This window comes from Spirosoma sp. 48-14, from assembly GCF_001898575.1.
Taxonomy (GTDB): Bacteria; Bacteroidota; Bacteroidia; order Cytophagales; family Spirosomataceae; genus Spirosoma.
The window spans coordinates 253,652-484,337 of the sequence record NZ_MKUD01000010.1; the positions used below are offsets into that span (position 1 = coordinate 253,652).

General features: G+C 48.9%; 180 protein-coding genes and 1 pseudogene (1 of these 181 only partly in view). 85 read left to right on the plus strand and 96 right to left on the minus strand.

Going from position 1 to position 230,686, the window contains the following annotated elements; genetic code table 11:
• A pseudogene (locus BGO59_RS09480) lies at positions 1–386 on the minus strand (gliding motility-associated C-terminal domain-containing protein); the annotation flags it as partial.
• A 101-nt stretch (positions 387–487) separates the two neighbouring features.
• On the opposite strand from BGO59_RS09480, the gene BGO59_RS09485 reads away from it, so the two are divergent.
• The 5 genes from BGO59_RS09485 (at position 488) to BGO59_RS09505 (ending at position 7,620) form a co-directional block, all read left to right on the plus strand.
• Positions 488–1,252, plus strand: coding sequence for a 4'-phosphopantetheinyl transferase superfamily protein (locus BGO59_RS09485; RefSeq protein ID WP_293683379.1), 765 nt, complete (start codon positions 488–490; stop codon positions 1,250–1,252).
• A 249-nt stretch (positions 1,253–1,501) separates the two neighbouring features.
• Positions 1,502–4,312, plus strand: a complete 2,811-nt coding sequence (locus tag BGO59_RS09490) for a PQQ-dependent sugar dehydrogenase (protein ID WP_293683380.1) — start codon at positions 1,502–1,504, stop codon at positions 4,310–4,312.
• Between the two features lie 52 nt (positions 4,313–4,364).
• On the plus strand, positions 4,365–5,297 hold the full coding sequence (locus BGO59_RS09495) for a sugar phosphate isomerase/epimerase (protein ID WP_293683381.1): 933 nt from the start codon (positions 4,365–4,367) through the stop codon (positions 5,295–5,297).
• 28 nt (positions 5,298–5,325) lie between these two features.
• Positions 5,326–5,865, plus strand: coding sequence for a gluconate 2-dehydrogenase subunit 3 family protein (locus tag BGO59_RS09500; protein WP_293683382.1), 540 nt, complete (start codon positions 5,326–5,328; stop codon positions 5,863–5,865).
• Between the two features lie 36 nt (positions 5,866–5,901).
• Entirely contained in the window at positions 5,902–7,620 is a 1,719-nt protein-coding gene (locus BGO59_RS09505; RefSeq protein ID WP_293683383.1) for a GMC family oxidoreductase, read from the plus strand.
• A gap of 10 nt (positions 7,621–7,630) precedes the next feature.
• Here the strand turns inward: BGO59_RS09505 and BGO59_RS09510 are convergent, their stop codons facing one another.
• The 7 genes from BGO59_RS09510 to BGO59_RS09540 all read right to left on the minus strand — a co-directional run bounded on the left by BGO59_RS09510 (position 7,631) and on the right by BGO59_RS09540 (position 15,437).
• Positions 7,631–8,839: a glycosyltransferase gene (locus tag BGO59_RS09510; RefSeq protein ID WP_293683384.1), complete on the minus strand. Its 1,209-nt coding sequence runs from the start codon at positions 8,837–8,839 to the stop codon at positions 7,631–7,633.
• 155 nt (positions 8,840–8,994) lie between these two features.
• Positions 8,995–9,852: a glycosyltransferase family A protein gene (locus BGO59_RS09515; protein ID WP_293683385.1), complete on the minus strand. Its 858-nt coding sequence runs from the start codon at positions 9,850–9,852 to the stop codon at positions 8,995–8,997.
• Between the two features lie 45 nt (positions 9,853–9,897).
• Positions 9,898–11,043 (minus strand): glycosyltransferase family 1 protein, encoded by a 1,146-nt coding sequence (locus BGO59_RS09520; RefSeq protein ID WP_293683386.1) that lies wholly within the window; start codon positions 11,041–11,043, stop codon positions 9,898–9,900.
• Positions 11,000–12,532, minus strand: coding sequence for an O-antigen ligase family protein (locus BGO59_RS09525; protein ID WP_293683387.1), 1,533 nt, complete (start codon positions 12,530–12,532; stop codon positions 11,000–11,002). Before BGO59_RS09525 ends, BGO59_RS09520 begins: the two co-directional genes overlap by 44 nt.
• Positions 12,533–12,615: 83 nt before the next feature.
• A complete protein-coding gene (locus BGO59_RS09530) occupies positions 12,616–13,545 on the minus strand; it encodes a glycosyltransferase family 2 protein (protein WP_293683388.1) in 930 nt (309 codons plus the stop codon).
• Complete coding sequence (locus BGO59_RS09535; RefSeq protein WP_293683389.1) at positions 13,524–14,693, minus strand: sugar transferase; 1,170 nt, start codon at positions 14,691–14,693, stop codon at positions 13,524–13,526. Before BGO59_RS09535 ends, BGO59_RS09530 begins: the two co-directional genes overlap by 22 nt.
• A 234-nt stretch (positions 14,694–14,927) precedes the next feature.
• Complete coding sequence (locus BGO59_RS09540) at positions 14,928–15,437, minus strand: response regulator (RefSeq protein WP_293683390.1); 510 nt, start codon at positions 15,435–15,437, stop codon at positions 14,928–14,930.
• A gap of 416 nt (positions 15,438–15,853) precedes the next feature.
• Between BGO59_RS09540 and BGO59_RS09545 the strand changes: the two genes are divergently transcribed.
• From BGO59_RS09545 to BGO59_RS09560, 4 genes are all read left to right on the plus strand, one after another.
• Positions 15,854–18,445 (plus strand): hypothetical protein, encoded by a 2,592-nt coding sequence (locus BGO59_RS09545; RefSeq protein WP_293683391.1) that lies wholly within the window; start codon positions 15,854–15,856, stop codon positions 18,443–18,445.
• 447 nt (positions 18,446–18,892) lie between these two features.
• Positions 18,893–20,032, plus strand: coding sequence for an FIST N-terminal domain-containing protein (locus BGO59_RS09550; protein WP_293683392.1), 1,140 nt, complete (start codon positions 18,893–18,895; stop codon positions 20,030–20,032).
• Between the two features lie 3 nt (positions 20,033–20,035).
• Positions 20,036–21,565, plus strand: coding sequence for a response regulator (locus tag BGO59_RS09555; RefSeq protein ID WP_293683393.1), 1,530 nt, complete (start codon positions 20,036–20,038; stop codon positions 21,563–21,565).
• Positions 21,566–21,610: 45 nt separating this feature from the next.
• Complete coding sequence (locus tag BGO59_RS09560; RefSeq protein WP_293683394.1) at positions 21,611–21,985, plus strand: Hpt domain-containing protein; 375 nt, start codon at positions 21,611–21,613, stop codon at positions 21,983–21,985.
• Positions 21,986–22,081: 96 nt separating this feature from the next.
• On the opposite strand, the gene BGO59_RS09565 is transcribed toward BGO59_RS09560, so the two are convergent.
• Positions 22,082–23,281, minus strand: a complete 1,200-nt coding sequence (locus BGO59_RS09565; RefSeq protein ID WP_293683395.1) for a glycosyltransferase family 2 protein — start codon at positions 23,279–23,281, stop codon at positions 22,082–22,084.
• Between the two features lie 282 nt (positions 23,282–23,563).
• Here BGO59_RS09565 and BGO59_RS09570 point away from each other — a divergent pair, with 282 nt between their 5' ends.
• From BGO59_RS09570 to BGO59_RS09600, 7 genes are all read left to right on the plus strand, one after another.
• Positions 23,564–27,793, plus strand: a complete 4,230-nt coding sequence (locus tag BGO59_RS09570; protein ID WP_293683396.1) for a carbohydrate-binding protein — start codon at positions 23,564–23,566, stop codon at positions 27,791–27,793.
• Between the two features lie 346 nt (positions 27,794–28,139).
• A complete protein-coding gene (locus BGO59_RS09575) occupies positions 28,140–30,434 on the plus strand; it encodes a polyprenyl synthetase family protein (protein ID WP_293683397.1) in 2,295 nt (764 codons plus the stop codon).
• Between the two features lie 24 nt (positions 30,435–30,458).
• Complete coding sequence (locus BGO59_RS09580) at positions 30,459–32,753, plus strand: lipase maturation factor family protein (protein ID WP_293683398.1); 2,295 nt, start codon at positions 30,459–30,461, stop codon at positions 32,751–32,753.
• 10 nt (positions 32,754–32,763) lie between these two features.
• A complete protein-coding gene (locus tag BGO59_RS09585) occupies positions 32,764–33,648 on the plus strand; it encodes an FkbM family methyltransferase (protein ID WP_293683399.1) in 885 nt (294 codons plus the stop codon).
• Between the two features lie 23 nt (positions 33,649–33,671).
• A complete protein-coding gene (locus tag BGO59_RS09590; RefSeq protein ID WP_293683400.1) occupies positions 33,672–34,841 on the plus strand; it encodes a hypothetical protein in 1,170 nt (389 codons plus the stop codon).
• Positions 34,825–36,147: a cytochrome P450 gene (locus BGO59_RS09595; RefSeq protein ID WP_293683401.1), complete on the plus strand. Its 1,323-nt coding sequence runs from the start codon at positions 34,825–34,827 to the stop codon at positions 36,145–36,147. The genes BGO59_RS09590 and BGO59_RS09595 overlap by 17 nt, the downstream gene beginning before the upstream one ends.
• Positions 36,144–37,511, plus strand: a complete 1,368-nt coding sequence (locus BGO59_RS09600; protein ID WP_293683402.1) for a cytochrome P450 — start codon at positions 36,144–36,146, stop codon at positions 37,509–37,511. Before BGO59_RS09595 ends, BGO59_RS09600 begins: the two co-directional genes overlap by 4 nt.
• On the opposite strand, the gene BGO59_RS09605 is transcribed toward BGO59_RS09600, so the two are convergent.
• The 17 genes from BGO59_RS09605 to dprA all read right to left on the minus strand — a co-directional run bounded on the left by BGO59_RS09605 (position 37,500) and on the right by dprA (position 57,506).
• Entirely contained in the window at positions 37,500–38,276 is a 777-nt protein-coding gene (locus BGO59_RS09605; RefSeq protein ID WP_293683403.1) for a glycosyltransferase, read from the minus strand. The two genes, BGO59_RS09600 and BGO59_RS09605, sit on opposite strands and share 12 nt — an antisense overlap.
• A gap of 42 nt (positions 38,277–38,318) precedes the next feature.
• Positions 38,319–39,806 (minus strand): gliding motility-associated C-terminal domain-containing protein, encoded by a 1,488-nt coding sequence (locus BGO59_RS09610; protein WP_293683404.1) that lies wholly within the window; start codon positions 39,804–39,806, stop codon positions 38,319–38,321.
• Between the two features lie 14 nt (positions 39,807–39,820).
• A complete protein-coding gene (locus BGO59_RS09615) occupies positions 39,821–40,681 on the minus strand; it encodes a glycosyltransferase family 2 protein (protein ID WP_293683405.1) in 861 nt (286 codons plus the stop codon).
• Positions 40,682–40,731: 50 nt separating this feature from the next.
• Complete coding sequence (locus tag BGO59_RS09620) at positions 40,732–41,814, minus strand: acyltransferase (protein WP_293683406.1); 1,083 nt, start codon at positions 41,812–41,814, stop codon at positions 40,732–40,734.
• A gap of 25 nt (positions 41,815–41,839) precedes the next feature.
• The gene (locus tag BGO59_RS09625) at positions 41,840–42,934 is read right to left on the minus strand and encodes a glycosyltransferase family 1 protein (RefSeq protein ID WP_293683407.1); all 1,095 of its coding nucleotides are present in this window, start codon (positions 42,932–42,934) and stop codon (positions 41,840–41,842) included.
• 34 nt (positions 42,935–42,968) lie between these two features.
• Positions 42,969–43,841, minus strand: coding sequence for an alpha-1,2-fucosyltransferase (locus BGO59_RS09630; protein WP_293683408.1), 873 nt, complete (start codon positions 43,839–43,841; stop codon positions 42,969–42,971).
• 120 nt (positions 43,842–43,961) lie between these two features.
• Complete coding sequence (locus tag BGO59_RS09635; protein WP_293683409.1) at positions 43,962–44,918, minus strand: hypothetical protein; 957 nt, start codon at positions 44,916–44,918, stop codon at positions 43,962–43,964.
• Between the two features lie 22 nt (positions 44,919–44,940).
• A complete protein-coding gene (locus BGO59_RS09640; protein WP_293683410.1) occupies positions 44,941–46,377 on the minus strand; it encodes an MOP flippase family protein in 1,437 nt (478 codons plus the stop codon).
• Between the two features lie 5 nt (positions 46,378–46,382).
• Positions 46,383–48,599, minus strand: coding sequence for a GNVR domain-containing protein (locus BGO59_RS09645; protein ID WP_293683411.1), 2,217 nt, complete (start codon positions 48,597–48,599; stop codon positions 46,383–46,385).
• A 3-nt stretch (positions 48,600–48,602) separates the two neighbouring features.
• A complete protein-coding gene (locus BGO59_RS09650; RefSeq protein WP_293683412.1) occupies positions 48,603–49,430 on the minus strand; it encodes a TolC family protein in 828 nt (275 codons plus the stop codon).
• 46 nt (positions 49,431–49,476) lie between these two features.
• A complete protein-coding gene (locus BGO59_RS09655; RefSeq protein ID WP_293683413.1) occupies positions 49,477–50,676 on the minus strand; it encodes a glycosyltransferase in 1,200 nt (399 codons plus the stop codon).
• The gene (locus tag BGO59_RS09660) at positions 50,663–52,168 is read right to left on the minus strand and encodes an O-antigen ligase (RefSeq protein ID WP_293683414.1); all 1,506 of its coding nucleotides are present in this window, start codon (positions 52,166–52,168) and stop codon (positions 50,663–50,665) included. The genes BGO59_RS09655 and BGO59_RS09660 overlap by 14 nt, the downstream gene beginning before the upstream one ends.
• A gap of 25 nt (positions 52,169–52,193) precedes the next feature.
• Positions 52,194–53,387 (minus strand): glycosyltransferase family 2 protein, encoded by a 1,194-nt coding sequence (locus BGO59_RS09665; protein WP_293683415.1) that lies wholly within the window; start codon positions 53,385–53,387, stop codon positions 52,194–52,196.
• 13 nt (positions 53,388–53,400) lie between these two features.
• A complete protein-coding gene (locus BGO59_RS09670) occupies positions 53,401–54,351 on the minus strand; it encodes a glycosyltransferase family 2 protein (protein WP_293683416.1) in 951 nt (316 codons plus the stop codon).
• A complete protein-coding gene (locus BGO59_RS09675) occupies positions 54,330–55,496 on the minus strand; it encodes a sugar transferase (RefSeq protein WP_293683417.1) in 1,167 nt (388 codons plus the stop codon). Before BGO59_RS09675 ends, BGO59_RS09670 begins: the two co-directional genes overlap by 22 nt.
• A gap of 24 nt (positions 55,497–55,520) precedes the next feature.
• Entirely contained in the window at positions 55,521–55,931 is a 411-nt protein-coding gene (locus BGO59_RS09680; RefSeq protein WP_293683418.1) for a response regulator, read from the minus strand.
• A 450-nt stretch (positions 55,932–56,381) separates the two neighbouring features.
• Entirely contained in the window at positions 56,382–57,506 is a 1,125-nt protein-coding gene (gene dprA / locus BGO59_RS09685) for a DNA-processing protein DprA (protein WP_293683630.1), read from the minus strand.
• A gap of 366 nt (positions 57,507–57,872) precedes the next feature.
• Between dprA and BGO59_RS09690 the strand changes: the two genes are divergently transcribed.
• The gene (locus BGO59_RS09690; protein WP_293683419.1) at positions 57,873–58,052 is read left to right on the plus strand and encodes a hypothetical protein; all 180 of its coding nucleotides are present in this window, start codon (positions 57,873–57,875) and stop codon (positions 58,050–58,052) included.
• On the opposite strand, the gene BGO59_RS09695 is transcribed toward BGO59_RS09690, so the two are convergent.
• A complete protein-coding gene (locus tag BGO59_RS09695; protein WP_293683420.1) occupies positions 58,053–58,388 on the minus strand; it encodes a MerR family transcriptional regulator in 336 nt (111 codons plus the stop codon).
• A gap of 166 nt (positions 58,389–58,554) precedes the next feature.
• Between BGO59_RS09695 and alaS the strand changes: the two genes are divergently transcribed.
• The 4 genes from alaS to BGO59_RS09715 all read left to right on the plus strand — a co-directional run bounded on the left by alaS (position 58,555) and on the right by BGO59_RS09715 (position 63,947).
• Positions 58,555–61,230: an alanine--tRNA ligase gene (alaS, locus tag BGO59_RS09700; RefSeq protein ID WP_293683421.1), complete on the plus strand. Its 2,676-nt coding sequence runs from the start codon at positions 58,555–58,557 to the stop codon at positions 61,228–61,230.
• Between the two features lie 143 nt (positions 61,231–61,373).
• Positions 61,374–62,801 (plus strand): amidohydrolase family protein, encoded by a 1,428-nt coding sequence (locus tag BGO59_RS09705; RefSeq protein WP_293683422.1) that lies wholly within the window; start codon positions 61,374–61,376, stop codon positions 62,799–62,801.
• A complete protein-coding gene (murI, locus tag BGO59_RS09710; RefSeq protein ID WP_293683423.1) occupies positions 62,801–63,643 on the plus strand; it encodes a glutamate racemase in 843 nt (280 codons plus the stop codon). The genes BGO59_RS09705 and murI overlap by 1 nt, the downstream gene beginning before the upstream one ends.
• A gap of 103 nt (positions 63,644–63,746) precedes the next feature.
• Complete coding sequence (locus tag BGO59_RS09715) at positions 63,747–63,947, plus strand: hypothetical protein (RefSeq protein WP_293683424.1); 201 nt, start codon at positions 63,747–63,749, stop codon at positions 63,945–63,947.
• Here BGO59_RS09715 and BGO59_RS09720 read toward each other — a convergent pair.
• Entirely contained in the window at positions 63,936–66,293 is a 2,358-nt protein-coding gene (locus BGO59_RS09720) for a C1 family peptidase (RefSeq protein WP_293683425.1), read from the minus strand. The genes BGO59_RS09715 and BGO59_RS09720 overlap by 12 nt on opposite strands.
• A 96-nt stretch (positions 66,294–66,389) precedes the next feature.
• On the opposite strand from BGO59_RS09720, the gene BGO59_RS09725 reads away from it, so the two are divergent.
• Complete coding sequence (locus BGO59_RS09725; protein ID WP_293683426.1) at positions 66,390–68,378, plus strand: tetratricopeptide repeat protein; 1,989 nt, start codon at positions 66,390–66,392, stop codon at positions 68,376–68,378.
• A 13-nt stretch (positions 68,379–68,391) separates the two neighbouring features.
• Here BGO59_RS09725 and BGO59_RS09730 read toward each other — a convergent pair whose 3' ends face one another.
• Positions 68,392–70,779, minus strand: coding sequence for a TonB-dependent receptor (locus BGO59_RS09730; protein WP_293683427.1), 2,388 nt, complete (start codon positions 70,777–70,779; stop codon positions 68,392–68,394).
• A 276-nt stretch (positions 70,780–71,055) separates the two neighbouring features.
• On the opposite strand from BGO59_RS09730, the gene BGO59_RS09735 reads away from it, so the two are divergent.
• From BGO59_RS09735 to BGO59_RS09760, 6 genes are all read left to right on the plus strand, one after another.
• A complete protein-coding gene (locus BGO59_RS09735; protein WP_293683428.1) occupies positions 71,056–72,057 on the plus strand; it encodes a sulfite exporter TauE/SafE family protein in 1,002 nt (333 codons plus the stop codon).
• 11 nt (positions 72,058–72,068) lie between these two features.
• A complete protein-coding gene (locus tag BGO59_RS09740) occupies positions 72,069–72,581 on the plus strand; it encodes an HPP family protein (RefSeq protein WP_293683429.1) in 513 nt (170 codons plus the stop codon).
• 201 nt (positions 72,582–72,782) lie between these two features.
• Positions 72,783–73,496, plus strand: coding sequence for an RNA polymerase sigma-70 factor (locus BGO59_RS09745; protein ID WP_293683430.1), 714 nt, complete (start codon positions 72,783–72,785; stop codon positions 73,494–73,496).
• Positions 73,497–73,499: 3 nt separating this feature from the next.
• A complete protein-coding gene (locus tag BGO59_RS09750) occupies positions 73,500–74,594 on the plus strand; it encodes a FecR family protein (protein WP_293683431.1) in 1,095 nt (364 codons plus the stop codon).
• Between the two features lie 56 nt (positions 74,595–74,650).
• A complete protein-coding gene (locus BGO59_RS09755; RefSeq protein ID WP_293683432.1) occupies positions 74,651–76,492 on the plus strand; it encodes an STN and carboxypeptidase regulatory-like domain-containing protein in 1,842 nt (613 codons plus the stop codon).
• Between the two features lie 177 nt (positions 76,493–76,669).
• Positions 76,670–77,386, plus strand: coding sequence for a head GIN domain-containing protein (locus BGO59_RS09760; protein WP_293683433.1), 717 nt, complete (start codon positions 76,670–76,672; stop codon positions 77,384–77,386).
• Positions 77,387–77,474: 88 nt separating this feature from the next.
• Here the strand turns inward: BGO59_RS09760 and BGO59_RS09765 are convergent, their stop codons facing one another.
• The 4 genes from BGO59_RS09765 to BGO59_RS09780 form a co-directional block, all read right to left on the minus strand.
• Positions 77,475–78,506, minus strand: coding sequence for an MlaD family protein (locus tag BGO59_RS09765; RefSeq protein ID WP_293683434.1), 1,032 nt, complete (start codon positions 78,504–78,506; stop codon positions 77,475–77,477).
• Between the two features lie 96 nt (positions 78,507–78,602).
• On the minus strand, positions 78,603–79,361 hold the full coding sequence (locus BGO59_RS09770) for an ABC transporter ATP-binding protein (protein WP_293683435.1): 759 nt from the start codon (positions 79,359–79,361) through the stop codon (positions 78,603–78,605).
• 94 nt (positions 79,362–79,455) lie between these two features.
• Complete coding sequence (locus BGO59_RS09775) at positions 79,456–80,268, minus strand: ABC transporter permease (protein WP_293683436.1); 813 nt, start codon at positions 80,266–80,268, stop codon at positions 79,456–79,458.
• A gap of 173 nt (positions 80,269–80,441) precedes the next feature.
• Positions 80,442–81,260, minus strand: coding sequence for a lytic transglycosylase domain-containing protein (locus BGO59_RS09780; RefSeq protein ID WP_293683437.1), 819 nt, complete (start codon positions 81,258–81,260; stop codon positions 80,442–80,444).
• Between the two features lie 306 nt (positions 81,261–81,566).
• Between BGO59_RS09780 and BGO59_RS09785 the strand changes: the two genes are divergently transcribed.
• Positions 81,567–82,418: a S1-like domain-containing RNA-binding protein gene (locus BGO59_RS09785; RefSeq protein ID WP_293683438.1), complete on the plus strand. Its 852-nt coding sequence runs from the start codon at positions 81,567–81,569 to the stop codon at positions 82,416–82,418.
• An 84-nt stretch (positions 82,419–82,502) separates the two neighbouring features.
• Here the strand turns inward: BGO59_RS09785 and BGO59_RS09790 are convergent, their stop codons facing one another.
• Complete coding sequence (locus BGO59_RS09790; protein ID WP_293683439.1) at positions 82,503–83,918, minus strand: beta-lactamase family protein; 1,416 nt, start codon at positions 83,916–83,918, stop codon at positions 82,503–82,505.
• Positions 83,919–84,451: 533 nt separating this feature from the next.
• On the opposite strand from BGO59_RS09790, the gene BGO59_RS09795 reads away from it, so the two are divergent.
• Positions 84,452–85,828 carry a DUF3300 domain-containing protein gene (locus BGO59_RS09795; RefSeq protein ID WP_293683440.1) on the plus strand — a complete coding sequence of 459 codons (1,377 nt, stop codon included), beginning with the start codon at positions 84,452–84,454 and terminating at the stop codon, positions 85,826–85,828.
• Between the two features lie 123 nt (positions 85,829–85,951).
• Positions 85,952–86,629, plus strand: coding sequence for a response regulator transcription factor (locus BGO59_RS09800; RefSeq protein WP_293683441.1), 678 nt, complete (start codon positions 85,952–85,954; stop codon positions 86,627–86,629).
• A 126-nt stretch (positions 86,630–86,755) separates the two neighbouring features.
• Here BGO59_RS09800 and BGO59_RS09805 read toward each other — a convergent pair whose 3' ends face one another.
• Complete coding sequence (locus tag BGO59_RS09805; protein WP_293683442.1) at positions 86,756–88,261, minus strand: M28 family peptidase; 1,506 nt, start codon at positions 88,259–88,261, stop codon at positions 86,756–86,758.
• Positions 88,262–88,371: 110 nt separating this feature from the next.
• Here BGO59_RS09805 and BGO59_RS09810 point away from each other — a divergent pair, with 110 nt between their 5' ends.
• From BGO59_RS09810 to BGO59_RS09820, 3 genes are all read left to right on the plus strand, one after another.
• Positions 88,372–89,937 (plus strand): serine hydrolase, encoded by a 1,566-nt coding sequence (locus BGO59_RS09810; protein WP_293683443.1) that lies wholly within the window; start codon positions 88,372–88,374, stop codon positions 89,935–89,937.
• Between the two features lie 202 nt (positions 89,938–90,139).
• Positions 90,140–90,688, plus strand: a complete 549-nt coding sequence (locus BGO59_RS09815; RefSeq protein WP_293683444.1) for a YceI family protein — start codon at positions 90,140–90,142, stop codon at positions 90,686–90,688.
• A 164-nt stretch (positions 90,689–90,852) separates the two neighbouring features.
• Positions 90,853–92,553 (plus strand): amidohydrolase family protein, encoded by a 1,701-nt coding sequence (locus BGO59_RS09820; protein WP_293683445.1) that lies wholly within the window; start codon positions 90,853–90,855, stop codon positions 92,551–92,553.
• A gap of 86 nt (positions 92,554–92,639) precedes the next feature.
• Here the strand turns inward: BGO59_RS09820 and BGO59_RS09825 are convergent, their stop codons facing one another.
• The 9 genes from BGO59_RS09825 to BGO59_RS09865 all read right to left on the minus strand — a co-directional run bounded on the left by BGO59_RS09825 (position 92,640) and on the right by BGO59_RS09865 (position 101,417).
• The gene (locus tag BGO59_RS09825; protein ID WP_293683446.1) at positions 92,640–95,006 is read right to left on the minus strand and encodes a gliding motility-associated C-terminal domain-containing protein; all 2,367 of its coding nucleotides are present in this window, start codon (positions 95,004–95,006) and stop codon (positions 92,640–92,642) included.
• A gap of 293 nt (positions 95,007–95,299) precedes the next feature.
• The gene (locus BGO59_RS09830) at positions 95,300–96,505 is read right to left on the minus strand and encodes a DUF3570 domain-containing protein (protein WP_293683447.1); all 1,206 of its coding nucleotides are present in this window, start codon (positions 96,503–96,505) and stop codon (positions 95,300–95,302) included.
• A gap of 12 nt (positions 96,506–96,517) precedes the next feature.
• A complete protein-coding gene (locus BGO59_RS09835) occupies positions 96,518–96,748 on the minus strand; it encodes a DUF4266 domain-containing protein (protein WP_293683448.1) in 231 nt (76 codons plus the stop codon).
• An 18-nt stretch (positions 96,749–96,766) separates the two neighbouring features.
• Positions 96,767–97,723 (minus strand): FAD:protein FMN transferase, encoded by a 957-nt coding sequence (locus BGO59_RS09840; protein WP_293683449.1) that lies wholly within the window; start codon positions 97,721–97,723, stop codon positions 96,767–96,769.
• Positions 97,720–98,163, minus strand: coding sequence for a thioredoxin family protein (locus BGO59_RS09845; protein ID WP_293683450.1), 444 nt, complete (start codon positions 98,161–98,163; stop codon positions 97,720–97,722). The genes BGO59_RS09840 and BGO59_RS09845 overlap by 4 nt, the downstream gene beginning before the upstream one ends.
• 34 nt (positions 98,164–98,197) lie before the next feature.
• Positions 98,198–98,731, minus strand: a complete 534-nt coding sequence (locus BGO59_RS09850; RefSeq protein ID WP_293683451.1) for a Rieske 2Fe-2S domain-containing protein — start codon at positions 98,729–98,731, stop codon at positions 98,198–98,200.
• Between the two features lie 411 nt (positions 98,732–99,142).
• On the minus strand, positions 99,143–100,552 hold the full coding sequence (locus BGO59_RS09855) for a CotH kinase family protein (protein ID WP_293683452.1): 1,410 nt from the start codon (positions 100,550–100,552) through the stop codon (positions 99,143–99,145).
• A gap of 106 nt (positions 100,553–100,658) precedes the next feature.
• Positions 100,659–101,072, minus strand: a complete 414-nt coding sequence (locus BGO59_RS09860; protein WP_293683453.1) for a hypothetical protein — start codon at positions 101,070–101,072, stop codon at positions 100,659–100,661.
• A 96-nt stretch (positions 101,073–101,168) separates the two neighbouring features.
• Positions 101,169–101,417 carry a hypothetical protein gene (locus BGO59_RS09865; RefSeq protein WP_293683454.1) on the minus strand — a complete coding sequence of 83 codons (249 nt, stop codon included), beginning with the start codon at positions 101,415–101,417 and terminating at the stop codon, positions 101,169–101,171.
• Between the two features lie 126 nt (positions 101,418–101,543).
• On the opposite strand from BGO59_RS09865, the gene BGO59_RS09870 reads away from it, so the two are divergent.
• On the plus strand, positions 101,544–101,684 hold the full coding sequence (locus tag BGO59_RS09870) for a hypothetical protein (RefSeq protein ID WP_293683455.1): 141 nt from the start codon (positions 101,544–101,546) through the stop codon (positions 101,682–101,684).
• A gap of 266 nt (positions 101,685–101,950) precedes the next feature.
• Here BGO59_RS09870 and BGO59_RS09875 read toward each other — a convergent pair whose 3' ends face one another.
• From BGO59_RS09875 to BGO59_RS09890, 4 genes are all read right to left on the minus strand, one after another.
• A complete protein-coding gene (locus BGO59_RS09875; RefSeq protein ID WP_293683456.1) occupies positions 101,951–103,258 on the minus strand; it encodes a DUF4270 family protein in 1,308 nt (435 codons plus the stop codon).
• A gap of 11 nt (positions 103,259–103,269) precedes the next feature.
• Positions 103,270–103,629, minus strand: coding sequence for a DUF4907 domain-containing protein (locus BGO59_RS09880; protein WP_293683457.1), 360 nt, complete (start codon positions 103,627–103,629; stop codon positions 103,270–103,272).
• Positions 103,629–104,696, minus strand: coding sequence for a kelch repeat-containing protein (locus BGO59_RS09885; RefSeq protein ID WP_293683458.1), 1,068 nt, complete (start codon positions 104,694–104,696; stop codon positions 103,629–103,631). The genes BGO59_RS09880 and BGO59_RS09885 overlap by 1 nt, the downstream gene beginning before the upstream one ends.
• Before the next feature lie 344 nt (positions 104,697–105,040).
• Entirely contained in the window at positions 105,041–106,510 is a 1,470-nt protein-coding gene (locus tag BGO59_RS09890) for a S41 family peptidase (protein ID WP_293683459.1), read from the minus strand.
• A 303-nt stretch (positions 106,511–106,813) separates the two neighbouring features.
• Between BGO59_RS09890 and BGO59_RS09895 the strand changes: the two genes are divergently transcribed.
• The 8 genes from BGO59_RS09895 to BGO59_RS09930 all read left to right on the plus strand — a co-directional run bounded on the left by BGO59_RS09895 (position 106,814) and on the right by BGO59_RS09930 (position 116,145).
• Positions 106,814–107,311, plus strand: a complete 498-nt coding sequence (locus BGO59_RS09895) for a gluconate 2-dehydrogenase subunit 3 family protein (protein WP_293683631.1) — start codon at positions 106,814–106,816, stop codon at positions 107,309–107,311.
• Positions 107,312–107,405: 94 nt separating this feature from the next.
• Positions 107,406–109,118, plus strand: coding sequence for a GMC family oxidoreductase (locus tag BGO59_RS09900; protein WP_293683460.1), 1,713 nt, complete (start codon positions 107,406–107,408; stop codon positions 109,116–109,118).
• Between the two features lie 179 nt (positions 109,119–109,297).
• Positions 109,298–110,620, plus strand: coding sequence for a sorbosone dehydrogenase family protein (locus BGO59_RS09905; RefSeq protein WP_293683461.1), 1,323 nt, complete (start codon positions 109,298–109,300; stop codon positions 110,618–110,620).
• Positions 110,621–110,680: 60 nt separating this feature from the next.
• On the plus strand, positions 110,681–111,406 hold the full coding sequence (locus BGO59_RS09910) for a DUF72 domain-containing protein (protein WP_293683462.1): 726 nt from the start codon (positions 110,681–110,683) through the stop codon (positions 111,404–111,406).
• Between the two features lie 139 nt (positions 111,407–111,545).
• Entirely contained in the window at positions 111,546–112,439 is an 894-nt protein-coding gene (locus BGO59_RS09915; protein ID WP_293683463.1) for a sugar phosphate isomerase/epimerase, read from the plus strand.
• 756 nt (positions 112,440–113,195) lie between these two features.
• Positions 113,196–114,278 (plus strand): acyl-CoA desaturase, encoded by a 1,083-nt coding sequence (locus BGO59_RS09920; RefSeq protein ID WP_293683464.1) that lies wholly within the window; start codon positions 113,196–113,198, stop codon positions 114,276–114,278.
• 55 nt (positions 114,279–114,333) lie between these two features.
• The gene (locus tag BGO59_RS09925; protein WP_293683465.1) at positions 114,334–115,236 is read left to right on the plus strand and encodes a class I SAM-dependent methyltransferase; all 903 of its coding nucleotides are present in this window, start codon (positions 114,334–114,336) and stop codon (positions 115,234–115,236) included.
• A gap of 27 nt (positions 115,237–115,263) precedes the next feature.
• Complete coding sequence (locus BGO59_RS09930) at positions 115,264–116,145, plus strand: transglutaminase family protein (RefSeq protein WP_293683466.1); 882 nt, start codon at positions 115,264–115,266, stop codon at positions 116,143–116,145.
• A gap of 170 nt (positions 116,146–116,315) precedes the next feature.
• Here the strand turns inward: BGO59_RS09930 and BGO59_RS09935 are convergent, their stop codons facing one another.
• Positions 116,316–116,507 (minus strand): cold-shock protein, encoded by a 192-nt coding sequence (locus BGO59_RS09935; RefSeq protein ID WP_293683467.1) that lies wholly within the window; start codon positions 116,505–116,507, stop codon positions 116,316–116,318.
• Positions 116,508–117,076: 569 nt separating this feature from the next.
• Between BGO59_RS09935 and BGO59_RS09940 the strand changes: the two genes are divergently transcribed.
• Genes BGO59_RS09940 through BGO59_RS09955 form a run of 4 tightly spaced genes read left to right on the plus strand, consistent with a single transcriptional unit; the run spans position 117,077 to position 118,278 of the window.
• Positions 117,077–117,235 (plus strand): hypothetical protein, encoded by a 159-nt coding sequence (locus BGO59_RS09940; RefSeq protein WP_293683468.1) that lies wholly within the window; start codon positions 117,077–117,079, stop codon positions 117,233–117,235.
• 27 nt (positions 117,236–117,262) lie between these two features.
• Positions 117,263–117,391, plus strand: coding sequence for a hypothetical protein (locus tag BGO59_RS09945; protein WP_293683469.1), 129 nt, complete (start codon positions 117,263–117,265; stop codon positions 117,389–117,391).
• Between the two features lie 19 nt (positions 117,392–117,410).
• Positions 117,411–117,872 (plus strand): hypothetical protein, encoded by a 462-nt coding sequence (locus tag BGO59_RS09950; RefSeq protein ID WP_293683470.1) that lies wholly within the window; start codon positions 117,411–117,413, stop codon positions 117,870–117,872.
• 49 nt (positions 117,873–117,921) lie between these two features.
• Entirely contained in the window at positions 117,922–118,278 is a 357-nt protein-coding gene (locus BGO59_RS09955; RefSeq protein ID WP_293683471.1) for a hypothetical protein, read from the plus strand.
• Positions 118,279–118,299: 21 nt separating this feature from the next.
• Here BGO59_RS09955 and BGO59_RS09960 read toward each other — a convergent pair whose 3' ends face one another.
• The 5 genes from BGO59_RS09960 to BGO59_RS09980 form a co-directional block, all read right to left on the minus strand.
• Complete coding sequence (locus tag BGO59_RS09960) at positions 118,300–119,577, minus strand: acetyl-CoA hydrolase/transferase C-terminal domain-containing protein (protein ID WP_293683472.1); 1,278 nt, start codon at positions 119,575–119,577, stop codon at positions 118,300–118,302.
• A 97-nt stretch (positions 119,578–119,674) separates the two neighbouring features.
• Positions 119,675–121,051 (minus strand): GH1 family beta-glucosidase, encoded by a 1,377-nt coding sequence (locus BGO59_RS09965; protein WP_293683473.1) that lies wholly within the window; start codon positions 121,049–121,051, stop codon positions 119,675–119,677.
• Positions 121,052–121,223: 172 nt separating this feature from the next.
• The gene (locus BGO59_RS09970; RefSeq protein ID WP_293683474.1) at positions 121,224–121,625 is read right to left on the minus strand and encodes a hypothetical protein; all 402 of its coding nucleotides are present in this window, start codon (positions 121,623–121,625) and stop codon (positions 121,224–121,226) included.
• 120 nt (positions 121,626–121,745) lie between these two features.
• The gene (locus tag BGO59_RS09975; protein WP_293683475.1) at positions 121,746–122,759 is read right to left on the minus strand and encodes a bile acid:sodium symporter family protein; all 1,014 of its coding nucleotides are present in this window, start codon (positions 122,757–122,759) and stop codon (positions 121,746–121,748) included.
• Positions 122,760–122,860: 101 nt separating this feature from the next.
• Positions 122,861–124,291: an aldehyde dehydrogenase family protein gene (locus BGO59_RS09980; RefSeq protein ID WP_293683476.1), complete on the minus strand. Its 1,431-nt coding sequence runs from the start codon at positions 124,289–124,291 to the stop codon at positions 122,861–122,863.
• 235 nt (positions 124,292–124,526) lie between these two features.
• Here BGO59_RS09980 and BGO59_RS09985 point away from each other — a divergent pair, with 235 nt between their 5' ends.
• The 10 genes from BGO59_RS09985 to BGO59_RS10030 all read left to right on the plus strand — a co-directional run bounded on the left by BGO59_RS09985 (position 124,527) and on the right by BGO59_RS10030 (position 137,142).
• Positions 124,527–125,714, plus strand: a complete 1,188-nt coding sequence (locus BGO59_RS09985; protein ID WP_293683477.1) for a helix-turn-helix domain-containing protein — start codon at positions 124,527–124,529, stop codon at positions 125,712–125,714.
• A 303-nt stretch (positions 125,715–126,017) separates the two neighbouring features.
• The gene (gene truA, locus BGO59_RS09990; RefSeq protein ID WP_293683478.1) at positions 126,018–126,779 is read left to right on the plus strand and encodes a tRNA pseudouridine(38-40) synthase TruA; all 762 of its coding nucleotides are present in this window, start codon (positions 126,018–126,020) and stop codon (positions 126,777–126,779) included.
• 118 nt (positions 126,780–126,897) lie between these two features.
• Positions 126,898–127,503, plus strand: a complete 606-nt coding sequence (locus tag BGO59_RS09995) for a nucleotidyltransferase family protein (protein WP_293683479.1) — start codon at positions 126,898–126,900, stop codon at positions 127,501–127,503.
• A gap of 94 nt (positions 127,504–127,597) precedes the next feature.
• Positions 127,598–128,179 (plus strand): DinB family protein, encoded by a 582-nt coding sequence (locus tag BGO59_RS10000; protein ID WP_293683480.1) that lies wholly within the window; start codon positions 127,598–127,600, stop codon positions 128,177–128,179.
• A gap of 55 nt (positions 128,180–128,234) precedes the next feature.
• Positions 128,235–130,556, plus strand: a complete 2,322-nt coding sequence (locus BGO59_RS10005; protein WP_293683481.1) for a glycoside hydrolase family 65 protein — start codon at positions 128,235–128,237, stop codon at positions 130,554–130,556.
• A gap of 485 nt (positions 130,557–131,041) precedes the next feature.
• A complete protein-coding gene (locus tag BGO59_RS10010) occupies positions 131,042–132,373 on the plus strand; it encodes a sensor histidine kinase (protein WP_293683482.1) in 1,332 nt (443 codons plus the stop codon).
• Between the two features lie 171 nt (positions 132,374–132,544).
• Positions 132,545–132,892 carry a hypothetical protein gene (locus tag BGO59_RS10015; RefSeq protein ID WP_293683483.1) on the plus strand — a complete coding sequence of 116 codons (348 nt, stop codon included), beginning with the start codon at positions 132,545–132,547 and terminating at the stop codon, positions 132,890–132,892.
• Between the two features lie 100 nt (positions 132,893–132,992).
• A complete protein-coding gene (locus BGO59_RS10020; protein WP_293683484.1) occupies positions 132,993–134,036 on the plus strand; it encodes a hypothetical protein in 1,044 nt (347 codons plus the stop codon).
• Positions 133,999–136,440, plus strand: coding sequence for a hypothetical protein (locus tag BGO59_RS10025; protein WP_293683485.1), 2,442 nt, complete (start codon positions 133,999–134,001; stop codon positions 136,438–136,440). The genes BGO59_RS10020 and BGO59_RS10025 overlap by 38 nt, the downstream gene beginning before the upstream one ends.
• A gap of 57 nt (positions 136,441–136,497) precedes the next feature.
• Positions 136,498–137,142, plus strand: coding sequence for a class I SAM-dependent methyltransferase (locus BGO59_RS10030; protein WP_293683486.1), 645 nt, complete (start codon positions 136,498–136,500; stop codon positions 137,140–137,142).
• 24 nt (positions 137,143–137,166) lie between these two features.
• Here the strand turns inward: BGO59_RS10030 and BGO59_RS10035 are convergent, their stop codons facing one another.
• The 4 genes from BGO59_RS10035 to BGO59_RS10050 all read right to left on the minus strand — a co-directional run bounded on the left by BGO59_RS10035 (position 137,167) and on the right by BGO59_RS10050 (position 139,921).
• A complete protein-coding gene (locus BGO59_RS10035; protein WP_293683487.1) occupies positions 137,167–137,901 on the minus strand; it encodes a hypothetical protein in 735 nt (244 codons plus the stop codon).
• A 23-nt stretch (positions 137,902–137,924) separates the two neighbouring features.
• Positions 137,925–139,010 carry an AMP-binding protein gene (locus BGO59_RS10040; RefSeq protein WP_293683488.1) on the minus strand — a complete coding sequence of 362 codons (1,086 nt, stop codon included), beginning with the start codon at positions 139,008–139,010 and terminating at the stop codon, positions 137,925–137,927.
• A 15-nt stretch (positions 139,011–139,025) separates the two neighbouring features.
• Entirely contained in the window at positions 139,026–139,367 is a 342-nt protein-coding gene (locus BGO59_RS10045) for a DUF2809 domain-containing protein (protein ID WP_293683489.1), read from the minus strand.
• 86 nt (positions 139,368–139,453) lie between these two features.
• A complete protein-coding gene (locus BGO59_RS10050) occupies positions 139,454–139,921 on the minus strand; it encodes a ubiquinol-cytochrome c reductase iron-sulfur subunit (protein ID WP_293683490.1) in 468 nt (155 codons plus the stop codon).
• A 121-nt stretch (positions 139,922–140,042) separates the two neighbouring features.
• On the opposite strand from BGO59_RS10050, the gene BGO59_RS10055 reads away from it, so the two are divergent.
• From BGO59_RS10055 to BGO59_RS10065, 3 genes are all read left to right on the plus strand, one after another.
• Entirely contained in the window at positions 140,043–140,501 is a 459-nt protein-coding gene (locus BGO59_RS10055; protein ID WP_293683491.1) for a DUF2452 domain-containing protein, read from the plus strand.
• Positions 140,502–140,592: 91 nt separating this feature from the next.
• Positions 140,593–141,417, plus strand: a complete 825-nt coding sequence (menB, locus tag BGO59_RS10060; RefSeq protein WP_080056263.1) for a 1,4-dihydroxy-2-naphthoyl-CoA synthase — start codon at positions 140,593–140,595, stop codon at positions 141,415–141,417.
• 235 nt (positions 141,418–141,652) lie between these two features.
• Positions 141,653–142,096: a response regulator gene (locus tag BGO59_RS10065; RefSeq protein WP_293683492.1), complete on the plus strand. Its 444-nt coding sequence runs from the start codon at positions 141,653–141,655 to the stop codon at positions 142,094–142,096.
• On the opposite strand, the gene BGO59_RS10070 is transcribed toward BGO59_RS10065, so the two are convergent.
• From BGO59_RS10070 to lepB, 4 genes are all read right to left on the minus strand, one after another.
• On the minus strand, positions 142,065–142,469 hold the full coding sequence (locus BGO59_RS10070) for a hypothetical protein (RefSeq protein ID WP_293683493.1): 405 nt from the start codon (positions 142,467–142,469) through the stop codon (positions 142,065–142,067). The genes BGO59_RS10065 and BGO59_RS10070 overlap by 32 nt on opposite strands.
• Before the next feature lie 119 nt (positions 142,470–142,588).
• Positions 142,589–144,460 (minus strand): ATP-binding protein, encoded by a 1,872-nt coding sequence (locus BGO59_RS10075; protein ID WP_293683494.1) that lies wholly within the window; start codon positions 144,458–144,460, stop codon positions 142,589–142,591.
• A 198-nt stretch (positions 144,461–144,658) separates the two neighbouring features.
• Entirely contained in the window at positions 144,659–147,304 is a 2,646-nt protein-coding gene (locus BGO59_RS10080) for a TonB-dependent receptor (RefSeq protein ID WP_293683495.1), read from the minus strand.
• A gap of 354 nt (positions 147,305–147,658) precedes the next feature.
• A complete protein-coding gene (gene lepB, locus BGO59_RS10085) occupies positions 147,659–148,828 on the minus strand; it encodes a signal peptidase I (protein WP_293683496.1) in 1,170 nt (389 codons plus the stop codon).
• Between the two features lie 62 nt (positions 148,829–148,890).
• On the opposite strand from lepB, the gene bla reads away from it, so the two are divergent.
• On the plus strand, positions 148,891–149,931 hold the full coding sequence (gene bla, locus BGO59_RS10090) for a class A beta-lactamase (protein ID WP_293683497.1): 1,041 nt from the start codon (positions 148,891–148,893) through the stop codon (positions 149,929–149,931).
• 134 nt (positions 149,932–150,065) lie between these two features.
• Here bla and BGO59_RS10095 read toward each other — a convergent pair whose 3' ends face one another.
• The 3 genes from BGO59_RS10095 to BGO59_RS10105 form a co-directional block, all read right to left on the minus strand.
• A complete protein-coding gene (locus BGO59_RS10095; protein WP_293683498.1) occupies positions 150,066–150,875 on the minus strand; it encodes an SDR family oxidoreductase in 810 nt (269 codons plus the stop codon).
• An 8-nt stretch (positions 150,876–150,883) separates the two neighbouring features.
• Positions 150,884–151,315 carry a hypothetical protein gene (locus BGO59_RS10100; protein ID WP_293683499.1) on the minus strand — a complete coding sequence of 144 codons (432 nt, stop codon included), beginning with the start codon at positions 151,313–151,315 and terminating at the stop codon, positions 150,884–150,886.
• Positions 151,316–151,381: 66 nt separating this feature from the next.
• Complete coding sequence (locus BGO59_RS10105) at positions 151,382–152,239, minus strand: sigma-70 family RNA polymerase sigma factor (protein ID WP_293683500.1); 858 nt, start codon at positions 152,237–152,239, stop codon at positions 151,382–151,384.
• Positions 152,240–152,330: 91 nt separating this feature from the next.
• Between BGO59_RS10105 and BGO59_RS10110 the strand changes: the two genes are divergently transcribed.
• A complete protein-coding gene (locus BGO59_RS10110) occupies positions 152,331–153,647 on the plus strand; it encodes an aminotransferase class V-fold PLP-dependent enzyme (protein WP_293683501.1) in 1,317 nt (438 codons plus the stop codon).
• Between the two features lie 137 nt (positions 153,648–153,784).
• Here the strand turns inward: BGO59_RS10110 and BGO59_RS10115 are convergent, their stop codons facing one another.
• Positions 153,785–154,570, minus strand: coding sequence for a hypothetical protein (locus BGO59_RS10115; protein WP_293683502.1), 786 nt, complete (start codon positions 154,568–154,570; stop codon positions 153,785–153,787).
• Positions 154,571–154,757: 187 nt separating this feature from the next.
• Between BGO59_RS10115 and BGO59_RS10120 the strand changes: the two genes are divergently transcribed.
• Positions 154,758–156,062 carry a hypothetical protein gene (locus BGO59_RS10120; protein ID WP_293683503.1) on the plus strand — a complete coding sequence of 435 codons (1,305 nt, stop codon included), beginning with the start codon at positions 154,758–154,760 and terminating at the stop codon, positions 156,060–156,062.
• A 165-nt stretch (positions 156,063–156,227) separates the two neighbouring features.
• Positions 156,228–159,833 (plus strand): T9SS type A sorting domain-containing protein, encoded by a 3,606-nt coding sequence (locus BGO59_RS10125; RefSeq protein ID WP_293683504.1) that lies wholly within the window; start codon positions 156,228–156,230, stop codon positions 159,831–159,833.
• A gap of 117 nt (positions 159,834–159,950) precedes the next feature.
• Here the strand turns inward: BGO59_RS10125 and BGO59_RS10130 are convergent, their stop codons facing one another.
• The 8 genes from BGO59_RS10130 to BGO59_RS10165 form a co-directional block, all read right to left on the minus strand.
• Positions 159,951–160,100 carry a hypothetical protein gene (locus BGO59_RS10130; RefSeq protein WP_293683505.1) on the minus strand — a complete coding sequence of 50 codons (150 nt, stop codon included), beginning with the start codon at positions 160,098–160,100 and terminating at the stop codon, positions 159,951–159,953.
• 191 nt (positions 160,101–160,291) lie between these two features.
• Positions 160,292–161,470 (minus strand): lipase, encoded by a 1,179-nt coding sequence (locus BGO59_RS10135; protein WP_293683506.1) that lies wholly within the window; start codon positions 161,468–161,470, stop codon positions 160,292–160,294.
• A 56-nt stretch (positions 161,471–161,526) separates the two neighbouring features.
• On the minus strand, positions 161,527–163,053 hold the full coding sequence (locus tag BGO59_RS10140; RefSeq protein WP_293683507.1) for an FAD-binding oxidoreductase: 1,527 nt from the start codon (positions 163,051–163,053) through the stop codon (positions 161,527–161,529).
• 135 nt (positions 163,054–163,188) lie between these two features.
• On the minus strand, positions 163,189–163,626 hold the full coding sequence (locus tag BGO59_RS10145; RefSeq protein ID WP_293683508.1) for a hypothetical protein: 438 nt from the start codon (positions 163,624–163,626) through the stop codon (positions 163,189–163,191).
• Positions 163,627–163,708: 82 nt separating this feature from the next.
• Entirely contained in the window at positions 163,709–164,155 is a 447-nt protein-coding gene (locus BGO59_RS10150) for a hypothetical protein (RefSeq protein WP_293683509.1), read from the minus strand.
• Between the two features lie 13 nt (positions 164,156–164,168).
• Positions 164,169–164,621, minus strand: coding sequence for a hypothetical protein (locus BGO59_RS10155; protein ID WP_293683510.1), 453 nt, complete (start codon positions 164,619–164,621; stop codon positions 164,169–164,171).
• A 67-nt stretch (positions 164,622–164,688) separates the two neighbouring features.
• The gene (locus BGO59_RS10160; RefSeq protein ID WP_293683511.1) at positions 164,689–164,895 is read right to left on the minus strand and encodes a hypothetical protein; all 207 of its coding nucleotides are present in this window, start codon (positions 164,893–164,895) and stop codon (positions 164,689–164,691) included.
• A gap of 195 nt (positions 164,896–165,090) precedes the next feature.
• Positions 165,091–166,338, minus strand: coding sequence for a LuxR C-terminal-related transcriptional regulator (locus BGO59_RS10165; RefSeq protein ID WP_293683512.1), 1,248 nt, complete (start codon positions 166,336–166,338; stop codon positions 165,091–165,093).
• Between the two features lie 633 nt (positions 166,339–166,971).
• On the opposite strand from BGO59_RS10165, the gene BGO59_RS10170 reads away from it, so the two are divergent.
• The 3 genes from BGO59_RS10170 (at position 166,972) to BGO59_RS10180 (ending at position 171,108) form a co-directional block, all read left to right on the plus strand.
• Entirely contained in the window at positions 166,972–167,952 is a 981-nt protein-coding gene (locus BGO59_RS10170) for a Gfo/Idh/MocA family oxidoreductase (RefSeq protein WP_293683513.1), read from the plus strand.
• Positions 167,953–168,121: 169 nt separating this feature from the next.
• A complete protein-coding gene (locus tag BGO59_RS10175) occupies positions 168,122–168,457 on the plus strand; it encodes a PadR family transcriptional regulator (RefSeq protein WP_293683514.1) in 336 nt (111 codons plus the stop codon).
• Complete coding sequence (locus BGO59_RS10180; protein WP_293683515.1) at positions 168,454–171,108, plus strand: ABC transporter permease; 2,655 nt, start codon at positions 168,454–168,456, stop codon at positions 171,106–171,108. The genes BGO59_RS10175 and BGO59_RS10180 overlap by 4 nt, the downstream gene beginning before the upstream one ends.
• Before the next feature lie 80 nt (positions 171,109–171,188).
• Here BGO59_RS10180 and BGO59_RS10185 read toward each other — a convergent pair whose 3' ends face one another.
• The 3 genes from BGO59_RS10185 to BGO59_RS10195 form a co-directional block, all read right to left on the minus strand.
• Entirely contained in the window at positions 171,189–172,250 is a 1,062-nt protein-coding gene (locus BGO59_RS10185; RefSeq protein WP_293683516.1) for a hypothetical protein, read from the minus strand.
• A gap of 8 nt (positions 172,251–172,258) precedes the next feature.
• Positions 172,259–172,894 (minus strand): ATP-binding cassette domain-containing protein, encoded by a 636-nt coding sequence (locus BGO59_RS10190; protein ID WP_293683517.1) that lies wholly within the window; start codon positions 172,892–172,894, stop codon positions 172,259–172,261.
• 103 nt (positions 172,895–172,997) lie between these two features.
• Entirely contained in the window at positions 172,998–175,097 is a 2,100-nt protein-coding gene (locus BGO59_RS10195; RefSeq protein WP_293683518.1) for a TonB-dependent receptor, read from the minus strand.
• Between the two features lie 217 nt (positions 175,098–175,314).
• Between BGO59_RS10195 and BGO59_RS10200 the strand changes: the two genes are divergently transcribed.
• A complete protein-coding gene (locus tag BGO59_RS10200; RefSeq protein WP_293683519.1) occupies positions 175,315–175,725 on the plus strand; it encodes a hypothetical protein in 411 nt (136 codons plus the stop codon).
• Positions 175,726–175,744: 19 nt separating this feature from the next.
• On the opposite strand, the gene BGO59_RS10205 is transcribed toward BGO59_RS10200, so the two are convergent.
• Entirely contained in the window at positions 175,745–176,842 is a 1,098-nt protein-coding gene (locus tag BGO59_RS10205) for an L-dopachrome tautomerase-related protein (RefSeq protein WP_293683520.1), read from the minus strand.
• A gap of 35 nt (positions 176,843–176,877) precedes the next feature.
• A complete protein-coding gene (locus BGO59_RS10210; RefSeq protein ID WP_293683521.1) occupies positions 176,878–178,110 on the minus strand; it encodes a mandelate racemase/muconate lactonizing enzyme family protein in 1,233 nt (410 codons plus the stop codon).
• A 206-nt stretch (positions 178,111–178,316) separates the two neighbouring features.
• On the opposite strand from BGO59_RS10210, the gene BGO59_RS10215 reads away from it, so the two are divergent.
• Positions 178,317–179,756, plus strand: coding sequence for a DEAD/DEAH box helicase (locus tag BGO59_RS10215; RefSeq protein WP_293683632.1), 1,440 nt, complete (start codon positions 178,317–178,319; stop codon positions 179,754–179,756).
• A 9-nt stretch (positions 179,757–179,765) separates the two neighbouring features.
• Positions 179,766–180,878: a Gfo/Idh/MocA family oxidoreductase gene (locus BGO59_RS10220; RefSeq protein ID WP_293683522.1), complete on the plus strand. Its 1,113-nt coding sequence runs from the start codon at positions 179,766–179,768 to the stop codon at positions 180,876–180,878.
• Here BGO59_RS10220 and BGO59_RS10225 read toward each other — a convergent pair.
• Positions 180,875–182,119, minus strand: a complete 1,245-nt coding sequence (locus BGO59_RS10225; RefSeq protein ID WP_293683523.1) for a BamA/TamA family outer membrane protein — start codon at positions 182,117–182,119, stop codon at positions 180,875–180,877. The genes BGO59_RS10220 and BGO59_RS10225 overlap by 4 nt on opposite strands.
• Before the next feature lie 195 nt (positions 182,120–182,314).
• Entirely contained in the window at positions 182,315–182,989 is a 675-nt protein-coding gene (locus tag BGO59_RS10230) for a hypothetical protein (protein WP_293683524.1), read from the minus strand.
• Between the two features lie 237 nt (positions 182,990–183,226).
• Between BGO59_RS10230 and BGO59_RS10235 the strand changes: the two genes are divergently transcribed.
• Both BGO59_RS10235 and BGO59_RS10240 read left to right on the plus strand, forming a co-directional pair.
• Positions 183,227–186,331, plus strand: a complete 3,105-nt coding sequence (locus tag BGO59_RS10235; protein WP_293683525.1) for an amidohydrolase family protein — start codon at positions 183,227–183,229, stop codon at positions 186,329–186,331.
• Between the two features lie 6 nt (positions 186,332–186,337).
• A complete protein-coding gene (locus tag BGO59_RS10240; RefSeq protein ID WP_293683526.1) occupies positions 186,338–187,639 on the plus strand; it encodes an amidohydrolase family protein in 1,302 nt (433 codons plus the stop codon).
• 133 nt (positions 187,640–187,772) lie between these two features.
• On the opposite strand, the gene idi is transcribed toward BGO59_RS10240, so the two are convergent.
• Positions 187,773–188,321 (minus strand): isopentenyl-diphosphate Delta-isomerase, encoded by a 549-nt coding sequence (gene idi / locus BGO59_RS10245; protein WP_293683527.1) that lies wholly within the window; start codon positions 188,319–188,321, stop codon positions 187,773–187,775.
• Between the two features lie 987 nt (positions 188,322–189,308).
• Between idi and BGO59_RS10250 the strand changes: the two genes are divergently transcribed.
• The 11 genes from BGO59_RS10250 (at position 189,309) to BGO59_RS10300 (ending at position 204,173) form a co-directional block, all read left to right on the plus strand.
• Positions 189,309–189,695 carry a LytTR family DNA-binding domain-containing protein gene (locus BGO59_RS10250; protein ID WP_293683528.1) on the plus strand — a complete coding sequence of 129 codons (387 nt, stop codon included), beginning with the start codon at positions 189,309–189,311 and terminating at the stop codon, positions 189,693–189,695.
• 146 nt (positions 189,696–189,841) lie between these two features.
• On the plus strand, positions 189,842–192,943 hold the full coding sequence (locus BGO59_RS10255) for a two-component regulator propeller domain-containing protein (protein ID WP_293683529.1): 3,102 nt from the start codon (positions 189,842–189,844) through the stop codon (positions 192,941–192,943).
• 23 nt (positions 192,944–192,966) lie between these two features.
• Complete coding sequence (locus BGO59_RS10260; RefSeq protein ID WP_293683530.1) at positions 192,967–193,704, plus strand: LytTR family DNA-binding domain-containing protein; 738 nt, start codon at positions 192,967–192,969, stop codon at positions 193,702–193,704.
• Between the two features lie 412 nt (positions 193,705–194,116).
• Positions 194,117–194,440: a hypothetical protein gene (locus tag BGO59_RS10265; RefSeq protein ID WP_293683531.1), complete on the plus strand. Its 324-nt coding sequence runs from the start codon at positions 194,117–194,119 to the stop codon at positions 194,438–194,440.
• Positions 194,441–194,586: 146 nt separating this feature from the next.
• On the plus strand, positions 194,587–194,817 hold the full coding sequence (locus BGO59_RS10270; protein WP_293683532.1) for a hypothetical protein: 231 nt from the start codon (positions 194,587–194,589) through the stop codon (positions 194,815–194,817).
• A gap of 746 nt (positions 194,818–195,563) precedes the next feature.
• Positions 195,564–196,235 (plus strand): response regulator transcription factor, encoded by a 672-nt coding sequence (locus BGO59_RS10275; RefSeq protein WP_293683533.1) that lies wholly within the window; start codon positions 195,564–195,566, stop codon positions 196,233–196,235.
• Between the two features lie 62 nt (positions 196,236–196,297).
• Positions 196,298–197,656 carry an ATP-binding protein gene (locus tag BGO59_RS10280; RefSeq protein WP_293683534.1) on the plus strand — a complete coding sequence of 453 codons (1,359 nt, stop codon included), beginning with the start codon at positions 196,298–196,300 and terminating at the stop codon, positions 197,654–197,656.
• A gap of 335 nt (positions 197,657–197,991) precedes the next feature.
• On the plus strand, positions 197,992–198,282 hold the full coding sequence (locus BGO59_RS10285; RefSeq protein WP_293683535.1) for a hypothetical protein: 291 nt from the start codon (positions 197,992–197,994) through the stop codon (positions 198,280–198,282).
• 144 nt (positions 198,283–198,426) lie between these two features.
• Positions 198,427–199,518 (plus strand): efflux RND transporter periplasmic adaptor subunit, encoded by a 1,092-nt coding sequence (locus BGO59_RS10290; RefSeq protein WP_293683536.1) that lies wholly within the window; start codon positions 198,427–198,429, stop codon positions 199,516–199,518.
• 25 nt (positions 199,519–199,543) lie between these two features.
• Positions 199,544–202,747 (plus strand): efflux RND transporter permease subunit, encoded by a 3,204-nt coding sequence (locus BGO59_RS10295; protein WP_293683537.1) that lies wholly within the window; start codon positions 199,544–199,546, stop codon positions 202,745–202,747.
• On the plus strand, positions 202,740–204,173 hold the full coding sequence (locus tag BGO59_RS10300; protein WP_293683538.1) for an efflux transporter outer membrane subunit: 1,434 nt from the start codon (positions 202,740–202,742) through the stop codon (positions 204,171–204,173). Before BGO59_RS10295 ends, BGO59_RS10300 begins: the two co-directional genes overlap by 8 nt.
• Before the next feature lie 289 nt (positions 204,174–204,462).
• Here the strand turns inward: BGO59_RS10300 and BGO59_RS10305 are convergent, their stop codons facing one another.
• The 3 genes from BGO59_RS10305 to BGO59_RS10315 all read right to left on the minus strand — a co-directional run bounded on the left by BGO59_RS10305 (position 204,463) and on the right by BGO59_RS10315 (position 209,713).
• On the minus strand, positions 204,463–205,986 hold the full coding sequence (locus BGO59_RS10305; protein ID WP_293683539.1) for an arylsulfatase: 1,524 nt from the start codon (positions 205,984–205,986) through the stop codon (positions 204,463–204,465).
• Between the two features lie 106 nt (positions 205,987–206,092).
• Positions 206,093–207,412 carry a Gfo/Idh/MocA family oxidoreductase gene (locus BGO59_RS10310; protein ID WP_293683540.1) on the minus strand — a complete coding sequence of 440 codons (1,320 nt, stop codon included), beginning with the start codon at positions 207,410–207,412 and terminating at the stop codon, positions 206,093–206,095.
• A gap of 24 nt (positions 207,413–207,436) precedes the next feature.
• Positions 207,437–209,713, minus strand: a complete 2,277-nt coding sequence (locus tag BGO59_RS10315) for an alpha-L-rhamnosidase C-terminal domain-containing protein (protein WP_293683541.1) — start codon at positions 209,711–209,713, stop codon at positions 207,437–207,439.
• Between the two features lie 291 nt (positions 209,714–210,004).
• Here BGO59_RS10315 and BGO59_RS10320 point away from each other — a divergent pair, with 291 nt between their 5' ends.
• Positions 210,005–210,229: a hypothetical protein gene (locus tag BGO59_RS10320; protein WP_293683542.1), complete on the plus strand. Its 225-nt coding sequence runs from the start codon at positions 210,005–210,007 to the stop codon at positions 210,227–210,229.
• Between the two features lie 60 nt (positions 210,230–210,289).
• Positions 210,290–211,006 carry a transposase gene (locus BGO59_RS10325; RefSeq protein ID WP_293683543.1) on the plus strand — a complete coding sequence of 239 codons (717 nt, stop codon included), beginning with the start codon at positions 210,290–210,292 and terminating at the stop codon, positions 211,004–211,006.
• A 59-nt stretch (positions 211,007–211,065) separates the two neighbouring features.
• On the opposite strand, the gene BGO59_RS10330 is transcribed toward BGO59_RS10325, so the two are convergent.
• From BGO59_RS10330 to BGO59_RS10380, 11 genes are all read right to left on the minus strand, one after another.
• On the minus strand, positions 211,066–213,363 hold the full coding sequence (locus BGO59_RS10330; RefSeq protein ID WP_293683544.1) for a HEAT repeat domain-containing protein: 2,298 nt from the start codon (positions 213,361–213,363) through the stop codon (positions 211,066–211,068).
• Positions 213,364–213,371: 8 nt separating this feature from the next.
• Positions 213,372–214,199, minus strand: coding sequence for a ceramidase domain-containing protein (locus BGO59_RS10335; RefSeq protein ID WP_293683545.1), 828 nt, complete (start codon positions 214,197–214,199; stop codon positions 213,372–213,374).
• 12 nt (positions 214,200–214,211) lie between these two features.
• Complete coding sequence (locus tag BGO59_RS10340) at positions 214,212–215,762, minus strand: hypothetical protein (RefSeq protein ID WP_293683546.1); 1,551 nt, start codon at positions 215,760–215,762, stop codon at positions 214,212–214,214.
• A 30-nt stretch (positions 215,763–215,792) separates the two neighbouring features.
• A complete protein-coding gene (locus BGO59_RS10345) occupies positions 215,793–217,193 on the minus strand; it encodes an ATP-binding protein (RefSeq protein WP_293683547.1) in 1,401 nt (466 codons plus the stop codon).
• A 185-nt stretch (positions 217,194–217,378) separates the two neighbouring features.
• Positions 217,379–219,385 carry an NPCBM/NEW2 domain-containing protein gene (locus BGO59_RS10350; RefSeq protein ID WP_293683548.1) on the minus strand — a complete coding sequence of 669 codons (2,007 nt, stop codon included), beginning with the start codon at positions 219,383–219,385 and terminating at the stop codon, positions 217,379–217,381.
• 138 nt (positions 219,386–219,523) lie between these two features.
• Complete coding sequence (locus tag BGO59_RS10355) at positions 219,524–221,773, minus strand: c-type cytochrome (RefSeq protein ID WP_293683549.1); 2,250 nt, start codon at positions 221,771–221,773, stop codon at positions 219,524–219,526.
• 14 nt (positions 221,774–221,787) lie between these two features.
• Positions 221,788–223,794: an NPCBM/NEW2 domain-containing protein gene (locus BGO59_RS10360; protein ID WP_293683550.1), complete on the minus strand. Its 2,007-nt coding sequence runs from the start codon at positions 223,792–223,794 to the stop codon at positions 221,788–221,790.
• Positions 223,795–225,309 carry an alpha/beta hydrolase-fold protein gene (locus BGO59_RS10365; RefSeq protein WP_293683551.1) on the minus strand — a complete coding sequence of 505 codons (1,515 nt, stop codon included), beginning with the start codon at positions 225,307–225,309 and terminating at the stop codon, positions 223,795–223,797.
• A gap of 24 nt (positions 225,310–225,333) precedes the next feature.
• Complete coding sequence (locus BGO59_RS10370) at positions 225,334–226,809, minus strand: alkaline phosphatase D family protein (RefSeq protein WP_293683552.1); 1,476 nt, start codon at positions 226,807–226,809, stop codon at positions 225,334–225,336.
• Positions 226,810–226,833: 24 nt separating this feature from the next.
• Positions 226,834–228,438 carry an arylsulfatase gene (locus BGO59_RS10375; protein WP_293683553.1) on the minus strand — a complete coding sequence of 535 codons (1,605 nt, stop codon included), beginning with the start codon at positions 228,436–228,438 and terminating at the stop codon, positions 226,834–226,836.
• A 184-nt stretch (positions 228,439–228,622) separates the two neighbouring features.
• Positions 228,623–230,686: the 3' portion of a GH92 family glycosyl hydrolase gene (locus BGO59_RS10380; RefSeq protein ID WP_293683554.1), read on the minus strand. It continues 273 nt past the right edge of the window; the window shows 2,064 of its 2,337 coding nt (coding positions 274–2,337); its start codon lies beyond the right edge, outside the window; it ends in the stop codon at positions 228,623–228,625.

Here is a 230,686-nt window from a genome sequence, read left to right on the forward strand (position 1 = left end):
TGTTGGTAGAAAACGCCCGGTTTATTTCCACCATTGACCACCAACATATTCCCCCGAGTGCTCGCCGAGGTATGATCCCGATCGACGGCATACCAGGTTGAGTTAAAGCAGGTACCATCGAGCGAGGACAAAACGGCGTATTGTCCATCACCAGGACAGTCAATCGGCTCAAATTCATAGGTAGTCTGATTGGCAATCGAAACGGGATTGCCTGCTACGCCAAATGTTTGATTGACTACCAGTTCGCCGGAGGGATTAGCGCATTGTTGGGCCGTAACCAGTTGGGGGCGGGCATAGAGGAAACAGGCAATCAGACCGATTGCAGGGCGTAACGTAATGGATAGCCGATAGCTATTCCTGATAACTTTGCGAGCCGCACCTATCATACCTGCCTATTAAGACAGTATTCTAATTTTCTGGTCACCATTTATAGGATTGTATCGTTTTGTTGTATGTAAATAATTGAATTTTATAAACTAATAGATTCATGTTGAATCGAAGTAGTACTGTTTCTACAATCACGTGTACAACACTGCCGGCTATACAATGGCTCGATGGGGCGGTCTGTCCTTTTACAGATGCATTGGCTGTTTTTCGATTTGAATGGCCAGGTCAGATAGAGCTAGACAACTTATTGAGTGAACTCACGTTTGCGGAGATCGAGCGGGCGAAACGTTTTCGTCGGCAGGAGGATCAGTATCGTTTTGTGTATGGGCGACGTATACTTCGACGGCTGCTTGGAAACTATGTGGGTCAGCCGCCTGGCAGTATAGAACTGACCGAAGGTATAAATCGAAAGCCAGTATTTACTAATTCACCCGGTTGGCAGTTTACTATATCCCACTCTGGCGATTGGATTCTGGTGGCTATTAGTACCGTATGGGTTGGGGTCGATCTTGAGAAATCTGTTCAGAGCTTTGATTTTCAGGGTATTGTTTCTCAGAGTTTTAGTAAGTCTGAGCAGCAGTTTGTCGAGGAAAGCCTTAACCGGGTCAACGCATTTTATACAGTCTGGACGAGGAAAGAAGCGCTGGTTAAGGCAACGGCAAAAGGAGTCGATGAAGATTTTGCGCGGGTCCCCTCACTGGATGGTAGGCATTCCGTCGATAGTCTGGTAATTGGAGGTTCAGGTGACTGGCTGGTAAACAGTTTTTGGGTGGCAGAGTGGTATCCGGCAGCGGTGGCGTATCCAGACACGATCAAGGAACCTCAATTTTATACGCTCGATAGCCAATTTTTAGAAGTTGTATGAGTTAGTGTGGCCAGGTTATAAGAACCTGATCCGTTCGGTTTTGAGAAACCGAACTCAGGGCAGATTTGAGAATCTGCCCTCACCCTAAATGGAGAAAAGCTCCAAAATAACCAACGCAACCAATTTCTAAGGCTAGGTTAGCCAACCAAGGTCGTTTAAATACGTAGTATCTGTTCGCGAAAATGGGTAAATTTGAAGAAAGGTAAATTTTACTATTCAAAGTAATTGTTACCTTTTACCCAGACTCCTATGCGTACACTGCCTTCGCTACTGCTGTCTATCCTTGTCCTGATAGTTCTGTTGGCTTTCTCGTCAGTTGAGCATGGGTTATTGATTGACCCAGTGGAGGCTGGTTTGCCTCCCGAAGAAAATCGATTTACGAGGGTAGTCATTGCGGATAAACTGGATGAGCCAATGGCCATGACCATGTTCAACGATGGTCGTGTATTGTTCATCGAGCGGAAGGGGCAAATTCATATCTACAATCCGACAACCGGAAAAATTAACCTGATCGCTACAATACCCGTCAGCACAAAATACACCAGCCGGGAAGGCGTTGTATCTGAAGCAGAGGACGGACTCCTGGGCGTTGTTCAGGACCCACAGTACGAGACCAACCACTGGATTTATCTCTATTATTCGCCTGCGGGTGATGAACCCAAAAATATTGTGGCCCGATACGAACTTCGGGGAGATGAACTGGTCATGTCGTCCCGGAAAGTGCTGCTCGAAATTCCTACCCAGCGTGAGCAATGCTGTCATACAGGCGGAGGAATGGTTTTTGATCGTTCGGGCAATCTTTATCTGGCTACTGGCGATAATACCAGCCCGCGAGTAACGGGATATACGCCCATTGATGAGCGACCTGGCCGGGCAGCCTGGGACGCTCAGAAATCCTCGGCGAACACCAACGATCTGCGGGGCAAAATTATTCGTATTCACCCGACGGCAAATGGCTCGTATACCATTCCAGCAGGAAATCTGTTTCCGAAGGCAACCGACCCGTCGGACCGAGCGAAAACCCGCCCTGAAATTTACATCATGGGCTTGCGTAACCCCTGGCGCTTGTCGATTGATAGCCGAACCGGGTATTTGTATTGGGGGGAAGTGGGCCCCGACATGCGCGATTCGGTGGGCGTTGGGCCGAATGGGTATGACGATTTCAATCAGGCACGTAAAGCGGGAAATTTCGGCTGGCCTTACTTCGTGGGCGATAATGCCGCGTATTGGGATCGGGACTTTGCTACCGGCAAATCGGGTGAACGGTTTAATCCGGCTAAACCCGTTAATAATTCACCCAATAACACTGGGTTGAACGAACTACCGCCAGCGCAGGGGGCATTTATCTGGTATTCGTATGGAGCCTCAATGGAATTTCCCATTATGGGTAGTGGAGGGCGCAGTGCCGTAGGTGGGCCAATTTTTCACAAAGCCGATTTTAAAAACCCTGAGCGCCTTTTTCCCGACTATTACGAAGGAAAATGGTTTATCACCGATTTCATACGGGGCTGGATAATGGCCGTTACTATGGATCAGCAGAGTAAGTATGTATCGATGGAGCGGTTCCTGCCCAATGAACGTTTCGATAGCCCTATCGATATGAAATTTGGGGCCAGTGGTGACCTCTACCTGCTTGAATATGGGAGCAATTGGTTTCGTGGAAACGACAATGCCCGCTTAGTAAGGATCGAATACAATGGCGGTAATCGTAAACCCGTTGTGCATGTGTCCGCCAACAAAACGAGTGGAGCCGTCCCGTTTCAGGTGAAGCTATCTTCCCAAGGGTCAGTAGATTACGATGGCGATGCATTGCGGTATCAGTGGGAAGTCAAATCATCGAATGGGGTCACCAAAACATCATCCGAGGCCAATCCGACGTTCACGCTTGAACAACCGGGCTTGTATACGGCAACGCTAGCCATAACGGACACGAAGGGCGCTACGAATAGCCAGGCACTGGAGTTGAAAGCCGGAAATGAGTCGCCTGTCGTAGCGTTTTCCATTACACGTGGTAATAAGACCTTCTTTTTTCCGGGCCAAACAATTGAGTATGCAGTCGATCTGAGTGACAAGGAAGACGGTAGCCTGATGGATGGTCGTATTTCACCCAGCCAGGTTGCGGTTACTATTCAGTATATGCCCGAAGGATTCGATAAAGTTGAGCTAGCGGCTGGTCATCGGTATGCCGACGCTGCGGCTAGGCTGACTTCAACGGCAAAACAATTAATGGCGGGCAGCGACTGCCAGGCCTGCCATTCTGTAGAAACCCGCTCGGTTGGGCCTGCTTACAAAGAGATTGCTTCGAAATATAAAGGCGACAACAGTGCGCCGGAGCGACTGGCGAAGAAAGTTATAGCTGGAGGAAAAGGTGTTTGGGGCGAATCGAGCATGAGTCCTCACCCGGGACTTTCCATGACCGAAGCCACTCAGATTGTAACGTATATTCTAAGCCTATCGGACGGAAAAGCTACCGTGAACATGCTGCCCACCAGAGGCCGCTATACGATGGACGTTCCATCTGGCGAAAGCACCAAAGGATCGTTTGTCCTGCGGGCCGCTTATACAGACAAAGGCTCCTCGCTAATATCATCCAGTAGCTCCGAAAGCCTGATTGTTCTGCGAAACCCAACGGTGGCCCCCGAAACCGCCGACGAATCGAAACAAACGGAGTTGATCACAGCGCAGGGGAAAGCCTTTTATGTGGTTGGGTCGGGCGCTTATCTGGGGTATCATGATATAGATCTATCGGGGATTAGCCAGATAGATTTTTCCGTGCAGGCATCTCCTAAAGTCGATGCCGCTGGCGGTGCCATTGAGGTTCGACTGGATTCGCCTTCGGGTAAATTAATCGGTGAAACAGCCTTTATAGAGATTCGGGATCCATCACGCCCTGCGGGTTCTCAGGCTGGCCCAATACCGCGACCTGCACCTGCCAAAGCCCGTATTGATGGTGTCGAAGGGATTCATAAACTCTACTTTGTTTTTAAAAATGCCAATGCCAGGGATAACCAGATTCTGATGAGAGTGTCCTCCATTCAGTTTATACCTGGCGATGCCTGACAAGCATCGTCAAACCACTACTGTACATTATTCATTCTAATTACTCAAGTCAATGCCCACATCCCGTCGTGATTTTCTTAAACAGGCTGGGGTAACTTCTGCCGGAGTTAGTATGCTGAACGGATGGTCAGCCGAATGTCTGATGGCGGCTTCTGCCAGAAAGATGTTCTTCGAAATTTCGCTGGCCGAATGGTCTCTGCACCGAACCTTGCAGGCTGGTAAGCTGACCAACATGGAATTTCCGGCAAAAGCGAAGACAGATTTTGGGATTAATGCCGTTGAATATGTAGATCAGTTCTTTAAAGACAAGGCTAACGATCAGACTTACCTGAGCGAATTGAAGAAACGGGCTGAAGATCTGGGCGTTCGAAATGTATTGATTATGGTCGATACGGCCGGGCCGTTGGCTGATCTGGATGAGACCAAACGGAAGCAGGCGGTTGAATCCCACTATCAGTGGGTGGATGCGGCCAAGTTCTTGGGCTGTCATTCCATTCGGGTCAATCTGCGTGGTAAAGGTACTGCCGATGAAATTGCCAAAAGCAGTGTCGACGGTTTAGGGCGGCTGGCTGAGTATGGGCGCAAAGCCGGAATCGGTGTCATTGTTGAAAATCACGGAGGTTACTCATCCGATGGGAAGTGGCTCATGCAGGTAATCAGGCAGATCAATAATCCGTATGCCGGTACGTTACCTGATTTCGATAATTTTAAACTGACCGATACAGCCGTATACGATCGCTATCTGGGCGTGCAGGAAATGATGCCTTTTGCCAAGGGAGTAAGTGCAAAAGCGCGGGACTTCGACGAGCAGGGCAACGAAGTAACGATTGACTATGATCGGTTGCTTCAGATTGTGAAAAAAGAAAAAACACCCGCCTTCAAAGGCTATATCGGTATCGAGTATTCCGGCAATCGGCTTAGCGAAGACGACGGTATTCGCGCTACCAAAGCTTTGCTGGATCGGATTGGTCAGCGGGTTTCCTGATACCATTGAATTAATCAATTTATTACCTATGCAACGACGTTCTGTCTTAAAAAATTTAGCCGTAACGGTAGGAGGGATGGTGAGCCTTCCGGCCTGGGCATCTGGCTGGACCCCAGATTCATTGGGTTCTGTAGCCATCGTATCGGTCGATGACGAAGCGCTATTGGGAGAAATTGTTGAGACATTTATTCCCGAAACCACAACGCCGGGAGCTAAATCGCTGAAAGTCCATCAATTTGCCTTACGGATGATTCGGGACTGCTACGCCCCTGCCGCCCAAACAACGCTTCAGCAAGGACTGGCTCTGGTCGATACAACGGCCCAGCAAGCGTATACCAAGCCGTTTGTTGACTGTGATTCAACGCAACGATTAGCCGTTTTGACTCAACTGGCTGCTGCTACTGATCCGGCTGGGAAAGCCTTTGTCGATATGACCAAGCGGCTGACCATACAGGGCTATTTGAATTCGGAGTATTACCTGGTCAATGTCGAGAAATTCAATATGGCACCCGGTTTTTATCATGGCTGTGTGCCTGTCCAGAAAACGGTTGAAAACGCCAGCCGATAGTGTGTTATAGTTAATCATTTCTTTTCATTCGATATCATGTCCTATTTCAATATAGATTCGGTTAAAGAACGAACCTTCGATGCCATCGTTGTGGGTTCAGGTATTAGTGGCGGCTGGGCAGCCAAAGAATTGACAGGCAAAGGTTTACGGACATTAGTGCTGGAGCGTGGCCGGGATGTGAAACACATTACGGATTATCCCACTACCATGATGCAGCCGTGGGAATTTCAGCATCTGGGGCAATTGACCCGCGAGTTGAAAGAGGCTAACCCAATTGCCAGTCGGTGCTACGCCTTTCGGGAAGATGCTACTCATTTTTTTGTGAAAGATGCCGAACATCCCTATGTACAGGAAAAGCCCTTCGACTGGATTCGCGGCTATCAGGTTGGCGGTAAGTCGCTCATGTGGGCGCGGGGAACCCAACGTTGGTCGGATTATGATTTTGACGGACCAGCTCGCGATGGATTTGCCGTCGATTGGCCCATTCGCTATGCCGATATTGCCCCCTGGTACAGCTATGTGGAAAAATTTGCCGGGATTTCGGGGAATAAAGATGGTTTAGCGCAATTACCAGATGGTGAGTTTTTGCCCCCGCACGAACAATCGTGCGTTGAGAAGCACTTCACCGATCAGATGGCCAAACATTACAACGGTACCCGTCCCATCATCATAGGTCGTTGTGCACACCTGACCAAGCCGCAACCGATTCATTATCAGCAGGGGAGAGCTCAGTGTCAAAACCGCTCCCTTTGCCAGCGAGGATGCCCATACGGAGGTTATTTCAGCAGTAACTCCTCCACCTTGCCCTGGGCCGCCAAAACGGGAAAAATGACCCTACGACCCGACTCGGTTGTCCATTCCATTATTTTCGATGAGAAGAAAAATAAGGCTACAGGGGTGCGGGTGATCGATGCGCATACCAAACAGATGACGGAGTATTACGCCCGCATCATCTTTGTCAATGCGGCCTGCCTGAACTCAAACCTGATTCTGCTGAACTCAACCTCGAATCGTTTTCCCAATGGTCTCGGTAACGACAATGGCCTGTTAGGAAAATACGTAGCCTTTCACAACTTCCGTACGACTATATCGGCTGAGCATGAAGGGTTTCAGGATACGAAGACCGAAGGAATTCGCCCGAACAGCAGCTATATACCGCGCTTCCGTAATGTATTCAAACAGGAAACCGACTTTCTCAGGGGCTATGCTGCTGGTTTCGGATCATCCCGTATGACGAATATCGATACATCAGGTATGGGGGAGGGGCTGAAATCCAGTCTGATGCAGCCCAAATACGGCAATTGGCGCGTGGGGTCACATATGATGGGCGAAACCATTCCAAAGGAAAGCAATTTCGTCGCTCTCGACCCGAATCAAACGGATCAATGGGGTGTTCCGCTGCTTCGTATCTCGGTGGCGTATGACGACAACGATGAGAAAATGATTCGGGATTTCCACGAGCAAATGACCGAAATGCTAACTGTATCGGGCTTTACAAACATCCAGACCCACGATGTTCCCGACAAAGCGCCTGGCCTCGATATTCACGAAATGGGTGGTGTTCGGATGGGTAAAGACCCGAAAACGTCACTACTTAATAAGTGGAACCAGTTGCATACCTGCAAAAACGTGTTCGTGACCGACGGTGCCTGCATGACTTCCACATCGACGCAGAACCCCTCGCTAACATTCATGGCCATCACGGCACGAGCGGCCGACCATGCCGTGAAAGAAATGCGAAAAGGCCTTTTGTAAGAGAGCACCGTTATAAAACAGGTTCTGGCTGCCAGGCCGCAGGGACCTGTTTTATAACGGCCTCAAATTCCTCGGCCCGATGCGCCCACGAATTCGCTTTTGCCATAGCGACCCGACCCGCTACCCGTTCAGGGGCCGTATCCGCCAGGGCTTTACGTAAGGCCTGGGCAAATTCTTCCGGGCTACTGGCCAATTCGATAACATCGTCGAAGTCATTTAGCAAGGAGAAAGGAGTAGACACGACGGGTAAACCGGCTGCTAAATACTCATTGATCTTAAGGGGATAGATCGTGTATGTATGGTCATTGCATACAAATGGAATCATAGCCGCCTGCATCTGCGCTAACAACGGAGGAAGCTCTGCCGGTTGACGCGATGGCGTGAAAAGTACGTTTGGATAGGCGGCTAAGCTACTGGTTAAGCGAGGCTCATGAACCTCACCAATAAATTGAAAGGTAACGTCGGGCATGGTTTTAACGCAATACTCGACGATCTCGACGTTGATTCGATTATCGGCTGTACCCAGGTAGCCTACAATCGGCTTTTGGGGCGGATGCTGCTGCGCTAACTCGAATGCCTGATTAAATAGCTCAAAGTTGACCCCATTCTTCACGCAAAAAGCATTTGGTTGTAAGACAGACTTCGATTGGCGCAGGGTTTCGGAGGTAGTTACTACCGCGTTGACTTGCCGAAGGTAATTGGGTTCGTAGCGGCTACCGTGGCGACGCATCCAGTTGATGATCGTGATCTCGTCGAAACAATAATAAATCGTAGCGCACTCATCCAGTTTCTTGAGCATCGGGAGTCCAAAGACTGGATTCAAACCATTAATAACCAACGGACGGCTCATGCCCAGTTGTCGCATAACCCGCCGGAGCCCGGTTACTAACCGATTTACATTCTGCTGAACGAGCAGATCGTGCGCTTTAGGAAGCATCCAGTTGACCGGCAACATGAGGGGAGGAGTCCAGACATGAACCTCATGGCCGTTTGTAAAGGTCTTTTTAATGAGCGGATCTTTTAATCGAATTATCTCCCGGACTGGCATACCCGGCCTGCCGGTAAGTCCCATTGCCCAGTCCTTCACCGTGTATTGATAGTCGACGTAAAGTATTCGGTGCCGAGCCGATAATTCGGTCATAAGTTGCACAACTGCCTTCTGGAAATCGCCTTCCCAGGTTGTCTGACCGAGGCAGACTATGCTGTCAAATTGTTGCATGTATTGCAAACGAAACTTCCTATTTATGGATGGTGGTTTCTTTCTAGGTACGCGGTAGTCGAGGAAGATGTTGCAGTTGATTATTGTGTGGATTATCAGATGATAAACTTTATGAGAATATAACTGATTTGATGTAATGGTTTAAGTGTTTATACTTAGTTATGCGAAGTTTTTGTATCGTGAGGAGGATGCGGAAATAAGTACGAAAAAGCACGTTTTAGCTCTTTGCCAATTCGGGTTTTCAGACCATGCATGAGCGTCCCTTCCTGTAGGATTGTTCTGGGCCCAGTCCACACGCGAGCGGAGTTGGTTTTCATCTGAACAACCCGGCCGTACTGCATCATGTCGAAACATAACCGGCCATCATCACCACGCGTATTATGGGTAATATACCCCGCTTTCAACCCCGCTTCGCGCACATACCCCATACTAATGCCATAGGCATTCAGATAGGGGCGTTTCACATGCCGGATTTCGGCCATCACATCTTTTAAGGTCTCATGTACAAAGAATTGCCACCTTGGAATGTCAGATGGTGCTATAAACGAATAGCGGCCATATACACACACTACACCCGGTTGAATCAACTTTTCCATCATTTCGTTAAGCCAGTTTTTAGGATACAGGCAGTCGGCATCGGCCAGTAGAATATACTGGCTGGTCGAATGCTCCTGACCTAACTGACGTGCCGGGCCACATCCCTGAATTGGTTGAAAAAGCCGTTTGATATGCAGCTTGTCCATCGTTTCCTGCGTTCGATCCGACGAATTATTATTGATAACAATAATATCGAACGGAATCTCTGTTTCGGTCGCCGATAACGTGCCGATTGCCCGAATCAGGTTGATTTCTTCATTATAGGCTGCAATGACGATCGAAACCAGTGGATTTCGGCTGATGCATTTGTCTAAACGAGCATTTATGTCATCGAATACCGTCTGAGGAACCTGATCAAGGCTTTCATATGGATATTCGTAAGGCTTGATCCAGTCTGGGTTAGAGAAAATAGTCATGGGCGGTTTTTTAAAAGGAAGGTTCGCTGATCGATCAATGCACGTTTAGGCTACTAAGCTTGGCGTATTTACTGCCTGGGCGTATACATCAAGTAGTTTTCCGGCTGTTGCTTCCCACGAAAACAGGGTTGCTCGCTGTAATCCTTTTCTGCGTAAGTCTGACCGTAAAGATGGTTTCAGTATCAGTTGATTAATACCTTCGGCCATTTCTTCGACCGATGTGGGATCGACCAGAAGAGCCGCATTTCCAGCTACTTCTGGCATTGAGGAGGTCGTTGACGTAAGGACAGGAGTGCCGGAGGCCATAGCTTCCAAAATGGGCAGTCCAAAGCTTTCTCTTAGTGATGGGCAAAGGAAAATGGTGGCGGCATTATAGATGAATGGCAGGATATAGTTGGGTATGTAGCCACACAAAATGATGTCGTCAACCAGCGATTGCCCGCCAATCTCGGTAAGAATGTCTGACAAAGCCGATGCTGGAAGATTCGAAATAACAACGGGTAACGTTAATTGCCCCTGCTTTTTAAGTAATAACAATGACTTCAGAACGCCACGTACGTTCTTTTTAGGATCCGTGTTGCCCAGAAAAAATATAAACTCCTTAGGCAGTTTATATTTCTGCCGAACCATATCGATTTGCTCCTGATCATTGATTACCCGAAACTGTTCGCTTACCGCATTCCAGATCGCGACGACACGGGAGGGGTCGAGATGCAGATGATCAATAATACGCTGGCGTTCAAAATTGGATACGGTGATAATTCGTTCGCACGAACGCACAATTCGGGGTACATTCCAGCGCCGGTATTGATTGCCGAACCGCTGGTACCAGCTCCCGGCCATCAACGGTTGAGTTTCCAGAAAAATAATATCGTGGAGAGTTACCAGTAAGGGAACGGAGCAGTTGAGTGGAGCCGTATTGGCTGTACAATGCAATAAATCGATACCATACTGATTGATTGCTTTAGGCAGTGTGTATTGCTCCCAAACGGGGTATGGACCACCAGATAACTCAACGAATCGAACATTTGGTGAGTTGGGCAGACCATTACGGTCGACGTCGGGTTTGACGAAAATGATAAACTCGTGTTCCTTAAAGTTCGTCAACGCTCGAATAGTTTCCAGCGCTACGATATCCATGCCGTGTTTATGCGGGCGAAGGAGTCGTTGTGCTTCTATTCCGATTCTCATATAAATAGCGCTTATGGGAAGTATGAACCGTTGACCTGATTTCAGGAAGTGAGTCCCAGCGATCGCAGGTAGTAAATAAAATTGAACTGATGAAGACAATGGTACTAGTCGGGAATTGCCCCAGAATCGGATTCGTATAGCTTACGACGCAGATGCCGATAAATTCAGCGAGTAGGGCAATCATAACTGAGGTCAGCCATGGGTCTTTAAGTTGCCATACTTTAATGGTCCCGATAAGAGCGATCAAGGCCAGAAACGCCAGATACACGCTCAGGCCAACAATGCCGGTTTCAATCCAGACCTGAACGTACCAGCTATCAGTTGGAATTTGGGATGCGAAATAGTTAGGGGTGAACCGTTGGCCATTTCCCGACGTAGTGCCGATGCCTGCTCCAAAAGGCAGGTCTTTTAAATACTGTTGTAGTTTTTGCTGGTTCTCCAGCCGAACCAGGAAAGAAGCATCCTGTGTTGGCCGGAGAGCCGTACGAATCCGCCAGATTTGATAAACTGAATCACCAATATGGGTAAATAAGAGGAAGGCTAATATGGGTAGGGCAACCATGAGCCCACGTAAGATGTAAACTAAGTTGCGCTTTAGAACAAAATAAGCGGGGTAGCCAGCAACAATAACAAAAAGGGCTCCCCGTGTACCGGAAACGGCAAATCCCCAAAAGAATATGACAGCCAGAAAGAGTAAAAGGAAGCGCTTGAGCCAGGAACTCGTTTCAAAAAAGAAAATGATACAAACGAGCGTGACCCCAGCCATCTCAGAACCAAACTGGCCGGCATCGGAATAAAATGAAAAACTACGCAACTGGCCCCACAAAATATGTTGTTTGGCGGCTCCCGCTGCCAGCCACCGCAGCTCGGCAGCCTCCAGCCCAATGTATTGTTGCTTAAAGGCCCATAAAGCTGCCAGAAACGACCAGAAAAGCCAGGAACCTAAAAATAGACGAATGTCTTTTTTAGTAATCGGTGCTACCAGTACTACGATGCTGAGCAGAAACCAGTTGAGTGAGAGCGACCGGGCACCGTAAAACCAGGCCGCCGGGTATGGGTGTCCCGGATTGAAATATTCAAGAATAGTAAAGGAAAGCCAGGTCGTCAGTAACCAGAATACAGGGCGACGAAGCCGTTTCCAGTCCATTCGTTTGCCGTTCAGGAAAGTACTTAGCAGGGTTAATACCAACAGCGCATCCAGGGCGGTGCCAACGGCTAATTCTGTTTCTAGAAAACGGCTGAACCCTAATACAAAACTGATTTGGATATACAGGAACAGACCGATTCTGGGCTCCAGCAGAACGCTGATCCCGATGATAAGTGCAACAGGCAGCCCTACTGTGACTAATGCGCCCATAATTCCCCAGGCACCAACCAGCCAGCCTGCAACTACGGCTACGAATACACCCATTACGGTGAAAAACCAAGGCTTATCACGCCATTGATTGATCAGTTGGAATGGATGGTTCGTTGTTGCTGGCAGATTCATAAGGCTGTTGCTTCAGATTAAAATAGGTAGTTATGGGAGAGACAAATAGGCCGACGATTGTATTTATTAGTTCGTATTGTAGGTTATACGGGTGATATACTTGGCGATGTCAGATTCCAGATGGCGCCGTCAATAAACGCTTTAGCATGTCGTAGCCGACCCGAAAGCAAATAGGTACCAACATGTTTGGGGAAAACAAACGCACTGAAAAACAGAAAAAAGACTAGTCGTTGAAAAACGGAACAATGACGTCGCATAAACAGAATACGATTTCGGGTCAGGTAGTACGTTCGTAGAGGACTGTTCTGCCCGACCGATGCTGATTCCTTATGCAGGATGGAGGCTGATGGTTGATAATAAATCAGAAAGCCTGCATTGCGAATGCGCTGCGACCAGTCGAGCTCTTCGTAATACAGAAAAAAACGCTCTGCAAATCGACCTACCTGGTCTACTACTTTTCGGCTAACCATCATGGCACAGCCGTGAGCAAAGTAAGTAGGGTGAGGCTTATCGAACTGTCCATTATCTGTTTGCTTAAAACCTATGGCCGTTGCTTGCCCGGTAAACATATTAATGGGGTTATAGCCTGCATATTGAAGCAATTGTGGTGAATCGAAAAAACGAATTTTAGGGCAGGTGACCCCCACTTGATCGTTCTCCATAAAAGGCTTCATCAGTTCGTTAAGTATAGTCGGCGATAACTCCGTATCATTATTGACAATAAAGTAATAATCCCCTTTGGCGACCTGAATACCTAAATTATTACCACCAGCAAAACCACGGTTTTCTTCACTTCTGACAATCTGAAGACGAGGAAATTGCGTTCGGTCAATTGTAGTTTCAAATGGCTCGACCGAGGCATTATCGACAACGATGATTTCATAATTCGGGTAGCTCAGCGTATTGGCCGACTCCAGAAACAGCCGCGTTAGTTCAGCCTGGTTATAGTTGATCGTAATGATTGATACACAGGCCCTCTGGTCTCCGTCTTCTACACGTTCTCTTTTTGCCATAAGCTGAAAAAGGTTCTCCAGATGATCAGGAGGTCCGTTTTAAGTGAAAACGTGTGTGAATATTCGATATCAAGCAAGGTGCGTTCCCGGTCCGACATGGGCCCTTTTCCTCGGGCTCGTTTTTGAACCTGCCAAAGACCCGTCAGACCAGCTGGGCCAGCAAATCGTTTGGCATATTCATCAGAAGTGAGTTTTTCTGCCTCATAGAGCGGCAAGGGTCGGTTGCCAACCAGCGACATATCACCCAGTAGAATATTGAATAACTGAGGCAATTCGTCGATACTACTATTGCGGAGGAACGTTCCCAGTCGAGTTACGCGAGGATCGTTCCTGAACTTCATAAATTTAGCTGAGGTCCTCGCTTCCTGTAAGTACGTTTTTTCGCAGATGGGTTTGTCTTCATCAAAAAGCAGACGTTGACAGGATAGCCCCTGTGCTCGACAAGCACTGCAAAGGTGTTCCACATCATTTGTTGGAGTATTCTGACCTGTTGAGGGGGCATATATATTATGATCGGCAAGTTGATTTAATAATTGATCGGCTTCAACGCGCATCGTGCGGAATTTATACATGTCGAAAACATGAAAATTGGCACCTGCCCGCTTTGATTTATAGATTACCGGACCTTTAGAGTCCAGAAATATCAGCAGCGCTACCAGTAGCATCAGAGGGGATAATAGAACCAGGATAATCAGTGATACACTGATATCGATGACCCGTTTCCACCAGGGAGTTTTAGGATGTGTAATGGTAATGGAGTCACTCCCCTGGAAGGTTCGTATATGATTGTTTAACGAGAGGTAGTAATTGATTTTTGATTCAAGGCGACCATTTTCTTCGTTAATAATCAGAATATCTGTGGCCCCAGTAATAAGAGCAGTGTGTAAAATCTGAGTTTTGCCAAGACGGCAGGTAACCAGAAAAGGAACCAATCGATAGTCGGTCTTATTCCGAACAATAGCAGACATCGATTGTCCAGTTGTTGTATCAGCAATAATCAAATCAACTTTTTGGCTATCTGTCAACCACTGTTCTGCATCTTTTTCGTCCCGGAACCGAACAACCGCACAGGTCGTGCCTGCAATGGTAGCAATGCGGTTGGCGATCAGATCGTCCTGCATGACCAATAAGACACAAGAATTTAACATTTTAGTTTCTAAAACGGGCGTAGTGTGCGTGTTATATGGTAGCTGGCAGGCTGACATTGTTGGAATAGGAAGCCTATTGCACCAATTAATAAGGCTGAATAGTCGAGTGAACTGAAAATAAGATAATAGATTTAGTTTTGTTTTTTCTCGGAAAAATTATATTCAGTAGGCTGTGGACGAATACCAGATAAGGTTAATAACCTTACATGCCTGGAAAAAACAGAGCGATAAACCTTACGCGCTTTGCGACAGTGGGTAATTACCAAAAAGCATCGATAAAAGTCTTGACTTCTGATGCCAGAACGATTTAGTTCCAGGGGCAGTAGCCAGGGGCATAAGTTGACGATGAATTTCTTCGATTGGTAATTCGACTCGACGAAGTAAAGCATGAAGCTTTGCCTTCACTTCCAGTGGATTAAAAGGTTTTGAAAGGAATGAATCGACACCTTGTTCAAGACATTGAATTCGGGTGGCGCTATCGGAAACGTTCGAAAGAATGACCACTGGCGTTTGCGAAGCCAGGCGGCTCATTCGAATGAGTTTGGTTAATTCAAGACCGTTAAAAAAAGTTAGTTCCAGTTCAGTCAACACACAGTCAAAGCGATTTCCCTGAATGAGCAATCGAGCAGCTTCCTGCCCAGAATTGGCTACAGTAATCTTAAAATCTTTGCTAAGCGTCTCGACCAGAATGTTAACCACGTATGGGTTTTCATCCACAATCAGCAAATGATACCTGGCGTTCATTTGTAATGAAGTTAAAATTACTTATGGGTTAGATTTTAAATTTTTAGACTAGTGGAGAAATAACAGGTTACTTTTTACTGAAAAAAAAAACTACTATGTCGTAGGAGAGATGTGTCAGAATTAGCGGAAAAGTTATACTTTATATATTTTCATTTTATAATTTGTTTCGTTTATTAATTGGCTGATAATAAATAATTTACTGATTTGGCCTTTAAAAAAGTATAATCCATTAAGGCGGTATTGCCCATAGACTATTAGCTAACTTGATAAAGTACAAAATTGATTAAACGGCCATTGTTTTAATCCTTTTTTAATATCTAGTAATGTACTGGCTTGGTCTGTGTGGAACAATGTGGCTATGCCTTATCCGTTTTAGCACAAAGCCGTATCTTTGACGTACGTATCAGTTGTTTTTTATGAGCCAACCAACCCGATTTCAACGCCTGCGGCCTCATCTGATTGCCGTTTTAGGGCTATTTGTCCTTACCTTATTCTATTTCTCTCCTGTCTTATCGGGTAAAACCCTGTCGATGCATGATGTACAGGAAGCTTCGGCCGCTGCTCGTGAAATACGGGAAATTGCAAAGCAAACTGGTGAAAAACCACTTTGGACTGATGCTGTATTCAGCGGAATGCCTGGGTATATGATTGACTTCAACTATCCATATATTCTGGTATATAAAGCCGTGATGGGGGTAATCAATATATTGCCAAACACGGCGAGTATCATCTTTATTGTGATGCTCAGTATGTACATTTTATTAACGGTTTTAGGTTGTAATGCCTGGCTCGCAGCTTTGGGAGCGGCTGCGTATGGGCTAGGTACATTTAGCATTGTTAGTCTTGAAGCTGGGCACGTATCCAAGCTTTTCGCTCTTGGCTATGGGGCAGGTATGCTGGCTGGCGTCATTTTAGCGCTGCGCGGTCGTTATTGGGTGGGAGCCGCATTAACTGGCCTCTTTCTGTCAATGGAATTAGGAGCAAATCATATTCAGATTACTTACTATCTGTTTATGACGGTTGGGCTCTACATCCTTATTGAGGGGATTGCTTTGGTCAGGAATGGGCAGGGCCGCCAACTGGCCCTGGGGCTGTCTACGTTGGCTGTAGTTGGGGTAATAGCGGCTGGAAGTTTCGGTAAGCGACTCCTGGTTCTGAATCAATACACGAAAGAAACTATTCGGGGTAAGTCGGAACTGACCGCAAAAACAACAAACCCTGATGGGAAAACGCCTACTAGCGAGTCGAAAGGTGGTTTGGATAAAGATTACGCCTTTACCTATAGTTATGGCAAAGCAGAAACATTGACCCTGCTCATTCCAAGTGCATTTGGAGGGGCTTCGGGAGGAGGACTTACAACCGACTCGGAATTCTACAAAGCAATGGTTAATCGGGGAGTCGATCCTGGTTCGGCAAAGCAACTAGCCGAATTAGGGGCACCAACCTACTGGGGAGATCAGCCTATGGTAGGCGGCCCTGCTTACGCGGGTGCGGCTTTGATTTTCCTCTTTGTGCTTGGCATGTTTGTGATTCGGACTCCCATACGTTGGTGGCTGCTAAGTGCTGCCATTCTGATGATTATGTTGGCCTGGGGAAAAAACCTGATGTTTTTCAATGAGTTTCTCTTCGACTATCTGCCCTATTTAAATAAATTCAGGGCTATGACTATGGCCTTTTGCCTGGCGCAATTGTTTATAGCAGCTGGGGCCGTGTTAGGACTTCAGACCATTGTCAATGAAAAACTAACTTTTGCTCAGTTGCGCCAGCCACTATTGATTAGTCTCGGTGTTACGGGTGGGCTGGCTCTGTTAATGGCCGTAATGGGAGGAGCCTTCTTTACCTTTCAGACACCAAACGACGTCATGATCTTGTCGCGGTATTTTGGTGATGCCGCAAAGGATTTTCTAGCTCCTCTTATCACTGACCGACAAAGTATGATGCGTTCAGATGCATTTCGGTCAGTGATTCTGATTGTACTGACGGCTGGTGTTGTGTGGTTATTTATCACAAATAAAATCAAATCGACGTTATTTTACCCATTACTGCTGGCAGTGGTCATTTTCGATCTGTTTGCCGTTGATAAACGGTTTTTGAATAATGCTGATTTTGTTCCCAAATCGCAGGTGACAACCATTTTTGAACCGACTTCTGCTGATGAACAGATTCTTCAGGATAAATCGCTGGGGTATCGTGTATTTGACCAGACGGGTTCTTTTATGGAAAGCAACCGGGCTTCCTACTTCCATCGGTCAGTTGGCGGATATAACACGACCCGGCTACGCAGGTACAACGAACTGATCAATTATGCTTTCCAGGCCAATACACTGCATTTGCTCAATATGCTGAATGCAAAATATGTTATTCAGCAAGGCCAGCCTGATCCGGCAAATCCTCAGCAGCAAGGTGGCCCTATTGTGATCCCCAATCCAGAAGTGCTGGGTGCTGCCTGGTTTGTTGGTAACGTGCAGCAGGTAGCTAACGCCGATGAGGAAATGACAGCCATGAAGACCTTAAATCCACGTGATTCAGCCGTTGTCGATAAGCGATTTACCTCTCAGTTGGGTAATTTACCGGCGAAGATGGACCATACAGGCAGCACGATTCAACTGACAAGTTACCGGCCCGACAAGCTTATCTATGAGGCCAATGCGGTGCGGGATGGACTGGCTGTATTTTCGGAAGTTTATTACCGGGGCGACGAGGATTGGCAGGCGTTTATTGATGGAAAACCTGCCCCACATTTACGGGCTAATTACACGTTAAGAGCGATGCGCGTTCCAGCGGGTAAGCATACTATCGAGTTTCGGTTCGATCCCCCACTGGCTAAAACAGGTGATATGATTGACCTGATCTGCAATGTACTCTTAATTGGATTGATAGGCTTCGTGATTTTCCATGAAAACCGAAATCGTCCAGGCAACCCTTCGCCCCAGCTTGAAGTAACTAGTTCGTCGGTGACAGAAGCGCCAAAATCGGCTTCAACGAAGAACAATACTCGAAAAGCATAGCAATACCTAATATAGCACGCTATTATAAAAGCCCTTACCGATGGTGGGGCTTTTATAATAGCGTTAAATTACTTTTCATGATAAGATTGCATAGCCTGTTTTGGGACTCTTGAGGTTTTGGGGATAGGATTAGTTTTATAATTTATTCGAAAAATCAAAATGTTCTCAATGTACTTCAGTAATAAATTGATATGAAGAAATGAGTAAACTTTTATAAAAAAGCTCGATTTTACCGTTTTTCATAAGTAATAGTAGGTGGGAACTATGTATATAAATAATCATATTTTTTAATAAGGTTGGTTACGACGTATTGAATGTTTATTATACGGCTATTAGGGTAAATAAGTATTAACATTATTGTTTATTAAATAAATTTAGTAATTTTTTTTAGTAGTTTTGTAGGTAGACAAAATAGCCTATTATTGTGATTTTTACCGATTCATCTATATGAAAATAAGGCAATCCAGATTTTCGGCGAATAACTGGGAAATAGTTTCTGAAACTTCAGATTTTCTAGCCGAAAAAGCACAATTAGTATTAGCTTTTGGAGGGCGGAAATTGTTAGAGTCAATAGATTCTTACGGCTATTTACGGGAAATTTATCCGAATGCCCAAATTGTCATCAATTCAACATCCGGCGAAATTTTAGCTGATAAAGTTTATGACGATACCTTAGTAGTAACGTCGGTACTGTTCGAAAAGTCGATGGTTCGAACCGTGCAGTTTGATATTAGCAACCACAAAGATAGTGGACGAGTTGGCGAGCAGGTCGCACAAGCACTCGATGGCGAAGAACTGGCCGGAATTATCCTCATCTCAGACGGAGGAGTCGTTAATGGAAGTGAACTAACAGGCGCGACCAACCGATGCCTGAATCGGCAAGTGCCCGTAATTGGCGGTCTGGCAGGCGATGCTGATCGGTTCGAGCGAACCCTGGTTGGAGCGAATCAAAATCCAGAGTCCGGTAAAGTGGTAGGTATCGGCCTGTATGGACAGGAGTTAAAAATAGGTCATGGAACAATGGGGGGCTGGGATGTTTTTGGCCCCGAACGCGAAGTGACAAAGTCGACGTACAATGAATTATACCAGATTGATGATCGGAGTGCGCTGGATTTATACAAAGATTATCTAGGAAAATATGCCGAGGGGTTACCAGGGACAGCCCTGCTCTTTCCGCTATCGATCAAGATCACGCCCGAGTCAAGGCCGCTCGTCCGAACAATTCTTTCCATTGATGAGTCGGCAAAAAGTATGACGTTTGCCGGCGATATTCCAGAAGGGTCAACGGTTCGGTTCATGCGACCGAATCTGGATCGCCTGGTTGAAGCTTCGGCAACGGCTGCGCAGAATTCATTGACACAACTGGGTACCACGCCTGAGTTAGCGTTATTGATAAGCTGTGTAGGGCGAAAACTAGTATTGGGGCAGCGGACGGAAGAAGAAGTAGAAGTCGCTCGTGGGATTTTCGGTAATGAACCTTGTATCACCGGCTTCTATTCATATGGTGAAATTGCTCCAGCCGGACCTAACTCGCCCGGCGAACTGCATAACCAAACCATGACTATAACTATTTTTTCGGAGCAGTAAGTAATGAATGAGGCATCGCTACACAAAACATTAGTACGTCAGATAAATCGGCATTTGACAAAGGAGTGCCTTCAGAATGAAAATCTGCAACAGTTCATTCAGTCGGTAAATGAATCCTACCAGAACTTTGCCCGCGATAATGAACTTCTGGAGCATTCGGCAATATTGAATGATCGGGAGTATTCGAAAGTTAATCTGCGGTTAAAAGAAGAGGTTAGCCAGCGCCGGGAGTCAGTTGAGAAACTGATGGAAGCTATTGTGCTGATCGAAGTTCCAGAAGGGGAGTCGATTGCCGATTTTGATAATAATAATCTCGTTGGGCTGGTTAATTTTCTGCAGCGGCAGATTGAGTATCGTAAAAATACTGAGGCTGAGTTGAGGCAGGCAAAGGAAGAGGCTGAAAAAGCAACCCAGGCCAAGTCGGACTTTCTTTCCATGATGAGTCACGAAATCCGAACTCCCCTTAACGGAATTGTCGGTATGACGTATCTGATGCTTCAGGAAGAAGTGCCGCCAACGATGGTTGAGAACCTGAAAACGCTCCAGTTCTCCATCGAACATCTGCAAGCCTTGATCAACGATATCCTGGACTTTAGCAAGATCGAAGCCGGAAAAGTTGAACTCGAAGAAACCACGTTCGATTTCAAACAACTGGTCTCGAATATAAAACGGGCTCAGCAGGCAAAAGCACAGGAGAAAGGCAATCGGATTCGATTGATGATCGATGACGATATTCCGAATGCATTGATTGGCGATTCACTCCGAATTGGTCAGGTACTAACGAACCTGGTTTCCAATGCAATCAAGTTTACGCATCATGGAACCATCACCATCGAACTGGCGCTGGAGAACCGTACCGAAGAAATGGCATCGATTTTCGTATCGGTTCAGGATACGGGCATTGGTATTGCTCCCGATAAACAGGAAGCTATTTTCAACATGTTTACCCAGGCTAACTCAGCTACTACCCGTAAATTCGGAGGAACTGGTTTGGGCCTGGTCATCACTAAAAAGTTGCTGGAACTGTATGGAAGTGCCATTCGGGTTGAGAGCCAGGAAGGTAAAGGTGCAACATTCTCGTTCATTTTAAACTTGCCAATTAGTCAATCCGCAGCGGTTACATTGGCGGTTCCCGACGCTGTAGATGATAAAACCCTGAAAGGACTGCATATTCTGTTGGTCGAGGATTATCCGGTTAATGTCAAGGTTGCTCTGAAGTTTCTGCATAAATGGGGTATTGAAGTGGATACCGCCGAGAATGGCCAGGTGGGCGTGGATAAGTGCCGAGCCAATAACTATGATCTGGTATTAATGGACTTGCAGATGCCTGTAATGGATGGCTATACGGCTGCCGCCGAAATCAGAAAAATGAACTCTCGTATTCCAATTGTGGCCTTGACTGCTTCAGCGACATTTAGCAATCGTGACCGGGCAGTACATGTCGGAATGGATGATTATGTAACCAAACCGTTTAATCCTAAGGATTTATTTAATAAAATTGCAAAATATAGCCAGCGTATACCCGGTAATTGATCGGTAGGCGACAAGTTTCTTTTTATTTAGTTAAGGTTCTTAACCATGGAAAATTTTAATTCGGCTAGTTTGCATACTATCGATTATGATCGTTTGAATGAACTATATGATGGTGATAATGAGCAGATAGCCAGCCTTTTCGAACTGTTTCTGGATGAAGTATTTCCTGATTTTCAGGAAATAGAACGAGAAATAGATCAGCAAAATTGGGCAGACGTGGCTAAAACAGCGCATAAAATGCTACCCTGGGTCGGAATGGTTGGTTTGACGGCTTTGGAAGGAAAACTCCGCAGCATAGAAGCACAGGCCAAAACAGATCGCAATCCGGAAGAAATAAAGTTGGCCTGGAGCCAGTTTAAGCTTGGTTTGGATAAGGCAACACCCCTGATTCGTGAAGAGTTAGCCCGGCTGACCAGTTAAGCACGGAAGCAATTTCGTACGTTGATGAACAGACAAAAGCCTTTCGATTAGTCGAAAGGCTTTTGTCATTATAGTCTCTTTAAAAGCACTTTCCGGTTAAGCGGTTTCCTGTTGAGATTCTGACGTTTCAGTGTGGGGCGTATGTAGGAATTTTTTGCCAGCCTGCTTAAAGTTCAATAAGGTACGCATCATACTCAGGATGAGTTGTGGTAATACCATAAAGTCGTTGAAAGAGATTTTTCGCCATAAATACAAGGGAATCGATATAGCCAGACTAAATGACAAGATACCAATCAGCCCAGCCGAGAAGGCTAATAACGCAGGATTATAGATAACCAGATTAATAAAGAAAAGCAGAAACACAGCCACCAGTAATAAAGTCCGGGGAAGGAGCAGCGATTTCAGCAGGGCATTGAATGCATGAATATTCCCACGGGTTAACTGGTTCATACCAATAGCAAAGTATTCTTTAATAAAATACACCTGTGCTGCTGTCCAGCGGGTGCGCTGGCGTTCAAAAACGGCTAAATTCTGAACTTTCTCATCGAAGATAAATGCTTTGTGCAGGTAGCCGATTTTAATCCCATCAATCAGGAGTAGCATCTCGAGTTCCTTATCGTACCCACTAACCGTTTGTATCATATTCATCGCCCGTTTCATGGCTGTAGGCTCGAATCCCATTCCTGATCCGATCAACGTGGCCGATAGTCCTAAAGCGCGTTGGCCTGCCCGGAACAGGTTATTATTTACCTCTTCATTCATGGCATCGAAAATAGCCACGCTTGTGTTGGTATTTTTTGCCACCCGGTGCCCCTGAATCGCTTTCCATCCTTTTTCAAACGCCTGATTGATGCGCTGTAAAAAATCGGTTGCCATATGATTATCAGCATCTGAAATGACGATGATGTCGTAATAGCCTTCCGGCAGTGCATTCAGGGCGAAGCGAATTGATTTCTGAACCGTCGATTGTTCAAACGAAACAGGAATGATTTTAATCGGGTAGGTGGATAGCTGTTCCAGCGTTTCGGGTCGGAACGAATCGGCTATAACAATCAGGTCGTACCGATCGGATGGGTACGATTGCTTCAGGTTGGCTAACACCGAGCCAATAATCACACTATCTTCTTTGTAGGCAGGAATTAATACAGCGATCCGACGCAGGGTCTTCTGCTCGATGGGCGAATCGTCAGCATGGCCAACCCGGCCAGCCACTGCGCTTAGAAATAGGTAGAATACATTGAATACCAGATAGCCAGTAACCAATAAAAGAATAAAATAATATAAAGATGCGATCATGAGCAGGTATTGGAGGATATTATCGCTTAGGATCAAAATAACACAAAAAAAACAAAATTAAGAAATGATGTATCTTACGTGTTTATGTAATTTGGGCTATGGTAAATAAATAGTGAATATTTGATTTTGCGATAACAACAAAGACGTTATGTTTGGGTTGATATATGAAAAACATGTCGTATTTTAGCGGTTTATCGTTTAAACGGCATTATGTCCTGATCATCAACTTGTTCAATTCGTTGAATACCTCCGTAGCACAGTAAATCAAAAGCAACCTTCCACATGAAAAAAACTTTACTTCTAGTCTGTTTATCCTTTTTGACGGTTACAACGGCGGTGCTTTCAAGGCCCGGCGGAATTGCATCTTTTTTGAGCCGTACATTCGATGCGTACAGTTATCTGCTTTTTAATCGTCAGGTGAGCGAAGTTGCCTTGCCGGGGCATGTCGAAGCGGAGAATTATAGTGCTATGCAGGGCGTGCAGCCTGAAACCACTGCTGATGACGGTGGTGGACAGAATATCGGCAACATGGACGATGGCGACTGGATGGATTACCCGGTCAGTGTTCCGCAAACGGGCGTGTATTCGTTTCGGTTTCGGGTGGCCAATGGCTGGGTCGATGATGCGAAGTTTGAGCTCCGTAAGGCGGATGGTACCGTACTGAAGTCCGTTGATGTACCCCGAACGGGTGGGCTTCAGAGTTGGAAAACTATTGGCGCTACAGTGCATCTGACAGCGGGTAGCCAGACGTTACGAGTATACATTGTGCGGGGAAGCTGGAATTTCAACTGGTTCGAAGCCTCCGCCAGTCGGAATTTGCCGGGTAAAATTGAAGCTGAATCATTCGATGTGGCCAGTGATGTACGACCCGAAACGACGACTGACGAAGGCGGTGGGCAGAATCTTGGATACATTGATGATGGCGACTGGATGGATTATAATGTCAATGTAGCTTCTGCAGGGGCATATACGTTCCAGTTTCGGGTGGCCAACAGCTATGGCAATGGTATTATTTTTATCAAAACAGAAGATGGGACTACCCTGGGTAGCGTGAATGTACCACGGACCTATGGCTGGCAGAATTGGGTTACCATCAGCACGACCGTCAATCTATCGGCAGGGAGTCAGGTACTGCGAATCTACACGAATCCGGGTACCTGGAATTTCAACTGGTTCAATGTCATTCGGAACGGTAACTCAATTCCTGGGCATCTGGAAGCAGAAGACTATACTGCCATGCAGGGCGTCCAGACCGAAACAACGGCTGATGCTACAGGTGCACTAAACGTTAGCAGTATTGATGATGGCGACTGGATGGATTACGCCGTGAGCGTAGACCATGATGGGGTATATTCGTTCCGGTTCCGGGTAGCCAATGGTTGGGGCGATGGGGCCAAATTTGAACTCCGTAAGGCCGATGGTACAGTGCTGAAGTCGGTCGACGTGCCACGTACGGGTGGGTTGCAAAGCTGGCAAACCATTAGTGCTACGGCTCGCCTGACAGCAGGTAGCCAGACTCTTCGGTTGTATGTAGTGAAAGGGAACTGGAATCTGAACTGGTTCGAGGCCTCAGGAAGTCGAAACCTGCCTGCAAAGATTGAAGCTGAATCATTTGATGTAGCCAGTGATGTGCGGCCCGAAACAACCTCCGACGATGGCGGTGGGCAGAATTTGGGCTATATCGACGATGGCGACTGGATGGACTATAACGTAAATGTTCCTACAGCCGGTGTTTATACGTTCCAGTTCCGGGTGGCCAATAGCTACGGAAATGGTGTCATTTTTATCAAATCGGAAGACGGTACTACCCTGGGTAGCGTTGATGTTCCGCGTACGGGTGGCTGGCAAAACTGGATGACCATTAGCACCACGGCAACGTTATCGGCAGGAAGCCAGGTGCTGCGCATTTATACGAATCCGGGTACCTGGAATTTCAACTGGTTCAATGTAATACAAGGCGGAACGGTAACGAACCCGGCTGTCATTACCTTCTCCGCTTTACCCAACAAAGCCGTCGGTGATCCTGATTTTAATCTGACGGCAACGAGTACCAACACCGAAACGCCCATTACTTATACGTCATCCAATCCATCCGTTGTGTCGGTATCGAATGCAACGGGAGCCTGGAAAGCGTCGGTCGTTGGGGCTGGTACAGCCGTTATTACAGCCTCACAGGCCGCTTCGACGTCGTTCCAGGCAGCTGCCAATGTAACCCAGATAATCACCGTGACCGCGCCAACCGTCACGCTCGGCCAGAAAATACCCATCGATCCGAAACGCTGGTACCAGCTCAATAACGTGAGCAACGGACTTGATGGTCTGTTCGATGGGATCACGGATGTGAATGTTGAAACGGGCTGGGGTAAGGTGCTCGCCAATTACGACGCGTATTATCCGCTTCTGCAAGGTGAGTCGATGACCATTCAGGGCATAAAATTCTATGACTTCACAGGCATCTTCACCGATAATCCGATGACGGTTTCGATCATTACAGATCAGTGGCAGCGAATTCCTATCGCTACTTTCACGGGCGATCAGTACGCTGCCTGGGTAGGGCCTTATCCGGATCGGTCTACCTCGGGCGATGCCAAATTCAAGCTTGATGTGCCGATAAGTAATGCTCGCTATCTGGTCATCAATACCTACGGTGCGTTCCCCACAGAAATGGAATTGTATGGTTCTTACACGCCATCGACCCAGAATGAGACTGCTGTACCTGCCAAAGCGGTGAAGCTAAAGGATATGCTGGGGGTAAATGCCTACGAATGGAATTTTGAGGATGGTAACACGCCCTGGCAGATCAACGAAGCGAAGATGAACGTGGTGAAAAGCTTTTCGGGCATCCGTCATTATATGGACTGGAATAAGCTGGAGTCCAACGAGGGCGACTATTCATATAACCCAACCCTGAGTGGCGGCTGGAACTACGATGCGATCTACGAACGCTGTAAAGCCGAAGGAATACAGGTACTGGCCTGCCTGAAAACTTTACCCGACTGGATGGTGAATACGTATCCAGCCGACCAGCGTGATGCCGAGAACGTGCCAGTGCGTTATGGGAAAGATTTTACCGACCCCAATTCCTACATCGAACAGGCGAAGGCTGGATTTCAATACATGGCCCGGTACGGCAGCAACCCAAATGTCAATCCGGCTTTGCTCAGTGTAAATACAACCCCTCGCTGGACGGGGGATAGCCCAAACACCATCAAAATTGGCCTGGGGTTGATTAAGTATATCGAATGTGATAACGAGCGCGACAAATGGTGGAAGGGCCGCAAAGCCTATCAGACGGCCCGTGAATATGCTGCTAACCTGTCGGCGTTCTACGATGGGCATAAGAACACCATGGGACCCGGAGTAGGGGTGAAAAATGCCGATCCATCGGTAAAAGTAGTGATTGGTGGGCTGGCGTCTGCTTCGGCTGGGTCCGATTATGTGAAAGGTATGATCGATTGGTGTAAGCAGTATCGGGGCTATAATCCAGATGGCACCGTTAACCTGTGCTGGGATATTATCAACTACCATATGTATGCCGATAATACCTCCTCTTCGCAGAGTGGTACATCGACACGGGGAGCAGCCCCCGAAGTGGCTCCAATCAACAAAATTGCCCAGGATTTCCGGAAAACGGCCCACCTGCAATCCTACGATATGCCTGTCTGGATTACTGAGGCTGGCTACGATGTGAATCAGGGCAGCCCACTGCGTGCAATTCCGATTGGCAATAAGTCGGCACTCGAAACCCAGGGCGACTGGATTTTACGGACGGCCCTGCTTTACGCTCGGGAGGGTATTGAGAAATTGTTCTTCTATCAGCTTTACGACGACAATGGATCGGGCGGTATGTTCGGCACCTCAGGGCTGGCTAATGGCGATAACCTGACCCGTCGGCCCGCTGCCGATTTCCTGTATCAGACCAATAAGCTGTTTGGTGAATACGTCTACAAGGAGACACTCGCTCGCGACCCCTTTGTTGATCGGTACGAAAAAGATGGCAAATCGGCCTATGTGCTGGTTGTACCGGACGAGATAGGCCGTACGGCAACTTACACGCTCGATTTAGGATCGGCTACTCAGGCGCAGATTTATCGGCCGAAAGTGGGCAGCAATGACATGGAGTTACAAACAGTTAATACGAATCAGGGCAAGCTTCAACTAACTGTGACCGAAACCCCCATGTTTGTGATGGCTGGTACGGCATCTCCCAATGGGCGGGTGGCTGCCAGTATCAATTCGGAAGAAAAGAGCCTGGCTGAGTCCATTCGTGTTTATCCCAATCCGACAACCAGTTATGTGAGTATTGATGTAGAGCGAATCAGCAATTCTCCCCTCGATGTAACCTTGTTTGATGCCGGACAGGGCCGCGTTCAGCAGTCTACTCAGATTCAGAAAACCGGCGATCGGTTTTCTGAAAAACTAGATCTGACTCAACTAGCCGTTGGGGTATATATTCTGGAGATCAAGCAGGATGGCGAACGCGTTCAGCAGAAAGTCTTGCGAGTGCATTAAACGTAGAGTATCATAAATTGGTTAGCAGCGCTGGGTTTAACGATTCGGGAGTACCCGTTGAGTTGAACCCAGCGTTTTTATTGGTACTTGTTAAGAAGTGTTTAGGGTAAATAAGCCCAATAAGTAAACTATTGGTGATTAGTTTACTTATTAAACGGTATGTATCGTGAGGATAAGTTATATTAGGAGTTAGGATTTGCAGTTGATTATACTGATGATAGCAAAATGGTTAAGGGTTTATTTTGTTAGTTACCTCTAATTGATAATCTTTCATTTGTGTTTTCTTAAATTGCAGATTTCTCTACTGGCTTTAAAACTACTTTCAACGATCTCTGCTTAATCCTGTATGGTTTCGTCAAAAACTCCTTTTTCAGACCAACTAACCTCAACATCCACTTCTGAATTAACCTCGCATCTGTATCCTGCCGATTGGCCAGCATCGGGGCCCATTGACTTACAGATCCACGACCGTCCGCATGCCTCCTCAACCATCGAATGGTGGTATGTGAATAGCCATTTAACACTGGCTGATCATCGACAATGTTCCCTGTTCGCGTCATTTTTTCGCATGGCAATCGGGCGCGATGAGCAAACCCAACAGTACCAGTATGCTCATTCGTTAACCTGGGCAATCAGTGATGCCAGTACGCAGCGGTATTATACGGACTCACTGGTTGATCCCGTGGCGCCGAAAATTGGTCTGAATACCATCGATAAAGGCGAGGATACAACCGATCCGCTGTTGCAGCGAGCCCTTCGCGAAGTACTGGTGAAAGGTAATGTTCCCTTGCCCGACCGTCTGCTCAGTAAAGAAGCGCAGGTGAGTGAAGAGACGTTGTTTCTGGACTATGATGGAAACCAGTTTCAGAAACAGGCAGATGGGAGCTATTTACTGACACTTCTGAGTGCTGGTAAAGAAACAGGGGCAACCCTATCGTTTCATCCACAAACCGCGCCCGTTCGGCATGGCGACGATGGCGTTGTCCGTGGAACGGCTGGTGAGGATATGTTCTATTACTTTATGCCGCATTGCCGCGTAGAAGGGGCGCTCCTGATTGATGGACGAACAATTGAGGTAGCTAGTGCCAGTGGCTGGTATGATCATGAGTTTGGTAAACCGACCAACGATACGCCTGAAGCTAAAATTGAACATAAAATTGCCTGGAACTGGATTTCGGCTCAGTTGGTGAATGGATACCAGATTAGTGCCTATGATTTGTTTGATAACAATGCCGACGGAGCCAGTTGTGGACGCTGGATTGTATTGATCGATCCGCAGGGGAAGGCTCGCCAGTTTGACGACTTTGGTTTCCAGCCGCTGAAAACGTGGACTAGCTCACGGACATTTACTGATTACCCCACAACCTGGCAATTGACAATTCCTGAAGCGGACATACGTCTGTTTGTCGAAGCGGCCTTTCCGGCTCAGGAGTTCAATACCATCATTTCCAAACGGGCATTTTGGGAAGGGCGCGTTTCGATAAGTGGCACCTTTGCGGGGGAGCCGATTGTAGGACTGGGTTATGTGGAGCGTAGCGGGTTTGGACTTAAAGAAAAACTGACCGACTTTTTTAAGGCCGTTACGAAAGAAACGAGAAAATCGATCGAAGCGTTGCTGCCGCTATCGCCAACGGATGAGCAACTAAAAAAGCTGGTGGCAGGCAGTGGCAATCCGCACTTCGTTGATGGGCTCGATCCGGTGCAGTACAGCCGGGTATTGCTGAAACCTATTCGGGAAATGATTGATCGCGGTGGGAAGTCCTGGCGATCTTATGCAGCACTGGCTTGTCTGGATTTGGTAGGCGGCAATTCGCAGCAATACATGAACTGGCTGGCATGGCCAGAGTTACTTCATACAGGGTCACTCATCGTCGACGATGTGCAGGATGAGTCGGTGATCCGGCGTGGTGGGCCATCGTGTCATATGCTCTATGGGCAGGCTGCGGCCATCAATGCGGGAAATGCCTGTTATTTTCTGGGCGAATTACTAGTCGACTCAACCCTCTCCGACGCCAAGAAGCTTAAACTTTACACCCTCTATTTTGAAACCATGCGGGCTGCTCATGCTGGTCAGGCCATTGATATCGATGGGTTTGAAGCGCTCATGCCGGAAGTAGTTGGCTATGGACGGGGTGGCTTGCTGGAAGAGCGTATTTTATCCGTGCATCGGTTGAAGTCGGCTGCTCCGGTTAGTTCGCTGGCACAGTTGGGAGCCATCATGGGCGATGGTACGCCCGAACAAGCACGAGTATTGGGGCAGTTTTTTGAATCGATGGGGCTGGCGTTCCAGATCATAGACGATGTGCTTAACCTGCGCGGTTTTGAAAATAACCTGAAGAGCCGGGGGGAGGATATTACCTGTGGCAAAATTACCTTACCCGTAGCCAAAGCATTGGGTACGCTGGGTTGGCCTGCCCGTCGCGATTTGTGGGAAACCATTCGTCAGAAACCAACTGATCCGGACATTATAGGTCAGGTGATCGACACCCTGGAAGCTTGCGGAGCCATCGAAGCCTGCAAACAACAGGCCGAAAATCTGGTTGAGGAGGCCTGGCAAAAGCTGGATACTCTCTTCCCGGATTCGGATGTGAAAATCAGGTTGCGGGCGTTTAGCTGGTACGTGCTGGAGCGTCATTATTAATTCCTTCGTTTATCGTCAAACGTTGTGTCAACAATACTGGGTTTTGTTGAGCTGCCTGCCCCTGAGCTGGTCTGGGGTATGTTTGGTCGTGGATTAGGCGTCGTGTTTTTTATTGCGATCAGTCAGTTATACCATCAGGTCCTGCCACTGGCTGGCCGTATGGGTGTATCCCCTATTGACCGAAAACTAGCCCGTATCCGGCTGGATTATCCTGGTTGGCGGCATTGGCTGTATTTCCCGACTTTGCTTTGGCTAAACTGTAGCGATCGATTTATGCGAGGATTGATTCTGCTGGGGGCGGGAGCAGCCTTGCTAGTCGTTTATGGTGGCCCCTTTTCCGGACCAGCCCTGTTGATTTGCTGGCTGGTCTACCTTTCCTTCGATCTGGCGCTGGGGTTTACGTATCCCTGGGATTGTCTGTTACTGGAAGCGGGTTTTCTGGGGCTTTTTCTGCCCACTCTGCCCACTTTACCAACTGTAGCGGTTGCCTGCCTGCCTCTGCCAATAGTGGCCTGGTCGTATCGCTGGCTATTTTTTCGGGTACTCTTTGGATTTGGTAAGTATAAATTTATTGGGGGCAGTCTGCGTGACCGGGGCTATTTTCATAACTTCCTGATCAATATACCGTTGCCTGCTTACCTGGGCTGGTATGTGTATCAACTGCCTAAATGGGTATTTCAGGGAGTTATTCTGCTTGTGTTTTTTACCGAAATCATCCTGCCATTTGGGGTGTTTATACCCGGTAATACCCGCTTGGTCGTCGCAGTGTTTACGGCCTGCCTCATGGTGGGGATTCAGTTGGTAAGCAATTTTGGCTTTTTCAATCTGCTGACGGTTGTGCTCTGCATAACTCTGCTGGATACCCAATCGTGGGTTTGGGATACCACATGGGCACTGGTCACCAGTCATTGGCCCACGCATGGTCTGTTGGTAATATTGGCTGTGGGTGGATTGCTTAATTTGCCCTTCAACAGTTGGTGTACGCATACCTGGATGCATTGGCCGGTATTCATTCGGATTCGGATACCGATTGTTCAGGCGATGCTGCACGTTTATCGGGTGCTGAACCGGTTTCGGCTGGTGCATGCCTACGGGGTTTTTCCGCCCACGAGTAGTCCGGCAATTCGTTGGGTGCCAGTCATTGAGGGTACTCAGGATGGGCATACCTGGCACCCATACACCTATCGGTACATGACCACTACCGAAATGAGCCCACCCCGGTATGTAGCACCGTATCATCCTCGGCTCGATCATGGTATTTTCTATGAATCATTTGGCTCAAACGATGCAAACTTTGGCTGGTCGACACTAGGCGGTGGCAACCCCTACGATTTTTCGATCGTGAGTGGGGTACAGCTTCTGGTTCAGCGTCTGCTGGAAGATGAGCCGGTGGTTCGGTCGCTGTTTCGGGCGTGCCCTTTTCCGATAGGAACACCGCCCCAGGCGATACGAATTACGTTTTATCGGTTCCAGCCTACTACGCCAGCCGAACGTCGGCGAACGGGCCGCTGGTGGACCCGTACAGTGGCCGGAACGCATCAGCCGCCAACGAAACGTGATGATCGCCTATGGGAGCTACGGTATCCGGTGCCGGAGTTATTCCACCCGGATGCCATTCACTGGAAGCGTCGGGCTCCGCGCATTCAGGCATTACAGACTTGTGCCAAACAGGCGCAGGCCGATGCGATCTGGATACACATACAGACTGATCTGAAAATCAATCTGACGGAGTTCTGGAACGATTTTCTACCACTGGTCAACGAAGGTGGGTTAAACTGGGCCACGATGCCCCAAACGGTGGCGAAATTGCGATCCCGATACAACCGGCAGGAACTACTGGAACTTCAGCAGCTATTCAGTCGGCTTAGTCTGGCCCTGCTCACGAAGCTTGAACCGTTCTTCCTGGAAAAGGCTGAACCGCAACTCGTTGTCAGCGAGTATTTTCAGCTTTGCCTGTTTACGCACTACCTGATTGGGCAAGGGCAGGCTGTTTATTCGGACGTGTTCAACAGCCCTGCAAAGGCTGCCCACTATCTTGCACAGTTTGAGCCGGAGCGCAGCTTTTATTATCTGGGGATTTTCTGGTTCGATACCCTTGTTTTTCAGGCGCGTAAGTTTCGGTTGTTTTTAAAAATTTCGGTTCATCAATCGGGCAATGGATTGCCGGGCTTTTTGGATCTGATACCGTTTATGAGCCAGCAGTTTACCGACATCGGAGAGGAGAACCTGCCGGAACTAGAGCGAAACCCGAAAAATGGCGATTGGCTGATTCGCGAAAAACAGCCTGAGCTTTCCTCTGAATCGGCGTTTAATCGGTAAGTTATTGATAATGAAACAGGTTCAATTGCCCAACGGCTTACGGGTGGCCGCTCTGAACAAGACTGAAGCCGATGTGCTGTATCATGAGATTTTTGCCATGCAATCGTACCAACGGCACGGTATCCGCCTGGCCGATGGCGACTGTGTGTTCGATGTGGGAGCAAACATTGGTTTGTATTCTATTTTTCTGACGCAGACTTACCCGAATTTAAGGCTATTTGCGTTCGAGCCCATACCGGCTTTGTATGCTGTTCTGCAACAGAATGCGCAGTTGCTTTTTGCCGCAACAAACGCCCGGTTGTTTAATATCGGGTTATCAGATCGGGCCGGAACCGCCCGGTTTACATTTCAGCCCTCGCTTAGCATGACGGCCAGTATGTATCCGCAGGTAATCGCCGATAGTTCGCAGAAGAAGGCCACAGGCTATACCTGGATGCAGGCGCTGATAACTGATATGGCCCGGGTTGGGCAAATACGGGGCGACCTGGCTAACGTGTTTACCCGGTCACTCGATCGTCCGTATCTACGTTTACCTGTACTTGGTCTGCTTAGTATCCCGCTTCTCGCATTGAGCGTAATACAACGTCTGAAAAAACAACAGATTGACTGTACACTCAAAACCATTTCAGACGTCATTCGCGAGCAGAATGTTGACCGGATCGACGTAATGAAAATTGATGTAGAAGGGAGTGAACTGGATGTAGTGAAGGGTATCGAAGATGCTGACTGGCCAAAGATCAGGCAGTTTATCATCGAAGTGCATGATATCGATAATCGGGTCGCTACCCTGATAGCGTTGTTTCGGCAGCGAGGTTTCCGAACCATTGTCGATCAGGAAGACTGGCAACTACATCGGTTGATGAATATCTATACACTCTATGCGATGGCCGACTAGGCCTGTCAACGGGCGTTATCGGTATGAATGATTTGATTATGAAACAGGTTGCCATTGTCTATTTTGATGCCGCTTCGGGACATCGATCGGCTGCTGTAGGGCTGAAACGAGCGCTGGACAGGCGCTATCCCGACTGGTCGGTTCGACTAATTAATATCGTCGATCTGTTTGATCGGCATAAACGGTTTGGGGAAATTGCCCGCTACGGCATCGATCGATTCAATCGGCAGTTGAAGCGTGATAAAGTATTTGACCTGGGAGGGCAGATTAACCTGTCGCTACTTTTTCATGATCTGTTAGGCCGGGAAGGTATCCGGCAACTGAGCACATTCTGGAAGGAAAACCCTCCTGATGTCGTTATATCGGTAACCCCCATGTACAATCCGGCGCTATACGCAAGTGTCCGACTGATCAATCCAGCGGCTGTTTGTATAACCATACCGGTCGATTTTGAGGAAGTAAAACCTCGCTACTGGTTCACTCCCCGCGTTGAGCAGTATTACCTGAATGGTACCGATCGGCTGCACCAGCAGGCCCGGAAAGCGGGCGTACCAGATAGACAGAATTACCGGGTAGCAGGTATGGTTGTTGACCCCCTCTGTTATGAAATACCTAATAGGGACCAGCGAGCCGAACGCATCCGATTGGGCCTGGACCCGGATTTACCTACTGGGGTTATCTCATTTGGTGGGCAGGGCTGCATCCACCTTCAGACCATTGCTGAAGCCGTAGCGCAGGCTGACCTTCGCGTTAATTTGATTTTCCTGTGCGGTCGTAATGAGGTTGTTTTTAACACCATTCAAAACCTGGAAACACCGTATCCAAAACTGGTGCTGGGCTATCTGCCTGAAACGCCTATCCAGTATTTGCACCTGGCTGACTTTGCGATCGGAAAGCCGGGAGCCATGACCATCACCGAGGCATTGATTACGCAAACGCCACTGATCGCCCTAAAGAGCAAAGGGATGAGGCCCGTACAGCGTGGGAACGAAGCCTGGCTGGTGGCGAATCAGGTCGGTATTCTTGCCGGGCATGCTGGGGAGATCGTTTCGGCTATTCGGCAGATAAGTGCCAACCCCGTTTATCAGGAACGAACGGCTGCCGAAGCACATCGGGCCGTGTATGATGTGGCAGAGCTAGTGGGCTCATTCGTAAGCCGTAACGTAGAAAAAAAACATGACGAGTATTGCTAAAGGCCCCAGTGCCCGTGAGGCAAAGCGATTGATTCACGCAAATTCTCAACAGGGATGGGTCGACTTAGTCCTGAAATACGGGAATAATTTTAGGTATCAGGGTGGGTTGGCAACTGCCGATCCCGCAGTGGCTCATACCTTGCTGATGCAGCGAATTCATACCCAGCACCGTTCGGAAGGCTATAAACTGATGTCGCGGCTGATTCCGGGCGCACCGGGTGTGTTGTTTATGGAAGGGGAAGAATGGCATAAACATGTTCAGGCGGTGATGCCCGTGTTTACCAAATCGGCCGTTGATTCCTATGCCGACCGTATGCACAAAACCGTCGTTGACTGTTTGGGGCATTGGGGCCAAGGGAAACAGATTTCCGATCTATTCGAATCGATTACACAAGTAGGGTTGCAGGTCGTGCTTCGGGTCGGTTATGGACTCGACCTTGCCGATTCGTTGACGCAGCGTTTTGGCAACATGCTGATGACCTACAAACAACAGACTATGACGAGTCACGCTCGGCTGGACGAGTTTGGTTTTTCGCTCAATCAGCTACGCATTATCCCGACCTTTCTTCGCGAACGATACCAGCTAAAGAGACTGATTCAAACCCTGAATCAAGTGGTCGGTCAGATCATACAGAAACGGCAGCAAACGGGTAGCCAGGGCCAGGACTGGTTTCATTTGCTGGATAAAGCTGGGCTGTCGCTGCCACAGATCACCGACGAACTAAATCATATTTATGGGGCTTTCAATGCGATCGATTATATGATAACCTGTGGATTAGTGGAGTTAAGCCGACACCCTGAGTGGGCTGTACGAATTCGGAACGAACTCAAACAGATACTCGGGGATCGACTTTATCCTACCCACGCTGATTTGACTCACCTGCCCGACACGACCAATTTTATGAAAGAGGTATTTCGCTACTATCCCGTAGCGGCTGCGGTTCTGCGACGGACTGGCGACAAACTCAACGTGGGCGAGGGCTATTTGCCAACTAACCAAGAGGTGATGATTATGATTCAGGCCCTCCACTTGCACCCCGAATTCTGGGATTCTCCAACCGTGTTCGATCCCGATCGCTGGAATCGACCCTTGCGCGACCCTCGAGCCTATATTCCGTTTTTGATCGGTCCCCGGCAATGTATCGGTCGTCATCTGGCCGAATTACATTTTGTAATGACCCTGAATGCGCTGTTGCAACGGTTCGATATACAGGTGCTTTCAGATAACCTATCCATATTGCCTTATCTGATTCCCCGGTTTGCAGGTCCGGTACCAGCTCAAGTCACTGTGTATAATCAGCCATGAAAACGAATCGATTAGGTATTCCTCCAGGGCCTACAGTGGCAGAAGCCCGGCACCTGCTTGAGCAGCATCAGGAAAAGGCCTGGTTAATGATGGCTCAGACGTACGGAAAAAATTTTCTGTATCAGGGAAATCTGGTCACCTGCGATCCCCGGCTTGTTGAAGCCTTGCTGATGGATCGGACGCATACGCAGCGTCGATCCAGTGTGTACAAATATGCTTCCTGGATGATTCCGATGGCACCGGGGCTTCTGTTTATGGATGGCGATGCGTGGGAGAAGCGACTGCGGGCGGTGATGCCGGTGTTTACGAAAGCGAATGTTGATTCCTATGCCGAGTGTATGCACCAGCAGATTGAGCAGCATTTAGCCCATTGGCAGGAAAATCAGCTTTTTGAGGATTTATACACGTTGCTCGTTAACCTTAATAGCTCGTTGTTTCTGAAGGTAGGCTGTGGCCTGAACCCTAACGAGGCTGGTGCTCGCCAACTGGGTCGTACGCTGATCGATTTCAAGTTTCACTACATGAATACCCAAAGTCGGCTTGACGATTTTGGGATTGGGAAACAGCAGCTCACCCGGTTGCCTCGCTTTTTGCAAGCACAGTGGCATCGTGTTCGTAAAAAACGGCAGCTTTACACACAGATTGATGCGTTACTGAACCAGCAACAGAAGGGCGATGCCAGAGGGCTAAACTGGATGAGTCGACTGCGGGAGGCTGATTTTTCAGCTTCCGAAACAGCCGATGAAGTGAACCATCTGTATGGGGCTTATAACGCACTGGATTATGTATTGACGGGGGCATTGTACGAACTCAGCAAACGGCCTGTTCTGGCAGAAACCCTACGCACCGAATTCCGTACCGTGCTTGGAGAACGAGGCTATCCCACTCGTGATGATTTCCGGTTACTGACCCACACCCTCCAGTTTATGAAAGAGGTTTTGCGGATTTATCCCGCCACGATGGCTGTGGCCCGCCGATTTGGTGAGTCGATGACCGTTGATGGCATAACGATACCCAAAGGGCAGGAAACCTTGATCTTGCTCCATGCCCTGCATCACCATCCCGATTTCTGGGAACGGCCCGACCACTTCGAGCCCAGCCGGTGGCAGTCTGAACCAACTGTGTCGTACACCTATGTCCCGTTTTTGACTGGCCCCCGAAAATGCATTGGTCAGCATTTGGCGGAACTGAATTTTGTGATAGTCCTGAATGCGTTACTCCAAACGTATTCAATAGAGGTTTTTGATACAACCATTCGGTTGGCCCCGTTCATGATACCCCGTTTTGAACGAAAAGTAGCGGGCATACTGCGTCGTCGAAAAAGGGAAGCGCCAACGTTATCAGGAAATGAGTTAAACGCGTAAAAAATGAATGTCGTAGTTGATTTTAATGAGTCGGTACAGGTAGCGGACAGTGGCAATAGCCGGATTTTTACTGAACGTCCAGAATTTTCGGCTGATGGTACTGGGCTCTTCCTGACTATTTTTTTGGTAGAATAATTCTGTGAAGTTGTTGTAAAACAAGCCTTTCCCCTTTTTCTGGATGAATGCAATACTCATTCGGTACTCTGTTTGGTCGGGGTGAATACCTTCTACATATCGACCAAATTTCTCCAGAAATGAGCTTCGGCGGAGGTGTGGATGATCACTATACTCATATAATTTTTTATAGTTCAACGACCAGCTTGGCATAAACATCTCCGAGAAGCCTTCGTTGTAAGGTCTTAAAAATGGATAACGGATGTAGGCATAAAACCGGATGATGTCGAACTGGGGCTCACGGTTAAGAATCGCCAGCGATTCGACTAGCCGATCAGGAAAAAGAGTGGTGGGCTCAAAATCTTCCTGTACGTATAAGGTATAGGGCGTGCGGACCACTTCCTGCCCTTTGTTGATATTGTTACCCAGGCCTTTATTGACGGGCGTCGTGATCAACTGAAAATTAAATTTGGTCTGTAATATTTTCAGATAAGCCTGATGTTCCGGCTTACTGCCGTCATCCGATACGACAATATCCCCAAAGTGGCAATCGAGTTGGCGGAAGGTTTCTAATAGATTCTCCAGCGACTGACTGCGGTTGTAGTGAGTAACCAGAAGACTAACATTGGAGAAGTTGTAGTTTTTTTTCATGGATGTAATGTATGCGGATGTAAGATGTTTAGGACTGGATGTTTATCGAATTAACAGCACCCAGCCACTTTTAGAAACATGACGTTCTTCGTTAGTTATGGTTCGTATACTATAGTCGAAAGTCCATGCATAGGAGCCGGTTTCGCAGGGTTGGTTTAGATATGTGCCATCCCAGCTGTTTTCGGGGTCTTTGCTGGCAAAAATCACGCTGCCCCACCGATCAAATATTCGGAATTGGTAGGTCAGAAACGTTCCGGCATGACGAATCTGAAGCTGATCATTCATGGCATCGCCGTTGGGCGTAAACGCATCCGGGATGTAGGTGTCTTCCAGATGACAGTTTTGAACGACTACGGTGACCGAATCACGGTAGGGGCAATCGTTTAATCGTGTTTCGAGCCAGTAAATACCCGCATTTGTAATAGTTATGTGTCGATTAGTACTCTGGTTTGACCAGGTAAAACTGGCGTTAGGCGATAGGGTGTCGGGAACACTGAATACAACCGAAGCGCCTTCGCACAGAATGAATGGTGGGCCTAAATCGACCGTGGCTACAGGCGTACCGTCGACAATCAGCACATTCGATTCAGCTGAGCATTGCGATCGTCCGACAGCCGCTTCGTTGATTGACTGGGTGTTGTGAAGTCGGTAGTAGGTCCGACCAGCCCGGACCGGGTTGATTGTGTAACTGGCATTTCCAGCACCTGGCACGGCAGTCCAGGTTACGTTGTCACGGCTTTGCTGCCATAAATAGACCGGGTTAGGGTAGCCAGTGGCCGAGCCGACCTCTAACGTCAGGGCACTGTAGGCACAGGCTGTGGTTTGGGAGCCAGTCGTATTGGCAAATTGGATGGAGAGCGCTGGATGAACAGGTCGAAATCCTATATCATCGATAGCCAGGTCGTTGCCACAGCCGCCAAGTCCCTGATTAACTAACTTGACCACGATGTCATTTGCATTGGTCTGAATCGCAAACTGCATGGTCAGTTGAACCCAGGTTGGTGAGGCTGTGCGCGGAATGGCGGATTGAACAACTTCCCGGATGAGCGTACCGTCGGTCTGTTCGATCCGCATCACAATAATCGGATTACGGAGGCTATAGCCATCGCAGGCACCTGGTTGCATCACCTTGTTTAAATTCAGGGCCCAGAGCGAAAATTCATAGGTGACACCTGGACATAAGCCCGTAACCGCCTGGCTGTAAAATTCACTGGGCTGATAGGAAGCATTAACCACAAACATATTACCCCGCACATCTCCGGCGGTATGATCCTGAGCAACATAATGCCAGGCTTGTCCGTGGCAGCTTCCCGATACTGTATCCATCACATTGTATTCGCCATCTTCAGGACAGGCTATTGGGTTGTAGGTGAATTTTGTCTGTCCGTTGGGTAGAGCCCCACGTGTACCGGCCCCAAACGTTTCGCAAATGATAGCGCCCTGACTGCATTGCGCCTGGCAACCCAGATAGGTTGCCAAGACCAGCAGCGGAAGAACTATCCAGCGGAAAACGGACTGGAGCGCGGCCATGAGAGCGTATGAAACTAGTTGTTCGTTGAGGTTTTGGTGTCGTGCGGGGCCTGAGGAACGAACATGCTGCGAAAACGCCGTAGTTCGATCCCGACTTTAAGCCAGACTGTACGCGCGAAGCTGCCGTCTTTTTCGAGGGTACGAGTACCAGTCCAGACGCGCGCCTTTCGGGATTTTACCTGTTTAACAGTCCCATAGTTCATCAGATCGAAACACAACCGCCCGTCTTCGCCCCGAATTTTATGCATGACATACCCTACTTTAAGAGCATACTCTCGAATGTAACCGAGACTGATTCCATAGGCATTCAGATGGGGTCGCTTTAAGTGGCGTAGTTCCGCAATGGTGTCTTTCATGGTTTCAAGAATGGTGAGTTTCCAGCGGGGGAAACCAGGCGACGGAATGAACGAATACCGACCGTATACGCAAACGACACCGGGTTGCTGGAGTACAGCTATCAGTTCATTGGTCCAATCGGGAGGGTACAGACCATCGGAATCGGCCGTGAGCAGGTATTTGCCACGAGCCTGTTCCAGACCCATCTGCCGGGCTGGCCCCCAACCCTGTATCGGTTGAAAAGCCGATCGAATATGCAGGCGGTCGAGCGTTTTTTGGGTATTGTCGGTCGAGTTGTTATTCACCACCAGAATTTCCAGGGGAATGGTCGTTTTCTGTTTCGCCAGTGAGGCAATACTGCGGAGAATATTGACCTCTTCATTCCAGGCCGGAACCACGATGCTCACTAGTGGATCGGGCTTTTGGATCAGGTCGAGGTCTTTGTTGATCGAATCGAATACCGATTGCGGAATTTCTTCGAACGACTTATACGGGAAATTAAATTGATTGATCCAGTCAGGGGCGTTTAAAAGTTCCATAAATATAAGTAGCTAGGCGTGTCAACAGAGGTGTTTTACAGGTGATGAGATCATCCGGCCGATGTAGGTTGGGGAACTGATCTGGGCGTTCGGTTCGGTGATGGTGCTTGCAGAATCAGTTCGATATATCGATAGGTAAACAACGACAGCAGATGAACACAGAACAGGCAGAGGAGCACATAAAACCATTCGCCCAGCGGAGAAGCGGGCACTTTAATGACCCGGAAAATAACCAGATCCAATACGTTCAGAACAACCATATGGTTGAGGTAGTACGAATACGAAAGCCTACCAAGAAATTCGAGCCGATCGCTCGCCAGCATCGTCGAAACAACGCCCTTCTCCTGTGAAAATACCAGAATGACCAGGGCAAACAGAAAAGGCATTACCCAGCTCTCTGTATGTTGAAAACTGCTGACAGCCAATAGGGTAGCTCCCAATAAAAAGGCTTCTGCCACTGAGAAAACCCATCGGGCACCTGCCGATTGCCAGCGACGACTCAAGCGATACGTGAGCATCCCAATCAGGAAACTATAAAAGCAGCGGACGAATCCGTAATCATAATTGTAAATGATATTGCCGCCATGACGGATAATAAACCAGGCAATCAGGCCAAAACAGAGGGTACACATGGCCCATAGATTCTTGCGAAAAACGACCAGACACAACGCCCAAAGCAGGTAGGTGTAAAACTCAACACTGATACTCCAGCTTGGGCCGTTCCAGGTTGTGGTGTCAAACAGATGCAGCGATTGAGTCAGGGTGAGGTTGGCCAGGAATGAAGGAAGCGATTTGTCGGGGCCAAAAACCGGATTCGATAGTCTGACTACATACCGATCGACGCCGAAGCGGAAAAGCTCGAACAGCAGAACCAGTAGCAGCGTGAACAAATGGAGTGGGTAGAGTCGTTTGAACCGTTTGACAGCAAACGGTTTGATGCTCGACAGGTCCGTAATTTTGGCATAGTTGCTATGCGTCATCACAAAGCCTGACAGTACAAAAAAGAAATCGACGAATAGATCGCTTTTGGCAACGAAGTCATTGCCTTTCAGGATGGAGAGGTGCTGTAGATGGAAAAAAATGACCATGATGGCAGCCATTCCCCGAAATGTATCAACCGCTCGAAACCGCATGCTGCGCAACGTTTAGAATGTGTGATCAGGCTAATGATTTATAGACATCGAGTGTAGCATCGATCGATTTTTTCAGGGGAAAATCGGCCAGCCGTTTCGTTCCCCGTTCCACTAATTCCGCCCGTAACGCATGATCGGCCAGTGTGTTGGATAGTTTGCTGGTCAGGTCGTTCTGATCGGTCGCTTTAAAAAAGACAGCAGCATCGGCAGCCACTTCCCGAAAACATTCTGTATCACTCAGCAGGATGGGACAACCTGCTTTGTAGGCTTCCAGAATAGGTAGACCGAATCCTTCGTAAAGGGAAGGATATACAAACAATTGTGCGTTTTTATAGAGCGAATTGAGTTGCTCGTCGGTCGCGTTGATATGGCGTACTCGATCCGTGAGCCCCAGCCGTTTCAGAAACTCTTCGTCGGCTATTTCAATTCGGCCCCCTCCCGTCAGAATTACCTGTAAGGTTGGGTCGCTGATTAACAGCGGCTTAATGGCGTTCATGAATAGGTAAAAGTTCTTATAGCCGCTCCGGTCACCCACGAAAAGCACATAGCGTTCTGGCAGGTTGGCAACGGGAGCAAATTGAAGGGGGGTATCAATGTCGATGCCATGATAAATGACAGATACCTTGGCCGGGTCGACCTTGAAAAAGTGGAGCAGGTCGTTACGGGTCGTGTTCGAGATGGCAATAATGGCATCGGCCCGTTCAATATTCAGGCGTTTCTGGTAGGTAAGTGGATCTTTGGCCCAGAAATATTCCGGCAGTCGCTCGTACGTAAGGTCATGAATGGTAACGACCAGTGGTTTTTTGAGTTGTTTGAAGAAATAGGGGTCATAGTAAGTCGGATGAAAAACGTCGAATTCTGATTTACTCAGTAGTCGTTCACAGTAATACTGATTCAGCAGATAGTCGGCTTTCTCGCTTCGGCTTAAAATTTTATCGCTTAGGCTGCCTTTCAAGGCCAGGGGCTCATCTTTTATGTAGTGGTTTTTAGCGTGCAGAACCCCGAGCTGATACGTTATCGAATCGCTTTGTTTGATACCCTCGATAATGTTGGCGAAGTACCGGCTGATTCCGCCATATTTCTGGGTGGTGAACTTCTGGTGATCTATAAAAACTTTCATCGTAGTCTTGGGAGGTTGTTAGTGGTTGACTGGCTCAAAGGGAAACCCAGGCTGGCGGAAGCAGGTCTTTGGTGTTCCAGGTGGGTTGATTTTTGTACCAGTGTTGGGGCGTAATCACCAGCTTGTCGGGATTTGGATTGAGCCAGGCTCCCCACCAACTGAATGAACTGTTGGCTATGATGTGATGGCGGCATTTGCTCATCAGGACCAGGTCGGCCACATCGCCACTCGGTCCGGTATTGGTCACGAAGACGCTATCGGTCGGTAAGGGCAGGTTCTCTCTGGCCCAGTCTTTATCGTCGCTGAAGACGTAGAAATGTGGGTTTTTGATTTCCTTCGTCAGATGTCGAATGGCCGTTTTATAGTAGTCGAGCCCAACAAAGCCGAACGTTTTGCTGAACTCGGGATGGTTAACATAATCGCCCCGCCGGACATGAACGGATACTGGAACGGGCGTTTCCTGAATCTGTTGCCGGTAGCCGTCAAATTCAGTGCTGGGGGTTTTGCTCAATTGTAATTCACGACGAATACTGTCGGCATAATCCCGGAAGTAGCACTCCGACTGCCAGAACCCTTCCATGATAACACACCCGGCATGGGCCTGTAAAATGGCTGGGTCGAAATGAAACTGCTTCTCTTTCAAAAACAGAAAAAAGGGGCGTAACGTACGGTTGGGGAACAGCTTCGTCGACTTCGATACATATTCGACGGGCGATTCCTGGAGGATCCGATAGGGAACAGAAAAGAAACCCAGCTTGAACGACCGCGACGTATCGTCCGGGTACTCATACAAATAGTAGCTCAGGTCGACGTAAAACGACGTTTTGTTTCTCAGTGAAAGGCTACGAGCAGCCGCATACTGAAAAAGCTGATTACCAAGGCCACTAGTTACTCTACTGATAACCATTGTTTTGCGTGCATTTAGTTAAACGAAGGAACGGTGGTTAAACTCACGCATGTCATCTCACTCCTCTCAAAAAAAGTAGGAGAGGGGTGAGAAGTAATGTGTGGTATGATGCCTAAAAAATCAGTAATGCGTGCTCAAATGGGTCAATAGTTCCTCCCGGTCGCGGGCGTGCAAAATTGTTGCGCCCGATAACTTCGGAAATAGTGTTTTGTATTCCTGAAAAGCATGCTCATGACCCCAGTTCGGGTTCGACAGAATGATGTTGGTTCCGCCAAAACAACTGGCTAATGCGGCTGTACCCCCATGCATCGAAATGAAGTGGTTACAGTTGGCATAGATCATGAGTTGCAGATGATTGTAATTGTTCACGACCGACGGGTGGTGTCTGGCAAACAAATCATCCATCAGCAGTACACTCGGGTGGTTTTCCCGCAGCCAGCTATGTTCGTTGAGCGACATCGTTTCACTATTGTCGCCAACGATCTGGGTTGGAAGCGGTCGGTTGTAAATGATCTGGTATTTCGACCCGTAGGCCTTGATGATCCGGTCGAGGGTGGGAATGTCCAGGTAGTTGATGGGAGGCTGGTCCCACTCGATATTGTATTTATTGGCAATAACCAGAATCGGTTTGTCGAACACAAAAACGTCGTTTCGGTAATGCGTTTTGTACGGTACCTGCACCCACTTCCGAAAGCTGTAGGTATAGCTGTGCGTCATATTCGGAACGTCGTAATGGGCGTACGATTCCGTCCAGATTCGTTTCGTAAATCGTTCTTCGTGATCCGGGCTGAAAAAGTAAAACTCCTTCGTATTGCTGGCAGAAATGGTTTTTTTCAGGGTTCCGTTCAGGTGATGCCAGTAAGCGAAAGGCAGCACATAGCGGATTTCCTGATCGAATTCACCCTGATAGCTGATGACTTTGTATTTCTTTTTGAAGGCGTAATCCTGGATGGCATAACGGCCCTGAACCAGTTTGCAGTAGTAATTATCCCGTACAAAATACCGCAGGTCTTTTCGGAGCTTCGGGTATCGCAGCCAGGCAACTACATACAACGATTTTAAAATAAGCCGTTCCATAGGGTTAGTATCAGGTTTCGGTTTACGCAGCTTTTCCCAGCGTTTTTAAGTCGGCAAGTGGGAATCGATAGCGTAGGGTAAGGCCAATATAAATCAGAGCACCTATCCCAATCTGGACGATGGTATTAGGCACGCTTACTGAGTCAAAAAATGATTTGTAAAGCGCAATGGCGCCTACCATCAGCAGGCAGAAGCCAACAGGCTTTGCAATTCCCTGTGCAAATTCTTTTAAGAATGGACCAATCAGCGAATGCACAATCCGGAAATTAAGCAGCATGTTGGCCAGTGTGGCCAGCATAAAGGCAACTGCAATCCCCACAACGCCCCAGTATTGTGCGAGCACATACACGAGCGGAATTTTGATAAACAATGTGGCCACGTTGAGCTGGAAGAGCAGTTTGGGTTTTCCTTTTGAAAAGGCGAGGGTAAATAGCGGATTGCTCAGGAACGTGAAAATGCTGACAAAGACAAAAATGCGAATCAGTAGAATTGTAGGTTCCCAGCCCGGTCCGTAAAACAATGGAACCACACTGTCGGCGGTAATAAACAGACCGGCAAGCAAAGGCAGGTTTACGTAGCTGAGCAGATCCAGAATGGTGAGGTACGATTTTTTCAACTCATCGGTGTCGCCTTTTAACCGGGCCAGAATTGGGTATGCCACCTGAAGTACAATTGGATTGAGTCGGGCAATCGGGAAAACCGCCAGTTGAGAGGCCAGGGTATAATACCCAAGTGGCTTCACGCCCAGCAATCCACCTACCAGGATATTATCCGAATTGGCCTGAATAAATCCAACGATGCCATCGCCCACATTATAGAGTCCGAACCGTAGATGGTCTTTGATGAGGGCCAGATTAAAGGTAAGCGTGGGCTTGAAATACTTGCTTCCAAAAATCATCTGAAGCACCGATTTGGCCGTTTGTTGAGCTAGTTGACCGAAGATAAGCGCCAGTTCTGCAAACCCGTTGTAGGCCAGTAATATGGTTGTGCCGGTGCCTACGATCGTGCCCGTCATGTCGATGGTGGCAACGGCCTTAAATCGTAACTCTTTCTGAAGCAGAAACAGGTAAATCTGCCCTACGTACACGATAATAAAGTACAGCGACGATAGCTTGATGACGGCTTCCAGACGAGGCTCTTTGTAGTAAGCGGCTACCAGCGGCCAGCTAAAAAAAACGACAATGCCAATGACCAGTCCCAGAATTAGGTTCAGCAGGTAAATGGTGGACAGAACCTGCTGATCATCTTCCTGTTTGTAAATGATGGAATTGGAAAAGCCCAGATTGGCAAAAATGTTAAAAAACGCAATCAGGAGGGTGCTGACGCTGACAATACCAAATACCGATGGTTCCAATAGTCGCGCCAGCACGGCCACCTGTCCAAACTGAAACAGAGTCGACAGAGCCGTGGAGATGCTCATCCACTTACCACCACTGATAGCCTGCTGCTTATGACTCATGTTGACTATTGGTTAAGGAGCTTTGGGTTTTTAGAAGACGGTCCTGGAATTCCAGGACCGTTTTGCGTACGCGGTAACCCTTGTTTGATGTCGTTGAGACTTGGGGCATCCAGATTACTTTCCTCTACTTTATTCAGGGCTACCAGTACGGGTTGCCGGGCTGCTTTGAGGTAGAGTGCAAATAGTTGCTTATCCCGACGGCCCCAAAGCGTATGGAGCGTTAGGATCATCAGCGAAACGGCACTTTTTCCGACCAGATGCAGGGGGATCGAACTACTAACCAGTGGAGGTAGTTCCAGAATGATCTTATCGAAGCGGGTAACAATCATGGCATCATCGCCCGTCAGCAGATCTTCGGGCTCGCGGATGTTCATGAAGTTGGGGTGAAGTTCGTAGGGAAAGAAATGGATGCCTTCCTGTTCGAACTTCTGGTCTGTATTGGCCAATTGCGGATAATAGTAAGCAACCTGCTCACCCGATTCCGCATAGATACGGGCTAGCCCGTGGGCAAACCAGGTTTTCCCCTGCTTGCTGCGTGTGCTGAACAGGGTGATTATGGGTGGATACGATGGGTTGCTTCGCTGCTCAATGGTGATGTTGATGGCATTGGCCAGTTGTTCAAACATACTGGTAGCCGCCCGGCTTGCCTTTGAGTTGACCGCGAATTTTTTGACAGTTGGAAACAGGGCGATAATGGGACTGCCAAGGCGTTGTTCGGCCTGCGATAGTGAGTTGATCCGTTTATCGGCCCAGGCACGGAAAGCTGCCAACAGTAAGGCAATGACCAGGCCCGCCCCAGCAGCAATAGCCATAAAGAGGAGCTTCTTGGGAGCCTGCGGAGTCATCGGGAAAACAGGTGGATCGAGTACCGATAAAGCCCCTTTCAGCGAAATGTCCTGGTTATGGGTTTGCGCTTCGTTCAGCGATTGAACCAGAGCAAGGTATTCTTTTTCCGCTACATCCAGATCTCGGGTTAGTTGCCGTTGTTCCGATTCCAGGGGGGGGTATGCCGACGATTCGGCCTGGTATTCATCCAGTCGTTTTTTAACGATATCCATCCGCGCAGACGCTCCTTCGTATTCCAGCACCTTGTCCAGCCATTCGTTCACCAGCTTTAGTTTAGGAACGGATTCGGTTGTATTATCAGCGGCAAAATAGTTCTGGGCAATCTGTTTCAATTCATTCGAAAGCTGGTTGATTTTAGCCTGATGCGCGTCCAGTACGGATTGGGGCTGCCCATTGGTACGGGCGTTGATCAACTGCGATTCGGCGGCTGTTAGTTCGGCCTGTTTATCGGTCAGTTGGGTGTTTATCTTTAACAGATTACCTCCGCCCGACATCCGTTGGTTGATGGCGTCCATAGCAGCTTTGGCTGCTTTGGTCCCCATGACCTCTTTATTGTATTCATCGACCAGCGCTTCTCTAGTTGTGGAGCGAGTCTTTATTTCGTCTTCAAAATTGAGGACGTTATGGGCAACATTGAACGCTCTTAGCTTGGATTCGGCCTGATCAAGCTTTTGCTTAGCGGCTTTAACATTCGATTCATAGTAGCTCAATACAGGTGCTGTTTCGCCCCGTTTCAAGCTGGTGTATCGTTCGTTTAGTTCCGTTACGGCCATATCGAGGGTTTGCTGAGCAATGGCCGGATCATCGGCTTCGTACTCCATATCCAGCATGTCACTGGCGGCCCGCCGGGATGCTTTGAGCTTTTTGCCAATGGTTTCGGCCGAGTAATCATTTCCTGATTTGGCGAGCAACGCTCGAACAGGGTTATCAGTTGAACTCTGTGCGAGTCGGTCAAGCTGATTACGGGTTGAGTCCAGGTTCCCCGTTTTGGTCAGCGATTGGCGTAAACTGGCTGGGATCGTCTGCTGTAACTTCTGAAAGCTGGCTGCCGAAAGCTGGCGTTCTGTGGGTTTGGTAAGGTATAGGTGGTGAGTTAGCAGCCGAAGGCCAACCTGATACAGGGTCTGATTCGAATTAAGCGTCGTTAGTACGTTGTCGAACGCATTGCTAATGCCTGAGTAATCGACCTGAAAACCTTCCCGCGCTGAATTCAATCGGTAGCCCGACGTAAATCCTGTATATAGCGTTGCCTTGGTTTTGTACGTTTTGACCTCATTCCGCATGAAGTAGTAAACGGCACCGGCTCCCAGGCAGGGAAATACAATAAACCAAATGAGATGCTGCTTCAAAAGCCGCCCAAGTTCCTGGAAAGTCATATCTTACACACGTTTCAGTTGACGAATGGGCACTCCAACGAACAGTTCAAGTGCATAAATAGCTTTGATGAACGAGGTCTTGGCCTGTTCGACCGTCGCTCGGGTTTCGGCATATCGGTTGCTGTTGAACGCGTGCGCTTCAGGTGCAATTTTTCCTTTCTGAAGCTCCACTTCGGCAATCCGGTAAGCCGCCAGCGATGCCTGATCGTCTCGCAGGCGAATCTGTAAAATCTTTTGTGCGAGGAGCAGATCCTGGTAGAGGTTAAACAGGTCGCGTCGTAACTGAATTTCGGCGAGCCGCTTTCGTTCGATCGTAGCGTCGTAGTTGGCTTTAGCTAATCGAATCTGCTGAGGGCGGCCGAAAAGCTCATGAATACTGAAGGCCACATTGACCCCGTACCGATAGCCATTCGAAATCTGCGCCAGTTGATCGTTTGCATTGGTGCCAGTCGAAAGGATAGCCTGATTCCCTGATGAATAGTTGGCATACCCCGTCAGATTTTGTAGAATCTGTACTTTTGATAAATTGTAGGATGCCTGCGTTCCAGCTGCAACCGCGGCTTCAAATTTGATGGTGGGAGAATAGGCCAGCGCTAGCTTGAACATATCCTCAAATGGGATAAGCTGAACTGAAATGTCCTGGTTGAAATCGAAAGTCAGACTGTCGGCTGTAACCGCAGCTGATGGAGTAGGGGCGGGTTGTGTTCCTGAGGGCGTGGCTGCTGGATTCCCCTGACCATACCCGGCAGTATGTACAAGCACCCCCAAAATCACCGTACTGGCAAGGGAGAAGAGAGGCTGCTTTAATTGATATAATGTGCTTAATCTCATGCTGTTGACGAATCCTTGAAAATCTGTGGATAAAGTTGTTGGGTTATCATGCCGGTTGTTCCTGTCGCCAGGCTTTGGGCATCTGACGGATCACCCCTTCAAATTCTCGCGCCCGCTCTGGCCAGGCGTTACGCTGAGCCATGGCTACCCGTTGCTGTACGCGTAAAGGATTGGTATCGGCCAGGGCATGTCGAATGGCCTGAGCAAACTGTTCGGGCGTTTCGGCTAGTTCGATTACCCCATCGAAATCGTCCAGAATTGAGAAGGGTGTCGACACAACCGACAAACCAGCTGCCAGGTATTCGTTGATTTTCAGCGGGTAAATGGTATACGTGTGTCGATTGCAAACGAACGGGATGATGCCAACACTAAGCCGGGCCAGTAAAGGTGGCAGATCGACAGGTTGATGAGGGGGAATAAACGTTACGTTTGGGTAGTGCCCCAGTCGTTGGATTAACAGAGGCTCGTGTACTTCACCGATAAACTGAAAATCAATATCCGGCATGGTACGGGCGCAATAGTCCATGATGTCGATATTGACCCGGTTATCAGCTGAACCCAGGTAGCCTACAACTGGCTTTTCGGGTGGTTGCTGCTGAGCCAGTAGCCTGGCCTGGTTGAACAGGTCGAAATTGGCACCGTTCTTTACACAAAACGTTTGTGGCTGAAGCGTCGACTTATCCTGACGCAGGGTCTCGGATGTAGTCACTACGGCATCCACCCGCCGGATATAGGCCTCCTCATAGCGGGTGCCGTGCTTGCTCATCCACTCACCAGCCACCGAAATTTCATCAAAACAGTAATATAACGTAGCGCATTCATTGAGCTTTCCCAGCATCGGCAATCCAATAACCGGGTTATAGGCATTGATCACCAGTGGTCGATGCATGCCCAGTTTTTTCAGTACTGTTCGAAGCTGCCCCACCAGTCGATTGATATTCCATTGCAGGACCCGATCGTGGGCGCTATTATCCATCCAGTTGATTGGAAGGATGATTGGGGGCGACCAAACGTACAAATCTTCGCCACCCTGATTATCAATTTTGTTCAGTGGGTTGCCAAACAACAGCTCCTTCGTCGATACTTCCTTACGACCCGTGACCACATCTTTAATCGTATACAGGTAGTCGACAAACAGCACCCGATGCCGGGCCGACAACTCCGTCATGAGCTGGACTACGGCCTTCTGAAAATCGCCTTTCCAGGAGGTTTGCGAAATACAGACAATGCTATCAAACTGTTTCATAGGTGTCGGGCGTGGGGTTTGAATACAGTGTTGAATCGGGGTTAGGACTTGACTCGGAAGCCGGTGTATCCCATCGATAGCAGGTTGTAAACAGGATCGTCGTCATAAAAATCATGGTGTCGGTCGGGAACTGCCCCATTACAGGATTGGAGTATCCCATTACCGCAATGCCGACAAACTCCGCCAGGAAAGCATACATTACTTTCACCAGCCAGGGGTCTTTTAGTTGCCAGACTTGATAGACACCGATAAGCACTAAGCCAACAACCATCATCAGGTAGATAGTAAGTCCAACCCGGCCGGTTTCGATCCAGAGTTCGACATACCAGCTATCTGGTGGTGTTTGGGCCGCCCAGTGCCAGGGAGAAAACCGTGCCCCCATGTCGGTCGATGTGCCAATTCCAGCACCAAATGGATACTCGGCCAGGTATCGTTTGAGCTTTTCCTGATTTTGCAGACGAAGAATAAACGAAGGGTCGTTCATGGGTGTCAGCGCGGAACGCATCCGTTGCACCTGATAATTCGAACTGCCAACACTAGTATAGAGCAGAAGCAGCACCAGAGGCACCGCCAGCGTGGCTCCAATAATCAGCTTGGGAAAATCTCGTTTGAGTAGCAGATAAAATGGAAACCCGGCCAGCATGACGAACAGTGCACTGCGTGTACCCGATACAGCATAGCCCCAGAAGTAGGTGAGCGCCAACGCCAAACATATCAGTTTGGGTATCAGCTTCTTCTCTTCGAAACTGTAGATCACCGCTACCAGTGTTGCTCCGGCCATTTCGCCCCCAAACTGAGCAGCATCGGAATAGAACGAAAAGCTACGAAGCTGTCCGAACAATACGTGAGTTAAGGCATTGTTCCCCTGACTAAGCCAGTTTTGCTCGGCTGGTTCCAGACCAAGATACTGTTGTTTAAAGCCCCAAAAGGCTGCCAGAAACGACCATCCTAGCCACGAATACACCAGAATTTTGATGTCGCGGATGGTAATGGGCAAAACCAGTACGGCCAGACCTGCCATGAACCAGTGCATCGAAAAAGGCCGGACATGAAAAAACCAGGCCGGACGGTACGGGGCTTCAGGATTGAGTAATTCAATGAGGGTGTAGGTAAACCAGATGGCAATTAGCGCGAATGTAGGGCTGCGTAAGCGGTGCCAGTCCATTCGCTGGCCGTTTATGAATAAACTTAAGAGTGTCAGGGCCAGTACCCCGTCAATTAATAATCCAATAGGAATAGAAACATTAATGAACCGTGACCAGCCAATGAGAAAACTAAGTTGTAAATACAGAAATAGGCCGAATTTGGGCTCTTTGAACACCATAACAACCGTTAACAAGGCGATTGGTGCAATCAAGGCCATCACTCCGCCAACTGGGCCCATCTTACTGATCAGATACCCCACACCAACCGTATATAGCCCGCCCAGGAGGCTATAAAGCCATACTTGGCCAGATGTAGGACTGTTCAGTGAAAATACCGACTGCGCCATAATGAGTGAGTAACTACCAGATCAATTATGTAAGTGCGTCTACGGCATTGGCCCTACGCACTTTCTCCCAGGTTCCAGATTGATTACCCCGCAAATAGCGAACCAAACCTGCAAGTGCACAGATATTCATAAACGTAAAATAGAAAGGAACGAAAGCAGCTTTTAAGCGTATTTGACGTTTTTCCAACGTATAGCCTAGCCAGGCGGCACCGTAAAATAAAATCTGGCCGATAAATAGCCATCCCCATAAGGAGCTCCATCCGTCCTGAATGACCAGTCCGGCGTTCAGTAGAAAGATGAGGGGCAAGCAGAGGGGCGTAACGGCCCAACGCATCACCCGGTGGGAAACATACTCGAATGTGAGCACACCGTAGCGAAACGGATTGAGGAGATGTTTCAGCCACACAATTGATTGAAAGCCACCAGCAGCAATACGTATTTTTCGTTTCTGTTCGTCGATGATTGAGAAAGATGGCCGTTCGAGGGCATACGCATCGGGCTCATAGGCAACCCGATAACCCCGCCCGGCGATAAGGAGCGAAATCATAAAATCGTCCAGAATGGTATTCGGCGATACGGGTTCGTAGAGCTCCGTACGAACGGCAAATAGCTCGCCCGCGGCCCCTACGATGGTGTGGAGTTCGGCATCCCAGCGTTTCAACTGCGACTCATATTTCCAGTAAATACCTTCGCCCGAACCCGCAGCCGATTCGCTATCAGTAGTCTGAATCCGTTTTTCACCCGCCACGGCGCCTACTTTCGGGTCTCGAAAATGCCGAACAATATTCTGAACCGCATCCAGATTCAACTGCGTGTTGGCGTCGGTGAAGATTACAATGGGCGTTTTTACCTGCTGCATGGCCATATTCATAGCTGCTACTTTACCCCGACGTTCGGTGCCGCCCAAAATGCCTATGGTATCGCCGTACGTTGATCGCAGGTAGTCGTCCGAACCATCAGTTGAACCCTCAGTGACGAACAGAAATTGGATATGCTCCCGTGGGTACGACTGCCCCAGCGAGTTGGCTACCTTGGCAGGCAGGCAATCGAGTTCATTGTAGGCGGGTACAATCAGCGTTACATCCGGCATATACTCTTCCGAAAGGCTGGCAACGGGTGGGCGTTGTGGGCGAAGCCGAATCAGTAGCCAGACCAGTAACCCATAACCCAGGTATGTATAGACCACGAGCCCGATACAAATCAATATCAATAGTTCCATTCAAATATTATAATTAGCCCGCAACGACGGCTGGCAACCGTGCGGGTGCAGTTGGACTTGGCGTATGTGTAAAATTCCAGAGAACGGCATCCTTTATCGCTTTGAGGTACGAAGGCTGCCATCGTAACGTATATTGGGCTAGGGCTTTAGGAAGGGCAATACAGAAAAAATACATATAGAACACCAGCAACGGAAACCCGTCGACGTTCCGGCGCATGAACCAAAGCCGATTTCGGGTATGGTAATACACCTTCATTGGATTCATCTTGCCGACACTCATCGACTCGCGATGGTAAATCAGGGCTTTAGGCTGATAGTAAATGGTAAAACCAGCCCGTCGGATACGTGCCGACCAGTCCAGTTCTTCATAATACAGGAAAAAGCTGTCGTCGAGTGAGCCCGCTTGTTCCAGCACCGACCGACTGACGAGCATAGCGGCTCCATGAGCAAACCAGGTGGCGCCGGGCTTGTCGTGCTGCCCCTGATCGGGTTCCATAAGCCCTATAGCCCACGTACGTCCGGTATATTCATTCAATGGATGATAACCGGCATACTGGATGATGTTGGGCTGGTCGTAATAACGAATCTTTGGGCAGACAACCCCAACGGCTGGGTTCTCCGCAAAGGGCGCCAGTAGCTGTTCCAGTAAATCAGGTGTAACGATGGTATCGTTGTTGAGCAGGAAGTAATACTCGCCCTGAGCATATCGAATCCCCAGATTATTGCCACCCGAAAATCCAAGATTATCGGGACTGTCGATGTATGTTACATGGGGATAGTTGCCCTGCGCAATCCGTTCGGCAAGATCATCCTTCGATCCATTATTGACGACAATGATTTCATAGCGCGGATAGGTCAGCGCCCGAGTCGATTCCAACAGATCGCAGGTTACTGCCGCCTGATTGTAATTGATTGTTATCAGCGAAATCAGCGGCTTTACTTCTACACATTCTCCTTCTGCCATACCGCTTTTAAGGTTCTCAGCAAAATAATTAAGTCTGTACGAAAGGAGTGTCGTTTGGCATACAGTACATCCAACTGGATACGTTCCAGATCCGATACCTTCGACTTTCCCCGTTTGGTCACCTGCCAGAGTCCCGTCAGTCCGGCTGGTGCCGCAAAGCGACGGGCATAGCCAATATTGGTCAGTTTTTCGGCTTCGTATAGCGGAAGGGGACGATTGCCAACAAAGGACATATCGCCCTTCAGGATATTAAACAACTGCGGTAACTCATCAATACTCGTGTTTCGAAGGATTTTACCCAGTTTGGTCACACGGGGGTCTTCCTTAAACTTGCTAAACATGGCTTTCGCCTTCTGTTCGCGATGGTACTGAAGTTCGCAAATCTGCTTTTGGTCCAGATAGAGCGGGCGCTGACAGGGGCTATTGGCGAGTTTGCATTCATCGCATAGTTCATCGGCTGGTTTTTCCTCCACCTTATTGTACATGTTCTGCGACGCCATGCCCGCCAGTAACTTATCTGCTCCCGTACTCATGGTGCGAAACTTGTACATATCAAATATCCTGAAACCCATACCTACCCGTTTCGAACTGTAAAAAACGGGGCCTTTGGAGTCAAGCTTGACGAGCAACGCTACAATAAGTAACAGCGGAGAAATTAGGGTTAGGATGGTAAACGAAAGCAAAATATCAAAAATGCGTTTGCCAATTGGCATTCGCACCGATACCGGCTTATGCACAACCCTACCATTTCGCTGATAGTCCCTTTTTTGAATGAGGTAATTCAACCGAATTTTCAGAGCAGCCTCTGAATAGTTCTGCGGAAATGCATCAATCACAAACCCATGATAGGGAGCGGCAGTCAGGTCGATCTTTTCCTGATCGGTAAGTAAAATAATGGGAATTTTAGTCCGGCTTTGTTTCGCCTGATAGGCGTTCATGAAGCCGCGCGTATTTAAATCGTCGTTATAGAGAATCAGGTCAACGGGCGCTTTATCATCCAGATAAGAAATGGCTGACCAGCCATCGGCCACACCAATGACCTCAATAGGTGAAGGGAATGCTCGCTGAAACGATTTAATGCGTCGGTCATCGTTATCAACATAGAGCACCCGGAAGGGTTGCGTATTGTCACTTACAGCCTTCATGATTTGTTGTCAGACAGGTTTATATCAATCGGCATTTGGTTGTCCTACATTGCTGGCTTCTGTCCGACGTAAGACCGTCATAATCTTGGTTTTTACCTCCATTGGATTGAAGGGCTTGATGATATAATCGTCAGCTCCTAATTTGAGGCAGGCAATTCGGGTATCGCTGTCGGCGTAAGTTGAGAGAATAATGATGGGAAGCTTTCTAAAAACCGGGCTTGCCCTGAGCATGCTTATCAGGTTTTTGCCATCCATATGAGGCATTTGTATATCCGACAGGATGATATCGACGGGGTGCCCTTCCTCCAGCCATGCCATACCTTCCATCCCATTTTCGGTAGTAGTTACTTCAAAATCATCTTTTAATGTTTGTCGCAGTACTTTCCGAATAAACGAGTCATCTTCGATCACTAAAACGTGGTATATTTTTTTCATATGAGCACAAGGCTTGCCAGTGGAATTAAAAGATAAGGATAGATTGGTTTGTAAAGATAATTGTTATGGTTATGAAATCTCGATATAGTAAACAAAAAGGAGGCTTAAGCTTTCTGTTTTTTGACACAAAAAACAATAAATTAATTTTACGGTAGTTAATATTAATTATGGTCTAATGTCAATTGGTTAAATAATTCATGTGTAAGTGCGTAATCTTTCACTTTTATATACATTATATACATATAAAGTGATTCTATATAGTTAATATGTATAGATTGAAGGTAAAGTTTTTTTAATTCTTTACCTGATCTGTGCTGATACCGGCAAGTGGAATTATCTTTAGTATATGGGTAAGTTGCCTGAAAGGTCTAAAATTTGGAAAGACTGGAATAGGTTTTTGGGGCTATGCAGGCACGTTGAATCAGGCTCCGGTTTCAGGTTATGTATTAATTACACATAAACTGCCGCGTACTTTTTGCCGGGGAGCGATCGGACAAACCCCCGAAATTCAAGGTTCAGGAGCAGGGAGGCCAATCGGCCCATCGGGAGTTGACTTTTCCAGCTTAGTTCATCAATGTGAATAGCCTGTGCCTGGCGCAACAGGGCAAGAATTTGACTCTCTTCGTCGGTAATATCCAGAGGTAATGATGAAACGCCTGCTTTAGTAAAGGACTGCTCAGAAAGAGAATTTTGGGGTTGATCCCAGTTGAGGGCTTCAATAAGGTCTTTGGGGTTGGTATAAATCTGGGCTTTATTTTCCCGGATCAGTTTATTACAACCTGCTGAAAAAGTCTGGTTCAGTTGACCCGGTACCGCAAATACCTCACGGTGATAATTGTTTGCATACTCAGCCGTAATCAAAGCGCCACCTTTGGCAGCCGCTTCTACCACAACGACGGCGTCGCTCAGTCCGGCAATGATCCGGTTACGGGCCGGGAATAGATGAGCATCGGGCTTTGTACCGGGCGGACTTTCCGTAAGCAAACCACCTTGTACCAGCATTTCCTGGGCGGTTTTCTGATGCACATTCGGGTAAATGATGTCGATACCGCTGGCCACTACACCAATTGTTGGTAAGCCATGTAACAGGCTGGCGCGGTGAGCAGCAATATCGATTCCATACGCCAGGCCACTAATCACATTGATGCCGTAAGGGATCAGGGCTTCGATCATGTCGTTGGTAATCCGTCGACCGTATTCGGTAGCCTGCCGGGTTCCCACCAAACCGATGGTTCGGGGAGGGTTCAGATTACCATTCCCTTGCATATAAAGAAGAGCAGGGGCGTCGTAAAGCGTTTTGAGCCGGGCGGGATACGCTTTATCGGTATAAAATAGGGCAGAAGCACCGAGCTTCTCGAGTCGGTTCATTACTCGTTCGGCTTCAGTAAGGGCATCCGGTTTGCGGATAGATCGGGCGGTTACCTCGCCAATGCCCGGTATTTTCAGCAATCGGGCGAGAGGAGCATGAAAAACGTCGCTGGCGGAACCACAGTAGCTGATCAGTTGTCGAATAATAATACTGCCAACGCCAGGAACAAGGGTAAGGGCAATTTGATATTGGGTGTCGTTGGGCACAGATTCAAGGGCTTGTTTGGCCACAAACATCTGCTTTTTTACAGATTATTCCGATACTTGGTGACTTATTGTGCGTCTAATTGGTTGAAATCGTTGACTAATGCCCTGCTTACTGAACATTAATGGATATTCCCCAATTTCATTTCGACTACTCATTTTTGAACCTGGACGACCTCAGAAGCCAATGTATTACGACTGATGAGATTCAGCAGTTGTTTTATGATATGAAAAGTCGGTATGACGATTTTATGTCGACAGATGGCTTTGGATATATAATTGGCTATACATCGAAAAACAAGTTTATTTCATTTACTTTTGAGTTGCTAGGCGATGATAGTATACGACTCACTCAGGTTTATTTATCGTATGAACAAGAAATCCTCAACCGATACTTCTTTCGTTAATTTTAAAAAGCGTTTCCCAACGTCGAAAGACTTTGTAGATTGGTTATTAGCTAATCCTGATAAAGGGAAATCGGTCAGCTACGAAGAACGTATGCATAACTGGTCGGAACAATTGCGAAAAGCAGGTAGGAACATGAGATAATCACTCCTCACTAGCCAGTCCATCCCGCAATTTCTCCAGAAATGATTTGAGCTTTTTAAGCTTGACTACATAGCGGGCATTTTCCTGCTTGCGGCTTTCCCGCTCTTTCAGAAACTCACGGGCACCCGGTAAGGTATACTTTTGGTTGTTGATCAGATCCAGAATTTCTGTCAGGTGGTCGATGTCGGCCTGCGTATAGATGCGGTCGCCCGAGCGATTTTTCTTGGGTTGTAGGGTAGGGAACTCCTTTTCGTAATACCGCAACTTTGAGGCATTAATGCCAAATAGCTCGGCTACCTCTTTAATACCATAATAAAGCTTACCTGAACCTTCCATTCGACAAACTTGCTGACGTTCCGTCAAACCTGCAACGTTTTCCGTAATTTTGCAAAAAAGTAGTTAGTAGTTAGGAGCGAGAAGTGAGGAGCCATTCGGTCATGCCTTATCCGCCGGATGGCTTCTCACTTCTCGCTCCTAATTGCTGAGCACATTAACTAATAAGATGACTTCCCACGAAATACGTCGGCATTTTCTCGACTTCTTCCATTCCAAAGGTCACCTGATTGTGTCTTCAGCTCCGCTCGTTGCCAAAAACGACCCGACGCTGATGTTCAACAACTCGGGGATGGCGCAGTTTAAAGATTTTTTCCTCGGCAATGGTACGCCCCCGTCGAAGCGAGTGGCCGATACGCAGAAGTGCCTCCGCGTGTCGGGTAAGCACAACGACCTCGAAGATGTTGGGTTCGATACCTATCACCACACCATGTTCGAGATGCTTGGTAACTGGTCATTTGGGGATTATTTCAAAAAAGAAGCGATTGAATGGGCGTGGGAACTGCTGACCGAAATCTACAAGCTTCCGAAAGATCGGCTGTACGTATCGGTATTTCAGGGCGATCAGAAAGATAACGTTCCCTTCGACCAGGAAGCGTTCGACCTCTGGAAACCCATCGTGGGCGAAGACCGGATTATTTACGGAAACAAGAAGGACAACTTCTGGGAAATGGGCGATACGGGACCCTGTGGCCCCTGTTCAGAAATTCACGTTGACCTGCGTTCGGCGGAAGAAGTCGCCGAAAAGCCCGGTAAAGAACTGGTCAATGCCGATCACCCACAGGTTGTTGAAATCTGGAACCTGGTATTCATGCAGTTCAACCGTAAGGCCGACGGTTCGCTGGAGCCGCTACCTGCCCGCCATGTTGATACAGGGATGGGCTTCGAGCGGTTGTGTATGGCCATCCAGGGCAAAAAATCGAACTACGATACCGATGTGTTCTCAGGAACGATCCATGTGATCGAAGAACTGTCGGGCAAAAAATATGAGGCTGGTACGAGCATGGCCGACGTAGCGATGCGCGTCATAGCCGACCATATTCGGGCGGTGTCCTTTGCTATTGCCGATGGGCTGGTGCCGTCGAATGCCAAAGCGGGATACGTAATCCGTCGGATTCTGCGCCGGGCTATCCGATACGGGTATTCGTACCTGAGCCTGACCGAGCCTTTCATGACCAAATTGGTGCCAACCCTGGCCATGCAGTTTGCTGATGTATTCCCCGAACTGAACGCTCAGCGTGATTTTGTCGCAACGGTAATTCGGGAAGAGGAGATTGCATTCCTCCGGACGTTGGGATCTGGACTCGGCCGATTGGATCAGATCATTGGGCAACTGGCCACCGATGGTAAAACTGAAATTCCGGGTGAAACGGTTTTCGAACTGAACGACACCTTTGGCTTCCCAGCCGATTTAACGGCCCTGATTGCCCGTGAAAAAGGGTTGCAAATTGATCAGGCTGGTTTTGAGAAAGCACTTCAGGAGCAGAAAGCCCGGTCGCGGAAAGACGCGGCTTCGTCGGCTGGGGACTGGATCGAACTGACCGAACTGGACAGCAAAGTCGAGTTTGTCGGTTACGACCAGCCCGATACCTATGCTCAGGTTGTGAAGTACCGCAAAATTCAGAACAAACAGGGAACCCAGGTGCAGGTTGTCCTGGACAAGACTCCCTTCTATGCTGAATCGGGAGGGCAGATTGGCGATACGGGCGTGCTGGAACTGTTCAAGGATTCGGATCAGATTGGCACCCTGACAGTACTGGATACGAAGAAAGAGAACGATCTGGTTATTCACATCGTCCAGAATGTCGATGGCATTGACGACCTGCTGACCGAAGCTGATACGGTCTATGCCGTTATCAATACAGCGCGTCGTGGACTTATTGCCAGCAACCACTCGGCTACGCACCTGCTTCATTCGGCCTTACGGGAAGTGTTGGGGACGCACGTAGCCCAGAAAGGGTCGTACGTTGGCCCCGATGCGCTGCGGTTCGATTTCTCGCACTTTAGCAAAGTGACCGACGAGCAACTGGCCGAAGTGGAGCGAATTGTAAACGAGAAAATCCGGGAAGATATTAAACTGGACGAGAAGCGGAACGTACCCATCGAGCAGGCAAAAGCACTGGGTGCAACCGCCCTGTTTGGGGAGAAGTACGGTGATTTCGTTCGGGTCATTACCTTTGATCCGAGCTATTCAGTTGAACTTTGCGGTGGTACGCACGTTCCGGCTACGGGCCATATTGGTCTGTTCAAGTTTACGGGCGAGGGGTCTGTATCGACGGGCGTTCGTCGGGTAGAAGCCAAAACGTCGGCTGGAGCCGAAGCGTTGATCAACGAGCAGATGGCTGTGGTGTCGGAGTTGAAAGAACTGCTTAAAGCCCCGAAAGATGTTGTAAAAGCCGTCCAGGCATTACTCGAAGAACGTAGCGCCTTACAAAAACAGGTCGAAGCCTTACAGAATGAGAAAGTGCAGCAGTTGAAGAATCAGTTGCTGGAAAAAGTGGAGGCTGTAAACGGGAACGCCGGACCGGGTCATTCGCGTCTTGTCGAGAAGGTAGACGTCCCATCGGCTGATGCGCTGAAACAACTGGCCTACGACCTGAAAGCCAAAGTTGATAATCTGGCAGTGGTGCTTGGTGCTGACATCAATGGAAAGCCCCAATTGGCAGTAATGCTGCCCGATTCGCTGATTCAGGGCAGAAACCTGAATGCAGGTCAGGTAGTGAAAGAACTGGCAAAGAACATCAAAGGCGGTGGGGGAGGTCAACCCTTCTTCGCAACAGCTGGTGGTTCTGATCTGTCGGGCCTTGATGCCGCATTGGCGCAGGGTAAGGCGTTGCTTGGGTAAACTGATTTGTTATTACATAGAGATGCACAGAGAAAGTAGAGAGAGTCACAACGATTTTTCTCTTTTACTACTCTGTGCATCTCTGTTTTACGCCGTGGATCTCTGTGTAATGATCGTTTGTGCTACATTAATCTCTGCCCATTATGCGATGCTTTTTTAGTAACCTTTTTGTTCTGATTATTGCCGCCCATACCGTCCAAGCCCAAAAACAGAACGTCGATGTGTTGATCAAGTCGGGTTCTCTGATCGATGTGCGAACGGGGACTATCCTGACAAAGAAACTGATTGCCACCCGTGGTAAGACGATTGTTGGCGTGTTCGATGAATCGCAGCTCCGAAATTTCCAGGCGAAAACGGTGATTGATGCCAAGGGCAAATACATTATTCCAGGACTTTGGGATATGCATGTGCATTTTGGCGGGGGCGATACGCTGATTGACGAAAATAAGGCCCTGCTTCCGCTGTACATTGCTCACGGAATCACCGCCATACGCGATGCGGCTGCCGACCTGAGCCCGTCGGTACTGGCCTGGCGCGACCAAATCGCTAAAGGGACACTGGAAGGCCCGACCCTGTTCACATCGGGTCCCAAACTGGAAGGTTACAAATCGAGTTGGGTGGGCGATATTGAAGTGAGCACACCTGCCGAGGTCGATAAAATGCTGGATTCGCTGCAAGGTCTGAAGGTCGATTTTGTGAAGATCACTGACAACGCCATCAAGCCCGATATTTACCTATACATTTTGCAGGAGGCTAGAAAGCGAGGGATGAAAACATCGGGTCACGTGCCATTTGCTCTGACGATGGATGAGGTGACGTTGGCTGGGCTAGGGTCTGTCGAGCACTTGAGTTACTTGCTCAAGGCTGGTTCGTCACGTGATAAAGAAGTGGCCGAAAAAGTACGGGCCGGTATGCTTACGGCCCGAGTGGCTTCGCCCATGGTTACGCAGAGTTTCGATGAAGCAACGGCGATGGCGGTTTATGGGAGGATGGCTAAAAACGGAACTTTTGTCGTTCCTACGCTGACCATCAGCCGTACCATTGCCTTTCTGGATCAGGATAATCACCAACAGGACAAGTACCTGTCATACATTGGTCAGGGGCTGAAAAATACGTATGCCTGGCGGGTGAGTCGAGTAGCAAAGGATGGGCCTGATGCCATTGCTGAACGACACGCTCTTTATGAAAAAACGAGTTCGTTGTTGCCTTTGCTGCATAAAGCCGGAGTGACTATTATGGCCGGAACCGATGCTGGTTTTCTAAACTCGTACGTGTACCCTGGTTTGGGACTGCATCAGGAACTCGGCTATTTCGTAAAAGCAGGCCTAACCCCGTTACAGGCTCTGCAATCGGCCATACTACCGGGGCCTGCATTTCTGGGGAAAACAGCGCTGTATGGTGATATTGCCGCTGGCAAAAGCGCGGATATCGTACTGCTTGACCGTAATCCGCTAGAAACGATTGAGGCTACCCAAGCCATTAACACGGTTATTCTGCGCGGAACCGTGTATAGCCGAAAGGCGTTGGATGGGTTACTGGCCGAAGCACAAAATAAAGCTAGTACAAAGTAATGACTCCATCGTCGCAACCGATTGGCGTGTTCGACTCCGGCTACGGTGGCCTGACCATCTTACGCGAAATCGTTAAAACGCTTCCTCAGTACGATTACGTATACCTGGGCGATAATGCCCGAACCCCCTACGGTACCCGCTCGTTCGAAACCGTTTATCACTACACGCTGGAGTGTGTTCAGCATCTGTTCGACAGGGGGTGCCGACTGGTCATTCTGGCCTGTAATACGGCGTCGGCCAAAGCGTTACGAAATATCCAGCAATTGGATTTGCCAACATTGGCACCCGGACCAGATGGCCCTTCACGACGAGTGCTGGGTGTGATTCGACCAACAACCGAAGTTATCGGGAACTACTCGAAAACGGGCAATGTCGGTATTCTGGCTACGCGCGGCACGGTTACCTCGGAATCGTACGTGGTCGAAATTGAAAAGGCGTTTCCAGCTGTAAAGGTGTTTCAGGAAGCCTGTCCCATGTGGGTGCCCCTGGTCGAAAATGGCGAGTACGACCATCCCGGAGCCGACTATTTTGTGAAACAACACCTTGATCGGTTGCTGCTACAATCAACAGACATCGATACAATCCTGCTGGCCTGTACCCATTATCCGCTGTTGCTGGAAAAAATCCGGCAGTATGCCCCGGCTCATGCTACTATTTTGAGCCAGGGTGGTATTGTAGCCGAAAGCCTGGCAAACTATCTGACACGCCACCCTGAAATTGAAGCACAATGTAGCAAACACGGTCAGCGTGCCTTCCTGACCACCGACTCAACTGAAGATTTTGACCGACAGGCCACCATTTTTTATGGAGAGCCCGTACAGTCAGCTCATCTGGTGCTTTAAATCCGTATGCATTTTTGTGTAAGTGAGTTTTCTGGGTAATAATCAGTACATTAATGGCGTATTTGTTGCTTTTACCTAAACGAACCTCTTAACAAAAACCACCATGAACAAACGTTTTACGTCCGTTTTTACAATACTTTTAGTAGCTGCAAATGGGTTTGCGCAAGTGAAAAATGGTGGAGGAGTCGGGAAGGATACCGGTAAAGAACATTGGTCGGGTGTCGATTTATACTCAATCCTGATCGGCATAGCGATTGGCTTGATTATTGGCTATTTTCTGGGTAAACGGTCGTCAAAGTCGTAGGTTGTTTACGTGGTTTATACGTATCAACACAGGAACGGTGTAGGCTTGTCCTTTCATGGAAGGGTCTGAATAGCAAAAGAAGCCCGTTTTCTTCGCTTTATAGACCAACCTATTGCGTTGAATCAGTTGACTTGCCTTGTTAAAGACAGTGCCTACCCGTTCGGGAAACGTGCCTGGCTGCGTCTGGAGCTGATGGCGAATTGCGTCGAGGTTAGTTAGCCTTTCGTTGGAGAAAATAAACAACATGTACTCCGTTCCAGGATCACCGGAAAGGGTAAGCAATGAATCTTTCGTAACATCAATGAGCGTATTGGCCGACACAAGTGGAGCGAATGTGCCTGATGGGAAGAGCGTTGTGATGACACTATCGGTTGAATTCGCTGCCAGTGCGTAGAGGTACGATTGAGTGGTTGTCTTGATCGCGAGTCTTAGCGATGTGCCGGTTGGAAGCGATTTTGCGAGCGTATAGCCTTTGACCGAACGACCGTATTGGGTGGTTGTTGCCGACAAGGGCGTAGAAGGCGATAAGGCGTGGTAAAGCGATACATCGGCCGACAAAACGACTGCACTAGTGTTGGCGGGTAAGTAGGCCTGATAACCATACTTGGCAAAGCGGGCAAAATTCTCATAGGTTATCCAGAAGAATCCACCATCTCCCCAGTTCTTGCCCCAACTATTAATTAATTTGAAAGCGCCCTGACCCAGCATGTTATCATCATAGCCTACAACACACATGGCATGGCCAAAATCGAGCGTATTCGATAAATCAGGTTTCCATTGGATGGCTGGTGGGGCCGTATCCGACGAAACGAGCTGCATAACCGAGTTTTGGAGCTTGGTAAAAAAGAGCCGACTAAACGAAAGGTGTCCAATCGAAGGGGTTAATTCCATGCCAATCACCACCGGGGATCGTTCTGCCAAAGCCTGTTTCGTGGCCAGTACTTTGTCTGCTTTATCATCGGTAATGCTGAACAGCTTCACATAGTCCAGTATTTTTGAATTCGGTTCGGGTTTATTGGTAGGTACATCAGTGCATGCGTTAACATTTGGGTAACTCGAAAAGCTGGCCAGGCCATATTTTTGGCAAAAGTCGAGGGCGCTCTCGGCAAAAATCCCAAATGAGCAATTAACGTCGCCGGCATCCTTTATGAAATTGTAGAGATACGACGGTGAAAAACTGTGTTTCTGTATCGCTGCTTTATCGGTGAGGTTTAGTTTTATCGCTTCCAGTGTTGAACGCATATAATAGCCAATAGCAACCGCCACACACATCCCTTCCTGACCCTGATTGACAACGGGTGGGGTGTACTTCGATAAGTCCACGGCCCTTGGAGTTTTTAGCTTGAGAATGGGCTTTTGCTGCAACTGATTGTACCTGTCGTCGTCTACTCGAAACCCCTGCCATTGGGCTCCTCGTGAACTTGCCCCCGACGGTTGTATAGCCACTGGGTTAGACGATATTTTTTGCTGAGCGCTACACGGATTTATGTCGAGAATCGTGCTCTGGTTGCTATCTGGTACGTAGATCTCGGTAATGGCCTGTACCCACTGAAACGAAACTGTCGAAAGGTCGGTGGGCCGTGTATTGTCCAGTATGGAAAGGAACGCTTTGTTGAAAGCATTCGTAAAGAGGGTACCCGCAGCCCCGTTGCCCATATACCTGGATTTTGGAGTCAACGAACTACCGAACTGAACAACCCCGCAATTTTGTATAAAAAGCCGTTTGAGGATTTCCCGCTCCAGATTGATAGTATAGATAACCGTACCGGACACTGCTCCTTCTCGCTGAGTAGTTTCAGTCTTGTAATCGGCCAGAATCAGGCTAAGGTGTGCTTTTTGAGCATTCAGCCATGTTTCCAGTTCACTGACTGCCAGGCCGCGTTCGGTAACGTCGTCCAGTCGCCAGTTGGCCAGTTTAGCAGGGGCCGACGGACTAATGCCATAGCCTGAAAAATAGACGATGATGATATCCTTCGGGTTCGTTTGGAGAGACAAGACAGTTTCTTTGAGGGTCTGGCTGGTAAAATGGTCTTTGGGAATCCGCCAGTTCTGGATTTGATAGGATAATCCATTCGCAATTTTGTTGATCACCTGTGCTATCAGGCTGTCGTTTTCCATATTGACACGGGCAAACTCCAGCTCGTTCTGTTCTTCCACGTAAATGACATGTACGAGGGGCTGACTGACTAACGTTCGGGACGCTGTCGGCTGTTGCCTGGGCTGCAGATTGGACAGTAGGTCAGTTGAGTTGTTAAGGGCGGGTTTGCTGGGGGGCAGAAAATGGATCTGAGCAAAAACTGCGACCGTACAGCAGCAAAAGTAGAATACTAACGCAATACGTTTCATCGAGTAAGTTAAGGTAGGAGGATTGTCTGATTAGTCGTTCTGTCTGGTAATCAATGTGCAACGAATATATATATTTGTTAGCCAACTCATATTTCTATGAAGCCTCTTTTCCTGCTCATTGGCTTGTCAATTAGTTCGTGTCCAGCGCTTGCCCAGATAAACCTGGCCGATAGTCTACAAAACCTGTTGGCCAGGCCCATACCCGATACCAGTAAAGTGTTGGCTCTTGATCGGTTAAGTCGGGCCTGGATGTATGCAAAGCCGTTTGAAGCCATGCAATGTGCCAGAAAGGGCTTACAGATAGCACAACGTATAGGATATGCCCGAGGGGAGGCCCGTATTCAGAACCGGATTGGTACTATTTTTCGGCTTACCGGTAATTTCGATCAGGCACTAACTGCTCATCTGACGTCTATAAACATTGCAGAAGCCAATCAGGATAAGGATGCACTGGCTCGAACGTATAACAATCTCGGTAACCTTTACATCGAGCAGAACAACTGGACGCAGGCAATTCGCTATTTGCAAAAAGCACTTGCACTGGCTGAAGAGTTGAAAGACAGTGATTTAAAGCAAATTGTGCTGACTAACCTGGGGTATGATTACATTTCGCAGAGCCGTTTGGACTCTGCGCTGAAGTATACAACCATAGCGTATCAGGAAGCCGTAAACCTCAAAACGAGCGATCGACAGGCCGAACTGATGAATCTGGGAAATGTGTATGGCCAGTTAGGTAAATACAAAGAGGCCCTGCAATATTTCCGATTCAGTGTCGAAAACGGAAAAACGTCAAAAAATGCCCGTGTATTAAGCCAGACCTATTATGAAATGGCCGATGTCTTTAACAAAATGGGCCAGAAGGACTCGACTATTTTCTATGCTAACCAATCGTTGACAGTCGCACAGCGGAGCGCATTGCAGCTTAATATCGTCAAAGCCAGTTCATTACTGACCGATATATACGAGTCAACGGATCCGCGACAGGCAATCGCTTATTTAAAAATTGCTACCGCTGCCAAAGACAGTCTGGTTAACACGGAAAAAATTAAAAACTTTCAGAACATCGAGTTTAATGAAAAAATGAGGCACGAGGATGAGCAGCGGCTGGAAGAAAAATATCGGACCCGGATTACCATTTACCTGCTCGTAGGGGCCATTGGAACTTTCATCGCTATTGCGTTTATACTCTACCGTAACAACCGAATCAAGCAAAAAGCCAATGTGATCCTTAAAAAGCAACGGGACGAAATCAGTGTGCAACGGCAAAAAGCAGAGTTGGCGCTGACCGAGTTGAAAGCTACACAGAATCAACTCATTCAGCGCGAGAAACTGGCCAGCTTAGGCGAACTGACAGCAGGTATAGCCCATGAAATTCAGAATCCGCTGAATTTTGTTACTAATTTCTCTGAGGTGAGTACAGAGCTTATTGATGAGTTGGGCCAAGGGCCGTTTCAGCAACTCAATGAAGTCGATAAGCAATACGTAGACGAAATTATAGGTGATTTACGGGTGAACCTCGAAAAAATCAATTACCATGGAAAGCGAGCCGATGCCATTGTTCGGGGGATGCTGGAACATTCCCGAACGTCGACGGGCGAGAAAGCACCTATTCAGCTGAATAAACTAACCGAAGAACACCTGAATCTGGCTTTTCAGGGGTATAGGAGCAAAGTCAAAGAGTTTACCTGTCAGCTCGAAAGGGATTTTGGCGATACTGTAGGGGGCATTACGATCGTTGCTCAGGATGTAGGTCGTGTACTATTGAACTTGTTTAGCAATGCATTCTATGCCATGAATCAAAAGCGTACCCTTTCTACTGCCGAATACCAACCCGTATTATGGGTGAGTACTCGACGGCAAAATGGGTACGTTGAAATCCGGGTGAAGGACAATGGCGCGGGTATTCCAGAGGGGATAAAAGCGAAAATCTTTCATCCTTTTTTTACGTCCAAGCCTACAGGAGAAGGAACCGGACTGGGTTTGAGCCTAAGTTTCGATATAATTACCAAAGGGCATAGCGGTGAACTAACCGTTGATAGCCGGGAGGGAGAAGGGACGGAGTTTATCATCAGGCTTCCCGGTTAGATGGCCACATCACTTAAAACACGACCCGATAGCTAAGAATAGGGATCAGACCACTGCCATAGCTGATTTTAAGTGTACCACTGGCTGGGTCATAATAGCGTCCGTAAATGTTCTGTCGGTTTACAGCATTCTGTATGTCGAGTGAAAGGGTGCGTGTCGAATGGGGGCGGTTCTTCTTCCAGCTTAGCCGAAGGTCGGGCCGAAAATAAGCGGGTAGTTGTTCGGTAAAGGCCTGATTGTCGAAGTAAACCGTTTCGCCAAGCCGTTTCGATTCTGTCAGATCGATAGGGGTGTCGCGGTAGCCGCCGTAGTAGCTTAGTTTTAGATTCAGCCCAAAGACATGGGAGCCTGATACCCATTCCTTTCCTGCCAGCAGGCTTTGGGCAAAACGACCATTCCAGCGTGTGCTGCGCCATACACCATCCGAACCCTGGTATTCCGAGTTATACAGCGATGACGATAGCAGGAAATAATAGCTGTTGCCGGAGGCTGCTTTAAGTAGAAATTGCTCCAGTGTCAGCTCCAGGCCATAGTTTCGTCCGAGGCCGGTGTTGGTCAGTAGTTGGTCCGTAAAGCCATCGAATCGGTTGATAATAGCGAATGCATTTTTTTCGGCAGCACTGACCGGAATGTTGACTAGATGCTGGTAGTACGTTTCCAGTTTCAGTCGTAGTGGTGAGCCGGTATTCCAACTGTTCAGCCGTCGGTCATATGCCAGCACGTACTGATGTGAGCGGGTAAAGCCCAATGCCCGGTTGGAAGCTCCGTTCCCATTTTCCGATGGGTCGACTGGACGCATAAAATAAGTGGCTGGGTTCTGAATCTGGCTGTGCAGGCCGTAGCCCAGGCTAACAGATTGATCAGGCGAAAAGGCCCAGCGGATCGAACCCCGTGGTTCCAGCGCCGAAGAGCCGTTCAGGGCCAACCGGAGATAATGCATGCCAACATTGACAGTGAGTTGTTCCGAAATCCGGTAGTTCCACTGACCAAACGCCTGTAACGTCTGTGTCTGATCATTGACCTGCACCCGTGTCAGTAATTGGCGTTGTTCGGCTTCCCAGGATTTTTGGTACAGGTTATACAGCAGCTGGGTACCGATCAGCCCAGTCCGAAACGTGTGTTGAGCGTTGAGTTTATAGGTCAGCGTTGACGAGAGAATCCGCTTTTGAATGGTGTAGGCGGCATCGTTTCGTTCCGAAGCGGCATAGTCGTTGGCTGGTTCCAGAAGTGAGTTTTGGAAACTGTTTTTGTAGCCAGACACCAGGAAAACGGTTTTTAGCAAGGCCTTTCGCCCGATGGGTAGGGTATGCGTAACCCCGGCTGCCCCTGTATTGGAGCGGAAATCTTCGTTATATCGGTCGTAATCGTTCGCCCACTTTGATGAATCGGCAGGGGCGTTGATTTTGCTGCTACTCAATCCACCAAAACCGAACAGGGTAAACGTTCCAGCCGTTCGGGTTGGCAGGTAGACATTGAACGACAAATCCTGAAACACCCTGTCGCCAGTACCGATGTTAACGCCCAGTTTGGATAGCAAACCGAGAGTGGAATAGCGATAATTGACCAGAAATGAACCGTTGTACCCTTTCGCTATGGGGCCTTCGGCAGCCAGATCAATGCCCAGCAGTCCGGCTTGCAGCGTGTATTCGCGTTTGGTGCTATTTCCCCGGCGTAGGCGCAGATCAAATACGCCCGAAAGCGCATTGCCGTATTCGGCCGGAAAAGCGCCGGTCAGAAAATCCGAATTGGCCAGTAACTGGGCGCTGAGGATGGAAATGCCTCCACCAGCCGTACCCAGGTTGGAAAAATGATTCGGGTTTGGTATCTCGACACCTTCCATGCGCCATAGTAGCCCGTTTGGTGTATTGCCCCGGATAATGATGTAATTACCGCCATCGTCGGCACCGACCACACCCGCGTAGGCTGTTGCCATACGGGCCGGGTCATTGACAGCAGCTGCAAATTTCTGCGTTTCTTCCACCGAAAACGTTCGGGCCGATACGGTAGCCATTTCGTTGATCGGTTTGTCTTTTTCAGTGGTTGGTTTGACCGTTATTTCACCCAGTTGACTAACCGCTTCTTCGAGGGAAATACTCAGAACCAGTTCTTTCCCGGCGTCGACGACAATGTTTTGGAGGGTCGCCACCTTGTAGCCAACAACACTGATTTGCAGGCTCTGACGACCGACCGGAACCTGTGTAAGCTGAAACTGACCTGTGGCATCGGTACTGGTTCCTTTAATGGGCGACGAATTGAGGATAATCACCGAAGCGCCGGGTAGAGGTGTTTGTAAACTTTGATCCACGACCGTACCCCGGATGGTCTGTGTTAATGATTGAGCCTGTAGAGAAAGCGAAAGCAGAAAAACGGCTAAAAACGTGAATGGTGAGCGGAGTTGCATGATGGAACAGAAAACGATGATTCGCTTTCCTGACAGCCGACGTCAACAAGACCCCTATGACCACTCGTCAAAAAGTTTCAGATTGCAGGCTATCGCCAACCGGGTCAGTTATGTAAAAACGAACTTCAGTGGAGATAACAGCTAGTAAGCAATCGGTAGACGTTGTATTAATCCTAGCAGAATAGATTAGTTTTTCGTGTAAATTAAATGGGATGGAAAACTGACACTAAACTTGGCATGAAAATAGTGATTAGGGACTTCTAAAATGCCGCGTTTATGAAACGGTTACCCACCGCCTACTTGCTCTTTTTTGCTCTTGTGATGCCGATCTGGCTGGTTTACATGGTTACTCAAAACGGTTTTTCGTTTTATAACGACCACTGGGCCGCGCCCATAACCATGTTTTTTGGATCATTTGTCGCTGGAGCGACATCGGAAGGGGGAGGAGCAGTAGCCTTCCCGGTGTTTACGCTGCTGCTCAAACTACCCCCGCCCGTAGCCCGCAACTTTTCATTTGCCATACAGAGTATTGGGATGACATCTGCCAGTCTGTTGATTATCAGCCTGAAAATTCCGGTCGACTGGCGGGCTATTCGTACGGTAGCCATTGGCGGTATTCCAGGGCTGTTGTTTGGCGCTTTCTTCATTGTACCGCTGATTAGCGGCCAAATGACAAAGATTTTCTTTGTGTCGCTATGGCTAAGCTTTGCGTTTGCCCTGTATCTGGCGAACCGCAAAACAGATCGGGTTACGACCAGGGGATTAGGCCCGTTGAAGGCAGTCGATCTAGCCCGCATTCTGGTATTTGCGTTCATTGGCGGTATCATCACGGCCATTTTTGGTGATGGGATCAATATTTTCACCTTTTGCCTGTTTACCCTCTACTATTCAACCAGTGAGAAAATCGCTACCCCTACATCCATCATAATCATGACCATCCATACCATCATTGGCTTTTTGCTGCATGTGTTCGTATTGCAGGATTTTCAGCCGATGACTTTTCAGTATTGGATGTGTGCGATTCCGGTAGCGATTCTGATGGCACCGCTGGGTGCCTACATTATTAATTTTCTGACGCGGGAAGCCATCGCTAAATTCCTGTACATCACCACTGTGGTTCAATATATCGGTGCATTGATCGCCCTGCGTCCTCCAACGGTTGTGGTGTTGATCAGCTTCGGTACGGTTGTAGGTGGGTTTTTGTTTTTCTGGTGGCTATCAACGCTTCGGTCTGAGCAGTCGGCTAAACCCTCGTCTTATGCCTCGTTGAATTCCTAAACGCCCTCATTATGCAAACCGCTATTCGTTGGGCGTTATACATTCTGGGGATTGAAATTCTGTTTCTAGTCGCTTTAGCGGTGCACCATTTCTCATTGGTTCCCCCGCTGGCGGCTAGTTGTATGCTGTTGGCAGCCAATCCCAAGGGCGTTTTTGCACAGCCTCGTACGGTTTTGGTTGCTTATATACTGGTGGGACATCTGGGTTTATTCCACTACGTATTTCTGGGAAATAATCTATTCGGATTGATGGCCATGACAATACTGGCAGTTAGCCTGATGGCTGCCGTTTCATCGATTCATCCACCTGCCATAGCGCTGTTATTTCTACTGGCGAAAGCCGCCCATCCGTTTCAGGAGTATTTGTTCATGGTTTTGTTTGTAGTGGCGATGGTCGGGTTTCACTATGCCGCTCAGTGGTGGCTAAGTCAACTATATCCATCTGTTCAAGCCAATCCAAGGGTCATAACGGAATCGAAGCCGACTGCTTATTCAACCTACCTGGCCACCGCCGAAAATCAATGATCAGCGGCAACCGTACTGGACTACGCTTATCCTGCCCCAGGCTACATATCCTGCTGGTGTTACCCTTTTTGTCAGTGTGATGGAGGGGTTATGACGGAAACTATGTCTATCGTGCTTTTGCAGAAAAATTATTTTTACATGGCGTAGGGGTCGACCGGCTACTAACTGTCATAGGGAGGAACAACCGGATGTTTGCCGAAAATGATAGCTTTGCAGTCTCCTGTCATTTATTATACTACACCAGTGCCACCAACCGAACAGGATGTCATTACGGCTATCCGGGCGGGTAGCGAACGCGACTTTGAAGCTGTTTTCAGGCAGTATTATGCGTCGCTATGCCGGTATGCCCGTCAGTTACTCCCCGATCCTGACGAAGCAGAAGAGGAAGTACAGGCTATGTTCCTGGCTATTTGGGAAAAACGCCAAGGACTGCTTATTAGTGTATCGCTCAAGTCGTACCTGTATCGATCGGTTCATAATCGTTGCCTGAACCGACTCAAGCACGCATCCGTTCGCGATGAGCACCGGGACTATATCCAGCATATTGGGGAAGAGACGGCTGAATCGCCTGCTCAGCGGGTAATTGGTGAGGAATTGGCTCACCAGATTCAACGGGCAATTCAGAAATTACCCGAACAGTGCCGACTCGTGTTTACGCTAAGTCGGTACGAAGAGCTTCGGTACGGGGAAATTGCAGAGCAATTAGGGATATCAATTAAAACCGTTGAGAATCAGATTGGCAAAGCCCTACGTATCTTACGGGCAGAATTGAGTGAGTATTTACCCGTTGTTCTGGCGCTTGGAATGAATAATGGACAGTGGATGCTGAATCCTGGTAGCGAATTGAGCGAAGCGGATATAGTATCTATACTAACCATGTTTCATTCTTCATTGTCAATTCTTCATTTTATCTAAGCCATGGCCGATCAACATCCTATTGACGATGCCCTATTGGGCAAGTTTCTGGCCGGTGAAACGGATCCGGCTGAATCGGCGCGGGTACGGCAATGGCTTTTGAGTCGCAATGCAGGTATATCCGAACCTACGCACGACGATTTTGCCAAGTTTGAACGCATCTGGAATGCGGCTAAGCAAGGGCAGCGTGCATCGAAGAAAGGCAAAACATCGACAGACCTCGAGCAACCCGATGTGGATACCGACGCGGCCTGGAAATCGGTTCAACAGCGTATGAGGAGCATTGATGGGCGAGCCGAAAATGGGGCGGCTATCAAGCCGCTGCCCAGTCAGGTAACAGAGCCGGATAGCCTTTGGCGGCAGACTGGCTACCGGGTGGCGGCAGTGTTGGCATTGGTGGTGAGCCTGGGCTGGCTGGTTTATCAGTTTCGGTACATGGGTCACGACAATCCGGCTATTCATACGGTTACGCTGGTCACGGGCGACCGACAACTTCGAAAAACCCTGCCCGATGGTTCACGCATTGTGCTGAATCGACACTCCACACTGACTTATCCGGCCGCTTTTGCTGACGAACGACGCGATGTGACCCTGAATGGTGAAGCGTTTTTTGATGTAACCCCCGACCCAAATCGACCGTTCCGTATCCAGGCCCGGCCAACCGTTGTGCAGGTGCTGGGTACATCGTTTACTGTTCGGGCTTATGATAACAATGTCAGTGTAGCCGTTCAAACGGGTAAAGTGCGGTTTTCGAGCGGCCGCAAAGCCGTCTTGCTGACAAAAGATCAACAGGCCACGTTTGACGAGCAGACCGATACCATTCGTCGGGCAGCGCAGCTAGCGCCTAACGCCTTTGCTTACAAGACTGGCTTGCTGGTGTTTGACAATGAGCCATTGGCCAGTGTAATACAGACCATTAACCAGTTCTATAATTCGGATGTGCAACTAGCTAATGCCCGGCTGGATAATTGTCGGTTGAAAACCCGTTTCGATAAAATGTCGCTGGATGAAGTGGTGGCTGTAACGGCCGAAACCCTTGGTTTACAGGTTCGCCACGAAGGGAAATCAATAATTTTAGACGGTGCCGGATGCCGATGAATAGGGGTAAGCGACCAGATGGCTGTCTTGTCGTAAAACCACTGTTAGTAAATCCAATGCGTTATTTTCTCCTTTGCTTCTTTATTAGCCTCCGCCTGTCGGCTCAGTCGATACCTCCACTGGATCGGGTCATTTCGGTGGATATTCGCAATGCAACGCTCGACAATGCTCTTCGTCAGATCAGCCGGGCTGGCCGGTTTGAGTTCTCGTACGACCCCACCCGTATCGATGGAACTACAACGATCACGCTGCGATTAACGAACACACCCGTTCGGGAAGTGCTGAGCCGGGTATTTGTGAACCGGGTTGCGTTTAAATCCCGCGGGAACCACGTCATTCTGGTCCGTGCCGATCCGCCTGAGTCGACCCCGAAGAGTTTTCTGCTGGATGGCTATATTCTGGATGAGCAAACCGGCGAACGGATTGCCAAAGCCAGTATTTTCGAAAAAACCACGCTGGCATCTACGGTCAGCAATCCCTTTGGGTATTATAAACTACAGCTACCGACGAGTCTGGCCAATGCGCGGCTGGACGTTCGTAAACAGGATTACCTGGGCGAAACGGTGCTGATCCGATCCCGGACTTCGCACGCGGTTAACATCCGCATGACCCCTTTGCCTCCTACTACCTCATCGTCGATCCAAACCTTACCAATTCGTGTGATTGAGGATACGGTGCGCTCCGTTGAGCCACCCTTAGCTTCCGTAGCGGTCGAAGCACCTGCGCCAATGGTCGATTCAACGGCCCGCCAACCGCAGTCCGTTGTTGATAAAGGGTGGTCTGGAATTTCGAAGTTTTTTGTTTCGGCGCAACAGGCCATTCACGACATAAACCTGAGCCGTGATACGCTTTACCGGGACTGGCAGGTGTCGTTTGTTCCGTTTTTTGGCACCAACGGGCGTTTGAGCGGACGTATCAGCAACCGTTTTTCGGTCAACATGCTCATGGGCTATTCGTTTGGGGTTCGGGCGTTTGAGGTTGGAGGCTTGATGAACCTGGTTCGAACCGATGTCGATGGATTTCAGACCGCTGGTTTAGCCAATATCGTTGGTGGTCATGTCGCTGGGGTTCAGGCAGGTGGGCTTATCAACTATACGAATCACTATGTAAAAGGTGCCCAACTCGGTGGTCTGGTCAATACAGCCGGACGTTCGGTAACGGGAGCGCAGGTGGCCGGGTTGATCAACTATGCCAATCAGGAAGTTCAGGGTGCTCAGATTGCCGGATTGATTAATGTGGCTGGACGTTCGGTTAATGGTGTGCAACTGGCTGGCATACTCAACGTAGCCCGTGGCGATGTGCGTGGTGCACAGATCAGTGGTATTGTGAACGTAGCTCGCCGGGTGACAAACGGCCCTCAGATTGGGTTGATCAATCTGGCCGATACAGCAGGCAGCGTACCTGTTGGTCTCCTGAGTTTTGTCCGAAAAGGAGGCTACAAACGTGTCGAACTAGCGGCTAATGAGGTCAATCTGTTGAATGTAACCTTACGAACGGGTGTGCAGCGATTATACAATATCCTGACCGCCGGGCACAGTTTCGATCGGATAGGTAGCCCCCGACTTAGTGCCGGTTATGGTTTAGGAACGGCCTTCCGACTGTCGAAAGCCACCTTATTCAACCTCGAACTCATCGATCAGCATTTGTTCTATTTCGACGGAACGTATCCACGCGGCTGGAACAACCAGATTCGCCTGAATACCCTGATTGAAGCCCGGTTGAGTAACCATATCGCACTAGCATTCGGGCCGTCGGCCAACTGGTATTTCAGTACCGACGATCGGCCAATCCCGCTGTTGCAACCCGAAATCCTATTGGTTTCTAACCGGGCCGATGCATACAGTAATGCGCGTCACTGGGGGTGGCTTGGCCTTCAGGCTGGTTTACGGTTCTTTTAACTGCACTATAGGGGAAGAAACAATCCCGCCAGTAGCCATAATAGGAGAGGAGCTTGGTGTGAGGCAAATTTTTTTTGTCGGCGCGTAGGGGTAGAGGTATGTACGGCTGTCATGATGTCAAATGAGCTATGAATACAACCTGAATAGCTCCGAAATCTGTAAAACGACAAGTAGATTATGACAAGCACAAAATTCCTGGGCATTTCGCTCGTTGCCATCGCGCTTACTTTATCCGGCTGCTCCTTAATTCGGGAGGATGTAGGGCCTTACCAGATGGCTCAGCAAAGCTATGCACTCACCAATTTCGACCGACTGGATATGGGAAGTGCTTTTGTTATTACGGTTCAGCAGGGAACCTCTTATAGCATTTCGGTGGAAGGCGACCGACGAAATCTGGATGACCTGGAGGTGTATACGCGAAATGGTACACTCAAAGCGCAGTACCGCGTAGCCCGGAACCGCCAGTACGCTACCACGTTCCGAATTACGATGCCCAGTCTGCGCGGAGTAGATTTTTCGGGTGCGGTTCGATCAACGGTAACGGGTTTTACGAATCTGGATGGTTTCGACGTTACGTTGTCGGGCGCTTCTGAAGGCCAGTTTGATATACAGGCGGCCCGACCAACGATCAATCTATCCGGCGCTTCGGTATTGCGGATGACTGGCAAAGGGGCGTTCCTGACAGCCGATTTGTCCGGTGCTTCGAGCTTACAGGCGTTCGACTATCTCGTCGATAATGCGGGTCTGGAACTGTCGGGAGCCAGTAAAGCGAACGTTAGTGTAAACAGCAGTCTGGTAGTCGAGGCCAGTGGGGCCAGCGCCGTTCGTTATCGCGGCAAACCTGCTGTTGCTCAACGAGTAAGTGGAGCCAGTACGGTACAGAACGAATTGTAGTTTTATACGTCACTCTTATCTCTAAAAATCCCGAAGGGGACTCAGATCCTGAGTCCCCTTCGGGATTTTTAGAGATAAGAGTATGTTATTATGGCTTCGGACTAGCAGCCGCTGTACTATCCGCTTTTTGTTTCGCTTCGGCTTTGGCTTTCTTCTTGAAGAAGCCACGCAACAGGAAGTTACTCTGTGCAGCTTTCAGGTCTTCATTCAGTAGCTCCGTTCCTTTACTTAAGTTACGAAGCGTGACCTGTAGATTGGTTGCTGTTTCCTTGTCGGTCAGCAGGATACCAAGCGGGCTGTTGGTATTGTTCAGCTTATCCGATGCCCGGTTCAGGTTGATCGATGTTTGCCGTAAAGTAGCCACGCTTTGATCGGCAGCAGTTACAGTCGATTCGAATCGGGTGGCGGCCCGGCTCAGGCGTCGAAATACCGTTGTATCGGTTACTAATTCGTTCGCCAGCGTTCCTTTCGTATTCAGTTTGGCGGCAAACTGCGCCACTGAACCCGTCACCCGAACGGTATTGTCGGACGCTTTTTCCAGATTGACCATAGCCCGTTTGAAATTGTCGGCAACGATCGAGTCGGTCAGAACTGCCCCTACGGTGCCTTTCCCACGTCTTAAATTGCCAACCAGTTCTTTAAAGTCATTGGTCACTTTCAGGAGGTTATTGTTGTTTTCCTGTAAAGTTGCCATGATTTGATCCGAACTTAATGCCTCGGTGGTTTTCAGTCGGTCACCATCTTCAACTTCGGGCTGGCTTGTGGTCCCGCCGGCAATCACAACGATTTTATTCCCGATCAGGCCATCGGAACTAATGGAGGCTGAAGCATCTTTCCGAATGAATTGCTTGGAGCTTTCCTCAATATTCATGTCAACTTCTACCTGTGAGTTGCTCACGAAGCTAATGCGCTTAACCGTACCGATTTTAACACCGGAAAACCAGACGTTGTTGCCGTTCTTCAAGCCACCAACGTCTTTAAAGAGCGCAATAAGGCGAACAGTACTGGTGAAGCGCTTTTGCTGGCCACCCAGTACGAATATTCCCGCGATCAGGATAATAATGCCCAGTAGGACGAATATGCCTACGACCACGGAGCGTTTTGTCGATTCAGTACTCATTTCTAGTATAAGTGGAGTCAGTGAAAGTGGTGTAGTATATGCAGTTAGTGTAATCAGTGAAGTCTGTAAAATGTTTAAATTCTTCACTCTTTACCCCTAATCCACAAATTTGTAATCATAAAATTGCTGTATACGTTCGTCTTTGTCGGCAAATACCTCATCGAAGGTGCCCACCCGCGCAAATTTGCCATCCAGCAGCATGGCAATTCGGTCGCCGGTAGTTTTAGCGCAGGTCAGATCGTGGGTGATGATAATCGAAGTGGCGCCGAGCCGCTCCTGCACGTCGTTGATCAGATTGTTGATTTCCACACTGGTAATGGGGTCCAGCCCAGCCGTTGGCTCATCATACAGCATAATCTCCGGCTTCAGAATCAGCGTACGGGCAATACCAATCCGTTTCCGCTGCCCACCCGACAGTTCGGCAGGCATCTGGTCGATGGTTTGTGCCAGACCAACATCGTCCAGCGCTTTTTTGACGGCCTTATCGATTTCGCCACGACTCAGGTTGCGAACGTTTCGCACCAGCGGGAATTCCAGATTTTCGCGGATGCTCATGCTGTCATAAAGGGCACTGCTCTGGAACGAAAACCCTACCTTCTGGCGAAACTCATCCAATTCTTTACCACCTAGTGTTTCCACATCCTCACCCAGAATAATTACTTTCCCGGCATCCGGTTTGAGCAGACCGACCATGATTTTGATCAGAACCGATTTTCCTGTTCCCGACCGGCCCAGCACCACCACGTTTTCCCCTTTATTCACCTCTAAATCAACCCCACGCAGCACGTGCAAACTGCCAAAGGACTTTTTCAATCCTTTGATTATAATAACGGGTTCATTTTTCTTTTCGCTCATAGTTTAATGATTGAATGATTGAATGATAGAATGATTGAATAGCTGTCGCCCATTATTAATTCAATCATTCAATCATTCAATCATTCTAAATTGTTTAACTGCCCCGAATGGCGGATACGATTTGTAGCGAGAGTAATTCTTCAATAAAAACCAGGAACATGGCGGTTACTACCGACGAGTTGGCCGCTTTACCGACTCCTTCGGTTCCTTTTGAGGAGTGATATCCTTTATAGCAACCAACCATGCCGATGGTGAAGCCAAACACAATGGATTTGATGACCGACGAAAAAATATCGAGGTAGGTGATGGCCCCAAAAACCTCCTGAATATAGGACGTAAAACTCGTTTGCTCGTTGGCATTTACATTTAGGAATGCCCCGATCAACGCCACAAAAATGGTGTACATCGTTAGTAACGGAATGGTGAACGAGGTAGCCAGTACGCGGCTCACGACCAGAAACTTAAATGGATTCGTTCCCGACACTTCCATCGCGTCGATCTGTTCGGTAACGTTCATGGAACCGATTTCGGCACCGATGCTGGACCCAACTTTACCAGCGGCAATCAAAGCGGTTACCAGTGGGCCCAGGGCCCGGACAACGGCAATGGCTATGAGCGAAGGGAGCCAGGAGGTAGCGCCAAACTCCGACAGCGATGGTCGCGACTGATTGGTGAACACCATGCCGGTTATAAACCCGGTGGTTGAAATCAGCAGGAGCGATCGATAACCAACTTCGTAGCATTGGCGGATGATCTCCTTAAATTCGTAGGGGGGGACAAACACTTCCCGAAAGAAGCGCCCAATGAAAGCGGCCACATCGCCCAAATTCAAAAAAAACTGGTCTAACTTTCGTGTAGTGACAGGCCGGCCAGTAGCCTGTTGGGATTTATTGGCGTCCGATTGCATTCAACAGGTGGAAAAGTAGATTAATGCCAAAAACGGGCTTATCAGAAACATAGGATTACGTATACCCATATAACTGATTTGTTGAGCCGTGGTTTTATTTTGGCAAAAGTAGTCGAAGCGCAACAACCTGTTGCGCTTCGACTAATCAATTCCAGAAAGTTTATAGGAGCGAATTAGGCTGCCTGTTGAAAGCCAATGGGTTGCCAGGCCCGGTAGGCTGTCTGGGGAGCAGGAGACAGAAACGAGGAGTAGTCATTGGGGCGCGACATGACTTCTTTATAAAGCAATACTCGGTAGAGGTAGTAGCGAGTTTCGCGAGGCAGGTTCATTCGGTAATAATCCCGATGTGCATACCGTTTGAGCTGATTTTTGATTAGGCCCGGTCCCGCATTATACGCAGCCGCTACCAGCGACCAGGAACCTAACTGCGAGTACAAGGCTCGTAAGTACCGACAGGCGGCATCGGTTGCTTTCTGGACATTGAATCGTTCATCGACCCGTTTGCCAACTTTCAGACCCAGGTCACGGGCAGTGCCCGGCATGAGTTGCCAGTAACCAGCCGCACCAACCCGTGATACTGCCCTGGGGCGGAGCGCACTTTCGGCCAGGGGGATATAACGAAAATCGTCAGGGATATCGTACTTAGCCAGAATTGGGTCGATGATCGGGAAGAACGAGTCGGCACGTTGTTGCAGGTTACCCAGATCGCTGGCGTGGGAACGGAACAGCGTAAAAACATGCTTCCACCGATCCACCACATCCGACTGGTCGAGTGGTAAGCATTCTCCGCAAAAATTTACATCAAGTAAGGGCAGGTCAGGGGCGGTAGCTAGTGCCGGTTTTAAGAACGTTTCTGCTGTCGGTCGAAAATGGTGCGATGCCGTTGCATCGGATTTAGCCACAACAGTAGCTTTGGACAGTAGCGAAACGGGGTTCGCATTCAGAGGAATGAATTTCGCGGCAATTGCGACAGCCGGACGGAACGCGGCCATTAAAACTGAAAATCCAAGACGCTTTAACAAGACTAAATTCAGGATGGTAATGAGTGATAACGATTTTGGCCTTGATTTAGTGCTCTGATAATCAATCATATATAAGAAATGACGTATTGGTAAAATAGGATTTTTCAAGGTGTTGCCAACGAAAGCTACTGGCAATCAGTGGCTTTCCAATTAAATCGTGCTAACGTATAAAGTTGAACCGTTTGACAGAAAAAAGGGTGATGGCCCTGTTAAAAATTCCTAACTTTCGGCTGCCTTATCCCGTTGCTCAATGAATGAGGAAGTAGGTAGCGACTTATGATTGAAATCGGACGAATAAATACGTTGACGGCGCTTCGGCAAACCAGTGTCGGGTTTTTCCTTGGGGATCTGTCGGATCGAAAAACGCAGGATTTTAACAATGATATTCTCCTGCCCAATAAATATGTGCCCGAAACACTGGAAGTTGACGATGATATCGATGTATTTGTGTACACCGACTCCGAAGATCGTCCCATTGCCACAACCTTAACCCCCGCCATCCAGCGTAATGAGTTTGCCACATTGCAGGTAGTTTCGATAACCAGTGCCGGGGCCTTTCTGGACTGGGGACTGGAAAAAGACCTGCTCGTGCCCCATCGCGAACAGGCCCGACCCATGCAGGTGGGGGAGTGGTATGTGGTGTTCATGTACCTGGACCGGCGCACCAACCGGCTGGTAGCATCGAGCAAGGTAAGCCGGTTTCTGGACCCGGATGTCAGTGAATTACAGGAAGGTGACGAAGTGCAGCTACTAGCCTACGAAACCACGGATCTGGGTGTGAACGTTATCATTAACAACCGCTACAAGGGGCTGATTTACGCCAATGAAATTTTCCGAACCGTACAATCGGGAGATCCGCTTATTGGCTACATCAAAAACATTCGCGACGATGGCCTGGTCGATGTAAGCTTACAAAAGGCTGGTTTCGAGAACGTAGAGCCCAATGCCCAGCGCATCCTGACGCTCCTGAAAGTCGAGAACGGGTTTCTGCCGCTGACCGATAATAGCCCACCCGAGGAGATTTATAAAGCGCTTGAAATGAGCAAAAAAACCTTCAAAAAAGCCATCGGAACCCTCTATCGCGAACGGAAAATTGTGCTCGAAGAGAAAGGAATACGTCTGGTTTAGTAGGCTTATTGACGGTTTTTTTTGCTGGTTGGGAGTCATCGCCGTTTGCGTAACTACTTGTTGCTCAGGCGGTGGGTTATCGCTTTATTTTTCATTTAGAAGCTCATCAAGGACTTGTTTGAGTCGGTTGTTATCAGCATTCAAACTCAGCGACTTTTGATACATAAGGATAGCTTCTGCTTTCTTGCCACTTTGTTGTAAAATTTCGGCGTAACTGTTATAAGGTTGCCATGCCTGAGGTTCGGCAAACGTTAGAAGTTTAAGCGTCTCCAAAGCCTGATTTGTATAGCCATGTAGCATAAATTGACGGCCAGCATAATCTAGCTCTGCCGGTGAAAATGAATAGTTAGCTGTATCCGCTTTTACGACAAGAAAGCGTGCTGCTCCGTAGTCGGGGCCCCGTTCGAACAGAGCTTTGGCATAGTGTTTCGCCACCGATTTTTTTCCGGAAGCCAATGGCTGATTCATCAGGAGCCTGAGTGCATTTTCGCCTGATTCCTGTACGCCTTCGCATTCGGCATTGTTCAGAATCACCACGGTTTGCTGCCGGGTAAGATTTCGTAGGAAAAGTGTACTGCCACCTGGAATAAACCCTGAATGCCAGACCAGTTTGTTGGTGGTGGTATCCTGTCCCACAAACCAGCCCAATCCGTAACTTACCTTGCCAGGTTCTACGTCTGCCAGATTTCCATTCGTTAATCGAGTTGCTGTATACGCCTTGCTAAGTGTTTGAGCTTTTAAAAGTCGTCCCTCATTCAGGGCCTTGTCAAATGCCAGCAAATCATTAGCCGTACTGGCTATAAAACCTAATCCCCGTAATCCCCCAAAATTGACCAGAAGTGGCTGATAACGTTTCATGGTATCCACCCATTGGAGTTGGGACGAGAAGAATACAGGCTGATAGTTTTCGGCTCGTTTAGTATCAGGTTTGGTTTTGGGAATAGAAAAAGGGTACGTATTGGGCATTGAGGCCACCTTCCATATATGTTGAGCGACATACTCATCGAAAGGCATGGCGGTGAGTTTTTCGATGAGGATCGCTAACACACAATATCCCGGATTGGAATAACTCCAACGCTCACCCGGTTCGAATTGAAGTTTTCCAAATCGTTTAAGAGCGGGTATAACATCCACATTTGTCAGGATTCGCTTTGGGTCTTCGTGAATATAGGGGTCAAAAATTTGCAGGTCGGCTAACCCGGATGTGTGAGAGAGCAGTTGCCGAATGGTAATGGTGGCAAATGGAAAATCAGGAAGATAGTTGATCAGCGGATCATCAAGCTTGATCTTGCCTTGCTCGTAGAGTTGTAAAACAGCAACGGCTGTAAACGTTTTTCCGATAGAAGCCAGTTGAAAACGGGTATCGTTCCGATTGAGTAATTTATCGTTCACTCGGGCAAGCCCAAACGATTTCTGGTAAACAATTTTGCCTTGTTCAGCAATCAAGACATTGCCATTCAGACGCTGTTCGTTCTGTAAGCTGGTAAAGAGGCTATCCAAACGCTGACTCGTCGGTTGAGCCACTGTAGGCAATTGATAGATGAACAGTAAACTGATCAGAAGTGTAAAACATGCACTCCAGGACCTGTTTCGTTTAGTAAACGACCAGTAACTTGATTGTAATTGATGAGGTTGCATAAGTTCAGTAAGGGTAAATTATTAATTCAACTTTTGTAGAACAAATGGCTTGCCAATAGCCTGTATGTAATGTTATGGGGTTTATTGTCAGGGTTTTAGGTCTTTTTGGCTTTTAGCCAAGCTGTCCAGTTCTGGACAGTATACGTTCGCTTACGGACATACCTGCCTCATGCTTAGCCTAATTTTAATGATCAGTAAGTACCATTTTTAACCAAACATTAACCCTCGCTTTAAGCCTGCTTCAGGCTGCCTGACGTTTTTTGTATGGTCAGCAAGAGGTTCCATTGGCGGTTGGATTCCAACAGAATTTTCGCCGGAATTGGAACGGATTGCTGGTCAAGAATACAACAAATCGTACTTGAAACAGAAGACAGTTAATGCCTTCATTAGCAGTCATGAAAGCGTTCATTCAACTCCCCGCCAAAGCGCTGTTGCTTGCCATTGGATTAGCTGGGGCTGGTTTACATCCCTCCTTTGCGCAAGTAACCGAACCCGAACAGCAATCGGCTCCCGTAACCGATCAAGCGATTATATCGGCCATTGCCCCGTACCGCGACGATGTTCGTCGATCTATTCTACTGGCCAGCCAGCAACCTCAGGTATTGACGGCGCTGGCTCAGCAACGTGCCAACAGTGAGCAGGCCTTTGTGAATCTAATTCAAACCTATGGACAGAAGAAACAGGCCTGGTTTTATGACATCGCCCGGTTTCCGGATGTGATGCACGCGCTGGCAACCCTGCCTGCCGGAACCAGCGAATCGTCGGTGAAAGACCTGACGAAAAACCTGCCTGCCGATTTGCAGGAAACCGCCTGGAAACTGTATCGCCATCATCACGATGATCTGGTGCAGGTCGATAACCTGAATCAACAGGCCGACCTGGCGTTCGATAACCTGATCGACCCACTGGATATTCCAACGCAGAATGCCTTTCGACAATTGATTAACATGCCGGACGTGCTGACTCAACTGACCGATCAGATCGATAAAACGACCCGGCTGGGCGAAGCCTACCGTGCGAACCCAGATCAGGTTACCAAAGATTTGACAGCTTTGCATGATAGCCTGGCCGTACAGAACCAGCAGGAACTGGCCACCTATCAGAATGAACTGAATAACGATCCGCAGGCCAAACAGGAATTGCAACAGGCTGGGCAGGCCTATGCACAGGCCAATGGGTACAATACGGGCATCAACCCGAACCCGGCCTGGGTGAATAGTTCGTATTATTATCAGAACCCGTATCCATTCTGGTTTGGGTATCCGTACTGGTACGCATCGCCACTCTGGTATCCATCGGCCTGGTGGTATGGAACGGGCTTCTATTTTGGACTTGGTGGCAACATGGTCATGTTCGGTTTGCCGTCGCTGGGCTTCTCGAACTGGTTCTTCACCACAGGCCGCTACGCTTACCCGCATCTGTATAACCGTTTCAACAATTACTATGTCCGCACCATTGGTGAACGACATGTTTGGGCACCAGCCAATGCCGGGTTTATGTCAGCTGCTCATCGCGCCTTTGGTTCAGGTATACCCAACGCCCGTGCCAACTGGCTGACTAATCCAGGTCAATACAGCCGATCGGGTAATTGGAACAATGCAGGTTCTGCGCGGGTAGCATCGCCTGGCCGTTATCAGGGCGCTAACGCCAATACATACCACTCACAGGCCTGGGGAGGTGCATCCCGGTCATTTGGGGGGGGCGGATTTAGTGGTGGAGGCTTCCATGGTGGTTTTGGTGGTGGCGGTGGTTTCCACGGTGGCCGTCGTTAATAAAGCGGTGGATTGATGCAAACTTACTGTTTGCATCAATCCACCGCTTTCTGTAATTGAATACTACCCTTTCTGGTAAGTTGGTGGAGAAGTTTTTCTAATTTCGCGCCAATAATTACCACTATGCATATACTCATCGTTGAAGATGAAGCGTCGATAGCCGGTTTTCTTCGGAAGGGACTGGAAGCGAATGGCTTTCATGTTCAGATTGCCTCCGACGGACTTATGGGGCAAAAAATGGCCCTCGATTATCCCTACGATCTGATTATTGCTGATGTCAATCTACCCCGGCAAAATGGCCGGGACATGGTAGAAATTCTTCGTAGACAGAAGGTCGATACCCCGATTCTGATGCTCAGCGCACTGGGGACTTCCAACGATATTATTACCGGACTGGATGTAGGGGCCGACGATTATCTGGTAAAGCCTGTCCAGTTCGATATCCTGATGGCTCGCGTGCGGGCGTTGACACGGCGTCATACCGGACGCCTGAATTCGGAACCAACGCTGGTGGTTGGGGATCTGGTACTCAATCAGGACGAGCGTACCGCCAAACGGGGCAGCCGGCCCATCAATCTGACCGCCAAAGAGTTTCAATTGCTCGAGTACCTGATGCAGAACCAGGGCCGCGTCGTGTCCCGCGCTTCCATTGCCGAACAGGTTTGGGATATGCAATACACCATGAGCAGTAATTCGATTGAAGTATATGTGGGGATTCTGCGCAAAAAAATTGACCAGCCCGGCTCCCCCCAACTGATCCATACCGTTATTGGCGAAGGCTATGTACTGCGGGCACCGTAAACAGTGTCTCTAATGTTAGTAAGTAGTCATTTGATTGTCATTAAGTGGTCATTGATCATTATTCGTCGTACGGCAAATTTTTCATTTACAATAAACGCCAATCAATGACCACTTAATGACTCTTACTTATCGTTCCAGTTTGAATCCCTTATCTACCCTTACGCGCTGCGGTCGGTTGGCCACATCCCAGCCCGTGAGATAAATCCACCGGGCAATACGCGTCACCTTTGCCGTATTGATGCGGTCGGGCTCGTCTTTTGGGGTATGGTAGTCGGTATGCAGAAGCGTTGTGAAGGCAATGGCTGGCACATTCGCACGGGCGTAGGGGAGGTGGTCGGAACGGAAATACCAGCCTTCGGGATGATCGGGTTTATCCCACAGCGTGTCGAGTTTAAAATGCGCTTCCGACTGATTGACTGCCAGCGCTGCATTGACCAGATCCGTTGAATTGCGATGCGGAGGCTGCTGACCCAGGATGCAGGCACTGTCAGGCGCGTTTCGGCCAATCATTTCCGCATTCAAAACGGCCACGATGGATTCTTTGGGTACGGTCGGTTTGTCGACATAATACCGGGAGCCCAGCAAACCGCGCTCTTCGGCACCGTGAAAAACAAACAAGGCCGAACGTTTGCCGGGCTTCTGGGCGAATGCCCGCCCAATAGCCATGGTCGCTACACATCCACTGGCATTATCGTCGGCCCCGTTCCAGATCGAATCCCCGGCAACGGCCCGCCGAACACCATCATGGTCCTGGTGTGTGCTGAACAACACATACTCATTCTTAAGCGTGGGGTCCGTGCCCGGAACCTTGGCAACAATATTGACCGATGGATAACTGAAACTTTCTACGTTAACGACATTGGTAAATTGTTGCCCCGGCTGTTTGATCCAGGAAAGCGCACTACTTGGGAGCCAAACGGTGGGCGCCTGCGAAAATACGCGGGTATTGGCTCCACCGGGTAAATCGTATCGGCCCCGTTCCAGACCCGTAGTCCAGCGGTCGAAATAGAATTGGGCATCGGCATTGGAAATCCAGACAACGGCGAGTGCCCCGGCTTTGACGAGTTCGGCAGCCCGTCGGTTCATCGTGCCCGTCAGGAACCGACGGTAACTCAGTTCGGCCGGGGGCGTTCCCGAAAATTCCAGGGCTACCGCTTTCCCTTTAATATCTACGTTGGCGAGTTCTTGGGGTGTACCTTTCCCAACAAAGACCAGTGGGGCATCGACCGATGCAATGGCAGGAGCCAGAATAAACGCATCCTGCCCATGCGTAAGAGTATGATTACCAATGTTGAGTCGGCTGGTTTCGGTGATGCGGGTACGTTGAATATGAAAAAACTGGAAAAAAGTGCCGTCGTCACCGGCAGGTTGGAGGCCCATTGCCCGAAGCTGGTCAGCAATCCAGACCGAGGCTTTGAGCTCATCGAGAGACCCCGCTTCCCGGCCCCGAAAGTGATCACCCGCCAGGGCAAACAGATCCCGTTTAATGTCGCTTTCTTTAATAGCCGATACCGCGTTGCCCGTCTGCGTGGCTTTTGATTGGGCCTGGCTTGCGATCGAAGGGCCTACTGCCAGGAGGGCCAACGCGAGGGAAAGCCGCTTCAGCCCTGTTTGTTTGTTGAGAAGAATCATGGTTGTATTGTCTGACTACGTTTTGGAGGAGAGCAAATCTACATAGCACAGCGATTCCCTGGGTCAGTTCGCAGCGATAAAACCTTATATTAGGGGACAAACAACCGACTATGAAACGAACTCTCCTCTTAGTACAAGCACTCGCTGTTTTGTGCCTACTCTCCCTTAGTGAGCAAACAGCCCCGGCCCAATCCAGAAAAGCACCTATTGACCCAGTGAGCCGTTATGATGCCTACATCCAACAGGCCGTTAAAGACTGGAATGTGCCGGGCCTGACGGTTACGGTCGTAAAAAATGGAAAAACCCTGCTCAAGAAAGGCTACGGCGTCCGGGAGCTAGGCAAACCGGGCGCTGTGGATACGCAGACGCTCTTTGCCATGGCCTCGACTACCAAAGCCATGACAGCCGCCTGCCTGGGTATGCTTGTCGATGAAGGTAAACTGCACTGGGATGACCTAGTTGTAAACTACCTGCCCGATTTTCAGTTCTATGACCCGGCCGTTACCCGTGAAGTTCGGGTGCGTGACCTGCTCATTCATAACACGGGTGTAGGGAACGCCGATGTGCTTTGGGCAGCCATGGAGATCCCATCGGATGAAATTCTGCGGAGAGTTCGGCTGATTAAGCCGTCGTATTCGCTGCGGTCCAGTTTTATTTATCAGAATATCATGTATCTGGCGGCTGGGAAAGTCATCGAAAAAGTGAGTGGAGTGCCCTGGGCAACGTTCATTCGCACCCGACTTTTCGAACCGCTGGGCATGAGCCGAACAAAGGCCCATTTCAAAGAGGTATCGGATGCTAACCGGGCCAAACCGCATATGGAGATTAACGATACCATTCGGTTAGTCAATAGCCTGAAAGAAGAGGGGTTGGTGGATGCGGTTGGCCCGGCGGGTTCCGTCTGGACTTGCCCCGATGATGTGACGGCCTGGATGCAGTGTATGCTCGATAGTGGCCGATATGCAGGTAAAACGTTGCTCAAACCAGCTACCTGGGCCGAGTTGTTCAAACCACAGACGCTGGTAACCGATAGTCAGTTCTACCCCACGCAGCTATTAACCAAACCGGTCTGGAAAACGTACGGCCTGGGTTGGTTTCAGCAAGACTATCGCGGCCATCGGGTTAATTTTCATACCGGGAGCCTGACAGGTATGGTAGCCATTCACGGTCAGTTGCCCGATCAGAAACTGGCTGTTTATATTCAGGGGAATCTCGATCATGCCGAATTGCGTCATGCACTCATGTACCGGGCTTTCGACGAGTTTGGGCTGGGCGTTGACCAGGACTGGAGCCAAGCGTTTCGGCAGTTGTATGGCGGATTCAAACAGCAAGCCAAACAGGCTGACCGTAAGGCCGATAGCTCCCGTGTTCTGAATACAAAACCGTCGTTGCCCCTGACGGCTTATACAGGTTCGTATACCGATCCCTTGTATGGGACAATTGATGTTACTTTAAAAAATGGCCGATTATATGCGTCCATGAATAACATACTGACTGGCTACCTCGATCATTGGCATTTCGACACGTTTCGACTTACATACGATCAATTCTGGAACGGCAAAGACGCCATCAGCTTCATCCTCGATCAACAGGGGAAAGTTGCTAAATTAACAGGAGGAGGGATGGAGCTAACGAAAGCCCCTGAACCATCCGATAAACCTGTTTCGACACGATAAGCGGTCAATTATGGTCAGGTCTTGTCAAGAATTATTAGAATGGTGAGCATCTCGAGCGACTCTTGACAAGACCTGACTACCCCTTTTACCTCATTAAAAAATAGGCTACTAAAAGAATTTTTAAAATCCGTGAACATTTTTGAAAAATTAAATGTATATACATCAAATACCTTAACACATAATTTTCAAAATACTTACAACTATGGCAACGGAAACCGCCACTACGACAACCTGGGCAATCGATCCTTCACACTCTGAAGTACAATTTAAAGTAAAACACCTCGTAATTTCGACCGTTACGGGTTCATTTGGAACCTTTGAAGGAACGGTAGAAAGCGAAGGAGATGATTTCAACAACGCAAAAGTTTCATTTTCGGCCGATATCGATAGCATCAGCACGGGGCATGAGCAACGGGATGGGCACCTGAAATCAGCTGATTTCTTTGATGCCGAAAACCACCCAAAACTGACGTTCGTATCGACCAGCATGACGAAAGTTGACGACGATACCTACAAAGTAGCTGGTGATCTGACCATTCGGGGCACTACGAAACCTGTAACACTGAAAGCCGAATACGGCGGTCAGATGGGCGATTTCTACGGTCAGACCAAAGCCGGTTTTGAACTGTCGGGTATCATCAAACGGAAAGAATTTGGCCTGTCGTGGGATGCCGTTACTGAAGCGGGTGGTGTCGTTGTGAGCGACGATGTGAAACTCGTCCTGAACATCCAATTGACGAAACAGAGCTAATCGGCTCAGAAATACATACAACCTGATTAATATAAATTCCGGTAAAGATGGGCAACTGTCTTTCCGGAATTTTTTATTTCATTCATAACGTACAACAAAACGATTTCAATGATTTGACCGAGTTTTCGGGGGAATTCGTATTTTGGGCTACCAATCAACCTACTATGCGTGTTACACTTCTCCTGCTGATTTTCATCGCCAGTGTCTGTACGCTGGCCGCTCAACCAACCAAGTCTACCAGTCGCCATTTTGATATCCTTATTCGCAACGGCCTGATTTATGATGGATCGGGGCAGCCCCCTAAACCGGGAGACATCGGAATACGGGGTGATCGGGTGGTGGCTATCGGGAAATTAACTGGAGCAACGGCAACAACTGTCATCGATGCAAAAGGCAAAGCTGTGGCACCGGGCTTTATCAATGTGCTGTCGCATACAGGTATCGAGCTGTTGCGTGATGGCCGTTCGATGAGCGACACCAAACAGGGGATAACGACCGAAGTGTTTGGCGAAGACTCCTGGGGGCCTATTGCTACGCAGGATATGCGGGATCAGGTCAACCTATTCCTGAAGCCCTATAACCAAACCTGCGACTGGAATACCCTCGCCGACTTTCTGACAAAGCTTCAGAAAAAAGGGATTACTCCCAATATTGCTTCGTATCTGGGAGCGGGTCAGGTGCGTCAGGCAATTCTGGGGGAGGCCGATGTAAAACCTACTCCCGACCAATTGAACCAGATGCGGGCTATTGTTCGGAAAGGGATGGAAGAGGGGGCTTTGGGCATGACCACTGCGCTGATTTATCCACCGAATTCGTTTGCCAATACGGATGAGCTGATTGCGCTTTGTAAAGAAGCTGGCCGTTACGGTGGGCGTTATATTGCGCACATTCGGAGTGAGGGTGACCGGCTGGAAGAGGCTGTTGGTGAGTTGATTAAGATTGGGAAGGAGGCCAATCTGCCCGTCGAACTGTATCACTTTAAAGCGTCGGGGCAACGGAACTGGCCCCGGATGCAATCGACGATCGACCTAATTAACCGGGTTCGTCAGCAGGGGCAGAACGTAACGGCGAATATGTACACCTACACAGCCGGAGCTACCGGACTTACGTCATGTCTGCCGCCTTATCTGTTCAATGGTGGATTTATGGCAGGCTGGAAACGTTTGCAGGACCCCGCTACCCGCCAGAAGTTAAAGGCCGAGGTACAGCAGAAGGGCAAGGATTGGGAAAATATGTTCGACCTGGCGGGTTCGCCAGAAAATATCCTTCTGACGGCATTTGAAGTAGATTCGCTGAAAAAATACAATGGTATGACGCTGGGCCAAATCGCTAAAATCTGGCATAAAGACCCGATTGAAACGGTCATGGATTTGATTGTGGCTGATAAAACGCGGGTCGAAACCACTTACTTTCTAATGTCGGAAGAGAATGTAAAAAAAGGTATCCAACAACCCTGGGTATCGTTTGGGTCGGATGCTGGGTCACTGGCCGAGGACCGGAAGGAAGTGGGTGTGGTACATCCCCGCACTTTCGGAAACTTCGCTCGTTTACTAGGTAAATACGTCCGTGATGAACACGTTATTTCGCTGGAAGAAGCTATTCGACGGTTAACCAGTCTGCCAGCAACCAATCATAAATTACCCAATCGGGGGTTGCTTCGCCCCGGCTACTATGCCGATGTTGTTATTTTCGATCCCAAAACTATTGTCGACAAGGCCACTTTTGCCGAACCATTTCACTATTCGGTCGGTGTTCAGCACGTACTGGTCAACGGAAAAGTTGTCCTGAAAGATGGTGAACACACAGGCGCTTTCCCCGGTCGTGCTATCTGGGGTCCTGGTCGAAAGAGTAAGAAGCAAGTTTAAAAAGAACTAAACCCGGAGCCGTAGCGAGTACAAAGTTCAACTACTTTTTCTGTCCGCTGCGGTTCTGTGTTGATGTTGATAATAGCCTACCGCACCAGCATTAAACTACCTCGAATGATAGGCTTTTCCGGAACTGTTCGGACAGTATAGGCGTACAGACCGGCTGGAAGTGAATAGCCGTTCAGAGTGCCGTCGAACGGTTTGGTGTAGCCCTTGCCCGACGAATAGATGATTTCGCCCCAGCGGTTGAAAATGGTGACGATAGCATCGGGGAAAGCCTCAATGCCAAACAGCTCCCAGGTATCATTCTTGCCATCGCCATCAGGCGAAAACGCATCTGGTATCCAGACACGGGCATATACCGTAATGTGGATGGTATCTTTCGCTTCGCAACCCGTTTTATTTTTTACATCGATCGTATAGGTAATATCCTCTTCAATCGACATAACGGTTGGATTAGCCGTGTTGGGGTTGTCCAGATAGGTTGACGTAGCCCACTGAAACTGATTAGGGTTGCCCGTATACACCGGGTTCATCGTGAAGGTATTACCTTTGTAGGTGACTATCGAATCGGCAAGCTGAATAGTCGGAATGGGGGCTACAACCGCCAGTCGCGTTGCTACCGTTCCCTTGCATTCGGGGGCCGCTTTAACCGTGTAAGTCATCTGGTGTTCACCGATTCCGGCCGCTTTAGGGTCAAATTTATTTCCACTTACACCCGGTCCTGCATACTCACCATCGGCTGGGCTACCAACGAGTGTGTAAACGGGTGAATTGTCGCCACAAACCTCTGGAATCGTATCGAGCCGAACATCGATTGGGTCGAGTTGAATGATCGTTACGGGTTTGGAGGTGCCTGTACAGCCGTAGGTATCCGTTGCAATCAAAACAAAGGTGCCGGGCTGGCTCGTAGTGTATTGTGCTTCGCTGCTCCCCACCGTCGTCCCATCTTTCTGCCAGCTGTAACTGATTCCACCACTACCAGTTAATTGCAAGGACGCTTGCGGACAGATTCGATTCTGTCCCGATGCTGATTGGATCACGGCCTGTACGGCTGCCGACCGCTGGAGAAGGGCCACATCACTTTGCGCTTTACACCCATATATCAGATCGGTCGTAACGGCCCAGTAATTTCCCGGCTGATCAACCACAATGGAATCGGTCGTTTGCCCTGCCAGTGCCTGCCCATTGCGGTACCACTGGTACGTGACATTGCTATCGCCTACGGCCGTCAGGTGAATGGTTCCGGTTGTAGCGCATAAATGCCCCCTTTCAAAAACCTTCGCCTGTGTCCCGACAACCTTTACGACCATATCGTCGGAGTTCCCGGTTTTACTACAGGTTGTTTTCTGCGAAACGACGACCATATAGGTACCCGCTTCCCGAACGGCTAATGATGAATTGGTAGCCCCTGTAATATTAATACCGTCTTTGCGCCACTGATAATTCCAGTTGGCATTGAAAGCGGCCTGTATCACGGCCGAATCGCCAAGGCAAATGGTTCGTGAGCGCATGGTCGGAAAGTTGCGAAATTGAACCGCTGGATCCGGTGTCGTTTGGGGAGGGCAGTCGATGACCAGAAACTGAAAATCACGACGTACCTCTCCTATTTTTACCCCATTTCTGTATTCTTCCACTTTTACGGCAAAAACATATAACCCTAATTCAGTACCTGTTACCGATAACTGCCCCGATTGGGGGTTGACCTGTAATGTGGGACTTCCTGGAATTGCATTAGTGGCACTAAAACCAGGCCGCCAGCTAATGTCGGGGTAGGGGCCTGCTGAAATGGCATTCTGGGCCGTTCCTTTCTGATTCAATGGGGTTACCATCGAATACCGGAGTTCATCACCATCAGGGTCGTTTCCGCCAAAGGCAAAGGTAAATGCGTCGCCCAGGCAGACGTATTCACCGTTTATTTTATTGAATTGAGGAGATGAGTTCTGGACGTATTGACCATTTTGCTGTAGGGCAGGAAATTCCAGATAGAAGGTAAACCCAGTTTGATCAGGATTGACGATATTGTTGATGCCGGCATTCCGATTCCGGGTCTGATACGACATGTAGTAGCCTTGTGGATCACTATACGTGCCGGGGTTGAGCTGAATGGTGGCTTCGTAAACCCAGATAACAAAGTTTAGATTCCGCTGTGATGCGCAAAAGGCATTGGCATAGACAACAGGCGATTTAGCACCCGTTTGGGTGACAGTAAAGGCAGTCATTTGGGCGTTGTCGCGCAGCCGAAAGATACCAACGTTACCTATTGCCGCCTGTCGGGTTATTCCCTGTGTACCATCTTCCAGATAATTGGTCACGATGATTTTAAAGTGGCCGGGAATATCGCCAATTGCCTGCATTTCTATCTGACCACCTACCTGGTGGGTCGCCAATGACAATAGCGGCATACCCAGCATCAAGAGCCAGCACAGAAATCCATAAGTAAATGTTCGCATAAACAAGCCGTTCTAAAACTTCGGTCACTCACACACTTTACGACTTCACAGGTTGTATTCGCTATGCTCACTAACTTGCTTTTGGCGGGATAGACTACCAAGTTACATCTTAAATGCATAGCCATAAATGGCTAAACATTGCTTTTTTATGAAAAGGAAAAGATTTTCCTTGTTGTACTCTCTTTATATATTGTATGAACTAAATGTGCCGCAAAGGCACGCTGGTGCAGCTAATTATTCCGCGTATGTTTATTCACTGCAACAGTGTGCCTTTTGCGGTTTACCAGAACCATTTACTTTATCTTGGCCAGTAAGGTTACACTATTGGCTACCATACCTGTTGTTCGGGTATAGTGTCCAAATCGCAATTCCACACTCTGCCAGTGGCCGATACCAAACAAACCGCCGGGCGGGGCCGTACGGAAGCCTATCCCTACGAATTGACTGTTGAACCCTGAGATGTCGTAATCGCTCGTGTAGTATTTTTCAGTCTGTTTATGTTGCTCATAAGGGGCAAAATACCGGACAGCCGTTTGATGACTAAAGCGGTAAAAAGGACTAACTGAAATAAACGAGGTGAGTTTGACAGGTACTTCCAGATTAGCCGTATGGGCCTGCATGCCCCAGTCGTCGATATAATAGCGATAGAATGTTCGAACCACAACCCGGTCGCCCATGAAGTAATGCAGCCGGAAAGAAACGGGAAGTTTAAGGCGCGTGCCGGGTAATTTTTCAACAGTCTCACCGCCGTCCTGAAAGTAAATTCGGTGAAATGGCGTACTTAACAATCCCTGCTGAAACGATGGCTCTACCGTAAACAGAAGCTGCATCCGTTTATTGATCACCTGCGATAATGAAACACTCAGGTTGTACGAATTACGGGGCTTGTAATCAATAGGGTCTCTATCGCCATGGGCACCCGAGCCATAACCATCGGGCCGAAGTTCGGGTGGGAGAATGGCTTTCCAGGTATCGAAGAAGGCCCCCGCTTTCAGACTAACTTCACGGTTGTTATCCGCAGAAGCTTTAGCGAAATTCAGATTGAAACCGTACGACTTGTAGTCGTACTCCGTTGAGTACGAGAAGGCAAGCCCTTTGGTTGTGCGATTGTTGTCGTTATGTACGCTCCAGGAAAGCGACGGATAAATATGGGTGTCGCTGCGGGAGGCCGATGACACTGTCAGTGGGTCGATGTTATCAGATGATGCCGAGGTATAATGGTCGATGTTGAAGTCGAACGCAATGGTGTGCTGACGGTTTCGCTGGTCTGTCGTTTTCAGCACAAGGTCGAATGACTGGGCAAAATCAGTCAGTTTTTCCGTGCCAATTCCCCCCGTTACGGCCGAGTTATTACCATCCTGCTGATAATAGGAGGATACCAGGTTGATTTCCTCGACTTTGAGTTTACGTTTTTCATAGGCAGGCTGTGTGGTCGATTGACCGTACCCCGCCCGGAATAGACTAAGCAAAACGCCAACAGAAATACAGATTTTTTTCATGGTTTGCGTTTGTTAGTTACAGCCACAGCCACCACCACTTTTGCCGCCATTCGCGCCGGCGGCTCCTTCACGATAGAGGTAAAAATTTTGTTCGAACTTCTCCGACTTACGAGCCGATAATTCCATTTCGGCATCGTTGATCCGGCTTTTCTGATATTCTTTGACTGTCGTGCACCCTGTTAGACTGAGAAGGCTTATACACACCGTCAGTCCTAGAGTTTTGAGAAACGGGTTCTTATTCATTTCGTAGGTTTATGCAAGTTAAGATGTTACGGTAGGTGCCATAAGCCGGATATTGGCCGATGTATAGAGCCTATCGGAATCGTCGATAATAATACAGGCAATGTGCTTCATCTGATTGATCAGGTCCAGACCGACCCGAACGCCCATAACCATAACCGGGGTGGCTAAGGCATCGGCTAGCTCGGCATTCGGCGCAATGATGGTAACGCTTTTAATACCAGCTACTGGGTAGCCCGTTTTGGGGTCTATGGTATGGGCGTATCGTTTTCCGTTGATCAGGGCATACTTTTCATAGTTGCCCGATGTAGCCACGGCCATGTTGCTAATAGCCAGGTATGAAAATGCTTCGTGGGACGATAGATTGGGGTCGGCTATGCCAATAGTCCAGGGCTTACCCGTAGGCTGCATGCCCCAGGTAGTCAGGTCTCCAGCTGCATTGACAATGCCACTCTCTACCCCCCGTTCCCGCAAAATCCGTTTGGCCTGTTCGGCGGCATAGCCTTTGCCGATACCGCCGAATCCAATGCGCATTCCTTTTTCCTTGAGAAATACGGTTTGCTGGGTAGGGTCGAGCTGAACATTTCGATAGTCGATTAATCGAACCATGCGCCGGGCCGTTTTAGGGTCGGGCAGGGCTGTCATGGTGGTATCGAAATTCCAGAATCGCTTATCCAGTGACCCGTACGTAATGTCAAACGCCCCCTGTGTCAGCGCTGATAACCGCAGCGATCGTTCGATTAAGGCAAACACCTCGGCATCTACCTGAACGGGTCGTACTCCCGCATTGGCATTGATCTGGTTCGTCTGGCTATCGTCACGAAAGGTGGTTAGCAGCCGTTCGATTCGACTGATTTCGTCAATGGCGGCATCCAGACAATCGTTGGCCCAGGTTGCATCTGCGCTGACAACGCTCAACTCAAAGCGATTACCCATGAGTCGTTGTACGCGTTTATGAATGCCGGGGATATCACTCATTTCGTGGCTAAACGCACTGCCTGAATGGATTCAATAAACGACGAGATCGTCATGGATTGCGGGTAGCCATCCCATTCTTTCAGAACCTTGCCCTCGGAATTGAGCAATACCGTAAACGGAAACTTACCCTGCCGGTTGTATTTTTCAGCTAAAGACTCATTGTGAGCGGTTTGTTTGGCATCGAGCTGATTTTTCGATAACCGAGGGAAGTCGGCACGAACCAGAATTAAATTATCGGTTGCAAACTGGCTAAACTCCTCCGATTCGAAGATTGTCTTTTTAAGTTTTATACAGGGACCACACCAGTCGGAACCCGAAAAATTTAGCAGGATAAGTTTGTGGGCCTGCGTGGCTTCCGTTTTAGCCTGATCAAAATTTAATTGCCAGGTTAAGGTACTGGATAGCAAGCTGAAGAAAATAGCGGTTACTAGGAATTTCATCGTGGTTGGCTTGTTTATTTATTGGATAAATGCATTAGCTGTAAACGACCAGCGTTTTTCCGTCAGTGGCTGTTTTATAAACCGTTAACCCTCGACTACCGAAGCTATTTTTTCCTTGGCCGGTCAGGTCGAAACGGGCACCGTGCTGTGTACAGTAGTATTCTGTCTTGTTGAACATGATGGCCTTTTTGGGCTCATGGCTACAGGTCTGGGTAGCTGCCACGTAAACACCTGCCGTTGACTGAGCCACTACAATACCACTCTGGGTAATATAGCCACCAACCGTTTTTAAGGCTGAAGCAGCCGACGAAGTCAGGTCAATTGTAAGTAGTCGATTTTTTATGCTACTCAGGTCGGTGCCGTTTGTTGTAGTTCCACTGGTAGTCGTGCTGCTGGTAGCGGTACTACTCGATGTAGCTGTTGTAGTCGTTGATGGGGTTGTTGTGGTTGTACCAGATAAGGAAAGCGCATTGACTACCGTATCCTCTTCATGCACACAGGAAGTCAGTAACGCCATCAGGGCCGAACCTGTAAAGCCCATTGATTTTAAAAATTCCAAGCGAGTCATACAAGCGAGTGGGTTTGTGTACGTTAAACGTTGTTTTCGTAATTAGTATTAGTTGTTTTTACGGGTATTCTGAAAATGATCTACCGATGACTCAGTGATTGGTAATCAGGTAGGTAAAATCATTTCCAGCGGTTGAGCCTATAATCTGGTGTCAGTGTTAAATTTCTGATTTTTAGGATTTTGCACTTTTATTCAATAGGTCATATACCAATTTATGTTTGCCATAAATCCAACAGCATTGACTTCTTGTATAGTAATACGTGTATTGATAATAAAACGTGGCAGTGAGTCAAATACTTTATGTATTGGTTAGATTTACTTAATTTTAAATTGTAAGTATTTGGCAATTAGTGTGTTATGCTAATTGTCAAATACTCATGTATTCATTGTTTTCAAAGACCATTGGGATAATTATTTTAGAAACATATTAACAGCCTGAATACGAGTGGTCACGTGGTTTTTCAACGCCATGACCCCGGTAATGAAATCGGTTGTGCTGGTTAGGTAGGAGTAAGGTTTTTGCTCCGGTTCTGTGCCTGTCACGTAAGGGGCAATTAAATAATAGTTCTGGTCGATGATGGCGTTTATGTTGCTTGCCGTAAACACATTGTCCCTAAAGTCTTTGACATACTGTTTATATCGGGCATAGTAAACTGCGTCATGGGCTATGGCATAGATAAGCGGCCAACTGTTGCTTACTTCAGTCATTTCGAGCGAAACGGCTTTGCCGCCACCGGCTCCGTTGCCCGATGTGGTAGTCATGGCCATGTTATGATCCCAGGGAATCCAGGTGAGGTGATTTGTGGGGGCGTTGTAGAGGTAGTAGTTGTGGGCCATAGCCCCGTAGCTGTCCCAATTCACAATGGTATTATTAACGGCCAGATACTTAAGAAAGAGGTCCATATTGAACGTCTTCTCCAGATTTGTGCGCCAGGTTGCAGGGTCTGTAGTTCGGTTGGTTGCATTGAGGGCCGCTACAAACGCCTGAACATCAGAATAGTCAGCTTTATCTTCATTGTTTTTCTTTTCAAACTGGCTTTGTACAAACGTTTGTAATGTTGATTCTGGCTTATAGATGTTTCCTTTTTTCTCGCCATACTGGGTTTTGACCATCGTATCGTCGATCACTTCGACCATCGTATACACACCACAGTATTTTTTACCTGATCCAAAATCAATATACACCCGATAAAAAGCAGTTTGAGCGGCTGGTACGCCAGACAGTCGAAAAATATCAGCTACTATTTTTTCTCTTAACAACGAATTATCGCTAAAACCTGGCGACATACTTAACTCTTTGAAGCCATAATACCGTTGGTCTTTGATGTCGGGATAAGTGTCCTCGAATTCATCCATTTTGAGCCGGAAAGGCAGTTTGTAGATGCCCGATCGCCAGGCTGAAGAGAGGCTTGAATTTCCTTTGAGACGGAAGCCCACATGGTCCCAGAGTTTACCATTAATGTAAACGGGCAGGGCTACATAGGCTGGATCATCGCCAAAGGTACCTCCTCCTGGATTGCCCCCTGGCATTCCACCTCCGCCCGCATTTCCGGTGCCAAACGTTCCCCAGGATTTAGCCGACATATCGGTCTGGATCGACTTCCACTGATCGGCAGTCATTGTTATCTCCATCGTTTTCACGTCAGTTTGCGAGAACGCGACGGAATAACTGGGGGGAGCATCGCCACTATGTGATTCGGTGGTCCAGTCGGGATTGGTCGTACTGCCTGTATTGGGGGCTACCTCCGAGTATTTAGGCTGGCAGGCCAGCCCGATCCAGATTAATGATCCAATAAAAAAGAGTAATGTATTGGCTTTCATGTAGTGTACACCGTTCGGCTTTATACCGCTTGTACGCATACAAAATAGCCTCCGTTGCAATAGGGCTTTATTGGGGGGAAAAATAGGTTAAAAAGCAGACGGAAAATTAACTGTCAAGAAGCCACTGGTGGTAATCTTCGGTGTCAACAAAATAGCGACTGGATAGTGATTCATTAAGTCGGCCAGAAGCCCTTAGAATTAAGTCGGCCCCCAACTTACCAAACTGATTGGGGTCATGTAATACAACCGCAATTCGCGCCTGTTGGGTTAAACCCGCACCTGAATCCGCCTGTGGAAGCCAGTGCTCAATAAACCAGTGCAGGTCGACCGGGTTAAACAGCCGGAGTTGCCGTAGGTCTATCAGCCACCGTTTCACTCGATGTCGTTTCGCCAGCGCCAGGATGGCCAGTGATCCGTCGCGGAAATGGTGGCTGGCAGGCACGCCAAACCAGGTTTGCTGTAGCATATGAATACTGCAGTCGACTTCCACCCAGACGTGTTCGTTCCGGTAGGTTTTCATACACAATTTATTCCAGGTTGTAAGTAATCGCGTTCGAAACGGGTCTATCCAACGAGAGGATGTGCCGGTTTCGAACGCTAAACGCAAGATTTCCGACTACAATAAAGGGGACTGATGAGACAGGGGAGGGGTTGAATACGCACGTTGTAGTTCGGCTTCTGCAAATCGATACGCATACACAAACTTATCGTTTTCCTGACGAATCAGGCCCATATCCTCCAGTTGCAGTACGTGATTCCATATTCGCTGAAGGCTGCCGTAAAACCCATCTTCAGATTGGGATAAGAACGCCTGTAGGCTAGGAGTGTTGTTTTCGGCAGAAGTGTTGACGGGTGTACGTTGCATGAGTTGAGCTATTCAGATTATCCGCTGTCTCTCGGTTTAAACAGGTAACGTACAGGTTTGTCAATCGCTTATGCTATTAGGAGGATATGAGCGTCAATTCTATTGTTTTTAGGCATTTTTAACATCATGCCGAATGTCTTTATGAAGTTGGCAGGCACATCGGCCATTGCTCATGCGGTGAGTATGGTGGTGCTGTTGCTTACTACTCTCAATACGGGAAGGGAAGGGTTTTCGTGGCGACCATCTTCGGTTGATTCAAGGATTTAAGCTTTTTTAAACCATTTGTTGTGGAGTTCTCTGGCTATTCGTGATAAAAATGCCGGTTGCTATAGTTAACCGAGTTATCTTAGAGAAGCATAAAATCAGATACAGGAGCTGGCATACCCAAAAGCCGATCGATGTTGTACGGTCTCTATCTATTACTTTTAAATAAGCTAAGGTATATGAGGCTGGGTCCGTAAATTTTTCTATGCAATTAAAAACCCCTGTTAAGCCAGCTTAACAGGGGTTTTTAATTGAGAGTATTATCGGGGCTAAGACCCAGATGTCATGAATAACTGCAACTGAAGCTTATCGTTGACATTTTGCTGGTTACCCAGGGTTACGCGTTGAACCCATTCTTTGAGTGTATAAGAGCTTGTAGGTGCTCCCAGCAAAAGTGGCTGAATCCGGGCTTTTCGTTTGATAACTTCGCCAATGTAGTAAGTCAGATCAAACTTATAGGCATCTTCCAGAGTTATTGCCGTCGGGTCGTAGGTGTAGGTCGTCAGGGGCGATGTGGTGCCTCCAATACCCGTTGGAACAGCCGTCGACAGAATGTCATTCTGATTGTTTGTGAAATACAGAGCCAGTTGTGTTGGCGGGGTTGCATTATCGTTCAGGTTTTTCCGAACAGGTTTAAGAACCAATATCGCTTTATTCAGGTCGGCATATTGCTCTGGGCGAATAAAGTCGTTGAGGTACGGAAACTCAATGCGCGTGAACAGTTGAGCACCTGGTACCACAAAGCTCGTATTATTGGTCGATCGGCTACTAAGTATATCCGCTTTGCTTTTCAAGGCACTCAACGGCGTTCCCGTCCGGTCATTTATCAATTGAGAGAAATAAATAGACGAGAATGGAAACAGCAGGTTCGATGACGTACGATCCAGATCAGTGGTGTGGTAATAGAGACGTAACCCACTTGTGGCGGCTGTAAATCCGACAAATGTATTGGCGGTCGAATTGCAGTTTAACGCAAAACCCGGCAGGAATCCGGAGAGGGTCGTTGCATCGGTAATCTGGCCCGAACTTAACTTGTCGAAGAAAGACTGAGCCAGATCGTCGGGCACACGAAACTGGATTTGTTTCGTCCGGCTTTTCGGCTGAGGCTGCACACTTCTCCGCAAATACGGCTTTGAGTCATAACCAACAGTACTGGTATTATAGTAGGCCTGGATCAGCAGTTCCTTACTCAATTTATGAACGCTTAAATCAAACAACGAAGTACTGTCGCCATGAACAAAGGCATAGTTGAGTTCTACCACCATTGAGTCGAGCCGCAGATTCGTTTGCGTTGAAAAGTTGTTGGACGCATAGTTAACGGCTGCGAAGCATCGGGCAGTCATTGTGCCGGTCTGAGAATCGGACCAGCGCCCCACCAGCAGATTGACATCGCCGGAGGTAACGAAGGAGTCGGGTCGCATAACCGTAGATGTCTGAACCGTCACCGTATCGACCGACTGGATCACCAATTCCTGTGGATTGATGATCGACTGTCCGACAAGGAGATCGCCCGACTGACAAGCAAATAGCACCATACCGGTCAGCAAGAGCAAACCGGCGTACCAGAAAGTACGCATATGTAAATAATTCAGGGAATTTTTACGCCTAACTGGCGTAATTCTTCGTTAGTCAGCGTCGGCAAAGCCTTCGTCTGCTTAATTTTTTCAACCACCCGTTCACCAACCCGCTGGGCCTGTTCCTGGCTGGTAAAGCCTACCATACCAGGTTGCCCCGGAATGGTAGGCTGATGAATAACCAATGTATTATTCTTCAAAATATCGTAGCCCCAGCCTCCCGGTGTTTTGATCACCTCAACCCGAAGGCCCGATTCACGCTGTGTATACCATTGGTAGACGGTCAAACAGGCCAGACCAACCAGTATCAACAACAATCCCTGCTGGATTTGACGTGCTCGTGACCGTTTGGGTTGCGTAGGGGCAACTGGCATTACTGTACCTGAGCGACAGTTGGATCAAAATCCCACAGATCATCAAGGGGAGAGGTGCCATTACGACCTGTTGTGACATACCCCTTGTTGCCGATTGCAAAACCTACACCATACTGGCGCGAAGCCCCTTCAAACACTCCTCTGGTTGCCCAGGTATCGGTAGAAGGATTGTATTCCCAGATATCTTTCGTTGTGCCATCGCCGGTAGCAATATAGCCCAACCCATTGATCGAGAATCCTACAGCATAACTACGGGCAATAGTCGACTGATCGGTGATGAAATCGGCTTTTTGCGTCCACAGATCCTGTGCCGGATCATATTCATACCAGTCTTTCTGTACGATAGCATTGTTGTTGCCCGTACCCACATACGCCTTATTATTGATAACAAAGGCAACAGCACCAATGCGCTTGGAGCCACCATAGCTGGCTACTTTCGTCCAGGCATTGGCCGTTGGATCGTACGACCAGATGTCTTTCAGGTAGTTGCCGTCGAAGCCAGTGCCAACATACCCTTTCGTACCGATGGCAAACGCAATAGCACCCTGACGGGCGGTGCCGCCGAAATCGGTTACCTGCTTCCAGGTGTTGGTCGCTGTATTGTATTCCCAGAAATCTTTCAGACGATCGCCATTCGCGTTGATACCAGTGCCGATATAGCCTTTTGTACCAACGGCAAAGCCGACACCAATGTTACGGGCTGCCCCGCCGAAATCTGCTTTCTGAGTCCAGGCATTTCGCGAAGGATCATACGCCCAGAAGTCTTTCAGGCGGTTGTTACTGGCATCAGCACCTGTGCCCATGTAGGCAATGTTGCCGGATACGAAACTGGCGGCACCAAAGCGAGCCACACCTTCTAATTCGGATTTAACCGTCCAGTCGCCCAGCGTTGATACGGTATCCGATGTGGAACAGCTAATGAGCGTTCCTGCCCAGCCTGCACAGAGCAAGCCTAATATCCAGTTGACACGTGAGGTCTTCTTGTTGGTAGAGAAAGGAGTCTCAGATGATACAGATTCCGACTGGGAGCTTTGAGCCGAAAGAAATCGAAATGGTAAATGAATCATGAAAAACGAGCGTGATCAAACGAACGAAAACGTAAAGGTACACCTATTTGCGTTAAAAACGACGGTATCGACAGCCTCATTGTCCTGAACAAACGAATTGGCTGGCCGATTCAGGAAGCAAAGCGTATCAACTAATTCCTGCAAAATTACAGTAAACTGGGTTTACTAACCAATGAGTCTCTTTCATAAAAATTCTTAATTATACGGAGCTAGGTTAACAACAGATTAAAAAAGCCCAACGGCTCTGACATAAAGACCCGCTTCATGTCAGGGCCGTTGGGAATAGCGCCTGTTAAAAAATGTTAAGCTGCTATGCGTGATCTCATGAAATCGGTGCTATCTTTTTATAGATTCAGATTTTTGATGGGGCGAATCATTGACTTACCGCCAGCTTTCCGCTGAATGGATGAGCCCATCTGTAACAACGGATTACGCTCGCTGGCTGCCTGACGGCCATTGGCTGTACTGCCTGAAATCTGGCTCAAAGCGGCTTTAAGCATAACTTCGTTGGTGTCGCCTAAGGGCAGCAGATTGATCGGCTCTTCTACTTCTACATTCGGTGTAAAACCCGTTGAGTAGTCCGATGTACCGGCACTGTTGTACGATTTGAACACAATCGGCTGCATGCCCCACTTGATTTTGCCACTGTCGTCGGTGATTGTTATGGAGCCAACATTTTTGCCATACGTCGTCGTGCCAATCGTTGTTACGGTCATGTAAGGGCGCAAACCGTTGATGATTAGTTCGCTGGCCGAAGCTGTGTGGTCGGTAGTCAGTACGATCACCCGCGATAAGTTGGAACCGATATTCTGGGGTTTATCGAGAAAGTTCTGGATGAAAAAACTGGAGCCGTATTGTTTTTGAAGTTCGGGTGTAATCGAACTATTCCATTCTTCGCGAAAGTACAACTTGCTGGAGCTAACGCCCTTGCCAATCAGACTGGCCAGATTGGCCGATGAAGATGTGTAGCCACCTGGGTTGTAGCGTAAATCAAGAACAAGTTCGTTGACCCCCTGGGTCTTGAACTTGCTAAAGATGGCATCGACCTGACTATCATATTCGCCTGCGTCACTGCCATTAGCCCCCGGTACAAATTGGTTGTAGACCAGATAGCCCACTTTTTTGCTGCCAACCGTATAAACCGAATCCAGAAAGACAGGGTTTTCCTGGAATGTCGTAGCCGTTACGCTGACTGTTTTGTCTGTATCAACCAGTGATGAACCGCTGACCGATGCAAAACCAAACGTAAAGTTGGTTCCCGAAAACAGCAGATCAGAATAATTGGAGGTTGTGATCGACTGGCCATTTACTTTCGAGATAATATCGCCCCGTTTAATGCCGGCCAGCGCGGCTGGCGAACCGGGTAGCACATACAATACCTGAGCAATGACGCTGGTAGAACCCGACGATCGTAAGTATAGATTATACTCCATACCTGTTGTGGTGGTTTGCCCACTAAGTTCAGCCGTCAGGGTGTTGGCATCCTGCTCAATCCACGAAAAGCGGTCGCCGGTCGGGTTGGTTGTGGCATCGTATTTATTCAGAAGCGAGTCGAAAAATAGATCGGGCGAAAGTGTCTTGTCTGGATTCGCTGGAATCTTGTCGTTCCAGTAATACACTTCCTGCATATTCTGCAAAATCCAGTCGTTAATGGTCGTATTTTCACTGGTCGAAGCGGACGCTTGCGGGGTAACATCCTCTGATTTTTGCTGGCAGCCAGAGAGCGATACAATAAATCCGGCTACAAATAACCACCGAAACAAAGATGTACGGGTGTCGAGTAGATGTTTTTTTACGCTATGTACGTAATTCATAACTTGTTGTTCTACAGATTAAGTCGGATAAGTTAAACTGCTTATCTAACTATGCTTACGTTATAACAACAAATAATGTTGCAGTACATGTTCGTTTGTATGGGATTTAATCAATGTTTAATAGAGTCATTTAACATGGGTGGAAACCCGAAATTCGGGTTAATGGTGCGGGTTTCCACCCGCATTACAATGGCAACCGCATAGAGTAATTGTATTTACGTTGTATCTTTACAAGAATAGATAGTACCAACTTAACCAGTAGCGTAATCAAAATCTGTGGAAAGACGCAATGCATTAAAAACAATGGCGGGAGCCGTTGGTGGACTGATCAGTCTGCCTGCCTGGGCTAATGGCTGGACGGCCGAATCGATTCCTTCATCACAACCGTTTATCTCCACCGGACAAACGGAATTGCTGGCCGAAATGGTCGAAACGATTATTCCGGCAACCGACACGCCAGGGGCTAAAGCTTTGAATGTTCACCAGTTTGTGCAAAAAATGGTAGCTGACTGTTACGACAAAACGGCCCAGGATCGATTCAAAAACGGCCTTGAATCACTCGATGGATGGGCGCAGAAATCATTCGGAAAGCCATTCAACCAGGGTGATGTAGCACAACGGACTGGCCTGATGACCCAACTGTCGAAATCAGATGATTCGGCCCAGAAAGATTTTTATGGCCTTGTGAAAGGACTGACCATCCGGGGTTATATGACATCGGAGTATGTCATGACGAATCTGACCCATTACCAGTTTATCCCCGGCCACTACTACGGCTGTGTTCCTGTATCTAAAAAGTAATTAGGAGCGAGGAGTTAGGAGTGAGAATGGCTGATAAATTTTCGTGCGCCAGCCGTTCTCACTTCTAACTCCTCGCTCCTCACTCCTAAAAACTATGTCTTATTTCAATATTGACGCCCAGGCTCAGAATACCTACGATGCTATTGTGATTGGTTCGGGAATCAGCGGGGGCTGGGCAGCTAAAGAACTTACCGGAAAAGGATTGCGCACACTGGTACTCGAACGGGGCCGCGATGTTCGGCACGTAACCGATTACCCAACGACGAATATGCAGCCCTGGGAGTTTGAGCACCGAAATCAGCTCAAACTGGATGTTCGAGAGGCTAATCCCATTGTCAGCAAGTGTTACGCTTTTTACGAAGGGACCGAGCAGTTTTTTGTGAAAGATGCCGAACATCCGTACGTTCAGGAAAAGCCTTTCGACTGGATTCGGGGCTATCAGGTCGGTGGTAAATCGCTACTCTGGGCACGTCAGACCCAACGCTGGAGTGACTTCGATTTTCAGGGGCCTGCCCGCGATGGATACGCAGTCGATTGGCCGATTCGTTATGCCGACATTGCTCCCTGGTACAGCTATGTCGAAAAATTTGCGGGGATTACCGGGAATAAAGATGGCTTAGCCACCTTGCCCGATGGTGAGTTTTTGCCTCCGCATGAGTGGAACTGCGTCGAAAAGCATTTTCAGAAAAAGATAGCGGGCCGTTATAAGGATCGGCATGTGATTATGGGCCGGGCTGCCCACATTACACAGCCGCAGCCCATTCACTTCCAGCAGGGCCGGGCGCAATGCCAGCATCGAACCATTTGTGAGCGGGGTTGCCCGTTCGGGGGCTATTTCAGTAGCAATTCCAGTACAATTCCCTGGGCAGCTAAAACGGGTAAAATGACGTTGCGGCCGCACTCGACCGTGCATTCGATTATTTACGATGAAGCGAAGGGGCGAGCAACGGGTGTTCGGGTGGTAGATACACAAACGAAACAGATGCATGAGTTTTATGCCCGCATCATTTTCCTCAATGCGGCTGCCCTAAACTCCAATCTGGTTCTGCTGAACTCAACCTCACATCGCTTCCCGAATGGTCTTGGTAACGATAGCGGTGTATTAGGCAAATACGTCGCGTTTCATAATTACCGGGCAGGAATTTCGGCTGAGTACGATGGAGATCTGGATTCGACTACCGATGGCCGCCGTCCCAATAGCCCCTATATTCCCCGTTTTCGCAATGTTGAAAAGCAGGAAACGAACTTCCTGCGGGGGTATGCGGCTGGTTTCTCGGCTGGCCGTAGCTCGCGGACAGATCAGAGTGGAGTAGGAGCCGACCTGAAAGAGAGCCTCCTCAATCCGAAACTGGGCGGTTGGTATGTTGGGTCGCACATGATGGGCGAAACCATTCCGAAAGAAACCAATTACGTAGCACTCGACCCGTCGCTGAAAGATCCGTATGGTATTCCGCAACTGAAAATAGCAATCGCCTACGACGATAACGACGATAAAATGGTGAAGGATTATCAGGAGCAACTGACGGAAATGTTTACGGAAGCCGGTTTCAAAAACATTCGTGTCCGCGATGATCATCGTAACCCCGGTCTCGATATTCACGAGATGGGTGGTGCCCGTATGGGGAAAGACCCGAAGACTTCGATCCTCAATAAATGGAATCAGGTTCACCACTGTAAAAATGTGTTTGTGACCGATGGAGCCTGTATGACCTCGACGTCGACTCAAAATCCATCGCTGACCTATATGGCCCTGACAGCCCGCGCTGCCGACTACGCCGTTAAGGGATTGAAAAAAGGGTTGGTCTAGGTCTGGTTATTCGTTGAATGGACAGTTTTTGCAAAAGCCGTGTCAGTGTGTTGAGCACTGGTGCGGCTTTTTTGTGGGCAATTGGTAAAGAATGATTTCAGTATTTCCAGACGAGAAGTCGCTTTTTAATAAGGTCGCTTAAACAAGTCAAATTGACCTGCCTATTATTTTCGAAAACCATGAATAAACCTTTTTTGGGCATTGTATGTCTGCTGGCGGCTATGCTGGCTACAGACGGTAACAGTACACCTACCCCTAGTAAACCTCCTAAACCGGGATCGCCAACTGAAAAGAAAAGTGATGCTCCGCCTGCCTTAAAATTGCCGTCAGGTTTTACCGGAACCGTTGTGGCCGAAGACCTGGGGCCAGCACGGCACATTGCGATTACAAAAAGCGGAGACATTTATGTGAAACTTTCCAAACTAAAGGACGGGAAAGGAATTTATCGGCTTCGAGATACCAACAAGGATGGCCAGATCGATGAACGGGTTGGGTTTGGTGATTACCCAGGTACAGGTATATTTCTTAAAAACGGCTACCTCTACAGTTCGTCGAATAATAGCATTTTTCGGTATAAGCTAGACGCCAACGAAGAAGTCATCAGCCCCGATCAGCCTGAAAAGCTGGTTTCGGGGTTAGTCCTGAGAGATCGGGATCAGTCGAAATCCATCGTTGTCGACAACCAGAATTACGTGTATGTCAACGTGGCCTCGTACAACGATGCGTGCCGGGAAGCAGGTACTGGTAAAGGCATGACGCCGTGTTCTATTCTGGATTCAGCGGCTGGCATCTGGCGGTTCAAAGCCGATGCGCAGAATCAATCGTACGGCGATGGTATCCGGTACGCGACCGGACTGAAAAATGTAGTTGGACTGGACTGGAACACTAAAACCAATACGCTGTTTGTGATGCAGCATGGTCGGGGTAAGTTCGACGATTTTTATCCGCAGTATTACACACCCCAAATGAGTGCAGAACTGCCTGCCGAAACCATGTATGAACTCCATCAGGGCGATGATGCGGGCTGGCCGTATATCTATTACGATCCGGTGCAGAAGAAGAAAATTCTGGCTCCTGAATATGGTGGAGATGGCAAGAAAACGGGTGGTGAAAAAGCAATCAATCCGGTTATGGCGTTTCCGGCCCACCTCGGCCCGAACGGGCTGCTGTTTTATACGGGCACGGCTTTCCCGGAGCGTTATCGGAATGGGGCCTTTATTGCCTTCCATAGTCAGTCGCAGCCCATACATAAAGGGTACATGATTGGTTTTGTGCCATTTAAGAATGGTAAGCCAGCTGGTCCCTGGGAAATCTTTGCGGATAATTTTGCGGGTATTGATCTGGAGAAACCAACCGGCCCCGTTCAGCATCGTCCCTGTGGCCTGGCACAAGGGCCCGATGGCTCCCTTTATGTGACAGACGATCTGCATGGGACACTCTTTAAAATCAGTTATCAGGCATCCTCGTCGGCCCGTAAACCCGTCGCTTCAAAAAAGAAATAACAGTTTATTAGCCTACGCGTTCAACCCTGTAAGGTCTTAGAAGACCTTACAGGGTTTTTTATGGGCATACATATTGGCACTTCAGGATGGAGTTATGACCACTGGCAGGGTGTTTTATACCCACCAGCAACACCTGTTCATCGCAGACGTGATTATTATGTTCAGCGGTTTCAGACGGTTGAGTTGAATAGCAGTTTCTACCGCTGGCCGAAGCAGGCCACTTTTGCCGGTTGGCGACAGCGGTTGCCCGATGGCTTTCTATTGACCGTGAAAGCACCCCGTGGCCTTACTCATGCTATAAAACTGTACTCGCCCGAAGTCTGGCTGGATCGGATAAAAGCCTGCTGGCACGAACTGGGCGAAAAACGGGCCATTCTACTGGTCCAGCTTTCACCCAACCATGCCTTTGACTATGATCGGCTGGCTTATTTTCTAAGGCAAATTCCAAACTGGATGCGGGTTGCCGTGGAATTTCGCCACCCAAGCTGGCAGCAGGAGTCTATTTTTCAGCTTTTGGAACAGCACCAGGCCGCTTATTGTATCATGAGCGGAGCGAACCTGCCCTGTATCCTGCGAGCGACAGCTCCATTTGTGTATGTACGCATGCACGGGCCTGATAAACAGCACTTATACGGCGGCTCCTATTCCGATGCTGACCTTCATTGGTGGGCCGACCGACTACGCGAATGGGCACGGATGGGTAAGGAAATCTTTGTGTATTTTAACAACGATGGGGGTGGGAATGCCGTCAGGAATGCTGAAACACTCAAAAAAATCATACATTGATTTAACTAATCGACCGTTAATGAATCCAATAGCTGGATATTGATTAGGGGAGAACAGTAAACCCAGACTACCTGATTCTTTAGCCACTAGGTGAGCAGGTAAGTAGCCTGCTACAATTCATTAACCGACCTATTACATCATGAACCATTCGTCAAACATTACCCGTCGGCAATTTATTAAACTTGGTGCGTTGGCAACCTCGGCAGCTTTACTGCCCAATCTGGATGCCCTGGCGATGTCGCCCAAGAAAGTCGGTTTGCAGTTGTACACCTTGCGCGATTTGATGGCAAAGGACCCGGAGGGGACACTTAAAAAGGTGGCCGAAATTGGCTACAAAGAAGTTGAACTATTTGGCTATGCGGATGGAAAGTTCTTCGGCAAAACCCCGAAGGAGTTTTCGGCTCTTCTGAAAAATCTCGGTCTGGCCGTGCCAAGCGGACATTATACAACCGGCAAAACAATGCCCACCGTTAAGGGGACGCTGACCAACGACTGGAAACGTGCCGTTGATGATGCCGCTACGTTGGGTCAGCAATATATGGTTTGCGCATACCTGTTCCCCAACGAACGCACAAAACTGGACGACTATAAGCAATTTGCCGATCTGTTCAATAAGTCGGCGGAGGTGGTTAAAGCCGCCGGGATGCAGTTCTGCTACCACAATCACGATTTTGAGTTTAAGGAAATGGACGGAAAACTGCCGTACGACATCCTACTGAGTGGCACGGATCCTAAACTGGTCAAACTCGAACTGGATTTGTACTGGGCAACGTTTGCCAATCAGGACCCGGTGGCGCTGTTCAAAAAACACCCTGGCCGGTTCCCACTCTGGCACGTCAAAGACATGGAAAAAACAGCCGAACGGGCGTTTGCACCCGTGGGTACAGGCTCCATCAACTTCCAGCGTATTTTCGATGAGAAGAAAACGGCGGGTATGACGCATTACTTTGTTGAGCAGGACGTTTGCAAACTGCCTCCGCTCGAATCCATCGCCATCAGTTATCGGAATATCGACAAGCTGAAAACGATGTAATACTAAGGGGTAAGGCCAGAGAAAGTATTCGTAGATCGTCGATTGAATCGAATGTGAGATACACAGGCTCTTTTAAAAATGCACCCTGACTAACTTCCCCTCTGGGAGGGACGAAGAGTCTGATTTCAGGTGTAGCCAGGTACGCAACGTATGCGGGCTGTAACTTTTTTAGTACGTAGTCGGTGAAAACGCGGTTCACGATCCTCGTTTTTACCGACTGTTTTTTATTGTATAAATTAGGCTGGTTATGAACAAACCCGTCTATTAGCCAGTTATTAGTAGAACATGGATTCACTTAGAACGTGAATCTTTCTCACTCGCTACTTTTCTGGTTGTTTTCGTAAGTATCCGTACGACTCTGCTTACACTTTAGACGCCCTTCTTTTAGCCTGTTCGGCATTTACTCCCATTACGTTTTCAGTCTCATTCAACAAGTTACGTACACTTGTCTCATCATTCTTATTAAGCTAGTTGCAGCCAAACAATTGGTTGACTCGTTTGAGCCCTCGTTACCGACCGACCTGGTTCAGCGAACGCCTTCAGGTTATAACGAGGAGTGATTCCGGTTGCGCGTTGAACCTAATCTACTTTTTAATCCGTAAGGCCTTGCTGATTAGTTGCACCAAAGGTGCCCCTACGCTACTATGGTCCCTAATCTTATGCGTGGAATCCACAATTATTGAAAAAGGCCGTTCGCCCTTACAACTGCTGAGGCAGATTCAATAGATCGGTCAACTCATCCCTTAACTACTTTTTATGCCTATCAAACTTAAATTTACCAATACGAACCGGTCTACATTTTTTACTACCATTCGCGGACGGGTCGATGCGTATTTCATTGAACACGCTCTTTCGCCCCATGCCAACGGGGCCATGTGGGCTAAGACGCTGTTTTTTCTAGTGGGGTACGCCCTGCTCTACGGACTGATTCTGTCCAATCAGTTTGGTGTGGGAACCATGCTGGTACTAGCCGTTTTACTCGGCGTGTTTGCCGCCTGTATTGGCTTTAACGTTTCCCACGATGCATTGCATGGTGCTTTTTCAGCTCGTCCATGGGTAAATAAATTGCTGGGTGGAAGTTTCTATCTCCTGGGAGCTAACCCCTACGTCTGGAAAATTACCCACAACATCGTTCACCATACCTTTACCAACATTCCTGGTCATGATGAAGACATTGAAGTAGCACCGGGACTGGTCAGACTAGATCCTCAGGAGCCGCTCCGGCCCTGGCATCGCTATCAGCAGTGGTACACCTTTCCACTATACGCTCTGGCGTCGCTATCGTGGGTGTTGCGAAAGGATTATGTCAAGTTCTTTAAGAGCCGGATTGGACAACACGATACCACCTCGCATCCTCGACGCGAATACGTTAAGCTATTCGTGACCAAGGTACTGTATTATGTTTTCTTTCTGGTGCTGCCGTTTGCTGCGCTCAGTTTAGCCTGGTGGCAGATAATAATCGGGTTTCTGGTCATGCACCTGGCCGAGGGGCTGGTATTAGGCCTTGTTTTTCAATTAGCCCATACCGTAGAAGGTACTACGTTCCCTGTACCAGACGAAAAAGGTAATATGCAGGAGTCCTGGGCGATGCACCAGTTGTACACGACGGCCAACTTTGCCCCCCGCTCAGCCTTAGCAGCCTTTATCTGTGGCGGCTTAAATCGCCAAATTGAGCACCATTTATTTCCTAAGGTTTGCCACATTCATTATCCGGCTATTACGGCTATTGTCAGACGTACGGCGCATGAATTTGGGTTACCCTATCTGGAGAATCGCAGCTTCGGCTCGGCACTCTATTCCCATTTTCGCCTGTTACAAACTCTGGGACGACCCGCCTAGACCGACGTAGTGCAATTCAGACAGTATAGTATTCTCCTTTTTAACAACTCGGCGTATGGCTTCTCAACAAGACCTTGATTTCACCTACACTACGATTGATAAAATATTTCGTTTGAGCATGGGCCAAACCGGCGATTACAGCGGAGCTATGTACAATGGCGATTTCTCACTAACGCTGGAGCAGGCACAGCGCCAGAAACATGAGTTCATCGCCGATAGTTTGCGTATAGGCGACGGTTCGCGGGTATTGGATCTGGGTTGCGGCTGGGGGCCCTTTCTTCAATATGTAAAAGAACGGGGCGCTATTGGCCAAGGTGTAACGCTTTCGCAGGGGCAGGCCGCAGCCTGCCGGGCAAACGGACTGATGGTCGATATTAAAGATTGTCGCCAGATTACGCCCGCTGATTACGGTACCTTCGACGCCATTAGTAGTGTTGGAGCGATGGAGCATTTCTGTTCGGTCGAACAATATCTGACGGGGCAGCAGGACGCAGTTTACGCCGATTTCTTTGCCAAACTGAACGACTTACTACCCGTTGGGGGCAGGGCTTACATACAGACCATGGTTTTTGGCAAGAACATGATTCCCTTCGAAGAAATCAGTCTGGATGCACCCACCGATTCGCCCTCTTATGCGCTGGCATTGATGATCGCTCAGTTTCCAGGTTCCTGGCTACCCTATGGGCACGAGCAGGTTACTAGCAACGCACAACCTCATTTCAAACTCATCTCGAAAAGTAGCGGCCGACTGGATTATATTGAAACCATTGGCCAGTGGCGAAAACGCTTCCGTGCGTTTAACCTGCAAAAATATGGGCTCTATGCTTCGTTACTGCCCAAGATGTTAACCAATAAAGCCTTCCGGGATTTGATTGCTGTGTTTCGGGTTAGCCCCAATCGAGTATGTTTTGAGCAGGAAACGATGGAGCATTACCGGATGGTATTTGAAAAAATGTAACGTATTGCCCTTACTGTATCTATCCATATGGCCATCCGTGTTGAGCTTATTCACCAAACCCTGTACCAGTATAACCGACCGGCCTTTTTGTCGCCCCAACTGATACGGCTCAAACCGGCTGCTCATAGCCGGACTGTGATTGAATCGTATCAGTTGACTATTGAACCTGCCAATCATGTAGTGCATGAGATGCAGGAACCTTTTGGTAATTTTGTGACACGAGTCGATTTTACGGGTTCTGTGACCTCCATGACGATTCGTATTCAGTTGATTGCGAATCTGGAGCCCATTAATCCCTTCGATTTTTTTATTGATGGTTACGCCAGTTCCTTTCCGTTTGATTATGAGGCTCCGCTCAAAAAAGCGTTGACGCCTTATCTGGAAATTACGGAACAGGGACACTATCTGACTCAGTGGATCCATCAACTTAAACAGCATCCCAGGCAGGACTCCCTCGATTTTCTGATTGGTTTAAACCAGCAGGTTAACCAGGCCATTACCTACCAGGTTCGCCTTCAGGCGGGAGTGCAACCAGCGGACGTAACGCTCCGCCGGGCAATCGGTTCGTGCCGGGATTCGGCCTGGCTATTGGTGCAGTTGTTACGATCGTTAGGGTTGGCAGCCCGTTTTGTTTCGGGGTATCTGGCCCAGGTAGCGACGCACGACTCCTCAAAAGTTGATAGCTCCAGTGATGTGGTGAATTCGCTGGATTTACATGCCTGGGCGGAGGTGTACCTGCCGGGCGCAGGCTGGATTGGACTTGACCCAACCTCAGGTATGCTGGCTACAGAAGGTCATATTCCATTGGCCTGTGCACCCGACCCGACTGAGGCAGCCCCCGTGACGGGAACAACGGGCTCATCTGAAACGGAGCTTACCTTCACCAGCACATTAACTCGTTTGACGTAGATATAATGGAGTTAGTACAACTTGCAATGGGTTGCTAATCGGGTTTTGCCAGTTTATCCCGCCATTAGTATGAAGAGAAAGATATGTCAGACTAATTTTCTGTATGGAGTAAAACGAAAAAACATGCCATTGGCATGTTTTAACAAGTCTTGACTATATAGTAAAGCAACTTAAATTACTTCTACATCCACAGCGTTTACGCCCTTCTTACCATCGATGACATTGAATTTCACCTGGTCATTTTCCCGGATTTGATCAATCAGGCCGGAGGCATGAACGAAGATATCAGGTTGATTGTCTTGAGGACTGATAAACCCAAATCCTTTGAGTTCATTAAAAAACTTAACGGTTCCTATTTGCATTCTTCTAATTATTAAGATTGTGTAAATCTACAGCTATTAACTGAACTATCCTATTGATTTTCAAAGTATTTTGAGAATTGCCGTCTTTTTTGACCTTATTTGTAAATTTCATTAAATAGTAGGTGAAATTGTAATCTTTTTAGGTGATAACGCGTTAAAGGTATACTACGTTGTTGCGTATGTGCTAACCGGCGGTCAAATGCCCTGCTCATGATTGACTACCTGGTTGCCAACGGGATTAACCATCTCCTTACTGCCACGCATCTGATCTGGGCAAATTCTCTCAAGTTTATCCAGGGCAACCCGTTGCTTTTGAAATCGGCCAACGCTGGTTTAGGTGATCAAGTCGGATGGACTGCAACTCGAACCCATTTTGCTACAGAGATTAGCCTTCCTTTTTTCTATCCCAACTGTTATCCCTTCCACAATGCAGGTGGGTCTATTTTGTCAATGGTCCGTTTGGTACCTGTATGTCAACAGCTTCATTAGCTCTTAACGTACGCTGGCTTCGCTCGGCGCTGGCCATTATTCCCGCGAAAAATTAATAGTCTTTACTGGTAAAAGAACGTATGAAAACAACGTCAAGAGAACGGCAGCTAGCCGCTCATCAACTGATTGAAGCTAGTAAAAAGCCCTATTTAGTACGGGATATGCCCCGTAAGGTCTTGTATTTGACAGCGGATCAGGCAGCTAAACGGCAGGATCTGATTCCTCAGTTTGGTCTTTGACCACCAATTGTTAACGAAAGTCTGCTCATGTTTACGGATCTTACGATTACCCTGTTTGCGGGTTTTAACGAAGTAGGCCTGCCCAAAGGATCTCAACTAGGTGTTATTGAAACAGACGGCTACGAGGTTTACCCGTATGAGCCATCCGAAGTTTAAACGTATACGCCCTTATATTATGCAGCCCAACAGCAATCCGATCAAAGATCACTTAATAGCGATACGTACAGCGCTAGATTCGCCCGTATTCAACCTCAATACATCCGAAGACGATCCCTGGAAATCAGAATTTGCGCAACTAATCAAGTCGCTCCACAGCGTATTGGTGCTGGCCGATCAGGCGGGTAAACGCGTTGATTTCCTGGACGACGTAGGTGTAAACGGTAAAATACAGGACATTTCCTCTTTAATTAACTGGATGTATGATTGCCTGCCCGGCTTAGCTGCCGAAAAATCTGGACAGCTTACTACGAATCGCTTAAACCGATACACGAATGAGGGCTGGGGGTATTTTGCCAACGGCTGTTTTTTCTCCGTTGGATTCGATGATGAACAGGCTTTCTTTATCGATGACCAGCGAGTGTATCTGAACCGGCATATCCGACGGGCCGTTTCTGAAATGGAACGAACCTTTTCTTGATCGTCATAAGCAACACTATTAAACTATTTCTTACAATTCAATCCTGCAAATGAGCAAACAGATTTACATTGCCCAGGCGGTTGCCTGGGCTAGATCCCGAGGTTTTGTTGACATTAAGGCCAATATAGAAGGGTATCCAAAACCAGGAGGCTTTGGTCGCCAACAGGATGGTCAAACATTTATTCCCGATGTAACGGCTCAGCAGTTTGAGCAAAAATCCTACTTTACCGTTGTACTTAAAACCGACCCGGTAGATGGGTTAGTATCCAAGCTCAAACTGCTCAATCAATTGGCGTTACGTGGGGGTGGCCAGCTCTACCTGCTTACCCCTAAAGGTCACATGCCCTTTGCTAAGTCGGTAGCTGCCAATAGCGCCATCACGGCAGAATTGATTAACCTGGGGTAGGTCTGCTGTGATACCCCTCCTTTATTTGAACCGTTCGTGCGCTTTCCGCTCCAGCGTCTCCCGATGATCGGGGTGGGCGATGTCGATCAGGGCACGGGCGCGTTGACGGAGATTTTTGCCGTATAGGTCGGCAATGCCATACTCCGTCACAATGTAATGGACATGCGCACGGGTGGTGGTTACGCCCGCCCCTTCTTTCAGGAATGGAACAATTTTGCTTTCGCCCTTGCTGGTTGTTGAGGCTAACGCAATGATGGGTTTGCCCCCTTCCGACAGGGTGGCTCCCCGAACAAAGTCCATCTGCCCGCCAACACCTGAATACTGGTATGTACCAATGGTGTCGGCGCAGACTTGCCCGGTCAGGTCAATTTCAATGGCCGAATTGATGGCAGTCACCCTGGGGTTTCGCCGAATAATGGCTGTATCGTTGGTGAAGCTGGTCTGTTTCATCGCAACACCGGGATTGTCGTTAATAAAATCATACACACGCTGACTCCCCATCACGAAGGAAGAAACAACCCGATAAGGTAGTACGGTTTTGTGTTCGCCGGTAACAACTCCTCGTTCGATCAGATCGATAACGCCGTCCGAAAACATCTCGGTATGAATCCCCAGCCGTTTGTGATGGACCAGTTCAGCCACCGTAGCGTTCGGAATCCCACCAATACCCAACTGAAGCGTAGCTCCATCATCGACCAACCCGGCAATGTAGCGACCAATTTTTCGATCCAGATCGCTGATTGGAGCGGGCAATACTTCATAGATAGGCGTATCGACTTCGACGGCCGCATGTAATAAGGAAACGGGGATAAGTCCATCGCCGTGGGTACGTGGTACACGTGGGTTAATCTGAGCGATTACGTACTTAGCTGAATGAATAGCCGCCAGTGAGATATCGACCGAAGCGCCCAGCGAACAGTAGCCATGTTCATCGGGGGGCGAAACCTGAATAAGTGCTACATCAATAGGCAGGATATTGCGCTGGAAAAGCAGGTGTATTTCGCTCAGAAAAATAGGCACATAATCACCGATACCCTCGGCCAATTGCTTCCGCATATTGGCCCCAATGAAAAACGAATTGGGCCGGAACGAAGCCTGATATTGCCGGTCCAAATAAGGCAATGGCCCTTCGGTGTGCATATGGCATATCTCTACGTCGCGCAGTTCATCGGCGCGGGCCACCATGGCATTAATGAGCGTATGCGGAGTTTGGGAAACACTGTGAATAAAAACGCGATTGCCGGACTGAATAGCCGAAACGGCTCTTTCTGGACTGGTAATGGGCAAATGAAACGCCATTGTGTGGTTGTATTAGTCAAAAATGAATGAACTCGAAGGCAAAACTACTGATCGAACCTTCCTGTTTTTGTGACAACGACGGGCGGTATGCCTGACATTAATCATTGAGGAACTGCTGAAACCAGCGTCCTGACGATTTGATAATCCGTTTCTGGGTCCGAAAGTCGACATAAACAAGACCAAAACGGGGTCGATAGCCTTCGGCCCATTCAAAGTTGTCCAGAAAGGTCCAGACGAAGTAGCCTGCAACGGGAAAGCCTTCCTGCTTAGCTCTGAGGGTACTTTTCAGGTAATCCTGATGATAACTAACGCGAGCCGGATCGTGAACCATGCCTTGCTGAACCGTATCGTAGAAAGCCGCTCCACTTTCGGTGATATAGATTTGTTTAACCCCTTCGTACTGCCCAAACTGGTGGATGATTCGGTACATCGTCTCGGGATTTACCTCCCAACCCATCTCGGTGATTGTCTGCACATTGCGTCGGAGGGGCGAAACGTCCTTTGCCCAGAGATACGGCATAAAATAGGACTGCTCGACAACTGCCCGGAAGTAGTGCTGAATACCGATAAAATCGAAGTCGAACGCCAGCCGTTCCATGTCGCCAGGTTTCGCAACCTTTTTAGCAATGCCGCTTAAAAACGGTAATTCCCTGGTTGGGTACCCCATACCAAGGGCGGGCTCGATGAAAAGCCGGTTCAACAGCGCATCCACACGCGTAGCAGCCGCCTGGTCGCGGGGGGTAAATGGGTCGATCGGCGAACAGGAAAACGTGGTGCCGACAAGTGCATCGGGTACATTTTGGCGTACAATGCGACCGCCTTCGGCCTGAACCAGAGCCGTATGATGAATAGCTGGCAACAGATTCCGAAAACTCCGCCGACCCGGAGCGTGTTGCCCGGTAAAATAACCCAGTACCGAAAAGGCCAGGGGCTCGTTCAGAATAATCCAGTGCTTTACCTTATGGCCGAAAGCCAGCGTGCAGATGTTGGTAAACTCAGCAAACCAATCGACAATCTGACGGTTTGGCCAGCCTCCTTTCTGTTCGAGGGCATGGGGCAAATCCCAATGATACAAGGTAATCCAGGGAGTTATGCCCAGTGATAGACAGTGGTCGATCAATCGGTCGTAAAAGGCAATACCCGCTTCGTTAATACGCCCCCCCGATTGAGGACCAACCCCATCGGGCAAAATACGAGACCACGATAACGAAAAACGAAAGGCATTAAATCCCAGCTCTTTATGGAGCAAAAGGTCAGACTCGTAACGGTCGTAGAATTCGCAGGCAAAATCGGCTGTTTCGCCAGTTTTTATTTTTCCTTTCTGCTTGCTGAATATATCCCATACCGAAGGGGTGCGTCCGTCCCGGTCAACTGCCCCTTCAATCTGATAAGCGGCTGTGGCAGTTCCCCAGGTAAAATCAGGGCCGAAGGCATGACGGTCAAAATCGGTTTGTAGCGTTGAGTGAGGTAACACAGCGTGTAGGCGTTGTTGGCTGAACGCGCAAAACTACCGGGTTACCCTAAAAAGATAATCCCCAACCCGATAATTTAATATACAAGAGTATGGTAATGAATAATGGATAATGAATAATGGCTGCTAGTCTACCATTATTCATTGTCCATTATCCATTATCCATTACTTTTTATTAGCCACGACGGCCGAAGGGGGGAGCGTTGCGGTTGTAGCGGGTATTGGTTTGAGCGGCAAACAACCGATCGCGTTGGGCCGAGGTCAGTACGGCCAGCATATCTTGGCGTTTGCGGAGCTGAAGCTGACGAAGGCCATCAGGGGTCATGCGGGACGTCTGCATGATGCGGTCATAATTATCCTCGATTTTATGCAGTTGTTTTTCCTGACGGCGGGATAGGCCAACAATGGCATCGATCCGATCGATTTTGAGTTCATCCTGAACTTGATCCCTGTCGTAATGCTGGCCTCCATATTGAGGAGCACGGTTATCGAAAGGTTTTGAATATACGCCCTGAGCAAACGTTACAGTAGTTGCAAAAGCGAAAAATGTAAGGGCGGTGGCGATTGTCTTTTTCATGATCAGTATCTGTTTTATTGTGCGTTACTGATTCTTAGAAGGAAAGTCCGCACCTGCGTTTAATCGTGCTATAGGCGAATCTGGCCGAATGCCGGTTTCAATCTGCCAAAGTACCTGAAATCACTTCTGAATGACTTTCGAACGTGTCGTCTGGCGGGCCATTGCCTGGGCGATAATACTGGCTATGATAAGCTGGAGCGCATGATAAATCATAATCGGCAGAAGCATAACCCCGGCTGTTGTAGCCGGAAACAATACTTTGGCCATGACGCTTCCCTGCACCAGCGATTTTTTTGAGCCACAAAACAAGGCCGTTATGTTGTCTTCCCTGAAAAAATTCAATAGCCTGCCGAGCAGATACACTAGCCCAAAGACAAGAAAAAATAAGCCCAGCATCAGCGCCGACAACCAGGCCAGATCACCGAATGAGTAGTTGGCAAACAGGTTTAGTGAAAACGATTCGCAGAATGAGGTATAGACAATAAGCAGGATAGTGAGCTGATCGCCATAGCGCAGATAGTTCTTGTAGCGATTGGCAAACCATCCCAAACGTTTGTTAAGCAATAAACCAAGTACAACGGGTACGATAACCTGAACGGTCAACTTACCAATAACGCTCCCCAGATCGTACTGCCCGGTGGTGCTGGTTAACAGAAAGCTCATCCAGAGGGGCGTTATAAACACCCCAATCAGGCTCGAAATGCTGGCATTGAAGATAGCTGCCGGAAGATTGCCTCCTGCAATGGATACCATCACAACCGACGATGATACGGTGGAGGGAAGGACGGCCACATAAAAAATACCCAGCCACAATAGTGAGGTTTCGGGCGTCATCAATAGCGAACGGATAGGCAGGACGATGGCCGGAAACAGGACGAATGTAGTCAGGTGAATGACCAGATGCAGCCGATGATTGCGTAACCCCGCCCGCAATTGCTCCATGTTCAGGCGAAGCCCGTAGAAGAAGAAAATAAACGAAACGCCATACGTAGCGATGGCCGAAAGCGATACAATTCCTTCCTGAATGCCAGGCTCAGGCCAGAGTTTTGCTAAACCGATCATGCCCAGCAGAGCCAGAATAAACCAGTCGAGGCCAACCCGGGCCAGCAGATTACTTACTGAAGAATTTGACATAGCGTAACGTTGGGCAGAGCGCCATCAAAGAAACCGTCAGGTGCTCGGCTATGCTGGATTTTTGCCCAAAAGTAAGCGTAAGGTAAATGACGTTCTACCCCTTACAACAGCTTTACGATATAATTGATGAGTTTTTTTACGGAGTCGGTATACGGTGGATAGACGAATTTCATGGTTCCGAAATCGCGGTACATCACCCCCCGTTGATTCGAAAATTCCTGAAATCCGTGAATTCCGTTCGACTTACCAATACCACTGTGATTAACACCCCCGAATGGCAGGTCGATGGTTGAAAACTGAAGCATCGTGTCATTTACGACCGTATCGCCGGCCGATGTATGATCCAGAATATAGCGTGTATGGCTTCGGTTTCGGCTGTGAATATAAAGTGCCAGTGGCTTTTCGCGTCGGTTGATCGTTTGCAGAGCCTCATCAAGGTTGTTGAACGAAATAACAGGAAGGATAGGCCCAAAAATTTCTTCCTGCATCACCTGCATAGCATCCGTCACGTTTTCGAGTACCGTAGGTTCCATAAAATTTTGGGCTGAATTAGCCTTCCCGCCAAACGTAACCGTAGCCCCTTTGGATAGTGCATCATCGAGGGTCTGTTTCAACCGTTGAAAATGGCGGTTATTAATAATACGAGCGTAACTGGTGGATGATTCAATGGGCTGGCCATCTGGACTATACATCTTTTGCAAGCGCTCTTTGAGCAAATTCACGAAAGGCGCTTTGACCGACTCATGAACCAGTACATAGTCGGGTGAAATGCAGGTTTGCCCCGCATTCAGGCATTTACCCCAGGCAAGTTGTTCGGCCGCCTGAGTCAGATTGGCTGACTCATCGACAATGGCAGGTGATTTACCACCGAGTTCGAGGGTTACTGACGCTAAGTGTTTGGCCGCAGCCGCCATCACAACCCGCCCAACAGCCGGGCTTCCGGTGAAAAAAATATGGTTAAACGGTAGCTCAAGCAGTGCCTGTGATACCGTTGCATCGCCCTCGATAACAAAAACTTCTTCGGGCGGAAACAACTCACTAATCATCTGCTTTAGCAGCGCAGAGGTATGAGGTGTTAGTTCGGAAGGTTTTAGAATCACCACATTACCAGCCGCTAGGGCGAGCACCAGTGGGCGAAGACTTAACGAAACCGGATAATTCCAGGGAGAGATGATCAGGATATTTCCTTTGGCTTCATGATGAATGTAGCTGCGTGTTCCGATCAAGGGCAATGGTGTAGGCAGTGGCTGCGGTTTCATCCATTGATTCAAATGGCGGATGGCAAACCTGATTTCGGCATGGAGAGGAATCAGATCCCCAAGCATAGCTTCGGCCGAAGGCTTCCGAAAATCAGTGTACATGGCCTGCTGGATAGCCTTTTCATGAACCGTAATCCAGGATTGAATACGTAGGAGTCGCTCACGACGCTGTTCAACGGTGGTCAGCGCCTGTTGGGGAGCATGCCGACGTTGGGCGTCAAAAGCAGACCGAATCGTAGCATACACATCAATTTTCGGAGCGGGGGTGATCATAGGGGTACGGGTATTGAATTTTAGTTTGTGATATTCAGCCTACTGCGGACTGATTCAACAGTCTGTTCGTCGCTACACAGCTTTTGAAAACAGACCCTGTAAACGGATGAATTGTGAGCAGTAAACAGAAAAGCGTAAACGGACTACTTTTTACGATAAAAATACAAAATAATGGTTGATATGGATTTACAGGATGAATCGTTTATCTTAGCTGAAACTTTATCACCAATACTGGATGTCGCTCGTTAGTGATAATATCCGCTATCTGCGTAAGCTCAATGGGTTGACGCAGGAGCAGTTCTCCCGAAAGATTAATATTAAGCGTTCATTATTAGGGGCTTATGAGGAGGGTCGTGCCAACCCGAATCAGCAGAATATGCAGGCAATTGCCAGAGCTTTCAATACAACCGTTGAATTGTTGACGCGGCAGGATCTACGGAAAATCCGCGAAACCCCTAATTTAAGTATCCCACTTGGACAGGCATCCAAACCAATCGATTCACGACCATCGACTATTCGTACCGACGGAAAGCTTGATGCGGATGAAAACGACCCATTTCAACATCCTGATTTCCCGGATATTTTTGCCCAGCCAGCTTCTTCGGCACCTGAACCTCAGCCACTGTCGTCGGTGCTGAATAAGTATTACAAAACGCAGGAAGAACCACGCCGAGCAATTGATCATACTGTGCCAGGGCCGCCGGTCATTACCTCGCCCATCCGGCCGGACCAGTCGCGGCAACCAGCCGCGTTTCAGTCTGTACAACCGAGTGCCAGGCCGGTTAGTTTGCCCGCCCAACCTTCTGTCGATGAGTTGTTTGGTCAGCCTTCGGGGCCACGGCCTGCCATGCCTGCTTCCCGGCCAGAGGAGCCATTAACGTTCAACAACGTATATAAGGAATCGTTTGGATCAGCACAGCCGACGGCTGCTCCCCAGGCGCTTGCCCCCAGCATTCCAGTAGTCATGCAACGGCTGTTTGGAGAGTACAAACAGCGGTATCAGCAGCCCGATTTCATCTATCGGTTGCCCGCCATGCACCTGCCGACTTTGCCCGAAGGCCATTACCGCGCTTTTGAGGCTGGGGATGATTTCGTGTTTCCCGGAGCCCTGCTTGTGGGGCGGTTTATACGGAACTGGTTCGATATTGCCGATGGGAAACAATACGTGCTGTTGGTTGCTCAACCTTCGACTGGGGCGGGTATCTGTTGTCGTCGTGTATACAATCAGGTGAAGATAAAAGGGACGCTATTGCTGACTGCCGACCGGGCTGATATCCCTAATCAGGAAATTGCCTTGAAGGATGTGCTGGAAGTCTGGGAAATCTGTGCGTTTGTCAGTCAGACCATGCCGCCACCACCGCCCAATACGGATCGACTTCGTCAATTGATCGACGAGATACGATTCGAAGTGGAGCGGCTTTGATAGTTCAGTGGGGAAAGTAGGGATGGGGTCAGCCTGAAGAGCGGATTAGTTGCGTTTTTATCTGGTTTTATAAAACCCTATCTAACGAATAGTAGTTAGGTAGTATAACAAAGCAACAACCTGCTTTGAAATGTAAATGAGCGGTGCCCGGTACGAGATGTGATTAACAAGTTCGTTCAATCGATTGATTTCGTACCGTTTTTTCGGCCCTTCCTCTTGGAGTAGGGCTTTGGACACCGGATTTTCACGGATACCAAAGCCCCTACTACTTATATCCGATATCCAGGCCGTATTTTTGCGGCTATGCGTTATTTCCTTCAACTGGCTTATCGAGGAACGAACTACCACGGATGGCAACGTCAACCGAATGGGGTGAGCGTTCAGGAAGTGCTTGAGAAAGCGCTCTCGACCGTATTCCGAAAACCCATACCGATTGTCGGGAGTGGCCGAACCGATGCGGGTGTACATGCCCGTGAGCAATTTGCCCATTTTGAAACCGACGATGCGTTGCCACCACATCTACTGCGTTCGTTAAACAGTCTGATTCCGCCTGATATAGCTGTGTATGATTGCTTTCCGGTTCGTGCCGACGACCATGCTCGATACACGGCTACGTTTCGCTATTATCAGTACCAGATTATCCGGCGAAAAGATCCATTTCAGGAGGGGCTTGCCTACGTGTTTACGCCCTCACTGGCTGTAGACCAGATGAACGAAGCTGCGGCTATTTTATTGAATCACACTGATTTCGAGAGTTTCAGTAAAGTAAAAACCGATGTTAGAACGTTCAACTGTCAGATCGACTGGGCATATTGGGAGCAAAAGTCAAACGGCGATTTAGTATTTCATATCCGGGCCAATCGGTTTTTGCACGGCATGGTACGAGCAATTGTGGGAACATTGCTGGCCGTAGGGCAGGGGCGACTTCGTGTCGTTGATGTTGACCGAATCATCCTGTCCCGCGACCGAAGGCAGGCTGGTCGTGCTGCTCCTGCTGAGGGGCTATCGTTGGTGCAGGTTGGCTATCCAACTGAGGTGTTTGGTGAAAAAGGAGTGAGGAGTTAGGAGCGAGGAGTGAGAATAGCGAGTGCGATACAAAATTATGCGTCAGCTATTCTCACTCCTCGCTCCTAACTCCTCAATCCTTTTTCCTACATTCGTCTTGACGTAAAAAGAAAACCACTTGAGAATAGGAACCATCATATTAGCCGCCGGGGATTCATCTCGTATGGGGGGCGAACCCAAACAACTGCTTATCTATAAAGGGCAGACCCTGATTCGGCGGATTACTGAGAGTGCGCTTGCCTTGCAACGGGGCCCTGTTGTGGTCGTACTGGGAGCCAGGCGCGAACAAATTATACCGGAGCTGTCAGGCTTACCCATCACAGTCATCGATAACCCCGGCTGGGCTACAGGTCAGGCATCGTCGCTCAAAACGGGGCTGGCGGCACTCTATCTGACGCATAAAGATATAGATGGGGTGCTGGTTTTGCATATCGATCAGCCATTGGTATCACTGGGGTTGTTGCTACATATGCTTGAGGTGCGGAGTGAGTCGGGTAAAGGAATTATCGCCTGCCGATATAGTACCCAAATTGGGGTTCCTGCCATTTTTAATCGGGACTATATTACGGAATTGCTTCAGTTAGAAGGGGATAAAAGCCTGCAATGGATCATTGTTCGGCACCGTGACGATTGTGCCGAAGTGCCGTTTGAAGCCGGGGCTATTGACTTGAACACCAAGCGTGATATCGAACTGTTTCAACAGGCACATCTGGAAGCGCAATAAGTAACGATACACTTGGAATACGGCAGGAACACAAATTTTTATTGATATATTGCTTGTTAAATTTTCGGGTTGATCATCCGTCGCAGCCGTTCCTATGCAAAAACTTACGACAGTTCAAGATCTTCAGACGCGTCTTTCAACGATTCTGCAAACGGTTGATCAGGAGTTTGCTCCTCTTTCCGAGGAGCAGCTTCGCTGGAAACCAGCGCCTGATCGCTGGAGTATTGTTGAATGTCTACAACACCTGAATCTGTCTGAGCGCTTTTACATTCGGAATATTCAACATAAAGTGGATAAACTGGGGTTGGTTCAGACAATGCCAACCGATCAAACCCTACAAAGCGATTGGGTTGGGAAGGCGCTGTTGTTTGCGGTAGACCCACAGGTAAAACTGAAACTGCCTGCTCCTGGTGTGGTACGTCCCCGAACAGCGGCTGACCTGATTCCGGCTGATGTACTGGGACAATTTATTGAATTACAAACCTTACTGCATAGTCTGCTGGATAAAGCCGGTTACCTCGACTGGAATCGGGAAAAAGTCATGACCCTGTTTGGAAACTGGGTCAAGATTCGGCTGGGCGACGCGTTCCTGATGTTAGCAGCTCATACCGAACGGCATCTGAAACAAGCTATGCGGGTTAAAGCAGAAATGGGTACTTTTGCTCATAAAAGCTGAGTAGTTGGAAGAACTTTACACTAGCCAATGGGCTTGTTTATAACCTATGATTTGAATGAAACACTATTTGACCCAAGACCCCTGGAACATTGTTGAAGAGAGTTTTCACCGTGACTATAACGAAATAACCGAGAGCCTGATGTCGATCGGGAATGGTCGTTTAGGGCAGCGGGGCAACTTTGAAGAGAAATTTACCGGGAAAACCTTGCAGGGTAATTATGTAGCCGGGGTATATTATCCTGATAAAACCCGCGTAGGCTGGTGGAAAAACGGCTACCCCGAATACTTTGCTAAAGTCCTGAACGCGGCTAACTGGATTGGCATCGACGTCGATATTGAGTACGAAACCCTTGATCTGGCTCATTGCGAGGTCCGCGATTTCCGGCGGGTGCTGAATATGCAGGAAGGTTTCCTGGAACGTTCGTTTATCGCCCGGCTGAAAAGTGGTAAGGAACTACAGGTTGTGGCCAAGCGATTCTGTTCCATCGTGGACGATGAATCGGGCGCCATTCGGTATGCCATAAAACCGTTGAACTTCGACGCCAAAATCACCATAACTCCCTATATCGACGGCGATATCCGCAACCGCGACGCCAATTACGACGAAACCTTTTGGGATGAGGTCCGCAAGGAAACAGGCTATGGCGAAGCCTACATCGAACTACGAACGCGCAAAACAGGCTTTCATGTGGCTACGGGTATGTGCGTCGAGATTGAGCAGGACGGCGTACGGGTTGATTATCAGTCGCAGCCGATCAAGTATGAAAAGTACGTAGCCAACCGGATCACCCTCGACTGTCGGCAGGGGCAGGAAACGGTCATTTATAAATATGGCGTCAACCTATCGTCGCTGAACTACGATTCGGATACGATTCTTAAAGACGCCCGGCAGTATATCCAACGGGTTACGCGCAAGGGCTTCGATAAAATGCTGTTTGAGCAAAAGCAGGCCTGGGCCGATAAGTGGAAAATGGCTGATATCGTTATTGAAGGCGATATTGCTGCTCAGCAAGGCATCCGGTTCAATATTTTTCAGTTGAATCAGACCTACACCGGCGAAGATGAACGGCTCAATATTGGCCCCAAAGGTTTCACGGGGGAAAAATACGGAGGCTCCACCTATTGGGATACCGAAGCGTACTGTTTACCCTTCTACCTCGCCACCGCCGATCAGAAAGTGGCCAGAAATCTACTCGTCTATCGGTATAAGCAATTGGGGAAAGCCATCGAAAATGCCCAGAAACTAGGGTTTCGGGCGGGGGCAGCGCTGTACCCGATGGTGACCATGAATGGTGAAGAGTGCCATAATGAATGGGAGATTACGTTCGAGGAAATACACCGGAACGGAGCCATTGCCTACGCCATCTACGACTATGTTCGGTACACGGGCGATGAGCAGTATCTGGTTGAGTATGGGCTGGAAGTCCTGATTGCTATCAGCCGGTTCTGGAGCCAGCGCGTCAACTGGTCGAAGGCTAAAGAAAAATACGTGATGCTGGGCGTAACGGGACCGAACGAATACGAAAACAACGTCAACAACAACTGGTACACCAACTACATTGCCGCCTGGACGCTCCGGTACACCTCCGAATCGGTTGCCAAAGTAAAAAAGTTGGACCCTGCGAAATATGCCGAGCTAATCGACCGGATTCATTTCCGTGAAGAGAAAGAACTGGCAACCGCCCGGCAAATCATCGATAAGATGTACCTGCCTTCTGATGAAGCAATGGGTGTGTTCTTGCAACAGGAAGGATTTTTGGATAAAGATCTGATGCCCGTTACGGATATTCCGAAAGGGCAGCGGCCGATCAACCAGAACTGGTCGTGGGACCGGATTCTGCGGTCGTGTTTCATCAAACAGGCCGATGTGTTGCAGGGGATTTACTTCTTTGAAGATGAATTCGATACGGATACCCTCCGACGCAATTTCGAGTTTTACGAACCCATGACGGTGCATGAATCGTCGCTTTCGCCCTGCGTTCATAGCATTCTGGCTGCAAAGTTGGGGATGAAAGATAAAGCGTACGAAATGTACCTGCGCACCGCCCGACTCGACCTGGACGATTACAATAATGATACGGAAGATGGCTGCCACATTACGAGTATGGCCGGAACCTGGCTGGCTGTGGTGAAAGGATTCGGTGGGTTACGGGTCGAAAAGCAGCAATTGGTATTGAACCCGTATTGTCCCGATAATTGGGCCGCTTTCTCGTTTAAGATTCGATTCCGCGAAGCGTTGCTGGAGGTGACGACCACACAGGCCGATGTGACGGTACAAAATTTTTCTGCCGGGCCAATAACGCTTCACGTGCTTGGGAAAGAGATCGTGGTGAAACCAGAGAGCAAAAAAACAGTTGCTATTAAAGCAGGCGCTTAGCCGTTTGCTGAGGTTGATTGCGAAAGCCAGAACACTGCGTTTTGCCACTGCCCTCAGTGTGAGGGCAGGTCCTCAAAACCGCCTGAACCAACTCGTTCGGTTTTGAGAAACCGCCCGCGTCTGGTTTGAGAACCAGACGTCACGAAGGCAGTCCTTGGTGTGAGGGCAGGTCCTCAAAACCGCGTGAGACGAATTATCCGGTTTGGGCACTGAACGCCACGAACCAGTGCTCAGAAAAAAGGGTTTTCAGGCTGCCTGGCATCTGAAAGCCCTTTTTTAATGTCGCCCACGGGAGGAAAGACGTTAGGTTGAATGGAAATTCTGGTGATACATTTGCCTGATGATTGTTTAATAACCGAATTCAAGTTCAAACCTGCTTTATGACGTTTCATACGCAGGAACTTCCGGTTCATCCGGTAAGAGGTTGACGAATTTTGCCGAAAATGGCCATTTTAAGCCCTTTTACCTAACTGAGATCGTACTTCATGACGTTTACCACCTGGAATCTGCTGTTTACGGGTATGGTCAGCTCGATTTTATTGCTGAACATCGTGCAGTGGGGCATTTACCGCGAGCGTCTCTATGGCCTTTACACGCTGTATATGCTGGCCTGGTTGGTGTATTTTAGTTTACGGGTGGCTGAGATTTATCACTACGTATCGAATAGTACCTGGTATTTTGTTCGGGTTGCTGCGCCCATGTTTGCCTATTTTGTCTACTTCGATTTTGCGAACGCCCTGATTCAGATACGGGACCGATTGCCGGGATTGTTTCGGTGGTTTACGGCTGCAAAAGGCCTCATTCTGGCCTATGTGGTGCTAATGGCATTGCTTTGCTTTGTCGTTGAGGAATGGTATCCGACTCTGTACGACACGGCTCATACACTGATGCGGCTATTCATGATTGGTCTGGCAGGCTATGGCGTCTGGCGGATCAGTCGACTGAATGGCGTCGTACCGAAATACGTAGCACTTGGCTCCGGGTTTATTCTGGCTGGCGGGGCTGCTTCGATGCTGCTGACAGCAGTAGGGCTCAAAATGAAAACGCCGGATTCATTTCTGGATGCGCCACTTACCTACTTCGAGTTTGGTATACTGGCCGAGTTGATCTGCTTTACGTTGATTTTGGGCTATCGGCAGCGGAGGGCGGCAATAAAAAGTGCCATCGTGGAGCAGCGATTGGCCCGCGAACGCGAACAACTACAACGACAACGGCTGGAATCAGAACTGATAACCGAAAAGCTCCACCAGCAAATGTCGGCGGTGCAGATGATGGCCTTACAATCCCAGCTTAATCCACATTTCTTATTCAATAGCCTCAATACCCTGTCGTCGCTGATTGCCGATGATCCACCACAGGCAGAACGCTTTGTCGATGAAATGTCGAGTGTGTATCGGTACCTGCTGCGTAATAATGGTAGTGAACTAACTACACTGCAAACCGAACTGGGCTTTGTGGAGTCGTATTATCACTTGCTCAAAACCCGGTATGGGGCTGGAATAAACCTGAATACAGCCGTCGATGAGCATTTTTTGCAGTATAAGCTTCCGCCTTTGACCCTTCAGTTGCTGCTCGAAAATGCGGTAAAGCATAACATCGTTTCGGCAGATCGGCCTCTGTTGATTCGATTGACTACTAACGAGGAGGGCTGGCTACAGGTAAGCAATACACTTCAGCGGAAATCGGCAAGCCGGGTCAATTCAACCCAGAAAGGGTTATTAAATATTCTGTCGAAATACCAGCTTCTGGGGCAAAAGACCCCAACGGTAGAGGAAACGGCAACCGATTTTGTCGTTGCCCTGCCTTTGATCCGATAACAGATCTGATAGTCCGTTTAATTAAGTAGCGTGTTGGTCGACAGGTAGGCTTAGGTGTAAACAGTTTGGTTTTCTGCCCCAACTATTCAGGCAGAATGGCCAGATACTAAATGGATATGGATAACACCACAAAGGCCCACCTATTTTTGCCGCCAACAAACACAACTACTAATGGACGAGTTTTTTTCTCCCGATCAATGCTACAAAGTAAGTTTTGCCAGTAATGAAATCCGTATGAGCCACTGGATTGATCAGCCGTACTTGATACGCCTGAGTGACGATGTAACGTTGTTTAATCTAGATTATCTTTGGTCGGGCGATGATGTGAAATGGATTGGCCCCTCGACTGTTACGATGCACCTTCGGCTCTATCCAGGTTTACTATCCTGTGAAGTAACGCTGGATGCCGAGGCCAATCAAGGGTGGGTAAAAGGCCAGCCTGGCGCCATGATCGGTACATTGGCGGAAGTTCGGCAATGGATCAACAATCTCAAAAATCCATCTAAATTGTATCGATAAGTTGTAATAGAACACGGAGTATCATGATTGTTATGATTAACACAGATCTTTATCAAGCATAATAATCTGTGTTCTATTGATGATTGCATAGCTACGCCAAATGGGTAAACGGGAACGGTTTTTTATAAATATATTTCGCCTGACTGCGATAAGTTTGTTTCTGCTTTCCTGCCAACCGACCGATTCCCCCAAACAACTCACTCCCGCTTTTTACCACTGGAAATCGAGCTATAACCCGACAGCGTCGGAGCTAGAATTGCTACAAAAAATGCCGGTTAAGAAGGTTTATCTGCATCTATTCGATGTGGATTGGGACCCGAAAACCCACCAGGCTATTCCTAAGGCAGTGATTCGATTTCAGCAAAAGCCGGAGGGTAATATCGTGCCGGTCCTGTTCATCACCAATCGGACACTGTTAAACCTGACGTCGGAGGGGTTGTCAGAACTGGCTACGCATATTTCGGAAACCGTCCTGCGGATCGGTCAGCAGCAAGACATTACTTTTCGGGAAGTACAGTTCGATTGTGACTGGAGTACGCGCACCCGCGATCGGTATTTCCGACTTCTGAATCTGTTATCGACTCAGCTACGTTGCCCATTGTCGGTAACCATTCGCCTGCATCAGATCAAATACACCGACCAAACGGGTATACCGCCCGTAAGCCGTGGCATGCTCATGCTTTACAACGTGGCCGACTGGAAACGGGCCGATACGCGAAACTCCATCTATGATGCCGACGTGGCCAACCAGTACCTGTCGTTCGTAAAAACCTATCCGTTACCCCTCGATCTGGTATTGCCGTTGTTTCGCTGGACGGTCGTGTATCGAAACGGGCGTTTTCTGACGTTTTTAACTAACCTGGATCGAGAGAAGCTGGCAAACAGCCCGTTTCTGACAGCCCAGCCAGACAGCGTTCGTTTTGTGGCAAACCGCGATACATCCGCTTTTGGATTTTCCATCCGTCGGGGCGATCTGTTCCGAACGGAAGCTGTTTCTTCCGAAGTACTGCTGACGGAAAAAGAACGGGTTCTTCGGCAGATTAAAAACCCGACCCTTACATTTGCTTTATACCACCTCGATTCTACCGTTTTAGCGGCCTATTCTCGTGAAACCATCCAAACCCTCCTCCGTCCGATTCCGTAAAATTGCCTTGTCTGTAGCTGTGCTGCTGGGTTTTGCCTGCGGCCCCTCATTTGATCCAAATGAGTTTATGAGTTTTTTTCAGCCCGAATCGGCTACCATGCTGCCGAGCGACCGAGGGTTTGTGTTTTCTCCCCAGCTCTATGCCGATAATGAATGGGGTGTTTCGTATGAAGATACCCTGGTGATTGACGAAAATGTACGGGCCTGGGCTTCGTATGCCGGAGGAAAGTTGTCCGATACCGAAGTGAGCAAGGCACTTTACAAAGAAGAGCCCGGTGCCGTTACGAAACTGACCTCGATACTGGAAACGTCTAAAACTCCGGCCGTGTCCTATCTGAAATTCGCCTGGTCGGCCGATGATGGACAGGCAAGCCCCTGGGCAACAGACGCTGCACCGATCGATAGTGCGCAATTGCCGCAACTGCTGGAAGAAGCCAAAGCGGCTTATAAAACGACGAGCGATGCTTTTTTGAAAGAGCGGTATGCATTTCAGGCGGTTAAGCTGGCGTGCGAACGCGCCGATTATAAGCAGGCATCTCAGTTGTACGATCGGCTAGTAAAGCCTTTGCCAAAGAAAACGTTCATAAGCGACTGGGCTCTCTGCCGTAGGGCGGGGGCAACGCTGGCATTGGGCGATACATCGCGGGCGATTTATGAATTCGCTCAGGTGTTTGATCGTTGCCCATCGCGACGGAGGGCAGCCGAAACAAGCCTGCGAAAATATGGAATCACGTTTCGCGACGAAGCGCTACAGTACGCCAAAACAGATGGGGAACGAGCTGCCGTTTATGCATTGTGTGCCATTCAGCCGGGGCAGGACGCGCTGGAACTGCTCAAAGCACTCGTGCATCTGGCTCCCAAAAATCCACTGGTCGAACTGATTATGGCGCGGGAAATCAACCGGAACGAGTATTATTTTTTCATGGATGGGCCTGAGTACATGCACAGTACTTACAGTTCTGAGCCAGATTCGCTTGGGTTCGTTGGCCGTCGGGCCGAGTCCGTGTCCTATTTCGATAAACTTCGGGCGTTTGCGCTTGAATCGGCTGAGAATAAAGCGCTTGGCGACGGAGCATTCTGGTACACCGCGACTGCGTACCTGGACTATATTGGGAAGGATTACAAAGAGGCACAAACGCATTTGGATCAGGCGACTCAACTTCCGACCAGCAATCCGAATCTGAAAAAACAGATTGCCTTACAACGCATGCTGCTGCTGGCCGCTCAAACATCAGTCATGACACCCGACGTTGAGCATCAGCTAATTGGTTACCTGGAGGAGTTCGATACGACCCAGAGCTTCCGGCTGAACAACGCGTTTGTGGCGACCTGCAAACAGTTTGCTGCTATTTATCAGCAGAAAGTAGAGACTAAACAGGGCTGGTTCGCCAGTTGTACGCGTTCGAAAACCCCCGATGTCGATGGGTCGAGTCAGGCGAAAGCGTACCTGTTAACCATGTTGACAACGAAGGGGAATGGGGACTTTTCGAGCATTGCCGACCCAATCGCTATTGAAGATTCGGTGCCGTCGACTACTGTTCGACAAACGCTTGCCTATGCCAGTCAAGCCAGCCTGACCGATTTCGATAAGCGACTGTTAAAATTATCGGGCCTAACCAGCGACTACCTGAATCTGCTCCTTGGCCGACGACTTATGATGGAACATCACTATGCCGAGGCTACCGACGTATTTACCAAAGTAGACCCGAAAACGTGGAAGAACGATGCCTTCACAACGTTCTTTACGAATAACCCCTTTGCCATAAAAATGCCCCGTTTGCAAGGAAAAGGCGTCAACTTCCCCGCTGAGTCAGAAGAAAACCCCTACACCCCAGTCACTTTTGCCCGACGTATGGCTGAACTTGAGCAGCAGGCGAAATCAGCTTCGGGCGATAAAGCGGCTGAACTCTACTATCTGTTAGGGTGTGGTGCCTGGAATATGAGTTGGTACGGTAACGCCTGGCTTGTAACAAAGTCTTTCTGGAGTGGGGGAGAGCCACCCGTTTATGATACGCCAACCGATCCGACACAGAAACAAAAACGTTTCGATGAACTGATGCATACGGACTATTACACGACGACTACGGCCCGTACCTATTTCGAAAAGTCGGCCAAATCGGCTAAAACGCCCGCTCTGGCCGATCGCTCGGCCTATATGGCGGCCCGGTGTGAAGCCAATGCTTTTTCGTTACAGAAGTCCATCGAGCAGGTTCGGAATGGCTATGTGTATGAGGAGGATTCAACCTTTGTGAAAAACATGCTGGCCCTTCGCAAAACGAAGTATGCTCAGTATTACAAAGACTTTTTCAACAATCACACGAATAGCCCGTTCAACCAGGAAATGATTCGCGAATGTGCGATGTACAAAGATTTCCTGTCGTTTGGCGAGGATCTGGAAAAATAAGACGGATATGTTTCGGTAGGCGGAGTACCTAAAATCGACTGAAATAATCAGATACAGATGGAGACCAAACCCAAGGCTGGCGGAAACTTCAATGCGGTTGCACCCATTTACGATTTACTCGCCTTCCTTGTATTTGGTCGAAAGCTACAGCAGGCGCAGCTAACCTGGCTGAATCGGATTCCGACGGGGGCTACGGTACTACTCGTCGGTGGTGGAACGGGCTGGCTGTTGCAGCAGGTATTGACGCGTTGCAAGCCGAAGCGCGTGGTTTATCTGGAAGCCTCAGCCCAGATGCTCGCCCGAGCCAGTCGGCGGATGGTGCGTCTGTCGGTAATGGGTAGCGTTGAGTTTCGATTGGGGGATGAAACCAGTCTGACCGATGAAGAGCGTTTTGATGTGATCCTGACGCCATTTGTACTGGATCTTTTTTCGGAATCGTTTCTACAAGACTCATTCGTACCCCGGCTATACAGTGTGCTGAAACCGGGTGGCTTATGGTTGGTTACCGACTTTGTACCCACCACTGTCGGATGGCAACGAGCCCTTCTTTGGATAATGATCCGGTTTTTTCGGTTGACGGCGGGTATCCAGACCCGACAGTTAGCCAATTGGCAGCGGGTGCTTGCAGTAGCTAACTTGTCGGCGCGGGAGCAGGGGTACCATCTGAAAGGAATGGTGGCTACTGACGTTTGGGTTCGGTAGCCTGCTTCTAGCCCACCTACCCATCTATAAGTTGCTGAAGAGCTTAATCAAGGCGGGAACCGCATGAATATCATACCACTCTTCACCACCCAGATTCAACCATCGCCCGTCCCGTTTTGGACGTTTGAGCAGCGCATCATCTGGTGAAAACTCATGGGCGTACACCTTACTCATGATTTGCTGGAGAGTGGTCCAGGGAAACGTACGCGAACGTTCACGTCGCTGCTCCAGGCTGCGGATCGTTACCTGTCGTTCAGCAAAGGAACCTGTCAGGTACACTTCAATATCGCCCTGTCGGCTGTTGAGATCGAGGTAGATTAGTTCGAAAGGGCGTTCGCGACCTGTAATTTCATAGGTCGCCTGCATTAATTCCTGAATCAGATAGTGCCAATCGTCGATGTTGTTTGGCTGGCCTTCTTTCCGGGCACCATTGGCTTCAATAGCCATATTCCAGAAGTCGTCATCCTCCTCCAGCGAATCCTCCTCCAGCGGTTGTAGTTCGGTTTTTCGAATCAGGGCTGTCACTGTGTCCAGCCAGGTTTTGGGCAACTGACCTTTCCAGCTAAAATCGTCATCGCGGGTATAGCCCTCAGCCTGTAACTCATCGTCGTCAATGTCGTCGCGGTCGGGATAGGTAATGACAAGCTCAATCTGTAAGGCATTGCTGCCAACCGGACGGGCCGAGAGGGTGTAAAAATAGGCGTATGGGGCTGGTAACGAACGAGCGGTCTGGTAGCGAATCTGAAGGTGTTTAAACATACATGTTGATAGAAAACCAGCCCTCAGGAGGGTGATTGGTCAAGATAAGTGGCGACGGTTGCCCGACGGTCAAGTTTACCCGTAGGGGTTTCGGCAAAATTAGGGACAATAATGACATCTTTGGGAACGGCGTATTTCCCGATCTGCTGACGGATGTCGGCCTGCGCTGTTTCCCAGGCTCGCCAAAATAATTCGGGCGGTGTGGAATGAGCCTGTTCAACGAAGGCTACTACGCGCTTTCCCAATTGATCATCGGGTAATCCAGCAACGAAAACCCGATAGGAGAGCCCGTAGTCGGTTAGTACTTGATTGATTCGCTGCTCAATCAATTCGGGTTGTAGTTTAACCCCTCCTGAATTGATGATGGTATCAGCCCGGCCCAGCAGACGAAAATGCAGGTTGTCCAGTAATTCAACCACGTCGTTGGTCTGGACCCGCACAAAATTGGTGGCGGCTGATGTAATGTGTAAACAACCTCGTTCGTCGGTGCCAAGGGTCACGCTCTTAAGCGCGGTGAATACATCCGATGCGCTCGGGCCATTCAGTCGGCGGAGGGCAATGTGAGAAACCGTTTCGGTCATGCCATAGGTGGCGAAAATAGGGGCTGAAATCACTTGCAATGCCTTCTCCAAAGCCGGGCTGGTAGCTGCACCGCCTACCAGTATGGCCTTCATGCCATTCAGAATTGGAAGCTTATCGGGCGATTTTTCCAGAATTGTCTGGAGTTGCAGGGGGACAAGGGCCGTAAAAGCGAAATGGGAGGTTGCCAGGTCAAGGTGTTCTAGTGGGTTACTGGAGGGTTCAAGGATAGTCATGGGTAGACCAAGTTCCATGCCTCGGACCAACATCATAATACCGGCTACATACCGAATATTCAGGCAAACCAGTGCTGGGTCGCCTGCCTGTAGTCCAAGGGTCTGCCCGGTTAGGTGGGCACTGGCCTGCATCTGCGCCCGCGTCAGTCGAATCGGTTTAGGCGTTCCGGTCGATCCCGATGTATGGAGAACAAATTCTGTTTGCCCACTTTGCCAGGCTTTACAAAAATCCAGTGCTTCAGATTCGTAAGGCGTAGCAGGCTGGGGCCAAACGTTGGGTGACAGAATAAGCATGGTGTAAAATGACTGTTAGGGGTGCGCGGCCTGTACCGGGTTATCAGATCGGCTTGAAGTAGAAAGTAGCAGGAATTCGGTAACAGCTCCGGCTGCAATGCCGAATGCATAACAGATCAGATCACTCCAGAGAAAGCCAAAACCCAGTACCAGACCGCCTAATCGGGTTGATCGCAGGTAGTCGATCCAGGGGGCGTGGTACAATTGACTGATTTCTATGCACACACAAAACAAAAGGGCGATGAGTGTAATCATGCGTGTTGACCATCGGCGGAACAGGAGTCCGACGCCCAGAAACACCATCAATGCCCATAACGCATCACCTGCATAATTCCGAATGAATGAGATATTGCTCAAAAAAGATCGCGATGCCAGTCCAAATCCTATGACACTGATCAGTAGGAGTCCATAAATAATACGATTGCGCACAGATATAGGATCACTTAATTATGGACTCGAATGGTTTTTGCCGTCAGGTTGGTCTCAACAATGTATTGTGTAAGCGGAACGACTGCCGGGCCTGCAATGACATCGCCATTCGGAGCGAAGCGGGAGAGGTGTAACGGGCAATAAAATTGATTCTCTACGGATTTGTAAACCAGTTGGGTGTTTTGATGCGTACAGTTGGCCGATACAGCTATATACTGCCCATCTTTTGTTTGGGCGACGATCACCCCATTGCTGATTACATAGCCTCCCTTTACGGTCAGATTTTCGTTGGCCCGATCGTCCAGTCGCAGTGTGAAATCAACTTTTTGGGTAGGTGCGGGCGGAGGAGTGCCATCAGCCTGATCGCTACAGCCAATCATACAGCGCTTCAGTACGATGGCGCCAATGCTGGTTCCGACCAGCCGGAAAAAATCCTGACGGTGCATTGTTGGCTGATCTGAGGGCAGAAACGTAGTATCCATAGCGGTTTTGATGTACTTTTGTGGCATTATACCGGATTCATCGGTGTAAATATGCGTTATTTTTTGTCATTCAACGACAGCAAACAAATACGTTTGCCGGGCGGTTACCCAATTAACAAATATGGAAGAAGCGAAAGTTTTTATCAATCCGATTTCACCGGATAAAGTTGCCGAATCACCAGGATTGCTGGCTTATGCCCACTCGGTTGGCGGAGCCATCATTCGACCTGAAGACAAAGGTAAAATTACAGGGCGGGCTGTTGCAGCCATGCGTGAGCAAACCGACATGCAGCTCAGTCAACTGTATAAACAAATGCAGTTGCTGGCTGAGCAGGCTACGGCCATTCGGAATCGGGTCGAAATATCCGAGCGTATTTATGCAGCACAAATGAGTTTTGAACCCGTGGTTGGCCATACGTATTATTTTTATCAGCGTAAAAACGGTACGGACCTTCTCTCAATGGTCGCTCCCAATGAGTGGGGGCGTAAATTTCCTTTTGAACGTTGTCTCGCCACGGTTCGTATGATGGCCGATCATACGTGGGATGTGCAGTATCATGAAGTTTCATTTAATGAGTGAAAGAGTGAAAGAGCGAAAGAGTGCTAGTGCGGAATTCCGGCTTTATTTTCTCTATCGCTCTTTCACTCTTTCACTCTTTCACTCTTAATTTATGACGAGTAACTACCCTTGGGAACCCATTAAAGAATACAAGGAAATCCTGTTCAGCTACTACGACGGGATTGCTAAAATCAGTATCAACCGACCACATAAGCGCAACGCCTTTACGCCATTGACCGTTAAGGAGATGTCGGAAGCGATGGAGATTGCCCGGCAGGACGAACGGGTTGGCGTAATTATTTTGACAGGTGAAGGGGGCGAAGCCTTCTGTTCAGGTGGTGATCAGTCGGTACGCGGACATGGCGGGTACGTTGGGGAAGACAAAGTGCCACGATTAAACGTATTGGACCTGCAAATGCAAATCCGCCGTATTCCAAAGCCTGTCATTGCAATGGTGGCAGGGTATGCCATTGGCGGTGGGCACGTACTGCACGTAATCTGCGATTTGTCGATTGCCGCCGAAAATGCCCGCTTTGGCCAAACAGGCCCCAAAGTAGGGTCATTCGATGGAGGCTTTGGCGCTTCATTCCTGGCTCGGGTGGTCGGTCAGAAAAAGGCCCGGGAAATCTGGTATTTATGCGATCAGTATGATGCTCAGGAGGCTCTGGAAATGGGGCTGGTCAACAAAGTTGTGCCCCTTGAGCAATTGGAGGAGGTAACAATTAGCTGGTGCCGGAAAATCCTTGAAAAAAGCCCTATTGCCATTCGGATGCTGAAAGCGTCGTTCAATGCTGAGCTGGATGGGCAGGCCGGTATACAGCAGTTGGCTGGTGATGCCACGTTGCTCTATTACCTGTCGGAGGAGGCCAAAGAAGGGAAAGACGCGTTTTTGGAAAAGCGTAAACCCGATTTTAGTAAGTTCCCAAAATTCCCATAGTAGGGAAAAAATCCGCTACACGGTTTACAATAAACGAATAGGGGAGTATTATCCTATTGTGAACCGTGTAGCGGAAACCAATCAGTTACTTTCTGGCTATTTATCCGTCTCTGATATGGTCTATCGCTAAGAATGTCATAGCTTTGGCGTAAAATTTAAATTTATCAGGGACGTTCAGGGGCCACTTTAGTTATGTATGAATAGTTAATTATTCATACTTTGGAAATCTCAACTTATGACAACATCATCTCTACCCAAAAGTGACCCCAGTCGAGTAGTGTATTTAGTAGACGATGATGAGGAGGATGCGATTCTGTTTGAGATGGCCATCCATGAAATTATTCCTAATTGTCGATTACGCATTTTTTACAATGGCCTGATTCTTCTGGAAGTTCTGGCCGACCCCGCAGCCAAACCGCATTTGATTTTTCTGGATATGCATATGCCGTATCCCGATGGGCTGGAAATTCTGATGAACCTAAAGATTAATCGGCAATGGGCTGATATTCCAGTAATTATGCTTACTGGTGTTGAAGATGTCGACAAAATATCGCTAGCTTACCAGTTAGGGGCTCAATCGGTGATTGTAAAACCCTCTACGCACAGCCAGTTACTAGACGTTGTTATCAGTATTCGGGAGTACTGGTTCAAGACGGTTCGCCTTCCAGGTCAGGCTTAGTGGGAATTACGTGCTGCTCGATGTGTTCGAGCGATTTCAGATAATCCAGTAGCTCCTGTTCGCTGCCAAATAGCTTGGGTTCTTTCACGGGCAGTTTCAGTTTTAACGGCATTTTTACCAGGTCCGAATAGTTGCCGATTGGCTTTAGTTCGTATACAGCAGTAGCTACTTTCAATTCGTAAACATCAACCGGCTGGTCGATGACACTCATTTCTTCCAGGCGACCATCAAAGAAAATGCGCTCAATCTGAGCTTCGAAATAAGGGTAGGTGGGGCCTTTCTCATCCTGACGTCGTTGACCATGCTCCTGATTTACATAAACAGTAGCACCTACTTTGAAAGGGAGTTCAATTGGAGTAAACGTAATCGTCATAACGATAAGGAGTTTGGCGGCTCCAAGGTAGCCGTCTTGTGTACGATTGCCAAAGATATGTTATAAGACGTATATGGTTTAGTAAATAAGTTGATAATTATATACGTTTTGTAAGACTGTTAATCGGACGCAGGCAGAGTAATCGTAAACTCGGTGAATTGCCCGTATTCGGTAGAGAGAGTTAATGTGCCGCCGTATCCTTTCGTGATAATATCGTAGCTGAGCGATAAGCCCAGCCCAGTGCCAACTCCGTTGGGTTTGGTTGTGAAAAACGGCTGATATATTTTTTCCCGGACTGCCTCAGGGATGCCCGTGCCATTGTCCCAGATCGAGATCAGGATATACGTTCCCCTGCGTTCTGAATGGACGCGTAGCTCTGGTGTAAAACCGGTTGGGTTTAAGGCAAGTTTCTGTTGAAGGGCATAAAAAGCATTGGTGTACAGATTCATTAAAACCCGGCTAATTTCCTGTTGAACTACATTCGTTAGCCCCAGGGTCGTATCAAGTTCAGTAATGAGATTGGCTTCGAAAGTGGGATCGTTACGTTGTATCGTATGATAGGTCAGTCGGAGTTGTTCTTCTGCCAGGCTGTTGAGGTCCGTCGGCTCTTTCTCGCCCGTAACTTTTCGGCTGTGCTCGAGCATGCCTTTTACTATTGCTGAAGCCCGCCCACCATGTTGGGTGATTTTTTGGAGGTTCTGTTTCAGGTCAGCTAGTAACTCTGCCTGTAACTCATCGACTGGGCCGGTTTCGTGCTGAACCTCTACAAGTTCATCGACTAACTCGGCGGAGACTTCCGAAAAGTTATTAACGAAGTTTAACGGGTTCTGAATTTCATGAGCGATGCCAGCGGTCAGTTCGCCGAGTGCGGCCATTTTCTCTGACTGAATAAGCTGATTTTGAGTTGTTTTTAGCTCACTGAGGGTATGCTGAAGGGCTTCTTTCTGGTCATGTAACTGCTGATTTGTTCGCATACGTTGCCGATTTGATCGGACCAGCGTAATCGAAAAGGCGAATAGCAGGAAAGCCAGACCAACCAGGAGAAACAGTAGCTGACGTTGTTGCCGGGCATCCTGTTCACGAAGTTTGCGTTCGGCTACCAGCAGTTTGATCTGTGCTTCTTTCTTTTGACTGGTTTGGCGGAATTTAATGGCGGCCAGTTGACGGGCCGTTACTTCAGCCGCCAGACTATCTTTGTAGGCAGTATACTGTACATAATAGTTATAAGCCTTTGCATAATCACCCCGTTGGGCAAACGTTTGACTCAGTTGATGGCTCGAATCCCGAATCTTCTTTTTTTCGGTCAGTTTCGTGAGTTCGGGAGAGGGTTGACGACCTAGCCTGACTAAACTATCGAGCCAGCCCTCCGTAAAGTGAATCGAAGAAGGTGGTGTAACCTGAGTAAATTTTTCGGTATTAAATCGATGGGAGGGTAGGGTAGGGCGTGCTGTCGGGAAAGGCACTTTGGCTAGTTCCTCGGTAGACGGCTGGAAGAACCGCCCTCTTTGTGGATTTTCTTTCATCCTGACAGCGGCCTGATTCATGCTTGTGCTTAAGGCACGAACGACGGGTAATAAACGAGCATTCGTATCCTGCTTCATCAAATTTCCCACCGTTGAAAGTGCCCAGCCAACCTCTCGAACGTCGATTAATTGGGCTGCCAAAGATAGTGCTTCGGCCTGGCGTATATTAGCCGTTTGTGATTGACTATCTTCCTGACGTTGACTAGTGGCTAACTGGCAAAGGGCCACAAGTTGGCTTGCGCGATCATTGAGCCGACGGGCAGCTCGAAGCAGCGAGTCGGCAGTAAAACGATTCAGTAGTCGATTGTTTTGTTGGAGGTTTTTTCGCAACCATTTGATCTGGGCAATGGAAGCGGAGGAGGTAGCGAGGCTATCTCTCTGAATAGCTTGCGCTACTCCTTGGGGTGTTGCCTGAGAGAAGATCGCTAAGATTAGCAGGAAGTAGCCGATAAAATACCTGACTCGCATAACGACTTCCAGACGACAGTAAATTGAAATTGATCAGCGAAAGATAAAAAAAACCTTTACAAATAATAGCAACTAGCTAATTACATGCCTTGTAGTGCTGAACCACGCCACGAATAAGTGCCTGTAGGGCCATAAATAGATTTGGCCCCAATTCGATGAGGCCAAATCTATTTAGACACTAAAGTTTTCCAATGTTAGCTATGAACGAGGGCGACCGCCACCACCGCCAGCAGGGGCTGCCTGTTGCTGCCCATCATTACCACCACCGCCTTCGCCTTTTACATCATCGTTTTCAATCGACTTTTTCCGTTTGCTATCGACGAATTTCATCTTGCCAATTTTGTAGCTAAAGGTTAACCGAACCCCAGCGTTGTAGAAGCTATTGACACTCGATTGACTCAGAATTGACGAGCTTGATTCCGAACGAACGGTGAAAGGGTGGTTGAGGAAGTTTTCGGCAACCAGACCAATGCTTCCCTTTTTCTGAGCAATTTCTTTCCGGAAACCGATATTATAAAAGGCAAATGACCCTTGGTAGCCCTGTAGCTGAATCCGGCGGCCCATCATACCGCCACCACCCTGAAGGCCCCATCCGTTGCCAATGGTATACGTGCCAAAGAGTCGTCCGCCCAGTACCCAGCCAGAATTTGAGGCTGCGTAAATTGGATTGGCGTTGTTGTTGGTCAGGTTAACATGCATCAGATCGAAGCCGCCATTGAGCTGGAGTTTCGAAGAGAGGTTAATGTTTCCAAACACGTTCATGCCATAGGTATCTTCGTAGCCGACGTTCTGGTAGTTGGTCCGAATGGCTGTTTGGGCCACATTGTTTACCAGTACCGTAGCCGTGTCGCGAACGCTGGTGATTTCGTTGTTGGTCCGGCGGGCAAAGAGCGAAGTGGTCAGATAGACAGCTTTCAGCGGCATCGATAAGCTCAATTCCACGTTGTCGGTCAGCTCAGGCGATAAATACGGGTTGCCCTGGCTAATGTTGGTTGGGTTCGACGAGTTGACGTTTGGATTCAGGAACTGGATGCCGGGACGCTGAATCCGGCGGTTGTAGGCCAGTTTCAGGGTTTTGTTTCCTTTCAGACTTTTCGAAATATTAACACTAGGTACCAAATTGCCGTAGTTCGACAGAGAGATAGGCGTGCCGGTTTGTTCGGATCCAAACCGGGCATCCAGCAGGGTATATTCATACCGCGCTCCGGCTTTCAGCGTGAATTTTTTAGGAAGCGCTGCCGTAATCGAAGCATAGGCGCCCAGAATCTGCTGTTGGTAGTTCAGTGAATTATTTTGGCGGGTATTGTCGACTACGTAATCGCCCGTGGCACCCTGAGCCAGAAAATAGGTATAATCGCTGTTGACCTGACGAAGGATGCCTTTACCGCCAAATTCGAGCAGTGTTTTCTGGCTCAACGGGGTCTGGTAATCAATCTGTAAGGTCGATTCCTTATTCTGACTGGGGTTGTCGTTCCGCTGCCGCGACAGAATGGTATGCATATCGGTTGCACTAAGCAGATCAGCCGTGAAATCGTTCTGACGGTTGTTCTGGCTATAGAGTCCCAGAATGCTCAGTTCCTGCTGAGGTTTATACGTTTTGGTATAGGTAACGTTGGCGTCCAGATTACCATTGATATCTTTTGTTGAAACGTCCCGTAAATTCAGAACCGGGTTGCTGACACCCGGCAAGTAGGTGGTTGTCAGCAGACCATTTTGCGTTGAGGTTCCATTGCGGGCGCCATAGCGTACGCTGGCTGTCAGCGACGTATTTTTGTCAATGTCATAATCCCAGCCAAACTGATAGTTGCCGAATAGCCGCTGTGTAAGGGTGCTGGCATTCTGAATCGTAACCTGGTTGCCATTCGCCGTTTTGGTTGTCTGGGTATTTTCAAAATCCCCTTTTACGTTGTACTCGGCCCGTCCGAAGCCGCTGAGCGAAAAGCCCATTTTGCCCGTGCGGTAGTTGGCGTTCAGGCCGAGGTTCGAGCCCCGGTTACCTACTCCGCTATTTACATCAAGTGTCAGACCCTGCAACGTTGTTTTCTTAGTCACGATGTTAATAATACCCCCCGAGCCTTCGGCATCATACTTAGCCGAAGGGCTGGTAATAACTTCAACGCTCTTAATCATATCCGCCGGAATCTGCTTCAAAGCATCGGCGACGCTGGAAGCAACAATGGTACTGGGTTTGTTGTTGATCAGTACCTGAATGTTGCTACTGCCCCGAAGGGTCAGGTTTCCGTCGAGATCAACCGTGAGCATGGGGACTTTACGCATCACATCAGAAGCGTCTCCACCTTTGGTTGTCACATCTTTTTCGGCATTGTACACCAGACGGTCCACCCTTTCTTCGATCATCGACGCCTGACCCGTTACGGTTGCTTCGGCCAGTGTGCGAACATCTGGAGGAAGATTGATAACGCCTACATTGATCTCAGAACCTTTGGCAATCGTAATCGGAGCCGACAGACGGTTTTTGTAGCCGATGAAAGAGTATTGGAGTTTGTAGGTGCCCGGAGCCAGTTTCGATAGGGTAAACCGCCCTTTGTCATCGGCTGTGGTACCGTCGATTGGTTTGTTAGTCTGGGTATTGATCAGGGCAATGGTAGCGTACTCGACGGGTTTGCTAGTGGTTGAATCCATCAGGATACCGGATATTTTGCCGTTTCCTTTAGGCTGTGTATCGGTATCGGTGCCGGGTATGAACGTCTTTTCTTTTTTCTGGCCAAATCCATCCTGACCGCCTGGCCCGCCAAATCGGCCACCACCGGGGCCACCGCCCCCAGGGCCGAATTGAGCAAAAGCTGTACTGCTTATAAATAATAAAAGAAGTATTTTTTTCATGGTAGTACTCCGCTGTAGTGAGGTGCTTTTTCGTTGGGGCGAAATTGCTACGGAGGTTCATCGCCAGAAAATGAATGTTGCCGAATGCCCGATTTTGGGTGGTGGATCGGTTTTTTTGAACTACAGGAATAAATACCTCGATTTTAAGCCGTAAAAGAGAATAACGTATAATGTACTGATAAGTTGATTGGTAAGTTATTGTTAATCAGTCGATTGTTGTGGTTTTTGAATAAAAAATGCCAGAATCGCTTAAGAGGGTCCTGGCATTTTTAATTTATAAGTATATATAACGAGTAGGTAAAATAGGCTGATTGCTCTCCGTGAAGGAGAAATCCATTCCCATCGAAGGTCACCTTAATCGATCAATCGAAACAGGCGATTCCAGCGGATTTTGTGCCATACGTCGGCCGGGACCGGATCGACGGACATCCAGACAAAGACGGCCTTACCGATAATATGGTCGGCTGGAACAAAGCCCCAATAACGTGAATCTTCTGAGTTGTGTCGGTTGTCGCCCATCATGAAATAGTAGCCTTGTTTGAAGGTGTACGACGTAATTGGCTTGCCGTTTATTCGAATGCTGGCGTCAGTTACCTCTACATTTTCGTTGCCTTCATACCGTACGATGACAGGGCCATATACCGCAATGGTCTGTTTCGTAATGGGAATGGTCATGCCCTCTTTAGGGATTGTGAGTGGTCCAAAATTATCCTGATTCCAGGCATAGGCTGAGCTTCCGTAAATACCGGGCCCTACCTGGCCAGCAGGTTCCGTCATTGGTTCAATACCGTTTACCCAGTCGAATTCCCTGAATTTGGCAATCATGTTTTTGGTGGTGTTGACCCGGTAACCGACCAGTTTATACGTTTTCGTGGTATCGTTGTAAACGGCAAGGGGTTGCCAGTTGATGAAAGGTCCCTCCGGTGATTTAAAATCATTAACGATGTCGTATTTGCGGAAAAAGCGCTCGTCAAGTTCTTCGGTTGTTTTAACGAAATAAGTGGTTTGCGCTCGTTCGGGGGTAGGCATCACCTTCCCGTTTATATAGACCTGCTCCTGCCGAATTTCGATAACATCGCCCGGAATGCCAATGCAGCGTTTGATAAAGTCAGTTTTCAGGTCGGTAGGGTAGTCTGTCTCGCCCGTTTTAGGGGGTGGGTAATTGAAAACGACTACATCCCCATTTTTAACGGTTGTGAAGCCTGGCAAGCGATAGATGGGTAACTGAATCGCTTTACTGAACGACGGGATTTCAGTGCCCCAGATTTTCTGATGGGTAAGCGGAACCTGTAACGGCGTTTTGGGAGTCCGTACGCCATAGTGAAGCTTACTGACGAACAGATAGTCGCCTACCATCAGGTCGCTTTCCATAGACGGGGTCGGAATGGCGAAGGCTTCAAAGGTTAGGAAGCGAATGAGTGTGGCGGCAATGACCGCAAACAGAATCGAGTCGAGCCATTCCCGTAGGGGCGACTTTTTAGGTTTTGGGGCTTTACCAGCGGCCTCGGTTTTCTTGCCAAACATAAAGAGTATGTAAATTAAGCGTGTGATTTGCAGGTGTCGGTAATGGAATAATTTAACTGCTGATGAAAGATACCGGCAAAGCGTATGGGGCAGCCTCTATTTTACATGGATGGCTCTATGATAGGTTGATCGTCGTGAAGTGGAGAGATATCGTTAATTTTCCGATGGATTTCCCAAACGCAATTACGGTGCATCAGCTCATTTTCAGAATTCATCTTCTTGTTTTGGCGGTATCGGTGGCTTTGTCTACGTATGCGCAGACGGCAAAGCGGACCACAAAGTCCATCGAGCAATTCCGTACCGAAATCGAACAGATTGCGCAGGAAGCTCAGGGGAGGGTAGGGGTTGCCGCTACGTTACTGGAAACGGGGGAGTCGGTCGGAGTTCATGAAAATGAGCAGTACCCGATGCAGAGCGTTTACAAACTGCCGATCGGTATGGCTGTCCTGCATCAGGTTGATCAGGGGAAGCTAGCATTGACACAACTGGTTCATGTATCCCAGAGCGATTATATATCCGAACGGCAACATAGCCCCATACGGGATAAATTCCCTCAGGGAGCCGATATAACGCTGGCCGAACTTCTTCGATATGCTGTTTCAGAAAGTGATGGATCGGCCAGTGATGTGCTGTTGCGGGTTGTGGGTGGACCAGACGTTGTGATGAACTACTTGCAGACGCTGGGCGTGACAGGTGTGATGGTTTTAAACACGGAGAGAGAAATTGGTAGTGACAATGCCGTTCAGTATCGTAACTGGGCTAAACCGGACCAGTTAGTCGCTTTATTAAAGGCCGTTCAGGCGGGTAAAGGCTTATCCATAACAAGCCATGCATGGCTACTCCATCTATTAATCGATACACAAACGGGCCTCCAACGACTGAAAGGATTACTCCCGGCAGGTACTCCGGTGGCCCATAAAACCGGCACCTCCTGGACGATTGATGGTGTTACAGCCGCTACCAACGACGTAGGTATCCTTAAGCTGCCTAACGGGCGTCACATCGCCATTGCGGTGCTGGTTTCCGATGCCAAAGCTGACGCGAAAACACGTGAAGCCGTCATCGCCCGGATTGCCAAAGTCGCCTGGGATTATTGGCATTGATTGAGTTCCTTCTTTAGCACATCGGCTAGCTCAACACCCGCATAGGTGTTGTTGTGACTGATTTAGCCTACTGAGAAGTTGATGGATACAAATCGCTTCTCAATAGGCCAGCCGAACCGCAACATTACAGGCTATCAGGATGAAGGCATGCCGTACATGTTCTGCAAATAGTCATCCCATGTTTTTGAATCGGTAGCCATTTCCGGGCACGTGTTATACCCTTTTGCTAAACCACTCATGAGCGAGCCCAATATTGGTACCGGAAGCACCGGTTTCGATATGTGTCGGTACCTCATCCAAGATTTAGCAAGTGTTTGAAAATCGAGTACCTGCGGACCTCCCAGATTCAGGATGGTGTTCTGATTTCCGGCCAGGATCAATTGGTAGAGCTTATCGGCTACCGCGTCGACATGAATGGGTTGAGCCAGTAGCTTTCCGGGCAAAAAGCCAATGGGAAATTGCATGAGCTTACTGATAAAAAAATCGATCAGGTTGTGAAACTGCGTAGCTCTCAGAATCGTGTAAGGCACTTGGCTGTTACGGATCAACGCTTCCGAGTCGAGCTTGGCCTGGTAATAGGCGTACGGAATTTTATCGATACCGACGATCGAGCAATAAATCAGATGCTTTACGTCTGACTTGGGGATAGCCTTCAGGATGTTGCGCGTGAGAACGGATTCGAACGAATCCCTACCAATTTTTCCATTTCCACTGGCCAGATGTAAGACGGTATCGACACCCGCCATTGCTTCCGTTAACCCTTCACCTGAAACAAGGTCGACATGGCTCCAGTTATCAGTGCTGGACTGATTAACAGTACTATAGGATTTGGTTTTGATCGGGTTACGACTGCCAATTCGATAATCCGCCTGTTTGTTATGTAGCCAGTTGGACATCGCCGAACCGAGTACTCCCGTACCACCAAGAATTAAGATTTTAGTCATTTTCAGAGTCAGGCGTGTTGGGGTTGAACAAGATGAGGCTTATAGAACAGAAGCGGGATTAGCAGAAGTACACTCAGCGACAGGGTCACTACATTACCAATCTGATCGGCTACGGACAGCATGTGCAAATGCTGAACATGATACCACAAATGAGGTATATTAAATAAGAGCAGGCTAATGGCCACGGCTCTGGCAGTTACGGTATGCGGAGCGAAAAGGGCCAACGAACTAAGGCCGGTAAATGCCAGGAAGAAAGCCCCAACATCGCGAATCAGATGCTCATTGTAGGGACCATCGACAGCAACCCAGCTATGTCCGAAACCTGGAAAATGACTGTAAAAATCGACGGGCATGAAGAACGCCCAAATGCCGGGTAGGCTGTTGGCCAATGTAAAATAAAGCAGGATTGCCTGCACCCAGCGGGGATGTTTTTGTACCATATGCGTGAAACCTGAGATATGTTTCGCGCAAGACAAACCAACCGTCCATTCTGTGACAGGCTTTGATTAATTTTTCTGGAGGTGAGCTAATTTGTCAGGATTTCGGAGCGAGAAAATGTGACCAATGCCCTGTTCGTCGATGTCCAGTACCATAACCGTTGTTACTAGTTGTGTGTCCTGATCGGAGAATAAAAACGCAATTGACCCATTGATCAGGGCCGTTCTGACGGTTAGTTCAGCCCCTCGCTTTTCGACCATCGATCGCAGATACCGTTCAACAACCATACGCCCAAACAACGGATTGATAGCTGTACGTACTTTACCACCCCCATCGGAATACAGCACAACGTCCGTTTTTAGCAACTGCATGAAACTATCGATGTCGCCTGTTGTGCTGGCCTGCGAAAAAGCGTCGAGCAAGGTTTGCTGATGGTGTGGGTCAATTGTAAACCGACGGGTTGAACTGGCTATTTTTTCTTTGGCCCGATGATAAAGCTGGCGGCAGTTCGCTTCTGTTATGTCGAACTGATCGGCCAGTTCGGTATAGTCCAGCTCGAAACTTTCTTTTAACAGGAAAATGGCGCGTTCGAGGGGCGACAGTTTTTCCAGGAGCAATAAGAAACCATAGGAAATATCCAGTTTGGCATCCAGTACGGGGTGGGGCCAACTGATAGGTTCGGGTAGCCAGGTGCCTTTGTAAGCCTCCCGCTGGCGTTTTACGGCACTCAGGTGGTTGAGTGAAGCATTCATAACGCTTTTGGCCAGATACGCTTTCGGATCCTGAACGGAGTCTGGTGACCGGCTGAGCCAGTTCGTCAATGTATCCTGAACGATATCTTCACTGGTCATAACTTCACCCGTCATCCGGTACGCAATGGAAAGAAGCAAAGGGCGATAGGTGTTAACTGCGTCAGTCGTTGGCATAGGCAAAACTAATCAGTTTCTTTTTGATAGAATAACTGAAAAACCTGTAGATTTACCGATATAGCACTCATCCTCATATACATAAGCTACTATGTCGACCCGCAGAGCGTTCTTTCGCCAGTCTGCAGCCGCAGCTACCGGCGCCCTTACTCTTCCATCGTTTCTTCCGGAAACCTTCGCCAGTCCGATGTCAACGGCCGATGCCGGGCTCAAATTGGCTTCGGAGTGGGCCAAAGATGAAGATTTCTGGGCCTGGGTAAAATCGGAATACACGGTGTCGCCTAATCTGCTGAATCTGAACAATGGAGGGGTTTGCCCACAGCCAAAGGTTGTGCAGGACGCACATATCCGGTTTTATCAGTACTGCAACGAAGCGCCGTCGTATTATATGTGGCGGATTCTGGATCAGGGCCGCGAGTCGCTGCGGGAAAAACTGGCCGATCTGGGTGGGTGCTCGCCCGAAGAAATCGCCATCAATCGAAATGCAACGGAAGGCCTGAATACGGTCATTTTCGGCTTAAACCTGAAACCCGGCGACGAGGTCGTGTTGACCAAACAGGATTACCCGAATATGCTCAACGCCTGGAAGCAGCGCGAAAAACGGGATGGTATCAAACTGGTTTTTCTGGACCTGAATTTGCCGAGCGAGAACGAGGATGCGCTGGCTGAGCAGTATATCCGGGCCTTTACACCCCGCACCAAAGTGGTTCATGTGACGCACATGATCAACTGGATCGGGCAGGTGATGCCGGTACGGAAAATTGCCGACGAAGCCCATAAGCGCGGTATCGAGGTGATTGCCGATGGCGCCCACTCGTTTGCCCTGTTCGATTTTAAAATCCCTGATCTGGGTGCCGATTATTATGCAACCAGCCTGCATAAGTGGCTATGTGCGCCATTTGGCAGTGGCATGCTGTACATTAAGCAAAACAAGATTCGCAACATCTGGGCACTGCTGTCCAACAATGAACCCGATGGACCAGATATTCGCAAGTTTGAGAGTCTGGGTACACGTTCGTTTGCTTCTGAAATGGCCATCGGTACAGCCATCGACTTTCATAATAGCATTGGTACAGCCCGGAAGTTTGCCCGCGCGCACTACCTGAAAAATTACTGGATGGAACGGGTGAAGGATTTGCCGGGTGTGAAAATTCATACGTCGCTGAAGCCAGAATTTGCTGGGGCAGTAGCGCTGTTTTCGATCGATGGCATGAAACCCGGGGAGATTGACGGCCAACTCCTGAACAAATATAAAATCCATACAACGGCCATCGAGTGGGAAAACATCAAAGGCGTGCGGGTAACTCCTCACGTGTATCATACGCCTAAAGACCTCGACCGACTCGTCACCGCCATCACGGCTATATCGGAAAAACAGGCGCTGGCCGGAAAACAAAAGAAAAGTTGAGATTCCTTCCTATGGTCGGAACGGCAAAATCACTCGTTTTAATCTCATTTTCGAAAGCTTAAACAGGCACAAAGAGAAATCCCGTAACCTGACTCGTTACGGGATTTCTCTTTGTGTCTGTAATCAGCCGCTTAATTCTACTCATTTAATACCTTACTAACCAGCAATGGGCGGGCATTTTCAATCATCAACTGAGAACGCTTCTGGCTATTTGGTCGCATGAGCAGGTAATAGAAACCTACTGTAGTAGTAAGATAGCCGACGAATAAACCATTGCCGACTAACCCTAAAACAGTTGGCAGAACCAGCAGCACCGCGAAGAGTACCGAGTTGGTATATAATGAATCGGTGAAAAGCCCGATCCGGCCAAATAGAAAATAAAATACCCGTACCCAGACGTAGGTGTTCAGCACCAGAAACAGATTGAATAGCCAGTACATCGACTGGGGATTAATCAGCAGATGAAAGGCGCAGAACAAATGGAGCGTCGTGACAAACACATAGCTAGCTATCATAATCGCTTTTGAGCCCGATACAAGTGGGGTTTGATAATACGACGTGGGTATGTGTCCTGCCAGGGCAACACCCGCAGCGAGTAAGGCCCAGTCTGCATGGCCCGTCAGATAAGCCAACAGACAACTACCCAATTCCAGACAGCCCGACCCAATATGAATGTAAAGAACAGTACGTCGTTGTGTCGATAGAAAAAATTTAGGGTGGGGTGGATGGCTGACGTGGTAAGTCAGCACAAACACGTTCATAAAAGCGGAGATCCCGCAAAACGTAAGTTTTTCGGCTAGCCATTCGCTGGACTGATGATGTGTGGTGAGGCAATGGAAGCAAAAAAGCGTGGCAAGGGTTAATCCGGCCACAATCAGATAATACACAAACGACTTCATTAAGGCTTTGTTGAGCACAGACATCACGTAATCGATGGCAAAACAAAGCGTTTCAACTCGATAAACCAGCGTTAATCGTGCGATTTGGCGGGGTAATGGCCTACCCTAACGGGTAGTTTTGACCCATCTGGGCAAGAACTATCCGTTAGGGTAGCATTCGCCCCTGATGGAGCCGATAGTTTTGATTCAAACATTACTATTCTGCTTAACTATGAAGTACACCCGATTTACTCTCGTTTTAATCTTCCTGGCGCTGGTCGGCTCCTGTTCCAAACCAGCTTCCGATTTGAATCCAACTGAAGATCCTATAACCGTTAAAGCAACCGATGTGAATCTGGCGTCGCTGGACCAGGATGCGGTTGAGTTCTACAAAGACATTGCCGTTATGGCCGAATGGTATGCCGATCACCCAGCCGTTTTAAAGGCGGAACTGGCTAAAAACAGTGCTGAAAAGTATACCGATTCGCTCTATAATGATTTTGTGGCAGAACTGGCTTCGATGGAGTTGTATGACGAAAAAGACAAACCAGTCTCATTTTTCGACCTGGACGAAACCACCCGTCATACGTTTTTGAAGGATTACGTTAAGCTGGAAGCCAGTTTCCTGGATAGCAAGTTCAAAATAGCGGCCAACGAGCAGGCCGATGATCACATTGAACTGGTTAACGCAGCCGTTGATAAAACGGTAAAGACATCGGCCTTTTCTGACAACTTCGACTTTAATGCTGAAGCTGCACGAATCAAAAGCAGTAACCCCTACGAAACCGTTTCCGCAGACATTCAGAATACACTGGGTGCTGGTCCCCCGCCAAAACTGGGACTCGAAAGTCAGTCAACAACCGAACAGACTTTTCTGAAGTTTTTGGCCGACTCCCGTATTCTGGGATATAGCGTGGTGACATTCAATCCGCTATGCTTCAACAACACACCTCAGAAATTCGTCGATAAGATGCGGAGCGGGTTGCGGAAAGGACGCGTGCTGGTATCGTTGCCAGGTGGATTTATGACCGGGTCGCCGTTAGCCTTGAATGCAGGGGGGGGGAGTATTTTAGATGTTGGTCACGTAGCGATTGTTAGTAAGGATGCTTCTGAAATTCCAGCCACCGTCAATGCGGACTATGTGCTCTCGATTGGTACAAACAATGAGGAGAATATGCACAATGAAAAACTTGGAAAAGACTGGACCAGTAAGCATGGGGTTACTTATTTGATGCAACCCATCAAGGTAACGTATCGGTATAAATTCCCCGTGTCGTGGGAACGTTCGCAGACGGATCTGGATAATTCGAAAACCTATCAGAAGATCACCAGTGTCATGGACCGCAAATATTGCTATGCACCGGAAATGTTGTATGCAAAATGGAAAGCTCCTGATCGGTTTATCTGCAGTAGCTCGGCCTGGTGGGCCATCAAGGAAGCTCATGGTGTAGGGATTGGCGATTTCTATAAGTCGACCATTTTTCCGGCGGGTGTTTATGAGTCCAGTGATATGCGCATCGTCGGAATGAGCTTCTAAGGGCATTGGTTCGTGTTACTCAGGCTGGCTCAACGATACGGCCACCCGTTTTTAGCCCTACGAGCCAGGTCTGATTTACGGCCCCATTTTCCAGATACACCGTGAAGTAGCAATGGCTGCTTCACGGTGAATCAATATCCCATATCGCCAAAACGAACAAATTCGATGAAATACCTTATAACAGTCCTGTTCGTGCTAATGGGGCTGGCTCATTCGTATGGACAGTTAACGGAAGAAAATGATCCGTCACTTTTCCATTTTGGCAGCTCTACGCAAATGCTACGCGGTGAATTTCGTGGTAAAATCGATTATGAAGAGAGCTGTAATGCCACCAGTAAGGTAGTATCCATTAAGTTCAAAGACTATATCTACGTGTCCTGGACCGGAGTACTGGGAAGCCTGAATGTGGCCTGTCTGGGTAGCACGCACCAGAAGGAACTGATTGAAAACGATAAAGCCATCGATGCCAATGTCTACCATGGATTTGAGGATACGTTGGGCGGATTTGCCTACACCAATTATTCGCCCACCATGCTGGTGTACCATGATTCACTCTACATCTACTACAATGACCAGAAGGAGAACAAAATCCATTACCTGGCGATTGGGCGGGAAGGAACGGTGAAGATAGCCCGCCGTGGCATTATTGTCGGATCGCCTGTAAATCTGGTTAATATCACGGCCATCTATCACCCAGTTTACGATGCTGTGATTTTTGTGGGGCAGAATAAAGACAATAATCGCATCCGGTTCTTTGGCTTTGGGAAAACAACGTTTAACCCCATTACCATTCACTGGAGAGATGAGATGGTTGTTCTTGATAAGACGCTGAACGAAAGCTGTGTAGGAACGGTAGGAATCTGTGATGCGCTTGATCGGCAATTTCTGATTGCCTGGACCGGTACCGACAGTGGGAATCAGCTTAATTCCGGTTTTATCGATAAAGAAACATTTGATATAAACGATAGGCATACGTATACAGATCACAGTTCGCATATCGACGGGCCGTTACTTTTCCGAAAGGAGAATACAAACGATAACGATGTGCATATTCTATGGCGAGGTGCCAGAGATGATACACGAGTGTGGCAGGGAGTCATTAATTTGAAGAACAAAAACAGTTTCAAACAATTTTCCTTACCTACTAACACGGCGGTTGCTAACCTGACTCCCTCCCTGATTTCGCTGAATAGCCTCATCACCTACATGATCTGGCCGACGGCTAACGGTACGGGTATATTCGATACGTATTATAACATCATGATGGCCAAGGCGCTCGACTATCCCTATGAGAGCTGGATGGGGGCCTTGTTCAAAGATGAGCATACACTCAAAAACATGGTGTTGCCCGGCAGTAATAATGCCGGTATGAACGACGCCACTCAGGTGAGTTACGGACCCAATTATTACCAGGAGCTTAGCCTGCCCAATTTTGGCCAGTGTAATGAATGCGGATTTGTGACACAGTCGACCGATGTCGCGAAGCAGCTTGCTATGGGATACCGCTATTTCGGGCTCGATATTTCCAATTCCCGATACACAAAAATTGACATTGGCCCGTACAAGTTTTTTGATGATGGGAACCTGCTGCATAATGCCGTAAGTCCGGCCGATCCGACGGCTTCAGCCTGCCTGGGCGAAGGTTTAAGTACGATCCTGCAATCGGCTGCCGACTTTCTGGCAACTCATCCACAGGAATTCGTAGTGATCAACGTCAAGAATCTGAATCCTGCCCTGTATACGTTTACATCGATTATCGACGATCTGACAAAAACCATCAGCCCGTTCAAGGGTAAACTGTATCAGCCAGATAATGAGAAAACCTTTGCTGATCTAGTCAATAAGCCTATTCGTGCCTTTCGGGGTAAAATAATCCTGACAGCCTCCGATGAACTGGTGGCTACCCGGTTAGGACTGATTCGCGATGTCTTTGAAACCAGCAACAGTAGCCAGTATCGAAACATCGACCCTACCAACAGCCGCATCGATCACCTGATCGCCAATCAGCGGAATTTCTTCGCCAACTCGGCCTATACCGGCTCATATAAACGTATGGACTGGCAGGTTAGCCTGTTAGGCAATAAGCTTTTATGCGATTTGAGGCCGTTGCGGAATTGTCTGCTATCGCCCAAGCCCGGTCTGTGGCATCACATCTGGTACGTGACCAAATGTGGGGTTGAAATAGCTAAAATGGGATATACAGTCTTTAAAGCGTTTGCAACGCCCGAAGACCCCAGAAATTTGGTGACGATACTGGGCTGGATGATAAGTGGTCTGGGGGAGAGCAGTATCTCGAAAGTCGACCAGGCGAATCGCAGTTTGTATCCTGCCGTAAGCGATATGATGAGAGACGGGCTCCTTCATCCCAACAACCAGGTCAACATTATTTACACCGACAATTCGGACTACCTCTATACGGATCTGTGTATGCAACTGATTACCAACTTCAACGATTATGACGAGGTCAGTGTATATAATGGGCAGATGCAGGTTTCCGACCAGCACGTGGGGGTTAGTTGCAGTGCGCCTAATTCGGGAATTGCCTCCGTGCGGGTTCAGGGTGGCTATCCACCGTATTCCTATTACTGGCCTTCGACGGGCGACACGACGGCCATGACCACCGGCCTATCGGAAGGGTATCACCGGGTGCGGATCACCGATGCAATGGGGCATACCGTAACCCGTAAGGTGTATGTTTCCATGATTCCCCTTGCACATAGCGGAATAGCCAGCCGGAACATGAGTAAGACCGAAGTGCAGCCATACGGGCTGTCGAATCATTACGAGGCTGACTGCGATAATCTGATTGCTAAGGTTGAAAGTGATTTCACGACCACGGCAGTGGGCGACTCCCTGACGACTTCCGTATGGATTGATCCCGTACAGGGAACGCAGTATGTGAAACGGCATTACCAGCTAATCCCGAGCAGGAATACGACTACGGCCAGCGCCAGGGTTACCCTTTACTTTACCCAGCAGGAGTTCGATGCCTATAACCGAACCAACCCGTCGTATAAGCTTCCCAGTCAGGCGGGTGATTCCTCCGGTATCCGTAACCTCATGATCTGGCAGAAATTGGGGCGGAGTGCCGATAACAGTGGATTGCTGAACTCCTACCAGGGCAACGTCCGGGAGATCTTTCCCAAACGGTCGGAGGTCACCTGGAATGCACTCGCCGGACGCTGGGAAGTTAGCTTTTATACCGAAGGCTTTGGGGCGTATTTCCTGACATCTTATAATGGGCAGCAAATCAACGAATGGATTAAAACGGACGCTTATATGCGTACAGGAAAACCCGTTATCCAGTGGGAAGTCCTAGAGAAAGGAGTGGCCCAGTACTTTATCGATTATTCGTATGATCGGGAACATTTCGAGCAGGCCGGTGTCGTTACCAGCAAAGGCCGTGGACGCAACACCTACGAATTTTATCATCAGAATCTACCGAAACTGATCGACAGCTCAGGGCAGGGCATCGTGTATTACCGCATCATGCAACTGGGCAATACTGGCGACATGTCGTACAGCGAGATTATGCCCGTCGATTATTCGAAAGACCGAGCCCTGTTTGTATACCCAAATCCGGTGGACAGCCAATTAACCATTCAAAGCAATGTCGATACACAGGTAACGGTATACGATAGCGGTGGCCGATCGACCAGCGCCGTTCAGCTTCAGAAAGGAAAGAATGTGATTTCGACGAGTCTATGGGTATCCGGAATGTACATTCTCCGAACGAACGATGGCGAGTTTTATAAGATTATCAAGCTCTAACCCATAGCTACCGATTCGTCGGATACCCGACGTTGATGCCTGTATCTCCCGTATCTGTATAACCAGTGTTTCTGGCATCACAGATACGGGCTTTTTTGTTGATCGGTACGAGTAAAATCAGGCGATGACGTAGTGCCGGCTAATCCAGGCAATCGTAAATTGGAGCGACAGCCGACTAATGCTGTAGGTAATGTCGTCTTTTATTCGAATGGCGATCAGGTGCAGAACCAGATGAATAGCGATTCGGCTATGGTTGAGTTCGTCCATGATGAATCGTAAGTGACCGACTTCTGTAGGTGAAGAAAAATGGATTCAGTATTCATAGGTGTGCCGTAAGTCTACAACAGGGTTTCCCGTTGCGGACTTACGGCACACCTATGAATACTGAATTTAGACGATAACCAATCGTACAGGCTTTTGCTGAAAGAGAAATCAGTAACGAGCTCGTATCATCAGCGTTAGTTGGCAATCAGCAGTGTGATGGCATCGGTAACGGACTGAGGGAATTGAAACGCATCCTTGAAATAGGCCTTGGTGTGCTGATAACCAGCTTCTTTGAAAAATGAGCCCGAATTGTCGGGGTAGGTGTTTGGAGTGCCATTGAACACGTATTCCCGGTCGGGAGCGATCCGTTTGTAGGTCTTCAGGTCAATGACAGGTTTCAGCGCATTGAAAGCCAGTTTGTCGGATGCCGGAAGCTCAAATCCACTTTTGCCACCCGGATTAAACGGTGGCGCACTGGCATAGATCGTTGGTATGGTTGCAAACATGTCCTTCTGCCAGCTACAGGGAACAATATCGTAGTTATTGATCACCGAGAAGTAATTTTCACCAAACTTCTGGGCAGCATAGGTGGCAAACTGCGCGTCACCGGGTGTAGGTCCAGCTATTGGGTAGGCGCTTACTTTCAGGTTTGTGTAGCCCATCTGTTCTTTCCATTCAATGCATTTGAGAGCCATAAGGGGTGACAGGGCTCCCCCAAGACTGTGGCCGGTAAAGGCTATTTCAGTAGAGGTGATGTCGCTTTGGGTGCCCAGAAACTGTAGCAGTGTTTTTCCTGTCGAAGGGTCTTTCATACCCATCAGAATGCTCAACCCCAGTTGGCTGCCGTCGCTGATTTTGCCACTGCTGGGCATGCCCCAGTCGGCCAGTTTAAATACATTGAAATCTTCCGAGCGCCAGCCTTTGTCAGAAACGATATTCGTACCCGCAACACCGACTACGTACATCGGTTTGCCGGTTGCTATACTCGTTCCCCGCGCCACATACATGGTGTTGTCGGTGACGAAGCTATCGACTACACTGGTATTCGACTTTTTCGGGCTGTTCGAAATGACGGGACCCCAGACCACGCGCCAGTCGGTGCCTACATACGCGCGCAAGGCTGCATTGTTTTTGAGGGCATCGTCGATTTTGAGGGTATTCTTTTGCAGGGCTGCTTCGGAAGTAGTTACCAGATTGTAATTGACGTTGGCAATCATACTTAACGCGGCAATCACCTTATGGGCATTGGTTGGCGCGTTCCCCTTCGTGAGTGGTGACGGCGTTACAGGGGTATCGTCGGTGGCAGTTTTGCAGGCAGAGAACGCGGCTATACCCAGTAGGGTAATGGCTATGAATTGGATGTGTTTTTTCATGAGTTGAAACAACTTGTAAATAAATACGTGGTCGTCGGTTGGCTGATGTATCGGATTTACACCGGAATCGACTGGGGATAGTTGAATAGGTTTTCGGGATCGTATTTTCGTTTGATCGCCTGAAGCCTGGGCAGATTGGTGCCGTAATATGCCTGTAGATAACCTTCCTGACTAGGGTCGATGAAATTCTGGTAGCAATAGGATGATGTGTAGGCTTCCATCTGATTATGAAAGCCCGTCAGCCATTGTTCATTTTTAGCCAGCAGGGCAGCATCGTCGGCCGGCGTCCATTCCAGTTCGATACTGGATAGCATTGAGTAGCCGCGATGAACGAAAGCCATATCGGTTGGTGATCGGGCATCGATCTGTCCACCGAGTAGAAAGTACTTCCAGGTGGCCGCCTTGCTGGTACCAGGCCAGTTTTTTAAGTTCAAGATGATCTGCCGGACAGCCTCATCGGAAAGTTGCCCTTTCACAAAACGCGATCGTTCATGGGAGTACTCCGGTCTGCCCTCTTCTGTTATCAGCTGTTGCCCATCCCAGTAAGGGGCTATCTGGATCGTTTGTTCGGCCGGTTTCTGAACCGTCAGGATGGGTGCGATCAGCGAACGGAGGTCAGCCTCTGAACCAACAAAATGCCCTAGTATCGAGAGCGATAATACCGATGCCCCCGCCTGTTTCTGTGCTGTTATGCTGACTTTGATTCCCAACGTATCAGGCGCCGATAGCGTCATAGTTTGAATGGCCGCAAAGGTATCAGCAAGGCGATCCGTCCAGACAAGATTGAACGTGGTGATGGTACCTACCGGGAAGGTGTCAAACGTAAAGGAGGTATGAATACCGAAGTTACCGCCACCGGCCCCCCGGCAGGCCCAGAACAGATCGGCATTCTCTTTTTCATTACAGGTCAGCATGCGGCCATCGGCCAGTACGATCCGGGTTTCGCGCAGGGCATCGCAGGTAAGCCCATGCAGGCGCATGTCGAAACCAATGCCACCGCCCAGTACTAACCCGGCGACGCCCACTTCATAGCAACGACCGTGTGGAATGGCCCTGTCCAGTGGCTTGCATTGTGTAAAAATGGTTCGATTGCGAGCGCCACTGCCAACGGTTGCCAGCCCAGTGGTAGGTTCGTAGGTGAATGTGTTTAGCGCCGATACATTGATCATCAATCCGGTGGTCAACGAGTAGCCACCGTACGAATGCCCGCCACTGCGGGCTACGATGGGCATCGAATTAGCCTTTGCCCATTGGATACATGTCTGTACATCCGCTTCGGTTCGGCATTGCGCAATGGCCTGGGGGATGGTTGAGGCATACTGAAGCGCCCAGGGCGTTGAGAGTTCGGAAAAAGAGGCTGCTCCCGGGCGTACCAAAGCTCCCTGTAGTTTTGACGCCAGTTCATCCCAAGGGGCAATCCGGTGATCAGCGAGCTTGGTGCAACTGGTGAGCCAGTCCAGTGACGACAGCCCAACGCCAAGGCCAAGGGAGACTCTGGCACCAGCCCGTAAAAAATCCCGACGGGAAGGTTTGGCAACCACTGGCCTGGGCGCGCCTGAAACAGTATGGCTTGTCGGTTCCATTGAAGACGATAAGTTGAGTTTCTATGGAGGTATAGAGCTATCCTCTGGCCTTACTACCAACGTACAGGCTTATACGTCACGTTATAGTGTGCAGGATAGCGCTTGAAAAGAAACGGTGAGTACGGGTAACGAATGCTATTTCGAGTACTCAGCTATCATCGAAACAAGGGGTGTTGCACCAGGTACTACGAGGTCCGTAGTCGTTAATTTGGACCCGGTTATGTCGCCAACCGATATGGTTTTATTGATGTCGTATTCTTGTTGAATCGTGAGGCTGTTACCAGTTTGCGCAACCTTGTACGTATACGTATAATCAATGATGCTTAACAACGACGACACATTCTTTATAGTCATGAACTGCCGAATTTTGGCTGTTGACTGATCAACGGCCGTTATGGTGGCAGAGCCAGTCGCCGTTAAAATAGCTCCTCCTTCTTTTTGGGTTAGTTTGGCCAGGGTGTAGGTACCTGCAATCTGGCTGGTAAGATCAGGCTCAGGGCTTGAGTTCGACTTTGAGCAGGCTAGCACAGACATTGCCGCCACCAGAAACAGTAGGGGTGATTTCGTGTTCATAGTAGTAAACGTGAGCGAGTTAATGACCTGGCTGGTTAGGGGTAAACTGCCAGCCAGGTATTCTTACCATCAACAGGGGCTATTATTTTCTGATGTATTCGATGGTAATATCTTTACTGTCGATAGTTCGACTGATTATCAGTCGGTTCCCTAATAGTACACTTCCGAAAAAGTACATATTACTGGTGTACGGTTGCGGGTAGCTGAGCCGGTAAACATCATCCAACAAACTGACATTCCCTTTGTCTATATCCTGATCCAGATTTTTAGTCGTACCCGATGCTACAAATTTCAGGTCCGTACGATACTGAATCGAAACAGTTGTATCGTTGATGGCCTTAATCAGAACCGATCCGGTTCCGGTTACTTCACCTTCCTTGTTGTTACTCAGAATTTTGTTGATGCTATAGGTACCAGCAATGTTACTGGCCCAGTGTGGTCCGGCTGGCTTTGGATCCTCGTCGGAGTCGGAACACCCAATCAGCGAAAAGCCAATCAGAACTGTTGCCAGCATAGTGAGACGTTTCATTGAAAAGAGAAGTTTATTGTTTCGTGTATTCAGTATCAAGTGTAATTTCGGAAGGGGAGCCTATTTTTTCAGTCGTGCTGATTTTAGTGCCACTGATTGTGGCCCACTGAAGCCCAGTCGTCGTTTTAATGATATAGTTGGTGCCATCCTTGGCTATCTTGTTTGCTTCGTCCTGAACACTGACTATGGTTGATTCAAATTTGGTCGCTGTGTTCGTAAAGCTACGGGTCTGCGTAATCTTGGCAGTCGTATTATCGACGGCAATGATTGTAAGCGAGCCAACACCAGTAACCGCAGCGGAACCAGATCGATTGCTGACTTTGGTCAATTTGTATATGCCGGCAACCGGGGCTGTCAGGTTTTCTTCAACAGGCGTTGGTGTAGGAGTGGGATCTGAATTTGACTTTGAGCAGGATAAACCTGCCAATGCTACCAGCGAGGTAATATAATAGTACGTGTGCTTCATAAAAGTATATGGATTGAGAGTGAAAAGTCGAGCCGTTGAGGACATTGAAAGTTAGGTGGGTACGGAATCAGTTTAGGGGATTTAGTGATTGATTCGGGATGGCCTTAGTTTGCCCAATGTTGCCTGTGTCAGGCTCAAATGAGGAATAAACCCATTTCGTATAGACCGCTCGTTTGTAGCGACCGAGCAACTGCTGGAATTCCAGAGGGCTTAACACAGGCGACATCAGCCCATTTTCATACTCACGGGTCTCCATTGCGTTATTGATATTCATTAACCATAGACGGATTACCAAACTGATTTTCGGGATTGTCAGATTAGTCAGCCTGCAAAGCCAGGCAATTGGTGGGCTGATCGACTAGCCAAAAGTATTGGGCTATTTTTGCCCAAATGCTACTCCAACGGGTAGTTTTTGGGCAAAAAAAAACAGACTACCCGAATGGGTAGTCTGTTTTTAGGGTTAAAAAGCCTATTTCTTAACGGTGACCAGAAATTCTTTACGGTCTTTGATGTCTAATAGCAGATAAATATTCTTTATATGGTACTTTACCGTGTTTTCAGAAATACATAATTTATCAGCTATGGCTTTGTTAGGCATTCCCATAGCCATGTATTCCAATACCTCCTGCTGACGTTCGGAGAGTACGTTAAGATCCCCGCGTTCCAGCGAATTACGGTTCAGTACGGCCGTTCTGTTCCGGGCGAGGTAGGTTTCCAACTCCAGTTTCATGCGGAGAAACTCGCCTTCCAGACGACGTTGTTTTCGGCGGGAGGCAACCAGCCAGCTCAACAAAGCCAGAGCAATAAGCGCTAGTGCGGCCAAAAGAATGGCCAGGTAGCCTTTGCTGTTTTTTTCGTTTTGAAGCTTCTGATTAATGTAATCAGATACAATGGATTCCTTCTGATTATGCAACGAGGAAATATTTTGCTCCCGGGCAAAAATAACATTCAGACTGTCTAGTTTTTTCTGTGTCTGAACGAGGTGGGGCAGATCATTTTTAGCCTTGTAAATTTCCCGAAGTTCTTCATACGCGTACAGATGATATTTGATGATTTTGCAGGAGTCGGCATAAAAAGTCGATTTTTTGAGTGCACCGGCCAATAAATCAGGGCGATTCATGGCATTGTACAACTGCATTTTCTTAACATAGATCATCGGTAGGTGGCATGGGGCCGACGCCTGCATCCATACGATGGCTCTGTCGTAAGTAGCTTCGGCCTGTTCATACTGTTTTTTGACAAACAGCAGATAGCCCTGCTGCATGATCAGCTTCGATTTATTTTCCTGATTTATATGCTTGAATCCCGACTTTTCCAGGGACGCCATCAACCGGTCTGCCTTTTGATAGTCGTGGGTATCGAAGAGAATAAACGCTTCTTCCGACTGGATATTAGCTGTGTACAGGGCCTTATTTGGCGTCTGCTCAGCGAATGTCTGAGCCGTTTTCAGAAATTTTAGTGCCGACTGGTAATCGTAAACACGTTTATAGGTATACGAAAGCAGGATAGAGGCCTGGTATTTCTCATCGGCGCTGAATTTGTCGTCCTGTAAAATAGGTAGCAGTAACGCCTGCGATTCGTTGTATTTAAGCTCATTATTCAACAAATATACCTTTTGCTCCAACTGTTGATACGAGCTTTTTTGACTATATCCAACTGTCGATAGCAACAGTATACAGCCTAGAAAAATAACGTGAGTAGTAAAGGATTTAGTCATATACACGCTAGTTATCAGATCAGAAAAGAATCTCATATAAGCAAAACTAGAAAGCATTTTCAATGTCATACCCTTTCTTTATTATTTGGTGGATTAGGGGATTAGGTATCATTCTGTTTAATTATACTAATACAAAACATGTATTTACTAATATTTATGTTTATTTTGGGTCGTAATGTAATATATTTAAGTGTGTATTTTTTGTTTATAGTAACATTTTGATTCATTGCTTAAATTGTTCTTTTTGGATTTTTTATTGTACTAATTTAATGTGATAGAGAGTGGCAGAGACGGTTCTATTGAAGTCTTTCTTCTTAATTTTCAGTCGTTTACTGACTAGTTAGTAAGGTGGTCGTCGTATGGGTAGGATAGTAGGTAATCAAGTCGATAAATGAGTAAAAATAGTCTAATAGAGACTGGTTGGGACACCGAAGAGGGTATGGGTAGGATGAAGTCTGATTAATAAAAAAATGTTAAGGCGATTTCTAAGAATGCTTAAGTGCAGCCACCAACAGTGCCTTTGAAACAGAGTTGCTAAATCAATACGCAGATAAGGTAAAGAATCGGGTAACGTGTATTTATGATACGTGAGAAGCATACTATACTCGTCTTACATTTATCTCCATCTCATTTATGATTCATTTGAACTGGGGCATCATCGGTTGTGGTGACGTAACTGAAGTAAAAAGCGGCCCGGCATTTAATAAAATACCCCATTCGAGTCTGGTAGCGGTTATGCGCAGAGATGCCGACAAAGCAGCGGATTATGCGCATCGGCATAAGGTGCCAAAATGGTATACCGATGCCGATGCGCTCATCAACGACCCCGATGTTAATGCTATCTATATAGCGACACCACCCGACAGTCATGCTGACTATGCCATTCGAGCGATGCGCGCTGGTAAACCAACGTACGTCGAAAAACCAATGGCTCTGAACACGGCCGAATGCGAAGCCATGAACCAGGTAAGTCGGGAGACGGGTATTCCGTTGTTTGTCGCCTTTTATCGACGAGCCCTTCCTTACTTTCTCAAAGTGAAAGAACTGATTGATCAGAAGGCGATTGGCGACGTTCGATATGTGCATATTCAATTGAACTGGGAACCGGCAGATAGAGAATTAGGGAAGGCTTCCGTTCCCAACTGGCGGGTTACTCCGGCGGTTTCGGGGGGCGGATTGCTGCATGACCTGGCTTCCCATCAGTTCGATTTTCTGGAGTTTTTGTTAGGACCTGTACAATCGGCCAGTGGTATTACCCGAAATCAGGCTGGACTCTATGAAGCTGATGATGTTGTAGTCGCCAATTTTGCGTTCGAATCGGGTGTCTTAGGTTCCGGGAACTGGTGCTGGACGGTCAATAAAGAGCAGCGGCTTGAACAAACGCAGTTGATAGGCTCAACAGGGAAGCTCACCTTTTCATTTTTCGAAAACTTCGTCATTAAGCTCGAAACCGAGTCTGGGACCGAAGAAATCACTGTACCTTTTCCTGAACACGTTCAGCAACCCCTGATCGAATTAATTGTACAGGAACTGCGGGGAGAAGGCAAAAGCCCAAGCACAGGTGAAACCGGGATACGGTCCAGCCAAATCCTCGACTGGATAACAGCCCCGTAGAGACGCCAGGGATAGCGTTGTGCCTGCGTCAGTAAAATCATCTGGTCAGGAGACGTTATCCCTGACGTCTTTACAGGTGATAAAATATTTTACATACAAATAGAGAGTTGGTAAATCTATTTTACATACATTTACTGAATAAATAGGCATTGACCTTGACTATTGATTCATGAAGGGGACTAACCTGGGCGAGTTTGAAGAACTGGTACTACTGACCATCGCGGCATTGATCAATGATGCCTATAGTGTTGCCATCTGTGATGAGCTGGAAAAACACACGGGTCGGGCAGCTAAGCTTGGTGTCGTGCATGCGGTATTGAACCGCCTGGAAGAGAAGGGATTCGTAAAAAGCCACCTGGGCGATGCGACCAGTGCTCGCGGAGGCAAGCGTAAACGCTATTATGAGGTAACCCATGCCGGAAAAGTGGTGCTGATAAAAGCCAAAGAAGTGCGCGAGTCGCTCTGGAATAGTATCCCCGGTTTCAATCTGGAAGGCTCCTTATGAGATCATTCAACACCAAGTCGAAGAAAACAGAACCGCCCCAACCACCCCGGTGGGCACAACGGTTGCTGGCGTGGTACTGCCGCCCCAGCATACTGGAGGACTTGCAGGGGGACCTGAATGAGTATTTCGAACGAAACCTGACGATGAAAGGGCCTCGGAAAGCCCGGTGGATTTACTGCCTGGATGTTCTGAAGTTTTTTCGACCGTATACGATCCGTAAACCTGATTTTATTAACCTTTTTATCCATTGGATTATGCTTGGCAGCTACCTTAAAACGTCCCGGCGGAGTCTGGTGCGTAACAAATTATTTTCCTTCATCAACATCGTCGGGCTGGCCGTTAGTATGTCGGTGGGTTTACTGGTTATATCATTTGTTGCGGATATACTTGCCTACGACGATTTTCACGAAAAGAGAGATCGGATTTACCGGGTGATCACCACCTTTAAAACGCCCGAACAACCGCCGGTCGACCTGGCTTCGACATCGGTAAAAGTGGGACAGCGAATTCGCAAAAGTGTACCAGGTATAGATGCATTAACCATACTTCGTAATGGCTTTGGCGGGGATGCTACTGTGGGCGAGACAACAGTTCCCCTGGGGGGGCATTGGGCTGATGCTTCGTTTTTTAAGGTGTTTACCTTTCCCTTACTGGAAGGCAACCCCGCTACGGCCTTGAAAGACCCATACTCACTGGTATTGACCGAAAAAACGGCCAAAAAACTGTTTGGCGATGTCGATCCATTGGGCAAAACAGTTCGGTTGGATACGTTGAACTATACTGTGACCGGATTAATGAAAGATGTTCCGAAATTGTCTCATATACAATTCGAAGCATTAGCCTCTTTCTCAACAGCGGAAGCGCAGTTTACCAGGAAAGACCCTAATTTTTATGGATGGGATAACATCTGGCAGAATTATGTCTACATGGTTTTGCCCGTGCAAACCAAACCCGAATCGGTCTTGCAGGCGCTGAATACGTTTACTAAACAGGAAAACAGCGGATTGGTGAATCGAACGGTTTCGGTATCGCTTCAGCCATTGAAAGAAGCATCGCTGGGACCGAAGTTGCACAATGCCATTGGGCCTACGATGGTACCGATTGTGATCTGGGTATTGAGTGGTCTGGCGCTGGTTATTATCCTGTCGGCTTGTTTTAATTACACCAATCTGTCAATTGCCCGATCCCTTCGTCGTTCGCGGGAAGTAGGAGTTCGTAAAATTATCGGGGCATTGAAAAGCCATGTGTTGGGCCAGTTCATGGCCGAGTCCGTGATCATTGCGTTGATGGCACTGATCGTCTCGTTTGGGCTCTTTTTATTCCTCCGAACGCAGTTCCTGGCACTCGATCCGTTTATTAATAATCTGGTTTCGCTGGAGGTTTCGGGTTGGGTCATTCTCTATTATATTTTACTGGCCATTCTTGTAGGATTGCTAGCCGGATTTTTGCCCGCCCTGTTTTTCTCCCGAATCAAACCGATTCAGGTATTGAGAGATGTATCGGCCCTGAAGGTATTTCGACGAGTTACCCTGCGCAAAACGCTGATTATCATTCAGTACGGATTGTCTCTTATCTTCATCACAACAACCCTGATCGGCTATGCGCAGTACCGGAGCTTTCTAACCTTCGACCTGGGATTTACGACCGACAATATTCTGAATATAAACCTGAAAGGAAATAAAGGGGCGGTGCTGGCGAACGAGCTGAGCCAGATTCCTGGCGTAGTCGAGGTATCGAAATCGCAGTTAATTACCAGCCTGGGCAGCATGGGCGGAACGACCATGAAATACAAAGATAGTCAGGACTCGGCGCTGGTCTGGCATAATATGGTCGACGAACATTATTTGCCAATCCATAAGCACAAACTCCTGGCTGGAACAAATTTTACCCGACACCCTAAAAAAGGCGAGGAGGAGAGCGAAGTCATTGTAAATGAGCAGGTCATCCGACGCTTCAATATTGCCAAACGAAATCCGCAGAAAGCACTGGGCGAACAGGTAGTTGTCGATAAAAAGAAACTCACGATTGTCGGTGTGTTAAAGGATTTCCATTACGGAACGATGGAGAAACAAATTGAGCCTGTCATGTTCCGGTACTTTACGGATCAACTGGGTGGGTATCTCAATGTAAAAGTGGCTACAACCGATTTGCCTGCTACTATGGCGAATATTGAGGAGGTCTGGCGCAAGCTGGATAAGATACACCCGATGGAAGCCAAGTTTTATGATGATCAGATTGAAGAGGCCTATCAGCAGTTCGCCATTATGATTAAGGTAATTGGCTTTGTTGCGTTTCTGGCCATCTGCATCGCTTTTCTGGGATTGCTGGGCATGGTCGTATTTATGACCGAAACCCGACTCAAAGAAATCAGTATCCGAAAAGTGCTCGGAGCCAGCGAAGGAGGATTGGTCTATCTGTTGAGTAAAAGCTTCCTGAACTTGCTTCTGTTGGCCGCTTTTGTAGCGCTTCCAGCAACCTGTCTCTTTTTCGATCAGGTCGTTCTGGTCAACTTTGCCTATCACCAACCCATTCGGGTGAATGAACTGGTGATCAGCGTATTGGTTGTTATGCTCCCGGCTTTCCTGATGATTGTGTCACAGACGCTGAATGCCGCCCGAAAAAATCCAGCCAAGGTATTGAAAAGTGACTAATGGCAGATCGCAACTTTGGTGCATGGTAGAGGGCTGACGCCCAAAAAGCTGACGCCAGGGAGACGCCAGGTATGGCGTCTCTACAAAGGAAATGTTCTGTACCAAATCCCTACGGCACTCACCCAGCCTATGATCAGCCAGGCACCTACGGGTACGCCGAACATAATCAGGAGTAGGCCACCGATGAAGCCGCCAAAAATGCCTGAAAGCCAGCGTTCGGGAAGGATATCGTACCCGTAGGCAAGGCTATGCAGAAGCAGTAGCCAGCCCCAGCCAGTCAGCCAAAGCCAGATAACGTAGTCGGGCTGAATTTCGGCCGGGTAATTTCGCCCTAAAATCAGGAGTTCAGGAAGCCAGATGAGCCCATATGTAAGGCCATACCGCACGAGTCGTTGCCACCAGGTGAACGGTAAATTGGGTAGTAACAGCAGGTACTTTTTTTCAAAGGCGCTCACCTGGCCGCCCACCTGCGCATGCCCCAGTATCGCCAGTAATAACCCAATGAGCAACAGCCGCTGGTCGTAATCGTCGGTGGGGTAGAGTCGGCAAACGCCCGCCAGTAGTAAGCCCGAAAATGCCTTGGTCAATACCAGCGAAAGCGGTTCGTGCCGGAGCCAGTAGACGGGAAAGAACAGTTCATAGGGGAGCTTGAGTTGGAGATGGGGAATGCGGAGGGTATCAGGACCTGGGTGTCGAAGACGGTAGTCGTTCAGGTAAGCGCCAACGCCAATCAGGCAAAACAGGTAGGCAACAATAGCCGTTAGCGAATCCCATTTTTCATACACCGTTGCCAGTTGAATCATCCAGCTGCCGTAGGCAATCACAGGGGCCAGTAGCCCAATCTGAATGGCAAGCCAGAGCGCGTAGCGTGAAGGTGTGGGTACCAGCCAAAGGGTTTGCAGAAACAAATGTTCGGGTGCGACTAATTCCTGGCGGACAAATGAACTGACTTTTACCAAATAAAATCCCCAGAGGACGAACACCAGGGCCAGTAAAAACCAGGAACCCAGGCAAGCGGTAATTAAGGCTTTATGTTCGCGGGCGCTGAGAAAGCCAAAGGCTAGCAGAATGATGACCAGAAATGTACCGGCGTTGCGAGCGTAAAAGGGGCCAACAAAAATTCGATTCAGGAACGTCAGCATAAGCCAGATTAGGTTGTCGGTACAATCCCCCCATCGCCCACCTGCCAGATACCACGTAGGGTTAAGCCGGTCAGGCTGACATCCTGGTGCGAGGTAAGCCAGAACGAAACCCCCTGTTCTGTATGAAGTTGACGGATATAATCGAATAGTTTTGCCGCCGTTGCAACGTCGAGGGTCGTTAGGGGTTCATCCAGTAAAACGAGTGTTGGTGATCCCAGCAACGCCAGTAACAAGGATAACTTCTTAAGCATCCCACTCGAAAAGGTGCCCGTCGGTTGCGTCCAGAAGGTATTGACGCCCAAAATACGGGCGATCTGTTCGACTTGTCCTGCCGGGGCCTGTTTCGCCTGACCAACGAATCCGGCCAGATCACGAGGGGTCAGAAACGATGGATACAACGGTTCGGCTTCAGCATAGTTGACCCGTAGGCGGTATGCAACCGGATCGCGGCTGATCTCATACTGGTCTGTCAGCCAGATTTGGCCCGAGAAAGGAAGGAGTCCAGCAACGGTTCGGAAAAAGGTGGTTTTGCCGGAGCCATTGCCTCCCCGGAAATAATGAATACCCGACGAAAATGCCAGCTCGGGTAGGGTCAGTACCGTTCGACCAGTGTAGGCTTTGGTGAAGTTAGATACAGTGAGCAAAGGCGATTCGATTGATAAGTCCCAAAAATAAGAATGAATTCAGGCAGACGAATTCCCTTCTGTCATTGGGGGTGACCATTCCTCACGAGCCATAGGTAAAGCCCTACCATTTCACGCTGAGTCGGACGCCTGCCAGTCCATTCCGGCCGGGGGCCGCATTGTAGTATCGATTCCCGACGGCATTCAGATCATAGCCCAGCGAGTAGGCCCGATCCAGCAGGTTATCACCACTGGCATACACGTCCAGCATCCAGTGCTGGACCAGGTTACGCCGAAAACCCAGGGTGCCCTGAAGGAGTTGTGTCGGGTTCGATAAGGCCGTATTGGCATCGTTCAACTGAAATTCCAGCAGAAACAGATATGTCAGATGCGCATAAAAGCCTGCCCGCGTTTCGACATCAATCCCCGTTGTGTTGGCCGTTGGCGCTACGCCCGGAATCTGGTTATTCGATAAGTCGATGTTTCCCTGCCGATAATCGCGGTATCGATAATTGGTCAGTGTCAGGTTGTTCCAAAGTCGAAGTAAGGTCAGCGATTGGGTCGTATTGGGCAGCACAAAGTCATAGCTAAGTTGAGTTTCCAGACCTGGCTGGTCGGTGCGCCCCGCGTTGATAAAATAATCCGCACCAGCCGCATCCGATCGGCGAACGATAGTCTCCCGGAGTTGTAGCTTATAGAGGGCCACATCAAACCGTAGGCGGCTGCTCAGGGCAGATCCGCGAATACCGACTTCATAGCTAATGCCACGCTCGGGGTTGAGTGATGTGCTGAAGCCACCTGCCGAGGGATGCACTTCCTGGCTCGATGGAGCCGAATAACCCGTACTGATGCTCGCAAAAGCTGACAAATTAGTGCCAAAGGTGCGTAAGAGAGCGACCCGAGGTAGCCATACAGGGGTGAACGTTCGGGTGATCATGGCCGTCGGTAACCCATTGGCCCGCACCATATACCGGGTAAAATCATACCGAACATCGTTTCGGCTCAGGCCCGCTGTCAGTCGGAAGTGGGCAGGCAGTTGGGTTTCTACCTGAGCGAACAGCGTGGTTTGCCGGGCAATGAGTTCTTCATCGGTCTGAATGGTGTCGGGTAAGCCAGCTCGGTTGCCAAAGTTTCGATCTACGGTGAAGTTGCGTAAGAGTTCAGCGCCAACCGTAACAACCGTTGGCAGCGGACTATTGGGGAATCGGAATTGAGTTACCGAACGGCCCCCAATCCCCAGATCGGTCCGTTTTTCGTAATTGGTGATAAACGGATTGGCAAAGTCAGTGGTGGAACTGTAGATGACCGTCGTGTTTTGAATGCGGTCGTTCCAGCGGTATTCGTGCGACAGGCCAAAATACCCGACTTTCTGGTAGATACCCGCCTGCTGAGCGGCACTGCTGGGCAACGTAGGGGTGGCTGGCCGGGATGCCCTTGGATTGAGTAAAAACTGGGCTTCGGTCAATCCACCGGGGGTTTGATAATGGAGGTCGGAATACAGCGCCAGCAGCGAGACAGTCCGTTTAGGGCTCACGTTGAAAGAGCCGATAAAGCTTAGATTATCGCGTACGACCGCACTCTGATCGCGGTATCCGTTTGATTGTAAGTGGTTGTAATTTAGGGATATAGCTGAGTTGGTTTTGCCTGTTTGCAGGGAAATGCCATTGCCATATAAGCCATAGGAGCCGCCTAATGCAGATAGTTCGACACTGCTTTTATTGGTGGGTACGGCCAGACCGCTGAAGAGAATGGTACCGCCCGTACCCGCTCCATACAAACTGCCGGAGGGGCCTTTTATAACTTCGATCCGTCCTAGTGCCCGCACGTCGAGCGCATTGAGGGGCGTGTTGCCACCCGCATCGGTCAGGGGTAATTCATTCCAGTAGGTTTTGATGTTTCGCACACCAAAAGGGGATCGAATAGCACTCCCACGGATGGCCAGCCGATAGCTTCCGGGTGAACGTTCATCGGCCCGTACACCGGGAATCGTGTTTAACGACGAGACGATAGTGGGTATGCCAAAGCGTTGGTTCAAATCCCGTCGTGTCAGTACGCCCACCGAAGCGGGTGTTTCCAGCAACCGCCGATTAGTGGCATACCCGCGCACAACAACCTCGTTCAGTTGTAGGGTATCGTCTAAGGACGGAGCTGGTGTTTGGGCCAGTAGACGAATAGGACTGATGAGGCAAAGAGTTAGGGGTAAGAGTAGGTAGTTTTTCAACATAAAACGACGGCTAGGCCTTGTAAAAGTACATCGAATAACGGGAAACAAGGTTTCTGAATGGGATAAAATCGACCCAGTAACCCATTAATCAAAACGCCTGCATAAAAATTCAGTGGTAGGCGAATTGATTCTTGCATTTACTATAAGTATCATTTTTGATCAATAAGACTATATAGTATGATTCTTTTCTGGCATTAAATTTGACAACTAACGTAGTATGCAAGCTTTATCTTTACAAGAGAAGAGCCTAAGACTACGGCTCATACATACCCTGCAATGGGTGCTTCAACTGGCAGCAGGCGGTGCGATAATTGCATCATTGCTGGTAGGCTCTCTGCTGTGGCAGCCATATGCTGATCAAAGCGAGATGGAGCGTGAACTGGCTAATGAGACGTATCTCCGGGTAGTGGCGGAACTGCAAAGTGCTACCTGCGTATATCACCATGAGGACTGGTTACCCTTTCTGGCATGTGAATCAGCCGGACATAAGCGATTTACGTTGAGATATGAAGTGCTTGTTTACGAGGGTAATTCCTTTTATTACAGCCCTTTCTATGCCGCCCATACCGATAAAATAGTAAGGGAGTTCAAAAATAAGCCGATACCAGATGAGGTAACGGGCCTTTGAAAGCGGCTATAAATTCAGACTAGTCCGGCAGTTTCACCCGATACAGACCAAACGGATAGACCACGTTGTCTTCTCCATTATTATAGCGACGGGTACGGTGTATCTGGGCGGCTGTCACATACAAATACCCATCTGTTCCGATGCCGAAACTATCCGGCCAAAGTAATCGGCTGTCCTGAACCAGGACGCGCAACCGCCGTTCAGCCGTAGATTCGCCGGGAGTAACATACCGAATGGCTTTGTCGGGGGAGTCGGTGAGGTAAATACGCCCCGCTTTGTCGGCAATCATCCCGTGCGACACACCCGTTTCACCCATTGATTCGACGCGCCCCGACAACTCCGCAGGCGATAGGTTTGGATTGACTAAATCGTCGACGGCAATCCGGTAGAGTTTGGTTTGGGTGATCGGGCGAAAATAAAGGTACTTGAAGTCGTGCGTTAGGGCGATACCGTTTACATTACTTCGAAATGGATTCCCCTTACTATCCCGAACTTCTTTCCCGTCGATGGTTAATACAAAATTAGGGTCTGCTTTGGTCGATGGTGCCGTATCCAGCACCGTTCTGCTTTTTCCAGAATGTAAATCAAGCACAACAATCGCTCCCCGGCCTGGATCGGATAGGTAAGCCTTCTGCCGTCTGGTATCGATCTGGATATCATTCAATCCTGTTTGTTCGCGGGGTAAGTCCTCAAAGTGGTAAACCCGCTCCACCTGATTAGTCTTTAAATTGATCTTGAGCAGTTTAATGCCTTCAGGTATTGCTTTCTGGCCCGATGGGCTAGCCGGGTCGAGTACCCACAGCGCATTGGTTTGATCGACAAACAGGGCCTGAACATTAATAAATCGATGTTGCGGGTTCAGCGAATCCCACTGATTCCATTCGGCGTTAGGGTAGGGTATACGCTTCCCTTGTACGATTTCACCCAAACCATAATCATAGTTGGTTGGATTCTTGGGAAAGGTAACAAAGATGCGGTTCTCCTGCGAAACGCCTAATCCTATCGGCTGGTGCTTTCCAAACTGAGCGACGGTTTCCAACGTAGCCGACGGATGCGATTGGGCCGATGCAATGAATGAACTCAGTAAAAAGAAAAGAGTAACGGAGCGTGTTTTCATACTAACATAACCAGAGTCATTGAATTCTGTTGACTTCAGACAATTCGCTCGGCCGTTTTCCAGATTGTTTCGTCGTAAGAAATGCCCAGGCCCGGCAGGTTCGGAATTTGAATGGCACCGTTTTGAACCCGAACGGGAGGAGTATACCAGGTTACTGGTTTGCTGGTCAGATCGAACACCGTTTCCTGTAACCCGTATAGATTGGGGCAAACTGCCGCAAGCTGCCAGAAGGGAGCAATCAAGGGATCGGCCTTGGGCGTATGAGGAGCTATGGATTTGTTGTATTTTCGGGCAATTTCGGCTACCTGTAAAGCCCGAAGTATGCCACCGTTATAGTACAAATCGGGTTGCAGCAGATCGTACACATCGGTGCGGGCCAGTCGGTCGAAACGATAGAGGCTGGTATCCTGTTCGCCACCTGCCAACCGAAGTTTGGCCAGCGCTCGATTGACATTCCGCAGGCCGTCTTCATCCTCAAAATTGCACGGTTCTTCAAAAATAGCAACGCCATTATCCTCCAGCATGCGCCCGATGGCAATGCCTTCCTTAGGGGTATACGAACCATTGGCATCGGCATAAATAGTTATCGAATCGCCCAGTTTTTTTCGGACTAGTGGAACAAAGGCTCTTGTCCGGCGCTCGTCGTCGGGTGTATTCTGCATTCTGCCACCGACCTTGATTTTTACGCCTTTGGCACCACTAGCTGCTACCTTTTGGGCTAGCTGATCAACAACTGCATCGGGTGGTAGCGTACCCCGGTCGAAATCGGAGATATAAACGTCATACTGTGATCGTACCGGCTTCCCCAAAAGCTGATAAACCGGCTTGCTGGCCAGTCGCCCCAGTAAATCCCAAACCGCAATCTCAACCGAACCGATGCAGTTCCAGAGTGGCATCCCGGCATATTTATAATTTGAATTGAGTCGGTACGCATGATCGACTAACTGAGGCAGATCCCGAGCGTCTTTTCCAATGAAATACTCAATAACCAGCCCTTTGAGCAGCGACGACAGGTTGGGCATTCGGTCGTTACACTGGGTAATGCCCCGTGTACCATCCTGAGCCGTGACGACCAGCATCAGTTGCCCCTGCGTTTTTAACAACTCGACCGAGCGAATAAGAACCGGGCTGGGCAGAACTTTGTATAAATCGGGCAGGGACCAGACGGGAAAGTCGTCGGCTGTTGTCGGCATTGAGCCAAACGGCTCGGCGCTTGCCAGCAAACTACTACTGAAGATGGCTGAATGGAGAAACTGTCGGCGGTGCATGGCTTCGGGAAGGAATATTCTTTCAGGAAAGGCCACTCGCGAAGGGGAATACTGGATAAAATTCGATTTTTTCGATATATTTGTTTCCAATCAAGCAGAAAGCTGGCCGGGATGTCAAGGTCAGTTAGTTTTCACCTTCACGAAGCTGTATCTTGACGTTTCAAGAATTCAATCTACATGACGACCTGTTGGCCGGTGTAGATGCCATGAACTACCTTAAGGCCACGCCGATCCAGGAACTGGCAATTCCTAAAATCCTTGAAGGGCGTGATCTGATCGCCAGTGCTCAAACCGGGACCGGTAAAACGGCGGCTTATCTGATTCCACTCCTCGATCGAATTTCGCACGCCAACCACGATCATACCAGCACGCTCATTCTGGTACCTACACGCGAACTTGCCAAGCAAATAGATGAACAGGTTGAGGGCTTTGGCTATTTTGTGCAGGCACGCAGTATTGCTATTTATGGGGGAGGTAAGGGGGATGACTGGGATAAGCAGCGTAAAGCGCTTGAAACCGGAGCCGACATTATTGTTGCTACCCCTGGCCGACTTATTGCCCATATGCAGTTGGGCTATGTTAACTTTGACAAAATCGACTACCTGGTTCTGGATGAAGCCGATAAAATGCTCGATATGGGCTTTTCGGACGACATTCTGAATATTGTGGCTAAACTACCTGCCAAACGGCAAACGCTACTGTTTTCGGCCACCATGCCGCCTAAAATCCGGGAATTTTCGAAACGTATTCTAACGGAGCCTGACGAAATTCGGTTGGCTGTTTCCAAACCCGCAGCCGGTATTGATCAGCAGTTTTACCTAGCCTACGATGCTCAGAAACTGCCTTTGCTGGTACACCTTATTCAACAAAGCCGTACACCCGTGCAAAGCATGGTGTTGTTTACGTCTAAAAAGGCCGAAGTAAATAGTATTGTTCGGGCATTAGCCAAATTGGGGTATGAAGCGCGGGGGATCAGTTCCGATCTGGAGCAGGACGATCGTGAAGTGGTACTACGGGATTTTAAAAACAAAGCATTCCCTATTCTGGTCGCTACCGATGTACTGTCGCGCGGGATCGACATCGATAATCTGACGCACGTTGTCAATTACGATATTCCCCGTGATGCGGAAGATTACGTTCACCGGATTGGTCGGACGGCACGGGCTGCAACCACCGGAACCGCCATCACCTTCATCAGCGATCAGGACCAGAACCGGATTGTCAATATCGAACGGCTTATCGAACGGGAGGTTGATAAACAGTCCATTACCGAAGAACTGGGCATGGGCAAATCGCCCATATTTGATCCACGCCGGTTTAGTGGGTTGCGTGGAAAAAATGGGCGTGGTTCGGGCCGTGGTCGGGATAAACGTCGGACTGACGAACGGCGAAAGCAGGAACCGGGTGCAACAGGCGAAGCACGCCCGGCTAACCGTCGGGAGCGGAGCGAAAAAACAGAACCTAAACCTCGCCCTGATGCAACAGTAGAGGGCGAAGGATCGTCTGTTCCGGTAAATGCCGAAGGGCAGCCAGTTGGTAAAACGAAACGACGAAAAAAACGTCGGCGTGGGCCAAAGAGTGACGCACCCGGCAATGGGACTGCTCAAACGGCTTCACCTGCCAACCCTGAAGCTACGGGCGAATAAACTATACCCATGGATACGCTTATTTCCCGACGATCTACGCTACAAACCCTTTCAGTAGCGGTCGGTGGTCTACTGACGCAATCGATCAGCGGTTTAACGTTTGGAGAACCTGCCCAAAAAAAATTAGGGATAGCTCTGGTCGGGCTGGGAAATTACGCAACCAACCAGCTAGCGCCAGCACTTCAGGAAACCCAGCATTGTTACCTTGCAGGTATTGTAACCGGTTCGCCCGACAAAGCCAAAACCTGGGCTTCTACCTACAACATTCCGGCGAAGAACATCTACAATTACCAGACCTTCGATCAGATTCGGAACAATCCCGATATTGACATTATCTACGTCGTATTGCCGAATTTCCTGCATGCCGAATACACCATTCGGGCAGCGCAGGCTGGTAAACATGTGATTTGCGAGAAGCCAATGGCAATGAATGCCGACGAAGCCCGGCAGATGATTACGGCCTGTGAAAAAGCGGGTGTTCAGTTGTCGGTAGGCTATCGATTATATTTTGAGCCACATCATCTGGAGATGCGCCGACTGGTAGCAGAAAAGGCGTTTGGGCAGGTGAAAGTGATTGAATCGGCATTGGGATTTACCGTTCCAGGACCGAATTCCTGGCGACTGGATAAGAAGATTGGTGGAGGAGGAGCGATTATGGATTTGGGTGTTTATGCCATACAGGGTGCCCGACGAACGCTCAATCTGGACCCGATCAGCGTAACCGCCCAGGCATTTACCTACGATAAAGAGCATTTTAAAGACGTTCATGAGATGGTATTCTGGCAGTTTGAGTTTCCCGGTGGAACCATTGCCGATTGCCGAACTACCTACTCGTCGTATGTTGACCGACTGTATGTTACCTGTGAACGATGGGGCTGGTATAAGCTCGAGCCTGCGTATAATGCGACGGGAGCCCAGGGCCTAACCAGCAAAGGACCAATGAATGTAGCCTCCCCGAACTACCAGCAAATAGCGCAAATGGACGCCTTTGTGCAGTCGATTTGGAACAAGACCACGCCCGAAGCATCGGGAGAAGAAGGCTGGAAAGATATGAAGCTGATCGGTGCAATTCTACAGGCTGCCGACACCGGGCGGAAGATTTCGATTGACCTGAAAGGCTAAAATACTTCACCCAGATTGAAAAACAGCCCGTGCGATCCATCCATACCGAAGCCATAGTCGATGGATAGGTTGGTGCGGGAGATTTTGTTCATTTTGATGCGTAACCCGCCACCTACAGCAGGAACCACCTTTTCAAATTGTCGGCTTGCCTGTTCGGTTACAGTTTGGGCATTGGCAAAAATAACCCCCCCTAATAAGCGATCATCTGTGATGTGAAAGCGGTACTCTGCCTCGGCGTAGAGCAGGTTTTTACCCCGAAAACGTCCTTGAATGAACCCACGGCCCAGATTACCGTTGCTATCCCAGCCTGTACTGGGTAAATCAAGAAAAGGCGGATTTCCATCCAGCGTAAATGAGTTGTACGACCAGAGCGCCAGAATATTCCCCGATTGTAGTGAAACCGGAATGTACTTTCTTACTTCCAGCAGCAGCGATTGGTAGGTATCATCGCTTCCCAGAAACTCCATGTTGCTTCGGAGCACAGCGTTAGCATATAAACCGCCGGTAGGATTAATGGAGTTCTGACGGTTGTCGTACAGGACATGCAATGTCGGGCCAGAAGAAACCGAACGGCCCTGAACGCCGTAGGGATAGCCCGAAATGCGCGTAAACTCTCGGAAATCGTTATAGCTTTCGATGTTCCAGCGTAAGTCTAGGTGGTACCCGATACCCGCATAAAAATTGGGGGCTAATTGCCGTAGCAGGCTCTGGTACATACGCAGATAGGCATAATCCATGTCTACAACCCGCCGATCGGTTGAGGTATACATACCCAATCCATAGGTAGCCTGCGGATAATGCATCAACCGCCAGTCGTTGGTCCACAGGAAGCGATTATTGCGACTCCATATCTGCGAAATGGCAGTAAGAAACGCCTGGTTGTTCTGGGTGTAAGTCAGTTGTGTACTAACCGTCGACATGTTGGCACCGGGCCGCCGGAATGGTGTATTCAACAGGACAGCAGCCAGCAACTGCGTCTGTAATGTATAGCCGATCTGTGGGATAACGATCAGGAACCGCTTTCCTTCATGCAGACTTGCCGAATCGTGCGGTGTAATGTGCAGACGCGGAAACCAGCGATTGACTAGATCAGCTACATCGCGGGTAGGGCTAGCGGAGTGCGTAACGGGCAACGTAGATGAAAGTGCCGCCGTATCCGAAAGCGGCATTTGAGCCAGACAGGTAGTATCCGATACGATCAGTAACAGTAAACCCACAAACGAACAATAGAGGAGCTTCATGGGTGGGTTAGAAAGATCGCATAGTTTGTCAATGAGGGCGTTAGTCTGCTTGCCGTGCTAATTCATAGCACAGAATCACAGCTACTAAAACGCTAAATACTACCGGAACGTTGCAAAATAGTGGCTCGTAAAGCATACCGCTGGCTCTATTGTTCGGACAATGCCCATAGAACCAGCGAAAACCAGATGACAAAGTTATAGCTTATTGTAATAGGCAAATACGGTTGTCAACCCCGATCGTGATTTTAGATCTGGTTTCTGCGTCTTTAAAAACGCTTCAATCTGCTCTTTTTTGTCATCCATCAGCTCCAGGATGGTTTTTTTACCGGGCGAAAACTTCACGGCTTTTTTATCGCGGGCAACGTACCAGTCCAGCTTCTTCATATATTCATCGTCCTTCGTTCCGGTATTCATGGCCACATTGTAGTTGGCTTTGCGGATGTAAACGGAAGGGTATTGCAGCAGGTCCAGTTTGCCACCGTTGACCAACTGCTCGAAAAAACCAGTCAATGATTCGGCTTCTCCCTGGTATTCATGCACGTTGACGAATCGGCTAACTGACCCGAACAGGTTGTTCCGGTCAACGTAGCGTACAGCCGAGGATTTGACCGCTTTCACAGATTTAGGACCGGCTTTAATCTCTACTTCATTCGTCGACAGGTCGAGCCGGACGGGTACACCAGCCAGCGAATCGTTCGTCAGCGAAACCCCTACTTTGTTGTAGAATTTTACATTGCCTGCTTGCCAGGTGGTATCCAGATACGGATCGCCAATGAGCTTTCCGGGTTCTCCTTTTATGGTAAAGAGTGTGGCGTTGTTGGTCACGTTCAGGTTCGTAAAGTTGATACGATCCCGAGTCGTTTGGTTCATGTATTCGGTTTGTGCCTGAGAGAACGCTGGGATCGATCCGACCAAGCAAAGAGCGAAAAGAAAAAAACGCATAGGAAAATAAATAGAATGGTTATCAAGGAATAAAGAAACAAATTTTCATTGGAAATAAATCATGTAATAGAGCCTTAAATCGCAAAATCTCCTTTGGTTCTGATACCAAAAGGCGCTTTTATTTCTGTATTTTTGGCAGTTAACCCAATCAACAACTAGTCTTTCATGATAAAACATTTCCTGACAGGACTGCTTACAGTCAGTCTGGCCTATGGGTCTTTGGCTCAGACAACCTTCCCCCAAAATGGTGTTTACGATGAGCGGCCGGGGCTGTATGCCTTTACCAACGCAACCATCGTTGTAGACCCTAAAACGACCCTGCAAAACGCGACCCTACTCATCCGTAACGGGCGTATCGAAGCGGTTGGAACAAACGTTTCTGTTCCGGCCGGAACGGTCATTGCCGACCTGAAAGGCAAACGAATTTACCCGGCGTTGATCGACATTGATTCCGATTATGGAATGCCGGAAATTACGCGTGGACCTGGTGGCGGTGGCCGTGGGGCTGGTGCCCCCCAGTACGAATCGAACAAGAAAGGACCTTACTACTGGAACCAGGCCATTCAGCCCGAAAATGAGGCTGGTGTTATTTTCAAAGCCAATGCAGCCAAAGCAGACGAGTTGCGTAAGCTTGGTTTTGGAGCTGTGTTGGTACATCCACACGACGGTATTGCCCGTGGTACGGGCGCCCTTGTAACCCTGGCCGATGATCGGGAAAATACGCTGGTGCTTAAACCCAATGCAACCGCCCATTATTCGTTCAGCAAAGGAACCTCTACCCAGCAATACCCCAACTCCATGATGGGGGTGGTGGCTTTACTACGGCAGGCTATGTACGACGCCGACTGGTACAAACGGGCAGGTAGTAAAGAGCAGGCAAATATGTCGCTTGAGGCACTCAACCGGATTCGTACTTTGCCGACCATTTTTGAGGCCAACGACAAGCTGGGCATCATGCGGGCCGATAAAATTGGGGACGAGTTTGGTATTCAGTATGTTATCCGCAGTACGGGGGATGAATATCAGATGATCGATGAAGTGAAAACGACGGGTGCTTCGCTGATTGTACCCCTGAATTTCCCGCAACCTTACGATGTCGAAGATCCCTGGGATGCCGATAACGTGTCGCTGGCTGAACTCAAGCATTGGGAAATGGCTCCCTCCAATGCAGGTCGACTAGCCGCTGCCAATATTCCGTTTGCCCTGACCACGGCCGGGTTGCGCAACAAGGCTGATTTCTGGCCGAACCTGCGGAAAGCCATCGAAAATGGCCTGTCGGAGCAAAAAGCACTGGAAGCACTAACCACTATTCCGGCCAAACTGATCCATGCTGACGATATGCTTGGAACCTTGCAGAAAGGGAATGTGGCTAATTTTATCATTACGTCGGGCAATCTGTTCAGTGCCGATAACGTGATCTACGAAAGCTGGACACGGGGCAAACAGTACATCGTAACGACGAAAGCTCCTGTAGACCTGCGTGGCGCCTGGGCACTGACCATCGGTGACCGGAGTAACCTGAAGCTGAACATCACCGGAAAAACGCCAGATAAGCTGGACTATCAGATCGTAGCTGATACGGCCCGTATAACCCCCAAAGTAGCGGTCAGTGGCGAACTCATTTCGATGCAGGTTCAACTGAATCGGCGGCAGCCCGGAACAACTCGTCTGACTGGTTACCGGACGTCGCCCACCGATTTTAAAGGGGATGGCGAAATGCCCAATGGACAAATTATCCAATGGTCGGCTGTACGTACGGGCGATGCCCCGGCTTCGACCACTGCAACATCGACTTCGGCCACTAGTTCGACATCGGCTATGGCTTCGACTACCGCTACGGCACCTGCGAGCAGTACAGCTACGCTACTTTATCCGTTTGTCGGCATGGGTAATACGCAGAAACCCAAAGCTGAATCCGTGCTCATTCGAAATACCACCGTCTGGACGAACGAGAAGGATGGCGTGTTGACGGGGGCTGATGTGCTGGTGACAGATGGGAAGATTTCGAAAGTAGGGAAGGGGCTGACGGCTCCGGCTGGCGTAAAGGTAGTCGACGGAACGGGGAAGCACCTGACCAACGGCATCATTGATGAACATTCACACATAGCGCTGTTGTCCATCAACGAAGGCGGGCAGTCAAGTTCAGCCGAAGTGCGTATGTCGGACGTGATTAACCCCGAAGACATTAATATTTATCGACAACTAGCCGGTGGTGTAACCACGTCTCAACTACTTCATGGTTCGGCCAACTCCATTGGGGGGCAATCGGCGCTGGTGAAACTGAAATGGGGTGAATCGCCCGAAGGGATGCTGATCAAAGGCGCAGATGGGTTTATCAAGTTTGCGCTCGGCGAAAACGTAAAACAATCCAATTACCCCAACCCGAACGTGCTGACCCGATTCCCGCAATCGCGGATGGGCGTTGAGCAGGTGTATATGGATCACTTCACACGGGCCAAAGAATATGCGAAAGGCTGGGAAACCTACAACAAGCTATCGGCCAAAGAAAAAGCAACAGCTACCCCTCCTCGCCGGGATATTGAACTGGATGCCCTGGCCGAAATTCTGGCGGCAAAACGGTTCATTACCTGCCACTCGTACGTGCAGTCGGAAATCAATATGCTCCTCAAAGTAGCTGATTCGCTTGGCTTCAAAGTGAATACGTTTACGCACATCCTGGAAGGCTATAAACTGGCCGACAAAATGGCGAAACATGGGGTAGGCGGTTCGTCGTTTGCCGACTGGTGGGCCTATAAAATGGAAGTACACGATGCCATCCCCTACAATGCCGCGCTGATGCACCGCCAGGGGGTAGTCGTATCGATCAATTCCGACGATGCTGAAATGGCCCGTCGACTGAATCAGGAGGCTGCTAAAACGGTTGAATACGGTGGTGTAAGCGAAGAAGATGCCTGGAAAATGGTAACGCTCAACCCAGCAAAGCTTCTGCACCTGGATAACCGTCTAGGTAGCATTCGGGCCGGTAAAGATGCTGACCTGGTGCTCTGGAATGCGCACCCGCTGTCGATTTATGCCCGGCCCGAAATCACGATGATCGAAGGGGCTACCTACTTTAGCCTCAAGGATGAAGACACCAAACGAGATGCGTTGCATGCTGAGCGCTCCCGGATCATTCAGAAAATGCTGGCTGCCAAAGCGGGGGGGGCATCAACCGTTCGCCCAACGTTCCGTCGGGCACGTATGTGGCATTGCGAAGACATTGAAGGCGTGATGGCCGAAGGGGAAGAAGAAAAAGCAGAGAGCAAATAAACGACGATGAAAAAAACACTATCAATACTATTTTCTCTGGCTGCGCTTACGAGCTTTGGTCAGAACCCGGCTCCGGCCAAACCCCAAACGAAAGCCATTGCTTTAATGGGCGGGGTTGTTCACATTGGTAACGGCCAGGTGATTCCCAATGGTGTGGTCCTGTTCGATAAGGGGGTCATTACCAACGTTGTCGATGGCACTACTGTTCGGCTGAATCTGAATGATGTAGAGGTCATTGATGTATCGGGCAAGCATGTATATCCAGGCTTCATTTCCCCTGTTTCCACCGTTGGTTTGCAGGAGACCGGAGCCGTGCGGGCGACCGTCGATAAGCAGGAGATCGGCAACCTGAATCCGCATATCCGCGCGTTGATTGCCTACAACACAGATTCTGAGATCATTCCAACCATTCGAAATAACGGGGTTTTGTTTTCGCAGGCAACTCCACAGGGTGGCACAATTTCGGGTAGCTCAAGTGTCATGATGTCGGATGGCTGGAACTGGGAGGATGCCGTGCTGAAAAAGGATGATGGACTCTGGCTGAACTGGCCTGCTTATTTTTCCCGCGACTTTAACCTGGAGGATTTTTCGACTGTAGTACGCAAAAACGAACGTCGGGAAGCCGCCATTGCTGCCCTACAGGCCACTTTTGCCGATGCTCGTGCCTATGCGGCCCTGACTAGTCCGACGCCGATGAACCTGAAACTGGAAGCCATGAAGGGGTTATTTTCGGGGAAACAGAATCTGTACATTCGGGCCAATAATGGGAAAGATATCATTGAGTCTGTGCGGTTTGCGAAAGGGGCTGGTGTTCAGAAAGTGGTGATTGTGGGTGGAGAAGATGCACACCGGGCTATTACATTTCTGAAAGAGAACAATGTGCCGGTCATCCTGGGAGAAATGCATCGCTTACCCACTCGGGAGGACGAGGATGTGGATTTGCCCTATCGGTTACCGGGCATTTTGCAAAAGGCAGGAATTCTGGTTGGACTGAGCTACGCGGATGAATGGTGGCGGACGCGTAATCTGCCTTTTCAGGCTGGAACAGCCGCTGGGTTTGGGGTAGCCGATCGTGAGGAAGCGCTCAAAATGGTTACTTCAAATACAGCCAAAATTCTGGGGATCGACAATCTGGTTGGCACCCTTGAAAAGGGTAAGCAAGCCACGCTCTTTGTATCGGCCGGTGATGCCCTGGATATGCGAACAAATGTAATCGAGAAAGTATTTATTCAAGGCCGGAAAGTGGACCTGGATGATCGTCACAAGCGACTTTATAAAACGTACAAGGATAAATACGAGCAGAAGTAATTGTCGACGTAGGACTTGCATTTGTCCCTAATTGCACGGTGGGGTAGGCTTATAAGCCTACCCCATTTTGTTACCGCAACATTCTCGCGAGAAAGGACTTCTAGCTGATAAATTGCTGGTCCGAACCGATTGTTTAATGCGCAGGAGAAGTTTGGTAGTTCATCAGCTGCTCGAACAGAATCCGGAACCAGACCGTGAAGTTGGAAGGATGCTGGGTCATTTCGTCGGCCAGTTCAGTGGCACTGACCCAGCGAATAGCCGATACTTCCTGCGGGTTGAACGGAATGGGACCCTCATATACCCCGGTAAATACATGGTCGATTTCGTTTTCAATCAGTCCGTCTCCCACATCCGCCCGATACTGGAAGGTAAACACTGGTTGCAACGTTGTCTGAAAGCCCAACTCCTCCTCCAACCGACGTGTTGCATCGCCAATTGTATCCGATGGTTGCAGCGGGTGCCCGCAACAACTATTTGACCACAGACCACCCGAATGGTATTTTTCAAAAGCCCGTTGCTGTAGTAAAAAATCTCCCTGCTGATTGAAAATCTGGACTGAAAAAGCGCGATGAAGCAATCCGTCTGCGTGAGCCTGCCATTTTTCGGCAGTAGTCAGTACATGATCCTGCTCGTCAACTACTAGAACCATATTTACTTGTGTCGATTTGGCTTTATAGTCCATTTGTTAAAGAATAATGTTTAAAAAAAGGTGAAAGGTATCGAGCGTATGAATTCTTAACGCAGGAGTCGCCTTTCCAGCATGGCCGTGCGTGAAAATGATTGTATCGGCTGTTCGTCGTTTTCATCCGGTGATTATGCCTAACAAGTACGGTCAGCTAGTGCCAACAAATTACTCAGTGTCCGGCAAGAAAGGGAATTTTTGTCGGAATTGGGCGTTTTCAGATGCTAATATTGAGGTGCTCATGATGCATGGCCCATCTACACCTATCCAATGCCAGGGGATTCTGGTGGGACAACCTGCCGACTGATCAATAATTTACACAAAAGTGCAACGATCGCTGCTCTTTTTGCGTATAGGCGGGTAGGTATAGTTTTGAGGAAAACCAACCTATGAAAGAAAGCCCTTTACCGTTTGAGGTTAGGGCTTTCTAATTGATACAAACTGTATGAGCTTTCTTGGTTTACAATCAAATCTGATTTGATTTAGTGGACTCCACAGGCTCTCTACAGAAGGATGAGCACCTGATTTGCTGCTTCTTTCAGAATGGCCTCCATAGACTAGTGTTGTTAACCAGTGCAACCGTCCGCAAGGGTATAATCTGGTTCTTACCCGTGCTCCCGTTTACTAGCGAATCTGCCAGTTCGCATAATAAATCGACCTGGTAGGCCTCGATACGATCGGGATAAGGGGACTCTTCAAGAATTGTACGAATTAGCTGTTAAAGTCACTATCTGGATTGTGTAGTTTATTGTTCGAACAGGTTGAAGGTGAGCGATATACCCGTAAATCTATCTGGTTTCTACTATTTATTTCTGGGTTTTTGGGAACAATAAACTGTCAATTGGGAAAGCTTCACGGGGTTTGATAGTAAGTTTTTTATTTGCAATATGGCATTTCAGGTAATTTTGTAGTTTATTTTAATTTGTATTTGGTAACTATTGCCTGTTTTTGTAGATTGCTTGCAAACTCCATCCCTATTGTCAACCAATGAAACGATCATCAGCTGCCCAGATTCAACATAAGTTTGAGCCCGACCAGATACTGTATCTCGTTGGAGATGTAAACTACAGTACCGTTTATTTATGCGATGGAACAGTCATTCTGTCTAGTAGAACCTTAAAATGGTATCATACCAAGTGGCCTGATTTTATTCGTATCCATAAGGCTACACTTATAAACCCGCAATATGTACATAGCTGCCATGTTATTTCCTGCATAATGGCGCAGATTACTATGCAAAATGGTGCCACAATGACTATAAGCCGTCGGCGTATTCATGCTGTGCTGGATCATTTACAAGCATCCTATTCGCGTTCCGCTATGACACATTGGAACGATTACAGTGAACCACACTATTCAACATTGAATTACTGATAGAGAGCCGCTGGCTATTGGCTGTTGGACTTTGTGGCCCATGTCAGATGAATACCGCACGTTTTAGGTAATGAGAATATAAAATCTCCTGACTTTATTGAGAAATCAATAACTTCGGGTAGATTAATACTGCCAGAAACGTGTTCATGGGTCTCCGTAAGATTCTCCTGATTGGTATATGGTTTGCCTCCATGGGAGTCAGTGTAGGGCAGGTCAATTTTGCTGGCGAAGGGCTTCATTTTTCGCATTTATCGGCTGATCAAGGGCTTTCGCAGAATGCAGTTCTCTGCATTTGGCAGGATAAAGAAGGCTTCCTATGGCTGGGAACGCGAGATGGCCTTAATAAATACGATGGCTATTCGTTTACCGTTTACAAACCAGACCCTGCCGATCCCGCGAATACGTTTTCGCACAATGTAATCACCGATATATGCGAGGATCGCTCGGGACGAATGTGGGTGGCGACATTAGGCGGTGGACTCCACCTGTTCGACCGACAAACTGGTAAGGCAACCGCCTACCGGATTATTAATCCTGAACGCATTTCCTTGCGAAATGTGATGTATTCGGTGAAAGAGGACCATAACGGGATGTTGTGGATTGCCTCGCGGGAAGGGCTTACCCGCTTCGATCCAAACGCCCGAACCTTTACCCTATACGATGCCTTCAATCCTGCAAAGCCTGATGTGTACGCTGTTCAGGAAGATAACCGTGGCCAGCTATGGGTGGGGACTCAGGATGGCTTATATCGATTCGATCCGACTACAAAAAAGCCGACGAGCGTACTACTTCCTGTAACGATTGCCGATACCAATCGATCCATTTCAACGATTCTGGCCGAACCTAGTGGCACGCTGTGGGTTGAAGCAAATGCGGGGCAAATCTATCGAATCGACGCAGGTGGAAAGCCGGTTCGGTGCCCTTTACCCCAGCCCGACCAGCTACAGTCACGAGTTAATTCGCTCGCCGGAGCGCTCTTGAAAGATCGGTCTGGACAGCTATGGGCTGCTCCCCCAGGGCTTAATCGGCTGCTACGACTAAATCCGGCCTCCCATCAGTGGGCGCAGTATCGAGCCGATCAGATGCAGCCTGGAAGCCTGAGTAGTAATACGATATCGGCCTTATTCCAGGATCGGGAAGGTATACTATGGGTGGGAACCAACAATGGAGTCGATAAAGTAAGTCCGATTCCTGATAAATTTCGGTCTTATCAGATTGTTCCTAACATCAGCCACGTTCGGTTACCACAAAACAGTATTCGGGCGATTGCTCAGGATCATTCCGGGCGAATATGGCTGGCCAACGAGTCGGATGGGTTAGTTTCTTTTCAGCCATCGACAGGGCAATATCGATATTATCCAGCGAATCCAATGGTTGCCGGGCAGTTGTACAGCCATGCGGTCAATGCAATCTGGTGTGACCACAACGGGCGTTTGTGGATTGGAGCGGGAACGTTTCTTCACCAGTATGACCCCAAAACCGATCGGTTTATTCGCTATCCCTGCGCCATTAGTGTCAGGAGCATTCGGGAGGGATTTGATGGCGAGCTCTGGATTGCTGGTAACGGGTTGGCCCGTTTTGATAGCCAAACGCATCAGTTTACCTATTATCGCCATGATCCGAAAAACCCAACTAGTTTGGGCGATGAGGGATTGATACTGGCGTTGCCTACCCGCGATGGATCTGTCTGGGCGGCTTCGACCCGGCGGGGGATCAGTCGGCTTACCATCAAAACAGGCCGTTTTAAACGCTATCAACCCAATTATCGGCAATCAGCCCATGCGTTGAATGATAAGGATATACGGTGTATTTATCAGGACCGGCGGGGGCTTATCTGGATAGGAACAAACCAGGGGGGATTAAATCTGTACAATCCTGGTGCCGACACCTTTAGCGCATTTACTACGCATCATGGATTACCCAGCAATCATATTACGGGTATTCTGGACGACGAAGGAGGTAATTTGTGGTTAGCGACCAATCAGGGTATCTGTCGATTCAATCCTGAAACCGGGTTTTGTCAGAATTATGATAAAAGCGACGGGCTACAGGGTAATGAGTTTCAGGAAGCGTATGCACAGGGTATTCATCACGAATTACTGATGGGGGGCGCTAATGGGTTTAGTGTATTTTCCCCCCGTAGCGTTCAGACGAACACGCGCAAACCACCCGTATACATTACGAAAGTTCAGATTGGAGCCCGTACAATATCGCTGCCCCAAACCACCTTGGTACTGGCGCACGATGATAATTACCTTTCGTTCGATTTCCTGGCGCTGAACTTTATTCATCCTGAAAAAAATAAATATGCCTATCAACTCGTGGGGGTGGATAAGAATTGGATTTTCTGTGGTACGCGCCGATTTGTCAGTTACGCCAATCTGCCACCAGGCACGTATCAGTTTCGGGTAAAAGCGTCCAATAACGATGGGGTGTGGAATCAGGCAGGAACGTCGTTAACAATTACCATCAAACCCCCATTCTGGCGAACAAATTGGTTTATTCTCTTGCTTATCAGTGGAATGGCCGGGTTATTATACTTGGGTTTTTGGCATCGTGTACGACAGATTCAACTGGAAGAGAGTCAGAAGACGGAGGTGAATAAGAAAATGGCCGAACTGGAAATGCAGGCATTGCGCGCCCAGATGAATCCTCATTTTATTTTTAATAGCCTGAATTCCATCAACCGATTCATCATGAAAAACGAATCGGAGTCGGCATCGGCCTATTTGTCAAAGTTCTCGAAACTCATCCGGTTGATTCTAAACCGATCGACGGCCGCACTGGTTACGCTAGAGAGCGAACTCGATACGCTTTCTTTGTATCTGGAACTGGAATCGCTGCGGTTTTCAGGTAGATTTACATTTGCTATTCAGGTCGACTCCGCCATCGAGACGGCATATACCGAAATTCCTCCAATGCTAATTCAACCGTACGTAGAAAATGCTATCTGGCACGGATTGATGCAGAAAGAAGCAGGAGGTAATATACTGATCAGCATCGAACAACAGGGAAAACAGTTAATTTGTACAGTGGAAGATAACGGCGTTGGTCGGCGGAGAGCGGCCGAATTGAAAAGTAAGTCGGCTACACATACCAAGTCGAGAGGAATGCAGATTACTGCCGATCGACTGAAGCTAAGCCAAACGTTGTATGGGCAGCAGCCTACCGTTAGAATTCATGACCTCGTAGATACCCAGGGCGAGCCTGCCGGTACGCGTGTGGTGTTGACTATCCCCCTCGTATAATATCTGCCTTTCTGACAAATAGGATGATCAAAGCCGTTATTATTGACGATGAAGAACACTGCCGGGAAACATTATCCATGCAATTGGATAAATATTGTTCTGACGTAACCGTTGTCGCTACCTTCCCGTCGGCAATAGAAGGACTCCAATACTTACAGCAAACACCCCCTGATTTGTTGTTTCTGGATATTGAAATGCCGCTGATGAATGGATTTGAGTTATTGGAAAAACTGCATGCTATATCGTTTGCCATTATTTTCACCACAGGCTACGATATGTATGCTATAAAAGCCATCCGATTCAGTGCGTTGGATTACCTTCTTAAACCGATTGATCGGGATGATTTGCAGAAGGCGGTAGGCAAGTTACAGCGAAAATCCATCGCGCAGATGGCCCAGCAGATCGAACTACTGGTCGAAAAATTGGGTGTAAAAAAAGGCCGTCAAAAAATTGCCCTGCCAACGGCGCATGGGTTCGATGTGATTCCGACCGATATAATTATTCGCTGTGAAGCAGATGACAATTATACCCATGTGGTACTAAAGACTGGCAAATCGCTACTAGTGTCTCGCACGCTGAAAGAGATTGAAGAACTATTGGCCGGGGATGGATTCTTACGAGTTCACCAATCTCATCTTATTAATCTTGACGAGTTGCAGCGCTATATACGCGGGGAGGGAGGGTATGTTATCATGAGTGATAATTCGTCCGTTCCGGTTTCAAGGAGCCGAAAAGAAGTGCTGTTAAATCGATTCAACTAGGGGTATTGCTACTCATTCATTCTTACCAATTACCCGCTCAATACCGTCAACTACTCAATTCGGATTGAACCACGTCCGGCCATTTCGTAGCATTACCTATTCATGATTAGGCCGCTTTGAGCGCCTGTGCCTGTTTATTGATTCAATTGGCGGTAAATCCTGGTTGTACTCAGGTTAAACTTGGCTTAAAGTCAATAAAAGCCTGCAACGGAGACGCTCATGCTGCCGTAAAACAAGTGTGAATGGGTGGAAAACGAAATCAGGCAACTACTCAACTTTCCAGATCGAAGTCAGGTAGACTAGATTTTATACAGGATTCAAGTAAGAGGAGTGTAGAAGGGTTTGTCTGGTTAGATAAACCCTTTTTGTGGGTAACGATTTGCCACCATTGAGGAGCTATAGGTTGAAACGAATGAATAAAGGACGAAAATCAGCCATCAATGGCAAATGGCTGGAAGAGGCTCTAGAAGCTCAGGGGTACAACATCCACTCGGCAGCCAAACTAATTGGTATCGAAAGCCGGATACTGTATGCACATAAGGCTGGTCAAACTACGATTTCGACGGGGGTTCTCTTCGCTTTGTGTTCAGCGTTACCTACCTTATCGGAGCGATATGTACTGACTGGGCGAGGTCCTAAAATAATGCCTTCCATAGAAACGGACGAGAATCTGTTACTGGAGTCATTTCAGATTAAGAAATCCATCGAGCGAATTCTCAATACGTTGACTTCCTAAAAAATGAACGGACAATGGTAGGTAGACAGGTTGAGCCATAAACCCAGCCACTGCCCGAGTGATATTAGGTAACGAAAATGCTGTAAATAGCCAGATTTGTTAACTCAAATGCGGAAATGGTGTTTTAGAGGAAACAATCTGAACGAATGGAAATAACGCACGATTTACTGATTGGCTTAGGTTTTCGGTGGATACCCGGTCAACCGCCGAAATACATTTATAAAGACTTTTTAGGCCATCTGGAGCCCGAGAGCGGCATTTTTTTCTTTGACGATTTTACGCTGCCCATCATTCAGTTCTCCGATTTACTTTACCTGCTAAAGTTGATCAACTTTCCGGCGCAGCCGGAGAAATTACCTATCGTCAATCCGAATTAAATCGTAAGGGTATATGGATTTTATGTACGAAAAATGACAATCATATGTTATTTTTGTAATAAATTCATTTAGTGAATGGTGGGAGTTAATCAGGCCGTATGTATTAGATACGGCCTGATTTGTATCAGGCGTCTGCCCCAGGCACTGATCAGTAAATGTCCGTATTAACTCTCTGGTTCTTTTTTAGGCGTTTGCTTGACCAGCGATGTTGGCCTATTAGAATTGATTCCCCTTCCGCACAGGTAAATGGAAATAGAATTACAGACGTCATTGTTAACAATTGACGATGGTTTTATGCTACCAATGTCAGACAGTATGTCGATGAATTTTTACTACGCTGATAGATAAAAAACGAGGCCGTATACTAATCAAACGCTGGAATACTGGTTTTTTGTCAGATATGGCCCGGTTGTTGTTTTGGTTCCCATGATTACAGATCGGTGAAAGCCTTTCTGTAAGCTCTTATGGGTTAGGTTTTAAACGCTGGCGCCTTTGGTACCAGCGTTTTTTGTGACTAGTTTGTTATTTGTACAGCATTTCTCGGGGCCTGAAATTCGTATCCTTGGGGGCTGAGTGAAAATAAAAATCCGATTCGTAGAGAAAAACGTACTAAGATTGTACTTTATAGCTTGTGAACAACATTTTGGGGTAGGGGTAGGTTCTCCAGGTCGGCTGGGAAGTAGCGTTTAGATTGCGGAAAGCCAGATACTGTAGGGGATACCCTGTAGCCGCATCACTATCTTTTCATGAAAGTCCTTTTAGTTGAAGACGAAGAGCGGCTAGCATCGTTTATCCGCAAAGGCATATCGGCTGAGGGGTACGAAGTTGATGTAGCCTACGATGGTCGCGCCGGGCTGTCGCATTTTCGCAGAGATATTTATGACATCATTATTCTGGATGTAAACATCCCATTGCTGAATGGCTTTGATTTATGCCAGTTGATTCGTTCTGAAAATGAAATCGTACCAGTACTGATGCTGACTGCGTTGGATAGTCTGTCTGATAAAACTGACGGCTTTAATGCCGGGGCCGACGATTATCTGGCTAAACCATTCGAATTTCAGGAACTGCTTTTACGGCTTCGGGCACTTACCCGTCGGAACGGCCCTAAGCAGAAACAACGACTTCAACTGGCTGATCTTGAACTGAATCTGGACACTAAAACGGTGATCCGGGCGGGCAAACGTATTGACCTGACTACCCGTGAATACGCGCTACTGGAATACCTGATGCTCAACAAAGGCAAAATTATATCTCGGGTCGACATCAGCGAGCGAGTCTGGAGCCTCAATTTGGATAGTAGTACCAACGTGATCGACGTGTATGTCAGTTATTTACGAAAAAAGATAGATAAAGGCTTTTCGCCCAAACTGTTGCATACAATTGTCGGTATGGGGTATGTGCTTCGGGAAGAGTAAAGTGCAGGGAGCGGGGGCTGGGCGTAAAATTACTCGCTACACCTTGCTAAAACGACAAACACATGCTCATTCGCAATCGCCTGACAATCATTTTTACGCTGCTGGCAATGGCTATTCAGATCACGCTGTCCTTGCTGGTCTGGTATTTTTATTCACTGTATCGTCAGGAAGAGTTTTACAGTCGGCTGGAAGGGAAAGCCCGTGTGGCCGGTCGGGTGCTGATCTCCCGACGGCATCTGCATGATGACTTTTTTAAGAACATGGTGCGGACCGATTTACTGACAATTGTAGAGGAGCAGATCAGTATTTTCGATCAACGACACAATCTGGTATTTACCAACCGAACCTTAAAAGAATCGGATTATTACAAAGAAAAAATTCCCCTGCTGGCAACCAACTCCCTGTTTGAGTTTAAGATTGGCCACCTTGAGTCTATCGTAATTCCGTATAAGGATCGAGGCCAAACGTTCTATATTTTCGCGTCCGGGTACGACCGTATTGGGTTTGCCAAACTGGGGGCCTTACAGGAAATTCTGTTACTGGCTAACCTGCTGGGTTTTGCACTTATCGTACTGGCTGGATGGTATTTTTCGGGTAGGGTGTTAAAGCCTATTTCGCAGATCGTGGATGAAGTTGAGCAGATTACGGCCACGCATTTGCATAAACGCGTACATGAAGGGAATCAGCGCGATGAAATTGCGCAACTGGCCATGACCTTTAACCAGATGCTCTTCCGATTGGAGGATGCCTTTGTTTCCCAGCGTAGTTTTGTTTCTCACGCATCTCACGAACTCCGAACGCCCTTAACCAACACGTTGGGCACGCTGGAAACGTCACTTCGATACGACCAGAACCCGGCCGACTGGCGGGAAAGTATGGAGGTGGCTATTGAAGAACTTAAGAAAGTAATCGCCCTGACGAATGGGCTGCTTGGCTTAGCCAAGGTAACTGATGGCCCCGTTCCCCTTGCGACCGTTCAGGTTGATGACTGTCTGCTTACAGCCATCAGTCAGGTGCAAGTCAAATATCCGGGGCGAACTATTCCACTTCAATTCAAGGACATCGGAGACGATGGAGCGTTTACGGTTAAAGGAAATACCATGCTGCTAACCACCGTGTTTCTGAATGTGCTGGATAATGCCTGTAAATATTCCAGCGAGGCAGTCGATGTTGAATTGCAGGCCAAAGATGGCCAGATTAGTATATTCGTAACCGACCGGGGGCGAGGTATTTCTGAAAGTGATATAACCCATATTTTCGATCCGCTTTACCGGGGTAAAAATGTAGAGGGCATACCAGGATACGGTATTGGGCTGGCGGTAACGCAAAAAATTATTGACTTACACCAGGGCAGTCTTCAGATACATTCCATTATGACTCAGGGAACGTCTGTTACGATACGATTACCAAGTCCGATCTAATCGTTACTACGGAGCATGATTTTATCTGTAAGAAGGTTGCTTACAGACTTAGTCGTAACGGACAAGGCTATTTTCAAGGTATATATCCTGAAATTTGTAGTAAGAAGTTAAATTATTCCTTTAATCTCGTTTTAATCTAGTTAAAGCCAATCGCTTAAGTTTAATCAAAATGTAGGCTCATTAAAATATAAAATAGTATTTATTGGATATAATAGTTTGATTTAGTCCAAAATATGGGGTTGAGATTATAATCTTTCCAATAGTTTTTAATTTCACTCTCATACCGTTTTAATGTTGGCTTGCTTCATTTGTGTAGCTCAACGCATAAATAAGCTATGCAACGCCGGTATTTCCCATCCATTTTGCTTTACGGTCTTGGCCTGGCACTGGCCCTTTCGCTGGTGTATAATGGGGTCCTGCTGTATGAGCAAAATCACCTGCGGAATACCTACGAATACGAATTGACCAATTCTATTCATCCGTTGGACCGTGTTGACTGGCAACAGCAACTCCTGGAATGCAAACGATCTAACCAGCAGAAAGACAGCCTGATTCGTCAGCTTGAACAGGCTCCCAACGCCCCACCCAATAAAGTTGCCACCGTTCGACATACTTTATCAAAATAAAAAGTGTGTCAAGTTAAACCCATCAACGCAGGCTACCGACCGCTCGTGACTATAATACGCTAAACGGTTTTATTAAGTAAACAGCCAATCCGCGTGATCGATACCCACCTTAAAAAAACTGTCATTTACGTGTAAAGAAAGATTATGAAGAATAGAATTTTCGCGCTCACGCTGATGAGCTTAGTTGTATTGCTGGGGCATACAAGCTGTTCACACAAAGAAGAAGAGAAGGAAGAGGAAACCAAATTTTCGGTTACCAGTCCATTGCAAAGAGACACGACGATCACCAATCAATACGTGTGTCAGATTCGATCGATCCAGCACATCGAATTACGGGCTCTGGAAAAAGGCTATCTCCAGAAGATCTTCGTAGACGAAGGGCAGTATGTGAAAAAAGGACAACTTATGTTCCAGATTCTGCCTATTCAATACCAGGCTGAACTACAGAAGGCCGAAGCCGAAGCCAATTTCGTCGGGGTTGAGTTCCGAAACACAAAAGCCCTGGCCGACAGTAACATTGTTTCGAAAAATGAACTGGCGCTGGCAAAAGCAAAACTCGACAAGGCAAACGCGGAGGTATCGTTAGCCAAAGTGCACTTGGGCTTTACGGAGGTAAGAGCACCGTTCGATGGCATCATGGACCACTTCCAGGTACGATTGGGGAGCCTGGTCGATGAGGGTGATTTGCTGACGACGCTTTCAGACAACAGCCAGATGTGGGTGTATTTCAATGTGCCGGAAGCCGAGTACCTGAATTATAAAACCCATGCTCAACAGGAAAACCTGAACCATGTAAATCTGCTCATGGCCAACAACCAGGTGTTCAACCGTCCAGGAGCCGTTCAGACCATTGAAGCCGATTTCAACAATGAGACGGGGAACATTGCCTTCCGGGCTACTTTCCCAAACCCCAACGGTTTATTGCGGCACGGCGAGACGGGCAATATCCTCATGACCCTACCCCTGAAAAACGCGCTCATTATTCCGCAGAAGTCAACCTTCGAGGTTCTGGAAAAGAAATATGTCTATGTAATCGATAAAGACAACAAAGTTCGATCAAGAGAAATCGGAATAGCTGCCGAACTACCACACATCTTCGTGGTTAAATCGGGGCTGAAAAAAGACGACAAGATTCTTCTGGAAGGCTTACGGCAGGTACGGGAAAATCAAAAGATAGCATACAAATTCGTTCAGCCTGAGTCCGTTATTTCTCATCTGGAATTATATGCCGAATAACCAGCAACACTAAAAACCAGAAGACATGTTTAGTAAATTCATACGAAGACCCGTATTCGCTATAGTGATATCGGTAATGATCGTCTTCATAGGTGTATTGGCTATTAAGAAATTACCGATTTCTCAGTTTCCTGATATTGCGCCTACCACTGTAAACATATTCATTGCCTATCCTGGGTCCAGTGCCGACGTATTGGTGAAATCCACGCTGATTACGCTGGAACAGGCCATCAACGGGGTGCAGGACATGCGGTATATAGCCACCGATGCGACCAGCGCCGGTGAAGCTACCCTGCGGATCATTTTTGAGCCTGGTACTGACCCGAACGATGCCGTTATCCGGGTGAAAACCAGGGTTGACCAGGTAATGCCGCTTTTGCCTGAACTGGTACAGCGGGAAGGGGTTATTATTACACCGATTCAGCCCAGTATGCTGATGTACGTCAATCTCTATTCGAAGGAAAAGAGCATGGACGAAAAATTCCTGTTCAACTACGCTACCGTTAAGATGATCCCTGAAATTCAGCGGACTCGTGGTGTGGCGCGGGCGCAGATCCTGGGTAGCCGTCGGTATGCCATGCGGGTATGGCTGAATCCAGAGCGTATGCGGGCTTACAACATCTCGGTGGAAGAAGTGATGAAGGCCATTGGCGAGCAAAGTATCATTGGTCGACCGGGTCGGATTGGCCAAAGCTCCGGTATTGCCGCTCAATCGCTGGAATATGTACTTACCTACAAAGGGAGGTATAACAAGCCGGAAGAGTATGAGGGGATTATTATTCGGGCCAACTCACAGGGCGAAAGCATCCACTTACGAGACATTGCCAAGGTAGAGCTGGGTAGTGAATTCTTCGACATTTATTCGAACCTGGATGGCAAGGCCTCAGCCGCTATTGTGTTGCGGCAGAACTACGGTAGTAATGCCAGCGACGTAATTGAAGAAGTGAAAAAGAAACTGGAGGTGATGAAAACGTCGTTCCCTCCGGGCATGGATTACCAAATCAGCTACGACGTATCGAACTTCCTGGATGCGTCGATCGAGCAGGTAATTGACACCCTGCGCGATGCGTTTATCCTGGTGGCTCTGGTGGTGTTTATCTTCCTGGGCGACTGGCGTTCTACCCTGATTCCGATTCTGGCGGTGCCGGTATCGCTGGTGGGGGCCTTCTTTGTGATCCAGGCGTTTGGGCTCTCCATTAACCTGATTACGCTCTTTGCCCTCGTACTGGCTATCGGGATTGTGGTCGATGATGCCATTGTGGTGGTGGAAGCGGTGCACGCCAAGATGGAGGAAAAGCCGCACCTGACGCCCTTTGGTGCCGTCAGGCAAGTATTGGGTGAGATCAGTGGCGCTATTATCGCCATTACCCTGGTGATGGTGTCGGTATTCCTGCCAATCTCCTTTATGTCAGGTCCGGTTGGTACATTCTACCGACAGTTCTCGATTACGATGGCTAGTTCCATTGTGATTTCGGCCCTCATCGCGCTGACGCTTACGCCGGTGTTGTGCGCCATGCTGCTGAAAAATCATCACGGTCACGCGAAGAAGAAGAACCTGTTTACCCGAGCGCTCGACAGCTTCAACAGTGGCTTTGAAAAGATGACGGGTCGCTACGTAAGTCTGTTGAAATTGATCGTTAATCGCCGGGTCGTCACCTTCCTGGTTCTGGCCGCATTCTGTTTAGGAATTGCCTATGAGAACCAGATTCTGCCAGCAGGCTTTATCCCGAACGAAGACCAGAGTACGATTTACGGGATTATCCAGACCCCTCCGGGTTCGACACTGGAAAAAACTAATGAAGTATCCCGACGACTTCAGAAAATATGTGAAGAGGTTCCGGGTATTGAGTCGGTATCGTCACTAGCTGGTTATGAGATCATGACGGAAGGACGGGGTTCCAATGCCGGTACCTGTCTGATCAACCTGAAGCCCTGGGGCGATCGGGATAAGAACGTGAAGGAAATCATGGAGGAACTGGAGGCCAAATCAAAAGGATTAGGCGCGACAGTCGAATTCTTCGAGCCACCAGCCATTCCTGGTTTCGGTACATCGGGTGGTTTTTCAATGCGTCTGCTGGATAAAAACACGGATACCGACTACCACCTGTTCGATAAAATCCAGAAAGAGTTCATGGATAACCTGGCTAAACGGAAAGAGCTGACCGCTTTGTTCTCGTTCTTTGCCGCCAACTATCCACAGTACGAACTGGAAATCGACAACAACCTGGCCATGCAGAAAGGTGTATCGATCGGAAAAGCGATGGATAACCTCAACATCATGATCGGTAGTACCTACGAACAGGGCTTTATCAAGTTCAACCAGTTCTTCAAAGTATACGTACAGGCCGACCCGAGTTTCCGCCGGTTGCCATCCGATCTGTTAAAGCTGTTCGTGAAAAACGAAGCAGGCGAAATGGTGCCTTACTCGTCGTTCATGACCTTGAAAAAAGGACAAGGACCAAACGAGATCACCCGGTTCAACCTGTATAATTCGGCGGCTATTCAGGGGCAACCTGCTAAAGGGTATACCACGGCCGAAGCCATCGCAGCCATTCGGGAAGTAGCGGCCAAGACGTTGCCCAAAGGGTATGACATCGCCTTCGAGGGGTTGTCGTACGATGAGTCGATTCGTGGTAACGAAACCTTGTATGTGTTCCTGATTGTGGTGGCCTTCGTGTACCTGGTACTAGCCGCTCAGTATGAGAGCTTTATCATTCCACTGGCTGTACTGACCTCATTGCCCGTCGGTATCTTTGGTTCATTCTTCCTGTTGAAAGCCATGGGGCTGGAAAACAACATCTATGCCCAGATCGGTCTGATCATGCTGGTGGGGCTGCTCGGTAAGAACGCCGTACTGATTGTAGAGTTTGCCGTTCAGAAACGGCAGCAGGGCGAAACCATTCTTAATGCAGCCATTGAAGGGGCTAAGGTTCGTTTCCGACCGATTCTGATGACATCCTTCGCCTTCGTGGCCGGTCTGATCCCGCTGATTCTGGCCAAGGGAGCAGGCGCTATTGGTAACCGTACCATTGGTGCGTCGGCTATGGGTGGCATGGTATTCGGAACCGTTTTCGGGGTTATCATCATCCCCGGCCTGTACTACATCTTTGGTAATCTGGCGGATGGCCGTAAGATGATTAAGGATGAAGAGGATGATTCGTTAACCGAAAATCTGGTTCATTCAGTCGATAAGTTTCCCCAACCTGAAGAAAGCGAAGTAAATGACTAATAAACGAATATGGAGTTGCTTCGGGATTTTGTTCTCTATCCTGATCATCTCGTCCTGCACTACACCTCGTCTGGTTACAAAAACAGAAAATAAATCAGTACCTGCGAGCTATAATGGCTCGCAGGATTCCACCAACTCGGGTAAGAAGCCCTGGAAAGAGTATTTCACGGACCCTTATCTGACGGCCCTGATCGATTCGGCCCTGTATAATAACCAGGAACTGAACATCACGTTACAGGAAATTCAGATTGCCAACAACGAAGTACTCGCCAGAGCGGGGGCTTATCGGCCTTTCGTTAGCCTGGGTGGTGGTGCCGGTGCCGACAAGGTGTCCCGCTACACGAGTCAGGGAGCAGCCGATGAGGTGTCGGAAATTAAACCGGGTGTACCAACGCCAGCCGTTTTGCCAAATTTCTACTTTGGGGCTACGGCCAGTTGGGAGATCGATATCTGGCACAAACTACGGAATGCGAAGAAAGCAGCCGTATCCAGCTATCTGGCGTCGATCGAAGGGAAGAATTTTCAGGTTACCAATCTGGTTGCCGAAATTGCCAATTCCTACTATGAACTGCTGGCCCTGGATAACCAGCTCGACATCATTCAGCGAAACATTGTTATTCTGAACAATGCGTTGGGGATTACCAAACAGGAAAAAGAAGCGGCTAAAGTAACCGAACTGGCCGTTCGTCGATTCGAGGCTGAGGTTGCCAAAACGGTAAGTCTCCAGTACGAGATACAGCAGCGAATTGTAGAAACCGAAAACCGGATCAACTTCCTGGTCGGTCGGTTTCCGCAGCACGTGCAACGTGATCCGCAGATATTTGCCAATCTGACTCCTTCTCTGATTCAGGCTGGGTTGCCTTCGCAGTTGCTCGCCAATCGGCCCGATATCAAACAGGCGGAATGGAATCTGGAAGCGAACAAACTGAGTGTTGCGGCAGCGAAAGCCAATTTTTATCCGTCGCTGACACTTCGGGGCTTTCTGGGAATCATGGCGTACAACCCTCTCTATCTGGTCTATACGCCCGAAGCGCTGGTTGCTTCACTGGTTGGCGATATGATTGGGCCTGTCGTGAATAAAAACGAGATCACAGCCACGTATCGGAGCGCTAATGCCAAGCAAATTCAGTCGGTTTACAACTACGAGAAGACCGTTCTGAATGCCTATATCGAAGTGGTCAACCAGTTGTCGAACATCGATAACCTGCAAAAAAAGTACGATTCGAAAAATAACCAGGTGCAGGCCCTTACGCAATCGACCAACATATCGCTCAAGTTGTTTACGTCTGCCAGAGCGGATTACATGGAAGTTCTGCTAACACAACGGGATGTACTGGAAGCGCGTATGGAACTGATCGAAACCCGGAAACAGCAAATGAATGCCCAGATTAATGCCTATCGGGCGCTGGGTGGTGGCTGGAAATAAGCAAAGCGGTAACGCCTACATAAGCACAAAAGCCAGTTGACAGAAGTCGACTGGCTTTTGTGCTTATGTAGTTCTGGATAAAGAATTCACGCTTCCGCAATACATTAATAAGTTGTTTGCGTTCGTGAGGGCAGGTTCTTATAACCTGACCCGTGAGTTTTCTCAAAACCGAGCCAGACGAACCGTTCGGTTTTGAGAAACCTTACTAAGGGCAGATTCTCAAATCTGCCCTCACCCTAAATGGAAAAAAGCCGTAAAATGACTAAATGGACAACTTCTAGCGATTGCCCTAATGGCTGGCTAGCCTCGTTTTAGTTTGTTTTATAGCCGTCAATAAATCGGTCAATTCCTGGACTTTCTCGGGGTTCTGCTGGTAAAGATTCGTTGTTTCGAGCTGATCGGTGGCCAGATTGTAGAGCTGACCAACGGGCTCGCCGGGTTTCGGCTTAACTTCTTTGGGTTCGGTGAAGCCGCCAGAACCTATCCCTTCAATCAGTTTCCAATCGCCTTTACGAATGGCATAAAAGCCAATGGATGAGCTATGTACTACGGCGGGTTGGTTCGGCACCTGTTTGGCTTTGCCCTGCAATACCGGAAGGATGCTATAACTGTCTTCTGGCGCAACGTTGGCCTTGGTGGTACCGAGGATGTCTGTGCAGGTAGCCATCAGATTGGCCAGTGTTGTTGTGGCGGCACTGACAGTTCCGGGCTTCACTTTGCCGGGCCAACGCACAATAAACGGAATCCGGTGCCCACCCTCGAAAGCGTCGCCCTTCATGCCCCGAAACTCACCGGCTGCCCGGTGGTTAAACTGCTTCACGAAGTTTTCGCGCCAGTAGGGACCGTTATCGCTGGCAAAAATGACGATGGTGTTTTCGGCCAATCCTGAGGATTCCAATGTGCGTAATACCTCGCCGACTGCCGCATCAACCTGCTGTACAAAGTCGCCGTATTCACCGGCTTTCGACTTTCTGTTATACTCTTTTTTAGGCACCCAGGGCGTATGCGGTGCGGCAAAAGGCAGGTACAAAAAGAAGGGTTTGGAAGCCGTTTGCCGCTTCAGGAACGCGTTGGCTTTCTGGACAAACGTGGGCAGTACCTCTTGAAAATCGAACGACGGCGACATTTTGCCTTCTCGCCAGAACGGCCCCGTATAACCCGACTCTAATTTGTTGCCGTTGGTATACCCCGTGGGTTGCTCGGTTAGCTTTTGATTTTCGAGGTAGCAGTAGGGGGGCATATCGAGCGAGGCTGGCAAAATGTAGGAATAGTCGAAGCCGACGGTATTCGGCCCTTGCGTTGGCTTCTGCGAGAAGTCGATCACGGCGGTATCCATTTCGGTTTTGATACCGTAGTTTTCGGTAGCCAGCAACTGTTCATTCCCTTTTTTCGGAACCCAGTCGAGCCCTAAATGCCATTTACCAACCACGCCAGTTTGATAGCCATTCTGTTTCAGGAACGAGGCTACTGTAGCGCGGTCGTTTTCGATCAGGGTTCGGCTGTAGCCGCGCAATACACCCACAGGTAGGCGACTGCGCCAGGGGTATCGGCCTGTCAGGATTGCGTAGCGGGTTGGTGTACAGACCGACGAAGGGGAGTGTGCATCCGTGAACCGCATTCCCTGAGCGGCTAGTTTGTCGATGTTGGGCGTAGCGATTTGGCCGGCAGGATTATAAGCCGATACGTCACCATAGCCGAGGTCATCGGCCAGGATGTAGAGAATGTTGGGCGGTTGCTTCTTTTCGGGCCGAGTTGTCAGGGCCAGCGAAAGCAACACAGCCGCAAGGCAGGTAAGTTTAGCAAGAGTCTTCATTGTTTGTTTAAACCACGGAGTAGCACTGAGTTTTAACACGGAGTTACACCGAGTTTTTCTGTGCCACTCTGTGCTAAAACTCAGTGTAAATGCGTGGTTTAAACGATTAGATCCTGATGGCCCATTCGTTTTTCATCGGGCGGCCCAGCAAGGCGTTGGCTTCGGCATCGCCCTTAAACTGCTCCTTCTTCGGATTCCATTGCAGTGCCCGGTTCAGACGGTAGGCAATGTTGCCGATGTTGCAAACCGAAGCCGTACGATGACCAACTTCGACGTCACAAATGGGCTTACTTCGCTTCCGCATGGCGTCGAGGAAATCCTTATAGTGGTTCTCGCTTTTGTATACATGCTTTTCGTTGTCACCGATTACTTTCGTTGCCAGTGAAGCAGGCGTTGTTTCAATTTTCCGGCGTTGTACTTTAATGTCGCCCTCTGTTCCAATGAAATGGATAGCATTGCTCCAGTCCCACTTTTCGTGGGTCATTACAATACCGTTATCATATTTGTAGGTCAGAAAAGGGTGGTCTTTGCCATCGGGCGCAATCACTTCGACCGGGCCGCTGTTGTCCATGTCCAATGCCCACTGCACAATGTCGAACATGTGAGCACCCCAGTCGGTGACCATGCCGCCACCAAATTCCCGGTAGTTGCGCCAGTTGGGGAATACGTCTTTGGAGGTCGGTGGGGCTAGTTCGGAGTTGAAGGCTACGGGTTCGTTGGGGCCTAACCAGGCTGGCCAGTCGAGTCCTTCGGGTATGGTTTCGGCGGGGAGATCATACGGCTTTGGTGGGGGACCAACGTTTACTTTAATCTGTTTAATCTGACCGATGTAGCCATTCCGCACCAGTTCCGCCGTTTGCCGAAACTCCGGCCATGACCGTTGCATACTACCTGTCTGGAATACCCGGTTATGCTTTCGGGTGGCGTTTACCATAGCCCGGCCTTCTTTCACGGTCAGCGAAAGTGGTTTTTCGCAGTAAATGTCTTTCCCGGCTTCGGCCGCCCGAACGGCAACGGCCGCGTGCCAGTGATCGGGGGTGGCAATAACGACGGCATCAATGTCTTTGCGGTTCAGCAGTTCCCGGAAATCATTGTACACCGGAATGTCGGAATACTTGCCTGTATCCGGGGTCTTTTCGTAGTAAGCCTTTATGCGGTCCAACGTAAGTTGGGCCTTGGCTTTATACACTTCGCTGATGGCGATAATCCGGGCCTCGTTGGTACCCAGAAACGAAGAGGTCAACCCTCGTCCCTGCTTGCCCGTACCGATAAAGCCAAGGGAAATAATGTCGCTGGGTGCTAGGTACTTCGATCCATCGGGCCGTTTGCCACCCAATACGAAACGGGGGACAATCATGAAGCCTGCCGCTGCGGTGGCTGCTTTGCCGATAAAGTCCCGGCGGTTAAGAGCGTGTTTTTCTTCCATATGTTTTTGAAGGGGTTTAGTCATTTACTTTAACTCAATTACATGTTGCCCTGGGGCAACATCGTTTACTACGAGAAAGCCATTATCGGGGTGATTTCTAATAGCCTTCCCATCCAAAAATAGGCGTGTTTTTCCAGCCGACTGCGGCATATAAATCGTAGCCTTACTGCCTCCCGGCACGCTTACCGACAGGGTTTCAGTATCCGCCGTTTTCTGTATGGCCACCGTCACGGCTCCCTTTATGGTGGGGATAGTGGCATTGGCATGAGTCAAACGACCTAACTGGGGCTTGATCTGAAACGTGTCGAAGCCCGGTGTTAGTGGCTCAACCCCCATTAGTTTTCGGACAATCAGGTTGGCCGGAGCCGCTCCCCAGGCATGGCTGAGATCAAGGTTGGGTTTGAAGGCAATGTCCCAGGCCTCCATTGAAATCGTTGAACCAACCCGAATCATATTGTACCAGCTTCGTTGCGTGGTGGCCGTTAGCAGATCGAAGGCGTAGTCGCCCATACCAGAATCGTACAGGGCATCCATCAGAAACTGAGAACCATAAACACTACAGGCCATCCGGCGACTTTTGATAAACTCCCAAACGGTTTTCACATCTTCCGCCGGAACCAGCCCAAAGGCCAGCGCAAACATATTGGCATGAAGCGAGCTATGGCTGGTTTCGTCACCGTCTTTAATTAGGCCCGTTTTCTCATCTCTAAATACCGTTCGGAACGCCGAAAAGACCTCCTGCGCCTTTGTTTTATAGAAAGCGGCATCGTCGGGCTTGTGCAAGGCTTCGGCGATTCGTTGCATAAGCACCAGATTTCGGTAGTAATAGGCGTTGATAACCGAGTTGTAGGTAGTAAATACAAAGCCGTCGGTTTCGCCTTTATGTTCTTTTTCAGGGCTAATGTACTCGCCGTTCTGGGGCCAGTCGACAATATCGTGCAGGCCGCGCCGACCATCGAATAGCTTCGTAATATGGATCGAGGTCAGAAAGTCGTCGGTTTGCTTATTGGTCCGGGTGCTGATGAGGCTGTTTGGCCCGGCCAGTGGCATCAGAATTTTCTTCTGAAGCTCAGGGTAATACGTTTGCAGCAGTCGGTCGTCGCCCGTATAGAGGTAATCATTCCACGCAATTAGCACATTCTGAAGGCTCCATTCGGTGGGCCAGGTGGGGTGATACAGCAGGTAGGTCATGCTACGCCGGGCCATGCTGTACTCGGCATCGACGGCGTAGTGCGACAATTGATTAATCAACGCGTCGGCTTCGTAGGGAATCCGCTCCCGGTCACCGTCGATGTAATACCCGGTGAAGCTCGTGGCCTTTATGGAGTACTTGCAGAGGTCCCAAATCTGATTCAGTATCGTATCGCTGGAAGTAAAACTGGCGGCTGTTTCGTCGAATGGGTAATGCACCATCGTTCGCTCTACCGACGACAGATCGAAGGCCCCTTTTACGTTCGAGACCGTTACGTAACGGAAGGGATACACCTCGCCAATGTAGTCGGGCATTATCACCGGGTTGCGGCTGTTGCGTTTGGCATCGACTGGCCAGTCAATCTTATAGGCATGAGTGCCCTGTTTTACCGGCAAAGCCGTTTTAAGATAACGAATACGCTGCCCGGCTTTAGGGTTAATGGTGTAAGGGCTAGCTACAGCTTCGCCCACTTCTACCCAAACCGTATCGTTGGTAGGGCTGTCGAGCCGAAGCGTTAACTGGCAAAGGGCGTCTTTACCAAAGTCCAGAAAGTAAGTTCCCGGACTCTTTTTATGAATTAGACGCGGTATTTGCGGCTCGGCTACCAGCGGGTAATAGGCAAAACGCTCGGCGGGGTCTGGTTCCCCATAATAAAACGAAGCCGTTTTAGAAAAAGCCGTCATTTGCCCTTTATCATTCCATACCTGAACCGTCCAGTAATAGATTGTACCGGCTACAAGTGGTTTACCGGCATATGTCGTTCTGGTTTGTTTCGCTTTCTGGCGATTTGAGTCCCAGTAATCTGCTCTGCCGGGGGCTAGTAAGGCCGGAGAAGAGGCCACCAACAGACGATACGCCGATTGCTGTGGAAACTGTTTTTCTAGTTCCCAGCTAAACGATGGCTGCTTGCTGGTAATGCTGGCAAACTGGTACTGGCCCGGCTGCTTACTGGCCTCGGCCAGAGGTATCGACAACGACAAACCGCGCTGTCTGACAGCCTGGGTATTGGCCAAAAGGTCGCACCGGAGTTGTACCGGGGCAGGCAGAGATTGGCCATAGGCGAAGTTTACAATGCCTGTGATGAAAAAATAGAATAAAGCTCTATGCATTTATTATAAGCTATTTAGAGTATTTTATCATCCCGACGATAGGAGGGATCTCATTCGTTTCTAACTCTGAAAGGCTTAAGATTCCTCCTATCGTCGGGATTGTAAGTTTGCATTGAACAAATAATCTTTGGTTGTCCAGTTCATACCTACGTCGGGATGGTCACAAAGACCGGTTGTCATGATCGGTAGCCTGGACAGCCAATCTCATGGAACCCGGACAGTTCAGTGGGCCACCAGCCCGTTTCACAATGATGTCGAGAGCATGAGTCGTACCCATTTTTTGTTTTTGTCATGAACCAGTCAATCATCTATTACGGCGTTGATGTCAGCAAAGAGCACTTGCACATCAGCTACCCAATGGGCACTGATGCTAAGGAGCAGCCTCAATGGAGTTACCAAACCCTACCTAATGAACTCGATCAGTTGGAGCAATGGGTGGTGCAATTACCCCCCAATAGCCATCTCATTTTCGAGCATACCGGCACGTATTCGGCTCGCCTGGCTTGGGTATTGTAGCTACACAATCGTCCATTTAGTATTCTTTCGCCTAGTCAAAGTAAAGGCTTTGCTACCACCTTGAAGGCCATCAGCAAGACCGACCGAAGTGACGCGACTCTGCTGGCTCGCTATGGGCAGGTCTTTCAACCTCCAGTCTCACGACTGGCTGAAGAGTCGCTGCACCAGCTTCGCCAGCAACACAAGCATCTCAACAATCTGCGCATCAGTCAACAAGCCGTCGCCAATCAACTCCATGCGCTATCTTTTGATCCCCGGGCCAGTCAGAAGGTCAAGGCCAGTCTACTAGTTTTACAACAAAGTTATCTGACTCAGATAGCCCTTTTCGAAGATGAACTGGATCAGATGAGCCAGCAAGAATTACAGACCATCTCCGAGCGCATGCAACGGGTCAAGGGGATTGGTCCAAGCTCAGCTCAAGCCTTATGCACAGTCACCAATGGGTTGGCCGGATTCGAGTCGGCCAAAGCCGTCGCTAAGTTCGTTGGCATTGCCCCCACTCAAGTGCAATCGGGCAGCTCGGTTCGTCGCCGGGGCCGTATGGCCCGCACTGGGCTAGGGTATGTTCGTGGCCTTTTATACATGGCGGCCCGCTCGGCCCGCAAGTACAATTTAAGTTGCAAAGCACTTTATGATCGGCTACAGGCCAAGGGTAAATGCCATAAAGTGGCCATGGTTGGGGTCATGAATAAATTGATCCATCAGGTATTTGCGGTTGTTAAACAGGATGTCAAGTTTGTCAATGGGTTTGGCTTACCCAAACAAAATTTGGCCTAAAGCTTGACTTTTGACACAGTTCATGACAAAAAAGGTAGTATCAATACAGCAATCCGCGCTTATTTCGCGGCTGTTGGTGGGGGAATAATCAGTTTTTCCAGTTCGTCAATCGTCCAGGCTCCTCGACTGGAAGCATACATTTCTCTGACTTTCTTTACGTCGTCGGGTTGTATAACCGCCGATTGCCGCCCTTTAACAGCCCGCGACGAGGTGCCTACAAACTCGTAACGGATGTAACTCAGGACAGAGGCAATCCACTCGTCGGAATTGTCCTTCATCGAAGCCATCTCGCTGGGGAAGGCTTTCCCGTCAATTGGCCCTTTCAGACCATGCAGTAGAATGCGAATCACAAAGTCCCGGTCATGGTTCACGTGTTTGGCCCCCCGCAAGGCTGGGGCCGCGTTGGTCGGTAGTCCATTGCCATCGCCACCGTGACAGGGCGAACACATACCTTTGTAAATCTCACTACCTGCTACAATAAGCTTGCGGTCTGGTGCCGGGAAACTCCCCAGTTTCATGCCGTATATCTTGGAGTCTTCGTTACGGTCGATACTCTTTTTGACCCGGTTTAACATCTCGTTATCAGCGTTTCGGATCAGAATTTCCTGCGCAATCTGCTGCGCCTGAGGATTTTTATTCGATCCCAGCGACAATAACAATTGGGTTCTGACGTCATAATTGGGGTCGTCTATCAGCTTCCCGACGCGGGCAATCATGTCGGTGTCGTTTTGTTTAAGATACCGTTCGCTAACCCAGATGGCGGCTCTACGCACCTGAGCATCCGAATCGGTCAGGGTCGCATTGATGAGGTCTTTGTCGATGGAGTCCAGGCCTTCGAGCGTCCAGAGGGCATGAAGGCGGCCGAGTGCCGATGCGTTCTTGTGGCCCGTAACCATTGCCCGCAGGTCAGAAACGACCGACTTGTCGCCGAGAAGAATTAGCTGCTTCTGGGCGTTATCGCGCCACCAGCCATTCGGATGATCCAGGTACTTGATCAGGCTAGCCGCCGGAACGTCGAGCATTTTAGGTTTAGGGCCGGGTTTGAAGTCGTCGTGAACCAGCCGCCAGATGCGTCCACGCTGATTTATTTTGGCCAGATCGTAGTAGTCGATCTTGCTGCGTAGAAACGTGCCTTTTTGCGTCCAGTTCGATTCCTGAATAATTCCCCGGTTCATATCGATGATGTACAGCAGTCCGTCGGGGCCGGTATAGGTATTGACAGGGCGGAAGAAGAAGTCGGTACTGGCAATAAACTCTTTGTTGTGATAGACGTTTTCCAACTGGGTTTTGCCTGCTCGATTAACCACCTTCGCCCGCCGGATAATGCGTGCCACGGGTTCGTTGATCAGGTAATCGCCCACTAAATCAGCGGGTAAGCGGTCTCCCCGAAATATCGACTGACCATTGCCCGAGGTGAAATGGTTTAGGGTACTGTCGGGGCGCAGGCGAGGAGGGCCACCCTGTACTTCGGGGTTGGAAATCCGCGACCATACCGGGCTAAAGGTAGCTTCGTCGTAAGCATCGGCAAACTCCAGGGCTCCATATTTCGGGTTGATCTGAAAGCCAGACCCTGCGTTTTCGCCACCACCCCGACTGAAAAATAACCGCCCGTAATTGTCGTAGGTTAAGCCCCACTGCCCATTGGAACCGCTATGAAGCGAATCGGGCTTGAGCATGCCATTGACGTACCGGAAGCGAATCGGGTCAACAGTTTGGTAAATGTAGTTGTCGAGGTTCCAGACCAGGCCACTACGCTGGTGTTCCAGGTTTCCGGGTGCTACTTTGCCCACGACATAAACGGGCCGTTTCTGGTCAGCCACGCCGTCGCCGTTGGTGTCTTTGTAGCTGAAAATGTCATAGGTGTCCGTTTCATTAACCAACAGTTCATGGTTGACACACAGGAGCATACGTGGCAGCAGCATGTCTTTAATGAACACGGTGCTTTTGTCCATTTTGCCATCGTTGTTGGTATCTTCCAGCAGCATTACCCGGCTTTTCTTATCCTTCGTTCCGGTGCCGTCGGCATCCTGCGTGTAGGTTTCCATCTGGGCCACATACATGCGGGCGTCACCATCCCAGGCAATGGCTACGGGTTCGGTAATCATCGGCTCGCTGGCCACCAGTTCCATGTGATAGCCGGGGGGCAACACAAACGCTCGCTGACTTTGCTCTGGCGTAAGCGGGACAATCGAAAACGGAGCCAGCGGTTGTGTGGTGTCGCTTTCGGCCTTACTGACGACCTCTGAGCTTACGATTGTGCTGGTGCCGGTTGGCGCTTTAGCATTCATCTGCACTTTACACGCATAAATCAGTGCGGATAAGCCCAGGGTGGCGAGGAGTAATGAGTTGGTTTTCATGTCGGGATTCAGGAATCAGATCTCGTAAAACGAAAGAACGCATAACTACAAAAGCTACTCAGCCCCGTCAATAAATGCCAGATTGCGTGGCCCTGTACCAGCGAATGGGGGTTACAGCCAAACTTTTGTACATCCAGCGTACGAATCTTTATGGCCACCACAATCAGTACAAAACTCGCGATTCCTACCCAACCGAAGCGTTTTTTTCGGAACTGGAAATAGTTGATTCCGGTCAGCAGCAGTAAGCTGAGAATTAGGGCGGGGAGCAGAATGCCGCTGGGGATCAGCAACGAAATTTTTAAGAACAGAACGATGAGTACCACTAACGCAACCAGCCAGATTTGTTTGGCTGATTCGCTAAAGTTGATTTTGTGCAGCACATGGTAGAGGCCAATGCTTACCAGCGTAAGCGTCAGGCTGTAGGTGCCGTTCATATCGACGCGCTGGCCAATATAGGTAAGCGAGGCATGAAAAAAGGCACTTCCGATGCTCAGATAAATAAAACAGAGGCCCGTCAGTGCCGATAAAAGTGGGAAAGCCTGCATCCGGTTTTTGGGTTGTTTCCCCGCTGTTTTATAGTCGCTGAGGGCAATTTGCAGCACCAGTATACCTAAAAAGAAATACGCCAGGTTGGAGTACGTATTCATCGGCTGATGAAAGAACCGATCCGTGTGGTTAAACTCGCAGTACTCGACCGTCAGGGCCGATTTACTGACCTGCATACCGGCCCAAACATCTCCATGAAGTGATGAATTCAAGCCAATCCAGCCGGCAAACATCCATAGCGTGGCTGTCGCTGAGCGGAGAAGTATCTGAATTAATAGGGGGCGGTGCATAGTTGTTTGGGATTAGTTTGATGGGGATAGTTCCAGCAGGGGCTTCGTCTGGTCCCAACCTGCCGGAATTTCGTAGACAAGCTTAAAAACACCCTGATAGGCTTCTGCAATGGCCATGTCTTTTTGCAACTGCCGGGCATCAACCGACTCTGTTTCTGTGCGTTTCAACGGCGTTTGGATCTGCAACTTCATGGATGGAAGCGCCCACGATGCGTCTGAAAAAGCAGTTGCCGTTGCGTTGGGCGCGTACACGTACAATTCCAGGGTTGTAGCGGTAGGGTCGGCGCGGTATACGCTCATGGTTGATTTGCTAACTTTTACATTCGTTTGGCCGCTACCGGGAACCAGTAGCCAGCCGATGTCGCCGTCGGTCGTTTTCCAGTGGATAGCTCCGGTTTTGATCTGATTCCACACCCGCCGATTACCCCAGACACCGCCCATCATCCAGTCGCGGTTAATCACGGCGGTTACGGGTTTGATGCTATCGCCCTTGTAGGAATTAGGCACGGTTCGGGTAATGAACCGTGGTTCAGTGAAGCCTTTCAGGGCGGTCAAATCGGCTTTCGGTATCGATAGCCCCAGATTGAAAATGGGTGCCAGGTTGCTTATTTCACCATTTTTAGCGCCTTTGCCGGGTGGAATCGGAGCCTGCTTTTCGTTATCAACCGCAATGGCAATCCAGATGCCCATGATGGACAGGTACTTCCGCATGTCCATGCCGTAGCCTCTGAAATAGGGCCCCACCATATTTTTCAGGTTTGCGTTATATACGGTCGTCACCTCGTGCCAGAATTCACGTTCAAGCGTCTGCCCCATTTGCCGCATTTCGGGCGAAAAGGCCAGTTCGCGCCATAATGCAATCGCGACCAGTGTAACGCCGTAATAGGTCGGTGAGTTGTATTCACTGAAGGTATGATGCCGCTGGTACAGATCGAAAATGTCGTGAGCTTTTTTGATCCCGGCTTTCCGCAGTTCATCGATGTTGAATTCGGTGCCGACGTATTCCATCAAAAACGAACTCATGATGGAAATGTTGGTGTAGTCGGGTGAGACGTTCCGTTTCAGAGCACCTTTGGCCGCGTGCGTAAGGCCAACTTCGATTTCTTTCTGAATGTCGTCGGGCAATAAATGGCTGTACTTTTTACGGATAATGATCAAGTCGCAGCCAATAAACTCCCGCCAGTTCTGGTCGAGGTTGTCGCCGTCGATAGAGGTTTTCCAGATGCCGTAAATCTTGGTGCTTTCGTCGCGGTACTGATTTTGCAGAATCCATTTCAGAATTTCGGCCGCGTTCTCCTTATCGCCGGGTTTATTCCGAAACAACAACGCTTCGGCCAGCCGGGTTTTGTTGCGGAGGCTGGTGCGGTTGGTCAGGACGTCGGCCACTTTTTTGCCCGCCGGAATCTCGTCTGCCAGAAAGTCTTCAAACAACTGTTTCTGGTAAGGCGACAGGGTTTCGTAGGTGTATTTCCGCGACACATTTTGTGCGGATTCGGGCTGAGCCGAAAGTGAGCTACTAACAATAAGCAGCAGGCCAGCCAGGGTAATCGATTTTAGGGTCATTCATCAGGTTTGATTAAAGGTTTAGACACTTCATTGAAACAAATCCTCAATAGTTAGCTGGTTGGTAATGGTACTGAGGTAGTGCTCATTCGTTTGGGCACCAAATACCGTCAGGAGCGTAATAAACACATTCTTTTTGGTACGGGTATTCTGCTTGAAAATCTGTACTTTCTCTTGTAGTTGCGATGCGTAACGTTTAGTCATTTGGTAGAGACCATCGTAATACTTCAATTCCAGCAGGTTAATGCAATTGTCATCGCGGTCGATCAGTAGATCAATTTGAGCCTCGCCCTTGAGTGACCAGGAGTAGTCGTTCGAGATAATACCGCTGATTCCCAAGGCTTTTTTAATCTGGGAAATATGTTTGAAACAAAGGTTTTCAAACGCAAATCCCGACCAGATTTTATAGGTTTGTTTATTGCTCAGATACGCCCAACTCGTGTTGGTTTTGTTGTTGTGCAAAAATTTAAAATAGAAAAGTGTGTACTCATCCACCAACCGAAAGAGCGCATCTTCTTTGGCTTTCTTAATGGGGAGTATCTGCCTGACAAATCCGCATTGAATCAATTCGTCGAGTAAAACCGTTAAGCCCCCTCCACTTTTGATACCGGTAGCCTCCACAATTTCATTGCGGGTCAAACCTTTATTTTTGGTGGCGAGTGCCTTTACTATGGCTTCGTGCGCCTGACTGTTCTTAAATAAAGATGCGTACAGATTAGCGAACTCGTTTCGGAGTAAGGCCTGCGGTCCAAAAAAGAGTTCATCCAGGATTTGCGGTACACTTTGCCCGGCCTGCACATCCTTCAGATAAAACGGAATGCCGCCCACGCACATGTAGAGTTGGGCAATATCTTTAAGAGTGAGATGTACGCGCTGCATGGCCAGAAAGTCTTTGGTTTCGGCCAGCGTAAACGGCATGAGCTGTATGTGTTTGGTGATGCGGTTGTGCAGCCCACCCCGGTCGTTGATTACCTTGTTAATAATCCAGGAAGCCGCCGACCCGCATATCACCAGAATAACATCCGTTCGTTTGGTGCAGAACTGATTCCAGAAGTTGTCGAGTGCGGCCAAAAAGCCTGAGCGCGGGGTTTCGAACCACGGTATTTCGTCCAGAAAGACCACCTTTTTACCCGGCCCCAACTCATTGAGGTAGGTTTTGAGCTGGGCAAACGCCTGTAGCCAGGTTTTGGGCATGGGTTTGGGCGTTTTGTCGAACTCGGTCAGGGTCAACCAGAAGTTTTCCAATTGTTGCGAAAAGTCCTTCTGATGTAAGCCGCTACACTCAAAAACCAGATGATCGGCATAGACTTGCCGGATCAGGTACGTCTTCCCAATCCGCCGACGGCCATAGACAGCGACAAAGTCAGCACTGTCTTTTTGGAGAAGGTTTTTTAGAATGCTGATTTCCTTGACTCTACCGGCAATTTTCATGATGGCTTAAGGTTTATAGTTCGCCAATTTAGTGGTTTTTGTGGCCAATTTGGCGAACTATAAATTTGAACTTCGCCAAATTGTGGTATTTTATGGTGTATTTGGCGAAGTATAACGCACTTCATTCTATTCCGTGGACTGTGGGGACACAGTCCACGGAATAGAATGACAGAAAAAATAAAACCTCACTTATACAGCCGCAACATCACTACGCCGTGATGCCGAATTTCGGTGTTGAACGAGCCGTCGAACGTACCCAGGTCCTTTTGCCGCCAGACGTCGCGGAGTTTGTACTTGCCTTTCAGACCAATGCTGGCAAAATCAAAGGTGTACGACCGGGCTTTTTCGGAGCCCCAATAGAAATACGATTGTGGCGTTTTGCCGTATTCAGCCGTGTTGAACAGCCCAACGGCAACCGAACCATCTTCCAGCGGTTTGGCCCAGATTTGCACCCCATTTTCTTCCTTTACCAATCGGGCGGGTTTGCCTAATGGGTCCTGGTTGATTTCGATAACATCGTCGTTGGTGAGCAGATTCAGCGTAAACGCGTCCAACTGTTCAATGGGACAGCCGATGAGCATGGGAGCCGCCAATAGGCTAAAGATGCTAACGTGGCTGTACTGTTCGTCCGGCAGCAAACGAGTGTCGTGCATGACCGGGCCGATAGACACTTTGCCCAGAATCATCATGTCGGGATCGGCCCAATGGCCCGGTGCCGTGTAGGGTGCCCATTTATCGAGCGAAAACGTAGTCAGGTAGAGGCTCGTCCAACTGTCTTTGATGTCGGGGCCAGTCCGGTACATATTGGACAGCCGTGCCCAATCCGTCACTTTCTCAAACGGCGCGTTGTTCGACAAACTGAAAACAATATCCCGGCCCGACTGCTTCAGGGCGGTCGACATCCGCTCGGTCGAGTTTACGTCGATGCGCCAGTCGTATTTCAGGAAATCGAAGCCCCACTCGGCCATCTGTTTGGCGTCTTCGACCTCGAACCGATACTTGCCGATGTGATTGAAGGCCCTCCGGTTCACCATGATCGTTTCGTGGGTTTCGCCCCCGTGTGCCGAGTCTGACGAAGCCCCCGCGTAACCGCCATAACTCGAAATGTAGGGCGTAGAATAAAGCCCGGCTTTCAGGCCCAGGGAGTGAATGTAATCCACCATTTCCTTGAACCGAGGGAACTTGGCGTTGGGTTGGAGGGCATTGAGTGGGCCACCCCGTTTGCCCTGCCAGGCATCGTCGATGTTGATGTAGGTCCAGCCGTGGTCGCGCAGGCCCATTTTTACCATCGCGTCGGCAGAGGCAATTACTTTTTCGCGGTCAATGTGGGCTTCCCAGGAGTTCCAGCCGTTCCAGCCAATAGGGGGCGTCAGCGCAATGGTGTCGCCAATCTTGATGGTTAGGGATTTGGTGGCTGTTCCGAGCGCATTCTTAGCCTTGAGCGTAACCGCATACGTACCACGTTGAGCGACTTTACCCGAAATGATGCCTGTTTTGGCGTCCAGCGAGAGTCCCGCCGGGAGGGACTCAGCGGAGAAGGTCATGGGCCGGTTTCCGGTAGCTGCGATATAATACAGAAACGGATTGTTGGGCGTAACACCAACTATTTTTGCCGAGTTGATTTTAGGCGTTTTGGCCGAAGGAGGTGTCAGAATGTATTTTTCGCCTACATACTGAACATGCTCAATCTGGGCGTTGCCAATCATCTCTACCCGCGCATCAATCCAGTTGCAGTACGTCCGTTTGTTGCCGACACCACCAACTTTGTCGGTCACCAAAAGCCCCAATTGACGAATGCCTGTTAAGTCGACATCGACGGGAACGGGAGCATCGCCGATGCGCATTTCGCGGCTTTCAAAAAGAACTTTACCGTCGCCTAGTACATAAAATGTCAGCGCAATATCCTTGTTACCCTGGTCATCGGGACCAACTAGGGCCGAAAATCGTTTGGCCTGTTTGTTAAGCGCAAACGCCAGCACGCAAGGCGACTGTGCCCCTAACCCCCGCGAATACCTGACGCCTTTCGTTCGTAGGGTATCGTCCTGGTAGTTGTGTTTGGCTTTCACCGGTCGAAGCCCCTCGGAGTAGGTCTGAATTTCTAGATCGTCCAGCCAAACGGTTCTGGTGGTTTGAGCAACGGCGCCGATGGATACGAAAAGAAAAAGTAGTAGAATGGTTAAAGGTTTAGGCATATTGGGTAAGGGTTAAAGGTATTTTAAGTCTTCTGGCATTCTACCCCACCCTAACCCTCCCCTGAACTCAGGGGAGGGAATTACTTGATAGCCATAGCTCCCTCCCCTTGTTTAAGGGGAGGGCTGGGGTGGGGTCAATCAATTCTCAAAATCGGTTTCCAGCAATTGTTTCTCGGTAAAAACCCCGCTTCCGGCTGGTTTTTTGTCTCTCATTTTTTTGACGTCGTTGTTTGTAATATTTTTTCCCTGTTTGGCAAAGGCGTTCTGCGTAAATCGAATGATGTCGGCAATATCCTGGTCGCTGATGTCTTTGTTGTTGAGCAGCGCAGGCATTTCGTTGTTGAGTTTGTAGACAGTTCCGTTGACGGTAATCGGGCCGCTGACACCATGCAGAATAATAGCCGCCAGCCGTTTCATGGAGCCGTCGATGTATTCGGAGCCTTTGAGGGGCGGAGCCAGATCCTGAATGCCCTTGCCATCGGCACCGTGGCAGGTCGCGCAAATACTCCTGAAAAGTTTCAGCCCTCGCGTTCGGTTGTCTACCTCATTCTTTTCGACCACGTAAATGGAGTTCATTTCTTTCCGCTGCCGTTTGCCGATGGTATTGGTCAAGTTGGTTTTCAGCAGGTCAGCAGGACTCATGGAGGCCAGATACTGTTCTTCTTTGCCGTCGAGCGCACTGGTAATGGCCTCCTGAACCACACGTTGTGTGGCATATTTTTTCTCGATGCTCGATAGAATGGGCAGGAACGTAGCGTCTGACACATTAACCCAGCCTGTCAACGAAGCGGCCAAATACAGATCAATCGTTTCGTTGTTTTGCGCCATCAGACTGGCCGAAATCGCCTTCATGCTGGCCACGCGCTCTTTTGTGGCAAAACGCTCTAAAAGTCCTACGGCATGAGCGATGGTTTCGGGCTGTTTCGATTCATTAATGATACTGCTTAGCCGCTCAAAGGTCAGAGCATTGATGCCTTCAAGAACATATAGGGCATGAATGCCACTCAAGAACTCATTGTTACGTTTAGCCAGCGCAACAAGTTGATTGACAATAGTCAGGTCTTTTTTCTGAATCAGTAGTTGCTGCGAACGGTCTCGCAACCAGCCATTTGGACTGCCAAGCAAGGTGACTAGTTGGGCACTGGCTGCTTTACTTAGGTCGGGTATTGGCGTGGGCTTTGCGGTGTTGCTGGTTACTTTCAGAATGCGCCCGGCATGTTGTAAGGTGTCCAGCTTTTTATTGGCAAGCTGCTCGGTCAGGTACTGCGAAATATACGCTTTGTGCTGAATAATGCCCCGGTGCATATCAATGATGTACATGGCACCGTCGGGACCCGTGAACAGGTTTACGGGCCGGAATCCTTCGTCGGTAGATGCGATAAACTCTTTACCCTCAACAGCCTGACGGGCCGTTGTTTGCATTGGTTTAAATTCCAGAATGTTCCGCTTGATTAGGTTGGCTTCGGGAACACAGACGAACGCGTTTAGATTGTACGCTTCAGGGAAAGCGCCACCTCGGTAAACCATTGGCCCACAAGCAGCCGTCACGTCTTTCAAATAGCCTTTTTCGTCCAGAACGCCCGGTTGATACCCCCGATTGACAGACGTCTGGTGGATTGGATACACGCGGTTGTTGCCTAATCGCTGGTGTTCGGCAGCGAAGGGTTTAAAGTATTTATTACGGATTACTTTGTTCGGCAGCACATAGTCGCCCTGTAGGTTGGTGGAGTTGTTGTTGTAGTAGAGCCGCCCAAAGTTATCTTTCGTGATTCCCCATTGGCCCCGGTCGGTGGTTGGCTCTTTAATCCACTTTCCATTTCTGCGTTGATACCGGAAATTGTAGTTCGCATTGTAAATCCAGTTGTCGATGTTCATCATCAGGCCGTTAGACGAATGTTCGACATTGCCCCCTTCGGCATAAACCGGATCGACCAGCGTTTTTTTGCCGGGTTTATCGTTGACGATTTCGACAAACCACAGCTTGGGCCCATCGACGTACAGCAGGCCACCGTATACATGCGCCAACCCTCTTGGCAGCACCAGGCCATCTAAAAAGACTTTAGTCCGGTCGGCGACTCCATCCTTGTTTACATCTTCTAAAATGACAATCCGGCCGTTGGGTTCTTCTTCACCGATCCCTTCGAGATTGGGCATATAGCCAATCATTTCGACCACCCACATGCGCCCTTTATTGTCGAAATCCATGCTTACGGGCGCGTTCAGCAATGGTTCCGAAGCAATCAGTTTTAACGAAAAGCCGTCTTCTATCTGATAGTCGGCCAGCGAAAAGCGGGGTTCGTTAAACGAACCAAATTGAAAGCCTGCCAGAACAGCAGAAAACACTACTAATACGGTAATAACTACGTTAAATGGTCTTTTTTTAGCCATGTTTGGTATTGATTTTATTTTGCCGGACTCATCTTCAATAGCACAACGCCGTGGTGGCGAATATCCGTTTTGAATGCTCCCGTAAAGTTACCAAGGTCTTTTTGCCGCCACACATCCCTTAGATTAAAACGTCCATTAATACCAGCCTTTGTGAAGTCAAACGTGAAAGTTTTTGCGGGTTCGTCGCCCCACCGGAAGTACGATTCGGGTGTTTTGCCGAAATCACCGACGTTAAATAAGCCTACCGCATACGAACCGTCTTCGAGCGGTTTAAGCCAGACCTGAACGCCATCGGTTTCCTGCACGAGCCGGGCCGACTTACCGAGTGGGTCCTGGTCGATAGCAATTACCTCGTCGTTGGTGAGCAGGTTCAGCGTAAACGGATCGAGTTGTTCAATTGGGCAGCCGATCAGTAGGGGAGCGGCCAGCAAACTAAACAGACTCACGTGGCTGTATTGCTCGTCGGGCGTAAGTCGAGTGGGGTGTAGTTGGGTTCCAGTGGTTACGTTGCCGACAATCATCATATCGGGGTCGTTCCAGTGGCCGGGGCCGCCGAAAGGTGCCCACTTGTCGAGTGTAAATGCCGACACAAAGAGGCTGTTCCAGCTATCGCGAATGTCGGGTCCAGTGCGGTAGCTGTTGGTGAGCCGCGCCCAATCCCGGACGTTGGCAAACGGGGCCGAATTGGAGATGCTATAATGAATATCTCGCCCCGATTGTTTCAGAGCAACGGCCATGCGTTCGGTCGATGGCACCTCAATGCGCCAGTCGTATTTGAGGTAGTCGATACCCCATTCGGCAAACTGCCGGGCGTCGTTGGCCTCGAACCGATACTTGCCCACATACCGATACGACCGCTTGTTGGCGATAATCTCGTCGGTAATGTGACCATCTTCAAAATCTGACGACCCTCCGACGTAGCCCGCGTAACTGGTAATCATGGGCGTTGAGTAAATGCCCGTTTTCAGCCCCAGCGAATGAATATAGTCGACCATTTCCTTGAAGCGCGGGAATTTCTCGTTCGGTTGAATGGCGTTGAGCGGCCCTCCGCGCTTACCCTGCCAGGCATCGTCGATGTTGATGTAGGTCCAGCCATGATCGCGCAGCCCCATCTTCACCAGCGCATCGGCAGAGGCTATTACTTTTTCCTGATCGATGTTGCGTGCCCACGAATTCCAGCCATTCCAGCCAATAGGGGGAGTAAGCGAAATCGTATCGCCAATCTTGATTTTCAGGGTTTTGGTCGTTTTACCCAGGGCGTTTTTAGCAGTAAGTTTGGCCTGATAGGTGCCGCGTTGGGCTACACTACCCGTAATGCGTCCAGTTTTTTCGTCCAGCGATAGGCCCTTGGGCAAGCGATCAACGGCAAATGTCATGGGCCGGTCGCCGGTGGCAGCGATGGTATACAGAAATGGATTGCCCGGCCTTGCGCCGAAAATGCCGGGCGAGTTGATGCGTGGTGTTTTTGGCGAAGGTGGGGTCAGGATGTACCGCTCATCGGTGTTGGGGATGTTTTGGGGGAGGTGGTTGCCCTGCATCACCAGTTGCGCGTTGGCCCAGTTTGAATAGACTTTGGTGCGGCCTTCGTCATTGACCTTCACCAACAGGCCCAATCGCTTGATGCCCGTCAGGTTCACTTTTACGGCTTTGGGTGCATCGCCGAGTCGCATTTCTCCGCTATTGAACAGGATGTTACGGTCGCCGATGACGTAGAAGGTATGGGGTAGATTTTTATTGCCTTTGTCGTCTACGCCCGCCAGAGCTGAGAACTCCGTAGCCTTGCCGTCCAGAAAAAACGCCAGAATGCTGGTGGCGTTGACGCCCACGCCGTGCGTAAAATACTGCCCGTTGATGAGCATGGAATCGCCAGCCGCGTTGGTTTTGCCCAGCACCGCCGGAATGCCCTCTGAAAAGGATTTGATGTTGATCTCGTCCAGCCAGATGGCGCGGGTTTGCTGCCCGAACGTGGCGGTGGTCAGGCAGCAGAACCCTGCCAGTAAAAGTTGGTTTAAACGCTTCATCTATTTACCAGAAACTCGTTCAGCAATCATCGTTAATACGGCTTTGTCGCTCCATTCCTGCCCATGCCCCGCCATTGCCGTAAACCGGACGGTAGCGTCTGACTTCGGATTTTCGGTTTTGTCGAGGAATTTTTGCAAAAACCGGGTGGCTACGTTGGAGTACAGCCCGTCCATATCGCCCATCCAGATATAAATTTTGCCTTGTAGTTTGGGGCCGAGGGTTGTCCAGTTGCGTTCCAGAACCTTCTTGAGGTCATATTTTTCCCACTGTTTGGCAATGGCGTGGTCGATTTCGCCCGTAACCGGATCGAACATCAGCGATGGTAAGCCGTCTTTGCCTTTTGGCCCGAAAACGGCGTTGTAGGCCCCAAACTGTCCGCCCGAAATAAGGTAGTTGCCTGTGCGGCTGGCCAGATTTTCGCCCGCTATCCAGTCTTTCATCGAGAACGTTGGTTCCCCATAAATCGTCCGGCGACCGGGTTGTAAGTAGCCGTACCGATTGTAGAAAATGGTTTTGTCTTCGTAGATGTTAATGAGGCCGTAATGCTCAAAATCAACGGGATCGGGACTGTACGACCAGGTGCCATTAAAAAAGTCGGGGTAGAAAATCTGTAAGCCCAGCGACACCCAGCCACCCGTTGAATTGCCGGTCAGAAAGCGCATTTTTGACGCAGGCTTATAGCCAACCTGCCGCTCAATTTCGGGAATTAGTTCTTCGGTCAATGCCCGACCACAAGGGCCATTATTCTCCGAATCAACCTGATACGTGTCACCATACGGCCCCTGCGAATCCAGAAAAACGTAAATGACCTGCGGAGCCGTTGGCGTAAACCACCAATCTGCAAACTCTTTGTTGCCCAGCACTGTATTCACGGCCGTATACCGGCCATTCAGGCCCGGAATCCGGTAGCAGATCGGGTACGTTTTGCCCGGATTATCGAAATAACCCGAAGGCAGCAACACAGCCGCTTTCAGAACGCTTGGGCGACCCCGGAAGGCTGTGAGCAACTGGCTTTTGATTTCGACCGTTTTGACAAACTTGTTGCTGACAATAGTCCAGGGCGGAATCAGGGTGTTAAGCGTGAGGTTGAGACTAAGGTTAGCCTCAACCTGTACCGAGTCGATGGTGCTGTAGAGGTTGCCCGGTACGTTTTCCTGTGCGTCGTCGGGATTCTGCTTGTAAACGACCTGAAAATAGTATAGGCCCGATGGGTTGTCGCCCAGCTTATCCAGCCCGACCGAAAGGGCCTCTTTCGCTTGTGTATCCATCAGAAAGGCGGTATTACCGTCCCAGTTTTTTGGGGTAATGCCCACCGTAATTTCGGAGCGAGTACGGGGTTCGCGCTCCTTTTGTTTCGTTACGTGCAGCAGCAGTCGGCCACCATTCAGAAACGACGGCCGGAGGGCAGGAGCCACCGAAACGTTGACTTTCCACGACACAGGAACCTGTGCATTGGCTGTATTGACGATTAGCCAACAGGCTAGTAGGACAAAGACGATGTGTTTATTTTTCATGGGTATAGTGGGTTGTGTATTTAATTAAACTACCCGCTCCGTTTGCCATTCATATACTATTTTTCCAAAGACATCGTGGTGGTGAAAAGCAATCTGGCTTTTGCCTCCGACCCGCTTAATATCCACCGACAGAAAACCGCCTTTTACCAAATGAAAGCGGTGATAGGCTTTGTCTTCGCCGGGGGAGCCGCTCGCGTGTTCATCGCTGGCGGGGCCAATGCTGAATTCGTGCAGGCCCGTCTTGGGATGTACCGAGTGGTATTGCCAGTGACGATCCCCACAGATGACAAAAAAGTTGTCGGGTACATTTGCTTTCAACCAGTTACGGATTTCGTCGCCTTCGTGCGTAAAGCCCGTGTTAGCGTGATTGTCGTTTTTCTTGCCTCGGTCGGGACCAACCAACGGGGTAGGACTAATCAGCACTTTCCAGGTCGCCGAACTTTCACTAACAGTTTTCCTGAACCATTCTTTCTGTGCTGACCCCCAGATGGTTTTGTCAGGGCCATCGGGCATGTCGTTGTCGGAGCGGAAATCCCGGCCATCGGTCAGCCAGATTTGCAGGTCTTTCCCCCATCGGAAAGTTCGGTAACTGAGCCCGGTTGTCATGGGGGCCTGCTGATGGAAAATGCGCTGCCCTTCGGCAAACGTAAATTCGCCCATGCTGCTGCCGGGGCTAGAGTCATTGTCGAGGGTATCGTGGTCATCTTTGAGCCAGTACGTACCCACGTTGCGGTTGAACTCCACCAGCCGGGGCAGGCTAAACATCCGTTCCCAATGGTAGCGAGCCAATCGGGGCGTATAGGCCCTGGGCATGTCGTTGTCGTAATACACCAGATCGCCGGTAAGGCAGGCAAAATGCGGGTTAAGCGCCTGCATCGCCGGGTAAATGTTGTGTCCGTCTTTATGGTCGCGGTCGGGGTAACCCTGGCAGGTCATCAGGCAGAAACGCAAATCGCTGGGCGTGTTGGGTAACGGTGCTGTTCTGAATTTGCCTTTGGCCGTTGTAATGGGCTGTTTGCCTTTCTGAACGGTCGATTCGCTGGCGTAGTAATAGGTACTGTCAGGCTTAAGGTCGTTTAGCGGAAACTGATGAATAAAATCAGTGCTTTCGGATACGCTGACCCAATCCGTTGTTTGGGTTTTGTTCAATGCGGCATCGGTTCCGTAGCGGAGTCGAACGAAACCTGCGGCACCGGGGCAGGCCCCTTCCAGTTGCTCAACGGGTACTTTTACCGTAGGGAGTTCGGTATCTTTATAGTTTTGCGCCCGGCCCGGAATCACAACGCCCTTGTCGTTTCGGGTCGCTACGGCAGTCAGTCGCGTCCAGACAATAGCCGAATGGTCGGTTACATCGCCCACCCGCGTACCCATAGCCTGATAAACAGACGGCTCCGTCGGCCGGACGAACCAATCTGGAACAGAAGCCGCACTCAAGGCCAGGGAGGCACTCTTCTTGACGAAGGAACGGCGGCTTTCGGGTGAAGTATGCGTAAGGTTCATGGGGTTAGGAATGTCTTGGTGGTTTTATTCGCTCTTGCCGCCGGTTCGTTCGCGGACACCCACTTTTTGGGCCCAGGCATCAAACTCGGTTCGTAGTTCGGCCACAAGTTGCGGCTTTTGTTGGGCCAGGTTGTTCATCTCGCAAGGGTCAGTTTTTAGGTTATACAGTTCCCAATCGGCATCTTCCGTGTCTTTCTCCAACTTCCAGTCGGCTTTGCGGATCGCCTTGTTGCCTTCGTGCTCCCAGCAATATGTACGCGAAACCGCCTTGTTTGTACCCCAGAGGTACGACAGGCTTTTTCCTGGCAACGGGTTGCCCGACAGGTCATTGGTTGGTAATCCAGCCAGTTCGAGGCTGGTAGGCACCAGGTCCATAATATGCCCAACGCCTTCGACATAGCCAGCCTTTGGACGAATGCCACGTGGCCATTGCATGATGCAGGGCGTAATCATGCCACCTTCGTGCAGAAAGCGTTTGTACTTGCGGAAGGGGGTGTTCGAGACGTTGGCCCAGGGCGTGTCGTAGGTAACGTAAGAGCCTCTTTCGCCAATCTTTTTGTTGGGGTCGTTGAGTTTGCGACTTTCCATATTTTCGTTGGAACTCCCATTGTCCGACATAAACACGATGAGCGTATTCTCGTACTGTCCGTTGGCTTTCAGGGTTTTAATGAGTCGCCCAATGTTCTGGTCCATCCGGTCGATCATAGCCGCATATACCGCCATTTTACGAACCCACTGAGCTTTGTCGGTCACCGTATTCCAGTCGGGAATATCAGCCGGACGGGGTGTAAGCGGGTAGCGTTTGTCGGCGTATCCCAACTTCTGCATCCGTTGGTAGCGGTTAGCCCGAATCACATCCCAGCCCTGGGCATACAGCTTTTCGTATTTCGCAATATCCGACTCATAGGCGTGTAGCGGGAAGTGCGGAGCCGTGTAGGCCACATACAGAAAAAAAGGCTTGTCGGCTTGTTGCTGTTTTTGCTCATTCAGGTATTGGACGGCGTGATCGGTAAAGGCGTCGGTCATGTAAAAGCCGTCGGCGGGCGGGGTAAATTCTTTGTCGTCTTCCACGATGAAGCGTTTCCCTTTTTCGGCGGGGATGATCTCGTAATAACTTGATGCCCCAGAAATCAGCCCGAAATAGCGGTCGAAACCACGGGTGAGGGGCCAATGCTGCCGACGCTCGCCAACGTGCCACTTGCCAACCATGTACGTGCTGTAGCCTGCCGGTTTCAGTCGCTCGGCGATGGTTGGGTAACGGTCGTCCAGAAAACCCTGATAACTCCCCGGCTGAATAGGCGCATTGGGCATCGTCACCATCAGGCCCATCCCGGCGGTGTGTGGGTATTGCCCTGTAAGCAGCGAGGCACGGGTGGGGCAGCAACGGGCATTGTTGTAAAAACTGCGCAGTTTGATGCCATTAGCCGCCAACTGGTCCAGATTGGGTGTGCTGACTTCTCCGCCATAGCAGCCAATGTCCGAAAACCCCATATCGTCGGCCAGAATGAAGATGATATTAGGCCGTTGCTCCGCGACTTTCGGAGGTTGAAAGGAAAGGAGGGTGCTCAGCATCAGTAACCCAATAAATAGGGAGACTACTGTGAGTCGGTTGTTAAGTATGCGTTTCATGTTTTATCGCGTTGACCTCACCCCCGGCCCCTCTCCTGAAACCAGGAGAGGGGAGACGTGAACAGCTAACTTGTATTTGTTAAAAAAACTTTGAAATGCAGTTAAAGAAGTTTATTTGAGATTGACAAAATCGTCTGGTAAGCCTCCCCTCTCCTGGTTTCAGGAGAGGGGGTAGGGGGTGAGGTTAATTCCCCCATGCTTTATTCGGTTGTGCGCCCATTGTGAGTTGCAGTTTACCCCCGTTCACTACGGTTTCGTGCTTGACCCAGGGGCTGTTGAGTAGTTTACCGTTCAACTGAGCCGACTGGATATAGAGGTTTTGGGCTGAGTTGTTCGTTGCTTCAATCACAAACTGCTTTCCTTTGTAATACGTCGGGTTCAGGCGGAGGGTGATCTTGTTAAAAATGGGGCTGCTGATCTCGTAAAACGGCTCGGGCGAGGTGCCGCCGTTGGTCGAGAAAAGGCCGGTTTTGAGCAGAACCGCGAGGCTACCCATGAGGCCCTGATCTTCGTCGCCACTGTAGCCAGCATCGGGCGAGATGCCGCTATACACCTTGTCGATAATTTGCCGGGTCCAGTACTGAGTCAGCCAGGGCGAACCGGCGTAGTTGAAAAGGTGGGCCGTTTGAATACTGGGCTGGTTACCGTAGTTGATAAATACCCGGCGATACTGTTCCAGGGTTTCTTTGTCGTGCGATTTGCCCGATACAAAACCATGTTGTTCGGCTTTCTCAAACGAACTGTTCAGCTTGGCGGTAAAGGCTTCTTTACCACCCATCAGGTTGATTAAGCCCGGCACATCGTGCGGTACAAACCAGGTGTATTGTGCCGCGTTACCTTCTTCCCAGCCATTGTCGTAGCGCAGAATATCAACGGGTTCGCCCCATTTGCCATCAAGGGTTCGGTTCCACATCCAGCCGATTTCAGGGTTCCAAATATTTTTGTAGTTCTCCGACCGTTTCATGAACAGCGTATAATCGTCGGTTTTGCCCAGTGCCTTAGCCATCTGCGCCAGTGTATAGTCCTGATAAGCGTATTCGAGCGTTTGCGTAGAACCATCCTGATGGAAACCGTAGCGGGTTTTGCTGAGTGGATGCGGCACATAACCCCGTTCGATGTAGTATTCGATGCCCCCGCCCTTGAAGGTGTTGTGTTCGTACCCTGCCTTACTCATCATGCCACCGGGGAAGTGGTTCTTCCGCATTCCCTCGTAAGCCTTTTCGATGTCGAAACCCCGGATTCCTTTCAGATAAGCACTCACGATGAAGGGCGTGGTGGCGGCCCCGGTCATTACGTAGGTGTAGTTGCCACCCGCCGGACCACGCGGAATAAGCCCGCCATCCTGATACATCATCACCATTGAGTTTACAAACGATTCGGTGACCTCCGGGTAAACCAGATGCCAGAGCGTGTTGATGGTCCATTGCGCTCCCCAAAACGAGTCTGAATTATGGTGATTGAATTTGGGTTTGCCGTTGGCATCCAGCGGAATCTGACGGATACGTCGTTCGGGGCCGGTCATGTCGGAGTACTTACCGTTAACGTCCGAGATGATCCGGCGACCTTGCAGGGCGTGCCACAGATCCGTGTAGAAGCGGCTGCGGACGGTATCGGAGCCGCCCTCCACCTCAATCCGACTGAGCCAGTTGTTCCAGTCGCTGTGGCTGTCCTGCACCGTTTTGTCAAAATCCCAGTGAGGCAGTTCGGTTTTCAGGTTCAGCCGGGCCTGCTCTTCGCTAACGTACGAAATGGCGACTTTCATTTTCCGTACCTCGCCCGCTTTGGTTTTAAAGCTCACATAGGCACCGATGCGTTCCCCTTCGATCTGATTATCAATTTTTTCGAGTTGACCTTTACGCCAGCCATTGAACGAGTCGAACGGTTTGTCGAAAACAGCCACAAAATAAACGGGCAGGATTTTAGGCCGACGAACGGTCGGGGCCATGATGGCGTAGCCTTCAATTTCCTGATTACTGATCTTTTTTACGAAACCCTTTTGCGTATCCGACGGGCCCAGAAACGTAGCGAAATCGAACAGGATGTGGTTTTGGTCGGCAGCCGGGAAAGTGTATTTATGAAAGCCGACGCGGGTAGTCGAGGTTAGTTCGGCGGTGATGGCATACGCATCCAGTACGACTTTGTGATAGCCCGCTTTGAATACTTCTTTCTGATGCGAAAACCGTGACCCGTATTGATCGGCTCCCAGATGGCCTTTAAATGCTCCGGTTGTGGGCAGTACAGGCACGCC

Excerpts from the sequence above, each read along its gene's own strand:
- BGO59_RS09780 (WP_293683437.1), bottom strand. The coding sequence starts at position 81,260 with ATGGCCGCGTTCCGTCCGGCTGTCGCAATTGCCGCGAAATTCATTCCT.
- BGO59_RS09715 (WP_293683424.1), top strand. The coding sequence starts at position 63,747 with ATGAACAAACGTTTTACGTCCGTTTTTACAATACTTTTAGTAGCTGCA.
- BGO59_RS10215 (WP_293683632.1), top strand. The coding sequence starts at position 178,317 with ATGAACTACCTTAAGGCCACGCCGATCCAGGAACTGGCAATTCCTAAA.
- BGO59_RS10370 (WP_293683552.1), bottom strand. The coding sequence starts at position 226,809 with ATGAACCTTACGCATACTTCACCCGAAAGCCGCCGTTCCTTCGTCAAG.
- BGO59_RS09505 (WP_293683383.1), top strand. The coding sequence starts at position 5,902 with ATGTCCTATTTCAATATAGATTCGGTTAAAGAACGAACCTTCGATGCC.
- BGO59_RS10100 (WP_293683499.1), bottom strand. The coding sequence starts at position 151,315 with ATGGTACAAAAACATCCCCGCTGGGTGCAGGCAATCCTGCTTTATTTT.
- BGO59_RS09825 (WP_293683446.1), bottom strand. The coding sequence starts at position 95,006 with ATGCGAACATTTACTTATGGATTTCTGTGCTGGCTCTTGATGCTGGGT.
- BGO59_RS10270 (WP_293683532.1), top strand. The coding sequence starts at position 194,587 with ATGGAAATAACGCACGATTTACTGATTGGCTTAGGTTTTCGGTGGATA.
- BGO59_RS09725 (WP_293683426.1), top strand. The coding sequence starts at position 66,390 with ATGAAGCCTCTTTTCCTGCTCATTGGCTTGTCAATTAGTTCGTGTCCA.
- BGO59_RS09865 (WP_293683454.1), bottom strand. The coding sequence starts at position 101,417 with ATGCAACGTACACCCGTCAACACTTCTGCCGAAAACAACACTCCTAGC.
- BGO59_RS09740 (WP_293683429.1), top strand. The coding sequence starts at position 72,069 with ATGCAAACCGCTATTCGTTGGGCGTTATACATTCTGGGGATTGAAATT.
- BGO59_RS09820 (WP_293683445.1), top strand. The coding sequence starts at position 90,853 with ATGCGTGTTACACTTCTCCTGCTGATTTTCATCGCCAGTGTCTGTACG.
- idi (WP_293683527.1), bottom strand. The coding sequence starts at position 188,321 with ATGGACTATAAAGCCAAATCGACACAAGTAAATATGGTTCTAGTAGTT.
- BGO59_RS09680 (WP_293683418.1), bottom strand. The coding sequence starts at position 55,931 with ATGAAAAAAATATACCACGTTTTAGTGATCGAAGATGACTCGTTTATT.
- BGO59_RS09985 (WP_293683477.1), top strand. The coding sequence starts at position 124,527 with ATGTCGCTCGTTAGTGATAATATCCGCTATCTGCGTAAGCTCAATGGG.
- BGO59_RS09585 (WP_293683399.1), top strand. The coding sequence starts at position 32,764 with ATGAAACAGGTTCAATTGCCCAACGGCTTACGGGTGGCCGCTCTGAAC.
- BGO59_RS10000 (WP_293683480.1), top strand. The coding sequence starts at position 127,598 with ATGCAAAAACTTACGACAGTTCAAGATCTTCAGACGCGTCTTTCAACG.
- BGO59_RS09980 (WP_293683476.1), bottom strand. The coding sequence starts at position 124,291 with ATGATCACCCCCGCTCCGAAAATTGATGTGTATGCTACGATTCGGTCT.
- BGO59_RS09800 (WP_293683441.1), top strand. The coding sequence starts at position 85,952 with ATGCATATACTCATCGTTGAAGATGAAGCGTCGATAGCCGGTTTTCTT.
- BGO59_RS10080 (WP_293683495.1), bottom strand. The coding sequence starts at position 147,304 with ATGAAAAAAATACTTCTTTTATTATTTATAAGCAGTACAGCTTTTGCT.
- BGO59_RS09835 (WP_293683448.1), bottom strand. The coding sequence starts at position 96,748 with ATGAATAAGAACCCGTTTCTCAAAACTCTAGGACTGACGGTGTGTATA.
- BGO59_RS09895 (WP_293683631.1), top strand. The coding sequence starts at position 106,814 with ATGGCGGGAGCCGTTGGTGGACTGATCAGTCTGCCTGCCTGGGCTAAT.
- BGO59_RS10220 (WP_293683522.1), top strand. The coding sequence starts at position 179,766 with ATGGATACGCTTATTTCCCGACGATCTACGCTACAAACCCTTTCAGTA.
- BGO59_RS10290 (WP_293683536.1), top strand. The coding sequence starts at position 198,427 with ATGAAGAATAGAATTTTCGCGCTCACGCTGATGAGCTTAGTTGTATTG.
- BGO59_RS10345 (WP_293683547.1), bottom strand. The coding sequence starts at position 217,193 with ATGAAAATTGCCGGTAGAGTCAAGGAAATCAGCATTCTAAAAAACCTT.
- BGO59_RS10070 (WP_293683493.1), bottom strand. The coding sequence starts at position 142,469 with ATGACGATTACGTTTACTCCAATTGAACTCCCTTTCAAAGTAGGTGCT.
- BGO59_RS10340 (WP_293683546.1), bottom strand. The coding sequence starts at position 215,762 with ATGACCCTAAAATCGATTACCCTGGCTGGCCTGCTGCTTATTGTTAGT.
- BGO59_RS10230 (WP_293683524.1), bottom strand. The coding sequence starts at position 182,989 with ATGAACCAAACGACTCGGGATCGTATCAACTTTACGAACCTGAACGTG.
- BGO59_RS09575 (WP_293683397.1), top strand. The coding sequence starts at position 28,140 with ATGGTTTCGTCAAAAACTCCTTTTTCAGACCAACTAACCTCAACATCC.
- BGO59_RS10150 (WP_293683509.1), bottom strand. The coding sequence starts at position 164,155 with ATGAAACGTCTCACTATGCTGGCAACAGTTCTGATTGGCTTTTCGCTG.
- BGO59_RS09560 (WP_293683394.1), top strand. The coding sequence starts at position 21,611 with ATGGAAAATTTTAATTCGGCTAGTTTGCATACTATCGATTATGATCGT.
- BGO59_RS09770 (WP_293683435.1), bottom strand. The coding sequence starts at position 79,361 with ATGAGCGAAAAGAAAAATGAACCCGTTATTATAATCAAAGGATTGAAA.
- BGO59_RS10160 (WP_293683511.1), bottom strand. The coding sequence starts at position 164,895 with ATGAATATCAATAACGCAATGGAGACCCGTGAGTATGAAAATGGGCTG.
- BGO59_RS09940 (WP_293683468.1), top strand. The coding sequence starts at position 117,077 with ATGAAAACAACGTCAAGAGAACGGCAGCTAGCCGCTCATCAACTGATT.
- BGO59_RS09620 (WP_293683406.1), bottom strand. The coding sequence starts at position 41,814 with ATGCGGTTTCGAGCGGTTGATACATTTCGGGGAATGGCTGCCATCATG.
- alaS (WP_293683421.1), top strand. The coding sequence starts at position 58,555 with ATGACTTCCCACGAAATACGTCGGCATTTTCTCGACTTCTTCCATTCC.
- BGO59_RS09890 (WP_293683459.1), bottom strand. The coding sequence starts at position 106,510 with ATGAATTACGTACATAGCGTAAAAAAACATCTACTCGACACCCGTACA.
- BGO59_RS09905 (WP_293683461.1), top strand. The coding sequence starts at position 109,298 with ATGAATAAACCTTTTTTGGGCATTGTATGTCTGCTGGCGGCTATGCTG.
- BGO59_RS10155 (WP_293683510.1), bottom strand. The coding sequence starts at position 164,621 with ATGAAGCACACGTACTATTATATTACCTCGCTGGTAGCATTGGCAGGT.
- BGO59_RS09870 (WP_293683455.1), top strand. The coding sequence starts at position 101,544 with ATGCCGAATGTCTTTATGAAGTTGGCAGGCACATCGGCCATTGCTCAT.
- BGO59_RS10050 (WP_293683490.1), bottom strand. The coding sequence starts at position 139,921 with ATGGATACTACGTTTCTGCCCTCAGATCAGCCAACAATGCACCGTCAG.
- BGO59_RS09920 (WP_293683464.1), top strand. The coding sequence starts at position 113,196 with ATGCCTATCAAACTTAAATTTACCAATACGAACCGGTCTACATTTTTT.
- BGO59_RS10310 (WP_293683540.1), bottom strand. The coding sequence starts at position 207,412 with ATGGAAGAAAAACACGCTCTTAACCGCCGGGACTTTATCGGCAAAGCA.
- BGO59_RS09600 (WP_293683402.1), top strand. The coding sequence starts at position 36,144 with ATGAAAACGAATCGATTAGGTATTCCTCCAGGGCCTACAGTGGCAGAA.
- lepB (WP_293683496.1), bottom strand. The coding sequence starts at position 148,828 with ATGTTTGGCAAGAAAACCGAGGCCGCTGGTAAAGCCCCAAAACCTAAA.
- menB (WP_080056263.1), top strand. The coding sequence starts at position 140,593 with ATGACGAGTAACTACCCTTGGGAACCCATTAAAGAATACAAGGAAATC.
- BGO59_RS10375 (WP_293683553.1), bottom strand. The coding sequence starts at position 228,438 with ATGAAACGCATACTTAACAACCGACTCACAGTAGTCTCCCTATTTATT.
- BGO59_RS09855 (WP_293683452.1), bottom strand. The coding sequence starts at position 100,552 with ATGAAAGCCAATACATTACTCTTTTTTATTGGATCATTAATCTGGATC.
- BGO59_RS10255 (WP_293683529.1), top strand. The coding sequence starts at position 189,842 with ATGGGTCTCCGTAAGATTCTCCTGATTGGTATATGGTTTGCCTCCATG.
- BGO59_RS10360 (WP_293683550.1), bottom strand. The coding sequence starts at position 223,794 with ATGAAGCGTTTAAACCAACTTTTACTGGCAGGGTTCTGCTGCCTGACC.
- BGO59_RS10005 (WP_293683481.1), top strand. The coding sequence starts at position 128,235 with ATGAAACACTATTTGACCCAAGACCCCTGGAACATTGTTGAAGAGAGT.
- BGO59_RS10235 (WP_293683525.1), top strand. The coding sequence starts at position 183,227 with ATGATAAAACATTTCCTGACAGGACTGCTTACAGTCAGTCTGGCCTAT.
- BGO59_RS10330 (WP_293683544.1), bottom strand. The coding sequence starts at position 213,363 with ATGAAAACCAACTCATTACTCCTCGCCACCCTGGGCTTATCCGCACTG.
- BGO59_RS10120 (WP_293683503.1), top strand. The coding sequence starts at position 154,758 with ATGAAGTACACCCGATTTACTCTCGTTTTAATCTTCCTGGCGCTGGTC.
- BGO59_RS10035 (WP_293683487.1), bottom strand. The coding sequence starts at position 137,901 with ATGTTTAAACACCTTCAGATTCGCTACCAGACCGCTCGTTCGTTACCA.
- BGO59_RS09850 (WP_293683451.1), bottom strand. The coding sequence starts at position 98,731 with ATGACTCGCTTGGAATTTTTAAAATCAATGGGCTTTACAGGTTCGGCC.
- BGO59_RS10130 (WP_293683505.1), bottom strand. The coding sequence starts at position 160,100 with ATGGACGAACTCAACCATAGCCGAATCGCTATTCATCTGGTTCTGCAC.
- BGO59_RS09910 (WP_293683462.1), top strand. The coding sequence starts at position 110,681 with ATGGGCATACATATTGGCACTTCAGGATGGAGTTATGACCACTGGCAG.
- BGO59_RS09735 (WP_293683428.1), top strand. The coding sequence starts at position 71,056 with ATGAAACGGTTACCCACCGCCTACTTGCTCTTTTTTGCTCTTGTGATG.
- BGO59_RS10355 (WP_293683549.1), bottom strand. The coding sequence starts at position 221,773 with ATGGCTAAAAAAAGACCATTTAACGTAGTTATTACCGTATTAGTAGTG.
- BGO59_RS10185 (WP_293683516.1), bottom strand. The coding sequence starts at position 172,250 with ATGCTGACGTTCCTGAATCGAATTTTTGTTGGCCCCTTTTACGCTCGC.
- BGO59_RS09550 (WP_293683392.1), top strand. The coding sequence starts at position 18,893 with ATGAAAATAAGGCAATCCAGATTTTCGGCGAATAACTGGGAAATAGTT.
- BGO59_RS10280 (WP_293683534.1), top strand. The coding sequence starts at position 196,298 with ATGCTCATTCGCAATCGCCTGACAATCATTTTTACGCTGCTGGCAATG.
- BGO59_RS09750 (WP_293683431.1), top strand. The coding sequence starts at position 73,500 with ATGGCCGATCAACATCCTATTGACGATGCCCTATTGGGCAAGTTTCTG.
- BGO59_RS09655 (WP_293683413.1), bottom strand. The coding sequence starts at position 50,676 with ATGAAACAGTTTGATAGCATTGTCTGTATTTCGCAAACCTCCTGGAAA.
- BGO59_RS09515 (WP_293683385.1), bottom strand. The coding sequence starts at position 9,852 with ATGACTATTTTCTCTAACCCAGACTGGATCAAGCCTTACGAATATCCA.
- BGO59_RS09705 (WP_293683422.1), top strand. The coding sequence starts at position 61,374 with ATGCGATGCTTTTTTAGTAACCTTTTTGTTCTGATTATTGCCGCCCAT.
- BGO59_RS10170 (WP_293683513.1), top strand. The coding sequence starts at position 166,972 with ATGATTCATTTGAACTGGGGCATCATCGGTTGTGGTGACGTAACTGAA.
- BGO59_RS10240 (WP_293683526.1), top strand. The coding sequence starts at position 186,338 with ATGAAAAAAACACTATCAATACTATTTTCTCTGGCTGCGCTTACGAGC.
- BGO59_RS10295 (WP_293683537.1), top strand. The coding sequence starts at position 199,544 with ATGTTTAGTAAATTCATACGAAGACCCGTATTCGCTATAGTGATATCG.
- BGO59_RS10275 (WP_293683533.1), top strand. The coding sequence starts at position 195,564 with ATGAAAGTCCTTTTAGTTGAAGACGAAGAGCGGCTAGCATCGTTTATC.
- BGO59_RS10250 (WP_293683528.1), top strand. The coding sequence starts at position 189,309 with ATGAAACGATCATCAGCTGCCCAGATTCAACATAAGTTTGAGCCCGAC.
- BGO59_RS09660 (WP_293683414.1), bottom strand. The coding sequence starts at position 52,168 with ATGGCGCAGTCGGTATTTTCACTGAACAGTCCTACATCTGGCCAAGTA.
- BGO59_RS09830 (WP_293683447.1), bottom strand. The coding sequence starts at position 96,505 with ATGAAAAAAATCTGTATTTCTGTTGGCGTTTTGCTTAGTCTATTCCGG.
- BGO59_RS10110 (WP_293683501.1), top strand. The coding sequence starts at position 152,331 with ATGTCGACCCGCAGAGCGTTCTTTCGCCAGTCTGCAGCCGCAGCTACC.
- BGO59_RS10285 (WP_293683535.1), top strand. The coding sequence starts at position 197,992 with ATGCAACGCCGGTATTTCCCATCCATTTTGCTTTACGGTCTTGGCCTG.
- BGO59_RS09625 (WP_293683407.1), bottom strand. The coding sequence starts at position 42,934 with ATGAAAGTTTTTATAGATCACCAGAAGTTCACCACCCAGAAATATGGC.
- BGO59_RS09615 (WP_293683405.1), bottom strand. The coding sequence starts at position 40,681 with ATGGAACTTTTAAACGCCCCTGACTGGATCAATCAATTTAATTTCCCG.
- BGO59_RS09630 (WP_293683408.1), bottom strand. The coding sequence starts at position 43,841 with ATGGTTATCAGTAGAGTAACTAGTGGCCTTGGTAATCAGCTTTTTCAG.
- BGO59_RS09930 (WP_293683466.1), top strand. The coding sequence starts at position 115,264 with ATGGCCATCCGTGTTGAGCTTATTCACCAAACCCTGTACCAGTATAAC.
- BGO59_RS09690 (WP_293683419.1), top strand. The coding sequence starts at position 57,873 with ATGAACAAGAAATCCTCAACCGATACTTCTTTCGTTAATTTTAAAAAG.
- BGO59_RS10145 (WP_293683508.1), bottom strand. The coding sequence starts at position 163,626 with ATGAACACGAAATCACCCCTACTGTTTCTGGTGGCGGCAATGTCTGTG.
- BGO59_RS09640 (WP_293683410.1), bottom strand. The coding sequence starts at position 46,377 with ATGAGTCATAAGCAGCAGGCTATCAGTGGTGGTAAGTGGATGAGCATC.
- BGO59_RS10095 (WP_293683498.1), bottom strand. The coding sequence starts at position 150,875 with ATGACTAAAATCTTAATTCTTGGTGGTACGGGAGTACTCGGTTCGGCG.
- BGO59_RS09590 (WP_293683400.1), top strand. The coding sequence starts at position 33,672 with ATGAATGATTTGATTATGAAACAGGTTGCCATTGTCTATTTTGATGCC.
- BGO59_RS10260 (WP_293683530.1), top strand. The coding sequence starts at position 192,967 with ATGATCAAAGCCGTTATTATTGACGATGAAGAACACTGCCGGGAAACA.
- BGO59_RS09510 (WP_293683384.1), bottom strand. The coding sequence starts at position 8,839 with ATGCAACAATTTGACAGCATAGTCTGCCTCGGTCAGACAACCTGGGAA.
- bla (WP_293683497.1), top strand. The coding sequence starts at position 148,891 with ATGAAAGATACCGGCAAAGCGTATGGGGCAGCCTCTATTTTACATGGA.
- BGO59_RS09610 (WP_293683404.1), bottom strand. The coding sequence starts at position 39,806 with ATGGCCGCGCTCCAGTCCGTTTTCCGCTGGATAGTTCTTCCGCTGCTG.
- BGO59_RS10140 (WP_293683507.1), bottom strand. The coding sequence starts at position 163,053 with ATGGAACCGACAAGCCATACTGTTTCAGGCGCGCCCAGGCCAGTGGTT.
- BGO59_RS10135 (WP_293683506.1), bottom strand. The coding sequence starts at position 161,470 with ATGAAAAAACACATCCAATTCATAGCCATTACCCTACTGGGTATAGCC.
- BGO59_RS09775 (WP_293683436.1), bottom strand. The coding sequence starts at position 80,268 with ATGCAATCGGACGCCAATAAATCCCAACAGGCTACTGGCCGGCCTGTC.
- BGO59_RS10055 (WP_293683491.1), top strand. The coding sequence starts at position 140,043 with ATGGAAGAAGCGAAAGTTTTTATCAATCCGATTTCACCGGATAAAGTT.
- BGO59_RS09935 (WP_293683467.1), bottom strand. The coding sequence starts at position 116,507 with ATGCAAATAGGAACCGTTAAGTTTTTTAATGAACTCAAAGGATTTGGG.
- BGO59_RS09885 (WP_293683458.1), bottom strand. The coding sequence starts at position 104,696 with ATGATTCATTTACCATTTCGATTTCTTTCGGCTCAAAGCTCCCAGTCG.
- BGO59_RS09490 (WP_293683380.1), top strand. The coding sequence starts at position 1,502 with ATGCGTACACTGCCTTCGCTACTGCTGTCTATCCTTGTCCTGATAGTT.
- BGO59_RS10105 (WP_293683500.1), bottom strand. The coding sequence starts at position 152,239 with ATGCCAACGACTGACGCAGTTAACACCTATCGCCCTTTGCTTCTTTCC.
- BGO59_RS10320 (WP_293683542.1), top strand. The coding sequence starts at position 210,005 with ATGAACCAGTCAATCATCTATTACGGCGTTGATGTCAGCAAAGAGCAC.
- BGO59_RS09665 (WP_293683415.1), bottom strand. The coding sequence starts at position 53,387 with ATGGAACTATTGATATTGATTTGTATCGGGCTCGTGGTCTATACATAC.
- BGO59_RS09695 (WP_293683420.1), bottom strand. The coding sequence starts at position 58,388 with ATGGAAGGTTCAGGTAAGCTTTATTATGGTATTAAAGAGGTAGCCGAG.
- BGO59_RS10115 (WP_293683502.1), bottom strand. The coding sequence starts at position 154,570 with ATGTCTGTGCTCAACAAAGCCTTAATGAAGTCGTTTGTGTATTATCTG.
- BGO59_RS09565 (WP_293683395.1), bottom strand. The coding sequence starts at position 23,281 with ATGATCGCATCTTTATATTATTTTATTCTTTTATTGGTTACTGGCTAT.
- BGO59_RS09535 (WP_293683389.1), bottom strand. The coding sequence starts at position 14,693 with ATGTTAAATTCTTGTGTCTTATTGGTCATGCAGGACGATCTGATCGCC.
- BGO59_RS10195 (WP_293683518.1), bottom strand. The coding sequence starts at position 175,097 with ATGTTGAAAAACTACCTACTCTTACCCCTAACTCTTTGCCTCATCAGT.
- BGO59_RS10165 (WP_293683512.1), bottom strand. The coding sequence starts at position 166,338 with ATGACTAAATCCTTTACTACTCACGTTATTTTTCTAGGCTGTATACTG.
- BGO59_RS10015 (WP_293683483.1), top strand. The coding sequence starts at position 132,545 with ATGGACGAGTTTTTTTCTCCCGATCAATGCTACAAAGTAAGTTTTGCC.
- BGO59_RS09605 (WP_293683403.1), bottom strand. The coding sequence starts at position 38,276 with ATGAAAAAAAACTACAACTTCTCCAATGTTAGTCTTCTGGTTACTCAC.
- BGO59_RS09570 (WP_293683396.1), top strand. The coding sequence starts at position 23,564 with ATGAAAAAAACTTTACTTCTAGTCTGTTTATCCTTTTTGACGGTTACA.
- BGO59_RS09815 (WP_293683444.1), top strand. The coding sequence starts at position 90,140 with ATGGCAACGGAAACCGCCACTACGACAACCTGGGCAATCGATCCTTCA.
- BGO59_RS09945 (WP_293683469.1), top strand. The coding sequence starts at position 117,263 with ATGTTTACGGATCTTACGATTACCCTGTTTGCGGGTTTTAACGAAGTA.
- BGO59_RS09635 (WP_293683409.1), bottom strand. The coding sequence starts at position 44,918 with ATGGAACGGCTTATTTTAAAATCGTTGTATGTAGTTGCCTGGCTGCGA.
- BGO59_RS10200 (WP_293683519.1), top strand. The coding sequence starts at position 175,315 with ATGCAAGCTTTATCTTTACAAGAGAAGAGCCTAAGACTACGGCTCATA.
- BGO59_RS09900 (WP_293683460.1), top strand. The coding sequence starts at position 107,406 with ATGTCTTATTTCAATATTGACGCCCAGGCTCAGAATACCTACGATGCT.
- BGO59_RS09950 (WP_293683470.1), top strand. The coding sequence starts at position 117,411 with ATGCAGCCCAACAGCAATCCGATCAAAGATCACTTAATAGCGATACGT.
- BGO59_RS09595 (WP_293683401.1), top strand. The coding sequence starts at position 34,825 with ATGACGAGTATTGCTAAAGGCCCCAGTGCCCGTGAGGCAAAGCGATTG.
- BGO59_RS09755 (WP_293683432.1), top strand. The coding sequence starts at position 74,651 with ATGCGTTATTTTCTCCTTTGCTTCTTTATTAGCCTCCGCCTGTCGGCT.
- BGO59_RS10315 (WP_293683541.1), bottom strand. The coding sequence starts at position 209,713 with ATGCATAGAGCTTTATTCTATTTTTTCATCACAGGCATTGTAAACTTC.
- BGO59_RS10030 (WP_293683486.1), top strand. The coding sequence starts at position 136,498 with ATGGAGACCAAACCCAAGGCTGGCGGAAACTTCAATGCGGTTGCACCC.
- BGO59_RS09495 (WP_293683381.1), top strand. The coding sequence starts at position 4,365 with ATGCCCACATCCCGTCGTGATTTTCTTAAACAGGCTGGGGTAACTTCT.
- BGO59_RS09675 (WP_293683417.1), bottom strand. The coding sequence starts at position 55,496 with ATGAAGGCTGTAAGTGACAATACGCAACCCTTCCGGGTGCTCTATGTT.
- BGO59_RS09975 (WP_293683475.1), bottom strand. The coding sequence starts at position 122,759 with ATGTCAAATTCTTCAGTAAGTAATCTGCTGGCCCGGGTTGGCCTCGAC.
- BGO59_RS09915 (WP_293683463.1), top strand. The coding sequence starts at position 111,546 with ATGAACCATTCGTCAAACATTACCCGTCGGCAATTTATTAAACTTGGT.
- BGO59_RS10065 (WP_293683492.1), top strand. The coding sequence starts at position 141,653 with ATGACAACATCATCTCTACCCAAAAGTGACCCCAGTCGAGTAGTGTAT.
- BGO59_RS09720 (WP_293683425.1), bottom strand. The coding sequence starts at position 66,293 with ATGAAACGTATTGCGTTAGTATTCTACTTTTGCTGCTGTACGGTCGCA.
- truA (WP_293683478.1), top strand. The coding sequence starts at position 126,018 with ATGCGTTATTTCCTTCAACTGGCTTATCGAGGAACGAACTACCACGGA.
- BGO59_RS09880 (WP_293683457.1), bottom strand. The coding sequence starts at position 103,629 with ATGCCAGTTGCCCCTACGCAACCCAAACGGTCACGAGCACGTCAAATC.
- BGO59_RS09970 (WP_293683474.1), bottom strand. The coding sequence starts at position 121,625 with ATGAAAAAGACAATCGCCACCGCCCTTACATTTTTCGCTTTTGCAACT.
- BGO59_RS10175 (WP_293683514.1), top strand. The coding sequence starts at position 168,122 with ATGAAGGGGACTAACCTGGGCGAGTTTGAAGAACTGGTACTACTGACC.
- BGO59_RS10180 (WP_293683515.1), top strand. The coding sequence starts at position 168,454 with ATGAGATCATTCAACACCAAGTCGAAGAAAACAGAACCGCCCCAACCA.
- BGO59_RS10350 (WP_293683548.1), bottom strand. The coding sequence starts at position 219,385 with ATGCCTAAACCTTTAACCATTCTACTACTTTTTCTTTTCGTATCCATC.
- BGO59_RS10210 (WP_293683521.1), bottom strand. The coding sequence starts at position 178,110 with ATGCACCGCCGACAGTTTCTCCATTCAGCCATCTTCAGTAGTAGTTTG.
- BGO59_RS10205 (WP_293683520.1), bottom strand. The coding sequence starts at position 176,842 with ATGAAAACACGCTCCGTTACTCTTTTCTTTTTACTGAGTTCATTCATT.
- BGO59_RS09955 (WP_293683471.1), top strand. The coding sequence starts at position 117,922 with ATGAGCAAACAGATTTACATTGCCCAGGCGGTTGCCTGGGCTAGATCC.
- BGO59_RS09810 (WP_293683443.1), top strand. The coding sequence starts at position 88,372 with ATGAAACGAACTCTCCTCTTAGTACAAGCACTCGCTGTTTTGTGCCTA.
- BGO59_RS09730 (WP_293683427.1), bottom strand. The coding sequence starts at position 70,779 with ATGCAACTCCGCTCACCATTCACGTTTTTAGCCGTTTTTCTGCTTTCG.
- BGO59_RS09785 (WP_293683438.1), top strand. The coding sequence starts at position 81,567 with ATGATTGAAATCGGACGAATAAATACGTTGACGGCGCTTCGGCAAACC.
- BGO59_RS09670 (WP_293683416.1), bottom strand. The coding sequence starts at position 54,351 with ATGGCAGAAGGAGAATGTGTAGAAGTAAAGCCGCTGATTTCGCTGATA.
- BGO59_RS10365 (WP_293683551.1), bottom strand. The coding sequence starts at position 225,309 with ATGAAAAATAAACACATCGTCTTTGTCCTACTAGCCTGTTGGCTAATC.
- BGO59_RS09745 (WP_293683430.1), top strand. The coding sequence starts at position 72,783 with ATGATAGCTTTGCAGTCTCCTGTCATTTATTATACTACACCAGTGCCA.
- BGO59_RS09845 (WP_293683450.1), bottom strand. The coding sequence starts at position 98,163 with ATGAAATTCCTAGTAACCGCTATTTTCTTCAGCTTGCTATCCAGTACC.
- BGO59_RS09545 (WP_293683391.1), top strand. The coding sequence starts at position 15,854 with ATGAGCCAACCAACCCGATTTCAACGCCTGCGGCCTCATCTGATTGCC.
- BGO59_RS09555 (WP_293683393.1), top strand. The coding sequence starts at position 20,036 with ATGAATGAGGCATCGCTACACAAAACATTAGTACGTCAGATAAATCGG.
- BGO59_RS10225 (WP_293683523.1), bottom strand. The coding sequence starts at position 182,119 with ATGAAGCTCCTCTATTGTTCGTTTGTGGGTTTACTGTTACTGATCGTA.
- BGO59_RS09805 (WP_293683442.1), bottom strand. The coding sequence starts at position 88,261 with ATGATTCTTCTCAACAAACAAACAGGGCTGAAGCGGCTTTCCCTCGCG.
- BGO59_RS09485 (WP_293683379.1), top strand. The coding sequence starts at position 488 with ATGTTGAATCGAAGTAGTACTGTTTCTACAATCACGTGTACAACACTG.
- BGO59_RS10125 (WP_293683504.1), top strand. The coding sequence starts at position 156,228 with ATGAAATACCTTATAACAGTCCTGTTCGTGCTAATGGGGCTGGCTCAT.
- BGO59_RS10265 (WP_293683531.1), top strand. The coding sequence starts at position 194,117 with ATGAATAAAGGACGAAAATCAGCCATCAATGGCAAATGGCTGGAAGAG.
- BGO59_RS09650 (WP_293683412.1), bottom strand. The coding sequence starts at position 49,430 with ATGAGATTAAGCACATTATATCAATTAAAGCAGCCTCTCTTCTCCCTT.
- BGO59_RS09645 (WP_293683411.1), bottom strand. The coding sequence starts at position 48,599 with ATGACTTTCCAGGAACTTGGGCGGCTTTTGAAGCAGCATCTCATTTGG.
- BGO59_RS10300 (WP_293683538.1), top strand. The coding sequence starts at position 202,740 with ATGACTAATAAACGAATATGGAGTTGCTTCGGGATTTTGTTCTCTATC.
- BGO59_RS09925 (WP_293683465.1), top strand. The coding sequence starts at position 114,334 with ATGGCTTCTCAACAAGACCTTGATTTCACCTACACTACGATTGATAAA.
- BGO59_RS09500 (WP_293683382.1), top strand. The coding sequence starts at position 5,326 with ATGCAACGACGTTCTGTCTTAAAAAATTTAGCCGTAACGGTAGGAGGG.
- BGO59_RS09525 (WP_293683387.1), bottom strand. The coding sequence starts at position 12,532 with ATGAATCTGCCAGCAACAACGAACCATCCATTCCAACTGATCAATCAA.
- BGO59_RS09795 (WP_293683440.1), top strand. The coding sequence starts at position 84,452 with ATGAAAGCGTTCATTCAACTCCCCGCCAAAGCGCTGTTGCTTGCCATT.
- BGO59_RS09960 (WP_293683472.1), bottom strand. The coding sequence starts at position 119,577 with ATGGCGTTTCATTTGCCCATTACCAGTCCAGAAAGAGCCGTTTCGGCT.
- BGO59_RS09875 (WP_293683456.1), bottom strand. The coding sequence starts at position 103,258 with ATGCGTACTTTCTGGTACGCCGGTTTGCTCTTGCTGACCGGTATGGTG.
- BGO59_RS10010 (WP_293683482.1), top strand. The coding sequence starts at position 131,042 with ATGACGTTTACCACCTGGAATCTGCTGTTTACGGGTATGGTCAGCTCG.
- BGO59_RS10305 (WP_293683539.1), bottom strand. The coding sequence starts at position 205,986 with ATGAAGACTCTTGCTAAACTTACCTGCCTTGCGGCTGTGTTGCTTTCG.
- BGO59_RS09760 (WP_293683433.1), top strand. The coding sequence starts at position 76,670 with ATGACAAGCACAAAATTCCTGGGCATTTCGCTCGTTGCCATCGCGCTT.
- BGO59_RS09860 (WP_293683453.1), bottom strand. The coding sequence starts at position 101,072 with ATGAAAACCTACCGGAACGAACACGTCTGGGTGGAAGTCGACTGCAGT.
- murI (WP_293683423.1), top strand. The coding sequence starts at position 62,801 with ATGACTCCATCGTCGCAACCGATTGGCGTGTTCGACTCCGGCTACGGT.
- BGO59_RS09530 (WP_293683388.1), bottom strand. The coding sequence starts at position 13,545 with ATGGCAAAAAGAGAACGTGTAGAAGACGGAGACCAGAGGGCCTGTGTA.
- BGO59_RS09840 (WP_293683449.1), bottom strand. The coding sequence starts at position 97,723 with ATGAGTGATATCCCCGGCATTCATAAACGCGTACAACGACTCATGGGT.
- BGO59_RS10335 (WP_293683545.1), bottom strand. The coding sequence starts at position 214,199 with ATGCACCGCCCCCTATTAATTCAGATACTTCTCCGCTCAGCGACAGCC.
- BGO59_RS09540 (WP_293683390.1), bottom strand. The coding sequence starts at position 15,437 with ATGAACGCCAGGTATCATTTGCTGATTGTGGATGAAAACCCATACGTG.
- BGO59_RS09765 (WP_293683434.1), bottom strand. The coding sequence starts at position 78,506 with ATGAGTACTGAATCGACAAAACGCTCCGTGGTCGTAGGCATATTCGTC.
- BGO59_RS09520 (WP_293683386.1), bottom strand. The coding sequence starts at position 11,043 with ATGAGAATCGGAATAGAAGCACAACGACTCCTTCGCCCGCATAAACAC.
- BGO59_RS10075 (WP_293683494.1), bottom strand. The coding sequence starts at position 144,460 with ATGCGAGTCAGGTATTTTATCGGCTACTTCCTGCTAATCTTAGCGATC.
- BGO59_RS10020 (WP_293683484.1), top strand. The coding sequence starts at position 132,993 with ATGGGTAAACGGGAACGGTTTTTTATAAATATATTTCGCCTGACTGCG.
- BGO59_RS10040 (WP_293683488.1), bottom strand. The coding sequence starts at position 139,010 with ATGCTTATTCTGTCACCCAACGTTTGGCCCCAGCCTGCTACGCCTTAC.